Raw genomic sequence first — 230,686 nt, 5'->3', positions numbered from 1 at the left:
TTTCCGTCCCACCCTAGCACGGTCGCAGGGTGTTGTCATTGAATCGACACTCTGATAATATGTAGTATTATAGTGGTTTTAGACTACTAATTCGAGTGCTTGCATTTACTATAATATATTGAAAAAGACCATATGTCGCTAACATTGCGGGAGATACTGTAGTATCGAGAAACGCACTACTGAGAGAAGAATTGCAACCAGGCGTCGAACCATCTTACGGGGAAACATTCGGCTGTACGGTTGAAACTGCAAGACACGGACAGAATGAAACAACTGTAAATAAGTACCGATCAGTCTATTGTATCCATTAGTGTCTCTTCAGATTTGCAGTATTCGGTGCTCGATTGTCCAGTAGAAATGAATTAGAATCATCATCTATTAGAACTGACTTTATTCTGAACGTGTATCAAAATATTCGTTTTTGTATTTATGGATGCTGAATTCAACTAGTCGATATTCAGAGATCCGAGAACATCGTTTTGATATCTTTTGATGAACTAATTCGGCGTTTTAGCCGAAACCGTTCCCGGGGTTCATATTCATCTCCGCGGTGGCTACCAGTTGGGCAACGTGCTATAGCGGAGCGAGATTGGTAGCGGCGAGAAGAGACTAGTGACGGGTCGAATCTGATTGACACGTGCGCCCGTACACGGCTATAACTATGAAACGCGCACTCACACTCGCACTGACGGTAGCAGTGATCGGCGGCCTCACATTCGTGGGGGTCGCTGGAACAGCGGCCGCAGGCGACTTCCAGAACAACGCTGGCGTCGATACCGACAATAGCGTCAACCAAGATACGGAGGCGACGACTGACCAGAACCAAGACATCGATCAGTCGAACGACCAAAACGTCGAGAACGACCAAGACCAAGAGGCTGAGCAGTCGAACGAGGCTGACCAAGGTGACAACATCGCACTGGCTGGCGACGGTAATGCGAATGCAGTCAACAACGCTAATCAGAGGAACAACCTCAACCAGCGCCAGAGCACCAACAACGATCTAGACAACCAGCCAAACGCCAACCAGCGCCAGAACAGCAATACTGATGCAAACAGTGTCGCTGTCCCAATAACTAACCTGGAGGACTTCGTCAACGCTGCACTGTAACACCGCGGTAAAATCCATCTCCGGTTTTCGGTCCACGTTTTTTGTCGCAGTTGATCCCGGGCCCAAAACCAAGCGGATCACGGGAACCGTTATGGATGCCGAGAAATAGCAACGCGATCTCCTGTAGCGGTGCCTCAGCTGCCGTCGTCAAGTAAGTACCAGACTGCTCACTGCACAATCGCAGTGTCGGTAAAAATGAAATCGGAGTGGCCGAAGCGATTCGGTAGTTACTGCAGTTTAGTTCTGCTGACGGAACGCCAGCATAGCTGCTCCGAGGAGGGCAACCAGGGCGACGCCGACGCCGAACCCGGGCATACTGTCACCGCTGTTCGACTGCGACGCGTCCTCATCCTGATCGTTGTTAGCGTCTTGGTCGTTCGACTGATCGACGTTTTGGTCCTGATTTGTTTCCGCAGACGTATCCTGGTCAGTGCTCGCATCGTTCGAGACTCCCGACTCAGTGCTGTCATCGCCGTCAGCGGCGTCGTCACCTGCGTCCGACTTGTCCTTCTCACCTTTCTCGGTGTAGTCTTTGTCACCTTTCTTCTTGTCGTGCTTGGTGTCGTCTCCCTTCTCGTCGTGTTTGTTCTTCATGTCTGGGTCCACGGTGGCCGAGTCGGACACGGGGACGAAGTTTCCGGCGTCTTCATCGTAGGCCTGGAGCGGTTCATCGTCGACGAAAATCGTCGCTGTGACCTCGGTCTGTGCTGTGATCTTCGACGTGTCGACCGTGATATCTTCGTTCGTCCCGGTTAGGTCGGTCGCACGACCGAGCTCGTTGCCGTCCGCATCAGTCAGGACGACGTCGAACTCGGTGTCGTTATCGTCGCCATCCAGCAGGCTCGCTGTGTCGACAGTGACCTGCTCGAGCGTGCCCTTCGCGGATTTCTGATCGGACAGCTCGATAGTGGCATCGTAGACCATCGCGTCATCGTCGTCTATTTCGTCGCCGCCCTCTTCTGTGTAGAGCGTCGCAGTGTACTCTCCCGGTCCGTCAGGGGTCGCGAAGATAGCAGCATCCGTGGCATTCACAGGAATTACCGTTTCATCCACGACCGCTCCGGACTCGTCTGTGACCTCGAGGTACTGTCCTTCCTGGGCATAAATGGGCCCAACGACCATGGTGTCCGAACCGTTATAGACACCGATGGCCTGATCGTTGAACGTTACACTGTCTTCGGTTTGTGCCGCTGCCCCGCCTGCAAACGCTACGGACATCGCAATTACGGACAGGACCATGAGTCCTGCCAGCACTACTGCGCGTCCTTTTTCGAGAGTGGTCGGTTTGGTTGTCATTTTGTATTATATGTCTGTTTTCGGTTGGTTAGAGGCCGAGTCGACTCTCAGCGTCGTGAGCTCGCGAGTCTAGCCCTGACAGAGTCAGTCGCTGACTCGTGAAGAACGCGGACGTACCCGTCCCTGCCCCCGCGACGTTCGCGAGGGCAGTACTTTCTGTCCGGCGCAACCGTTCGATTTCGTGTACCATCTGTCTCACTCACCCTTTCGGGGTGAAACAGCGTATTGCGAGTGGTAACTTTAATATACACAGCAATGAGTTCGGAATAGATTGGTTACCATCTCGAATTAACTGCCTAACCTGACTCTCAGACGTAACTATCAATCGCGGGAGCCACAGTCGACTCGTGCAAGAAGGGCTTTGATCCCGCGGCCACATCGGATCGGTCAGGACGCGATATTCCAGTCAGTAACCCAAATTCGAGCTATTGCGGCAGGAAACGGTGATCAAACTGGTCAGTAACTCCTGGCATGTCTCGGTGCGGACCAACTGTTGTAACGAGGACAATGGTGGCAGAAACAGGACAGTCATCCGACTAGTGGATCGGTCAGAAGAAGCCTACTAATGTAGAAATACCTGAAATGGAGACTATACCGATCACAGGACTGTCGTACGATCGGTGTCTCACTCGTTTCGGATGGTACGGTAGCGATACAGACGACTGCTGTCTCGTTTATCTGGCTATTCATTGACATTCCACACCAGTGCCTGTCCATCGACTCACTGCCTGCTTCGAGGAGTTATGATATCCGTGATATAATCGTCGAAGATACTATGAGCGCTAAAATTCGAATTCAGTTTTATATCAGTGTCCTAACTCCATCTTATGATTCTACAGGTTAAACATTGGAAATACCAACATTCGTTGATTTTATACCATGCACGTCATTACGCAATTTAGACATCTGTTATGAATTTGAACAGTGTTCCGCCTTCATGTGGCCCGACACAATCGATTTCGACTGGGTGACGCATCGTGGGAAGGGTCGGAGAGCCACGGGTTGCGAGCAAGTCAACAATCCGTGGTGATCCATGTCCTGCTCGGACACCTGTTCGAGTACGTATGCGATCACCCGGATAACCGAGATCAATACACTATGAAACGGAAATTCACTGTACTGCTGGCGCTCGCTCTCGTCGGTAGCATGATGTTCGCAGGTGTCGCTGGAACGGCGGCTGCCGAGGACCACGACAGCGAGGCAGCTGCTATCGACACCATCACGTTTTATAACACCGATGGTGGCGAGCTCGAGCAGCTCGCACAGGCGACGTGGAATGACGACCACGACGAGTTCACGGTGGAAAAGCTAGACGAAGACGACGAGATCACGCTCAACGTCAAAGATTACAACGAGAACGGCCCGGTCAAAGTGGAGTGGACCTACGAAGGATACGCCGGCGCTGATGCCCCCGATCTCGTTCGAGTCAATGCCGACGGTGAGACGCGTGACCACGAAGTCGATACCACCCGCTATCCGTTCACCGGCACGGTCTCCTCCTATGACATGCCCGCGGACGACGGCGACAACAGCACCGATGACGGCGACGCTGTCGGCGATGGTGATGGAGACAGCGCCGATGACGGAACCGAAGAACACGACAGCGAGGTGGCTGCCATCGATACCATCACGTTTTACAACGATGATGGCGGCGAACTCGAGCAGCTCGCGCAGGCGACATGGACCGGCGACGAGTTCGCGATCGAAAAGGTAGACAAGAACGACGAAATCTCGTTGAACGTCAAAGACTACAACGAGAACGGCCCAGTCAAAGTGGAGTGGACCTACGAAGGCTACGCCGGCGCTGACGCCCCCGATCTCGTTCAAGTCAATGCTGACGGAGAAACGCGAGACTACGAGGTCGATACCACCCGCTATCCGTTCACCGGCACGGTCTCCTCCTATGATATGTCCGAGGACAACGGCGACAACAGCACCGGTGACGACGACTTCGATTTCGAGGATCTGATTCCGATCCTCTCTGGCTGAGCCGATCGCTTTACGATCGATTGCGGTACTGTTTTTTATTGGCTGTTGTCGGTAGCCGACGGATCGACCCCGAGAGCCGACAGGCCGTCACGATATGACGAGTGGGATTTCAAGTACACTTGAGGACGACTGGCAGTGACAGTCGTTTTGATCGAAGACAGTCTCCCGGTGAGACGGCTGTCCGTCGCGAGGGTCATTCCGCCGTGCGATCGACACTGGCAGCTGCTTCGGCCCGTTTCAACACGGTTCGAACTGGGAGCGTCGTTTCTCGTGCCACCGCCGCCGCATCGTCGTACTCCGCACTCACGTCGTACACGTTCCCGTCGGAGTCACTCGCGATTTTCACGGCGACCTCGTACTCATCGCCATCGACCTCGAGCGTCACCGTCTCGAACTCCCGATTCGCGATCCACCGATGGGTCGCCCCTGCGTCACGCACCCCCAGCGTACCCGTCTCTTCGGCTAGCGCTCGAGCAACCCGTTCGCGGTCTTCGGGCTTGCAGATGACCTTCACGAGGTGGCCGGGTCGGGACTTTTTCATCGTCGCTGGCAGAATCGAAACATCACGCGCGCCCGCGTCCGAGAGCGTCTCCTGGAGGCCGCCGAGCACTTCGGGCGTCGCGTCGTCGAGGTTGGTCTCGAGGACGGCGATGTCGTCTTCGACTAACTCACCCTGGCCGCTGCCGTCGCCGACCAGCACGCGGAGCACGTTCGGGTGTGGATCGAGGTCGTAGCCGCCGGCGCCGTAGCCCGATCCCTCGAGCGAGAGCGTCGGCAGTGTATCGATCCCCGCGGCGATGTGTCCCAGAATCGCCGCGCCGGTAGGCGTGAGCAACTCCGGGTCGACCGGCCCGCCGCGCAGCGACCAGTCGGCCCGCTCGGCGATCTCGACGACCGCCGGTGCGGGGATGGGGTACTCGCCATGGCTCATCGACACCGTTCCATTGCCGGTCGAAAGCGGCGTGGTAACGATCCGATCGGGCTCGAGATCGTGGAGCAGCGCGGCGGCACCAACGACGTCCGCGATCGCGTCGTCAGCTCCGACCTCGTGGAAGTGGATCGACTCGAGGTCCTCGCCGTGGACGCCAGCTTCGGCCTCGCCGAGGAGTTCGAAGATCGCGAGCGCGTCGCGTTCGACCGCCGGCTCGAGGTCCATGTCGGTGACGATCTCGCAGACCTCGCGATAGCTGCGGTGGGGGCCGTGTCCTTCGGCGTGGACGCCGTCGTGGGTGTGGTCGTGATCGTGGTGGTTGTCGTGGTCGTGGGTATGGTCGTGACTGTGGCCGTGGTCGTGCTCATGGCTATCGTCGTGGCCGTGATCGTGACTCGAGTCACCATGATCGTGGTCGTGGCCGTCGTGCGAGTCGTCGTCAGTCAGGAGCACGTCGACCGATGTCGCGGCGATGCCGCTTTTGTCGACGGTATCGATCTCATATTCGACCTCGAGGGCGTCAGTCACGGACTCCAAGACAGCAGGATCGGCACCGGCGTCGAGGAGGGCGGCGAGGATCATATCACCGCTCGCACCCATCCGGCCATCGAAAGCAAGAACGCGCATGTTCATACTCCGGATGGGAAGCGAGAAAAAGCCATCTCTCCGGCCAGTCGGCACGCTGTCGGTAGGGCCAAAACCCACCGAGGCCGGTACATCTTTGTAGCGTCCGGCCCCAAGTACCTATGGTACAGACTAGCACATAGATGTGGGGTAACACAAAACCTATCCGATCACGTATCGGAGTCATTGACATCGCCGTCCATCCCTAAACCATGAACGAAGTCCAACTCGAGGTCGCGAAGGCGTACCCGAACGATTCGGGTCGTGGTATCGCCAGACTCGACCCGGACACGCTGTTGCACTTAAAGCTCAGTCCGGGCGACATCATCGAAATCGAAGGTGCAGACACCACCGCCGCGAAGGTCTGGCGTGCAGACCGGCAGGACTGGAACACCGATACCGTCCGTATCGACGGGTTCACCCGCCAGAACGCAGACGTCGGCATCGGCGAGCGCGTGACGATCCGCAAAGCCGAGGCGACGAAAGCCGACAAGCTGACGCTTGCTCCACCGGAGGAGGCGTCGGTCCAGTTCGGCTCCGACGCCGCCGGCATGGTGAAACGCCAGATCCTCAAACGGCCGGTCGTCGGCCGCGACATCGTCCCGGTCATGAGCTCGACGAACCACCCGTTCATGCGCTCGCCGGGGCAGGCGATCCCGCTGATCGCCGTCGAAACCGAACCCGAAGGGGTCGTTCTCATCACCGAAGACACCGACGTCGAACTCCGCGAGGAGCCGATCTCGGGCTTCGAGAAGACCGGCGGCGGGATCACCTACGAGGACATCGGCGGCCTTCAAAACGAGATCCAGCGGGTTCGGGAGATGGTCGAACTCCCGATGAAGCACCCGCAGATCTTCAAGAAGCTCGGCATCGAGCCGCCACAGGGCGTCCTCCTGCATGGTCCGCCGGGCACCGGGAAGACCCTACTCGCGAAAGCCGTCGCTAACGAAACCTCTGCCAGTTTCTTCTCTATCGCTGGCCCGGAGATCATCTCGAAGTACTACGGCGAGTCCGAACAGCAACTCCGGGAAATCTTCGAGGACGCCACCGAGGAGTCGCCCTCGATCATCTTCATCGACGAACTCGACTCAATCGCGCCCAAGCGTGAAGACGTCACCGGCGAGGTCGAACGCCGCGTCGTCGCCCAGTTGCTGACGATGATGGACGGCCTCGAGTCACGCGGGCAGGTCATCGTCATCGCGGCGACCAACCGCGTCGACAGCGTCGACCCCGCCCTGCGCCGACCGGGTCGGTTCGACCGCGAGATCGAGATCGGCGTCCCCGACGAGACGGGCCGCGAGGAGATCCTCCAGATCCACACGCGCGGTATGCCGCTGTCGGACGACGTCAGCCTCGGGCATCTCGCCGACGAGACCCACGGCTTCGTCGGGGCCGACATCGAGAGCCTGACCAAAGAGGCCGCGATGAAAGCGCTGCGTCGGTACCTCCCCGAAATCGATCTCGACGAGGAGGACATCCCCCCGAGCCTCATCGACCGGATGATCGTCAAACGCGAGGACTTCCGCGGTGCGTTGAACGAGGTCGAACCCTCGGCGATGCGGGAGGTCCTCGTCGAACTCCCGAAGATCTCCTGGGACGACGTGGGTGGCCTCCACGACGCCAAAGATCAGGTCAAAGAGTCTGTCGAGTGGCCGCTCTCGAGCCCCGAGCGGTTCGACCGGCTGGGCGTCGACCCACCGGCCGGCGTCCTGCTGTACGGGCCACCGGGCACCGGGAAGACCCTGATGGCCAAGGCAGTCGCCAACGAGACCAACGCGAACTTCATCTCGGTGCGCGGCCCACAGCTCCTCAGCAAGTGGGTCGGCGAGTCGGAGAAGGCGATCCGTCAGACCTTCCGGAAGGCCCGACAGGTCTCGCCGACGGTGATCTTCTTCGACGAGCTCGACGCGCTCGCGCCGGGCCGGGGCGGTGAGACCGGCTCGAATGTCTCCGAACGCGTCGTCAACCAGCTGCTGACCGAGCTTGATGGGTTAGAGGAGATGGGCAACGTCATGGTCATCGGCGCGACCAACCGGCCGGACATGATCGACCCGGCACTGCTGCGCTCGGGTCGGTTCGACCGGCTGGTCATGATCGGCCAACCCGATGTCGACGGCCGCGAGCGCATCCTCGAGATCCACACCGAGGACACGCCCCTGGCCGCAGACGTCACGCTACGAGAAATCGCCGAGATCACGGACGGCTACGTGGGCAGCGACCTCGAGTCGATCGCCCGCGAAGCGGCTATCGAGGCCCTGCGCGAGGACGAGGAGGCCGACATCGTCGAGATGCGCCACTTCCGACAGGCCATGGAGAACGTCCGGCCGACGATCACCGACGAGATCCTCGAGTACTACGAGCAGATCGAAGAGGAGTTCCGCGGCGGCACGGCCGGCGGCCCCGACCCGACCGGCCGGCGCGGCAGCCGGATCGGCTTCCAGTAACCTCGATCTCGCGATCCCAGTTTTCCGCTGTTCTGTCCCCGACTTCGTTCGCCGTCCTTCCGTGACGTGAGCGGAGCCGATAGAGCACACGGACCTCCCGGCAGCGCTCGAGTCAGACCGTCGGTCGTCAGTATCGACGTCCGCGATCGTCGTGCGGTGACGCTGAGATCCAGTGACCGTATTATTTACAATCGATCAGTTGATTCTCGAGCCGCCTCGAAGTGTCGTCGTTCGATGCGGACCGTCGACGCCTTCTCGTTGGCCGTCTCGGGATCGTGCTCGCTTGCGACCTCGCGGATCGCCCGCATCGAAGCGTCTCTGACCAGCGCCTCGAGATCAGCACCAGTATAGCCCTCGAGGTCGGCTGCGAGGGCGGCGATATCGACATCGTCGGCGAGGGGTTTGCCGCGGGTGTGGACGTCGAGGATCTTCTCGCGTGCCTCACGCTCTGGTTCGCCGACGAAGACGTGTGTGTCGAGTCGGCCGGGCCGGAGCAGCGCTGGATCGATCTGATCTTTGCGATTGGTCGCAGCCAGCACGACGAGATTGGGATTTTCGCTCATCCCGTCGAGTTCGGTCAGCAGTTGTGAGACGACGCGTTCAGTGACCTCGTGGCCCTCGCCGCGGGCGGCCGTGATCGCGTCGATCTCGTCGAAGAAAACGATCGACGGCGACGCCTGTCGAGCCCGCTCGAACACCTTCCGGATCGCCTTCTCCGACTCGCCGACGTAGCGGTCGATTATTTCTGGACCGTCGACGCGGACGAAGTTGACATCTGTTTCACCTGCTAACGCGCGCGCGAGCAGCGTCTTCCCGGTGCCCGGCGGCCCGTGCAGGAGGACGCCAGATGGCGGGTCGGTGTTGGTCTCCTCGAAGAGTTTGTCGTAGGTCAGCGGCCACTCGACGGACTCGCGGAGGGTCCGCTTTGCGTCCTCGAGGCCGCCGACGTTCGAAAAGTCCGTCGTCGGCGATTCGGCGACGTACTCACGCATCGCCGAGGGTTCGACGGAGGCCAGCGCGGCGTCGAAGTGGGGCTTCTGGACTGTCGGATTCCGATTCCACTCGCGGCGCTCGTCGTCGTCACCCGGCCGATCGCGGATAGCAGCCATCGCGGCCTCGCTCGCGACAGCGTCTAAGTCGGCTCCGACGAAGCCGTGAGTCCGGCGTGCGATCGCGTCGATGTCGACGTCGTCGGCGAGTGGCATGCCGCGGGTGTGGACCTCGAGAATCTCTCGACGACCGGCCTCGTCGGGGACGCCGATCCCGATCTCGCGGTCGAAGCGACCGCCACGCCGAAGTGCGGGATCGATGGCGTCGACCCGGTTAGTCGCGCCGATAACGATGACTTCGCCGCGGGCGTCGAGCCCGTCCATCAGCGTCAGCAACTGCCCGACGATCCGGTTTTCGGCGTCGCTCTCGTCGTCGCGCGTGCCGGCGATCGAGTCGATCTCGTCGAAGAAGATGATCGTCGGCGCTTCCTCGCGGGCGCGCTCGAAGGTTCGCCGAAGCTGTTCTTCCGACTCGCCTTTGTACTTCGACATGATCTCCGGGCCCGAGATCGTCTCGAAGCGGGCGTCGACCTCGTTGGCCACCGCGCGGGCGATCAACGTCTTGCCTGTGCCCGGCGGGCCATGCAGCAAGACGCCCGAAGGCGGCTCGACACCGAGCCGTCTGAACAGTTCGGGCTCCGACAGCGGCAGTTCGATCATCTCGCGGACTAACTCGAGCTCCTCATCCAGGCCGCCGATGTCCTCGTAGGTGACCCCGGAACTCGTGGGGGGCGCATCGGCGTCGCCGGGGGATGTCGTCGCTGCCCCCGACGCTGTCGAGTCGCTCGCGTCGGGGCTGCGGCTGGTAGTCCCCGATTCATGCTCCCCCGAGTCAGTAGCGGGCGCGCTCGAGCCGGTGTCGACGATCCGGACCGTCGTCTCCCGCGTGATCCGCACGTCGCCGTCCGGATCCGTGTCGGTAACTTTGAACGGCTGTTGATCGATACCCTCGATTCGGACCTGCTCGCCGGCACGAACCGGTCGGTTGCGGAGCTTCTCCGCCGCACCGGTTTCGGCGGCCCGTCGCTGGTTCTCGGTAAGTCCTGGCGGTGCGATCAGCGTGACGCGGTCGGCGTCGGTGATCGTCGATTTGTCCTTCGCGCGGACGGTCACGGTGTCGCCGACGTGAACGCCGGCGTTGGCTCTGGTATCCCCGTCGATCTGAACGGCGTCGTCCGGGACGGACGGATCTGCGGGCCACATCTTGGCGACCGTCTTCGACTCGCCGTCGATCACGACGGCGTCGCCACTCAGGATGCCGAGCTGTCGCCGCACTGGCTCGGGAATTCGCGCGACGCCTCGGCCTGCGTCCCCCTTCTCGGCGGCACGTACCGATAGCGTCACGCCGTCTCCCTCCGACGAACTCATAGCCGTTCCTTTCGGGCCTGCCACCTTGAGAATTGTCCCCGCGAGAGTCGCGAGACGCCATCGAACACGGGATTCTCGAGGTCACTGTTTCGGTCACTGGAACCGGAAAAACGCCTTTTGTTGTTCGTCTCGCACGAGAGTGCATGGTCGTCCAGACAGAACGCGACGACACAACCTGGTACGAGTGTGAGACCTGTGGCCTCCTCTTCGACGAGAAGTCGGCCGCAACGGACCACGAACAGATGTGTAACGACAGCGACCCGTCTTACATTCAGTAGGACAACCGCTAGATCCGAAATCGGCTACTCGAGTCGGTCGCGATGCTCGGTCGCGAGGTCGCGTGCCTGCTCCATCGTGTGGGTTTCCGTCCAGCGGACGCGGTCGCCGTCGCCGTAGGCGAGCGCGGTTTTGAGCTCGTCCCGGAGGACGCCATGGTCGACCGCCAGCACCGTTCCCGACCCGTCGCCGAGTTCGTAGACGCCGGGCCGATCCGGTGCCGCGGCGACCGTCTCACGCTCGAGGTCGCGCCAGGGTTTCTGAAGCGGCATTACTCAGTATTCTCGACGAGTTCGTAAGCGTGTTCGCTCATTTCGTCCTCGGCGAAGACGAAGACGCGACCGTCGACGACCGACAGGTCGGCATCGACGCGGATCGAGTAGGCCTCCGTCGCGACGGTCACGCCAGGGAACAGTTCCTCCTCGTCGTCGCGGTCGAGCATGACGCGGCCGACGCCCGTCGACTCGAGGATGTCGTCGTGGGTGTTCCGATCGTTGACGTAGGTCATGACGCCCTCGACGCCGTCGGGATCGGTGACGAGGACGTGTACCTCTTTGCCTGGGGGGGTCGTCAGCGGCCCCTCGACGGGTTCGGGTGGCCCGTGGTAGAACACCTCGCGGCCATCGAGATACTGGACGACGATACCGCCGTCGACGAGATCGACGCCGATCGTGCTGGGGGCGACGTCGTTGCGCGCGCTCATAGTCACTCCGTTCGATCGGATCGGGCAAAAGGCGTGCGTTCCCGGTACCGTCGGGATCAAAAGACACACACTCGCCGTGTCGACATGTCACGGGGATCGTCAGCCGTAAGTAGTCGGTCTGTGAGTGTGCGGATATGGATGGTCGTGCTGTCGCCCCCGCAGCCGGGACGGTACTCAACGCACTCGCGACCGGGACTGGCTCGGCGTTTGCGATCGACCTCGAGACGACGGCGACCGTCGATCTCACCGACGACGGTGAAATCGTCGGCGAGATCGCCAATCAGCCCGAGGCCGATGCGACACTCATCGAGCGCTGTGCCGAACTGACGATCACCGAATATGCAGACGCGGCGGGACTCGACGAATCGGATGTGGGCGCTCGCGTCCGCACCGAAAGCGAGGTGCCGATGGCCGCTGGCCTGAAAAGTTCCAGCGCTGCGGCCAACGCGACGGTGCTTGCGACCCTCGACGCCCTCGAAGTCGCCGATGCGGTCGATCGGATCGACGCCTGTCGACTCGGTGTCCGGGCCGCCCGCGATGCCGGCGTGACGGCGACGGGCGCGTTCGACGACGCCAGCGCGAGCATGCTCGGCGGTGTGACTGTCACCGACAACACGAGCGACGCGTTGCTCGCCCGCGAGGAGGTTGACTGGCACGCGCTGGTCTACACGCCACCCGAACAGGCCTACAGCGCCGACGCCGACGTCTCGGCCTGCGAGCGGATTGCACCGATGGCCACACTCGTCGAAGAACTCGCACTCGACGGTCGCTACGGCGAAGCGATGACCGTCAACGGCTTTGCGTTCGCCGCTGCACTCGAGTTCTCGACGGGCCCGATGATCGACGCGATGCCCGATGTCGACGGCGTCTCGCTTTCGGGAACAGGTCCCAGCTACGTCGCCGTCGGCGATCGGGAGACGCTCGAGGCCGTGCGCAAGCGATGGGCTGAACGCGACGGAACGACACGATTACTGCAGACGCGAACCGACGGAACACGAACGCTATGACTCGAGAGCAAACGGACACAGCGACCGACGACAGGATCGACGAGGAGACACTGACACCTGAGGAGATGAGCCTCGACGAACTGCGCGAGGAGATCCGGACGATCGACCAGGAGATCGTCGAGCTGATCGCCCAGCGAACCTACGTCGCGGACACGATCGCGGCGGTCAAAGACGAACAGGGGCTGCCGACGACCGACGAGAAACAAGAACAACAAGTTATGGAACGCGCGGGAGACAACGCCGAACAGTTCGACGTCGATGCGAACCTCGTCAAAGCGATTTTCCGGCTACTGATCGAGTTGAACAAGGTCGAGCAGCGAGAGAGTCGGTAGGAGAGTATACAGCGACTTCACTCTCGTTCATCAGCCGGTTCTAGCGGGACTCGCCCTACCTCGATGTCTCCGTAGTCTTTCTCAGAGAACGCACGTCCATACCGCGTGTTTCCGCAGTCGCTGCATGGAATGCAACGAACGATGTTATTCCTTCGTCGTAGTAATTGACGGCCTTCAGAACGATTTGTCGCCCTTCGCCGTCTCGTACAGGGACGAGTTCAAGGAGATCCGCCACAAGTGGTACGAAATCGAACTCGTACCTTACCACTAATAAGACAAATATGGTATCCCCGGCAGCTGTTCCTGTGAGATAGTTCTAGTCTCGAGGACCACCACCACCAACGCGATCAAATCGATTATGTGCTCCAAGGAGCGATTTCGGGCAATGCGTTCGAGCACGCCACGACCTATATTAGCAGCAGGCACCCGGCTGCAGTGGCGACACAACCATTGGCGCGGTGACCGATCGTGAACGACGATATCTTCGACGATCCAGCGACGACCCGTGAAGAGATTCTGGCGGCGACCTATCGAAGCCTGCGACGCCACGGCTACGCCGACCTGACGATCCAGAAGATCGGCGACGAACTCGAGCAGAGCCCGTCGCTCATCTACCACCACTACGAGGACAAGGACGCGCTCGTACTCGCCTGTCTCGAGTACTTGCTCGATCACTTCGAGGACGAACTCGGTCGGGGCTCGATCGAGGATCCCCGCGAGCGCCTCGAGGGGCTCCTCGACTGGGGGTTCGGCTCCGCAATGAGCGATGAGTGGCAGGCGTTTATGCAGACGGTCCTCGAGTTGCGGGTCCAGGCGATCCACGATGCAGCCTACCGGGAACACTTCACCCGGAGTGATCGAGTGTTCACCGAGTCGATCGCATCGATCATTCGCGCCGGCGTCGCATCCGGCGAGTTTCGGGACTGTGACCCGGCCGCCGTCGCGGAGATGCTCCAACTGCTCTACTTCGGGCGGGCGTTGCGATTGGCCAGCACTGCTGACGATCTTGAGGAGTGGGCGGCGGATGTACAGCTCGAGATCCAGAAATATCTTGAAACGCGCGTGTACGCCTGATCGAACCGAGCCACATCGTCGGTGGGTCGAATGCGATGCGTAGCAGTCAGTCCACCACACTGATTTGACCGCTTTGCGGATGGGTTGTGAGCAAGACACTTGGCAGTGATCGCAAGCAGCGGAAAGTCGGTATTACCGTTCTGTTGGCTCGAGTCAGCATGGTATTGCTGTCGTAAAATCATCTTAGGACCAACCGGTTCGACGGCAGAACAGACTTGACGAGCGATACCTGTAGCCCATTGCGCGGGCGCGATGTGAATTGGGTCAAACCGCGCCAAACGGCCATGTTAACGCCTATCGTGCAGTTCCCGAATAGCGGCAACTGGAGTAATATATAATAAATACACCTATTTTATGCTCTTATTCATATGGTTATAGTCCGGTTGGACAACAAAGCATATATGTAATCGGTCGCAACGAACACTCGTACCCCTACCCATGGTCGTGCAAGCAAGTACGATCGACTAACATCTCGGGGATCGGATGTAATATCTGATTACCGGGTCACTCGATTGGAACGCAAGCGTGGCCGCACAAGCGAAACCTAAACTAACACATGACAAAAGATAACATAACCTATCGTGAGAAGGGACGTGCAGTGTTCCTGACCGCGATGATGGTGCTCTCTGTCGTTGCGATGTCCGCAGCGTTTGTCGGCGGCGCAGCAGCAGCAGAGAACAATCGGTATGAAGATGGTATTGCTGTAGAAGATGGCGACACAATCTATCAGGGTGAGGATGACCTTACCTTCGCTGATGGCTTCTCGACCACGCTGACCGGTACGGAGAGTGGTGGCGCTGAGGGTCAGACTCTCGACACCAACCTTCAGATTCCGGAAGACCAGGAAACTGGTATCTACAAAGGCGCTAACGACAACCGCGTGACGGTTTCACAGCCGCGAGTCGCGGAGGTCTCCGTCTACAATCTGGACTCCGAGGGTAACGTTATCTCGGATGAAGTTGAGGGCTCCAGCATCTCGACTGAAGATGCGGAGCACATGAGAATCAACGTCAAGTACAACTTCGAGCAGGCTGAGCCTGTCGAAGTCGAGATTACGGACGAGAGCGGCTCGGATGTCACCGCCGAGGTCCTCGAAAGCGAGGATGCACTGATCGACACGAGCGGTAACGGCATCATGGTTGACCTCTCCGACTCGGACACCGGTGAATACACGATTACGGCAAAAGGGACGGAAAACCTTGACTTCGGTAGCGCTGTCGAGACCACGACGGTCACCCTGACTAGCGACGAAGACCTCGGTATCGAACTGGCCAACGACTCCGCTGTCCGCGGTGACGACGTCCAGTACACCGTCACTGGTGGGACTGACGGCCAGACCCACGTTGTGGCAATCGAAAGCTCCGACTTCCGTGACGGTATCACGGCTGACGAGAAGGAGTCTATCTTCCGAAACGTTGACGACACGGAAGAGGTCGGCTTCAACAGCGACAGCGACGTTGCGTACGCCATCGTCGAGATGGACGGTACGACTGCTGTCGGCTCGATCGAAACCCAGTACCTCGACGATTCCTCAATCGACGTTGAGGTCTATGAAAACGACATTTCCGTTGAAAATGTCGACACTGAAGACTCGGAAGATGACACCACCCTCGACGTTGAGGAAGGTGACATCACGATGGACAGCCCAGAAGGCACCTACGTTGTCGGTGAGGAAGTCGACATCACCGGTAGCGCAGCAGGTACCGACAACGTTGCAGTCTACGCTCGCGATAACGGCGACTGGGAACTTGTCACGGAGAACATCGATGTTGAGTCCGACGACACCTTCGAAGAGGAAGATGTCGTTCTCTCCAGCCTCGATACGGATGGCTCGGACATTCTGAGCCTGCCCGGTACGTACCGTCTTGGTATCATCGCTCAATCCGACGCGACGAGCGACACTCTCACGACTACGGAGTTCAACCAGGGCACCAGTGCCACTCAGTCGATTCGTGTGGTCGAAGGTGACCTGAGCGCCGACTTCGAAACCATCAACGGTGAAATCGCCCAGGACGTTGACGGCGACATCGACGTGAACGGTACCGCGACTGGTCAGGACAACGTTGTCCTCGCCTTCGTTGACGAACGTGGCAACACGATGGCCCAGGAAATCTCCGTTGACGATGACGGTACCTTCGAAGAAGAAGACCTGCCCCTGTCCGACCTCTCGCAGGGCTCGGTCTCCGCACACATCATCTCGGACGGTCGTGACGATACCTACGGTGACGGTGACCTCCCCGAGGACGTCGGACTCGTCTCCTGGATCAACGATGACCTCGATGGTCTGACTGGCGAACAGGTCCGCGAACGCATCGCTAGTGAGACTGTCGACGAATCCGCCAGCGACGACCGCATGGTCACGGACACCTTCCGTTACACCGACGCGTCGTCCACGATTGATTCGATCTACCCCGCAGGCGCTGACGCAAGCGGCGTCAACCCTGTCCCCGTCGACGGTACGATCGTCGTCGAAGGTCAGACCAACCTCCAGCCTGAGGACAACACCATCACGGTGGAGGTCCTGAACGAACAGGGTAACTCGCAGACGATCACCAGCACTGACGAGTGGAACACTGACGGTCAGTGGTCCGTTGAACTCAGCACCGAGAACCTCGACGTTGGTACCTACACGCTCGAGTCCGACGACGGCGAAACGACCGACCGCGCGGACCTCGAGATCGTCGAGTCTCAGCCTGACGACGGTCAGTCCGACGACGGTCAGTCCGACGACGGTCAGTCCGACGACGGTCAGTCCGACGACGGTCAGTCCGACGACGGTCAGTCCGACGACGGTCAGTCCGACGACGGTCAGTCCGACGACGGTCAGTCCGACGACGGTCAGTCCGACGACGGTCAGTCCGACGACGGTAGCGCTGACGACGGCGGCTCCGACGGGTCCAGCGGTTCGCCCGGCTTCGGTGTCGGCGTCGCTCTCGTCGCACTGCTCGGCGCTGCACTGTTCGCACTCCGTCGCGACAACTAAGCGCTGACAGCTACCCGCTAACTATCCGGGCAGCGGCCCGGACGTGCTGCATTTCGTTTTTCTTTCGACGCACTACTCGGACAGTGGCAACACACGCGTTACTACGAACCGATAGGCTGTCCTGCGACGATTCCAGACTGTTTACGGCTCTCGTTCGATCGGCTGTACACCGATACCCACTGATAGCGAGAGGTCACTGGTCACTCGTTTCACTACTCTTACATCGAACACGGACGCAGATAGAGTGGTTCTGAACACTTTCACGAGTGCTCCATAATCTGTCAGAACGGACTGATACGTCACCCCGCACCGACCCGAGGAGCCAACTGATCGACGGATCAATACATGCAACGCTGTGGGCTGCCCCGGAGTCGTCCGAAAACCGCTGCGTTTCGCGGTCACGAGAGACGAAGCCTCTCGGACGACTCGACTCCGAGACACTCACTTCGGTCATCTGTAGACGAGATCTGAACCGATAACAATGCGACGACAGTGTGGGCAAGCGTTTGACGGATACGGCCGGTCTCTGCCTGATCGAACGGACGACCGCTCGAGTACCTGTTCATCGCGGGTCCAGACCAGTGATTGCTGAGGGGGCCATCAGCCCGAAGTCGTCCCGTTCGACTGCACGGACAGCGGGCTCACCGAGCTGTCGTGGTACCGGCACGGCTTGGTAGCAGACGCTCGTGAGTGCGTTTGATCGGTGCAAAACACACGTCGCCCATGGTGTAATTGCTGATAGCAGACAGAGCGCCCGATTGCACCGAGAGACCAACATCGGTACTGAACGGACTCATCGAAAGCGACCGTTCGCGGAGCCTTCGTCGATCGTGCTCGAGGGGTAACGAACAGCGGCGGGAACGGCCGACAGCCGGTCGCGACACCACGGTCGCATTCGGCTGTTGATCCTGCTCGAGTCAGCGAGCACACGACCGTCGAATACGTCGAAAGCCACCAATCAGTACCTCGAACGATCACGAAGCAGTGGTCAGTGTGTGGATCGACTGATGGAGAGAACGGAATGGCCGGTCGTAATATACTGTCGGATAGAAGTCAGTGAGAAGTCGCTCGCGAAAGCCGCCTGTCTCCAGCGGTGACAGCCGAGCCTGAGCGAGCGGTCTTCAAATAGTTCTGTCCGACAGTATAGCAGACGCATTCGTACTGGAACTAGTCACGACGGTCAGACGCGATCGCAAGCTACTATAGCAGCAAACGCGTCGCATTCGCGACGACGTACACTGGCTTGGAACAACGAAAGCATCGCAGAGGACGACGCGTGCTAATTGCCACGAGAGTTCGCTCCCCGAGAATACCAGCAAAAGACAGTCGATCGATACGGACGACTGTCAGTCAGTGCCGGTGGGACCGCTACACCGCCCTGCGGTTGCACCAGCACATCGTGACAGCAGACCGTACGAGGCAACCCGAAAGCCCCCTATCGAGAAGTAGGTCAATTTCACTGAGAGAGATGTTGAGACGGTTACTTGGTGGCTTTCGACCCTGCGAAGAGCCGTTTCCACAGCGACTGGGACTCGTCATATCTGGCCCACAGTAGCATGGCGGGCGGCAGCGCGACGATTGACGTGATAAACGAATACAGCACGCTCAAGGCCATCAGCAAGCCGAAGTCACCCAGGACGGGCGTGATCGCTAACGCGAGTGCCCCGGTCCCGAGCGAGGTCGTGAGCATACTTCCCATGAGTGCGCCCCCGGTTCCAGAGAGCGTCGTGATGAGTGCCGTGAGCGCATCATCGCTCTCCTTGAGTTCGTCGATGAACCGGTGTGTCGCGTGGACGGAGTAGGCGATCCCGAGACCGACGGAGATCGAGAGGATCGTCGCCGTCAGCGCGTTCAGCGACATCCCGAGATACCGCATCGTACCGATCAGGAACGCGATCGAGATCAGGATCGGAAACACGTTGACGATCCCGAGCAACGGCTTGCGCTCGAGTGCAGCGTAGGCGATCACGAGGAACACGGCGGTCAACCCGACCGCGAGGATTAGTCCCTCAATCGCCGACGCGAAGATCAGGTCGGTCACCGCGGCGAAGACGACGATCCCGCCCGTCGCCGTCGCCGTATACCGGAAGTCGTCCGCGAATTCGGCGGCGTCCGCGGCCGCGGCCCGCTGTGACGCGTCGGAATCGATCGCGTACTCGACCTGTGCGCTGCGCCGGTCCTCGGTCAGGTACCGTTCGGCCTGTGGCGCGGCCGGCGAGGCGAACAGCTCGTCGTAGATGATATCGAGGTTCCGGTCGGGAATTCCGTTTCCGTCGCGATCGTTCCGTTCGACGAGCGCGGCGAACTCGGGGTCCCGATCGGCATAGGCCTGAATGACCGTGACGATACTCCGGGCATCCGCTTTGCCGCCCTCGCCGACAGCGAGGTTGCTCGGCGGATCGTCGTTCGGACTGGCCAGGGCCTCGAGTGCGTGATCTTCCTCGAATGACCCTTTGACGTATATCTTCACGGACTGGTCTTGATTCGTCGCGAACTTGTCTTCGAGGAGGTTGTACGTCTCGGTCACCGTATATTCGCCAGGGGCGAGTGGCCCCGGGACGTATTCGATGTACGCCGGCTGCTCCTCCGGCGGCAGGAAGTCTTTTTCTTCGAAGCTGGTATCGACACCAGCGCCGTAGCCGGCTGCCCCAGCGCCGGCGACGAGGATCACGACGACCAACAGCAGCGGCGCGTGCTGACTCGCTTTGGCAGGCATCGCCAGGAGACGGCCGAGTGTCGACTCCTCGGAGGCAATCGGCTCGGAGTTAAACTCCGGCACGCCGAACCGCTCGCGGAGTTCGTCGACCTCGAGTTTGGCCGCGGGGAGGAAGAGCCCGAAGATGAGGAACGTAAAGATGATCCCGACACTCGAGGCGATCCCCATGTTCCGGATAGGGCCCAGATCCGAGGCGATGTTCGCCCCGAACCCGAAGACCGTCGTCACGGTGACGATGACGAACGCCACCATGAGCTGGTTGTTCGCGGTTCGCATCGCCTCGAGCGGTTCGAAGCCCTGGACCGTTTCTTCGCGGTAGCGGTTGATGATGTGGATCCCGAAGTCGACGCCGACCGCCAACAGCAAGACGGGGACGGAGATCATCTGTTGGTTGAACGGGATTCCGGAGTAGCCAAGGAAGCCGAACGTCCAGATGACCGTCATCAACAGCGCCAACAGCCCCAGTGCGAGGTCGATCGGGTCGCGATACGCAACGATGAGAAACACGAGCAAGAGCACGATGACGACGGGCATGACGAGCGTCATCGAGTCGCCGATGACGGTTCCAGTCTCTGCATCGACGATCCCGGACCCAAACGCGCGGATGTCGCCTGACTCCTCGCTTGCGATCGTCTCGATGGCCAGCTGAATTTCGGTGAGATCGTCGTCACTGAAGTCGCTCGGGACGTCGTGTGTAATCCCTGTGACCGACGCTGATGCTGATGCCGCTGTTGGATTGAAGTCCTCGGAAACGGTTCCCGTAAATCGCGGGTCGTCGCTGCGTTCTCGGATCGCCTGCCGAATTTCGGCGGACGTCGCCGATTCGATCACTCGACGCTGCTCGGCTGCAGTGGTCGCCGACGGATCGATGGTCTGTGCGATAAGCGGGGCGGGACCGGTTGCCGACGCCACTCGGAGGTCGTCGCGTTGTTCGACGCGTTCGAGGACCGCAAGGTTCCGAACGAGTGCCGTCTTCGTGAGGACGTTATTGCCGCTGTGAACCAGTTGTGTAGATTCGTCGGAGGCTTCGAACGGCCCCTCGAACTCCTCGTTGACGGCGTCGAGAGCGTCCTGTTCGGGGAGGTCATTGGTAAACGAATCCGTCGAGTCCGTATCGGTAGAGACCAGTCCGAATCCACCGGCGAAGACGACGGTCATGACCAGAAACGCGATCACGACCGTCTTCGATCGAGAGACGATGACCTCGTTGAGAGCTTCGGTTGCGGCCTCGATTCGCTCACCGGTTGTCATCGGTCAGTCCCTCCGATGCCAGAAGACACCGACTGCGCCGGCGAGAAGCGAGCCAACGACGAGCATCGACGTGAGCGGGAAGCCACCACCGTCGCTGCTGGAGACGGCCATCGGAACACGGATCGTGTTCGAGAGCTGGCTGTTGCCCCGCTCGTCGTCGTATCGGAAGTCGAACGAGACCGGGTACGTCTTCTCGGTGGCCGACTCGGACGCGCTCAGTTCGAACGACATCGTGACGGACTCGCCCGGCTCGAGTGACTCGACGTATCCCGTATCGTCGTCACCGGTGCTGAGTGGATCGTCGGCGAAGATGCGCGCTTCGACGTCAGTCACCGTCTGATTGAGGTTGTTCGTGACCTCGACGGTGAGCGCCTTGCTGTTACCGGCGCTGATCGTCGTCTCCTCGACGTCGACAGCGAACTGATCGCGCTCCGGTGCAACCGCAGCGACGACACTGAGTTTGTCGTACTGGCGCTTCTCGTCATTCGAGTTTCGATACTGCACCCCGAAGTCGAACGATTTCGTGCCCGCTTCGGCTTCGCTGCTCACTTCGATCGGGAGCCGGAACGACTTCGCTTCGCCGGCCTCGAGCGCCCCGACGGCGACGGATCGTTCGATCGGGATCACGTTCGGCGAGCTCTGGTCAGTAAACCGGACGACGGCGCTGTCGACCGCGTTCGGTCCTGTGTTCGTGACTGTCCCTGTTATCTCACCGTCTTCGCCGACGCGCAGCGTCGAGGAGACGTTCTCGAGGGCAAACGACTGTTCGGCCGCAGTCGCGATGCCAGCCGTGAGTCGTTCGGACGTCTGGTCGATGCCGTTCGTGTCGGTGTAATCAACGGTGACGTCAGTAGCGTACGATCGGTGTGGGGCATCCGACGCAAGCGAAACGCTGTAAGTGACCGTCTTCGATTCGCCAGGCTGCCAGGCACCGACGTATCCCGTCGAACTCTGGCCTTGGCCGGTTCCGAACGACAGGTGACCAGTGCCCGACCGGGCCGTCACGCTCGCGTCCCGTGCTGGCTCGGTTCCCGTGTTCCGGAGCGTCACCGAGACGTCGTTTCGATCGCCAATCTGCGCGTCCGATTCGACACCGACGACCTCGAACTGTGGCTTGTCGTCGACTTCGACGGTGAGCGTTGCCGTCCGCGTTCGCGTCAGATCAGCGTACTCCGCACTTTGTGTGTTGAACTCGGCAACGCGTGTGTACGCGTACTCGTATTCAACGGGGAGTTCGTAGACGCCCGGGTCGAGGTTCTCCGGGACGGTGATCTCGACCGGGTCAACGTTGCTCGTTCCCGTCGGGACGTTTCCGACCGAAATCTGGCCACTGTTCACCTCGAGCGGCGACTTGTCGTCTTGGAACGTCATCGTCAGTCCGCGTGCGGTCGTGACACGACTCTCATATTGCTGTGGACCCGCGCGGTCGATCTGGCCACGGTTCGTGATCGATATCGGAAGCCCGACCGACGTGCCAGGAGCGAGTTTCCCAGCTGACGTGTCGATCGAGATATCGGGCTGTCCGACGACAGTACCCGACGACTGTTGTGCGATCGCAGGGCCAACCCCTGCGGTCGTGACCAGAACGATAACGAGGATAGATGTAATCTGTGTCCTCGATTTCATCGTCTTCCTCCGCTCGACCCTGTAACCGATCCGCCACCGATTCGAGTATGTCTATCCGCTGTCCAATGTTGAATGCGCATTCAATTAATTGTATATTACGCCACGCTCATAGTGATATTGGTTTATTACCAGATCTGAGTGTCCACACCCTTGTCTTACATAATTACCTATTACCACCGGACGTCTCGGAACCGACACCCACGACCGTTCGTACTCGTTCGTTCGAAGAACAACTCACAGCAGAGTGAATAGATCAATCAACCAGTCACTCGATCGACTGACGACCTCCACGTCATAGACGGTGAGCGGTTCTCGGTGGCAGACGCAACAACAACTGCGGAACCGATCGAACGCGGGGTCAACAGCGTCGAAGTGCTAGTCGTCCGCTGCAGCCGCTTCGGCTTCCTCGGCGCTCGAGTCGGCCCGCTCTAGATCTTCGAGATATTCATCCGCATCCAACGCGGCTTTCGAGCCCATCCCCGCCGCGGTGACGGCCTGCTGGTAGTGGAAGTCGACGACGTCGCCGGCACCGAACAGGCCGGGGACGTGGGTTTCGGTCTGGCCGCCGCCGTCGCCGCCTTTGGTTTCGAGATAGCCTTCGTCGTCTAGCTGGACGCCGGTGTCCTCGAGGTAGTCGGTGTTGGGGGTGTGGCCGATCGCGAAGAAGACTGCACCGACATCGAAGTCGAACTCCTCGGTTTCGGGGTCGTCGAGGCGGTCGGTGGGGTGGCCGGCGTCGTTTTCGACGAGGGTGACGTGGTCGACGCCGTCTTCCTGAGAGCCGTGGAGCTCGATCAGTTCGGTGTTTTTCATGATCTCGATCTCGCCTTCCTCGACCTTTTCGTGGACGCGGTCGACCCAGTAGTCCTCCGCGCGGAACTCCTCGCGGCGGTGGGCGATGTAGACAGTGTCAGCGAACTTCGTGAGGAACGTGGCTTCCTCCATGGCGGCGTCGCCGCCGCCGACGACGAGCATGTCCTCGTCGCGGAAGAACGCACCGTCACAGGTCGCACACGTCGAGAGGCCATAGCCCATGAGTTCGTCTTCGCCGGGAATCCCGAGCGTGCGAGCGCTGGCCCCCGAGGCGGCGATGACGGCGTCGGCGGTGTAGACGTCGCCGTTTCTGAGTTCGACGCGGAAGGGGCGGCTCGAGTCGTTTACCGACTCGATAATGCCGTTTTTCAGCTCGGCACCGAACTGCGTGGCCTGCTCTTTCATCCGGTTGACGAGTTCGGGGCCACCGATGCCCTCCGGGAAGCCGGGGTAGTTGGCGACATCGGTGGTCAGCGTGAGCTGGCCGCCGGGTTCGTCGCCTTCGATGATCAGCGGCTCGTTGTTCGCGCGGCCGGCGTAGATCGCCGCGGTCAGGCCCGCGATACCGGTGCCGGCGATGATCAGCGTACGGTGTTCGACGACCTCGTCATCGGTGATACCGAGCAGCTCGTCGAGTTCACCGGTCTCGTCGAGTTCGTGTGTATCGTCCCAGCCACCGACGTGTTCGTCGTCGATGAACACTTCCGGAGCGGTCTTGCGACCGTCTGCCCGTTCTACCATCTCTTCGAAGCGCTCGTCGTTCTCGGAGACGTTATACTCCTCGTAGTCGACGCCCTTGCTTTCGAAGAGGTCCTTGACTCGGTCGCAGTGTGAACAATTGCCCTTGGTATAGATCTCGACGCGTGGCTGGTCGGTCATATTGCAGGTGTTGGGCCAGAGACCCTAAACCGCTTGTGCTCGCAGCAACGAGTCCCCCTTACTGTGACGGTGCTAACGTGGCGTCTGCTACCGTTGTTCCGTCAGTGAACCGCCTCAGGGTCAAGCCCCGAGGCACTCGCCTTGCTTATTTGTAGAGGATTTCTGTAGCCGAGCTACTGGTGTGTCTCGAGCGACACGGTCGCCGCAAACGGCCGTGCAACCCGAACGTCGTCGATCCCTCGCGTCGACACGACGCACTTACGGTGGCAAGCGACGACGAACGACTATGGCTGCCGATCTCGAGGAGAAGACGGATCGATACGGCGAGTTGCTCGCCGAGGCGCTCGACGCGGCGACGATCGCGCCGCCGGAGGGAACACCGATGGCGGACGCAGCCGCCGACTGTTACGAGATGGCGGCGTCGTATCTCGAGGACGGAACCCACTTCCAGGACCAAGACGATCTCGTCAACGCGCTGGCGTCGTTTTCGTACGGCCACGCGTGGCTCGATGCCGGCGCTCGCGTTGGCCTGTTCGACGTCCCACGGGACGGGCATCTCTTCACTGTCGAGTAGTAGTGCTGATACTGTCGGACAGAACGACGTGACGATCGGTCGCGCTGCTGCGGCCGTCATCACCCGGAGACGGCCCCGAACTCGCGACCGATGTCGTATTGACTGCTGCCCGACAGTATGAATCTCGTCGACAGTGCCGACCGCTTGGGTGTGTGGTCGTGGTGGTGGGTCAGTTCTGTTGAGGTATCTGGTGTAGTTCGGACACGACCGTTGGCGGCGGCATCTTTGATGATTAATAACTATGTAACCGGAACATATATACCAGCAAACGCGGTTAGTTTATAAAGTAGCCGAAATCTTTATATGCCTTACGGCCTTACTCTATGTTAGCTGAGGCGACCGGGTTTCTTCTGGTTACCCCACCCGGGAGCCCCGAGTAACCCACCCGATACACAATGACTGATACAAACATTCGAACCTATACGAGCGAGCAAGAACCTGAGGAGGAAGAAACCACGTCGGTAGCCGACGAGCAGGAACGCTGCCCGGAGTGTGGCGGCCGACTGGTCTCGGACGACGAGCACGCCGAGACCGTCTGTACCGAGTGTGGCCTCGTCGTCGAGGAAGACGAAATCGACCGCGGCCCCGAATGGCGTGCGTTCGACGCCGCCGAGAAAGACGAGAAGTCCCGCGTGGGCGCGCCCACGACGAACATGATGCACGACCAGGGGCTGTCGACCAACATCGGCTGGCAGGACAAAGACGCCTACGGCCGGGCGCTCTCGAGCCGCCAGCGCCAGAAGATGCAGCGCCTGCGCACCTGGAACGAGCGGTTCCGTACCCGCGACTCCAAGGAGCGCAACCTCAAGCAGGCACTCGGTGAGATCGACCGGATGGCATCCGCGCTCGGCCTCCCCGAGAACGTCCGCGAGACGGCGAGTGTCATCTACCGACGCGCACTCGAGGAAGACCTGCTGCCTGGCCGCTCGATCGAAGGTGTCGCGACCGCATCACTGTACGCCGCTGCCCGCCAGGCCGGCACGCCGCGCAGCCTCGACGAGATCTCGGCCGTCTCCCGCGTCGAGAAGATGGAGTTGACCCGCACCTACCGCTACATCATCCGGGAACTCGGTCTCGAGGTCAAACCGGCCGACCCCGAACACTACGTCCCTCGGTTCGTCAGCGATCTGGACCTCTCGGACGAGACTGAGCGGATGGCTCGCGAACTACTCGAGTCGGCCCGCCAGGAAGGCGTCCACAGCGGCAAGTCACCGGTCGGCCTCGCGGCCGCATCGGTCTACGCTGCCGCCCTGCTGACCAACGAGAAGGTCACCCAAAACGAGGTCAGTGAGGTCGCAAGCATCTCGGAAGTCACGATCCGCAACCGGTACAAGGAACTGCTCGAGGCTTCGGACACGGCTGCACCCGCGTAAGGGCCCTTTCGACGGCCGTCGGATCGCAGACTGTATCGCGGGTGGTGTTTTCGGCCGACTGGAACTGCGGCAATGTTTTTGATCTCTCGTGTGAAAGAGGGTGACATGGATAAAACGACCGTCCAGCTGTTGTGTCCCGAATGTGCGAAGGATTGGCAAGTTTCTCCAGCTGAACTTCCTGCGCCCGCCGACATGTTTCACTGCCCGAACTGTCATGCCTCACACCGCACTGCCGAGTTCATGCGGACGGATCGCGACCTTCAGACCCTGAAACAGCTCGGCTAGAGTCACGGTCGAAACGGCGGCCAACCGTCGACAACCCCGATTGACATCCTCCTCGGCCTGAAGGCGGAGGAATCCCGACCGCAGTTGGGATATTAGGGTTTGCAGTCTACCACCTCTACCCGAGGTTGGAATCCTCGGGAGAGGTCGTGAAGGTAGACTCCGGGCTGTGCCAACCAGCCGGTACTCCTATCTCCACCCAAATCGGGTGCAGACTCGGAGTTACTTTCGTTCAGGTTGAGGCGGATGTTCTCCGCCCCATTCACATCAGCGTTGAACGCCGCGTCACACGCCTTGCAGACGTACAGACCTCGCTCAACTCGCTGACTATCGTCTTCCCTACCGCATACGCAACACGTCTTACTCGTGCCTTTTTCCGAGACTACCTCGACCTCGATACCCTCGACTTTCGCCTTGTACGTGAGGATCGAGGTGAACCGGTCGAACGCCCACCCGTGCAAGTCGAGGTTGCCGTGTTTACCCCAGTTTTTCGAGTCGCCGTTCTCGTCTTCACGGACGCCTTCCAAGTCTCCGACGTTGATGCGGCCAACACCCTTCTCGACACACCGTTGGACGATGTGTTTGGCGAGACTATGGAAAAAGTGGGTGCGGCGTTCCGACCACTTGTGCTGTAGTAGCGTAGCTCGCTCACCGCCTGAATCGTCGCACTTGGCGATCTCCTTCGGGAAGTAGTAGCTATCCTGTTTCAGCCGGTTTCCGGGATACAGGTCAGCGACTTCGGTGCTGTACGCAACAGCTGCGAAGTTGCTGATACCGAGGTCAATACCCGCTGTCTCGTTACCGGGAGCGTCGGGCATCTCGATCTCGTCTTTACAGACGAGGTGCAGTTCCCACCGCTCCTTCGCGTTATCGTAGACAGCACGAACCTGCTGTAGGTTCTCAACCGTGACGTCGGGACGAGTCTCGTATTCGACAAGGATGTATTCCCACGCTCGGGGATGTTCCTTGTGATTCGCACCTTTTGAGAGGCGAACACGGTTGTTATTGGTGTCGTGACGGATGCCGTTTTGCTTCCACGTCACGGTGGAACGCGGGTGTTCTTCGTGGACGCGGCGGCCTTCCGAGTCGTAGTAGTTTTCTTTTCGGTAGCCGGGTGGATTGTCCCGCTCGTCATCGGAACCGTACCACGAGTTGAAGGCTTCAGCGAGTTCCTCCAGAACTCGCTGACTGGACTGACTATGCAGTCCCTTGTACTTTGGATGAGTCTTCAACTCGTCTTTCAACTCCTCGTGGTCAGGAATTTCGCCCGTCTCCTCCCAGACTTGGCGGGAGTGATAGTTGGCGACGTTCCAGAGTTTGCTGGCGCTCCACCCATGTTGGTCGAGCGACTCCGCGACCTGTGAGTGATTGCGGATTTTCGCACGGTGGGTGCAGTGGACTTCCAGCATTCTGAACGTCTGTATAATCCCTTATACTCGTTTCTTTTGTAAAAGCTTGGGCTGAGAACGGTGGAATATCCTGGCCTGTCAGTATCGGTTGAACGTAACCCTGAGTGACGGCGCGTATCCACGGCCTAAAGGCCGTGGTATTGCGCCTGTTCAGCGTATAACAGTTTTGTAGTGACTGCTTGCTACTGCACACCTGGTCGTACGTCAGTTCTGTGGTCGGTGTGGAATACGGGCCGGTCGGGACGCTCTTCGAATGGCGCAGAGCTGCTCGATCAGGTGCTCGACGATCGCGTATGATCTTCTTAATGCTGCTCGTGCCTCAATGAAATTATGCCGAAAGACGCTGTTACACCAGTAAATAGAATACTAACACGGTTTCATCTCCTGAATCCGATCGCGTAATAACTGCATTCGAATCGTCTCTGATGATGATACACCAATCTCTCAATACTGGGCGCGTGTTAACGCGACTCAAGATAATAATATAACCCTGCAGTGGGTAGGAGAGGATGGTTATGAAGAAGCAGGAGCTCATTCACCTTCACGGCCTTCTCGCGGAGGTATCGAACCAGTGTGCAGAGTGGGAAGACTGCCAGATCGACCTCGAGGAGTACGAATCGCGAGGTATTCGGCCGACATCCATCCACAAATCGAAAACTGATCACAAAGCTGCTGTTTTTGCGCTCGCCGGGGGCATTACGAAGAATATGCGGGAAGAAGAGCAGGAAGCAGTCGCCGCAACTGCCGACTGAGAATATCGTCGTATCCTCCGATCGTTGCTCTACCAGTGACTGGCGAGACTCGTTGTGTACTCTGTCTACGCGGAGCACGTTCCGCCGTTTGCGCCGGGAGATATCACTGGTGTGCCGGCCAAAAAATAGCGATACGATGTTGATCGGCGTCTCGCACCGATCGGGAAAACGAGGCCGTCACTCGACTAGATCCTCGAACTCCGGGAGGATCTCGTCGTCCGACTCCTCGGTTTCGTCGGCAGTCTCCGTATCCGTCGACTCCGTATCCGTCGACTCGTCGGTCTCTGCTTCGTCAGTCGTTTCCTCTTCGATGACCTCGACCTCTATAACCTCGAGTGGGATATTCTCGAGACGTTGACCGATCTCCTTCCGTGCGATCCGCGAGGCGTGTTCCTCACGTTCGACGTTGAAGACGGTCATCTCCAGTTCGAGTGCGACGAGCGCTTCGTCGGCTGCGATAAACGCAGGCGGGAGCTCCTCACCGGATGGGGAAGTACGCTCGCCCATGTTGATTTCGACGTAGTTTAAATCAGGGTTCAGCATCTCACCCGTTTTCGAAATACCGATCCGGATCGCCTCGTCCTCCGTCTCAACGTCGAAGACCGGCACAGCAGCTTCAACGACGACCCTGCAATTCATACCATGACATTGGATGCCCTGCAGTAAGAAGGTTCGCCCCAACTCACCCGTCACCGCTCGTCCCACTGCGCTATCCTGTCCCGCAGTAATCGGGTGTTTGACAGCTTGACGGTGGGTCGAAAGACAAAAGCCCACACCACCGAAGGGTCGGACGAATGGAGACGGGGACGATCTCGATCGACGAACTCGCCGGAGGCTTCGACCTGTACCGAACGCTCGAGAGCGGTCAGACGTACCTCTGGCAGCGCTCGGACGGCGAGATGTACGGCACCACGCCGGCATCTGACGCGTGGTATACGACGGTCGTCGGCTCGGACGGCACAGGTGACTGGGACGTGATCCGCGTGCGGACCCGCGACGGCCGCCTCGAGTGGGAGTCGACGACCGATGCCGAGCCGATCGTCCGTCGGCTGTTGCGTCTCGACGACGACCTCGAGTCGATCGTCGCGGCCGGGCCGGACGAGCCGCTCCTCCGTGAGGCCTACGAGGCTCACCGCGGGATGCGACTCGTCGATGATCCGTCCTTCGGCTGTCTCATCTCGTTTATTTGCTCGGCCCAGATGCGCGTCGAACGAATTCACACGATGGTCACGACGCTAGCACGGGAGTACGGCGACGCGGTCGCGTTCGACGGCGAGACCTACCACGCCTTTCCGACGCCGGATCAGCTCGCGACCGCGACCGAGGCCGAACTCCGTGATCTCGGGCTGGGCTATCGCGCCCCGTATGTCGTCCGCACAGCCGAGATGGTCGCAAGCGGCGAGGCCCATCCGGAAGCCGCGCGATCCCTCGAGTACGAGGACGCGCGCGAGCATCTGACGCAGTTCGTCGGCGTCGGCGACAAGGTGGCTGACTGCGTCTTGTTGTTTTCGCTGGGCTTCGACGAGGCAGTCCCGCTCGACACCTGGATCAAATCGGCGATCGAGGAGTACTATCCCGAGTGCGATCGCGGTTCCTACGCTGCCACCTCACGGGCGCTCCGCGACCGCCTGGGCGGCGAGTACGCCGGCTACGCCCAGACGTACGTCTTTCATCATCTCCGAACCGGGGAGTGATGGGCCGGCCATCGCTGACTGGGCCGTCCGGAACCGTTTTGTGGGTCGGTTGACAATTCCGGATATGGTCACTGCGTCGGTCATCTCTCTCATCGCGACTGCGGGATTCATCGGCGCGCTGGGGATCCTGATCAAGCACTTCGGGATGGTGCAGTTGATCGCGGGCTACGATCCGGATCGCGTCACCGACGAGGAAGGACTGGCCGATTTCATCGGGACAAACGTCCTGTACGTCGCGGCGCTCGTCCTGCTCGTCGCGATCGTCGAGTATACGTCCCCCACCGACAGTTCCGGGGTTGCTTGGATCGTGTTCGTCGTCGGTGTCGGAGTGCTCACCGTCCGAATGATTCGTGGCGCTCGCTACTACGAGAGCGAAAGTGACTGACCGGATACAAGCTAGTCGTCGTAATCCTCGCGCCCGGTCACGGCCCAGTAGGCCTGTGAGACGAGCGTGAGCGTGAAAACGACGGTCAACACCACGGCGAGCCACACTGCGACCCGCTGTCCGAGTAGATAATACGCCAGCGCGCTCGCACCGACGACGAACAACACCGCGCCGACAAACAACTCGAGCAGTTCCCGAACCGTCGTGCGGCTGCTCGAGACGTCGAGATATTCCGCTTCGAAGCGGTCGATGATGCCCATCAGCGGTCCCCTCCGAGCCGTTCGCGGGTCAGTAGCGGATCTCGAATCCGTCTTTGCCCTGTGGCTCCTCGTATTCGGCTTCGACGGCGTCGACCTCGGCTGCGGGACTGCCCTCGTGACACCACTCGATCATCAACTCGACGGCGTCCTCGGGCCCTTCGAAGACCGCCTCGACGCGGCCGTCCTCGAGATTTTTCACCCAGCCGTCGATGCCCTCCTCGCGGGCGGTGTCGCGGGTGTTCGCACGGTAGTAGACGCCCTGTACGCTTCCCGAGACGAAGACGTGTGCGCGGGTCCGTCCTGCCATGTGCGAGACGTCGCCGTCGACGGTCAAAAATCCGGGTCCATTCGAATCGCGGTCGGTCGTCCTGTGGCAATCAGAACTCGGTGCCGCGTCGCGCCCGCTGGCCGTCGTCGATCGGATGTTTGATCTTCCGGACGTTGGTGATCAGGTCCGCACGGTCATCGAGGTACGACGGTTCGGTGTGGCTGCCCGACAGCACCAGTTCGAGATTGGCGGGCTTCGCGTCGATGAGCCCGTAAACGTCGTCCTCGGAGAGGAGTCCGCGGTCTGCAGCGTAGAGCACCTCATCGAGAATCAGCATGTGCATCCCCGCCTCCGGCTCCGCGTCGAGGGCGATCGGCTCGTCGAGGGCGGCGTCGTCGGCTGCCGCGAGCAGTTCGTGAGCGCGCTCGAGGCCGGCCTGGGCTTCGGCCTCGTGGTCGGCCTCGTCGCTGCCGTCGGCCATCCCGTGCCAGCCGTAGTGGCCGAGGTTTTCGTAGCTCATTCCGGGGAGGGCGGCGATCGCGTTGTACTCGCCGCGGACTGCGTCGACGCTCGAGGCACCGCCTTTCATGAACTGGAGCATGTGGACGCGGTAGCCGTGACCGGCGGCGCGCATGCCCATGCCGAGCGTCGCGGTCGTTTTCCCCTTGCCGTCGCCCCACCAGACCTGGACGAGGCCGAACTCCTCGGGGGCGGCCGGTTCGATCCGCTCGGCTTCGGGCGTCCGTCCCTGGCCGGGCGTGTTCTCGATCGGTGACTCGGATGTCCGGTCGTCGCTCATACGCGATCGGTCGAACCGTGCGTACATGTAGTTGGCCACTCGGCGTTTCCACGGCGTAACCAAACGCGTCTTGTAGACCCGCTGCTAACGGAGCGCAATGGTTCTCGAGCGGTCATCCGCCGACGACACGCCGCGTTTCGAGCGCATTATCGCCGCGCTGGACGATGCCGGCTGTCAGCGAATACTCTCGGTACTCGACGGGCCAAAGACCGTCCCCGAGATCGCAGCGGCAGCGGACCTCCCGCTGTCAACGGCCTATCGGAAACTCGACCAGTTGACCGAGGCAGGCCTCGTCACCGAAACCGTCGGCGTTCGGCAGGGCAGCCACTACACATCGCGGTACGTGATCGATTTCGACCGGATCACGATCGGTCTCGACGACGAGCGGACGTTTCGCATCGCTGTCGATCGCTCGAGCGATCGATCGCTGGGTATCTGGGCGAACGCCAGCCGAGAGGTGTGACCGCATCGGCTGCCGAGGGTGGCTGGTACGCTCACGAGCCGGGGCTGGGTCTCTTTCGATCAGGCGTTTTCGGCGTCGGGCGACTGCGCCTCGAGCGAGTCGAGGGCGATGAGGGCGGCTTCGAGGTCCGGTCCCGTGACGATCTGGGCGCCAAAGAGGATCACGTACGGGGCGTCCGACGGGATCTGATCGTCGGGAATCTCGGACTGGGATCCCGGAAATACGGAGCCGATGCCGCCGCCTTGCGTCGTGTTTCCGTTTGATGTCTCGTTTTGCGGTCCCTGAGTGCCGGCCATCCCGTGACGATCGGACGTCATATTTCCGTTCGATGTCATGTTGCCGTCCGGCATGTCGAACGTCGATTCGTCCGCTGGCGTTCCTGCCATCGCCAAAAACAGCGTGTCGCTGTCGCCACACTGGTAGAAGAGCTGACCCAGGAACACGTACTCGTCGGACACGAATAACCGCTGGCCGCCGTCAGTACACTGCTCACCGACCTCGAGTTCCTCGAGATATTGGTCGAGGGCGTCCTCGAGGTCAGAGCCTAGTTCCGTCGTCGTATACACTTCGATACCGGGAACGTCCCAGCTGGCGATGAACGCCTCGAGATCCGGTGCGGCCCAGATCGAGGGACCGATACTGGCCGGCGCGGTGTCGACGTCGCTCCAAGCGGCCGGAATCGTGACCTCGATGGTTCCGGTGTCGTCGGTGACCGTCTGCTGGTCCTCGTACTCCTGACCGTCGGTGACGTGCTCTCTGTCCTGTGCGCCCTCGCCCTCATGGTGTCCGTTTCCGCCGTGTGAGCCGCCGACAGGCCACTCGTGATCGCGCTGTGCAGCCGCTGTCTGGACTGCCGCGAGCGTCCCCAGTCCCGCCAGCGTGGTGCCCCCCGAAACGAGGATGGATCGTCGATCGATCGTCGACCGTGATGAGTCGGTATTGTCGCTCATGCACCCCATCGCACACCAGCAGGGGTAAGAAAGTCAATTCACGACCGGAGAGACAGTTCGATCTCGAGGAGTATGAGAAAGAGTGACGAAGCGACGTCACCCACAATCGGCTTCTGGCGTTCCAGTTCAGCTCGAGTCGACGATGTCCACATCCGTCGGTCCCTGTCCGTCGAACTCTCCGACGAACGCATCGAGCCTTTCGGGGTCCGACGCGCCCGGGAGTTCGGTCTCCGCCGTGCGACAGTCGGCGTCGACGCCGAGTCGGTCACAGACCAGATCGGCCGTCGCCTCGGCCATCGCCCGGTAGGTCGTGAGTTTTCCGCCGACGATGCTACAGCAGTTCTCGACGCCCTCGTCGGCGTGCTCGAGCAGGTGAAATCCTCTCGAGATGCCGCGCCCGCCGCGGGCGGCTTCCTCGGGTTCGTACAGCGGCCGCACGCCCCACCACGTTCGGACGTGCTCGGCGTCGGCGACCAGGGGGAGCATCGCTGCACACTCGTCGATCGTCCGCTCGAGTTCCCAGTCAGCCCGCTCGTAGTCATCCGGATCGTCGACCGGGACGCTCGTTGTCCCCAGAACGACCTGCCCGTCGTGTGGGACGACGATATCGCCGTCGTCGGGGTCGCGACAGCGGTTGAGCACTGGCTCGAGGCCGTCGTACTCAACCGAGACCATGACACCCCGGGTCGGCCGCATCGCGACGGTGACGCCGGCCAGTTCGGCGACGTGGCCAGCGTGGGGTCCGGCCGCGTTCACGACGTAGCGCGGATGAATCGTCTCGTTCGCGTCGCCGCCGAGCGTGACGCTCGTCACTCGCCCGCCCTCGACGGTCATCGACGTGACCGGCGCGTGCGTGCGGACGCGAGCGCCGTGCTCGCGGGCGTCGACCGCGTTGGCAGCGACTAGCCGGGATGGAACGACGACGCCATCCGGGACCCACATCGCCCGTTCGACGTCGGCGGCGAGGTTCGGGACTGCCTCGCGGGCAGCCGCCCCGTCGATCACGTCGGTCGGGATTCCCACGTCGTCGCAGGCGGCGCGCTTTGCGTCGAAGTACGCCGGGTCGTCGTCGGCGAGTTGGACGAACAGACCCCGCGTGTCCCGGATACACTCACCGGCGATCGTGCGGAGGATGCGGTTTTCCTCGAGACACTCGCGGGCTTCCGGGCCGTCGGCCTCGGCATAGCGAGCGCCGCTGTGGAGCAGGCCGTGCGAGCGGCCGGAGGTGCCGGCTGCGAGTCCGTCTCGTTCGACGAGCGTGACGTCGACGCCCCGCAGTGCGAGGTCTCTGGCGATTCCCGTTCCGGTCGCGCCGCCGCCGATAACGAGGACGTCCGGGTGACTCTCCATATGTACTTGTTTGACTCGAGACGGAGATACCTTTCACCGAATGACCTGGGACAGATTCAATCGTCTGCAGCCGCTTTCTCCGCGAACTTCTTCCGGACCTTCTCGACTTTCGGCGCGGCGTGCATCCGACAGTAGGCGTCGGTCGGGTTCTTTTCGAAGTAGTTCTGGTGGTACTCCTCGGCCTCGTAGAAGGTGTCAAGCGGTTCGATTTCTGTCACGATCCCCTCGTAGACGCCTTCCTGTTCCAGTTCCGCAGCGAACGCCTCGGCGGTCTCGAGTTGTGCGTCGCTGTGTGCGTAGATCGCCGACCGGTACTGAGAACCGACGTCCGGGCCCTGACGGTCCTTTGTCGTTGGATCGTGGATCGTAAAGAAGACCTCGAGTAAGTCCTCGTAGGCGATCTGATCGGGATCGTATTCGATCTGGACGACCTCGGTGTGGCCGGTCTTGCCGGAACAGACCTCTCGGTAGCCCGGGTCCTCAGTGTGACCGCCGGCATAGCCCGAGGTCACCGATTCGACGCCCTCGAGTTCTTCGAACGCCGCCTCGATACACCAGAAACACCCGCCGCCGAACGTAGCTCGTTCCATACCTGATCTGAGGGCGCGCGCGAGGAAAGATGTGACGGGGGCCGGGATCGCAGTCGCGGTCGCACGTTGGGCAGTCGAACCGTCACCGTGTCCGAAAGGATTTGACGGTGGCCGTCAAACGCCGGAGTATGTCTTGGGACACAGTCCGACTCGAGTGGGACGGAGACGTTGCGACGCTAACTGTCGATCGACCCGATGCGCTGAACGCGTTGAACATCGAGACGCTCGAGGCGATGGGTGAAGCACTCGAGGAAGCCGCCGAAGAGGGCGCTCGCGCGCTCGTTCTGACGGGGTCCGGCGACGCGTTCATCGCCGGTGCCGACATCAAGTATATGCAGGATCTCTCCACAGCGGAGGGCGAAGAGTGGGGTGCGCTCGGCCACGATGTCGCCGACGCGCTCGAGGCCTTCCCCGCGCCGACGATTGCCGCGATCAACGGCTATGCGTTCGGTGGCGGCTGCGAGATGGCGATGGCCTGTGATCTGCGGGTCGCGGCCGAGTCGGCACTGATCGGCAACACCGAGATCGATCTCGGGATCATTCCCGGCTGGGGAGCCACCCAGCGGCTGCCGCGGCTGGTCGGCGACGAAACCGCACGCCGGATGATCTTCCTCGGCGAACGCCTCGACGCCGAGTCGGCCGCCGAAGCCGGACTCGTCGGCGAAGTCGTCGCTGATGACGAACTCGAGAACGTCGTCGATGAACTCGCTACCCGTCTCGCCTCGAAGCCGGCCTTTGCGATGCAGACTGCCAAACAGGCAATCAACCAGACCCACGAGGGCTCGCAAGAGAGCGGTATCGCGTACGAAAAGCGCGCCTTCGCGAGCCTCTTCGGGACGCACGACCAGCGCGAGGGGATGTCGGCGTTCGTCGAGGACCGAGAGCCGGACTTCGAATAGCGCGTCTAGCGATCGGCGACGCACCAGGTCAGGACCACGCCGTCGTCGAGTCGGTCAACCGACTCGAGATCGAGCGATGGAAATTCCGTGACGAACCCCTCACCGTCGGCCAGCGTCGGGGCGTCGCGGCCGCCGATAATTTTCGGCCCGATGAATACCCGGAGTTCATCGACCAGCCCGGCGTCGAACAGCGAAAAGATGAGTTCGCCGCCGCCTTCGACCATGACTTGCTCCAGTCCTTGCTCCTGCAGCGTTGCGAACGCACGGAGGAGATCGACCCGCTCGTCGCCCGCGGTGACCAACTCGGCCCGATCGGCGAGGGCTGCGCGGCGCTCGACGGATGCGGCCTCGCTCAGACAAACGTACGTCGTCGCCGCGTCGTCGAGGATCGCTGCATCTGTTGGGGTCCGGCCGCTCGAGTCCACGACGACACGCGCGGGGTTTGCCGGGCGGTCGTTGTCGCGGCGTTTCTCGCGCAAGATTTCGTCTTTGACGATCAGGTGTGGGTCGTCTGCGAGGACAGTCCCGACACCGACCACGACGGCGTCGCTGTCCGCCCGAAGTCGGTCGACGCGGTCGAAGTCTGCCTCGCCGCTGATCGCAATCTGTTCGCGTCGACGCGAGGAGAGCTTACCGTCCGCACTCATGGCGGCGTTGACGACGACGTGCATACCCGTGGTGAGGTGGCTGTGGTAAAGAAATCCCCGTGTCTCGAGATCCTGCCAGCCGAATTCAACGCAGTTGTCGACAGGCATCCCGTATATATGGCACTACATAGTATACAATACAGAACATATAAACGACTTATCCGGTCTCGCTGGAGCACTGCAACAGAAAGCACGTGACGACCGGGAACTTCGCGATCGACGACGCGGTATCATTCGACCACCGACATATCGATCTCGAGAAACGGGACGACGTCTACGTCATCGGTGACGTTCACGGCTGTCTGGACGCGCTCGAGGACCTTCTAGAGACGCTCGACCTTGCCGATAACGACCTCGCCGTGTTCGTGGGGGATCTGGTTCGAAAGGGACCGGAGAGCAAGGCCGTCCTCGATCGCGTCAGGCGGTCGCCACGGCTGCTGTCGGTGAAAGGGAACAACGAGCAGAAGCTTATCGACGGGGAGAAGTCGCTGTCGTCGCTTGACCTGGCTGACCAGCAGTACCTGAAGTCACTGCCGACGGCGATTTCGTGGGATGGTGGCCTCGTCGTCCACGGCGGCGTCGATCCGAACCGACCGCTGTCGGCACACGCCACCGATGACCTCCTGACGATGCGAGCACCGGACGGCGACGGCTACGACGGTCCGTTCTGGTTCGAGACCTACGAGGGGCAGCCGCGGGTCTTTTTCGGCCATACTGTCCTCGATACGCCGATCGACCGAGAGTGGGCGGTCGGCCTCGATACCGGCTGTGTCTACGGTGGGGAACTTACCGCGTACGACGTTCGACGCGATCGCTTCCACAGCGTTTCCGGGCCTGATCACGTCGAACGCTCGGCCGCGAAAATTGTCGCGCTTGGCGATAGCTGAGGTGGACACTCAGATGAGCGATGGAAACACGACCGAGAACGATGAGGAGAAGGTGGAATCGGACGACCAACGGCACGACTCGGTGGCCGACGGTGGAGATACGTTTGCGTTTCGGTCGATGCTGGGTGAGACGAGCGAAAACGGCGACTCGAGCGCACCCGACCAGTCGACGGACGGGAACGCTGAAGACGGGATGCTCCCCGCCGACAGCGAATCGGCTGCACGCCTCGATCCAGTCGATGACGGGGGATTCGATCGATCTGCCGACCCCGACTTGAGGGCAACCGACGAAGTCGAATCGGCGGCACTCGACGCGACGACCGCAGGCGACGACACGGAATCCGACGCCGCGAGTCATGCCGTCGATCTCTCGGAGCCGTCGTACTATCTAAACCGCGAACTCAGTGGACTCGCCTTTCAGCGGCGCGTGCTCCACGAGGTACTCGATGACGACAATCCGCTACTAGAGCGCGTGAAGTTCCTCGCGATCGTCACGACGAACCTTGATGAGTTCTTCCGCAAGCGCGTCGGTGGCCTAAAACAGCAGATCGCGGCTGGGGTTATCGATGAGACACCCGACGGACGCACGCCCCGCGAGCAGTGGGCTGAGGCCCTCGAGGAGGCCCGACCGTTGTTCGAGCGCCAGTCCGAGTGTTATCGCGAGGAGATCCGGCCCGCACTGGCGGGGAAGGAATTCACATCGTCGACTACGACGACCTCACCACTGCCGAACGCCAACACCTGCGCGAGTACTTCGAGAGTTCTGTCCTGCCGACGCTGACGCCGCTAACGTTCGATCCGGCTCATCCGTTCCCCTTCATTTCGATTGACCTCCTCCCGCGCCGAAAGTCGCGGGAATCCCACCATGGGATTTCAGGCCGTGCGTGGCCCTCAGGTTTCAAGACGCATACGCTCCAAGCGTCAATTGCTGGGCTTCAGCATCAGCTTGGCTGTCTTGTGGGCCGATCAAACGGCCCCCTTCCTCAGCCGAGTCATCGCCATCCGTGTGTTCTCTTGAATGGCTCTCTCCGCTGAGGTAGCGGTCTGCAATATTGAGCGCGGCGTTGATGTCCGCGTGGTACTCCGAGACCCAACACTCCGAGTTGGAACACTTGAACGTCGCTTGGTCGGGGCGGTAGCCCTGCTCTCCGCAACAGTGGCACGTTTTCGAGGTGTACGCAGGATTCACTGTCTCCACGCGAATCCCTTTTTCGGCGGCCTTGTACCGAATCTGAGCGTGCATCTTTGCGAAGCTCCACCCGTGAAGCCGTCGGTTCATGAACGCACCGTAGTCCATGTTCTCACGGATGTGCGTCAGGTCTTCGAGGACCAATACGGGGTTCTCGAATTGGTCGGCGTAGGCGACGACCTCCGACGTGACCGTGTGGAGAATGTCGTCTATCTGTCGCCAGAGTGAATCACCGTAGGACTCGGTGATACGTTCGCTTCCGCGTTTCTGAAGGCGTCGGGTCGCCGTGAAGTACGTCTCACGGAGTTGTCGGACTCGCTTACCTTCGTCGTTCCAGAGGTTGGGTGTAGCCGGGGAGCCGCGCTCGTCACGGTGACACACCGTTAACAAAGAGGCTTCCCCGATGTCTACCCCAATCGGCGTTTCGGACGCCGAACTGGGCCGTTCCTCCACGTCTCGCGTTGCGACGATGTGCAAGTACCACTCACCGTTTCGGTCGAACAACCGACACTCGCCCATCGTCGCGTCTCCCGCGTGCAACGCTTCCAGCCACTCCCGTTGTTCAGGATTCAGTTGCGCGGGGAGCCACAGGTTGTAGTCGTCGTGATGCGGGATTTTCACGTACCACTCGATGGCGTTCTGTGGCTTGTGGTCGAGCTTCGGGCCTTCGTTCGTGAACCGGACAGGGTGGTCGTCATGAAGCTCTTTTGCGTCGTAGCTTCCGCCGCAGAGTTGTGGGACGTACTTCTTGAGGGCGTTCTTCGCGTAGCCGCTCAGGTTGTAGTCAACCACCACGTCGTTCGCTTCGGTCTGGGTGGTACAGTTAGCGTTGAACGCGGCTTCGAGAGCGTCTTGGTACGCCTGTTTCGTCTCACAGAGCTTCCGGTGCTTGTGGACGTTCGGCTCCACAAGCTTGAGTTCCAGCGTCTCGGTGAGTTCGGTCACTGTTCCTCCTCGTGGCGCTGAATGTAGTCTTGGACCGTTTCGCTTGAGACGTGTCCCGCTGTTCCTGCGTAGTAGCCGCGTGACCACTTGATTTTCTCGTTGTCGTGGTCGGCGTAGCGGTGATTGTACTTCCGCGAACTGATGCCCTTGAACCAGTTGGCGAGAAGAGACGGAGCGTGCTTCGGAGGACTACTCACGAACAAGTGAACGTGGTCGGATTGGACCGTGAGGTCGATAATCTCTAAGGGCTGTGTTGAATCACTAGACGGCAGCGGGATAGGTCGCTAAATCAAAGGTGTTGAAGCGGGAGAGTCGAGTTGTCCATGACCCAAATCTCCCGCTTCATTGGGGAAGTTGTCCCGGTCGCTCAAAACGTTACTGGCGATGGAGACGAATCCGCCGCCCCGGAAGGAGGCGGCGGATTCGCCGACTATGCCCTCGTTTCTCTCCATTGTCTGCGGATTTACCTCGATACGTCCTACCGGATGACGATAGACCTGCTCAAAGAGATGCCACAAATAACCGGGGAGATCGGCCTCAGCGCGGCCGATCTCCCCTCACCATCCACGTTGTGTAAGGCGTTCGACCGGATCAGTATGAGCGTCTGTCGAGTGTTGCTGCGCCAGTCGGCGCAGCTACATGATCCATCCGAACACGCTGCTATTGACGCAACATTCTACGAACGTGATCGTGCGAGCCGCCACTACTGCCACCGAACGAATTACCACGTTCAAACGCTCAAAGTCACAAAGCTCGTCGATACAGCAACGCAAGCCGTTCTCGATCTCCACTGTTCGACGACGTTAGAAGGGAGCGACGCAGACCTCGCCGAGCAGATCGCCCGCCGGAATGCGGGCGATCTGCGGTCGCTTGCTGCTGACAAAGGCTATGACAAGCAACAACTCCGAGAACGACTGCGTGAACTCGACATCCGCCCGCTGATCAAACACCGGATCTTCGCACCGTACGATCACGCACACAACGCCCGCATTGACGACGATCGGTACGCTCAGCGGTCAATGGCCGAAACCGTCAACTCAGCTGTCAAGCGCTCGCTCGGCTACGCCGTGCGAGCGCGTACCTGGTATCGAGAGTTCCGTGAAATCGCCTTGATGTGTGTCGTCTATAACATCAAGCAGGCCATCAAACAGTGAAATCCAACGCCGTATGGCGATTCAACATAGCCTCTCTAAGTCTTTCTCGTCGGCGATTTCGTGGAGGATTCGACGCACACGGTCTTCGACCTCATTAACCAGTACCGAGTTGCGGTACTTCGGCAACCACACTATGTGGTAGTTGAGGTTGTAAGTCGCGTGTCGTGTGGTCTTCATCCGTACTACACACTATGATGAGTGACGATCTTAAAACTACCGAGTTACGTGGGAAATCCAGCCGTTCGTAGCAACGTGCCCGGACGCACTATGCCTACCGCTCGACCCGCGCCTGAAGACGCGGGTATGCGCTCACACTATGTATCAGAGCCTCTCATTGGCGGTTCTGACGCGGGAACGGCCCAATGCCGAACTCACCTTCTCGCGAGTGAAGATTCCACGCAACCAGGTCCGTTTCGTCCAGCTCAGCGACGACACGCGGTACGTCCTTCTCGAGGACATCGTTCGAGCCAACCTCGAGTTGCTCTTCCCGGACGTCGAAATCGTCGACACCGCGCTGTTCCGGGTCACGCGCAACGCAGAGGTCCGGCGCAACGAGGAGGTCGCCGAGGATCTGATCGAGATGATCGAGGAGGTCATCGAAGAGCGACGGTTCGCGACTGCCGTTCGACTCGAGATCGAACGCGACGCGCCCGAGGCGGTCCGCGAGATTCTAACGCGCGAACTCGATCTCGACGAGCGGGAAGTGTTCGAACTCGACGGCCCCCTCGACTATCGGGACTTCGCGGAGCTGACGGAGCTCGACCACCCGGACCTGAAACTCCCAGAATGGTCACCACAGCCCCATCCACGGCTCAAGCGGGCCGACGACGGAATGACCGTCTTCGACGTGATCAGCAACGACGACGTGCTTGTCCACCACCCGTACCACTCCTTCGAGGGAACCGTCCAGCGATTCCTCGAGGCCGCGGCCAACGACCCTGACGTCCTCGCGATCAAGGCAGCGATCTACCGGACCGCCAGCGATTCACAGATCATCGAGAGTTTGCTCGAGGCCGCGCGCAACGGCAAGCAGGTCGCCGTCATGGTCGAACTCAAAGCCCGCTTCGACGAGGAGAACAACCTCGAGTGGGCGAAGAAACTCGAAGAAGAGGGGATTCACGTCGCCTACGGGACGATCGGATACAAGACCCACACGAAGACGTCGCTGGTTGTCCGTGAGGAAGACGATGGGGTGCGGCTGTACTCCCACGTCGGTACTGGCAACTACCACTCCGAGACCGCAAAGCACTACGAAGATCTCGGCCTGTTGACCGTTGACCGGGACATCGGACAAGACCTCGTCAGGCTGTTCAACTACTTTACGGGCCACTCGATGCACCGCGACTACCGAAAGTTGCTCATCGCGCCCGGAAACATGCGCGAGCGCTTCGTTGAGCTCATTCGGGCCGAAGCCGAACGTGCCCGCAACGGCGAGGACGCTCGTATCGTCGCCAAGATGAACCGGCTCGAGGATCCCGCAATCGTCCGTGAACTCTACGAGGCATCGATGGCCGGCGTCGACATCGATCTCATTGTCCGCGACATTTGCCGGCTCCGGCCTGGTCTCGAGGGGATCAGCGAGACGATCGACGTCTACAGCATCGTCGGTCGCTTTCTCGAACACTCCCGAATTTTCTACTTCCGGGCGGGCGGCGAGGACCGCTACTACATTGGTTCGGCCGACTGGATGACCCGCAATCTCGACAGCCGAGTCGAGGCGATCGCGCCGATCGAAGCCCCGAGGCTGCAGGACCGGCTCGAGACGATCCTCGAGACGTTGCTGTCGGACGATCAGAACCGATGGGTGATGCGTTCGGATGGGAGCTATGAGCGATGTGAGTCCGACACGGATGGATCGACCACGAACGTTCACGAGACGTTCATGCGGACGGCACTGGACGGCTGGCCCGATTCTCTGACGTAGCGGCCCTTGCAGGCTGGGTTGGATAGCTCTCTCCGCCTGCTGTCGGCTCGTGAGACGCACGGTCCTGTATTCGTGGCTGGAAATCATGGCAGCGCAGCGCCGATGACCGTCTGTTATCCTCGTATGGAGTGTCTGGAACCGATACAAACCGCTCAATAGTACAACTAGCAGTGGCTTTGTACGTGCCGTTGGTCGGTTCACATACGCGACCCCATCCGAACCCATGACCGGATCCACCAGCGGTTACGACGACCGGACCACCCGACAGCGACTTGCCACGGCCACGCAGTACGATCAGGACACGTTGACCCTCGAGTCGACCGTCGTCCGATACGAGGATGGACCCGATCGGTGTACGATCGCGCCACGCGAGTGTTCCGAAATTGAACGGTTGACAAAGTGGATGTCGGTGGATCTCGAGGCGGTCGTCGATCTCGACGAGCTGCGCTAGCGACCTGCTGACCAGAATTTACGAAGTACTATATCTATATAGACCTATGGTTGGTAATTGTTATCGATAGAGGAATAACGTGCCAAAGGTGCCGAAAACAGGAGTTCTGGTCGCTCTATCGCCAGCCTCGCTATAACCATACCGCTCTATAGTCTGGTGGATTTATATTGTTGTAGTAGAAAGCGGCCCAATATGGAGACGCGAAAAGTCCAGATGACTGGTGGGTCGACGTATACTGTTTCGCTGCCGAAAACGTGGGCGACTGACAACGATGTCAGCAGTGGGACGACGGTCGAGTTCTATCCGGAAGGCGACGAATTGCTCTTGACTCCCGAGCAAGAAACGCGGCGACAGGAGGGGTCGATCGATGTCTCCGGCCTCGAGGACGAACAGCTGATGCGGGCCGTGATGACGATGTACGTCAGCGGCTTCGACATCATCACGCTCGAGGCCGGTCGGATCACGACCGACCAGCGCAGCGCGATTCGCGACGCAACCCAGCGCCTCGTCGGCGTCGAAGTGCTCCAAGAGACGAGCGACAGCGTCGTGATTCAGGACTTGCTCGATTCCGCCGAACTCTCGATCGTCAACGCGGTCACCAGGATGCGGCTGATCGCCCAGTCGATGCTCGAAGACGCCGTCCGTGCGCTGGTCGAGAACGATGACGACATCGCCCACGACGTGATCGAGCGCGACGACGACGTCGATCGACTCTGGCTCGTCGTCTCGCGGATCTTCCGCGCGACGCTTCGCTCACCCCGTGCCGTCGAAGAACTGGGCGTCTCGCGCGAGGACTGTTTCGACTTCCACTCGAGTGCCCGCCAGCTCGAGCGGATCGCCGATCACGCCGTCAAGATCAGCGACATCGCGCTCAAACTCGGCGACCTCCCGGCAGACGTCGCCGATGCGATCAACGGCCTCCACGCCGAAGCCGGCAGCGTCTTCGAACAGTCGATGGATGCGCTGTTCGCCGAGGACGCCGACGAAGCGAACCAGCTCGGCCACGACGCGCTCGCCGCTGTCGTCGACATCGACGAACACACCCGCAGAATCGACGACAAGCTTCGCGATCTCGAGCCGGCACAGGCCCAGTCGCTCGGACTGATCGTCGACTCGCTGTCCCGAAGTGCCGACTACGGCGGCAACATCGCCGAGACGGCACTCCAGAAGGCCGCACCGCGGCCCTAACTCCTTCCAGTCATCGTCCGCTTTGTTGCTCGGTCACGCTATTTCGCTTCTCGAGCCTCGCCGATAACTGTCTATCAGATTAACTCACTCGAGTGTCCATAGCGCCAGAAGGACACGTGACAGTGGGACCGCTGACTGTACTGGGCTGGCGAGGAGAGATAGCTCTCCCCGGCCACAACCAACAATCTGAAAACAGTTCAGTTCGGCAGAGTCGGCGTTATTCGACGAGGACGGCGTTGACCTGACCGGTCTGACCGGGACGGGACGTGACACGTGCCTGTCCTTCCGAGGTCTCGATGACGGCACCCTTCGTGACGATGTTCCGGCGGACGTAGTTCGGGTTGGCGTCGTTCTCGACGACGTCTTCGATCTCAGCGGAGACCGTCTCGCCACCTTTGTTGACGCTTGCAACGTTCGTCGCGAGCGCACGCGTCTTCGTGTCGTTGCCACGAACGTCGATGGTTCGGAACCGCGGCTCGCCGACCTGCGTTTCGGTCGGCAGCCGGCCGAGTTCGTCCTTGCGGCGTTTTCGGACGTTCTTCAGTCGACCACCGGTTCGCTTGCGCGTAGAGCGTCCCTGATCTTGCATACCAGATCAAAATCTTGGCGTCTACTTGAATGCACTGCTACGAAATTCCACCTGAGATTCGGTTGCTATTGTCTCGTGTTGACGAAGCAGCGTGGCTCGAGACGGTCCCGACATCGCATCAGCAAGCGAAACCGTCGGTTTCGCGGATGGAGGGTGATTGACGATCCCTCGAGCGATTGGAGAGTGAAGTGGCCGAAGAGCATCGTAGGGCGAAGGTACAGCACCGGTTTCGTCTGATAGACGCTCCGAGATGGCCAGCTGCCGATGGACTGGCTCACATCTACCGGTGCGAGATTATCAGGCGATTATGATGCGTGTTACCTTACCACCTTCATGTGGTATGGGCTCGAGAGGGACCGTTACCGCGGCACTCTCAGTCACCAATGACACGAAAACACACTCGAGAGTGGAACGCTGACCACGATCGATTTCACAGCGGGAGACGACAATTTATCGGGACCGTAGCTGCCAGTGGCGTAGCCATCGGGCTGAGTGGACTGGCAACCGCGAATACAAACGAGAAATTTCCCCCAGCAGGCATCACCGACTGGGGACGATCAGTCAGCCTCGGAAACGGCGAGGCGACGCCGTTTACGACTGTCACGCCGTCAGGGGTCCCGAAATATCATGGTCTCTTGATGGAACGGGCCGTACTCGAGGGGCTCCCATCGGCCGACGCACTCGCAAACTCTGGCGAGGGCGATTACGCAGACAAGTACGGTCCGAACGGTGAGTCGACGATCATCCACCACAAATGGTCCCAGGAATTCTTCGTTCCGTTCCCGGAGACGGATGCGACACCGATTACGTTTCTCGGACTGAACTGGAACCCGGGTGGCCATCCGCCGGACGGCGTCTGGACGGTGCCGCATTTCGACGTCCACTTTCACATGCTGCCGACCGAGACCGTCGACGCGATCACTGGGCCGGCCGCGCCGACCTACGACCTCCCGGACAGATACGTTCCCGAGGGATACGCTCGAAATCCAATCGTCGACGAACGGGTTATCACCGACATGGGCGAACACCTGGTCGATCCCACCGTCCCCGAGATGAACGGAGGGACGTTTACGAATACGCTCATCTGGGGGGCCGCCGACCCGGACGGCGACGGGATTGCGGAGCTCTCGTTCGTCGAGCCGATGCTCACCCGGACGTACCTTCGTGGGCATTCCGGGACCGATCGGCGAGCGATCGCACAGCCAGAAACGTACGCCAGAGCCGGTCGCTATCCGACCGCGTACGCAGTCCGTGACCTGCCGGATCGGGACGCAATCGCAATCACCATCGAGAACTTCGAGCGATTCAAGGAGGACAACTGCCGGTAGACGACCTCACTCGTCAGGAACTAAACAGTAGGCACGGCCGGGCTTCTCGAGCACGGTTTCCTCGTCTTCGTCGTAGTAATTCTCGAAGACGCCGCGCTCGGCATAGTAGAGCCGCCCGTCGTGGGGGATCGCGCCGCTGGTCACGTGACCGTGGTTTCGGATCTGCCAACGGCGTTCACCAGTCTCTCTGTCGAGTGCATACAAGTGGGTGTCATAGGAGCCGACGAGGATCGTCTCGGCGGTCGCCGTGATCGAGCCGATAACGTGGCCACCGACGTACGCTGACCAGCGTTTGTCGCCGGTTGCAGCGTCGAGCGCATGGACGCGGTGGTCGTCGCCGCCGACGTAGACGATGCCCTGATCGGGGTCGATCGCCGGATTCGACATGACGACGTCGCCAGTGTCGAACGACCACTCCTCGCTGCCGTCTTCGAGATCGAGCCGATAGAAGCGACCGTCCCAGGAGCCGACGAACGCCGCGCCGTCGTAGACCGGGATCGTGCCCTTGATCTGTGCCCCGAGGTGGAATCGCCCATCGGCCATCGGCTTGCCGTCGGGGCCACCCTCGCCGCCAGCCTGAAACGACCAGGCGAACTCGAGAGAGGGAAACTCCCAGCAGTAAACGACGCCGTCGTTGGAGCCGGTGACGAGTTTGCCGGCCTCGCAGTCGATTGCCGGCGAGGGGTGGGGCATCCCCCAGATGCGGTCGTCGCTCCAGGTCGGATTCCCAGTTTCGGCGTCGACCTCCCACAGTGCGCCCTTGGCGGGGTTCTTGTACTCCGCGACGAGGTAGAGGTTGCCGTCGATGTAGGCGGGACTCGAGCCGATCGCGATCGAGCCGCCGAACTCGCGCAGTCGGGTCTGCCAGATCAGCTCGCCGGACGGGATATCGACGGCGTAGAGTTCGCCGTCGTAGCCGCCGATGTAAGCGGTGTCGCCGACGATCGCCGGCGTGCCATGAAAGCCGAGGCTGCGACCGGCACCAGTCTCGAGCGTCCAGCGTCGCTCACCGGTCGGCCTGACGGCGTGGATCGTCCCGGTGTCGCCGGCGACGAGGATCGTTTCGCCGTCGGGCGTCGGCCGGGGCGTCGACTTGGCGGCGGTGTGGCCGATGCGGTTGACCGGAAACGACCACGCTTTGCGGACGGTATCGGGAACGGTTTCGTTGGGGTAGTAGCCATACCGGCGTAGGCCACGTCGAAACATAGAAACCTCGTCGTCCGCCGGAAGCGGCACGTACTCGTCCGTATTCATCGTGGCAGCGATGGGCGAACAGTTGGGTCTCGAGCGATACGCTCGTCCGGCACAGCCGGCAAGACCCATCATGCCAGCAGCGCTGGCAGTACAGAGAAGCTGGCGTCTGGAGAGCCGCGGACTATCGGCTGTCTCGCCCTCTCGATCGGACGTTTCGTCCCGACGGTCGGCGGCCTCCTCGTTCACGTGTTACTCTTTCTGGGCGTCGACGACCGCCACACCTGCGAGGTTCACGATGTCTTTGACTTCGTCGCCGCGCTGGAGGACGTGGACCGGCTCGTCCATGCCGACCAGCATCGGACCGATCGCGTCTGCACCGCCGAGGCGCTGGAGCAGCTTGTAGCCGATGTTCCCCGACTCGAGGTTGGGGAAGACCAGCACGTTCGCGGGCTCGTCGAGTTCGGAGAAGCCGTAGGTTCCCTCGAGGATGTCCTCGACGACAGCGGTATCGGCCTGCATTTCGCCGTCGACGGGGAAGTCGACTTCGGGGTCGTCCTGGAGCATCGCGGCCGCCTTGCGTGGCTTGCGCGTCCCCTCGTTGTTGACGCTGCCGAAGTTCGAGTACGAGAGCAGGGCCGCACGGGGTTCGACGTTGAACCGGCGGGCGAGTTTGCCTGTCTGTTTGGTGACTTCCGCGAGCACGTCTTCGTCGGGGGCCTGATTGACCGTCGCGTCGGCGATGAAGATCACGCGGTTTTTGAACGTCAGCATGTAGACGCCCGCCGCGTAGTCGACGTCGTCAGCGGTGCCGATCACCTGCAACGGTGGGCGAAGTGCCGACGGGTAGTGATGGGAGAGCCCGGACAGCAAGGCGTCGGCGTCGCCCTGTTCGACCATGACGCTGCCGAAGTAGTTCGTATCGTGCTCGATGAGTTCGCCGGCCTCGCTTCGCGTGATTCCCTTGCGCGCGCGGAGTTCGTGGAGCCGATCGGCGTACTCCTCGTAGTCGCCGACGGATGGATCGGCGACCTGCGGATCGTAGTCGAGGCCAAGGTTCGCAGCCGTTCCCTTGATCTCGTCTTCGTCGCCGATGAGGATCGGCAGGGCGATTCCCTGCTCCTGAATCTGGTAGGCCGCCCGAATCATCTTCTCGTTTTCGCCCTCGGCGAGTGCGATCGTCTTGGGGTCGCTTTTCGCCTTGTTGAGGACGACGCGCATCATCTCCCGTGATTTGCCCAGTCGGGCCTCGAGTTCTTCCTCGTACTCCTCGAGATCGAGGTCGATGCGGGCAGCACCGGATTCCATCGCGGCCTCGGCGATCGCCGGTGCGACGCGGAAGAGCACACGCGGGTCGACGGGCTTCGGAATGATGTAGTCGGGGCCGTACTGCAGTGGCTCGTCACCGTAGGCCTTGACGACTGCGTCTGGCACGTCCTGTCGAGCGAGGTCGGCCAGCGCCTCGGCACAGGCGACTTTCATGTCCTCGTTGATCTCGGTGGCGCGGGCGTCGAGCGCGCCGCGGAAGATGAACGGGAACCCGAGGACGTTGTTGACCTGATTGGGGTAGTCCGATCGGCCAGTGGCCATGATGACGTTGTCGTCGCGGGCCGCCTTGGCTTCCTCGTAGCCGATTTCGGGGTCGGGATTGGCCATCGCGAAGACGATCGGGTTGTCCGCCATCGACGCGACCATCTCCTGGGTGACGATGCCGCCGGCCGAGAGGCCGACGAAGACGTCCGCGCCATCCATCGCGTCCGCGAGGCTTCCCCCGGGAACGTCACGGGCGAACTGCTGTTTGTACTCGTTGACGTCGCCCGATTTGGCGCGTTCTTCAGTGATGATCCCCGTCGAATCACACATCGTGATGTTCTCTTTCTGGACGCCAAGCGAGACGTAGAAGCGGGCGCTCGCGATCGCACTTGCCCCCGCGCCCGAGAACGTGACCTCGAGTTCGTCGAGATTTTTATCTGCGATGTCGGCAGCGTTGAGCAGTGCGGCACCGGAGATGATCGCGGTGCCGTGCTGGTCGTCGTGGAAGACCGGAATGTCGATCTCCTCGCGCAGTCGCTCCTCGACGGTGAAACACTCGGGGGCTTTGATGTCCTCGAGATTGATCCCACCGAAGGTCGGCTCCATCATCTTGATGGCCTCGACCAGTTTGTCGGGATCTGCTTCGTCGAGTTCGATGTCGAAGACGTCGATATCGGCAAACCGCTTGAACAGGACGCCTTTCCCCTCCATGACGGGTTTCGACGCCTGTGCGCCGATGTCGCCGAGTCCGAGCACGGCCGAACCGTTCGAGACGACGCCGACGAGGTTGCCCTTCGCCGTGTAACTGTAGGCGTCGGTTTCGTCTTCGTCGATCTCGAGACACGGCGCGGCGACGCCCGGCGAGTACGCAAGCGCGAGATCACGCTGCGTGTTCGTCGATTTCGTCGTCGAAATCTCGATCTTTCCTGGGGGGTCCGTCCGGTGGTACTCCAGTGCGTCCTCGTCTAATCCCATATTGGGGACACTGTCGGGGACTACTAAAAACAATGCGAAGGGGACAATCGACGATCGTCGAACTTAGGGCAGGAACCGGGAGACGAGAGTGTGAGTGAGAAAACACAGCAATTCGACCGTTTTATACGGACCGCGAGAGTGACGTGGGGTATGGACGTCGCGCTTGGTGGGACCTTCGACCCCGTTCACGACGGTCATCGACGACTGTTCAAACGGGCGTTCGAACTTGGAGACGTGACGGTCGGGTTGACCAGCGACGAACTCGCGCCGAAGACACGCAGCTCGGACCGGCAGGTCCGATCACACGACGACCGAAAGGAGACACTCGCGACCGAACTCGAGCCGATCGCGGCCGAGTACGACCGCGAGTTCGAGATCCGCAAACTCGAGTCGCCGACAGGAATCGCGACTGAACCGCAGTTCGACTATCTCGTCGTCTCTCCCGAAACCCGCGAGGGCGGCGCACAGATCAACGAGATCCGCCATGAACGCGGCCATGACCCTCTCGAGGTGGTCGTCGTTCCACACGTTCTTGCCGACGACGGCGACATCATCTCGAGCACCCGGATCGTCAACGGCGAGATCGACGAACACGGAGCCGTTCGCGACGACAAGTGATGTGGCTCTCCGGCGCTGGAACGGTTTCGTCGCAGAGATACACGTCACGGCGCTGTCTCACAGCGTCAGATGCGTCGGTCGTGCGTGACCCTTACCAGCGCGGCGGCTCGAGCCCCGCCGACTCGAGCAGATCCTTCCAGCGTGACTGAATCGACAGCCGGGAGACGTCCGCAGCGTCGGCGACTGCACGCTGGGTGCGGCCGTCACCGGCGACGAGCGAGCCGGCGTACACGCTGGCGGCCAGCACCGCTCGCTTCGATCGGTCGGAGTCAGGGACGTCAGCGAGGAAGAGATCGGCTGCACACGACCGCGCCTCCGTCGTCAGCTCCAGCCGGTCGGCGATCTCCGAGAGTTCCTCGAGCCACGGTTCGTACTCGATGCGATCTCGCGCGCTGTGCATACGTCGCCTATCGGGTCGGATGAGATAAACGTGTGGTCCAAGCCACGCACTCGCCGGCTGACGCGGGTTCGTCACATCCCAATGCGACACTACGTCGTGCAACAGTTCACTACGAATTACTCAGTGAACCGCCTCGGGGTCAAGCCCCGGGGCATTCTCCTATACCGCTTGTAAATCGGCCGTTCACTGCTGATTTCACAGGCGGTACGAGGCGGATGCCCCGACCCTTGAGGTCGGGGAGGAAGCCGACACTCGATGAAGCTCACCACGCTCGATGGCAAGGCCGATTCCCCACCTATACGTAAATCTTTATTAGGTAACCGCTGTGAATGTGAACCACAGATGGACGACGCGCCACGACGCACCGTCCCCATCAAACTCGATGTGCCCGAAGAGCGTCGTGGCGACCTCCATCAAACCAAAGCCCAATTTCTGCACTGTGCCAACCGCACTAGCGAGTGGGCATGGCGGTACGACGACTACTGCATCACCAGTAAGTCAAAGGCTGAAAACGCCCTGTACGGTGAGCTGCGTGAGGAAACCGACCTCACCGCCAACCTCGTCCAGAAGGGCATCCGACGCGCCATCGAAGCCGTCACAGGTGGCGTCGGGAAACTGAAACAGGGCGAGAAGACGAGTCAGCCCGAGTTCGACTCGTGGAGCGTGGTGTACGACAAGCGGAGTGCGACGTTCAACGACGACCACGCCACGCTCTCCACGCCGAACGGCAGAGTCACCTGCGAATACGTCCTTCCACCCGAGGACGAACGTGAGAGTACGCCGTTCGGTCGATACTACGAGAGAGACGACTGGAATGCCTCCAGCGCCACGCTTCAGTACGACGAGCAAGACGACACGTTCTACCTGCACGTCACGCTGAAAAACCCGGACTACGTGGTTGACGGAACGGAACGCCAAGAAGCCAGTCACGATGATGAAACCCCCGAGAACGGAGTGGTTCTCGGCGTGGACTTGAACGTGACTGGCGCGTTCGCCGTCACCAGTACCGGAGCATTCCTCGGGAGCGCAGACCACCTCAACCACAAGCGCGACCAGTACGAACAACGGCGTGGACGCCTCCAACAGGTGGGCACTCGGTCGGCTCACCTCACGATTCAGTCTATCGGCAGTCGGTTCTCGAACTGGTCGCTTGACTGGCTCCAGAACCGTGCGAACAACCTTATCGAAGAAGCCCAAGACGCGAATGTGGACGGCATCATCTTCGAGAACCTCAACCATATCCGCGAGAATATTGCCAATGGCTCGAAGTTCCAGCAGTGGGCGTATGCGAAGTTCATGAAACTCGTGGAGTACAAGATCGAGTCCACGGAGTTGTTCGTGGACACGGTGAATCCCGCGTACACGAGCCAGCGGTGTTCGCACTGTGGGTTTACCCACGAGGACAATCGTGACGACAAGCAGTTCGCGTGTCAATCGTGTGGGTACGAGGTGAACGCGGATTACAACGCAGCGAAGAACATCGCGAATCGGTATTGCGGGTATATCCATCGCGGGCAGAAGTCTCGCGGTGGATGGGCTACCAGTCAGCTAGCCCTCAAGTCAGGGGCGTTGAACGTGAACGGCGACTACACGCCTACCGAGTTACTCGGGTAGAACGGGAGTTCACTGACAAGCCTCGGGGCTTGACCCCGAGGCGGTTGGCTAGGATACAACTACTAAACCGGTTACCAGCCGAACTGCGCCCCACACCAGCGGTCGGTGGCGGTCCACGACGCCCCATGAAAGAGCCAACCTGTAAACTCGTTTGTACTGGTTGCGGTCTCGAGATGCCCTATCGAGAGCGGGCGCTCGCCGAAGAGGCCGCCGAGTTGCATCAGTTGCGGGATCCCGAGCACGTGACCTATATCGTGCCACCGGACTGGTCGCCGGAGGAATCAGTGACCCGTTGCTAACGCGGACCGACAGGTACTTACTCGATTCTGCGAAAGGCGAAGACGAGCGCGGGTAGCCAAGCCAGGCCAACGGCGCAGCGCTTAGGACGCTGTCCCGTAGGGGTCCGCCGGTTCGAATCCGGTCCCGCGCATGTTTCTCCGAGCAATTTCGCGAGGAGAAGTATCGTCGACCGATTCGAACGAGAGAAGACGCGCGCAGCGAAGCGAGCACGTCTTCGCGTTGTTCGAATCCGGTCCCGCGTACTTGCTCGAGCCATCTTCCGGAGACCGACTGTCCGATAGCGACCCACGGCCGACGAATCACCGACTGTGCTCCGGCAGACGGCTCGCATTCGACCGTAGCGCGTCATAATCGAAAGACGTGTGTCCGACACCCCACAACGCTTATTCACGCGGCAACGAGTTGTAGTATCAATGGCCGGGTTAGACGACGTGTTCGGGGATCTCTTTGCGAGTGTGGATGCCGTGGCGCTCTTTTCGCCGAGTGGCTCCTACTACGAACAGGTCGCAGCCGTCGAGGACCTGAACGTGATCGTCGTCGGCACCGAAAACGCCGTCGGCGCGGAGACGTTCGTCGAGTTACCCCTCGAGTTCGAGGATATCACCGAGCGGATCCGCTTCGGTCTCGAGGGGGCGTTAGAACAGGACGTCATTGAGGATGGCGACGAACTCCTCTGTGCGACCAGCGCCTTCAGCGACGGGATCGATACAATCTCTCGCGTCCGGGCGGACGCAGAATCCCACACGGGGATCTACGATCTCTTCGCTAAATCTCGCGCCGAACCGGAGGTGGTCAAGGCGGTCCTCGAGCTGGCGATCGAACTGGGACAGAAGGGGCAGAAGGGCAAACCCGTGGGTGCGCTGTTCGTCGTCGGCGATGCGGGCAAGGTGATGAACAAGTCCCGACCGCTGTCGTACAACCCCTTCGAGAAGTCCCACGTGCACGTCGGCGATCCGATCGTCAACGTGATGTTAAAGGAGTTCTCGCGGCTCGACGGCGCGTTCGTCATCTCGGATGCGGGCAAGATCGTCTCGGCGTATCGCTACTTGGAGCCCTCCGCAGAGGGCGTCGACATTCCAAAGGGACTGGGTGCACGCCACATGGCCGGCGGCGCGATCACGCGGGATACGAACGCGATCGCGATCGTCCTCTCGGAGAGCGACGGACTCGTCCGAGCGTTCAAGGGCGGTGAACTCATCCTGGAGGTCGACCCGGAGGCGTACTGATATGGTAGCGTGGCAGTCGTTGCTCAACGAGCCAGCGGTCATCGCGGCGGCAGTACTGGCACTCGGGCTCATCGTCGGCTATTTCGTCGGCCGACTCAACGAGGAGTTGCTTGCGGCGTCGGGCGTCCCGGACGCTGTCGAGGGGACGCCGTTCGAGCGAACCGCCCAGTCGCTTGGCACCTCGACGGTCGAGATCGTCGCCAGGCTGAGTTCCTGGTTCATCTATGGGATCGCGGTGCTGACCGCGATTCACATCGCTCGACTACTGGATACAAACGCCTTCTGGCTCCGGATTACGGAGTTCATCCCGCAGCTGTTTATCGCCGTGCTCGTACTCATCGTTGGATTCGTCGTCGCAGACAAGTCTGAACTGGTCGTCAGCGAGTATCTACGAGGCGTCAAGCTCCCTGAAGTATCGATCATCCCGAAACTGGTCAAATACTCCGTTCTATACGTCGCCTTCATCATCGCACTGGGCCAGATCGGCGTCCACGTCCTCGCCTTGCTGATTCTCCTGACCGTCTACGCCATCGGCGTCGTCATCGTCGGCACCGTCGCGTTCAAAGACTTCCTCGTCTCGAGCGCCGCCGGCATCTATCTGCTGCTCAACCAGCCTTACGGGATCGGCGATCGGGTTCGGATCGGCGATCAGCGCGGGATCGTTCAGGAAGTCGATCTGTTCGTCACCAAGATCGAAGACGACTCCGAGGAATATATCGTTCCGAACCGGAAGGTCTTCGAGGACGGAATCGTCCGCATTCGCGACTGAGAGTGGATCTTGTCGGTAGCTACTCGAGCGAGAGCCCGGCGTGCCAGTGGTCGACACCGGCCTCGCGTTTAACGGCGTCCATTTTCGCTAGAAGGTGGGTTGCGAGTGTCGCAGTCTCGGCGGCGCGGGCTTCTCCCTCGGTTCTGAACTCGCCGGTTTCGCGGTTGGCGTAGACGGTACAGATCGCGCCTGCACGAAGGCCATACAGGTTCGCGAGCGTGAGAATAGCGCTCGCCTCCATCTCGATGTTTTTGACGTTCGCCGCTTTGAGATCGGCGACCAACTCGTCAGCGCCGGCGGCCTCGAAGCCATCGAAACCGGGCCGGCCCTGTCCGGCGTAGAACGAATCCGCGCTCATCGTCACGCCAGTGTGGTAGTCGTAGTCGAGTCGTTCGGCGGCGGCGACGAGCGCGGAAACGACTTCGTAATCTGCGGCGGCCGGATAGTCCTCGCGGACGTACTCGTCGCTCGTTCCTTCTTGCCGAACTGCGCCGGTCGTGATCACCAGATCGCCGACGGCCATCTCCGGCTGGATCGCCCCGCACGAACCGACGCGGATCATCGTCTCGACACCCACGCGAGCCAACTCCTCGACGGCAATCGCAGCCGACGGACTACCGATGCCGGTCGAGGTGACCGAGATCGGCGTTCCCTCGTACGTTCCCGTCGCTGTCCGGTACTCGCGGTGGTGTGCCCGATTTTCGTGGTCGTCCCAGAACGCGACGATCGTCTCGAGTCGCTCGGGATTGCCTGGCAACAGGACGGTGTCTGCTACATCGTCGGAGCCGACCTCGAGATGGTACTGGACGTCGGCGTTCGGATCTTCGCTATCGCGAACCATTGGATAGCGGCGATTCGATGTGTTGCGGTATATAACTGCAGGACGAGTAGGGTCATGCTATGTCACGGGGGACACTCACAGACACGTACGTCGCCGCAATCCAGCACGACTTGGCCGATCTCCCGCCGGACGCGACCCGCATCGGCGTCGTTCGGCGACCGACCGGCTGGTTTCACGCGGCCATCGACGAGAACCTGCCCGAGCTCGGGCCGCCAACGGACCTACTCGAGGCGTTTCGCGATGCCGAAGAGGACATGAAGATGCAGGGGTTCTGTGAGGAAGGCGCGCACAACGCCGCGTGGGACCAGGTCGGGTTCGAGTCGGCGTATCGGGAGTATCTCGAGGAGTCTGCCGAAGCGCAAGCAGCACTGTCGGACCTCGAGGAACGGCTCTCGGCCGGCGAATCGCTAGCGCTGGTCTGCTACGAAAATACCGAAAGAAAGCGGTGCCACCGGACGATTCTTCGGGAGAGACTCGAGGAAACGATATCGTGAATCGCCTCGGGGTCGTTCGGAAGGTCGAAGATCTTCTGCGATGACGGGAGAGCGTCGCTCTCTCGAACCACTTGACCCCGAGGCACTCAGCCTGCTCCGCCTGTAGCTGTCGTCACTCGAGTGTTTCCTGCGTGATCGTATTCGGGAGCAATTCGCCGAGCGTGTACTCGGTCACTTCGCCCTCGCCTTCGTCACAAAGCACTACGAGATCGTCGTCACAGAACTCGGTGAGCGTCTGACGACACATCCCACAGGGGGTGACGCCGTCACGACGATCCGAGCTCACCGCGAGTCGTGCGAACTCACGGTGGCCCTTCTTGACTGCCTCGGCGATCGCGACCTCCTCGGCGTGGAGGCTATTGCTGAAGTTGGCGTTCTCGAGGTTGCAACCGACAAAGACCTCGCCGTCTTCGGTCTCGAGGGCAGCACCAACTCGATACTCGGAGTAGGGGACGTGCGCGCGGTCCTGAACGTCGCGAGCGGCCTCGATCAGTTCGTCCATAGACGGTCGATTCGACCAGTGGCCACCAAAGGATATCGACTCCCTACAGCCGCTGCTCGATCGCCGTCTCGATGACCGACCGCGCTTCGGCGACGAGGTCGTCGACGGACTCGCTTTCCGCATACAGGCGGATGTACGGCTCCGTTCCGCTGGGTCGGACGAGCAACCACGAGGCGTCCTCGAACTCGAGGCGGATACCGTATTCCGTGTCGACCGCTGCGCCCGGGAACGCATCGGGGAGGGTCGTCTCGAGGGTGGCCATCGCGTCGGCTTTAGCCGCGTCGGGACAGTCGACGCTTACTTTTCGGTAGGGACGTTCAGTAACCGGCTCGCGAAGCGTTGCCGTGTCGCCGGCCTCGGCGACGAGCGCGGTGACGACGGCAGCGCTCACGACGCCGTCGATCCAGCCGCCGAACGCGGTGTGGATGTGTTTCCAGGGCTCGGCGGCGAAGACGATCTCGGTGTCTTCGGTACCTTGTTCGCGTTCTCTGGCGATTCCCTCGTGGAGGACCCCTAGGTGGACGCGCTCGACCCGGCCGCCGGCCGCTCGGACCCGCTCGTCGATCCGTGCCGAGGCGTTCGGTGTCGTGACGACGACCGGGTCACCGGCGTCGCTGTCGGCCGTGTAGCGGGCCGCGACCACGGCGAGAATCGTGTCCTCGTGGATCACGTCGCCGCCGGAGCCGAGAACGACGAGGCGGTCGGCGTCGCCGTCGTGGGCCAGTCCGAGGTCGAACGTACCGTTTGCGAGGAATTCGCTGAACTCCGTCAACGTCTCCGGCGTCGGCTTGCTCTCGCGGCCGGGGAAGTGACCGTCGACGGACGCGTTGACCGCGACGACCGTCGCGCCGAGGCGCTCGAGAACCTGTGGCGTCGCCAGTGCACCCACGCCGTTGCCGCAGTCGACGGCGACCCGAAGCCCCGCGAGTGGCTGGTCCTCGCTGGAGTGGGTTCCAAACCGCTCGCGGACGTAGCTGACGACAGCATCGCGATACTGCTCGAGTATGGCGAGGTGTTCCGAGTCACCCCACTTCTCCCAGCGGGCGAGTCCAGCGTCGTCGCTTGCCACGTGGTCGTCAACCGTTTGTTCTGCGTCGCTGTCGTACTCGACGCCGTCGACGAAGAGTTTGATACCGTTGTCCGCGGGCGGGTTGTGACTGGCGGTGAGCATCACGCCGCGTCGGCCACGCGAGGCAAAAGCGAGCGCGGGCGTCGGTACCTGTCCGAGTCGGCGGACGTCGGCTCCGGCGCTCTCGAGGCCGGCCTCCATCGCTGCCGCAAGCGCCGGTCCCGTCTCTCGACCGTCGCGGCCGACGACGAACGTTTCGCTGGGCTCGCCGGCAGCCTGTCCGACAGCGAGCGCGAGCGAGGGTGTGACGTCCTCGACCGGACCGCGAATTCCTGCAGTCCCAAAAAGTCTCATGTGTATGGGTTCCTCGAGGAGCCACTTAGCCTGTGTTGATTCTGTGCCTCTTTCCTCGAGGAACCCATCAGAAGAAATAGGGCGCGGTAGTCAACGGCGTTGCAACAGTCCCTGTATGCCGAACGCGGCAGGCATGTGGAGATAGAAGCGGCTGTGGTACGCAGCGAGCGCTCCTGTCAGTCGACCGTTGGGTTCTTACTCGGCGGGCAGATCGTCGATCAGGACGACGGCCTCACCGTTGATCACGGTCGTGTCGTCGTCTTCGTCTCGGACGAGCGTCTCGAGTCGGTACTGATCGTTCCCAAGGCTCTCGACGACTTCGACGCGCGCGGAGACGCGATCGCCGATGCCGACGGGGCCGCTGAACTCGAGGTCTTGCGAGAGGTAGATCGTGAGTCCAGGAAGCCGCGCGAGGGCGGCACTGATGAGCCCGGAGACAAGCGTGCCGTGGACGATGCGTTCGCCAAATCGGGTTTCGGATGCGAACTCTTCGTCGAGGTGGAGTCGGTTCGTGTCGCCGCTGACAGCGGCGAACGCCCGGATGTCCTCGTCGGTGAGCGCCTTCTCGAAGGTGACGGTGTCGCCGACGGTGATGTGGTCCGGATCGTCGACAGTCCGGTCGAACTGCCAGTCTAAATCGGAGTAGTCGATTGACGGAATTGACGGCGCAATTTGGTCGACCTCTGCGCCATTGCTCTCGTCGGTCGATGGCAGCATTGCAGAGACAGCAGCACGATTCGCCGCGGTCGCCGTTCGAAGGAATCCTCGCGTCATCGCCGACCACGCGTCGGTCATGGCCGCAAGGTTATCTTCGCCCGCGTTCTGATGGGACATCTATAGGCGGCTAAGTGTGGCGACTATATGACTTCTTTGGCTGTTGCAAGTCTCATTTTCTGACGGAAAATCACAGTAACTGGGACTTAGCGACGCTCTGCCTGTAAATATCCGCTTACAGGGAGGGCAATTATGTCAGCTGACCAGCCGTGATCGCTGTCCCTCATCGTAATAGAGAGGGATTACTAGACTGTACTCACCATCCCATGCCATCAAATGGTATCTAGTGGAAAGGCTTATTATGTCCGCGATCCAACTCACTGTTGATGACGGACGACTCCGACCGATCGCTCTGGTTCCCACCCACGATGTTTACCGAGCAGATGCAGGAAGCAGGCGAGCAGGTCGCTGAATCCCAGCAGGAGATGATGAAACAGTTGCTGCAGGCCACGTCGGCGAACCCGCTCGAGAACACGTCGGCGTTCGGGCCGATGAACATGGGCACGGCGACGTTCAAAGCCCGCGTCCAGAGCGGCGGTCGGATCAGCATTCCCGGTCCCGAACGGGAAGCCCTCGACATCGAAGAGGGCGATATCGTCCAGACCATCGTCGTTCCCGTCAAACGCAACCGAGAGGATCAATAATCATGACTCAGAACCCATTCACCGCAGTCTTCGACGCACAGCGCACCGCACTCGAACAGAGCCAGTCGTTCACCCACGATGCCCTCGAGGCACAACAGACGTCGATCAGCGTCTTCGCCGACGCCGTCGAAACGTCGAGCTCGATGGTCGAGTCCAACGCCGAACTGACCAAGGGCGCTGTCCACGCCTACTTCGACGCCATCGAGGCCTCGATGCCCGAGGACGCAGCCGACTTCGACGAACTTCGCGAGCTCGTCGACGAGGGCGTCGACTCGGCCACCGAGGCCCAGACGCAGTCGATCGACGCGATGCTCGAGGCCCTCGAGGAGTCGGAAGTCGCCTACGAGGAGTTCGCCCAGAGCTACACCGAGGTCGTCGATACGTCGTTCGATGCGGCTCTCGAGGCCCACGAGCAGATCGAAGAGAACATGAGCGCCGTCGCAGAGAACGTCGAAGCAGCCACCGACGAGTTCGACGCCACGGCGTAGACCGTCGGACTGGCCTAGTCTTTTAGTAGTCGACTCCCAATTTTATCCCAATGACAGATTCACAGCCCCAGTCACAGAACTGGAACGCGTTTGTCGAACAGTGGAACGAACAGTTCCTCGAAGCCCTCGAGGACAACATGGAAGCCCAAGCACAATTCGTCGAGAGTTGGTCGGAGACCGTCGGTGAGGTCAGCGAGGACAACGAACTGTCCGACGGCGTCGAGGGCTATGCCCGCGCCTACGAGACGTGGATGAACGCCTCTCAGCAGATGGTCGAGCGCATGAACGACCAGCTCGAGGGCGAAGACGTCAACGTCGAGGAGTTCCGCGATATCTGGCTCAACACGGCCAACGAGGCGTTCAAAGACGTCATGTCGACGACCGCTTTCGCGAAAATGACCGGCGAGACCGTCGGTGACGTCCTCGAACTCCAGCAGCAGGCCGACGAGGCCTCCCAGGAGACGCTCCGATCGCTCGGCTTCGCCACCGAGGACGACGTCGTCGAGATCGGTGACCGCCTCGTCGAACTCGAGCGCCGCCAGCACGCCGTCGAGGAGAAACTCGACCGCGTCCTCGAGCACCTGGACGAGCAATGAAGAACCCGTACGCAACCGCGCTGGAAATGCAGCGACAGGCCTGGGAGGCGACTGCCGGCCTAGCCGAGAAGAGCCAGGTCGCCCCCGAGCGCACCGAGACACTCGAGAACGCTGAAGTCGGACAGACGCCAAGCGAGGTCGTCTACGAGGAGAACAAACTCCGACTGCTCCACTACGAGTCGAAGACGGAGGAGCAACACGACGTTCCGATCCTCGTCGTCTACGCGCTGATCAACAAGCCGTACATCCTCGATCTCCAGCCCGACCGCTCTGTGGTGCAGACGCTGCTCGAAGAGGGCTTCGACGTCTACCTGATCGACTGGGGCGAGCCATCCAAACTGGATCGACAGCTCTCGCTCGACGATTACGTCAACCGCTACATCGACAACTGTACTGACGTCGTCCGCGAGCGCTCCGGCCAGGACGCGATCAACATCCTCGGCTACTGCATGGGCGGGACGATGTCGGCGATGTACGCCTCGCTGTACCCAGAGAAGGTCAAGAATCTGGGGCTGATGGCTGCCGGTCTTTGCTTTGCTGGCGACGGTGGCGTCCTCGAGCTCTGGGGTGCTGAAAACTACTACGATCCCGAGCGAGTCACCGAGACGTTCGACAACGTCCCTGCGGAGTTCTTAGATATCGGCTTCGCGCTGATGGACCCTGTCGCGAACAACGTGACGAAGTACGTCCGGTTCTACGACAACGTCGAGGACGAGGACTTCGTCGAGAACTTCGCCCGGATGGAACGCTGGCTCGACGAAGGGATCGATGTCGCCGGGAACGCCTACGAGGAGTTCATCAGCGACATCTATCAGGAGAACAAACTCTACAACAACGAACTCGAGCTGGGTGGCGAGCACGTCGACCTCACCAACATCGACATGCCCGTCCTCCAAATCGTTGCCGAGTACGACCACCTTATCCCGCCAGGAGCTTCCAAACCGTTCAACGAGAAGATCCCGTCCGAGGACACCGAAATCCTCGAGTTCGCGACGGGTCACATCGGGATGTCCGTCTCCTCACGCAGTCACGAGGAGCTCTGGCCACAGGTCTGTGACTGGTTCGAAGCGCGCTCGAACGGCACGGAGGAAAGTGCTGAGCCGGAAATAACAGCATCCGAAGCTGAAGGCGTCGCGGGAGACGAGTCGGGAGCAGTGGATCTTACCAACGGTGGCTCGACTGTCGAGACGAGTTCTGAGAGCAGTTCCCAGACGGACCTCGACTCCGTGGCGGGTTCCAGTACGGAGACGGAGCTTGACGCCGAGACGAGCGAGGGCGGTTCGGACGAGGAAGCCGAGTCCGAGACCGACGATCTCACGGAGCTGACCGGTGTCGGTCAGGCGTACGCTGAGGACCTCTCTGCAGCCGGCATCGACACGTTCGACCAGCTCGCAGAGGCAGATGTCGCTGATCTCGCCGCCGAGACGGGAATCGCTCCAAGCCGGATCGAAGACTGGATCGAGCAGGCTCAAGAACGGTAGCTCCCGTTTGGAGTTCCGTTGGGAGTACGGTAGCCGCTCGAGAGTAGCAGCCCCCACGACGATGCCCCCCATTCTCTTATGTAATTTTGGACATGGTTAGCGGTGGCGTTGAGGGTGCCAAGCCCCCGCCCTCAAGGAGCAGCCGAAGGCGGCGAGTAGGGCGGGTAGTTCACGTGCGCTCGCCTCCGCTTCGTACGGCTGTTACCACTATCAAATTACTGATTAATAACACGTCATTATTTATCATCGGGGATCGAACATACAGACTATGTCCATGGATGGTCGCACCTGTGTAATCACAGGCTCGGCACGGGGTATCGGTCGTGGAATCGCAGAGTATCTCGGTGACGAGGGGGCGAACGTTGTCATCAACTACCGATCGTCGGAGGAGGCCGCACACGAGGCTGTTGACGCGATCGAATCGGCAGGCGGTTCTGCCGTCGCCGCGCAGGCCGATGTCTCCAACCGCGCGGATGTCGAGCACATGCGCGAAGTCTGCCACGAGGCCTTCGGCCAGTGTGATGTGCTGGTGAACAACGCCGGTATCACTGCTGACAAGCAGTTTACCGAGATGTCCCGCGAGGAGTGGGACCGCGTGATGGACGTCAACCTCGGCGGCATGTTCAACTGCACCCAGGTGTTCTACGACGATATCTGGAACGCCCACGAAGGCCGGCTAATCAACATCTCGAGCGTCGTCGGCAAACAGGGCAACTTCGGCCAAGCCAACTACGCCGCTGCGAAAAGTGGCATGTTCGGGTTTACCCGGACGATTGCCCTCGAGTTTGCCAAGGGCGGCTCGACGGCTAACTGTGTTGCCCCCGGCTTTACCGCCACTGACATGGTCACGAGCGTCCCGGATCACGTGCTCGATCGAATCATCGCGGAGATTCCGCTCGAGCGGCTTGCTGAAGTGGAAGACATCGCTGCTGTGGTGCGGTTCTTGGCGAGTGAAGACTCGTCGTACGTGACGGGAGAAGTGATCGACGTCAACGGCGGAATGGACCTCTAGAAGGGGTCTCTCGCGGTTCTGGTCGTTAGCGGTTTCGGGTTATCTGTTTCTTCGTGTCCGAGGATTCTGGTTCCTCGAGTGGGTCCGGTTGGTCCGTAGTTTTGTTCGTTGGTTCCTTCTCTATCAATAGTTGGTGTGACTCAGGTGGTTCCGGGGGTTCGAGTGCTGCTATGAGTAGTTTCGCTGGTCGGCTCTCGAGGAAATCTGCGAGTGAGTGTGTCGATCGAAGCGCGGCGGCCGAGAGGCACTAGTGTCTCTTGCAGTCCCGATCGCCAACTTGAACGCCAGCGGTTCGTCGGTGCAGTACTTCTGAGCCTGGAGGGCGAGGCCGTTGACGACAGACTGAAAGCGACGGCGGTCTGCATCAAATGCGACTCGGACGAACGGACTGTGTATTTGACCGTTTCCCTGTGATCAGTGCCATGCGACGAGATCGGTGCAACTATTATCAACAAATCAGACACTATGGAGAATCGCCCGATGGTGTGATTTCAAGCAGTCGCTGAGAGACCGATAAGAGCCGCTGATTATCAGATTTAAAAACAATTCACTTTTACAGACTGATCACTATCCTCTAGATATATATTGGTCTGGTCCCCTCTGCCAGTTAGCATCGGTAAGTCGGTCTGAGAAAGCGGGGACGCAATGGGTTATACTACACTCCCCCTGTCTGCACCTCGTCGTTTGGGAAGGGTGTCAATAAGCTTTCTCACCGTCCGCAGGGCGGTGTTCAGATAAGGATGAAGGATGAGGCGGTTCGTTTTCTGAGTGATCTATGCCCGAAAACGACCGCCTCAATGGTTGTTTAGACGAGATCAACTTAGAGTTTGTTGAACGAGAAGCGACACCGCGATTGCTGATGAAGCTCAGTATTCAGCTGCATCTCGCGGGACTCTCGCTTTCGAATACTGTCTCTATTCTTGAGATATTCGGTGTCGAACGCGCTCGGTCCACCGTTCACAATTGGGTTCACAAGGCCGATCTACAGCCCGAATCTGATCGGTGTCCGGATCACGTTGCGGTTGACGAGACTGTGATCCAACTGAATAATGAGCAGTATTGGCTGTACGCCGCAGTCGATCCCAAGACAAGCGAATTGCTCCATACAAAGCTTGAGCCGACAACAACGAAGGTTCTTGCTCATTCGTTTCTTACGGAACTCTCCGAGAAACACGACGTCTCCGACGCCGTGTTTCTCGTCGATGGATCGCATTCGTTACAAGATGCATGTCAGCGTCACGGCTTTGATTTCAGATACGAGAAACATGGAAATCGGAATGCTGTTGAACGTGTCTTTCGAGAGATAAAACGACGAACTCTCTGTTTCTCAAACTGCTTTAGCAATGCCGAAGCAGAAACTGCCGACGACTGGCTCAGATCGTTCAGCTTCGCATGGAATCAGCTTATCTGAACACTACCGTCAAGGGAGACACAAAGACTGTTATCGCTGAAGAGTCCGATACAGTCTGATATAGACTATCCGCTTTTTCGAATAATGTTTACGATCAGCACTTCTAAGCGTCTGTTTGCACTGACAGCAGTATTACTCCCGTTTGATGTATATCATTATGGTCAAAATATCGGTTGGGGAGCGTACTTTACATTTGGTCGCTTCGTCAATTCAAACGCTGTTGGCACTCAGTTCCTCACACCAATACGCCTCTACCGTCTTAACAACCGATTCGATCCGAGCGGCCGAGTCGCGTTATTCTGCTGGCTTGGCGCTGCAGCACTGGCCCTACTTGCGACACTGTACATTCTCGCAACATGGATCGTCAAGCCTCCAGTCTTGGAACGCCGGGGCGATCGCACCGTTGGCGTCGCCTTCATCGTATCTGGTGGACTGTTCATCTTGAGTCGAGCACTGCTATACGATCAATGGCTTGTCGGGTCGTCAACCAATGTCCACTGGTTCTCAATGCCGATCGGGGCAGTGTACATGCTTTTTGTCGGAGCCATTTTCTACCGTGATCTCTTCCAAATCTGGGTGGACACCGACGATTCTGCGTCGTCGACAGTGAGCGATGGGTAGTAGTCTCTCTTCGTTTGAAGTTCGGAATAGAAATAGCGTCCTTTGAATTTACCTCTATTTTCAGTGATTGTCCGGGATCGAAGATCAATCATGGACATGTTCGAGATCCCGTGCGCAGTCTTGGGACCGTACTCGCTTCGGGCGTTGTCGATAGTCTACTCGAACTCAAGCAAAAGTGTTACACTTCATCGATTACACCAGACATCGGTGAATCGTAAGCCCAATCCCTCGATTGGGAAATAACCAAAATTAATATGTCCGTATGTTGGTGCACTAGTTACTTCAAAGAATATATGTGAGTGTAGGTTCCTTCCCTTACTCGATGCTTACTGGCTGGCGGTATAGATTTGTGAGTGCGGCGGGAACTGCATGTCTCGTCGTCGTCGCGGTTCTTGTCGCGAATTTTTCGACTGCTCAATCACTTTTCACCACCTTCGTTCCTGTATTCAATCGGTTGGAACCAACCATTCTCAGTGGATCGTCACTGTGGTGGGCACTAGCCCTGAGCGTCCTTGCGATCGCGGGGGCGGTCTGGCCACTGTACAAACCTCGACCTCGCCGCATCCTCGACACGGTCTTTCTTGTCCAAAAGCGGGTTCTTGTCGGTGGACTCGCACTTGCGACGCTGGGCTATTTTCAGTGGTCCCACCGCCTACCACGGGCGACACTCGTGATGATTGTCGGATTCCTCATGGTCGTGCTTCCAGGGTGGTTCCTCTTGATTCGAGGTCGAACAACTGATTCAGACGGTCGCACAGTGATCGTTGGCGACGACCTCACGCAGATCAAACGAGTCGTACCTGTTGTGGATACACCCGTGATAGGTTACCTCTGTCCGACGGTCACTGAGGAACAGGACAGATCAGTGTCCAAAAATGCCAAAGGAAAAGCGATCACGGACGGCGGTATCGAACTTCGCCATGAAGATGTTGCTGAGCGCAATGACGGACCTGATCAACCAGGACCGCTTGACGCGGCGTCCCGGCTTGGTGGCCTCTCGCGACTTGAGGACATCCTTATTGAGTACGATATCGAAACCGCCGTGCTGGCGTTCCGACAGGCAGACCGCGCGGAGTTCTTCGGAGCATTAGATGCCTGCCACGAGTATGGTGTGGATGCAAAAGTCCACCGACAGTACGCCGATAGCGTCCTGGTTTCAGAAGGGGACGTAGGAGAGTTAGTAGACGTTGATCTCGAGCCTTGGGATCCGCTGGACCACATACTCAAGCGAATATTCGACTTTGTGTTCGCGATTATCGGGTTAGTCGTGTTCACGCCGTTAATGATGGTGATCGCCGCCGCAATCAAATTCGATAGTCCAGGACCTATATTCTACAGCCAGAATCGAACTGCAGGTTTTGGCGGAACTTTTCCCGTATACAAATTCCGATCAATGGTTCCTGAAGGGGAAGATGCAACACCTACTGAAGACGAAGAAAATAATCGGATTACACGTGTTGGTCAGGTGTTACGAAGGACTCACCTAGACGAATTGCCGCAATTGTGGTCGATATTTACGGGTGATATGAGCGTTGTTGGCCCCAGAGCTGCGTGGACAGAGGAGGAAGCCCTGCTTGAGCAAGATACTCCGGCCTGGCGCAAGCGGTGGTTCGTGAAGCCGGGATTGACTGGTCTCGCGCAGATTAACGACGCGAAAAGTACCGACCCCGATGAAAAACTTCGGTACGATCTCGAATATATCCGACGACAGTCGTTCTGGTTCGATGTAAAGATCGTAATTCGTCAGATTTGGAAGGTTCTTGAGGACGTATGTGGGACTATCTGGAGATGATTATGTATTTCATCTCCAATATCATCATATGAAACCCACGTATGGTGAGTGTCCACGCCAATTATATCAGGGCTGATTAAGAGAATAGTATTCAACCAATAAGACTGATTTATGCTCTTAAGAATCTCTGATAGAGTTGTCCACGAATTCGATTTGGGAGCAGTCGCGGTACAGTTCTAATCATTGCATTTGAGAAAGCCCTTGGAGCAGAGACAAATCCAATATCATAAAAATCCTTTTGAAGACGTATCTCCTCTCGAGCATATTCCAAGCCTCCACGTCGGGTGTACATATTGGTTCCTCCTCGTACTTTCACAAGGACTTTGGCTTGATTGCGGAACTCATAACCAGATTGAATCATTCGTGCCCAAATCTCATAGTCTTCCATTCGATCGACTGGGCGGTAGTTACCAGCATCAACAATTGATTCACGTCGTGCGCTGACAGTTGTCTGATTCATTGGACAGCGAAATTTGGCCATCGCTGTTATAGACTCGTGTTCAACTGGGACTTCGCGGACGGCATGTGGATCTCCTGGATCATCTTCAAACTCAGCAATGTATCCCCCAACAACATCAGCGCCCGTTTCATCAAGAAATGCGAGCTGGGTCTCAAACCGTTCCGGAATGCAGATATCGTCAGCATCGTGAATCGCAACGATATCCTTGGTAGCGTTTTTAACAGCTTCACGAAGTGCTGCTCCGTGGCCCCTATTACGGGGTAGGGAAACAACCTCTACCGGGAACTCTGTTGGTCCCAGAACATCCCTAATCACATTATTAATAACTTCTGGGACTGGTCCATCTTTCACTAAAACAAGTTCGTCTGGAGGACGAGTTTGATTTCGGATACTACAGAGCGATTGGGATAATTCCGCAGGATTATCACCATGGTAGGTAGTGCAAAGAGCTGAGAGTGACAAGCTTGGCATATTCGGGTAAATAAAATAGACGGATAAATAAGACAGCATTGATGTACGTCTGTTTCATTTTCCACCGCGAGATTCCTGACACAGGTCCGACTGCGGTGGCTGAGTCTGCTCGGGACTTAGCACTCAAGACAGACCGAACAGGAGCTAAAGTAGCAGACTCTTGGCGTGCGTAACTAAGCGGTGCCATACGGCCTTTCCTTGCAGGGAGATAGAAGGTATTTTCGTCGACAATTGCTTGATGAGTGATGGTTGATTGCTGTGTGGTATAGTTAGTAGTATAGACGGTTAGGGAGATTTCTTAGCCGCGTCACAGTTTGATCCGAAATGGGGGTTCGCTGCCGGAGCAAGCTCGGTAAATCTTGGAGAGCAGAGATCCACCCGCGGATAACAGCTGGAATATCTAGCCGCGAGAGATACAACGTATATCCTGTCCAAATGAATAAGTAAATTATCGCGAACCGCCACGGGACATGCCGTACTGAGAGGCGGATTCGGTTCTCAATCATCTTCTGAGTGTAATACGAATCACCATTCCGTCCCTCTGGAGATTCTTTATGAATTATCTCGACGGACGGCTCGTAGATAATCGTATACCCTTGCTCTAAGAGCTGATACGACAAATCCAACTCTTCTGAACCATACTCAAATTCAGACGGATATCCATCTGTCTTAGCTAATGCTGACGCACGAATCGCATGTCCGCAGCCAACATACCATGTAGTTTCAAACCGAGTGTCTTTCATCTGATCTTTATCATATCCAGGGAACGATTCCACTTTTTTGGAGTACGCATTCCGGACTTTGAACGCGAGAACCCCAACCTCGTCGTATTGCTCAAAAACACTCTCGATATGACTTGCGCAGTCGTCAGTTGTGAACTCTGCATCATCGTCAATGGTGACGAGATAGTCTCCAGTTGCTTTCTCGTGAGCGATATTTCGCGCTTGTGGAACACCCATTCGACCATCGTAGTGGTAGTAATTGATTTTTGGCCGGTCATACTGGCCGCCATCGGAAAATAGGTTGCTTGTTCCGTCCGTTGAATTACTGATGACGATAATTTCGTAATCGTCGTAATCTTGTGCAAGAATCGAGTCGATAGCGTCTCTCAACTCATTCTTTCTATTGTAAGTGATGAGACAAAATGATAGGGTTGGTGTATTCATATCTCCACCTCTATCGCTTCCCATATTTTATTATTTATCCTTCCCCAATCATACTGCTTGACTTCCTCACGGGCTGTCTCTCCTAATAACTCTCTACGTGTTGGCGTATCAGCTAAGTCTTCAATGGCTGTAGCCCATTCGTCGGAATTATCTGGTGGGACAAGAATTGCCGACTCTTGGTCTGTTACAATTTGAGAAACCCCGTCCAATTCGGTGGCAATAATTGGCTTTCCAGCAGCCATGTATTCAAATACTTTCACAGGGTATGAATACTGATAGTTCTCAATAGAGTCCGTCAACGGACACAAACAAATATCGGCGTTTGATATCTCTTTGAGTGCGTCAGGATGCGGGACACGCCCAAGCACTGTGACATCATGTCGTTGATTTTGTATGTTGGAAAGCCAGTCGTCGTTCTGTTGGCGGAGCGGCCCGACGAGACGAAGTTCAATATCGTCTCGATCAAGCTGAGAGATCGCGTCTAAGACTTGCTGGAGCCCTCGTTGTTCTCGGATAGGGCCGATGTAGGCAAGAGTGACTAAGTCATCAGTGGTGTGATCATCCCATTGCACAATCTGGCGGCTAGTGTAGTCAACATCTGTTCCATTAGTGGTGTAGAGCACGTTATCTCTGTCCGGGTTGATATCGTAAGAGCTGAGAATACCAGGCGCAAGGGCAATGACTACTAGGTTCGCATGTTTGAGAGTACGTCGAGTAATAGCCAATAGACCATTGTTATAGATACGTGCGATAACTCTGCCAGGTGACTGTGGCATTCCTTCGAGATCGATCCCGAAATGGGGGCTATCGAAAATGTCTGCAACCCACGGGAGTCCTGCTAAGTGGAGACAGTAGCCAGCGAGGAGGGCTTGTGGGGAATAATCAGTATGAGTGTAGGCGACATCGTGGCTGCGGACGATTTTCAGCGCGGTATAAATCATCCAGATGGGTAAGACAAACCGCATAAAAGCGGTTTCACCAGCCGTGTGGACTGTTGCTGCATCGTCTTCAAGCTCTGAGCAGATTCCCCGACGAGTAATAAAATGTGTTTCATAGTGCTGACAAGCGTACTGTGCACGCTGATACTGTGACTTATTCCGGCCACATTTCACTTGTTGAAATAGAAAGAGGACAGCCCGGTTACTCATTACTAAGGCCGACGTGACGCTTTGGCTAAAACTACATTGGTTTTTCCTGATTACGTGATCCCAGAGATACCGCTGAGAGGATGCCCACTGAATTACTCACGATAAGTGTGTCATAAAATTCATCTCATAGCTTGAGTTTCTCACGGCCCGGATCATCTCCCCGCTCGAAATTGGTGATTGCAACAATGATCCGGAGACACAGCGCAAGGAATACTTCTACTCGTGTGCGTACGCGGGCCCGGACGTGTCCGAGGCCGCTGCCCTTGACCGTGTCGTTAGTTCGTTCGCCCCCTGTCCGACAGTTGTACGTCTCGTCCAAGATGGATTGCTTGAACTGAACGTCCTTGCTGTGTTCCTTAATACGGGCTTCGAACCTGCACTCGATATCGACCGGATCGTCAGTATTTCGCGGGTTGTACGGAGCGATCGGCACGATCCTTGCAGCCAGCAGGAGATCGTGCCAGTCGAGGATTTCGTAGGTGCTGTCTCCAAGCATCCAGATCGGTGTTTCGACGGCGAGCGCGTCACGTGTGACGCACGTCGCCGTCTCTTGGGATGCTTGTTTGGTCTGTGTGAACTCTGCCGCGATCAGAATCTTTGGTCGTGTCCCAAACTCGTCTAGAGTCGTAACTGACTCCTGTGGAAGCAGGGTCACCTCTGGTATCCAGCCCGAAGTGACCCATGCACGCCACAATTGACGCGCAGTTCACAGTTAGTCTCGACCAAGACAAAACGCTACCGCTTGCCACTCTCGCTGAATCTCTCACTGAGATTCAGCTTGAGGCCACTATCCTCGAGGAACTCGTTAGAAGCCTCGACGAGCGCCTCGTCGAGGCGTACTGTGGTGAGAAACATGCGCGCGGAAACGGCGACTGCCGTTTCCAGCGCGCTGGAACCTCCACACGAACCGCTGTGACAACCGCAGGAGAACACGAATTCACCCTCCATCACGTCAAAGACACTGCTGCTACCGACGGCGATCCGACCTATTTCCGTCCGCTCGAGGATCTTATCGACTTCGACGGCCAGCGCATCTATCAAGAGGATATCTCGCTCCAGGCTGCCGAACTTGCTACTTCGCTCAGCTATCGTGATGCCGTCGCCCACGGCGACGGCTTCACTCCCATGCCCTCGATCACGACGGTCAACCGCCGAGTCCGTGAATACGGCAGCAAGCTCGGTGACTTCGTTCGTGATCGGCTTCCTGGGACGAATGCAGACACTGTCGTTCCTGACGGAACGAAGTGTCATAGCCAGCAGGATCACTGCACCTACCATGATGTCAACGTCACCCTCGGGCAGACGGCCGAGGGTGACGACACAGAAACCACACTCTTAGACGTCAACGTCAACGAATCCTGGGATGAAACAGCAGAAGCCCTCGAAGAGACTGAGGCGGTCACTGACGACGCCACGGTCGTCAGTGACGCCGAAAAGGCACTCGTCGATGCGTTCGAGAGTGGTGACCGATCTCACCAGCTCGATCTCGTTCACGTTGGTCGAACGCTCGGGTACAAGCTCTGGAAAGACGATGCGTTTCCGCTCTCCGAGCGGAAAGCGATCGTCTCTGGCGTTACGGATGATCTGTTCCATCTGAAGAACTCTGTCGCACTCCATGCACCGAGGAATGAGCGTTTGGCGATCCGCGAGCGGATCGACCAAACGCTCGAGAATCTCGGGAAGGAAGCCTGGAGGTTAGAGCGTCAAGACTCCCCGAAAGCGACGGCGTACCTCCGGGAATGGGCAGAAGCAACCGTGACGTTCGCGGAACTCGCGCTTGATCAACAGCAGGTTCCGTGGACGTCAAACGTGGTCGAACGAGCCATGGGTGAAGTTTCGAAGCGGTGTAAGAATCAATGGATGCAGTGGTCAGAAGCAGGGTTAGAGTCGCTTCTCTGGTTGAACTTGGTGCAGTATGCCGATCCCGAGCAGTTCGCGGCGTTCGCCGACGAACTGCTCGAGCGATCAGCCAAAACAGCCATCACAATGGAGGTGTCAGTTGACGCTACCAGAGGCGAACTCTAGACGAGTTTGGGACGGGACCGAATCTTTGAGCCTGTTGAGACAATTGTCGAAGCCGTAGTAGTGCTCTTTGGCTGTTGGATCGGAGTTCCACGACGCAGCGTCGTTGTACTGAATCGTTTCTTCGACTTGAGGCGAATCGATGGAGTAGTACGCGAGCAGGTCGAAGATATTGTTGATGACGAGTTCGAAGCCGGTGAGGAAGCGGTCAATCGTGTCTCTGGACAGCAGTTTGTCGAGTCTACAGTAGTACCAGACAAGCGTGTGCTAGAGTTCTCGTGTAACCGGACGTATGCCGTTGACATCCTTGTGAGGGTGTCATAGAAGTCTTCTCACACCGAGATCACGGTACTTCCTGGATTGTCTCCACGTTCATAGTTAGTGATCGCAACGACGAGACGGAGACATAGAGCAAGAAATACCTGCGCTCGTGCATGGACGCGGCCTCGGGCTCGGACGTGCCCGAGGCCGCAGTCCTTGACTGCATTGTTGGCTCGTTCGACTCCTGTGCGGCGGTTGTACGTCTCGTCTAACGTCGACTGCTTCAGCTGAACGTCCTTACTGTGCTCGGTGATGCGGTCTTCGACCCTGTATTCGATGTCTTTCGGGTCGTCAGTGTTTCGTGCGTTGTACGGAGCGACTGGCACGACCCCTGCGGCCAGCAGATGGTCGTGCCAGTCAAGCGTGTCGTAGGCACTATCACCGACCATCCAGATCGGCTGTTCGACGGCGAGCGCGTCACGCGTGACGCGCATCGCCGTCTCTTCTGGTGCTTGTTTGCTCTCGGTGAATTCCGCGGCGATAGGGATCTTTTGTCCGGTCGAGACGATCGTACAGCCGTAGCCGTAGTAGTATTCTTCGGCGGTTGGATCGTAGCATTTCGACGCGTCTTGATCGGCTGGCATCGTTCTCACGTCAGTCGAATCGATGCAGTAGGTCAAGTCGAGCAGGCCGCGGCGGGCGGCCTGCTCGACGAGGTGGTCGAAGATTTCGTCAACGACGTGTTCGAGATCGGTGAGAAAGCGATCGACCGCGTCTCTCGACGGCGGTCGATCGAAGCCACAACTGAGCCAGACAACGGTATTCTGAAGCTCTCGTTCAACGGGGCGGATGCCGTAGATGTCTTTGTAGTAGCAATGGAGGAAGCTACGCATCATCTCTGGTGGCTCATGATCTCGTGTTCGACCCCGCTTCGAGGGGTGAACACATCGTACTCCAGCAGAAACTCGAACTCAAGGTACTCGAATAGCGGTACTGTCTCGGTAGCCGCCGCATTCAAGAACTCGTCTGCCGAAGCTACGTCTTGCAGGGCTGCGTTGTGCTAGACACACTTACCGCACTCTGCTGCCTCGTACGAGACGCTTTCTGTGATGTGATGTACCATGTCTATCAAGTTGCTATAAGCGTTCCATCCCTGCCGCCGCGTTTATTGTAAACGGAAATCCGAAACTGCGCTATGACTCACCACTTTTCCGCCACAAGAGCGCCCTATTCGGATTTGGTATTCATACTGACCCCAATACCGCAAATCGCCCAAAATGTAACCATTGCTGTTGTATTATTGTAGAGTGTTGTCCAGAAAGACATAGCAAGAAAACCTGTAATTCCAGCTAAAAGACCGATCGCCAATCGGCAGCGGAACTCAGACGCAACATATGCAGTGTAAATAATATGTGAAATGGCTGCACTTACTGACGTTAAAAACAACAAAAGTCCTGGGAGCCCTGTTGCAACAAGATATGCCAAAAAAGTGTTATGAATGGCCATTCCGTCTGGAATGCCATATCTCGTGGCAATAATATTGAAATTGTTCCCACCAAGACCAAATGCGGGATAGTCTCCCCCGATGTTCAGGGCCGAATTGTACTGTTTAAGCCGTATTCCAAGTGTACTGGTATCGACGACGTCCCCACCACCCGTCTCAAGATTAGATGGTTCTGGTACCTTCGAACTATTGTTTAACGCTTCTTCCCCTGAAATTTCTGAACTGTTGTTTGATGATTCCCCACTATCAGCTAATTCCGATGAGGACGTGGTTGCTGGATCTTCTCTCTCACCCCTGATCGACATATGTTTGATTTTCGACGCAATACGCACCCACTCACGCAAAACAATATTCACGACCACAACCAAGGTGGTAACACTCACGCCCCTCTGAAACAGCTTTTTCGTCTTTTTTCGATACAGGATTCCAAACAAAACCACGAGAAATATGGTTTCTAGAAAAAAGGCACCTAACCCAGCGTCTGTATCAGCCATCAGAACGAGGATTCCAGCTATGCTTGCTCCAAATAGCCCGAGTATAGAACGCCGCCATGAGTCAAGAGACAAGGCAAGTAGTATTGGGATACAAAGGATGATCAACCCAACGAGGACTCGAGACGACCCAGCAAAACCACCCGTATGCTGACCTGCCTGATACGCGAAGGGGCCGATGGTGATAGATCCAATATGATAAGAGCTAGTCTCACCGAGATAACTGAGACCGAAAATAGTGCCATGATATGCTTGTGCGAACGCAAAAAATGAATGGCCCGCAACAGCAACAAGAAGAGGATAGATGGCACACTTTGGATTAGTGTAGGTGACATACAAGGTGGCAGTAATCAAGATAAAAAGAAAGCGGAACTGTTCAAGACTGAATATTATCCCAGCAACAGTCGACGAACCAGCTCCGAAAACCACTGAGACCATTGACCAGATTGCAAATAGAAACAGTGTAGCGACCGTTACGCGACCTATGTCCGATAACTGGTCTGCCGTTTGTGAGTGCCAGTAAATCAAAACTCCAAAGACAGGAAGAAGTATAAGATCAAATAGGTATAGATTCCCCTGCGCGATTCCTGGTGATGCGATAAGTGGAATATTAGCATTGAATGTCAGTAGAACGAAAAAGGAACTTCCTATTCCAGTGATAATTTGGTTGGTCACAAGCAAATAGAGGAAGTACATCAACCCAGAAATGCCTATAAGGAGAAGTGGTGATAGATCACTCGAAAGAAAAGCAACGGGCACAAAAAATACTAACAGTAAGGTTAACGCGAAGCTGGTTTTTAGTGCCTTATTTGAAGTAATACTTTTTGGTATATCTGTACTTATTCCAAGCACATCTCTATACCATTTCGAAAGAGTTTCGCTCATTATTAGTTAATTGAGATTGTTAGTGATTTAGATTTCGATACCCCATCGTAGCCTCATCGATCCACTGCTATTTTATATCAATCTGACCGTCGAACTGGCTTCCAAAGGTCGATAAAGTGAGCGTGGCTGCAGATACGCATATTGTACGAGCAGTCTGACAACAAGGATAGGAAGGTAATAGATCTTGATAATTACTCCTTGCTTCTCACCGAAGTAGCCCGATAATATAACGGGCATTAATATCAAGTTTTTCTTCGATCTTTGAAAGGATTTGTTCATCTCCTGAAGAGATTTGCTTTGTCCTTAATATAATGACAATGTGCAATAGGTACGTCACAATTAGCATAATTAAAAGAGAAACGACATCTAACTTGCTTACAAGATTTGCAATGCTCCAGACAGCAGTGATGACAACCGTGCTTGCGAAAAGCGGCTTAAGAAATGAACGGGAAAATGGCAGGATACCGGTCTCTCGGTGGAGCCAAAATAAATAAAAGAGGTTGAATAGCGCGTATGCACTGGCAGAGGCCGCTGCTGCCCCTATAATTCCGAATCGGGGAATTAACATGATGTTTAGTATGATATTAAGTATACCAGCTCCAATATTTCCGGTCATCACAAGTCGAGTCCGCCCGAGCGCGACCAGCGCATCACCAGATGAACCGCTTAGGACATGGACGAAAAAGCCGCTCGCGACAAGCATTAGTGGAATCGTTCCGAGTGCGTACGTCTCTTTGAATACTCCGGTTAGAAGAGCCTCCGGTGAAAGCATCATCGCGACGTATATTGGCAGAACAAGCAACACTGCCCACTCAGTAACCGAATTATAAACATCATGCATTCGATCGAATTCGTCCGCAGCCTCCAATTCAGAGAAGACTGGCATGAAGAGGAAACCAAACGAACCGAGAATCATCAACAGAAGGCGGGCGAGGAGGAAGGCACCGTCGTAGATGCCAACCTCTGCGCTAGTCTCGTAATATCCTATTAGAAGATTGTCTGCTTGCTGGACAGCGGTCCACATCGCTGATGAAATCATCAGCGGAAGGGAGAACTTGAGTAGTGTTCTATAACGAGGCTTGAAAGGGGTGAACTCAAATGTATCCGTCCGACGATAGAGGTAGTATAGACTGAGTCCCGTCGACAGTCCAATGCCGACGGTCCACGCAACTATCGCTCCGAAGGCACCGTATCCGATGAGGGTAGCTCCAACGATAAGTGCGAGACGAGCCACAGGAGAGACGAAATTATGGACCACAATTCGCTCGTAAACACGTTTCTTTCCGCGGAATGTGGCGATAGTGACAGCTTGGATTGTCATACTAGGAACGAGTGTACCGGTCACTCGCAGGAACGGTGCGAGTCCGTCTTCGCGAAATACCTGACTCGCAAGAGGTTCGGCAAACCAAATTAGGATACCAGAGAACAAAAGGGAAACAGCGATAGTACTTGTAATCGCGGTCAGCGTCACGTCTCGAATCTCTGATTCGCTCTCACACCGTGAGACGGTGCGGGCGACACCCTGACGTAAGCCGAGCGTGCCGATAGTCGTGAACCCACCGCCGACGGTCAGCGCCAATGCGAAGAGTCCGTAGTCACCTGTGGGAAGTTGACGAATCAAAAACATCCGAATGAGAAATCCGAGACCAGTACTCAGAATCGTGCCCATGAGGATGAATCCCGTACCGCGGGCGATCGTGCTCTCGTGGGACTCTTCTGAATCCATTTCTGAATAGTTGGCTCTCTCTGATATTGGTAAGTTTTGTCTTTTATACCTCACTAATAGCCCCACTTGCTACTGATCAGTGTCGTGAAAGAGAAACGCAAAGATCACATAAAGCCGAGCGAGAACGATATAATAGTGATGAAGTTTCCAGTGCACTATACTCTTTCTAATCTCAAGAAAGCCGTTCACGACCCAACACTCTTCCTCGTTGAGGGAAGACGCCTTGCACTATCCGCGAATGCGGCATACTCTCGGCTACGAGGATTTAATGGAACATGTGAAGTTATAGATGAGGATTGGGATAATCTGATCATTCTAGATGGCTGTCGATATGACCTTTTTGAGGAGGTGAACTTCCTTGATGGACGACTTGGATCACGAACTTCAGTTGGGAGCGAAAGTTGGGAATTTCTCTGTGAGAACTTTCAGGGACGACAGCTACATGATGTAATATACGTCACGGCAAACCCGCACGCACCCAAACTTGACGACAACACCTTTTATCGGACGGTAAACCTACTCAAACACCAGTGGGATGAAGATCTAAGAACAGTCACTCCAGAGGCAATGACAAAGGAGGCGCTCAAGGTACACGAAAAGCACCCAAATAAGCGTCTTATTGTTCACTATATGCAGCCCCATTTTCCATTTATCGGCGAGAAAGGACAAAAGATCACACACGCCGGGGTAACACCGGGGAACAAGACAAGCAATGAACAGACACCACACGTCTGGTCTGGGTTACGTGACCGAAAACTGGACATTGACGAAGATTTCGTTTACGCTGCTTATAGAGAAAATCTTGAACTTACGCTCCCACATGTTCGCGAACTCGTCAGTTCGTTAGATGGAAAAAGTGTGGTGACCTCTGATCACGGGAATTTGACTGGAGATCGAACTAGACCAATCCCTGTTAAGGGCTATGGCCATCCAAGAGGGTTCTATGCTCCTGAACTAGTGACGGTTCCATGGCTCGTCATCGAAGGATCGAACCGACGACATATCACAACTAACCCTCCCTATAAGAACGAACAGATGGACTCCGAGGTCGTTGAGAACCGGTTAGAAGATCTCGGATACAGGTAACCGCAAACCTCGCCACAGGACTTAATTCGTAACAATAGTTTGTTCTCTCATCTACTTCGGTTTTATCCATGTCAAGCTACCCTGCAGGCAGTATGGACCTCACGCTCGGTTCACACGAGACTTGATGAAAGTGACGCCAGCCCATCCACAGCGAACGGGAGACTCACTCTTCTAGTACAACTGCCCGTCCGTTCATCAGTTCTTCCTCAGTTACGGTTGCCGTCCGGTTATCGACAGAGTAGTTGCCGATATACGGCACCGTCACTATGGCCCGCCCATTATCCCTGACAGCCACCTCGCGCTCGTAGGTGAACGATTTACCGGAAGCAGACACGTCTTTCTTGACAGTTACCTGCGTACCTGGCTCACCAGATACCTCGAGCGTTGCCCCGGGAACCACCGCGAACGCTGCAACACGATCAGAGATGAAGACAGCCTGATAGTGAGCGAGAGCGTCCGTCTCGCTTCCGCCCGCACCGTACTGCTCGAGCAGCTGTGCCTGTGCACTCTCAGACGATACCTCTTCGTCGACCTCACTCACAACGACATAGCCGACTCGGCCGTTGAATCGATCGTACCAGCTATCAGGGTTTGAACTGGTCCGGAACGCTTGGTAATTGTTCTGTGCGTACCTGTATCCTCGTGACTCGCCATTCACGAAGTGGTTGTACATCCGGCTGTCGCCCCACTCGCTCAATACGTAGTTGTCCGGATAGGTTTGATTCACTACCTCAGCATGGTCATCGATCGCGCTTACCGCTTCGATCTTTGCCTTGCCGTGGGTCACGTCACCTGTTAGTCCGGGAACATAAATGAGGCTCAGTCCGAACACGAGCAGGCCAACTCCGAGGAGGTAGCCGATTGCTCGCCCATCCGGCAGCACAATCGATGGCTCGAGTGCTTGACCGCCGTCGGCGGCGACTGGCTCGCCGTCTCGAGCATCACCTGTTGACACATCTGAACTCTGGAACGGCACTGGCGTTCGGGCCAGTTCTACCACCGAGAGTAATTGGACGAACCCGAGTCCGGTGAGCACAGCCAGCGGTATCGCGAGTTGGCCGGCAAAGCGAACCTGAATCCCCGCTAGCACGAGCAGATACCCTGTGTAGGTGCCGACGAGCAACCAGCCGGGTTCGTACTGCCGATAGACACGCCAGATGACCCAGCCGAGCACGATCAGGGCGACGTAGAACCCCATGCCGAGCTGGTACATCGGGCCGAAAAAGACGGCGTACTCCGTCGAGAACAGCGATATCGTCTCGGTCATCCCCTCCCGGAAGAAGAGATCATCAACGCGCGCCATCGCCTCGGCCCAGTTTGTAGGCTGTAGTCGCTTAAACGCGTAGAGTCCACCGGCCGCGACGATGCCTTCGAACGCGAGCAATCCGCCGATATGAAAGTCGAACCGCCGCCATAGTTCGCTGAGTGCAACGACCGTGACCGCACCGCCGAGAACTAGCGCTGGCGTGGTCGCGACGAATTCCGCGTGCCACCCCCAGCAGTGGTGAAGAGCGAGCGAGAGTGCGCTCCCGATAGCCAGTCCAATGAGCAGCGGGAGGTTCGCGAGTGTGGGCGACACCTCCGCTCGAGCATCCATAGAAACTCTCAGTCCGATGTATCCCGCAAGAGGTATCAACAGGAGCGGTGAGCCACCCCAGGCGTGTATCCCAGCCGCGATCGAGAGTCCAAAGACGAGAGCGACGATCCACGTCATTGGCGTTTGGAGATGCTCCCGAACGCATGTGTGTGGTTCCAGACCGCCCTCGAGTCGCCGTTGGAGGTCGACAGCGAGCCATGTCACCGTCACCAATGTGATCCCGAGCCAGAAGTACTGGTGGAGCTGATGATCGATGAAGCCGAGGCCCGTATAGACCGCGTTGATCGGTGTCACTGCGAAGACAAGGACTGACGCGACACCGACACGAACGTCTCGAGTAAGCAAGACGGTCATCTTGTAGATCGCGAGTCCGAGCGCGATGGAGGCGGCGATAGGGAGCCATGCAGCAACAGTGCCAGCCGCCCCCTGGCCGCCGCCAAGCAACTCGGCGAGGAACCAGTTCGTCGCATGGGAAAGCGGTTGCACTCCTGAGACACCAGGCGGCGCATCTACCAGTACCTGATAATCCAGGGGTCCCGAGGCCGTTGCCATCAACTCTCTCATCCAGTAGCGGAAGTAGTATGGATCGTTCCCTGGAGAGACGACGTAGCCGTGCTGAAACACCGATCGAAACGCTGTCATCCTTGCTATGGCGACGACCAGCAGCGATCCAAGCAGCGCCGTCAGTGCGCGAACATCGACGCTATTCAGGAACCGATCGAGATCGACCGCGAACTTGCGGTCGTCTGTGGGCTCCTCAAGTTCTTCGCCCGTCAATACTGATTCGACGACTGCTGGGTTCGCGACTTGATATGCATCATCGACTTTCGTGACGATGCCGCAGGATACGAGTTCTCCGAAGGTTCCTGAATCAAGATCGACATCATCGAATGTCCAGGTCCCACTGTCGGCGTCAACTGCAAGGACGGCCTCAAGGACGGTTTCCCCATCGGGTCGCTCGTCCAGAAACTCCTGCACTGTCTCGAGGTCGTCGGCCGTCATTCAGAAAGAGTGTAACAGTTATCGCACATGGACCTTTCGTTCTGCGTACTTGAGTGCCGAAGAGAGTGGTTGTTCCAACTGTCCTTACTATGGACTACCTATGAGCTGACTTGAGAGTCAGAGGCTGGACAGACCGTCCGCTCCACCTCAACGTCACGAAAATCTTTGCCGAGATGCACTCCACGTAGGGTGATGGGCGAAAACCAGTCACCACTGCGCTCGAACTCGAGAAAGGTGCGTTTAGGTAGGAAATTTTCTCTCATAGGGTTGTCGGAGACGGCACATGAGGAGTAGCACATACTGAGCATGCTGTGTGTTGATGTAGCCCACGATGACAGTGCGCTACGTTTAGGTACCTTGAGGGGTTCGTACTTGACTACTAGATGCCAACTCAGCGCAGAATGCGGTTTGTACATGGACAGGTCGCATGGATGATCGCGACAGTCCTCGTGCTCACACTGTTGAACGCGCTGTCCTACGAGTTGGTTTTCGTTCTTTCACTGATCGGCTTTCTGGTCATCACGGAACTGACGGCTCCATTCAATGTCACACCGACGTGGCGACGCCGGCTCCGTTGGCTTATTCTGCTTGGCCTCGCAGGTTTCGCAGTCATCGTCGTGCGACGGATTCTCGAAATTCTGCCACCGGAGGTGATTCCGGTATGAGTCTCAATTATGGACTCTGCCTCACTCGAGCCATGAAGGTGATTCAATGAGCTGGCTTGGCGACGGCAGAATCGACTGGCCGCGAATCCTGTTGCTCGCACTCACCATCACCGTACTCGTTACACTAGGTACCGTAGCCGCGACGTCGTCGACTGCATTCGGCCCGTACAATCCATCCTGGGATGGATCGTCTGACTTCCGGCAGGATGCTGAGGATAATCCCACAGTCGAGAGCCATCTGTTGAGTGACACCGCCCGGTACGATGAACTGCCGGCCAACGAGACGGTCGCGTTCGTCATCGCGCCAGACAAACCCTACGAGGGAGAGGATGCCGAACGGATCAGAGAGTTCGTCGATGAAGGTGGTACGCTAGTCGTCCTCGAGAACTTCGGCGAGCCAGGAAACGAACTGCTAGCCGATGTTGGTGCTGAAGCACGTGTGGATGGACAACTTGTTCGGGATGAGCGCCACCATTTCCGTGGGCCAACAATGCCCATTGCGACGGAAACCGCGAACCACACGCTCACGTCTGGTGTTGACCAGCTGACGCTCAACTATGGAACTGCGGTCGAACCAAGAAACGCAACAGTGCTAGTAGCGACCAGCGACTTCGCATACCTTGGTCCTGAGGATGACGAGCTAGACAATCAGGACGAACTCAGATCGTATCCGGTCGCCACGGTCGAAAACGTCAGCAAGGGGAAGGTGGTCGTCGTCGGTGACCCAAGTATCACGATCAACGCGATGTACAGTGAACCGGACAACGCCGCGTTCGTGCGCGGTTTGTATGCTGATGCCGATCATGTGATCTTCGACCGCTCGCACGGTTCCGGGGTCCCTCCGCTGGCCGCTGCGATGTTGGTGGTCCGGGGCTCACCATTGTTACAGCTGCTCGTTGGTACCGTTGGCATCGGATTTGTTGCAGTGCTCTCTCAGATTCGGGTCACGTCTGCACTCGAGGCTATGCAGTCCCGGCTGCCAGCGCGCTTCCAGCCTGCCAGGAATCGCAATAGTGGAACGAATGGGCCTGGACTCTCTGATTCCGAACGCGCCGAGTTCCTCCGCAGACAGCATCCCGACTGGGATGAGGAGCAAATCCAACGCATGATAACAGCGCTTAACCATCCCCGTTCGGAAGATGAGACAGACGAATGAGCGGTACCACTGATTTCGCCGACGGGACGAGCGGTGATCCTGAAGCTATCTATGACTCGCTTCGCGGAGAGATCGACCGCGTTCTCATCGGCAACGACGAGGCAGTCGAGTATTTGACAGTCGCGTTACTGACCCGTGGGCATCTCCTGCTTGAAGGGGTTCCAGGTATCGCCAAGACGACGCTCGCGAATCTTTTTGCGCGGACGACTGGCCTGGAATACAACCGGGTCCAGATGACTCCCGACACCCTCCCGGCCGACATCACGGGAACGCACATCTATCGACAGGGTGCGGGAACGTTCGAACTCCAGCGCGGCCCCGTCTTCGCAAACCTCGTGGTTGCTGACGAAATCAATCGCGCGACACCGAAGACCCAGAGCGCGTTGCTCGAGGCGATGGAAGAGCGTCGCGTGACCATCGAAGGGGAGACGCTCTCGCTGCCAGATCCGTTTATGGTCGTCGCGACTCAGAACCCGATCGAGTCCGAAGGGGTGTTCCAGCTCCCAGAAGCTCAGCGAGACCGTTTCCAGTTTAAGCTGACGCTCGATCTACCGGATCGAGCAGACGAACGAGAGTTGCTCGACCGGTTTGACAATAATCCGGAACTCGGTCCTGACGATGTCGAACAGGTCATCGAGCCACAGAAGCTCGCCGATGCGCGCCAGACCGTTCAATCGGTCCACGTCGCACCGGCTGTCAAAGAGTACGTGCTCGATCTCGTCGCAGCGACACGGTCGCATGCTGATGTCGAACACGGTGCTTCACCGCGTGCGACACTGGCGTTTCTCAACGGTGCCAAGGCACGTGCCGCGATCCGTGGCCGCGACTATGCAATTCCTGATGACGTAAAGACGATGGCCGAACCGGTACTGCGTCATCGGCTCGTATTGAGTACCAGTGCCGATCTGAGCGATGTCGACCCCGAAGCTATCGTCGCGGAGATTGTCGACACGGTCGAGCCGCCAGGAGCCGATACGAAGCAGGCATTCGAATCGGCCGCCGCGAGCGACGGCGACGAGAAGATTCTCGAGTGAGTTCCTCCTCACGCGCACATAGCTGACGCCTCGACGGTGGTATCGTCCCCGACGAGACCGATCGGCCACAGTTCCCCGTCGACGACCGTGACCACATGGAACAGCCATCCGTGTTCAGTTCCCGGGAAGTGGTGGCACGACGCCGACCGACTCGAGACGTATTCTGTGAACGTGATCTCGCCGATTGAGAGATCGCAACACTATTTGGTGACGACGTTGGCCACGAGGTTGTGTAGACTAATCTCGAGGACCACGGAATTCGCGACCCGGCGATCGACGATCCGTTGACCTCGAAAATCGCCGCTTGGGATTTCAGTCCCAAAACCTCTGCCCACCTCAATGGGAAGCGACGACTCACACGAAGTTCAGCAAGCAAGGCAAGCATGACTGATGCCACGCAAGACAACGTTGAGGAAGCGATCCGCTAACTCAGGTACGATACCGAACGCAAGCAAGACTCAGCAGCCCTCCATCAATGACTGATACCGATCCCTTCCAGTGGGTGACTGACCCCACGACACACGACACGCCGGACGCCAACCAGCGCAATACTTCCCTCGAGTACTTCGCCGTTGAATACGAGGACCGACCCAACGAAATTGCGTTCGTGCCCCGTGACCCGGACGGCGACGTGCCGACCCAGTGGATTACAATCAACGCCGACGACGCGCTATCCCTCGAGAACTGGCGATAGCAACCGACCTCTTTTCATCGATTCCCGAACAGCTTCGACCTTTTAGCATGAGGTGAACTGCCCTGCCTCGAGGTCGAGGTCAGTCGCATCCTCCTTGGAAGTCTGTTAACGGAGACTCACTCCGATGCGATTTCGTCTCTCTCGTTGCTGTTGTCGTCTTTCGTGGTGCCTTAGTCGTCGATATCTTCCACGTCTGTATGATCATCCCACCGGCAGGTGACCAGCCAGTCCGATCGCTCGTTGGCTGGTGTGACCTCGAGTCGAATTGGCCGCTCGAGCCCAGTTACGAACCCAACTGCGAGAAATGAGACGATAGGATGGTCAAAGCGGTCAAGATCACCGAACGCGCTATCGTCAATGGCGACGGTGATACGGTTCGAGGCTACATCGACATCTGGCTCGGCACTGCCTGCGAGTTCGAACTGCTCGACGAGGCCGTCAGTGAGCTGGGTTGCAAGCGGTGCCGGCGCAGTCGCGAACTCGTCAGTTAGCGCACGCTCGAAGTCTTCGAGCAGCGTTGCTCCAGTGGGCTCAAGGACAAGTCCACGGTGCTCAGGATCAGTCAAGATTGGTCCCTCGAGATCGTCCAGCGTGGACAGTTCGCCGGTCGTCTGCTGGGGAACATATAAGCGCGCACCCGCGGCGTCGTCAGTCGGGAGGTAGACGCGATTGTCGCTCAGGCCGAGTTCGCTGGCAATTGCGGCCTCGTTGGCTGCCATCGCAGCATAGATTCGTTCACCGACATCCGCAGCGACAAACGTCCCAGGCGTCAGGTAGTATGTGAGTACTCCGCCAAACAGACCCACCGAAGCGAGTGCGAAGAGCACCTCCCGGCCATCAGGGAAGAGGACTGCAGCGAGGGCTGCACAGGTACCAACGAGGGCAAGTCCCGCTGCAGTGCGACGGTATTGCGATTGCTTGGTGCGAGCATACTCGGCCCGTAGCCGCTCGTTTTCCGCCTCTAGAAGTTCTGTCCGCGCCGCAAGCTCGAGCCGGTCATCGTCCTGCCCGTCTGCTCGGTCAGCGTCTAAGTCGGTCGTCGTCTCGTCTATGTCAACATCACTTGTACTCATATATCAGTGGATGATTCAGTCGTCGGTTTGGCGGTCGTCTCGGTATCCGTATCAGTGGTTGGTTCAGCAGTCCGATCAGTATCGGTCTGGCGTGCCTGCTCTCCGTCTTCGAGATCTGGAACCAGCCCGAGTCGAACAAGCTCGAGTCGGTGGAGACCATACGAGGCGATTGCGAGGAGAACGATCACCGTTGCGGCGGCCAAATAGACCGACTGCGAGTCAACGATGAGCCACGCAGCGCCTGCCAGCGTAAGAGCGCTCGTGAGCGCGACGAGCGTAATACGACCTGGACTCCTCGTCCAGCGGATGGGTGCGATCAGGACGGCTATAAACGTGACTTCGACGATAATGAACGGGAGTGGATCGATCCCGTCCGGGAAGGAGGCGACGAGTGCAACGTGACCGGCCGCAAGCGCATATGGTATCCCAAACAGGTAGCCAACGAGTGCCGTCGCGATTCCTGCGAGTGCGCCAAGTGGGCCAGCGACGGCACCGAACGCAACGACGATCGCAGCGAGAGAGATGACGGTTGACCAGTCGCGGCCGGTCGCGGCCGGGACCGTCTCGATTCGGGCGCTCACGCATGACCACCTCTCGAGCGGCCTGCCTCAATGACGGCCGATAGCCGATCGGTTGGCCCAACCTCGAGGGCGGTCACGTTATCGATCCGGGCGAGTTCTCGCCGGAATTCCTCGAATTCGACGTAGCGATCATAGGCCTGCTCGATATCCGCCAGCCCACCCGGTTCGTAGAGTACCGAGGGTGCGAGCAGAACCAAGACCTCGCTTCCGCCCTGTCGTGCGAGCGAGACCGTCTCGCGGAGCTCCGCTGGTCGTGAATCGTCGGTACAGATGACGGTCCAGATAGAACCCTGTGCGTTCGTCACACCCCTGTGGACTGCTCCGTACAGTGGATCCTCGGTGATCCGTTCCCGGTATCTCTGTTGATCAGAATAGAATGGACGCAGTGTCCGTCCAAACGCGTCATCTGTTCCTTCAAGATCGGATAACGACCGCTGGGCGTCCGTGGGAGTGGTGTTCCGTCGCAGAAGCGAAACGCTGCTTTCGCCCGCGCTGACCGTCTCCAATTGGGTGTTTGTGGACATTGATGCGCTCAGTTCATTCGAGTCAGCCTCAGTGCGGTTCATCGTCGTGGCCCCCGCCGGATTAGAGATACCTGTCGAAGCGGATGTGTCAGCCGCTATCGTCGGCTCGAGAGCGAGCAGTTGACGCCGAATTGGCCTGTAATTGACGGTCGACGATGCTATTCCCCGATAGCTAGTGATTCCCCCATCGCCAACCGTCACGAGCCCAAGCGGGTTGTTGAGTCGACGGGTGTTTCCTGCGATAACGAGGGCCACCTCGCGGAGAGCTTCAAGTTTTGTTTCGCCTTCTGAACCCATCGCGAGTGAGCTACGGTGGTCGACGACCAGCAGGGTCCGGCGATCACTCTCGGCTTCGTACTCGCGGACGTACGGCGTCGTGTGCCGTGCCGTCGCCTTCCAGTCGATCCGTTTCCCTGTATCGCCAGGGAGATACTCGCGAAGTTCAGCCGGTTCGATTCCTGTGCCGGTACGTCTAGACTCGTGGGACCCGTACGACGCGGCAATCCGGTCACCTCCCTCACCGACGTGAATTGACCGGGGACTAGGCGGCTCGACGGTCACTGTCGGCGTTGAACCAGCCGTAATCGTCTCTCGGAACAGCCCATCCGTCGCTGTCACGGTCACTTTGTCGAACGTGTGACGACCAGCGACGGGCCAGGTGACCGTCCGTGTTCGGTTTGCCTGTTCGATGGCTGGTTCAAGTGAAACAACAAACGGTCTAGTCGCGGTCGCTGCGACCGGTATCCCAGCAGAAACCTCGAGTGTCAGTTCCGTCTTGGTTTCTCGCGTCGCGGTGAGCGTGACCGGCACCTCGTCTCCAGTTCGGACGGCCATACGGGCAGGAGACTGAACGACCGACAGCGACTCCACTGTTCGCTCGAGGTCACGGGTGAAGCGATACTGGTGGGCCAGTAGCCACGCGCCGATGAGGGCCGACCCAACAAGCACGAGCGGGCGTGCGAACACTACTGCAAGGACGGCAAGCACAACGGCGAGTGCGGCGACCGTCCATCCCTGGCGCGTGGGATACATGTCTTGACAGATTTCCGTGACCGTGTTCAAAGTACTGATTGCCAACAGGCGAGACGATCCGGAATCGAAGTGCAGGCGGAGGTAGGTGTATCCCAATGCGTGGACAGTCCAGTCGGTTGTGGCGAGTGCCGCCGCTCGAGAGAATACCTTATTGGGGTGCACTGAAAATCCCTCAGATGTGAATACTGTCGGTGGTCGTTCGCTCGTCTTCGCCCTCTTGATCATCTTAATGACGGTTACCAGTGGAATTGCCGTGGCGAATCCGGCGAGTGCGGCGGACGGTGATGCCGTCTATCGTGTCGCCGTCCAGCAAAACGGCACCGACGAGGAGCAAAACGAGACGACCCCGCATCGGAATCCCGACAACTACTCCGAAGACGGTGACCTCAACAGCGTCGAAGGGTGGCTAGCGGACCGTCTGTCGACGCAGCTTGGCGAGAGTGCGATCCAACTGAGCGAGGGTGAATACGAACTCGCGAAAGACTATGTCGGTGAGGACTATCGCGAGCGGCTGGGGCAATACGTCGATGTCGCGGGAGAGACTGACGGCGAGAGTCAGGAAGACGAATTCGAGGAAGCCGGCGAAAAGCAGTCTCGGCTATCCGACACCGTTCAGGAGTATCGGGAGACGAAAGACGAGTACGAAGCAGCCCGTGAAGAAGGAAATGAACAGCGCGCACGTGAGCGCGCACGTGAACTCGAGACACTTGCCAACGAGATCGAGTCCCTCGGTGGCTCAGTCCGTGAGAGCTACGACAAGATCGAGAACCAGACGAATGCCGATCTTTCGGAGGCAGACACGGCAGTCGAGAACGTTACTGAAACGATCCAGACCGAACAGGCAGTCGTTCGCGAACAGTCGTTTGAGAAAACAGAGCTGACGCTGACATCCGAACGTGAGACGATCTCGTTCCTTGAACCACTGGTCGCGACGGGCGAACTACGGACAGCTGACGGGACTCCGATTGCGAACGAGGAGATTCGACTCACTATCGGAAACCATACTAAGTGGGTCACAACGGATTCAGCGGGCGCATTCACGCTCGAGTATCGTCCGACCGACGAGCAACTATCGACCGACAAACTTGCCGTCCAGTACGTGCCCAAGACGGAATCAGTGTACCTGGGTGACGAGACTAACGTCAGTGTCTCGATTGAGCAGGCCGAACCGACCGTTTCACTGAGCGAGGTAAGTAGTGAGGTTTCGTACAACGATGAGGCAGCCGTCGCCGGTGAGTTGGCGGTCGATGGAACTCCCGTCGACGGGGTCACTCTTGCTGTGGTCCTTGAGGGTGAGCAGATCGGGACGGCCACCGTCACAGATGGCGAGTTCAGCGGGACAGGGACGGTCTCAGCGTCCGTCCCCGACGGAGTGGCTGAACTAGGCGTCCGACTGCCGTTCGATGATCAGGCACTCGCCGCGACGAACAACACAACGACCGTGACCGTTCGCGAGACCGAAAGCAAGCTCTCGATCGAAGGGGAGTCGACTGGCAGTCGAGAGATCACGGTCAACGGGACACTTGGAACCGCCAGCGGCGACGGGGTCGCAGGCGAGACCGTGCAGCTTCGAATTGACGGAACATCTGTCGGTACCGTCACGACTGGGGAAGGCGGGTCGTTCGGTGAGACGGTTTCTGTTCCAGATTCAATTAGCGGGAGCGATGTGACGGTTGCTGTGGTCTACGAGGGGAGTGGCTCCAATCTCGCACCAACGACCGCTGAAACGGTCGTTGTGATCGGCCAGACGGGAACGCAGCTACCGACATCAGTATGGCTCGCTGGTGGCTTCCTCGCAGTGATCGCAGCCGGTCTTGGTTTCTGGTGGTACCGTCGCTCCGCGACAGAGATCCCATCGGGTGGACCGGCAGATGACCGACAGTCTACATTGGACGGTACAACCGCCACTAAGAAGTCGTCGGACCTGTCGTCCGACACCGTCACACCATTGCTCGAACGGGCCCACGAGCAGCTCACCAGCGGACGGCCTGACGACGCGGCACGAACGAGCTATGCAGCCGTTCGCCGAGCATTGGCGGCACGGATGGATAAACAGGGGGCGCTGACTCACTGGGAGTTCTATCGAACCTATCGCAGCGAAGATGTGCCAGACGCCGAGTTGCTCCACGATATCACGCAAGGATACGAACGCGCCGCGTTCGGCCGTGAGAGTGTTTCGACAGACGAGGCATCAGGTATTCTCGAGCGAGCGCGGCGATTGTGTGGCAGCGACGAGTCGTCGAGCGATGGCGCACCTGCCGACGATTAACGAATCGGCTACAGCACCATCTTTTCGGTTGCCGGCCTTCTCGAGCGGCACTGTTGACGAACACACCGATCGCAGCAGTCGGCATAGTATGATGAGAGTTTCACAGGGTGTTGTCGACGGCGCTCGCGCATACCTTTCGGTTTGTTTTTACCTCCGTTGTCAATACTATGGATTGAATGGTCGCGTTCCGGTCGTTGTGGCTGTTGCTCCCACGACGAGTCAGACAACTGCCCGCTGATCTTGCTGCTGTGGTGGCGCTCGTTATCGCGACTAACATCGCTGCGCTGGCCCCTGTGATTCGAGAGACGCCCCTTCGGGTTCCGCTCGGCCTCGCGTTCGTCCTCTTCGTCCCTGGCTATGCGTTTATCGCGGCGCTGTTTCCCGAGGCTGGCGAGTCATCTGCGTCGTCCGACGAGCCTACACCACCGGCTGACAGCCAGACGATGGTCGACGACTCGGATTCGGATGGATTGTACGACTCGATTGCTTCACGGTCCGGAATCGATGGCATCGAGCGCGTAGCACTTTCTTTCGGACTCAGTATTGCAATCGTGCCTCTGATCGGCCTCGTGTTGAATTTCACACCCTGGGGAATTCGTTTGGTGCCGATCGTGGTGTCGGTCAGCGGCTTCACACTCGTTTCGACAGTCGTGGCAGCAGAACGCCGACGGGAACTGCCGGTCGACGAGCGGTTCCAAGTCCCCTACCGAGAGTGGTACGCTGCTGGACGCGAAGAGTTGCTTGAACCGGATACCCGTGCAGATGCTGCACTGAATGTTCTGCTGGTGATATCAGTCGTGCTTGCAGCTGGGAGCGTGAGTTTCGCTGTGATGGTCCCAGCTGACGGCGAACAATTTTCAGCGATCTATCTATTAACCGAGGATGATGACGGCGAACGGGTCGCCGACGATTATCCGACCGAGTTCGTCCAAGGAGAGAGCAAAGAGCTGATCGTTGGGATCGACAACCACGAACACGAAACGACAGAGTACACGGTGGTGGTCCTCGAGCAGGATGTCGAGGTGGTCGAGAACGAGACGGCTACCAGTGAGGGAGATACTAATACGACGGTCAACGAGACAATCGTTCAGGAACAGCGAGAGCTCGATCGCTTTAGCACCACGATTGCACACAACGAGAGTTGGCACCACGAGTACGCGCTCGAGCCAACGATGGCCGGGGAGAACCAGCGGATAGTCTGGCTCCTTTTCCCTGGTGGCGACGTGCCAGCCGAGCCCTCGATGGACGACACAGAGTACTCCGTCCATCTCTGGGTGAATGTCTCCGAGTCGTGAAGATATCGGCATCGCTGGCTAACTGTCTTTCTCGAATTCTTCTTCTCGAGCAGTGATAGTGGGGCCTCAAAAGGAGATTGATCACAGAGCAAAAAGACGCTATATCGGCGTCGGTATTGATGATGTCCTCGAAGCCGACATCAAATTGAAGGGAGCCACTTCGCGATCGTCGACATGGAACACATTGGGGTGCTGGCACCTACTCTCCGCTAGTGTAGTAGTTCCAGTGGGGGCGTGCGACTAATCCGCCAACCAGCAGTAGCTGCAGCAATCGTTCCAACGACCACGGCAATCCCGAGACCGGTCCCGTAAATCCATGGTGCAGTTTGAAGAAGCCCTTCGAACCCGACAATAGCTGCTGCAAGGCGATTAAAAACACTAACAGCAGGAACTGTGAGTAGTATTCCAATTACTCCCCCAATGAATCCAATTATGAACCCCTGTCCAATCACGGTTGAGACAAGGAGTGATCGTGAGACTCCTTGAGCTGTGAGAGCCGCAAATGTCTGGCGTTGTTGGTGAATTACAAGCGAGAGCAACGATACCGTTAGTGCGATGCCAGAACCGATAGCCAACAAGACGAGTGCCCCTGCAGCTGCTAGTAGAAGCACTTGTTCTTGCAACACAGCCGAAAGTTGCTCTTGGTTTGTTCGAATTTCGTATTCAGGATATGCTTCTTCCAAGTCCTGCTGAACCGTATTGGCGCTTGCACCGTCCTCGACAGTGATTGTGATGAACGTTGCTGGCTCAGTTTGAGTAGTTCCCGTGACCTCGTGCAGTTCACTGAGTGGCATTGTCACTGTTGGTGTTCCGAGCATTCGCTCGAAAGTTGGTGAGATCCCAACGATGGTGAACTGATTTTGCCTCGCAGCAGCCAGTGATCCGCCAATGTTGACTGTGTCACCAGTTGAAATATTGAGCGTATCAGCTGTTTCTTTATCAATCACCACCTCTCGAGTCATCTCGCCCTCATATGTTCCATTCGCGTAATGAGTGTCTCCCTGAAGTCCCTCACCTTCTGTTATTTGAACTACTGGGCCACCTCCTGGAACACCTGTTGCAACGAACGTATGGAATTCATCACTGTGGTTGGTGCTGACATATACAGTATCGAACGCTAACGGAATAGCATGCTGTACGTCCTCATGTGCTTCCATTTCGGCGGATAGATTTCGAGAGTTGTATAACGTGTTTTCGAACCCACCGCCGCCTGCAGACGTTATTCGAGTTTCGCCTGACGTGACCCAGAGGTCACGATCAGCAGCATCAAATCCTTGCTCGCCGGTTTCAAGAACACCAATTCCTGCACCGGCAAGTAGCGTCATTGAGAGGACAGCTAATGCGACACCGATGATCGCTAACGTGAGTTGGAGTTTGTGTTGTCGGAATTGAGCAACAGTGAGACTCCCTGCAGTACGCAGGCGAATAACTCCCTGACTCACCCAATTGTAAAGTTGTCTAAACACTATGGAACACCTCCTGAAACACGGCGAGCTGTCAGCAACAGGACTGGCAGTGAGAGTAAGCCCACTACCAGTGCAGTGGCGATTCCATAGACAATGAAGATCGGATGTGAGGTCGCTATCGGCTCCGTCGTTATTGTTCGGATCGCAATAGTGTTTATCAGCCGGATTCCTGCTAACCCGCCAATAGTGCCTATCAACCCACCAAGCCCTGTCAGCACAACTGTCTGTGTTCCCACAAGCTGTAACTGGCTTTTGATCGAGATCCCCATTGCAGAGAGAACTGCTAATTGCTGCCGATCTGCAACGATCTCGAGTCCCGATGTTGTGACAACAAAAAGCGTTCCAATAGAGAGCGATACCACAAGTGCAGTAAGCGCGAGTGCCAATGACAGATCTGACTCAGCTACTTCGTTTGCTGTCATTTCACCACGTGTCTGGACAGATGACTGTGGATAAACTCCTTCAAGCTTATTTTGCACGGCTGGCGAATTCGTACTGACAACGAATTGGTCTGCTTGGTCATATTCTGCAGCGCCAGTTATCTGTTGTAACTCGCTTAGTTGGACAAGTGCTGTCGGAATATCGCCTGTCGAACTTGACTGGTTGTCGATAGCCGTAACGGTGAACGTGTTGTTTCCTGCAACTGCGACTGATTCACCTGGTGAGGTTGCAAGAATGTCTGCTGCACCGTCCGAAAGGACCACCTCACCTGTCCACTCACCGTTGTACTCTCCGTTCGCATAGTAGGGATCCTGTGGTGTAAGCAAGTCAGAGTTGACTCCAACAACGCGATCCAGCTCGGGTGTGTTTATAACCCCGACAACAAGAACGTACTCAGCCGTGTCGCTTGATTCGATTTGGAGAACTTGAGCTAACACTGGTGTTGTTGCATCTACTCCATCGTAGCTACGGATACGATCGTTCGTCTCATGGACCGAACTGAACTGTATATTATCGGTTGCAATTAACGGTGACTCTGGACTGTCTGTCTCAGGGACGATCCAGTAATCAACCTCATCGTCATAGACAGTGGTGCTCGTCGCGAGACCGACCCCAAGTCCAGTGACCATAATCAAGAGTGCGATGGCGACGGCAACACCAAGGACACTAAATCGACTCCGTTGCTTCGCTGTATGGGTTGCACGTGATGCTGTGCGACGAATCCCGACAGCAATCAGCCCAATCCACCGGGTAAGTAGCCGCCGAATTTTCATGGACGGATCTCTTGTGTCCGACGATTAGTGATGGCACCATCTCGAAGCTGAATTACCCGATCACAAATCTCGAGTGTCTCCTGATCGTGTGAGGCAAGAACGATAGTTCGATTCTCAGCAACCTGTTTGAACTCCTCGAGTATCGTTCGCCCAGTTGCTGTGTCTAGTTCGCCGGTTGGTTCGTCAGCGATCACAAGTGCTGGATCCGTGATAAGCGCACGGGCGATCGCAACGCGTTGTTGTTCCCCACCGCTGAGTTCACCTGGTCGATGCGTGATCCGATCTTCGAGTCCAATTCGCTCGAGTAACTCTGTAGCTCGCTTCCGGCGTTCTTTCTTGGGAACACCAAGTTCAACGAGTGGAAGCGCAACATTTGCACGAGCAGAGAGAGAATCGAGTAGATGGAACCGCTGGAACACGATCCCAATATTCTCGAGTCGATGCCGAGTTCGTTCACGAGCAGACAGTGTTGCAAGGTCGGTCTCGTGGAACGAAACCGTACCTGCAGTCGGCTGTTCTAATCCAGATAAGAGATGCAACAGTGTTGATTTCCCACTGCCACTTGATCCTGCGAGACCAACGATTTCGCCGGGAGTAATCTCGAGTGAGACTGAGTCAACTGCATGGACTGCCGGTGGCTCCGATCGGCCTAATATGCGACCAATCAATCCAGGTTCTGAGCCTCGTTTATAGATTTTCGTCACGTTCCTTGCCGTGACAATAGGTGAAGAAGAATCAATGTCCTTGCTTGAGGTAACAGCCCCGACCATACAAATCGAAGGTTCTTATGGCTAATTAACAGTTATGTTCTCGTGAATAAGTGGTCTCTCGCTTTGCTTTCGAGGAAAGAAGAGCGTGTTCTGTTGGTTAGTTTTGTCGGCGGGCCAAGAGCAATGCAGCTGCCAAGAGGGCGACAAGTGTGACGTTCACACCAAATCCGGGGATTGGGAAGGCGCCATCGTCCTCAGGTTCGTCAGGTTCGTCAGGCTGACGCGGAGGATCATCGACGGGGGGTTCATCAGGATCATCAGGTACAGGTTTCGTATCTTTCTTGACGGCCAGTGTTGCTGTTGCAGTATCAGTCCCGCCGGCTTCATTTTCAACCGTGAGTTTGACTGGATACCCACCAGGCTTGTTGAATGTCTTGGTAACGGTCTTCCCTTCAAACGTCTCGTTATTTATTTCCCACTCATAATCGACGATATCTTGATCGTCGTCTGTCGACTTCGCAGCGGAGAATGTAACTGTCTCGCCGACTGTAGCTGGGTTGGGGTCGATAGAGATCACAGCGTTTGGTTGATCTGGCTCACCCCCTCCGGGTGCGCCGGGGGCTCCACCGCCACCGCCGCCACCGCCTCCGCCACCGCCGCCACCGCCTCCGCCACCGCCGCCACCGCCTCCGCCGGTGGTTTCGGCTTGAATCGTCATCGTACCGGTGTTCACTTGGAGTTCTTCACTCGAGGAACCGGTTGCGATGTGGATCCAGCGATAGTCACCTTCCGTCCAATTCTGATACGTCTCTACGGCAATCGACGTTTCAGGACCAGCTTTCACTGCAGTGGTAGAGGCATCGAGAGTGGTTTCTCCGGTAACCTCTGTTTCGATTTCATCGACGTTGCCTTCGTTTGCGATGAAACTAACAACATCTCCGAACTGAGTTAGCCCTGTCCCGGACTGCTCTCCGATTTGCTGGTTGACTATCGAGACATCATCTGTGAGGTTTTGCACCCCATTGAATTCCTTAATTTCATGCTTGATAGTCACGTTCTCAGCAGAGAGGTCTGTACTCAGCTGTTCGGAGATATTGACAGTCATCTGGCTCGTAGTGAAATTCGACTCGTCATAGACGGCAACAGCGTGTGACGTTTCGCCGTCTAATTCAGTCGCATTAACATCAAAAGTCAGAGTGTCGCCTGGCTCTGGCGAGTCAGGCGAAACCGAGACCTCGGATGGGGTATCCTGCGCAGCGAGTTGTTCGACTCCGAGAATCGTTGTCTCACCGTTGATTTCGAGATCACCGTTAGACGTGCTTAGATTACCGCCTGTCGCAAGCACGTACACGTAGTGTCCGGGTTTGTCCGGCGTGGCTGTTAGCTCTTGATCACCGCTAAGAATGATGCTCTTCTCCGTAAATGAAGCGTTCTGGTTGAGATTCTCGATGTTTTCGTTCGAGAGTTCATTAAGCAGTTCTCGTCCAGTCGTCGGTGTGGCACTCGTTTGTTCCTCGAGATGCGCAGTCAGAAGCTGAGCACCGTCAGTAGGGACATTACTCGTGTCAACGTTTTCTCCAAAGGAGAGTGTCACCTCATTTCCAGTCTGGAAGACAGCAAGCGTAGCTCGATCCATATCACCTGACGATACGTCGCCCTGTGGGGTTTGTGCGTCCAAGTAGAGATTGTCGACGGTCACTGCATCGTTCGCACTCGTATTTGCCCGTAGCGAGAGTGCCGACCGGTCCCAGACACTCATGTTCTCGGTGACGTCAATGTATGAGTCGTCTGTTCCGTCGCTCGCCGCTATTGATTGGTATGAGGTTGAAGCTGTTCCACTCGAGGCTCCCACGACCCCTGCAATTGGGCTGAGGAGAATCATAGCGCTGAATAATAGCGCAATGACAGGCTGACGTTTCATATCTCAAGAAAATAAACTCCACAGATTTAACACTACCGAGTGAATTACCTCGGAGCTAGACTCAGTATTTCCTCGAGTCGCTTATACGCTGAACAGGCGCAATACCACGGCCTTCAGGCCGTGGATACGTGCCGTCATTCAGTGACCCGTTCCACCGATACCGACAGGGACGGATATTCAACGTCAAACATAGCCTTTAATACTCTCCGTTTCATAACTGATTATGAACGCAGTACGATGCTGGAGACAACCCGCACCTACGTCGCACGCATCACGAACCACACGCAGGTTCGTGACGACCTCGACCAGTGCGGATTCGCAGCATCGAAACTGTGGAACGTCGGTCGCTACTACATCCAAGAACGGTGGGATGAAGACGGTGAGATTCCTGATGAAGCCGAACTGAAGTCGGAGTTGAAAGACCACGAACGCTACAGTGACCTCCATTCTCAGTCAAGTCAGCGAGTTCTCGAAGAGCTTGCTGAAGCGTTTACCGGCTGGTACAACTCCAACGACGGCAACAACCCACCGGGCTACCGGAAACGTGGCAACCGACACCCGCGCTCCACCGTCACGTGGAAAAAGAGAGCTATCAAGCACGACGACAAGCACGGCCAACTCCGCCTCTCGAAAGGGTTCAACCTGAAAGAGTCACGGTCTGACTTCATCCTCGCGGAGTACGAAACCCGCCCCGACGTAGAAGTCGAGAACATCCAGCAAGTGCGTGCCGTCTGGAACGGCGACGAGTGGGAACTCCATCTCGTCTGCAGGAAAAAGATTCCAGTCGAAGACGCACCCGGGGACAACACGGCGGGTATTGACCTCGGTATCAGTAACTATCTTGCCATAGACTACGAAGATGGCGCAAGTGAACTATATCCGGGGAACGTGCTAAAAGAGGACAAGCACTACTTCACTCGCGAGGAGTACCAGACCGAAGGCAAGAACGGGCCGTCGAAACGTGCGTTGAAGGCTCGCCGGAAACTCTCCCGACGCAAAAACCACTTCCTCCACACACTCTCGAAACACATCGTCGAGCGGTGTGTCGAAGAAGGCGTGGCGAAGATAGCAGTTGGCGACCTCAGCGACATTCGAGAAGACGACAACGGCGACTCGCGGAACTGGGGTGTGTCGGGGAACAAGAAACTCCACGGATGGGAGTTCGACCGATTTGCCCGTCTACTTGAATACAAGGCCGAGGAATACGGCATCCTCGTTGACCGCGTAGACGAGGAGAACACCTCGAAGACGTGTTCGTGTTGCGGGCGGATTCGGGATAGCAACCGCGTAGAGCGTGGTCTGTATGTCTGTTCGTCGTGCGAAACGACGATGAACGCAGACGTGAACCGTGCGGTAAATATTCGGAGAAAGATAACTCAGAGTCCCCCGACCGGGGATATGAGTAACGGCTGGTTGGCACAGCCCGGAGTCTTCCTGTTCGACCGCGAGAGCGGACGGTTTACACCGAGAGAACAGGGAGTCTGCAAACCCTAATATCCCAACGCTGGGGATTTCTCCGGCTTCAGCCGGAGGAGGATGTCAACAGCGCACACTGTCGTTGGCAGTTGTCGGCATAGCCTCAACCACTTGCTATCCCAGTCAGTCACCGTACTGACGGCGGAGCGTACCGATATCAATTCACCCCGTCTCCAATGTTCTGTCCGCAGCTGGTACATATATCTGCCTGCCATGGGACGGTGATTCGAATATCCCGGTCATCGTCGCAGTGTGGACAGTAGGCAGATCGAGTCGTTGTCTTCTCCCCTTGCCGCGGAATGGTAATCTGAACTTCTCGCTCAGTACCACAATATGGACAATAGACTGATGTAAACTACCCCACCCTACTCCCTCGGCGCTACGCGCCTCGGTTCTTGAGGGTGGGCTTTGATGTGGACTCCCGGCAATCAGCCCCCAGCAATAGGCTGGTGACTCTTGCCGTTTAATGTCCCACCATTTATACGCACGTTTACTGGTGCGTCTCCATCCCCCGACTTGGGCGAGGAACGGAGTCTGTGTGTTCGCTTCCGAGCGTACCGCGTCCCGATGTTCTTCGCGGCGTTGTAGTCCGCGTTCACTTCGTACCCGCACTTCTGGCAACAGAAGTGTTCTCCATGGCGGTTGCCGTCGTGCGTGAACCCGCAGTCCGTTCGAGAACAGCGTTGGGACGTGTGGTTCGGCTCGACTTGTTCCACGTAGACGCCCTTCTCAGGTGCCTTGTAGGAGACATACTCGAATAGGCGTCGGAACGCCCAGACATGGTGCCACTTTGCCTGTGGAAGCCGCTCTCGAATATCGGTCAAATCCTCGAACACGATTACGTCGCAGTCGTGTTCGACGGCCTCCGTGACGACTTCGTTAGCGACCGTGTGGATGTACTGTTTCCGCCATGCTTCTTCGCGCTTGCCGAGGCGAAGCAGGGCGTTGTGCGCGGCTTGCGTGCCGCGCTGTTGCATCTCTCCACGTTGCTTCTCGAACTCGCGGCACCAGTGGTCGTAGTCGTCTCCCTGCCAGAAGCGCCCGGTGGAGGCGACGGCGAGACTGTTAACGCCGAGGTCGATACCAAGGACTGTTTGGTGCTCGGTATCTCCCGAAACCTCAGACAACTCGCCGTCTCCATCGGAGTCGTACTTCCGAGTGGTGATGTGGAAGTAGAACTCGTCGTCTATTGCGTCGTACTGGAGCGTACTCGCTCGGAACTCAAACTCCTCGGACAGCACGTACCGCTCATATGGCGTGGGGCTGTCCGAGGGAAGTTCAAAGTCGCACTCGACACGCCCGTTGACAGTCGAGAGTGAGACTTTGTTCCGGTAGAATGTGGCGCTCCGTTTGTCGTAGAGCATACTCCACGACGTGAGTTCCGGCTGGCTCACTCGTTTTCCTTGTTTCCACCGTTCGACGCATCCCTTGACGGCTTGGACAGCGCGTCGGATGGCTTCTTGGACGAGGTTCGCGGTGAGTTCGGTTTCGTCGCGGAGTTCGTCGTAAAGAGCGTCTCGTGCGGTCGTGTTGGCTGTGATGCACTCGGTGTAGGAGTCGTCGGACCAACAGAACTCGGCGGCACGGTTGGCGCAGTGAAGGAACTGCCGGGCGGATTCGTGGAGGTCGTCGCGTCGCTCGTCGGGAACGACGAGTTTGACGGGCGCGGTACGCCGGACCTCCATATTTCAGATGGAGTGCTGACGGTTCTTAACCGTTCGGGAGTCAGGCGGTCGCAGTATGCAGGTTGTGTCGTACCATGTCGGTTTCCTTTTCGGCCTACTCGCTCACTCTGTTCACTCCTTGAGGTCGGAGGCTCCACCTCGGAAATGCTGATCGTCGTATTCTCGTGCATAAGTCCCCCCACCTCCGGATCTAGTTATACTATTCTAACGTATAATGAATAAAATCTTAATATTTAGTTATAGTTTATATATCAAAATATATAAAATTAAGTAATAAATAATTGGGATTTTTATATGAATATTGAAGGCCGTAAGGACCAATAGAACTACCACTTGATTAATATGAATCCTGTAGTTGACCTCCTCCCGCTCCAGCGATCTCCCTGAAATCTGAATCGGCAACTACTGTGAAGACACGGGTATGCGCTCGCATTATGTATCAAAACTGTAAACGGATATCTGCCTCGAGTTCGGACAGCGATTGTTCTATCGCTTTTGCACCTCAGAGCTACTGTGTCTGGCGATATCCAACTATGAGTAGTGCAAAGACAGTTACTACGGGGAAAAAGCCCGGGTTGCCAACCGAGTCGGTCTCTGTATTAGTCGGCTCATTAGACGTCTCAGACTCGTTGTTTGGATTGAGAACCTGATCCTGATCAGGACTCTCTTGGGTGCTTTCGTTGTCAGAATTAGTCTCATTCACACTCTCGGTGTCAGAGCCTGAGACGGACGTCTCATTCGTATCCGTCTCACTCTCGTTAGAACTGTCTTCGGTTACCGAATCGTCATCCACAGATTCATTTGACTGATCGGTACTGCTGTTAGAACTGTTAGTATCGTCTTCGGATACACTGTCGTCCGGGGAAGCAACTCCTCCGCTACCGCCACCGCCACCACCGCTACTCCCTCCGCCGCTGCCGGTTCCATCATCTTCATCGGTGTCGTCGGCTGTTACCGTGAGCGTCTCTCCGTTATCGATCGCGACAATGGTCGGGTATCCCTGTGCTTCCTCGTCACCCTGTACAGCACCGTAAACATGATACTCGCCTTCACCGAAGTCGCTGAGATTGGTAGTCGTACTATATGTTCCGTCACCTTCAGCGCCTAACGTAATGTTTTTTCCATCGTCGTTAGCTTCGTTCCAGATCGCGACATCAACAGCGTCTACATTCGTTGCTGCATCCGTTGGCTCGATTGATGCAGTAACTTTGATTTCTTCATTGACTGTTGCGGATGTCGGATGGTCGACCTCAAGATCGAACTCTTCGACGACCACGGGATACACTGCTTGCCGACCCTGTCCTCGAGGTTCCAAGGATAGCATGTACGTCCCAGGCTCGAGCGTGCTTGTATCGAGCGCGTCATCTTCGGTTCCCATCGCAACACGGGTTTTGTCCGCGGTCCATACGTTACTGTACTCAGCTTTTTCGTCTGTATTGTAGAGGTAGATACTATATTGTTCTTGAGAGGTGACTTCGATTTCGATCGGTTCGCCCGGTTTGATGACACCGACACCATCAACCGGATACTCTGTTCCTTCGATCTCGATTGTCTCTTCGGGGGTCGAAATTGCATCAACGACCTCGAGATCGTAGTCTGACTCCGATGCTACTGGGGCAGCAAGCGAGACGGAGGCAAGGACGATTAGACAAACGCTGACGACTTGGAGGGCACTTGTCCGCATGAATGAACATTTTGAAACTATGAATAAAATCCTTCCGCTGTTACGAGAAACTCAGCAGGTTACACGCAGTATGAGAGAATGCCTCGAGCCATGTCTCCAAGGTAATTCACTGCGCTACGGCGATTGCTGCAGAAGCCAGCAATCAAAAATACCGATCGAGTATTCAGTAAAATGGTAATAATGGGGAGGGAGCCTCCATTGGTAGCGTCGAAGACAATTCATTATTTTGTCCATTGGGATTTGATCTTTGATTTGGTGTGAAATTTCCAACAGGTTTATTTCAGCGTAGTTCAAAGCAAGCGGTGGCGAGGAAAAGATTCAGTCCTTGTCCGACCGAATCTGTCCGGCTTCAATACAGACGGAACCTCGCCGCGACTCCGGGATCGTTCGACTACCACTCGATCCCAACCCCATTGACACACCACCTTTCAGATGGGGCTCCGACGCTGGCTTCCGGCCAGCGTTTTTCGAAACCAGCACTCAACGTGTGTGACAAGTGCGGTACGGTAGCGAACGCGGACGTAAACGGTGCTGAGAACATTCGACAGAAAGTATCTCTGAATCCGTCCGAGAATAGAAATAACGGCTGGTTGGCACAGCTATCGGTGTCCATGTTCGATTCTGAGAGTGGATGCTTTGCCGGGAAAGGTATCAATCGTCGCTTGGTACAGTCTCTTTGATTTCTGCGATGTGACTCTGAACGCTCCACAACTCTTCCACTAGCTGATCAAGTGACTGCTCTGTTTCCTCGTCACAAAGTTCTGTATTAACGTTCCAGACAACGTCTTCGGCATCAGCGAGCTGATCCTCAGCATGTTCCAGCGCTTGGATTAATTCATTGGTGTCTCCCATTATCTCTAACTACCTCTCATAGAGGATATTCTATTTATGGTAATATATCTGTGCTGGCTAACGAGGAAATTGTCATGTTGGGTATCAGATGGATATGGACAACAAGCTGGTCGAGTTCGAGAGCGAGGAAACCATCGAACTCGAGCGTCGGTGGGGATCAACTACCGAAATCACAGTACATTGACCTCCTCCCACGCTTGCAGACGCAGGTATGCGCTATCAATTACAATTGACTGGCTCTATGAGAGAAGATGCACATAGTCGTCAAGGGAGAGGGCAAACTCTCGAGTCGTGGGTAACTCGAGCCAGGAATAGGTAAATTCGACGCCCTGTTCTTCCCCATCACCAGTCACCACGTGTGTCCACGTATCTCGGTCAACATCGACCTCTGCATGGAAGAAATGCCGGTGGTATCTTTTGGGGGGTGTGCGCCGGCGCGTCCAGACATCGCTCGTCAGGTGTTCGACGTTCTGAAGTGTTGTGAGGCCGCTTTCTTCCCGGACTTCGCGCTCGAGTGCATCCCGTGGCGATTCGCCGGGTTCAATCGTTCCTTTCGGAATTTGGAGTCCATCGTGGCCGGGTCCCTCGAACACGAGCAACTCGTGGCCATTCCGGGTAAGATACGCACAGACTTTGGGGACACAGGGCACTACCGAGTTGTGCATATAGTAGGATTTCTTATATCATAATATAAAAATATGTGGTTGTGGTATGCGTGGAGACGTAGTGGTGGTGAGTTTAACAGTGGTCACTGACGTCGCTGGTGGAACCTGCTTCTCACCCACTCCAGTCGTGTATTCCTATGTCTGTCAGTTCGAAAACTTAGTATACCAAACTATTCTATGACTGCAATTTGTTTAATGGCGAGTATAGTTTACTGGGGAGAACGGTGTACAGTCTCGTATGGACGAGCTACTTGCAAGCGATCTTCGACAGAAATCTGTTGTAGGCATCGACGGCAGCGAGGTCGGGATCGTACACAATGTCATAATGCGCATTAAATCGGGCACGCTTGACCATCTCGTCGTCGACCCCCACGGGCGATTCTCGAGTGAGTCAGCGGGCTTCGAAACGACCGACGACGGCCGACTCCTCGTTCCCATCAGTTGCATCCAGGACATCAGGGACCACATCATCATTCGCACGTAACGAGATGCTCGAGGGCGTCCTGCCGGGCCGTCGCCCCGTCATAGCGCTTGTTTACAAGCGGTATAGGAGAATGCCCCGGGGCTTGACCCCGGGGTTGAATCCGATAGGCAGGGGTACAAACCACTAAGTAAACACATTTCTAACCAAGAGACAGCGATGGAATACAGTCACCGCTACCCTGTATACCCGACACAAGAGGTAGCGGCTGAACTGGAATACCACATCGACGTTCATCGCCAAGCATACAACTACACTCTGTACGAGTACGCCCACGTTGACGCCGATACCATCGGGTCTGCATACAAACACCACTACCGACTTCCCGGCTGGAAAGACGAGTTTCCCGTCTTCTCAGAGGTCAATTCGAAGGCCCTACAACGAACTGTCACGCGATTCTACCAGAACCTCTCGAACCTCTCTGACCAGAAGGCGAACGGGAACAAGGTAGGGAAACTCAAGTGGAAGTCACCACGGGAGTTCCAGAGTATGACGTATTCGCAGTCTGGCTTCGAACTCAAAAACACGAGTGGCCGACATGCGACACTCTGGCTCTCCAAAATCGGCGACATCAAAATCCGCTACCACCGCAACATCCCCGACGAAGCAGACATCAAGGAAGTCACGGTCAAGAAGGAAACGACCGGCGATTGGTTCGTCTCCTTCGGGCTGGAAACCGATGAGGACGACCTGCCCGAGAAACCCGACGTGGACTCGCTCAACGCGAGTAACAGCGTCGGGATTGACCTCGGCATCCTCAACTACATCCACACGTCGGACGGCAAGACTGTGGATTGGCTTGACCTCGAAGACGAGTACGAGCGATTACGCCGCGAACAGCGCAAACTCTCGCGGAAGGAGCAAGGTTCGAACAACTACGAGAAACAACGCAAGCAGGTCGCCAAGGTCAAGCGCCACATCCGCCGGAAGGTGTTGGACTATCAACACAAGATTACGACGTGGCTCGTCCGCGAGTACGACGCCGTATTCGTTGAGGACTTGGACGTGAAAGGGATGCTCGAACAGTCGCACAACGCCCGGAACAAGCAGGATGCGGCGTGGCGACAGTTCATCACTCTGCTCGAATACAAGGCCGACCTGTACGGTTGCCACGTCGTGCAGGTCGAAGCGGCAGGAACGACGAAAGAATGCGCGTCGTGCGGTGTAGAGACGGCGAAGCCCATCTGGGTGCGGGAACACTCCTGCCCGTCGTGTGGGTTCGAGTGTGACCGTGACGCGAATGCGGCGATGAACGTGTTACAACGCGGCTTTTCTGAACTAGGGCTGGGATGGCCCGAAGACACGCCTGTGGAGACTGCGCTCCCTACGGACACCACCTCGGTGTCTGCAAAGCGCGTTTGTCGAGGGAACCTCGACAGGCTGTCAGACAGAGTCTGACAACGTCGTGGAAACAGGAAGCCTCGGGGCTTGACCCCGAGGCGGTTCACGCCGAGTCAGAGTTCGGTGACCGTGACCGTGCTGATCGCGTGGCGGCCCTCATCGTCGAGGGTCGCGACCCGGTCACCGACGCCGCCCTGATCGATCTCGACGAGCACCGACGTATCACAGAGTTTCATCGTCAAGTCGCGACAGCGTCCCGCGGCTCAATTCGTCGATGTCTGCCTTGACAGCCTCGTGGGTCTCGGCGTCGAGCGCCGGGCCAACGGCCCCGGGTATCCCAGTCGATGAGCGGGGACAGCGAGCCAAGTGCACCGGGAGATGGAGCGCGGTCCAGCACTGGGCTGGTGACGGTGCTCGCAGACCCGCTCGATCGCCAAGACCAGCGGCAGCACGGTCGAGATGGTGTCGCTGGACGGCCACCGAAACCGCTGGTGACCGACGACGGACGGGAACAGAACAGGATACAAGCCTCTTGCGCTGCTGGCGGTGGGGCTGGAAGCGGCCGACTGTCACCACTCTCCAGAGGTTGGTGCCGCTGGTCGGCGACCAAGGCCCAAGCGCCGCCATTGCCGGTCACGCGACGCCCGCGTCGCTGGCCCGGCAGCACGTTTTTAGTGAACCGTCGCGTCGAGGCGGTGTGGGACGCTACCAGCCGAGAACGCACGACTCGTTCATCAAATGTGAGACGCCTCGCTGCGGGGCAAACAACGCCCCCGAAGGGAGTACAGCATACGACACTGCCTGTTGGCGATGTGGCGAATCCCTCGGCGGGAAACCAGATCCCGGTGACGAAGTCACCGTCGACATCGTCGACGAGCAAGCCGACGGTACGCTCGTCTGTAAAACGGAGAGTGGGTTCGTCCTCTTTCTCGAGGCGGATACTGCGGCAATCGAAGCCACAGTCCGAGTCACCGCCGTTGACGAGACCCACGGCGAAGCAGAACTCGTCGACACGGGACCGTAGCGAGTCCCGATTTTCCAGAGCCGTCAGCCCAGCGTGTCGTCTCGGCGGTGAGAACCAGCATGCTGAGAGACCAAGGGACGCCGGCGGATCCAGTCGTCCACCATATCGGCGACGCCGAGGCGGACTGTCGACACGGCCACGGCTCGCGAGGTTCTTGTGGGGGTCTCCTCACGTTAAAATAGCGCAGTGCGGCCGTCTCGAGTCCCGGCCGCGACGAGACGGGCCTCACTCGTGCGCCAGGTCCGAATCCCGCCGGCGGGCAACGAGCCAGACGCAGAGCGCACTCACCCCGGCGACGACCGCCGGCCAGCGGTCGCTGCTCAGATAGAGGTCCCCCGCCGGCGGGCGATAGTCGAGCAGCGGCCAGAAAATGGCGTAGGCTTCGCCCGACGCCGTCACCAACAGGAGATCGAGGGCATGGTGGGAGCCGGCGCCGACCGCAAGCAGGGCGACCGTGCGGGGACGCTGGGCCGGCGCCACGAAGAGCCCACCGAGGCCGATGATGAGCGCGGAGCCGACGAGGGTGTGGATCGGGCTCCAGGTGAACGGGACGCCGAGGACCCAAGCGACAAACTCGTCCGGCACCAGCAGCTGGATCTTCATGAGGTCTGGCACGAGCGCGCCAGCCATGACGAGCGTGACGTGAGCCGGGCGCAGCCACGCATAGCGAACCGAGAGCAGCATGCCAAGGGTGTAGCTGACGAGCACGTGGGTCAAGACGTCAGGCACGCGGCTCACCTCCGCCCTTAGTGCGCTTGCGCTGGTCGCGGTGAGTGCCGGTCCGTGGGCCGTCGGTCGTGGCCGAGTGGTCGGCCCGGCCCTCAAGCGCTCGTGCGCCACGCCTCTCGGGGCCGTCGTCGTCGGGGCGGCCACCACGCGATCGCTCGCGTGGTACAAACGCGAGCGTGGTCCGGTCGACGCGCCAGTGGCGGACGAACCGGCCGACAACCCAGAGCCCGCCCAGCGCCGAGACGACCAGCATGTAACGCGTCTCGGCCGGGTCGCGCGTCAGCGCGCGCTCGACGGCGAGGGTCGACTCGGTTGTAAGGGTGCCGAACGCCGTCACCCGGTCCCCCCGCTCGAGCGGCGCGTTACCGGTTTTGAGTCGGGCGTCGGCGTCCTCGAGCGTGAACCGTCCGTAGCCGCTGGCCCGCGTCGCGATCACGACAGGGTCGGCAGCGACGACGATGCCGCCGAGAACGACCTGGTCGCCCACGTACGCTGCTGGTTCCGACCTCACGTCGGCCTGGTCTGAATACGCGCTCTCCGTCAGGTCGCCGACCGTCGCACCCGCCCAGACCGAACACGTGATCAGGAGTCCGACGAGCACGACGCCGGCAAGCACGCGACTGCGATGCCCGTGCGGATCCGACATAGTCCTTCTCGTGGAGATGCGCTAGCGGGGCCAAATGTCTTCTGTTCCCGGCGGGCCCGCTGGTGCCGGGAGCCGCCATCACGTCCCGCTGTGTCGGCCGGTCCCGCGCCATAGGAGGCCTATATAGCACTTCACTGACAACATAGCAACCCACATATACATCGGGCAAACGACTAGTTTCTAACACATGTCCAACCGGCATCCAACAGAGCAGACGTGTCCCAGCTGCGAGCGCCACGACACGATCCACACCGACAAACCGTGGTTGCCAGCCGTCTGTCTGGCCTGTGGCAGCTTCTGCTGACGCCAGTAGAGCCGCGCCATCCCCGCTACTTCTCCGTCACGCGGCGGTGTCGGCCCAAGCCTCCTACCGCTGGAGAACACGCTGTTCGATGGCCTCTGTTCGGCTACCAGTGTAGCTATGACTATAGGTAACGTGGCTGTAGGACACGCAACTCGTCGATCTTGAGGCGCTCGACTCCTCCTGGCTTCGAGACAGAGAGTACCTGCTTAAGGCTCAGCCGATCGTACTTGTAGTCACATCTCGACTCCACCACTTCCTAGGTGCGGTGTCCTCGGTTACCTAAGTGGCTCACCGGCAACAGCCCATTCTCGACACAGTTGTCGGCGTTCAGTGATTTCAGCAGCGTGTCCCGGACAGATCGTTCCGCGATTGCAGTAGATTTCCCACGCACGATCGTTCCCGATTGTCTCTTTCTCGAGCATCTAATATCTCCCCTGAGCAACTCACTCATAGCTGAGCCGACATAATAGTTTCCGAATGGCTGGCTGTTCCATTATCTGAAAAGGCGGTCAGAATAGCCGTTCCGAGATTAGCGAGATTCTCGTTACTAGCGTCGGCCGCGAGAACGGCCTCAAGAGCAGTCTCTCCGTCAGATCGGTTGCTCAGCAATTCCTGCAGCATCTCGAGGTCGTCGACCGTCATTGAGAAAGTGTGTTATACCGTCACCAAGTTGTCATTTTCAACTTCACGGCGGATAGGGCGGCATGCAGCCTGAAACATTCTCGAGGCAGGAAGTCTCCTCACGGAGTGAGGGCAAGCAAGTGAATAGGGGGTAGTTTACTTCTCGTCGCGTGGATCCTCAACGAATTCATATAATCCCCCTTTGTTTAATCGCCGTATCCATCCAGCGGTGGTGAGATTTCTTAATGCGTACTCAACTTGTCCCTTTTCGAGATCTGTTCGTTCACGAAAGAACTGAGGATTCGCGCGTCCCCACGGCACACCGGATTCTTTGCCTTCTTTAAAGAGTTCGAGAATGATTTCTTCTCGTTCATTCGGCTCGTAATTCTGATTAACCATTATTAGCGTCTCGTGCATCACAGAACATAATACTACATCTTATGCTAAGAAGGTAGCATAGGACACAGCCAAGCATTTTGCTTAGCAAAATATTAAGTAGGTGGCCGAAGTAGACCTAGATGAGAAGCACAATGGCTGCAGAAACTCTGCGGCCCGGTGCTGGTACACCGGCCCGTGCTTCTCTGAGGGACGAGAAGCAATGACAAATTCGACTACTACCCTATTAAAACGTACCGACAACAAACAATGCGATCACAGCTGGTGTGATAGTCCAACTGGTGATCGACTATCCTGTTTTACATATTTTGAACCGTCGTCTATCGAGGTGAGTAGTGAGAATGACCGCTGACAATCATTCTTCTTTCGCCAAAACACGCTCAACGTGTGAAGATAGTCGATCCATTATTTCGACGCCGAAACAGGTTCTACAGGGTCACCCTGTCGACTCCAAATCAAACACCACTCTTTGTATCGGATGTGGGATAGCGCTACATGAGACCGACATCGTGTTCGCGTACGCCTGCCGGTGTGCTGACTCCGTACAGTGGGACGTTCCACGGGTGTACTGCCGTGACTGTGCACCTGACAAGATCAGTTCACCCACGCTTGGTATAACGGAAGTGCTCGTTGGTGGTCGTCTCGGGACGATCGCATTTCCTACACCACGGAAGCACCAACTCTGTTTGACCGAACTCGCAACTCGAGCGTTTAGCCCGCCAGAGGAGGGATCAGCACCATGAGTCCGTTCTCGGAGCTACCAGAGTTTGCTGAACAATCCCGTAGGGACGATGCTGTGGAGTTCGACGATCCGACGAAGCGTGGATACGGGTGGACAAAGCGCTCGAAGAAGGTCAAGGAACGAGACCAGAATATCTGTCAACGCTGTGGCGATCACAACGGAAACTACGAATATCACCCACTGGTGATGGAGACGCATCACATCGTTCCTGGAAAATATCTGCCCAAAGCGGATGCACGTGTCGACCTCAATCTCGTTACCGTCTGTGGGACGTGCCACAGTCATATCGAGGGGGCACACGTTGAACGACAGTTCAAAGAAACCGGGCGGGACAATGCGCTCACCATCCTTCGCATGCTGAAAGAGAAAGAACACTCACTCCGTTTTCTCTGTCGCAATCTCGATCTGTCGGACGAAGAGGTTCGAATGACCATGTCGCAACTCGAGCAGATGAACTGCGTAATGAGCATAGGTAGCGCGCGCTATCAGGCAACCTGCCCAGCAACGGCGAAATCAGCCGCCGAACGAGCAAGAATGCAGTTGGAGTTCGAACAGGAACGGCGGCAGCAACTCGAAACCGCACTCGAGAACCTTCGACGACAAGTTACCTGTAATCTCGACGAACTCGAGTACGCACTGGAATCGGGAGACGTTGAACGACTCGAGTTAGCCCTCGAAAGAATACGAGACGCGCTTCGGACAACCCCTTCACAACAGTAGTGCTCGAAGGGGTGGTTCTGGAAAGGTCTGCTGGGCTCAGAGCCACTCATCAACAGTCTTGAGGCTGTCATAATCACCAGTATTCGTAAAGCATCCACAGATGAGACGAAATTAAGAGAAATCTCTGTATGACTGTGAAGATGGTCTGCTAGGCTCGTAAACTGGCGTCTTCTCGGTTATCGATGTCAATCTTATTTTTTGCTGTCCGCTTTGTTTACAGCTGTGCGCCCTTTGTCCGTGATCTCATACAGACCTCGAGTTACCTGTTCCACATAGCCTAATCGAGCGAGTCTTACAAGCACAGTATTCACATCCCCTTTGTCCAATCCCGTTTCCTCACGAATCAGATATGGATTCGCCCGACCGTCGATCATCACATCAAGTACAGATCGATCTCGGTCGTCCAACTCAACCATATCAAATGTTTGTATACCCATGACTATCAGCGTGATCGTTTCACGCATACATAGAACTTTCTATAAACTTACTGCGTAAGTGCTATGTAGTTCAAGATTGTAGAGTAGAGCCTGTCATAGAAAGCGTCACGTACGAAGCGGCAGGGTGCGCGAAGTGTGTCCAACACCAGCACAGCCCTGCAAGACGTAGCTTCGGTAGACGACTTCTTGAATGTCGCGGCTACCGAGACGGTACCGCTGTTCGACCATCTTGAGTTCGAGTTTCTACTGGAATACGACGTGTTCGCCCCCTCGAAGCGGGGGCGAACACGAGTTCACGAGCCACCTGATCTCTTTCGCGGCTTTTTGCACTGCTACTACGAGGATGTCTACGGCACGCGTCCGGTTACACGAGAACTTCAGAACGGCCTTGTCTGGTACTACTGCGGACTCGACAAACCGCCATCCAGAGATACGGTTGATCGCTTTCTCACCGACCTCGAACACGTTATTGACGATGTCTTCGACAGACTCGTCCAGCAGGCCGCTGCCCGCGGCCTGCTCGACTCCACGTACTCCATCGATTCGACCCACGTTGAAGCGATCCAACACAACGACGCTGCCTCGTGGAATTATGATCCAACAGCTGAAGAATACTACTACGGCTTCGGCTGTACGATCGTTTCAACCGGTTCAAAGATCCCGATAGCAGCGGAGTTCACACAGGCCAAACAAGCGGATCAGGAGACGGCGATGCGCGTCACACGTGACGCGCTCGCCGTCGATACACCGGTCTGGATGCTGGGAGACAGCGCCTACGACATCCTCGATTGGCACGACCACCTGCTGGCCGCAGGGGTCGTGCCAATCGCTCCATACAATCCGCGAAACACTGACGACCCGATAGACATCGAGTACAGGGTCGAAGACCGAATCGAGGAACACAGCGAGGACGTGCAGCTGAAACAGTCCATCTTGGAGGAGACGTACAACAACCGGACAGGAGTCGAACGAACCAACGACGCAGTCAAGGACTGCGGCCTCGGGCACGTCCGCGCCCGAGGCCGCGTCCACGCACGGACAGAAGTGTTCCTTGCGCTGTGTCTCCGACTCGTCGTGGCGATCACCAACTACGAGCGAGGAAACAATCCGGGCTGTGAGAAGCTATGAGATGGATTCTATGACAGGCTCGAGTAGGTTGAAGCACGGGATACGGTCAGATGAAACGTCTGTGCCGGCGGCGCTCCACCGCCGCCGACCGTGCCTTGAGACAAGGCAATGTCAACTACGACTACCTCAAACGAAACGATTTCGGATGCACAGCAGGACAACATCGTCCTCGAGCAATCAGGAAGCTACTACGGTTACCTCGGGAAAGACAGCGAAGGCTTCCATCATCACGTTGATGAGGCCACGAACACTGTCTATGTGACGCCAGACCGCGCTGAGAGCTTTCTTCCCGAGAATGCGGGAGTGTACTGGTTTCGTGTCCGCGGCGAAGCCGATCATATCGAAGAACTCGAGCGAGACGAAGACCGCGACAGATGGATCGCGTACGTTGACTCGGTCAGAGGCCGGACAGACCGCCCGGCCCACCTCGATGTCACAGAGATCTTCGCCGCGATGCACGAGGGTGATCTGCGATGACCGATGAGAAGCGAGTCACCATTACACTCGAGCTCGAGCATCCGATTACACCGGGCGATCTCGAGTACGCCTATTGCGAACTTCTCGAGCAGGCTAAGGAGGGTCGATAATGGACGAACTCTCCCTTCAGTGGACGCCCGTGCATGGCCCAATGCGAAAGTTCGTCTTCGAGCCACAACCCGAAGGCGAGTATGCGTGGGCGCGCATCGAGTTCGAACTATGCGAATCCCAGTGGCGAGAAGTCGGTATCGAGTATCTCGAGGAACTTTCGTTTGCCCGTGACGACGGAGAGGGGACTTCACTACCCTACGATCGTACTCATTTCGAAGAGGGTGACGCTGATGCGTAGTCTCTCAGAATACGGTGAGATCACCATCGAGACACTCGCAGAAGCGATCGAAGATCTCTATGAGCAGAACAAACGGCTCACCGAGCGTGTCGGTACGCTCGAGGGTGATCTCGAACAGACCCAAGACAAACTCGAGGGCCTCGAAACTGAGAAAGTAAACCTCCAAGAGACGAACGAACACCTTCGTGATCGTCTCGATGACTGTGAGCAAGCGACCACTCGACTTGACGCACTCACAGATGCTGCGCGTAAGCGATCAGGAGCGAACAAACAGCGTATTGAGGAACTCCAAGCCCGCGAACTCGAAAAGGGTGCTCACCTCCTCACGGAGACCGTCGATCATCACGAAATCGATGTCGATGGAGACCGTCTCGAGCGGATCGCCAAAGACGACGGCCACACCTACTACCGGCTTCCTCAATCGGAAGACCCACTTGAGCGTGGTAGTAGCGTTACACTCGCACACGGAGACTTGCTGCCGATCCAGCAACTCGCACAGATGGACGAGGAAATGCGTCGTTCGACGGCGAATTCTCTTCCGACACAGCTCGCCGCAAAGCTGTGGAAAGCACGTACTGACTCGAGCGTTGGCGACAACCCATGGGAATTCGGCTGCAAGGATATCGCAGAGTACGTCAAAGCGAGTGATCTGAAACACTGGATTCGCCGCCAAGAGCCAGGGACAAGCGAGACGTACGCAAAGAAGCTTGTCTCTCGGATGATTGACGCCGTACTCGATCTGTCGAATCATCGGGTCGCGGTTCGCAAACGAACAGAGCGAAAGAACGGTCTCGAGTACACCGAACGGCGGTTGATACTCTCCACCGATGCAGCGATCCCCGGTGAGATATCTGGCTCGAATGAGCTGGAACAGGCTCCGGAGACAGCTGGCGTCCACAGCCACCCATAGACATCCGGTAGAACACACCCTCGAGAGAGGCTCAATCTCTCAGCACACACCACCTCACATCACGCAGACGGTTTGTTGGTAGGTTGGTTAGCTATGGGTGGATCTCTCGAGCGGTATTCGGCGGTCACTTCCGAATACGGCCTTGAGCATCGATCCTGGAGACGACAGCCGTCCACGGGCTATATCGAACATCGCCCTTTATACCGCTCATAGTTGTTGGTCCTTGTTGATCCCACGGCAGTTTGCTATCGATACATTCAAAATATAAATAATAGAACACTAACCAGTGGTTGATATCGAACTGGACCTTGGGGATGACGTGATTCTGGTTGAGGACCATGACCGGCAGCAGCTCATAGCCACAAAGAGCGGGAATTTCTGGCGTATACTCGAGGGACCGATTGATGAATCGAAACGACTCGCAAATCGCACGACTGTGGATACGCCCACACAGGCCCTTGTCGACACGTTACCGTGGCTTGCTGAAGACGAATAAAGAGAAATGGGACCGGGCGGCCACCCAAGTGAATATGAGACTCTTCTAGCGACAGCTGGTATCCTCGGATGAACTACTCGCGGCTCGAAGACAGCGAGATATTCCTCCTGTACTCGCGACGCCGTTCGTTCTTAAGTCCGAGTATTCAAACGCCCACATTCAGAGCATTCCCTGATGATGGAATGCCTTGTTGAACGCAAGACGGCATCGGGGTGGGGTTGCTGATCTACAATTTCACGGCGTTAGAGACGACTTTTCGACCTCAGAAGATGCAGTAGCTGTCAGTCACAGCAATTGCTGATGAGTCAAAACTATGGTACCTTGCTCCGTTGTTCCGGTGACGACGGCGATGCCTCTCCCGGATACGTCCGGAAAAGGGGAGCAGGCGGCGAGCCCTAACTCGCCGCCTGCGTTAGGTTATGCACGATGCACTTGCGAGTTAGCTCCCGGAACTGGCCGTGCCAGCTCCGGGAGCGGAGCTTCTCGCCGTCGTCTTGCTTCAACTGCGAGAAGCCGGTTTCACTCATCCAGCGCTGGTTGTAGTCATCGTTCATTCGTGCGTTGTGGGCCTTCTGCAACGGTGTCTGCTCCCTGTGCTTGATCAACGGTCGCGTTGACTCGGAGCGACACTCCTCACGGAGGTCGCTCCACGAGTAGTTCGCGTCAGCAGACAACACACGCAGGTCTTCCGCGTTCCGGCGGAAGACCTGCATCCCGATGTGGCCGTCCCAGGCCTTCTGCGTCGTAAAATGAACGTCCTTGATCGCCAGTGAGTTCACGTCGATCAAGATCGTTGTCTTCATCGACTGGAATGAGTAGTTCGCTCGGTCGCGGTAGTGGTGACTGGTTTGATCGCGCTGGAAGCCACTTGCATCAATCGCAGCTTCACCACTCCAGCCCGCCTGCTCCGCGCTTCGGCGGAGCAGGCGGCGGAGTTCACGCATCCGATACTCGTCTTCCCACCGGCAGAACGAACTGTAGTGCGGTGCCTCGTCGAGATCGAATACAGCAAGAACACCTGGCATCTCGTTGAGGTAGTCTTCAGTTTCACGGAGACTCTTCTCCAGTTCGACGCGGAACAGAATTAACGCGATCTGTGTCCACTTGGCGTACCCGTCCGCGCCGTCCGGCGCGGCGGGTACGTCCGGATCGTCGACGTGCTGTTTGGCAAGGTCTCGACACATTCGCGCTAGCCGTCTGAGCGATGCCATATCGCCAGACGGCGTCCATTTCCCGGTTAATCTGACGGAAGATCACCGTGAGAGCGTCTGAGACTGTCGTCATTCGGCGGCAAAACAAGGCATGATGGAAGGCGGACCGCAACAATCTCCGGAAACGCAAGGAGGACTGGAGCAGCGCAAGGAGAACCACATTCAGACGGCTGATCACGGGCAGGTGGTGAAATACGTGGCGAGAACATTGGCAGTTCCATTCTTCCATCGGCCTATGATCCCAATATTTATTTAGTGAATTCAGATATCCAACATAAATATATGATCCAATCTGAAACCGGAATAGGTAAAATAAAACCCGACACAACAAACCAATAGTGTCACAGAGCCGATTGAGTTTCGTACGGTCAGTACTACTCGGCCTGAGCGCCATGTCGCTTATTTTTGTATCTTATTCTGCAGTAACTATTGGGCCTGCCGAAGGATATGAAATTTCGATTTATAGTGCATATCCACTGGCTTTCTGGTTGTTCATTCTTACTGTAATTACCTGTGGGGCTATTTCAGTAGTTATTGGGTTCTATCTTGGGGAAGAAAAGCGAGTCAGTGGCTATCCAGGTATTATAATGTTTGCCAGCGCAAACACAATTCTCCTTGCGCTACCGCTTTTTCGAGGATACCCCGTATACGGAAAAGGTGATATTCTGAGCCACCTTGGTGATATACGAATAATTGTCAACCAATCATACATACCTAATGGTGATTTTTACCCGCTGATGCACATATTTTACTCTGAACTCGCATCTGTAACTGGGGTTACACCAGGTAGGATATCATCAGTAGGTTCAATCGTATTCTATATAGGATTCTTGCTATCAGTATTCATTGTTTCCCGACGACTGATTGGAAGACGTTCTTCAGTCATGGTCGTCCTTTTCATGACACCATTCATGCATACTTACCACCACGTGGCGAATCAACCGGCTTTCCTGGCTTTCTTTTTATTTCCTTTCCTACTGTTCACTTTTATCAAAAGTAGGGCTGACTTGTTTTTCCTCTTTTACTTGGCGATCGCCTTCCTACACCCACTCTCAGCGCTATTTTCTATTCTGTTCGTTAATATTATGTTTGTATTCTATTGGCTTTTCCCAGAGGACAAAAAGGAGGCGCAGAACGGCAGAGCGTGGTGGAATTCACAGTCATTCGTGAATTTCAGCGCAGTTTCTATTTTGACCATTTATTCCTGGTATTTTTCCTTTGAGGCAATACAGCGTCGATTCATATCACTAATTATGTCATGGGCATCCTCGGGGGAGACCTCGACAAGCAGCGCTGGTACCCAAGGAGGGCGACCGGGAGGTTTCTTCTCAAATGCGATTTCAATAATAACCTCAAAAATAACCGAAGCTGATTTTACTAATGTCCAATTAGCCGATCTCATCTTCTCTCGAATGGGACAGATGTTCGCTTATTACTCTATATTCGGCCTGGCCATTTGCTGGCTCTTATATCAAGTAGGCCTCAAGAGAGCTCGACCACCTCGTAGTGTTTTGGTTTTCACAGGTCTCGCGGTTACAGCAGCAATTTTCGGTGGTGTTATTCTCGTTTTGCCATGGCCAATCACTGGTTTGACACGGAATCTAAAATGGACGACGCTATTTGTCACAATAGCCCTCCCTTTTATGTTAAATCATATATCTAATAGGTCTGGCTTAGAGGCGCACAGGGTCATCCAAAGCATAGTAGTCGTTACTGTTATTTCGGCAGCAATTGTAGGCGCCTTTAATGTTCATCCATCTCCAAACATCTATAAGTCAAATCCACAGGTCACTGAAGCACAAATTGACGGCAGTGGATGGTATCTCGATTACCGATCAGAGGACCAAATCGCCCTTTATAGCCATGCTCCCCTAGACCGCCTGATGCATTACCATTCAGATCCAATTCACTACCAGAATATCAAGTCACAGATACCGCCACACTTTGGCTATAGCTCAAGATCACAAGATATCCGTGGGGTGTCTAACCAAACAGTGTCTTTACATACTACTCCAGTTGACCGTCAGTTCCCCCTAATGTTTCCTCCTAATGTCCGACAAAATATAGCGCAATACAACGAGAAGGACTTCAATCAACTTCGATCCGACCCGGCTGTAAATAGTGTTTACACAAATGGTGGATATGAGATTTGGTATGTATCCTGAAAAAGAGAAAAATGGTTGCCTGGTTACAATCATACTGTCATATAGTATCTTCGTTGAGTTTGTAGGTACGCTCTTCTGTAGGTGATTGTTGATACTGCTGTTGCTGTGGAGTCGAAGAGGACAGGAGTACCTCGTCAGCGGACTGGATACGAATGATTCCGCTGGATGTGTCTGGATCGGGAATCGGTCGCAACGAACCTGTTCCAGCAGGTTCGCTGGCGTAACGATGTTTGTCCCTGCTGCTGTTCTGACCGTCCGGTCAGAAATAGCAGTTACGGGCATTTTCAGCGAGTGGCTGTTTTCGATCTATACGTTCACCGGTTTAACACGAATCTCCGGCAGCTACAGTGTGTGATTGACGTGACCTACCGGCGCATAGAGCACTTCATCCAAGCGCTTAATGCGCCCTCTGTCAATCTCGTTGGTCCGGTTAAAATCGACGAAGTGTAAGCTCTGCTGGGAAGAAAGACTGCGAGCACATCTAATCGTGCTCGCGTGGCCTGTCCACGCGCGACCGTGGTTTATACTACGGTGACAAACCACCCGTGCTCATTCTCGCAGATCGAGTGACTGGACAGCAATACGTGATCCCAGCGAAAGCCGCTGACGAATCGACGATTCGGCTCCTGCTGGCCGACTGCCAGCAGGAGTCGCTCACTGTCTATACTGACGGCTTTCGAGCGTATGAATTGCTGGATGAGGACGACACATTCGACCGCGAATACGTCGTCCATGGCGATGGAGAATACACTGGACGACGTTCACACCACCACTTGCGAGAGTGATCTCCAAGGACAAGTTGACACAGTACCAGAGCGTTTCAGCTTCGTGGATAATACCGAAAATCAGGGCGAAACACACTCAAACGTGCTGTCCAAGCGACACTCTGAAATCAACAACGGCTACGCAGTAGCGTTGTATATAATTGATTATACTATATTAAAATAAGATAATTCAATACGAAAGTGTAAGCTATTATGGGCTCAAAATCGTGTTGACTGCTTCAATAATTTCGTCCGAGTCACTACAGACCTTGTCTGAACAGCGCCTCCAAGAACAACTCGCTACCGCCATCAAACCGACTGCTGAGGCTTAGCTGACTCGATAGAAATTCTGCTACCCCATGAGAGCGTGAAACAAGATATGGAGCGCAAGAGACCAATCGGTCTTTCGTGCCTTCGAGCACGTTTAGCAGACTGGTCCGAGTGCGTAGGAAGCGGAGTCTTGGGCGTCACAGCCCGACTGCCGCGGCAAGCGGCAGTCGGGAAAGCCCGAATAGGTGAATCTCTGTTTCACGCACCGGCGTCCCGGAGTGAGAATCCATGTACCTTGGAATTGACATCCACAAGCCGTATGCACAAGTGGCAGTGATGGATGAGGCTGGTGAGATCGTCGAAGAGGTTCGCGTCGAGAACGCGAACCTCGACGAACTCGCGCAGCACTATGCTGGAGCCAAAGCTGCAATCGAAGCAATTAACAACCACTACCACATCTACGATACTCTGTCAGAGTATTTGGATGTCACAGCTACTCATCCTACCAAGCTGACGCTGATCGCTAACACGGACAAGAAGACTGATCGCGTCGATGCAAAGGAATTGGCACGGATGGTTCGCTTGGATTCAGTGCCGGAGAGTTATGTTCCAACTGATGAGATCAGAGAAACCCGCGCACTCGTGCGCGGGCGACAGAAGTTAGTTCAGAACCGCACTGAGTTTGCCAATAAGATCCACGGATTACTGTCTGATCACGGAATTACTCGTCAGGTCAAACCGCTGAGTGTGTCGGGGCGAGAGTCCCTGCGGGAACTCTCGCTCCCGACGCCATGGAACGAATTGCTAACGTCGTATCTTGCAGTGTTGAACGCAAGACAGCGCCACCATAGGGATTTTGACATTCACTTTTCCACCGGTAGCTACGCTCTATCGGTAGGTTCTGAGATCGGACGATTCGATTTCAGCCGACTTGTGCAGTGATTAAAACATCAGTTTCACAAGATGCTGCACGAAGTGTGAGATGGACGATGGCGATGCCTCTCTCGAATACGTCCGGAGAAGAGGAGCAGGCGGCGAGCCTTAACTCGCCGCCTGCGCGAGGTTATGGACGATGCACTTCCGTGTGAGCTCCCGGAACTGGCCATGCCAGCTCCGGGAGCGGATCTCGTCGCCGTCGTCCTTCAGCATCGCAAATACGGTCTCACTCATTGACCGTTGATTGTAGACTTCGTCGTCAATTCTGGCGTTGTGAGCCTTCTTGAGTGCGTTTTGCTCACAGTGTTTAATCACTGGTCGCGTTGACGCTTCACGACAGGCCTCCCGGAGATTGCTCCATGAGTACATCTTGTCAGCCAGAAGTGCCTGCAGGTCTTCGGCGTTGCGCCGAAAGACCTGCAGCCCAATGTGGCCGTCATAGGCTTTCTTCGTGGTGAAATGAGCGTCCATAATAGCAAGAGACTCCGTATCGACGAGCAGCGTTGTTTTCATCGCATTGAACGAGTAGCCGACACGATTTCGGTAGTGCGAACTAGCCTGATCTCGCTGGAAGCCGCTGGCATCGATCGAAGCAGTACCCGAGAGCCCCGCCTGCTCCGCTGATCGGCGGAGCAGGCGGCGCAACTCTTTCATCGGGAATTCTCCGTCCCATACGCTGAAAGACGTGTAATCAGGTGATTTCTCAAGGCCGAACACAGCAAGGATTCCCGGCATCTCGTTCAGATAGTCCTCGAACTGCCGGAGCGGCTTGTTGACTTCCTCTTTGAGCAGGAGCAACGCGATCTTCGTGGATTTGTCGTACCCGTCGTCGCCGTCGGCGACGGCGGGTACGTCTGGCTCTTCTACGTGGGTCGTGGCAAACTCGTGAAACGTCTGTGCGAGGTTCCTGAGACGTCCCATATCGCCAGGCGGCGTCCAAATCCCCTGAAATCAGCGATACAATCCGCAGAGGGCGTCGGCGTTCAACGGAGCATCGTATCTTGCGATGATCGAGACTCTCACCGAGGAGATAGAACGGCTCGAAGCTGCGATTGAAGAGCGCGCTGGGTCTCTGCCAGAGACCCAGCTGCTGATGACGATTCCCGGCGTGAGCTACTACTCAGCGCTGATGATCTATGCGGAGGTAGGCGAGATAGAGCGATTTGATCGGGACAAAGAAGTAGTGAGTTACGCTGGATTGAATCCGGTGATCCGCGAGTCAGGCGACTCGCGGATCGAGGGTGGGATCTCGAAGCGCGGCTCACGGCAGTTACGATGGATCCTCGTCCAGTGTGCGCGGACAGCCGTCCATACATGTCAAGACGAGTATCTAAGTCGATTCTATGATCGGCTAGCAGGAAAGAAAGGATCACAGAAAGCGATTGTCGCAACCGCTCGCAAGTTGCTGGTGTCAATTTATCACATGTTCAACCGAGAGGAGGTGTATGACCCACCAGGTGTAAGTGCCTGACCGGCGGCGGTCAGTGGCCGGGTCGCGGACCGCATCAACCACAACTACCGCACACGATGTCTCCCGCTTGCGGCTGGTTAAAAATGGCATCGGCCTCCGGTCTGGCGGTTTTCTCGCTTCCTGGATCGCCCAGCTCGGCGGTCCAAAATATTATGCCGTCAACGGTGGTTTGTTCAGGTAACAGAATTCCCATAGGTAAAGACCAATGCGGTCTCCGTTCTCACTCCACAAAATCAAAGTCGATTAGTCGCTCCGACCGCCGGAGAGGTCGATTTCTGCCATAGATCCAGAAAATCATCTTGATTCATTTTTATAACTAAGTGTCGCGTGAGTAGACTATTCCAGATATTAGTCACTCCAGCGTCAGAAGTTCGCAGAATTGATCCTGAACCGGTTGCTTTCGGTAATTCTCACCAATAGTTTCAACAGCACTTTCGTGAAAATCACCCAACTGATTTGCTTTTAACATATCAATGATAGCATCCGCTAGTGTCTCCGGATTCCGATCAGTGATCAACCGACCATTCTCCTCGTCGGCAACAAGATCAGGTATTCCACCAACGGATGTGGCAAGGACGGGAGTCCCGCAAGCCATGCTCTCGACAAGTACTGTTGGGAGTCCTTCGGAGATAGATGGAAGGATAAAAAGACTGAGTTGATTATAGAAGGCAGGAGTTTCGTCATGATCAAGCCACCCGTGGTAGGTCACAAAATCTAGATCAAGGTCAAGTTCTGTTGCCAATGGCCCATTGCCACCGAGTTCTAATTCAATAGACTCATCAGTCCGATTATTTACTATTTTCATGGCTTCAACTATCTGGTCGACACCTTTTGAATGAGTCATATGTCCAAGGAATCCTACTTTACAAGACCGCTGATGGTATGGAACTTTAACATTGAAAGAATCGTCTATATGAAAGTGACCAATAGAAATTTTTTCGCGGTAGCGTTCGAGACCAAAGTGTTCAATACACCCCTCTGCGGGGACAATGATGCGGTGAACCAACAAATCGGGCAAGTGTTCTGCAAGGAATTGTTCATACAATGGCCCCTGACTCTTTGGCCCACCATGGAAGCGGACAACAGGCTTTCCTAATAACCGACCGGCGGCTGCTGGACCAAAATACCCCATGAATAGGACGACCCGATCATATTCATCTCGGCGGTATATCAACAATATAAAGAGTAAAAATTGGACGTAGATGAAGTTAAGGCCTTTTCGGATGGCCGTGTTACGGTTTTTTATAGGACTTTCTATCTGTGTGAATGAGTGTTCATCATTAAAGCTTGCTGGTCGTTGAGCAGCAACTAGGTGTATGGATTGAGCAATTGGTTCAATTACCTCTAAAAACTTATCATTTTTAACAGAGCCTGACTTTAGTTGATTAAGGTTAGCAACTAGTAGGACATCCCCAATATCAGCTGATACAGTGTTCTGGTCTTCGGTCACGTCAGGTCACATTATTGGATTGGAATATACTATTCTGTTGATTGCGGAAATATATGGTAGGAAGGTACTGATGGGATGAAAGCCTGCTAAGTCCCCACGCATGGATGAAAGACCGGGGTGGCAAAGGCTGACAACTAGACAGCGCGTCTTGTAGCATTATTTAGTAACACTTACCATTGTAGGCCCGCTATGGAAACAGGAGAACTACCATGAATATTGGGATTTTTTCATCAGACTTCGTGTCAAAGCCACCATTTGAACAGAGGAGATCATCAACTTGGGGAGGTGTCGCTGAAGTCGTCTATAATCTTTCGTTGTCTCTAAATGAAAAGGGGCATGAAGTAAATATATTCACTAATACTTCATCAAAAATAGATGTGGGAAAACAATCTTTTGAACAAATAACGGTTCATCGGTACAAGTCTACTATTGAAATTGGAGGAACTCCGGTTTCTATTCCAATGCTATATAGGCCATTAGATACTGAATTAGATATTGCACACGTCCACCTCGGCTTTCCTTCGAACGTAATTTCTGGCTTGCTCTATGCCACTTATCATGATTGCCCTTTAGTATTAACAGGGCATGGAGAAATACAACTCAATGGAGATGATAGAATTCGTGACAAACTGATATCAGTCTTTAAGAAATTTTTAGACTATATCGTAATGAGAACGGATGCTAATACTGCCGTTTCGAAGGGAATGATTGAAATGGTTGACTATTTTAATACTGATGGGGAATATGTAGATGTCATACCAAATGGCATTGACCTATCGGATGAATGTGACCATTCGCAAGAGGAAGCAAAAAAAAAGCTAGGTCATGAGCCCACTGAACCACTGATCTTGTTTCTTGGAACTCTTGTCGATCGTAAACGCCCGGACTTACTTATTCGTGCCCTCGCCAGGCTCACAGATCACTATCCAAAAGCAACATGTATCATAGCCGGTCAAGGGCGTAAGCGGTCGGAATTAGAAGACCTCGCTAAGTCAAAGAATTTGAATGAAAAAGTATATTTCCCAGGCTTTATTCCAGAGAACAAGAAGAGAATCTATTATAAGGCTGCAGATGTGTTCTGTTTACCATCTGCCCATGAATCGTTTGGCCTTGTGCTTCTGGAAGCACAACTTCAGGGAACACCTGTTGTTGTGAGTGATCTACCATGCTTTCAAGAAATAGTTAATGATGGACAAGACGGATATATCTCTTCTCGCAATCCGGAAGCTATAGCGAAGAGTATTGGTCAGATTCTTTCTGATAGTGAGCTAAAAGCAGAAATGAGTAAGCAGGCGTCGGAAAACGCAAAAAAGTATTCCTGGAGCACGATCGCCGATCAATATATAGAATTGTATACAAAGACGTTAAATAACTATTAGAGTTGAAAATGAAGGTAACATTTGTAACTACAGCATCACCATCGGCACATGTTGATTTTGAAAATGGAGACCTAAGTGGTACGGAGTCCCAGATATATGGGGTTGCTAAAGAATTAAATAAAAGGGGCCATATAGTAGATATTATCCGCTGGTCAGAAAGGGAATATAATATCACCAACATAGATGGAATAAAAATTCATGATATAAAGAGTCTGAAATTCCCTGATGGGTTTGTAGGTGGTATCGGGACAAAGATGTTTTTTTCAGCTCGTGTCCGGGATTATCTCCACGATATACAGCCAGATGTAGTGAATATCATTATGAAGTACTCGTCATACTTCACCTGTAAAAATCCCTTCCCTACAGTACATTTTGCCTTTAATAATCCAGTACGAGCTACACCAGGGACAAGTTTGTATTCGAAAATGCTCACGGGTTATATAGAAAAAAGAATTGCGCATAATTCAGACATTCTTGTTGTTCGGAACAACTCAGTTAAGTCATATTGGGAAGAGAAGGTTCCGACGACAGACTTGATGCAGATACCAACTGGTATTGACATAAATCGGTACCAAAATTTTGGCGATGAGTCATATATTCTGTATGGCGGTAGATTGTCAAAGGAGAAAGGGGTAAGGTATCTGGTGGAAGCGTATGCCAAACTTCCACCAAGCACCAGGTCGTCATACCCATTAATGATCGTCGGCGAGGGTCCTGAAGAACCTCAGATAAGATCATTAATCAAGGATTTAGGTATCGAAGATGAGGTACAGCTACGATCTTGGTTACCAAAATCTGAATTCCATGATCTGCTTGCAAGATGTTCTGTCTATATCTTACCATCTCTCCATGAGGGGATGCCAGTCGCTTTACTAGAAGCGATGGGTTCCAGTAAACCAATTATTGCAAGCGATATACCTGGTGTTAATAATGTTGTCAAAGATGGTGAGACTGGTTATCTTTTCTCATCAGAGGATATCACCCAATTGAGATTTAAATTACAGGAACTTTTAGAAAAGCCTGGAAAACGGCGGTCTATGGGAGCGACTGCTGAAACAGTTGTCCATGATCAACACTCCTTCCAGAAAGTGACTGATAAATATTTAAGGGCGTATCGACAGGCGATCAAATCTAATGAAAAATAGCTTTGCTCTTCGGAAGCAGATTGTTGGTCGGGCAGAGCTGCCGTTGTGGAAGCGTAGCGGGCAAGGGTGATTCGTCAGCATCACCCGGCTATATTCCCAGTTGAAGTGTTTTGCTCGGAGGCAAGCGCCGCGAATCTGCTAGAGCAGGTTCGCTGGCGCGATGGCTTCCAGTATCCGCGCTGCCGGTCTGAATCAGTGATCAAACACGGCAGCTACCGAGAGTATCAGCGGTATCTCTGTAAGGATTGCGACCGCACATTCAACGACAAGACCGACTAGATCTTCGCGCACGCGAATATCGGCCTTGACAAGCTTGCTCTGTTGACTCGATGGAAATCCTGCTATCCCATGAGAGCGTGAAACAAGTATGGGACGCAAGAGGCCGAGCGCTGTTCCGTGCTCTGAAGCACGTGCTGTTGACTGGCCCGAGTGCGTAGGAAGCCGAGTCCTGGGCATTACAGCCCGACTGCCGCCGGGAGCGGCAGTCGGGAAAGCCCGTATAGGTGAATCTCTGTTTCACGCACCACCGTCCCGAGGTGAACCCAATGTTCATCGGAATCGACGTACACAAGCGGTACTCACAAATCGCAGTATTGGACCAAAACGGTGAGATCGTCGAAGAGGTTCGCGTCGAAAACGCGAACCTCGACGACTTTGCCCAGCAGTACGCTGGGTCAAAAGCCGCGCTTGAAGCGATCATGCCTTGTTTTGCCGCCGAATGACGACAGTCTCAGACGCTCTCACGGTGATCTTCCGTCAGATTAACCGGGAAATGGACGCCGTCTGGCGATATGGCATCGCTCAGACGGCTAGCGCGAATGTGTCGAGACCTTGCCAAACAGCACGTTGACGATCCGGACGTACCCGCCGCGCCGGAAGGCGCGGACGGGTACGCCAAGTGGACACAGATCGCGTTGATTCTGTTCCGCGTCGAACTGGAGAAGAGCCTCCGTGAAACTGAAGACTACCTCAACGAGATGCCAGCTGTTCTTGCTGTATTTGATCTCGACGAGGCACCGCACTACAGTTCGCTGTCCCGATGGGAACAACAGTATCGAATGCGTGAACTCCGCCGCCTGCTCCGCGCTTCGGCGGAGCAGGCGGGCTGGAGTGGCGAAGCCGCGATTGACGCGAGTGGCTTCCAGCGCGATCAAACCAGCCATCATTACCGTGACCGGGCAGGCTTCTCGTATCGGTCGCTGAAGACGACGATCTTGATCGACGTAAACTCGCTAGCAATCAAGGACGTTCATTTTACGACGCAGAAGGCGTGGGATGGTCACATTGGGATGCAGGTCTTCCGCCGGAACGCGGAAGACCTGCGTGTGTTGTCTGCTGACGCAAACTACTCGTGGAGCGACCTCCGCGAGGAGTGTCGCTCCAACTCAACTCGACCGTTGATCAAGCACAGGGAACAGACACCGTTACAGAAGGCTCACAACGCCCGGATGAACGAGGACTACAACCAGCGCTGGATGGGTGAAACCGGCTTCTCGCAGTTGAAGCAAGACGACGGCGAGAAGCTCCGCTCCCGGAGCTGGCACGAGTCAGGTGTTCGGAATGTGCATCAGCGAGCGATGAGCGTCAATTTGCTACACTGATGGGTGAAGTGAAAAATTAGAGCTGCCTGTTCAAGTTAGCGCTCGAAGATCGGCATCGTTCATTCCTGGCGTGATTTGATCGAAAATAGAATGGCTAAGCAGAGATATCTCTCATGAGTCGGCGTTCCGCCGCCGCGGAACGCCTACGTCACAGGTACCTCCTTGCGGACGATATTCAGGAATGTCCGCGCAGGCACGCGTGGTTTCAGTCGCTGGTCAATGTCGAGGCTGACCTGCACCAGCAGGTCAACGAGCAACCACATATCGTAGAGAATAACCGCAAAGCCGAAGTAAAACACTCGAACGGCGGTGTTTCGAGAAGTCGTCCACGCGAGGAAGTCTTTGATCGACTTGTAGCTGTTCTCTATTCCCCATCGGCGGGCGTACCGCCGCATCACGCGGCGGGTACGCCCCCGCGCCTTCTTTGTCGCGTCACTTACCGAGAAGTTCGTCACGAACGTCACCGTTGCACCTTCCTTCCGATCTGAGGGAACCCCAACCAGCGTCGGGGTGACCGTTACACTGCCACCCACGATGGTTCCTTCCATCTCGTGGTTCTGTTTGACGCCGACGTCGTGGTCCATGTCCTGTACAAACCGCTTGACTGGGTCATCCGAGGATTTTCGGATGAGATAGAAGAGCCCCGCCTCTTCGACCGCGTGGATCACGCCGACGCCGTCGAATTCGGCGTCGGCGTGGACCGTCCCGATTGAAACATGATCACTCGCGATTTCGAGCAGTTGCTCAACGAGAACTCGCCGAGGGATGTAGCCGCGTAGCGGCCGCATCCCGAGCGTGAACTTCACTTCTTCGCCAACGATCGAGACGGTCGCCATTTTGTAGCACCACGAGTACGATTTGCTCGGTGGTGCACCTGTACTCATCTGGAACTCGTCACGATCACCGTAGTAGGCGATATAGGTGATATCGATCGCCACCATCCGTTCTATAGTAGACATTAGAAATAATTGCTCATATCAGGTATAGAGAGTTGATCAAGAGCCGTATCAATCGCTGCCGTGAGTTCAGAAAGTGAGTCAAAGAACCGGTTGCTAAGCGCTGATTGGAGCTGTCTCCAGCACTCTTCAACCGGGTTTAGCTCTGGTGAGTACGCCGGCAATGTTACGAAGGCAAGGTCGTCACGGGCCGCTAGGTCCGTGACGGCCGACGCCCGAAAATACGGTGCACCATCCAGGACAATAATTAGATCCTCTTCGAACTCTTTGCATAATGCCAGAATGAAATGTTTTGCGTGATCGGCGGTAACGTACTCTTCAAATCGAGAGAAAAAGCGATCACCGTCCTCGGTGATCGCGCCTAACAGACACGTCCAGTCACGTCGTCCAGATAACTCGACGGACGGCCGCGTACCGCGGGGAAACCACGCGGCACGCGGCTCAACTTGGACGGATTTCTTGGTTTGATCGATGCAGACTACTGTGGCGTCCATTTCCTGCCGCTTTTTTTGAGCTCCTCACGGAACGTTTCTTGCTCATCAGCATCAGACTCAGCGGCTGTACGGCGAGGTTTTTGATAGCTCAATCCCGCTTCTTTGAGCAACCGCCGACAGCTCGGGATTGAGTAGTCGACATCGTACGCCTCATCAAGATACTGCTGGACGAGCGCCGGCGTCCACGCCGGCGCATCAACCCCAACATTCTCTGGTGATTCGTGGACAGCTTCTTCGAATTCTTTTTGCTCTTTTTCTGAGAGCTTTCGTTTTCTCCCAGAGCGATGAGCATCAGTAACGGCTTGCTCAAGCGACTCGTCGGTGTCGAGTCGCTTGAGCCAGCTATAGATTGTCCGTCGCTGAACGTCGTACCACTCGGCTAGTTCAGTCTGCGTGACGCCGTTCTTGTATGCTATTGCTGCTAAGAGCCGTTCTGTCGGCTTCTTCCCCTCCACGTTGTCAAGGGCATCTTGCAATTCCTCGACAGAGATCTCGTCGAGATGGTCCACTGTGTTTAGCAACACAGCCTGAGTAGAAAGTTCTAACGGATACTATAGCTTAGCGACAGACTGAGACGGTGATCACGTCGAAATTGCGTCGAGTCTGACCGCGATCATACCGAGATAGCTGCTGTTTCAGCAAACCAGCCGGTTCTTGGTCATGTCTCCCGTCTAAGGTGGCGCACTCGCAGTCGTGAGTGCGCCGCCGTTCCAGAGCCGTCGCTGATCAGTCCGGGCGATCCAGCCCGTTTCGTCAGGCGAGTTCTCTACCAGAACTCGCCTGACTCTACCTGTTCACGTAACCTCGGACGGTGTGGATTTGGATCTCGTGACGACCACAGCAACAACGAATCGAGATCCGGTAGCTCATACCCCAGATCCAGCATCAGGTACAACTGGATCAGATGCGCGTGCCGTTCGACAGCGTGTGAACATCGTCGTCGAGGAAGCCGCGTCGACGACGCCTCGGCGTCGTCGGCGCAGTCTCGCTGGTTTGCGTCCAGCTTTTGGAGTTCGTCGACGATAACCCGGCTCATCAGCAACGAGAGTGCTGCCATGATGATCAGCGCCTCAATGATGTAAGCGTCGGTTGTGTTGATCTCGTCCAAACTAAACCGTGATTTGAGTTCTTTGAACAGCAGTTCGATCTCCCAGCGCGCCCGATAGAGCTGTGCGATATCGGGCGCGCGGTAGTCGTCTCTGTCGAGATTCGTCAGGTACAGATGATACTCGCCGCTGTCATCGTTGCGAACGCCGACTAATCGGAAGGCTCGGGTCGCGCTGGCGCCCGACCCTCGTTTGCGGTCGAACGAGAGCGTGATTTGTACGTCGATTTCCTGTCGCTGCAGGTCGTCGAGGACGGCCTGCAGCGACTGGCCTTCTAGCGGAATGCTGTTCCCGCGCCACGTACGGAGTTCTTCGACGATCTCGAAGTCCGCGTTTTCTTTGACGCGAGAGACGAACCATCCGTCATTTTCGTCAATGCGGTCGAACAGCCAGAAATCGTAGTAGCCGAGATCGAACAGAATGAGGGCGCCAGCTACCCACTCGCCGGTGGGTAGCTGGCTCCGTTCGTGGGTGCTCGCGTTGGTTGTCTGGAATCGTGTCGGAAGCCCCGTTGAGAGCGATTCGGTGAGATGGAGTTTCGTCCCAGCTCGGTCGTCATCGAGTGCGTAGACATCTTTGGCATCTTGATAAAGCGAGATGATCGTAGCGTCAACGATGAGGACGTCTCGAAATCGTTCGAGACGTCCGGTCAGCTCGGTTTGGCCCGTGTCGAGATTCTCGATGGCGTCATCGAGAATCTCTCGAAGGAGTGCGACAAACCCCGGTTTGAACCACCCGTGAAACGTCGCATACGAGAGGTCGTCACAGTCAGCCATCTCGACGTAGCGTTCAAGAAACGCCTGGATGGATCGATCAGATCCGGCTGCGAAGCCGAGTGAAAGCGTGTAAAACAGGGCGACGACGTCGAGTTTCCGCTCTCGCTGGATGAGATTCGTTGCGCGAGCACGCTCGCGCAACTCATCGGATGGAAACGCTCTTTGAATGCGGTTCACAACTACTGAATCCGGTAGGGTGTACACATTCTCTACCGGATTCTCACGTTTCTAGTTACTAACTATTCTAGCTTGGTGTCTCTGGATTCCCCGATCTGCTAAACTAGAACGGATGCGATCGCCACATCGACGTGGCGATCGATCGAATAGTATTGCTCAGCAGCCCACATCATTGTTCCAATCGCTCCGTTGACCATCGAGGCGATCTCCATCGCCTCGAGTTGCTTGATGTAGTGGAGATGCGTATCACCGTCAGGACCGCCGTTTTCGCGGGTTGTTTCCTCGTCGAAGATCCGGCTTCCTTGGTTGGCAGCAGTCCCGGTCAATCCGAGGTAGCTCTGGAGATCGAGGAACGCGGTATGACGATACCGCGTTCCGTCGTCCGGTCGATCGAGGTCAATCGCCGGAAACACGATCTGACAGAGAGCCTCCGTGACGTCCTTTGCTTTGCCTGTGACGTAGCGCTGTTCCGAGCGGTTGGAAAGGTCGCTCTTGTCCTCAGGGTGAAGCGCGCGCAGTCCAAGCGGGTTGCCCATCTCGTGGGCAACCGCGAGGATACATTCAGCAGACATTCGGATGAAGGCTTGAAGCCGGTTCGGGAACCGGTCGCGCCAGGCGCGACCGAGTGTGGTCCGACCCGGTGCGGTTTTGTCCCCAGCGAACTGGTCGGGATCAAAGCCGAGCGTGCTGGCACGCTCGGCAGTCGCGAGGTAGTCGTGGAGTTCTGTCATCGTGAAGCCGGCGAGCTCCTTGCAATAGAACGCCCGTACCATCGGCTCGTAGCCGTAGCGAGCGTTCCATTCGGTTTTCCCAGCTTCGTAGACTGCAGTCTCACTGAAGTCAAACCCACGGACCACGGTCAGGAGGTCCGTGTCTTTGTGAATCAATTCCTCGGCCTGTTGTTCGAGTCTGCTGATCGCAGACTCGAACTCGGATGTCGTTTGAGACATCCCTTTACAGTCGGTAAGCAATCGGAGTCAGTCACCCGTCTCGTGCACAGAATCTGTCGTTCGGGACTCCTGACTCGACCGGATTCTGCTCACGGATTGCCTCTAACGCTGCGCAGATACTCTCTTTCGTCGTTCGTTTCCGGAAGATGAGCGTACTCTTGCCGAGTAATGCATAGAAGCCAAGCGTTTTCCAGGGGACTGCGACCAGTGGTTTGTCGATTTCCACGGTTCGATCGTACGACCACAGTCGCTGGGAATTCTCGAACGGTTGTGGCCACGAAGCGTCGAAGAAGCCGAGAACGAGTGGTTCATCACCATTGTCTTTCGTGAGCGCCTCTCCCAGGCGCTCACGAAAATCCTCCTCAGCATCCGGTGATTGTCGCGGGTCCATCGGTCGTGGTTTTGCGTACTGCATTCCATCAGCACGGAGAATTCGAGCAAGGTGGGATCGATCGTACGTCACGCCGTAGCGGTCCCAAAGAAGATCGTCGATCTCCTGTGGTGTCCACGGTTGACCGTCTTCGAGGAGTGTAAAGAACTCGTCAAACTGTTCAGAGGAGAGCTTCGCGGGGCGGCCGCCCGCGAAGCTCGGTCGAAGTCCATCGACTCCACCTTCGTTCCAGGCTTTGAGCCAGCGTCCGCCGGTTGGTTGGGACGCACCGACACGTCGTGCAGCCATTTTGTCAGTGTCGCCAAGAGAGACGTTTTTGATGAAGCAGAGTCGTCGGACGAGACGGGTCTCGTCCGCCTTCTGGGCTTCATTGATTGCTTCATCAAGCTGTTTTTCCGACAGATGCTTCACCATTTCAGTCCGACGAGCTGTCTTCATCAGAGTCTATACGCGCCCTGCAGATTCAAACATAGCGCCGACCACTCCGGCCAGTTCCGGGAGCTAACTCGCAAGTGCATCGTGCATAACCTAACGCAGGCGGCGAGTTAGGGCTCGCCGCCTGCTCCCCTTTTCCTGACGTATCCCGGAGAGGCATCGCCGTCGTCACCGGAACAACGGAGCAAGGTACCATAGTTTTGACTCATCAGCAATCGCTGTGACTGACAGCTACTGCATCTTCTGAGGTCGAAAAGTCGTCTCTAACGCCGTAAAATTGTAGATCAGCAACTCCACCCCGATGCCGTCTTGCGTTCAACAAGGCAAGAATAGCCTTAGCGGATGAGGTTTGACAGAACAGTAGTAGCAGTGCAGAAAGCCGCGAAAGAGGTCTGGTGGCTGGTGAACTCGTGTTCGCCCCCGCTTCGAGGGGGCGAACACGTCGTATTCCAGCAGAAACTCGAACTCAAGGTGCTCGAACCGCGGTACTGTCTCGGTAGCCGCGACATTCAAGAAGTCGTCTACCGAAGCTATGTCTTGCAGGGTTGCGCTTGTGTTGGACACACTTCGCGCACCCTGCTGCTTCGCACGTGACGCTTTCTATGACACCCTCTAGCGGAAAAGTCGTGAGAATACGTCAGCTATTACATTTTCAGATGGAGTATTGTTTTTAACAGATTCAATTTCCTCATCAGAAACACAGAGTAAAATGATACCAGGAATATAAACTAGAATGAAAGTCAATCCAGGCAATATTTGATAGGGAAGGAGTTCAATTTGTGTCATTGAGAACCCGGCCAAGAGAGATACTACCCCAACAGCACTTACACGAAAGAGTTCCCTTCGGAACGGCGAGATACCTTCACTTACTACTAGAATAGTAATGTACATTAAGTTCATAAAGGCATATGAAATTGCAGTGGCGATTGCTGCACCAATAATCCCAAAGTTTTGAATTAGTATATAGTTTAGAACTATATTAGACACCCCAGTTATAATACTAACAGCCATTATAGATCGAGTCCGTCCAAGTGAGGTCAGTGTTCCTTCTGTAGGTCCAGCTATAGCGTGAACAAAGAATCCGGAGGTAAGGATCGGAAGAACAGCAGCACCGGTGATATACTGCGTTCCATAAACACTTTTAATAATCCATTCTGAATAGACTGTTATAAGAACGTAAAGGGGCAAAGTCGTGACTAAAATCCATTTTGTCGCCTTAGAATAAATGTACTGGAATCTTGAACGATTTCCCCTGCTGTCTATCCGTGACAGTAATGGCATAGATACGAATTTGACAGACAAGAAAACTAGTGTTAGGAGTTGGGCAATAGGATAAACCACTTTATATCTCCCCACATCACTTGTCGTAGAAAAATACCCTATCATCAATGTATCAATATCTGACAAAAATATAATCATTGCTGAGGTGACAACTAATGGTGCGGAAAAGTATATGAGCTCTCTATGGATATAGTCGGGCACAATATCATCAAGTAATGGTGTATAACGTACTAGATATATGATAGAAACAAATGTAGTAATGCCGTATGCAAGGACTATCGAAATAGAAATTCCTATCTCTTCGAATCCAATCAATAATGCGGCCCCTATAAGAATGATCTTAGAAATAGGCTGAATGATGTTCTGTATGAACACTTTTGGGCGTGATTGTTCTCTACCTTGAACTACACCAATTGTGAATTTTTTAATAGCTAAAAGTGGGATCCCAATGGCAAAAATCTGAATTAGCGGTGTCAGGGAAGGATTGTTGAACCCAACGAGAGCGATCGTTCGAGCATAGTAGATGATCAAGCCCCCTACAAGAAGAGAAATTGGGGCAATCAAATGTAGAGCCGATAAAATAACTCCTCGTCGTTTGCTAGAACTATTTGCTCTAGGAAGATACCTCCCTACACCGGTATTGAGGCCAATTAGGACAAGTGTTCCAAGAGTACCTGCTATTGTTTGTCCAATCGAAACTGCTCCGAAGTCAGCACGACCAAGAATACGTGCCAAAAGGACTTGCCCACCGAAAGTGAACCCTCTATCTAATATAAAGCCAAGAAAAATAATCCCACTTCCCTGGAGAAGTTTCGTGAATTCTTTTATCTCTCCTTTATTTTCATCCATAGCTGATCAAATCACAGAGTAACCTAATTCTTTTCGATGTTTATTGAAGATCATTTATAAATATGGTTTAAGCAACATCTGAGTAGAGTTCCGCATATCCTTTTGCCATAGCTTCGGACGAGTACTCCTCAACAGCTACCTCTCGAGCCTGTTTGGAGTAACCAACAAGATCTCGGTTGACAAGTTGTTCTACAGCTTCTGCCAATGCATTTTCGTCAGGGGTAGAAACAACACTTCCAACTGTAACCAATTCTTTTGCACCACCAACATTAGTCGTCACGACCGGAAGTCCACAAGCATGTGCCTCCATTAATACAGTGGGTTGCCCCTCAGACAAGGAAGGTAGCACAAATATGTCTGCCTCACGGTAGTATTGCACAACGTTTTGTTGCCAACCTACAAATTCGACTACTTCAGAAACACCTGTCGTTTTAGCAAGCTCTTCAAGTTCTGTTCGCAATGACCCGTCTCCTACGATAGTAAGTTGATAATTCCTGCCACTATCTCTGAGGTGATTAAGAGATTTTATTAGCTCCCCCACATTTTTAATTGAGTCAAGCCTCCCAACAAATAAAAGAGAAATACTTTCTGGATTTTCCATCACACTACGTTTATGCTTCGGAGAATACTTATCTATGTCAATACCATTATGTATGTAAGTCACCTTATCGAGGGTTGATATTTTGTCCAGATCTTCTTGCAGGTATTTCCCTAGCCCAACGACTTGAGTAGCATTCCTTAGTATTATTTTCCCAAATGTATTATTATATAATTTACCTATAGAATCAATAAAAGCATTTCCGTATGACCAGCTAAGCCCTGGGAATGTGTCAACAGTGACAATTATAGGTTTATCATGAAACTTGCCAACTATCGACGCAGCAAAGGAGGTCAAATAAATATGGCTACAAATATGCACTATATCATGGTCTCTGATTACATCACTCAGAGACCGTAAGAAAGATGATGTAGGAAGACTGTATCTAATCCTAGGTATATAGGTGCCATTGAATGTGATTATTTTTGCACTGCTACTGGTAGATAGATCTTTTTTAGCCTTTTGAGAGAGGAATACAGAAACCTCAAATCCCATTTCCGGGAGAGTAGACATAAGATTTTTAACCTCTGCACGAATCTTGTCAGCTGGATTGATTAATAAAATCGAAATAGGCTTCTCCATAGTGTTAGTCACTTATTTGCATATTGTATGAGTCGCTTTTCAATCTTCGCATTTCACTCGTATTTAACCATTGAATTAAATTTCAATATAGGTGTGCATCCAACGAATGGAGAACAATTGATGTGAAACAGGCGAAGATTCCTGCCAAACCAAAGAAGACGGATATAATCGCAAGACCAAGGGGGAATGTGCCTGACATAACATAATTTGCGAGCGTCCAATAACCGAATCCGATCCCGATAAATGAACTGAGAAAACCAGGTACGCCGAGGGACATGATCGGCCGCTCGCGCTCAACTGTCTTCAGGATATTACTCACGAGCGTGAGTCCATGGGAAAGCGGGTGTTGACTACTCGCATCTTCCACATCGTAGTCAACTGTCGTCCCGATTTCCTCAATTCCGTAGCCATGCGTATGTGCGTGGTGGAGAATATCGGTACTAGCGCTCATACGATCGCCGATCTCGTTGTCATTCGCCAAGCTATCAATTGCACGAGTATTATAAGCGCGGAACCCACTTTGGGTATCGCCAATCCAGGACTGTGGCCGCACAGCTCCGAAACTCAGATTTGTCAGCATATTCACGACGAATAGTCCTAATCGCCGATAAAGGGGGGCATTCATCGTCCCGTCATCTGTAAATCGGCTTCCGATGACAATTTCAGCTTCACTGTCTTGTTGGGCCTCGACCAAGTTGGGAATATCAGCGGGGTCGTGCTGGTCATCTGCATCAATGATAACCAGATGCGTTGCCTCCCTGCTCTTGGCCTCTTGGAAGATCGTTTTCAACGCGGCGCCGTAGCCACTATTCACGTCGTGTTCAACGACGATTGCGCCAGCGTCTCTCGCGAGCGCAGCAGTGCTGTCCGTGCTGCCGTCATCAACCACGAGGACGGTATCAGCGTAGTCCTGTGCTGTCGTTACGACATCTGCGATTGTGGCGGCCTCGTTGTAGGCCGGGATCGCAACGAGCACGTCAGCCTCTTCTGTGGGGGCCGGGATCCGCTCCACACAGTACTGGTCGCTCTCTGCAACCCGTGTCGTGCTAGTTGCATAATCGGTTGGAATAGTAACGTCCGGATTGTAGATAAGTCCGGGAGTGGAGTGCGCTTTTGCTGTCGTAATCAACTCCCGTTTCAATTCGTCCTCATTAGGATCAGAACCGTGGGGCTCAACAATAGAGACCCCCACGTGCTCGGCTAGAGCGAGAACCTCCAGGTCCGACTGATTCGCATGCGTTACGAATACTTGATGCCCTGCTGCGGTTGCTCGAAGGACTTCTCTCAGCAACGCATCGGTATTGTTTCGCGTCGCTACGAACCCAACCGCAGGATGTTGCTGCTTTCCTGCTTTAGTCGCGGATTTTCTAGAAACCCGCTCCTGTTGTTGATTTTCAGCGTTCGATGTCTTCGTGTGTTCAAATTCCATTATCCATCCTCCACAAGCCGATTGGCGGTCCATTCGCTGTGATTCATCATCCAGTCATCAGAGCCGAATTTGTCGTACTTCCACCCACTCTGTATAAACAAATTTATATATAGTAGTCTATTTCTGCCAGTCATTCTATTGCTAACCAGTGATCGCTTGAGACGGACAGTACTGCTTCGTGTCCTACTCCGAGTATTGCCGTTTCCATGTTCCTATTGTTAGATCTACGCCGTAACGGATATTTCAGTCAAAAATAACTATATGTGAATCGTATAAATATCTGCTGGCTGGAGCCCATACTTCCTTGTGGTTGTCTCACGTGCCGTGTAATTCGAACGATACAGGGACCATGCGTGCCGGTTGGTCGTGATGGCCGTTTCCACTCTGCTCCTGTCTCACCTATAGTCGGTAGTTCCCATCGTTACTCCACATTGACTTGATTCCCGGCAACGTGAGCGACAGAATTCATCTCGCTCGAAAAGAGATCGACGTAGAAGGCGGTCTCACACCAGTGAGAGCGCCGGCTCTGCACTTCCGATTCGAAGTCGTCGCTCTCTGCGGGGGCTACCGCTGGACGCGGGCTCAATCAGCCCGCGTCCAGTTGGCTATAGATCTCGGGAATTCCGACACCGTTGGTTGGTGCCTCCCACTTCCGTAGCAGTGATTCGTCGAGGGTATGGTCGATCCACTCCCGAAACAGTTCAAAGCGGAACCAGGTCGGCAGTGCTCGCCCGCCGCGCCGAGTGGTCAGCGTAACTTTTGAATATCCGGGAGGAACGTTTCGATCCAGTTGTCGGCGAAGCTAACGCGTTTGGATAAGTCTAGAAATGTGTGAGTAACGAACTGCTTGAAGTGATCCTTTCCTTCGAAGATTTCTGGTGAAATCTTCCGTTTGAGCGTCTTCCAGAGCGGTTCGATGGCATTGAACATGGGCGAATACGGTGGGAGAAAGACGAACTCGATGCCGAGTTCGTCGGCCCGTTGCTGGGTGAGTTTCGCATGATGACCGCCATCGTTGTCTGCGATGAGCAGAATCCGCCCGACCGGATTCTGCTCACGGATTGCCTCTAACGCTGCGCAGATACTCTCTTTCGTCGTTCGTTTCCGGAAGATGAGCGTACTCTTGCCGAGTAATGCATAGAAGCCAAGCGTTTTCCAGGGGACTGCGACCAGTGGTTTGTCGATTTCCACGGTTCGATCGTACGACCACAGTCGCTGGGAATTCTCGAACGGTTGTGGCCACGAAGCATCGAAGAAGCCGAGAACGAGTGGTTCATCACCATTGTCTTTCGTGAGCGCCTCTCCCAGGCGCTCACGAAAATCCTCCTCAGCATCCGGTGATTGTCGCGGGTCCATCGGTCGTGGTTTTGCGTACTGCATTCCATCAGCACGGAGAATTCGAGCAAGGTGGGATCGATCGTACGTCACGCCGTAGCGGTCCCAAAGAAGATCGTCGATCTCCTGTGGTGTCCACGGTTGCCCGTCTTCGAGGAGTGTAAAGAACTCGTCAAACTGTTCAGAGGAGAGCTTCGCGGGGCGGCCGCCCGCGAAGCTCGGTCGAAGTCCATCGACTCCACCTTCGTTCCAGGCTTTGAGCCAGCGTCCGCCGGTTGGTTGGGACGCACCGACACGTCGTGCAGCCATTTTGTCAGTGTCGCCAAGAGAGACGTTTTTGATGAAGCAGAGTCGTCGGACGAGACGGGTCTCGTCCGCCTTCTGGGCTTCATTGATTGCTTCATCAAGCTGTTTTTCCGACAGATGCTTCACCATTTCAGTCTGACGAGTTGTCTTCATCGGGGTCTATACGCGCCCTGCAGATTCAAACATAGCGCCGACCACTCGAGATCGCACGCCACATACGCCCGGACAAGCAAACCGTGCTTGCCACGGTTTCCCTGTTGGTAGGAGACACAGACCGCGAGCGGGAAGCGCAGTTCTCGCTCGCTTCCTTCGTACATCACGTACTCCGTCCAGTAAGAGACCGATGTGTCTAGTTTCTCAGCCATCTGTTTTCCACGACGGATGACGGGGAGAGCGACTGGTGCGACTGCATCCAGTCGCTCGATCGACGTTCCATCGTAGAATCCGCGGTCAACGAGGAGGCCAGCGACAGGGAAGGGAAGGGCCGCGACGTGGTCGAGCAGTCGCTCGACCGCGTCGCTTTTGGGTTCATCACCTCGGACAGGAGTAACCGCGACGACGAGCGGCTTGGCTCGGCAGAGGACAAACCCAACAAGGTAGCGATGGCACTGAGAGGTGCCATCGCGGGGTATCGTATGACAGAGCTCTCCGGCATCACGGTGTGGACAGCCGTGGTAGTGGATATCGACGAAGTCGAGGCAGATGATCCTCGGGCCGGGGCCGAGGATCATCGCCGCTTGCTGAGCGAGGAGGACGTTAACGACGGCTTCGAGCTCAGCAGCAGGAATGGTATGAAGCTGAGCGAGTGTGTAGTCGTCGGAGTACGTTCCGAGAGTGCTGTCAGTGACAGCCTTGATGGATTTCTGATCGACAGCGGCTTGGAGGAGTGTCTGGCGGATAATCCCGGAGTCGAAGGCTGTAGCTTCGACTCCGGGGATAGGGATCTCAGAGAGGAGATCAAGCGCTAAGGTTTCAAGGTCAGAGGCCGTAAGAACGGTGTCTGGATGGTATAGGAATTGCACAACACCCATCTAGACGCTTTCTGAGAATCTAATCTCATCAGTCGTAACTAACTGCTGACTCGATGGGAACTACCGATAGTACGGGCCACTGCCGCGCCTTGCTCAGGTAGTAGCAGCTATTCACAATAGAACGACCAGTGTGCACTCGCCGCTCTATTTTCGGACAGCTAATTGGTCTAGCTGTGCCTTCTGTGGTGGTCGCTGTCTCGAACCAGTGATGATAACCTGATAACAGAGTCGGATCTGCGTTTCACGATACGACTGCCGTGTAGGTGGAGAACAAGAGGGAAGAAGAAAACTGATGTCAGCTCAGATGTGACCGATCTGTTTCATTGCATGTTAAAAGTAGTCGCACCATCTGAATAACAAACCTTTTCAAGCGGACTAGTCATTCAGAAATCGAGTAACAAATGACGATCCTCCTCACTGGCGCCGATGGCTACATCGGCTGGCCGACCGCACTCCGTATTGCAACCCGAACTGACGACCGCGTTGTCTGCGTCGATAATTATGCCCGCCGCGAATGGGTCGAAGAGGTTGGCAGCACGAGCGCCACGCCGATCGCAACGCCAGAGGAACGCCTCGAGGCCGCAAAAGAGGTCCACGACCTCCACAACCTCTCGTTTGTCGAGGGCGATCTCACCGACAAATCGTTCGTCGACGAACTTCTCGAGGTTCACGAACCTGAGACAATCGTCCACACGGCAGCGCAGCCGTCCGCGCCGTACTCCCAGATCAACGGCGAGCGAGCGAACTACACGCAGCACAACAACCTGCAGGCGACACGCAACCTGCTGTGGGGCCTCGAGGAACACAACCTGACCGACACCCACTTCATCGAAACGACCACGACAGGTGTCTACGGTGCACCAGAGTTCCCCATTCCCGAAGGCGGTGCGACGATGGAAAACCAGGGCGAGAGCGACGAAGTGCCGTTCCCCGCGATGGCGGGTTCGTGGTATCACCTCACGAAAAGTCACGACGCCGCCAACATGCGACTCGCGCACAAGCAGTTCGATATCCCGATCTCGGACGTCCGAACTGCCATCACCTACGGCACCCAAACTACCGAAACGGCTGCTGATCCACGCCTTGCCACTCGGTTCGACTTTGACTACTACTTCGGCGTCGTTGCCCACCGCTTCTGTGCACAGGCCATTGCTGGCTATCCCACGACCGTCTACGGCAAAGGCGAACAGCGCAAACCGTTCATCAGCCTCGAGGATGCCGTCGAAGGACTCTCCCGTTTAGCGCTCAGCGATCCGGATGAGCGTCCCGATGATCACGTTGTCTACAATCAAGTCACGCGCGCGATCAGTATCGTCGAAATCGCCGAAACGATCGCCGATGTCGGCGACGAGTTCGACCTCGATGTCTCCGTCGAGCACTTCGAGAACCCGCGTGACGAGGACGAGACGCACAAGATGGAGATGGAGAACGAACGATACATGGATCTGATCGGCGAGCAGCGTCAGGACTTCACTGAGGGCGTCCATGACGTGCTCGGGACGCTTGTCGAGTACGAAGAGACAATCACCGCCCACGAGGACCGCTTCCTGCCAGGCGTGCTCGACGACTGGGAGAAGGAAGACGACGCTGCCGACGAGACCGAACTCGCGTACGAAGGCGACGCTGCCGAAGAGGCTGAACCTACACCCGATGCCAACTGACGGCGACAAAACCGGAATGCACGTGCTCGTCACCGGAGGGTGTGGCTATATTGGCAGTGCTCTCATCCCCCTGCTGCAGGCCGACGAGAGAATCGATCAGATCACCGTCTTCGACTCACTCTCGGCCGGCTCACCGGCGAACCTCATGGCTGCTCAATTTGACGGCAACCTCGAGTTCATCCGTGGAGATATCCGCAACTACGGCGATGTCGAAACCGCCATGCGGACCGTTGACCGCGTCATCCACCTGGCCGCGATCACCGGCGCTGAGAGCACCCACGAGCGCGTCGAGGAGACGCGGGCAGTCAATCTCGAGGGGAGCCGTAATGTGTTCAACGCTGCACGGAAAGTCGACGTGGACCGTGTCGTGTTCGCCTCTTCGTGTAATAACTACGGCCGAGCAGCCAGTACTGATCTCGACGAAGCGACTGAGCCCGATCCCCTCAATCCATATGCGGAGACGAAGTACGAAGCTGAAACCCTCCTCAAGGAGTACGTTGATGAGGGTGCATTCACCGGAACCGCGCTCCGGATGAGTACGAATTTCGGCTATGCGCCCGGGATCCGGTTCAATCTCGTCGTTAATCATTTCGTCTTCCGCGCACTGACGAATCGTCCGCTGACAGTCTATGGGGACGGCAGTAACTGGCGGCCGTTCATTCACGTTCGCGATGCCGCGCGGGCGTACTATCAGGCCACCTGTGAGCCAGATGCCTGGTCAGAGCACGTTTACAACGTTGGTTCGAACGACGAGAACTACCAGATCGAGACGATTGCCGAGATTGTCCGCGATGAACTGGATACCGGCCTCGAGTTAACGTATCTCGAAGACGAGAATCCTGGCCCGTCATATCACGTCAACTTCGACCGACTCGCAACGACCGGATTCGAGCCCCAATGGACCCTTCGCGATGGGGTCCGCGACTTGGCGACGCGATTCACCGCTGAATCACAATTCGATGAAACAACGGACACGGTCGGTAGACAACCACTGACTCTTGGAGTTAACAATGACAACTGACGACGAGCTAACGATCGCAGTAACTGGTGCAGCGGGATATATCGGAAGCCGAGTCGTTGACCGACTTCAGACTTCGCATCCTGACTGGTCTATCACGGCGATCGATAATTTCTACCGGGGTACAGTTCGGGAGATCGGGGATGTAACCGTTGAGCATGTTGATATCCGTGATCACGACCAATTGGAAGCGGCACTCGAGGGTGCCGATATCGTCATGCATCTGGCTGCGCTCAGCGGCGTCGATGACTGTGAGACGAACGCTGATCTCGCGCACGAGGTCAATGTCAATGCGACGAATACCATCGCGTGGTTCTGTCGCAAGCAGGGTGCAGGATTGGTCTTCCCTGCGAGTATGGCAATTATCGGTGACCCTCAATCCTTCCCGATCACGACCGAGCATTCTCGTGACCCTCTGAACTGGTACGGCCGGACCAAAGTCCTCAGCGAGCAAGCGATCGAAACGCTCGCTGATGGAGCGTTCCCGGCTCATATATATCTTAAATCGAATCTCTATGGCGAACACCAGGTTGGGTCACAAACCGTCTCAAAAGGGACTGTGATCAACTTCTTCGTCAATCGGGCCGTTGCTGGCGAGCCACTGACCGTCTACGAACCCGGAACGCAGTCACGGAACTTCGTTCACGTCAAAGACATCGCTCGCGCGTATGTTCGAAGTGCTGAACGCCTCCAGAGTCAACTCGAGCAGGGTGATACTGGGGTCGACAAGTATACACTCGCGACCGATGAGGATCCGAGCGTCCACGAGACGGCTGAACTAGTTGCACAAATCGCTGAGGAAGAACTCGGACGGAGTCCCGAAGTCAAACTCGTTGAGAATCCGCGAGCTGGAGAGACATTGGTCAACGAGTTCGCTGTTGATACGACACGAACACACGATGAACTTGGCTGGGAACCGAAGTTCACCGTCGAAGACTCGATCCGACAACTCATCCGTAAGCACGAGACGACAGAGTAGTCTATTTCGCGTAGGGTGAGACATGATTTGACAGACATCTCACTCTATTTGGCCGACGCTATCGTATTCCCAGATCAGATCGAAATATCGGTGCAGTCCGGCAACGAACGAGCCGTTCTCGGTGACTGCGGCTTGCCGCATATGGAGCGGGACATCCTTCTCTTCGACCAAGACGATTGCCTGACCCGTCTCATAGTCCATACTCGGGTCGATCAGTGTCCCGCGCCACGGCAGCAATTCGGTACTGAACCGTACCGCTATTTCGGGATACTTGTCAGTTACGTAGTCTAGAACTGTACTTTGTATCTCTTGATTCGTCGCTGAGAGGTGGCGGGGATGGAGCAAGAGTGCTTGAATCGATACATCTTGATTTAGTGCATCCTGTATCGCTGGCTCGACAGCATCGAAATACTCGAAGCTTTTCGTAATAACGTAGACGCTGTCTGTTGCATCGCGATACAGCGACTTTGTTTCGCGCTCGCTTGGCTCACCCACAGAAACGACATAGAACAACTCATCAGCAGGCGTAACATCGTCGCTTGCCTGCTCGTACAGCGGTTGGAACCGGTCGATGAATGGGTCTCGAACTGCCTCGAGATCTGCGCAGAATTTTTCATATTTCTGCCGCCTGTTTTCTTTCGCCTGTTCAAGAATTGTCGCAGGTGGCTTTGGCTGGTACTCTTTCGGACGGCCAGGAATGATTTTGATAAAACCCCGATCAGCGAGTGTGTCGAGAATTCCGTAAATACGTGCCTTCGGGATGCCGGTCGCCTCAGCGAGATTGGGGGCAGTCGTTCGCCCAAGTGTCAGTATATGCTTCAACGCTGTCGTCTCGTACTCCTTTAACTCAAGTTGCTCAAATACTGCCTCAGCGTCGTCAGTCATAGTCCACGGAACTGCTTGCAACCATTGTCAAACTCCCGGTTGCAGAACTGGCAGTAGTTCAATCAGTTGGGGATTATAAAGGGCCGGTCGGCGCATATGTCACCGAATATACTATCTAAAACCACAATGTTTATCGTACTAACTATCCATCTCGTTACTAGAGATATGAGTAACACAGAGTCGGAAGAGGAAATCGACCGGGAGCACTTGGACGAGATCGAAGATGGCGCTGGCTGTGTCGAGATCTGGGAGAAACTAGGTGACCGACGCAGCGACGACTAGTGCCGTCCGGACTGCAGCCAGTCGATACGCAGTGCCAACGGCGCGTCGCCCGGGAGTTCTGATCCCTACTGGTATTGCTCACAAACCCGCCGAATCCCCTCTTCGAAGTCGATCTGGGGTTCCCAGCCGGTTTCCTTGCGGATCTTCGAGGCGTCGGCACAGGTATCGTGGACGTACACCGACTTGGGGATCGGGTTCTCGACGTATTCCGATTCGACGTCGGTCCCGAGTTCGTCGTTGAGCAGTTCGACAACGGTGTTGAAATCGTATGCCTCGCCGGTTCCAAGGTTGTAGATGCCATCGAGGTCGTTCGTTGCAGCCTGCTCGAGACCGCGGACGATGTCGGAGACGTGTGTAAAGTCCCGCGTCTGGGTGCCGTCGCCGTACAGCACCGGCGACTCGCCGTTGGCGATGTCGTCGGCGAACTGCGCGATAACGTTGGCGTACTCGCCTTTGTGTTCCTCGGCACCGCCGTAGCCCTGATACACCGAGAAAAAGCGCATGCCGGCCATCGACATGTCGTAGTGGTTCGAGAAGTACTCGCCGTAGCGCTCGCGTGCGAGTTTCGACGCTTCATACCCAGTATTTACGCCCACATCCATGTCTTCTGGCGATGGCTCCGTGCGACTACCGTAGATCGACGAGGTTGAGGCATAGACGACCATCTTGCAGCCGTCCTGGCGGGCCTGCTCGACTACATTAACGAACCCTTCGACGTTCACTCGAGCACCTACCGTTGGATCGTCCTCGTGCATCGCGTACGACGACAGCGCCGCGAGATGAAAGACGACGTCGACGTCCGTCGGCAAGTCGTCATCTAAGACGCTCGCCTCGACAAACTCGACGTCGTCCGCGAGGTTCGCCGGCGTGCCGAGATAGCAGTCGTCGACGACGGTGACGTCGTTCGACTTGGCCAGGTGGTTCGCGAGATTCGAGCCGATAAAACCCGCGCCGCCAGTCACGAGAACATGCTGATCTTCCATACGAACGAGCCTGTCATAGAAAGCGTCACGTACGAAGCGGCAGGGTGCGCGAAGTGTGTCCAACACCAGCACAGCCCTGCAAGACGTAGCTTCGGTAGACGACTTCTTGAATGTCGCGGCTACCGAGACGGTACCGCTGTTCGACCATCTTGAGTTCGAGTTTCTACTGGAATACGACGTGTTCGCCCCCTCGAAGCGGGGGCGAACACGAGTTCACGAGCCACCTGATCTCTTTCGCGGCTTTTTGCACTGCTACTACGAGGATGTCTACGGCACGCGTCCGGTTACACGAGAACTTCAGAACGGCCTTGTCTGGTACTACTGCGGACTCGACAAACCGCCATCCAGAGATACGGTTGATCGCTTTCTCACCGACCTCGAACACGTTATTGACGATGTCTTCGACAGACTCGTCCAGCAGGCCGCTGCCCGCGGCCTGCTCGACTCCACGTACTCCATCGATTCGACCCACGTTGAAGCGATCCAACACAACGACGCTGCCTCGTGGAATTATGATCCAACAGCTGAAGAATACTACTACGGCTTCGGCTGTACGATCGTTTCAACCGGTTCAAAGATCCCGATAGCAGCGGAGTTCACACAGGCCAAACAAGCGGATCAGGAGACGGCGATGCGCGTCACACGTGACGCGCTCGCCGTCGATACACCGGTCTGGATGCTGGGAGACAGCGCCTACGACATCCTCGATTGGCACGACCACCTGCTGGCCGCAGGGGTCGTGCCAATCGCTCCATACAATCCGCGAAACACTGACGACCCGATAGACATCGAGTACAGGGTCGAAGACCGAATCGAGGAACACAGCGAGGACGTGCAGCTGAAACAGTCCATCTTGGAGGAGACGTACAACAACCGGACAGGAGTCGAACGAACCAACGACGCAGTCAAGGACTGCGGCCTCGGGCACGTCCGCGCCCGAGGCCGCGTCCACGCACGGACAGAAGTGTTCCTTGCGCTGTGTCTCCGACTCGTCGTGGCGATCACCAACTACGAGCGAGGAAACAATCCGGGCTGTGAGAAGCTATGAGATGGATTCTATGACAGGCTCTACGAACAGATATTCACCTCACTTATTAAAATGGTTTGATGAGATTTCCTCTACCGCAGCGGTTCGCGTTCACAGGACACCACACACGATCCACAGGGCGACTGCAGTCCTAGCGAAGCAGGAACGGTTCGCTTTCATCCATAGTGCTATAGCTGATGGGCAGTAGTCACCGTTCACAGGGAAATTATCAGAGAGACCAAAAATATATGTAGTACACATGGAATGATCTATTCAGAATGCAATACGCTGAGGGGACGGATGAAGCGGTGTTGTTCGGCCGGCTGATGGGGGCGACCTGTGACTTTTGTGCTGATGGGCAGCTCGCGTCAGGGGAGTACAAGGGAAACACGGCAATGGTATGTGATACGTGCGGGACGCCTGCGGTCCAGGTGTGGTAAGATAGGACAGACAGTCGTGAGTATAACTGCCAGTTGCAGCACTCGTTCGTGGAAACCGACGGAATAGGAAGCGGAAGATAGATACTCCGTCAAGTGGACCCACGCCTCGTCGCGATCAAACAGTAATAGACGAGATGTCGGATCGGCCGGAACTACCACTGCTTATTCGACTGTTACACTCTTTGCGAGATTCCGTGGCTTGTCGATCGACCATCCCAGTCGGTTCGCGACCCAGTAGGACACCAACTGCAGCTGCACGTTCGCCAGAATCGGTGTGAGTCGCGGTCCCGCCACCGGCACGTCCAGAACGTGATCCGCGTACTGCCCGACGTCGTCGGGCGAATCGGTCACCACAACGACGGGGGCGTCACGTGCCTCGAATTCCTTGACGTTCCCCAGCGTCTTCGCCGCATCATCACCAGTGACCATCACGAACACCGGCGTCTGGTCATCGACCAACGCGAGCGGGCCATGCTTCAACTCGCCGACGGCAACCCTTCCGCGTGCTTGTATGTGATCTCCTTCGTCTTCAGCGCCCCCTCGAGTCCGCCGACGAGTACTCCAGATGGCTGCATCGCCTTCGTTTAGCTGAAGGTAGGCGCTAAGCCCCCTTCCTCAGCGAACGCCGACCGAATGGGAGGCGCGAACAGGGAGGAGATACAGCGCCGCACGATTCTCAAACACGTTCGGCACTTGGCCCACAGGCCAACGCTTCACCGAAGCCATTATGCGTGTAACGTGCATAGTGTGCATTACAGTGAAACGGAAGACAATCACCATCCGAGAGGACCAAGACGAGTGGATAGAGGATCAACACCTCAACCTCTCGTCGTTCGTCCGTGAGCAACTGGACGAACTCATCGAAGAGCGCGAGTAGAATGTACTACGCCTACAAGTATCGTCTCAAGCCGTCGGACGCCCATCGCAAGGAGTTGGACCGCCACCGCGATATTTGTAGGCAACTGTACAACCACACGCGCTACCGCCTCAACGAGTATCAAAACGAACACGGCGAACTGCCGTCCATGACCACCCTGCGGTCGGAACTCCCCGACCTCAAAGAGTGGTGGGACGACCTCTCGGACATATACTCGAAGGTTCTCCAAACCGTCGTGGAACGCCTGTTCGACAACCTCAAAGGACTCTCCAAGCTCAAGGAGAACGGCTACGGTGTCGGCCAACTCAAGTGGAAACCGCCTCGGGAATTCCGCAGTTTCACGTACAGTCAGTCTGGCTTCAAGCTCGACAAGAAGGGCGGTCAGACTGTCCTCTCGCTCTCGAAACTTGCGGACATACCGATTCGGCTTCACCGTCCTATCCTCGACGGCGCCAAGCTCAAGCAGGTCACGCTCAAAAAAGAGCCGACGGGCGACTGGTTCGCCACGTTCGGTGTTGAAATGGACCGTGAACCGCCCGAACCACCCGAGAATCCCGAGAAGTGCGTCGGTATCGACGTGGGTATCCTGAAGTACGCTCACGACACCGACGGAACGGCGGTCGAATCGGTTGACTTCTCGGACGAACGCGAGCGGTTGGAACGCGAGCAACGGAAACTCTCGCCGAAGCAACACGGGTCGAACAACTGCGAGAAGCAACGGCGTCGAGTCGCGGAGTGTCACGCGGACCTCCAACGGAAGCGCCGCGACTTCATGCACAAGCTCTCGAACTACTACGCTCGAGAGTACGACCTTGTAGCGGTCGAAGACCTGAACGTGAAGGGGATGATGGAGTCGCCGTCGAACAGCCGCAACACTGCCTCTGCCGCGTGGCGAACGTTCCTCTCACTGCTTGAATACAAGTGCGAACGAGAAGGAACGCATTTCGTGGCGGTCGAACCAGCAGGGACGACCAAGGAGTGCGCGGCGTGCGGTATCTCGACGGACAAGCCGTTGTGGGTCCGCGAACATTCCTGTCCGTCGTGCGGATTCACCGCCGACCGAGACTGGAACGCAGCGTGGAACATTCTTTCTCGCGGTATCAAGCGAGTAGGAGAGGGACACTCCGAATCAATGCCTGTGGAGACTGCGCTCCCTACGGGAACCACGACGGTTCCTGCAAAGCGCGTCTTGGAAGCAGGAAGCCCTACCCTCAAGGAACGAGCCGCGCCAGCGGCGAGTGAGTAGGGTAGTTCACTTGCTCGACACACAGGAGAGACAGTGAAGTTCGTACGTGGTCGGCGCCTGCCAGTGGTCGCGCTCCACCCAGACCCCTTCCACTGCGTCACCGTCGATTTCGGTGCCACAGCCCAGACAGTCGTTGGGCTGGCCAGGTGGCGTCGGCGGTGGCCGATACTGTTGCACAGCGGTGGTATCCGAGAGTGGTGGCATAAGCTTTCAGGTCTCCTGCCCGCACTCCGGGATCACGGCCTGTGCCTGGGGTGAAGTCACCATCGCGCCCCCTACAGCTAGTGCTCTGTCAGGCGTCAATTGAAGGATATAGGCGTTTCAATTTGATGCGAGCATCGTCGGTCGTAAATCGCCAGTCAATATCCGTTTCACCGCTGTTTCGTTCCTTTTTCCATGCGGCGACCTCCTGACGGAGTGTCGCCGCATCGGGAATACGTCGGTCGAGACACTGCTGTTGCAGCGTATTGAACTCGATTTCCGCCATGTTGAGCCAACTGCCATGGACTGGCGTGAAGTGGAATTCGAGCTTGTCGAGTAACCGACGTGCTTCAGCCGGTTCGAAATATTCGTAGAAGGCAGCTGGGTTGTGCGTGTTGAGATTGTCCAGCACCACCCGGATGCAGTCCGCATCCGGGTAGTGCTGATCCACGAGATGCTGGATGAAATGCACCCAGTCTTCGGTGGTTCGTCGGTCTTTGACCCTTACCGCTCGCCAGCCGGCGAGCGGTTCGGAGGCCAGAAACAGGTTCTTGGTGCCGTTGCGCTCGTAGTGGTAATCCTCACGGGCAACCGTGCCCGGCTCTGCCGGGCGCGGTTGCTTGACGTGCTTGATCAACTGTGTCGGGTGCTCGTCGAAACAGACGAGAGGTCGGTCTGGATCGTATGGTTCGCGGTAGAGCGAGAGGATGTCCTCCATGTGATAGACGAACTCGGAGTCTTGACCCGGCGGAATCACCCACTGTTTGGATCGGTGAGGCTGGAGTTCGTTTTTTTGAGGACTTGACGAATGGTCTCGTGGGAGATCGACTCGTGGTCGATCTCCTCGAGGACAACGAGTTCGTCGGCAAGAAGCCGGAGCGACCACTGGGAGTAGCCTTCGGGCGGTTCGCTGGTCGCGAGGGCGATAAGGTGAGCTTCGTCCTCACCGTCGAGTTTGCGTTCGTAGGTGCGGTCAGGATCCTTGCGTTCGATGGCTTCGAGCCGGTCACGTTCGTGGAACTTCTTCCGTGTTCGCCACGGAGTACTCGGGCTACAGCCGAGTGACTCGGCGATCGCCGAGTCACTCTTACCGTCGTCGGCTTGGAGGAGGATACGTGCGCGAGTAATCTTCTGCGCCCGGTGGACGCCGTGCGATGTAATGCTGTTCAGTGTATCTCGCTCTTCTTCGGTCAACTCGATTGGATACGTCGACTGGGTCATTGCCACCAACCTACTATCCACGACAATATGAGCCTTTCAACTCACGGCTGACAGTACACTAGGCGGCCGCTATGCCCTTTTTCGTCCCGACTTTGGCATCCGACAGCTCATTCAACCGTTACGCTCTTCGCCAAATTCCGTGGCTTATCGATCGACCGCCCTAATCGATTCGCAACCCAATACGCGACGAGTTGCAACTGCACGTTCGCGAGGATTGGTGTGAGGCGCGGCCCCACCGCTGGCACTTCTAATACGTGATCTGCATACTGTTCGACTTCCTCAGGCGCGTCAGTCACTGCGACAACAGGCGCGCTGCGTGCTTCCACTTCCTTCACGTTCCCAAGTGTCTTTGCAGCGTTTGTGTCCCCAGTCACCATCGCGAACACAGGCGTTGCCCCGTCTACCAGTGCGAGCGGACCGTGCTTCAGTTCGCCAGCGGCGAACCCTTCAGCATGTTTGTACGTAATCTCCTTCATCTTCAACGCACCCTCGAGCGCAACCGAGGCGTTGTATCCGCGGCCGATGAAGAAGTAGGCGTCCGCTGTCTCGTATTCCTCAGCAATTGCGCGCGCGTTCGACGTATCCAAGACCTGCTGGACCAGGTCAGGCAGATCGCGCAGCCGTTCGACGAATTCTGCCGAACATTCTCCCGACAGCACACTCGCCAGCATCGCCAGCGCGACTTGCTGACTGGCGAACGTCTTCGTCGCCGCCACGCCGATCTCCGGTCCGGCGCGGATGTACATCACGTGGTCGCACTCCCGGGCGGCCGAACTCCCGACCGTGTTGGTCACCGCCAGCGTCGTCGCCCCTGTGCGGTTGGCCGCTCGGAGCGCGCTCATCGTGTCGGCTGTCTCGCCGCTCTGGGTAACCCCCACAACCAACGTCTCCGCCGTTACCGGAATCGCATCGATGTCGTACTCGCTGGCGAGGAAGCACTGTGTCTGAATCCCGTGCTCACGCAGCATTCGCGCACCGTAGAGCGCCGCATGATAGGAGGTTCCGCAGGCGACGAACTGCACCGGCCCCTCGAGTTCGAGGTCGTCTAGCTCGTCGACCGTCACTTCACCCTCTAGTTCGGAGACGCGCTCACGCAGGCACTTGCGGATTGCCTGCGGTTGCTCGTGGATCTCCTTGAGCATGTAGTGGTCATAGCCACTCTTGCCGGCGTCTTCCGGATCCCAGTCGACGGTCTCGACGGCCGTTTCGACGACGGCGCCCTGCTCGTCTGTCACGACGATCCCCGACGGATTGATCCGCGCGAACTGCCCATCTTCGAGGTACACGACGCGATCCGTGTACTCGATAAACGCGGGCACGTCGCTTGCCAAATAATGCCCATTATCACCAATCCCGAGCACGAGCGGCGACTCGTTTCGCGCCGCATACACGGTCTCGCTGCCGGGGAACACTGCCGCAACAGCGTAGCTACCCTCAAGCTGGTGCACTGCCTCTCGGAATGCCTCTTCACGATTAGCACCAGTCTCGAGTGCCGTTTCGATCAGATGCGGAATAACCTCGGTGTCGGTGTCGCTCGTGAACTCGTGGCCCCCAGTTTCGAGATCCGAACGTAGCTGCTGGTAGTTCTCGATAATCCCGTTATGGACAACTGCCACATCACCAGTACAGTCCGTGTGCGGGTGTGCGTTCGTATCTGTCGGTGGCCCGTGCGTACTCCAGCGCGTATGTCCGATTCCAGCCACACCATCAATTCCATTGTCAGGAAGGACCGCCTCGAGTTCTGAAACCTCTCCTTGCCGCTTGTGGACCGATAGTGACGAGTCGGCGACCGCTACACCGGCAGAGTCATAGCCACGATACTCGAGGCCCGACAAGCCAGTCATTAATACGTCACCGACAGCGCCGTCAGTCCCAGTATAGCCGATAATTCCGCACATCAGGACCACACCTCCGTTCCCTCTGAGAGAGTTCCACGGACGGTCGTGCCCGCTTCGACAACCGAGTCCGGGCCGACAATCGCACCCGGAACATACGCACTCCCTCCTTGATCCTCTACGCGGTCAGCCAACAGCGCACCAAGATCTTCATTCTCGAAGACACGATTCCCGACGCGGACATCTCCTGGCCCACCGGGAATAGTCGTACCGCTACCGATAGTCACGCCGACCCCGGTGACACAGTCGATCACGTTGGCCCCAGCCCCGATACGGGTATCTGCGTCGATAACACTCTGTTCGACAATTGCATTCGAACCGACCGTCGTGTTTTCACCGAGACAAACATATGGGCCGACAACGGCCCCTGGTCCAATCTCACAATCAGGTGCAATCACAACTGGCTCGCGAACAACAGCTGACTCATGGATTGTCGCAGACGGGTTACTCCCATCACCTTGGCTGCCATCGACCAAGCCCGCCTCAAACAAATCAAACGAAACATCAAGCAAATCCCAAGGATACGTCGCGTCAACCCAGAGGCCTTCTGAAACAATACCTCGGACCTCAGAATCAGATTCAATCAGTTCGCGAATACCGTCGATCAGCGACTGCTCACCGGCTCGTGGTTCGGCAGCACGAATCGCATCGAAAACTTGCGTCTCGAACGCATAAACGCCGGCATTGAAGCGATATGAGCGCTCGTCCTGTGGCTTCTCAATTATCTCCGTAACCGTTTCGTCCTCGAGAATTACGCCGCCATAGTCGTCGACATCTGTACGGTTGAGCAGCCCAAGCGTCGCCGCTGCATCGGCGTTGGCGTGTGCCCCAATGACGTCGCTGATGATCCGGCTCTCAACCAGCTGGTCGCCGTTCACAACCAGCAGCGGCCCGTCAACTTCAGATTCAGCGGCGAGCAGTGCATGACCACTGCCGAGCTGCCGGTCTTGTGTAACGTATGTGAGTGGAACGTTCTTGTACGTCGACCCAAAGTAGGCTTGAACGCGGTTGCGCTTGTAGCCGACAACGACAGTAATGTTCGTCACGCCGGCTTCAAGCAGCTGATCGAAGACGTGTTCGAGAATCGGCGCTGTCGCAGCTGGCAGCATCGGTTTAGGACGATTTTGGGTTAATGGACGTAGCCGCGTGCCCTCCCCTCCTGCAAGAACGACAGCCGAGATCGACTCCATACAGTTATCCAGAGAGTACAACCCACTTATTATTGTCGGCTCATATGTATAAGGAGAATAAACACAAATGTGAACAGTCGTTGGAAATCCAAACTGCCCTGTGACGGCCTGGTTGTCAGTGTGGAGCTATGCGCTGTTAACCGATCCTGTTACCGAGTGCGTTGGTTTACCAAGTATGTCTTGGTTCGAAACTCAAAGATAGTCTCGAATAGGCGGATCTCCCAACGTGAGCACTCCAGTCTACACAGCGTTAGATCAACTTAGAATGTGTTTTAGATCGAGCCGTAGAGATAATTGTGAGAATAGGACTCGAGCAGTAGGCTAAGAAATACCTCTTAGTGGTGAATGATTACATCAGAAACGTCAGCCGGGAGGCCGACGTTGAGCCCCCTTCCAGTGAGATTCACGGAAGGATCGAGATCGGGTCAGTGTGGCTATTAACTTGAGGGGAACCGATCTCGAAGTGGCGAGGAAATTGTCTCGGAGCGGATCAGTGCCGGGTCTCCGACAGATCCTTCACCTCGCCACCGATATCTTAAAATCATGACGTAATAACCTTGGTGGCCAGTTGATACTATCAATACATATGACTATTGTTCCCAACACTGATGACACGCTGACCGTTCTACCCTTGAGGCACACCCAGAGTACACGAGTCAGCGGTGCGAGCACCGTCGTTACCAATTGGTGTGACAGTACCTGCCAGTCTGAGTCGTGTTCGTCGTCCATCTCCGGTAGACCTGCACAAACCGCGTTCCCCTGCGAACGACACGCCTTTGCAACTCCCCCTGAAAGACCGAGGCGATGTGGCCCTGGGGACACCTCGCTGTCGCGTATCTGTTGTACACGATCTACACTCACCGCGACGGTCGAAGACCATGCGCACTTCCGATAGTCGTCCTCGCGATTGGCTCGCAGTTTCCGGACCTGATCGATAAGCCGCTCGCGTGGTCATTCGGGGTCCTCCCCGGTGGGCGAACATTCGCTCACTCAGTGTTCTTCGCTGCGCTACTCCTCCCGACTGTCGGCCTGCTTGCCCATCGTGTTGACCGGCCTGCTATCGGGCCTGCGTTCGCCATTGGACACGTCTCACACCTACTCTCCGATATTCCGCCGTCCGTGCTCCTCTCGTGGGACCTCTCGGCAACGACGTTTCTATTCTGGCCTGTCCTCGAGCCGCCGGAATACCACTCACCTGGCAGCATTCTTGCCGGCTTCCTCCGGTACTCCATGGGTTGGTATGAGTTGGTCCAGCTCGGACTGGTCCTCGTCGCGCTCATTGTCTGGTACCGCGACGGTACGCCTGGGCTCGGTGCTGTGCGCCGCGGGCTCGAACACACCGTCAGCAAAGCACCATAGCAGGTGGTCCATGGCGACGCCCATTAGCGAGAGTGCACACTCGAGTCGCAGAGTTGGAGGCAATCACTTCATCATCAGATGAGATCGCTGCAGAGATTGTGCAGATTGACTGCACGCTCGAAAGCCTGGCCGACGAGTTGTGAACTACCCCACCCTACTCGCTCACGGCTGACGCCGTTCGCTCCGTGAGGGTGGGGCTTCCTGCTTCCACGACGTGCTTTGCAGATACGGACGTATCCACAGGGAGCACAGTCTCCACAGGCGTTAACGAATCGCGGAGCGATTCGTTCGCACACCAGAAATCTTCGATTTCTGGGGACGGTGATTCGGAGTGAACCACTCCTACTCTTCAAAACCGCGAGAAAGAATATTCCACGCCGCATTCGCGTCCCTATCCGCTTCAAACCCACACGCGGGGCACGAGGAAAGATCGCGCTGTGCGCGTTCGAGCCGCTCACGTTCGTCGCTGAAGTCGGGACTTTCGATGGCGCAGCCATCGGTGTCGTGGGCGTACGTGAGAATCACCACGTCAATGCCAATAACCTTCTCCGCCGTCTCCGGTTTCTCGGGCGCGGCTTCATCCACGTCGATACCGAACGCAGCGTACCACTCGCCTGTGGGTTCCTGTTTGATCGTGACTTGTTTGATGGTTGCGTTCTCGGGGATGTCTCGGTGGAGGTAAATCGGAATCTCACCGATTTTGCTCAACCACAGGACAGGCCGACCACTCGTATTCTTGAGTTTGAAGCCGGACTGATTGTAGGTGAGCGACCGATACTCCCGAGGCGGTTTCCACTTGAGCATTCCAGCAGCGCGTCCGTTCTCCTTCTGAACTTTGAGCGTGGAGAGGTTGGTAGATGTGCCTATTGCTCAGACGTGACGAATAGGACGACGAGTGCCAGCCCAATAGATGTCGCCGACAGCGGCTCCCAGTTCCCCGTCTTTCCCACGTGGTAGGTGGCTGCACAGACTGCTAAAATTCCTACCAGAGACACCGCTATCTCTACTTTCTCGTCAACGACGAGTTTCGGTACTGAACCCTCACTCATGAGATGAATGATTTGCAAATTGATTTTTAACCGTTCTGCTTTCTCGGCGGCGTGTGCCAAGTTCTCCATCTGTGTTAAGCGATTCTGGAGAGCTGAAATACGGTGTGCCAACCGTTTTATGATACCCTCGAGTCAAGCAAACAACCCTCGAATTATACTAGAGTTCGACACATTCACTAGGCTCGGCACGACCTGAACTTATCTACATTACACGTTGTGCGTCTCTTCCTCTCGAGGATCTTCGATGAGTTCGTAGAGTCCCTCATACACTTTGCGCGCGTTGCCATGCTCCACGAGCCGGCCGAGACGGTCACGGACATACTGTAGGCTATATCCAGTCTCGTCAGCAACAAAAGGCGCAGTAACACGCCCCTCTTTCAGCATATTCAGCAACTTCTCGTCGGCTGGCCCGAGATCTTCTTCGTCAAGCATCGAATCTCGGTTAGTAGTTGTTACGCTCACGTCTAAATGGACGATGGCTTTGGATATAATCCTTACTCCACAATCCTTAGGACCTAAGGGTTAAGTGCTGTTAGCACATACTGTAGAATGAGTACGGGACGCCTCAGAATTTCTGAGGCCGGTGTTACAGCACCGACCCCGTGCTGGAGCAACCAGCAATGTCAGATACACCAGCGAGACACGAAACAATTTCGACTACACTGACCCAGGACAATATCGTCCTCGAGCAATCGGGAAGCTACTACGGCTACCTCGGGCAAGACGGGGAGGGCTTCCACCATCACGTCGATGAGGCCACGAACACCGTCTACGTGACGCCAGACCGCGCGGAACGATTCCTCCCCGACAATGCGGGCCTGTACTGGTTTCGCGTCCATGGCGAACTAGACCACACAGAAAAACTCGAGCGAGACGAAGACCGCAACAGGTGGATCGCGTACGTCGAGTCGGTCAGAGGCTGGACAAAACGTCCGATCCACCTTGACGTCACGGAGGTTTTCGCCAAAATGCACGAGGGTGATCGACGGTGACCAACGAACGCCGAGTCACCATCTCACTCGAATTCGAGCCACCAATCACCCCCGGAGATCTTGAACGCGCCTACTGCGAAATCCTCGAGCGAGTGGAGGTGGACCGATGAAAGACGAGTTTACCCTTCAATGGACACCAGTCCATGGCCCGATGCGAAAGTTCGTCTTCGAACCCCAACTCGAGGGCGAGTACGCGTGGGCCCGCATCGAGTTCGAACTATGCGAGTCTCAGTGGCGAGAAGTCGGGATCGAGTATCTCGAGGAGATCTCGTTCGTCAGTGACGACAGAAACGAAATCGCGTCATTCCACGCTCATCCATATCTGAACGGAGGTGATGCCGATGAGTAGTCTCCCCGAATGCGGTGAGATCGACATTGAAACCCTCGCAGAAACGATCGAGCACCTCCAGGAACAAAACAGACAACTCACCGACCGTGTCGGTACACTCGAGGACGATCTTGAACAGACCCAAGACGAACTCGAGGACCTCGAAACTGAGAAAGCAGACCTCCAGGAGACGAACGAACGCCTTCACGATCGACTCGACAACTGCGAACAGGAGACCACTCGGCTCGACGCGCTCACAGATGCTGCACGTAAGCGATCGGGAGTGAACAAACAGCGGATCGAAGAACTCCAGGCCCGCGAACTCGAGAAAGGAGCCCATCTCCGCACAGAGACTGTCGATCACCACGAGATCGATATCGACGGCGATCACCTCGAGCGGATCACCAAAGACGACGGCCACACCTACTATCGGCTCCCCGAGTCGGACGATCCACTCGACCGAAGTGGGAACGTCGCACTTGCCCACGGTGACTTGCTTCCGGTTCAGCAACTCTCCCGAATGGACGAAGAGATGCTTCGCTCGACGGCGAATGCGTTGCCAACGCGGTTAGCTGCAAAGCTGTGGAAAGCACGTACCGACTCGAGCGTCGGTGACAACCCCTGGGAGTCCGGGTGCAAGGGAATCAAAGAGTACGTCAAAGCGAGCGACCTGAAACACTGGATCCGCAGACAAGAGCCAGGAACAAGCGAGACGTATGCAAAGAAGCTCGTCTCCAGGACGATCGACGCCGCACTCGACCTCTCGAATCATCGTGTCGCGGTTCGCAAACGAACTGAGCGAAAGAACGGCCTCGAGTACACCGAACGCCGGCTCATACTCCCCACCGATGCAGAAATCCCGGGTGAGACACCAGACCCGAGTGAGTTAGGACAGACCCCAGAGACAGCTGGCGTCCACGGCTACCCGTAGACACCGGGTAGAAATCACCCTCGAGAGAGGCTAAATCTCTCAGCACACACCACCCACACATCACGCAGGCGGTTGGTTTGGAGGTTGGTTAGCTATAGGTGGGTCTCTCGAGCGGTCCTCGGCGGTCACTTCCGAATACGGTCTCGGAAGGAGTGTCCGAAGACGACGGCTGTCCACAGATGCCTTGACCACACACCCCTCAGCTTTCGGAGACTTCCTCGATTGCCCTGACGAAGTCCTCGGGGCGTTGCGATCCGATCAGAACTGCGCGCCCGTTTGCTCGATCGATCCAGACGCCTCGGTTGCCACTGACATTGTATGCAAGCTTCCCGGGCGCCCAGCGAATTCCCCATCCGCCGAACTCACGAAGCGGCCTGTACTGTCTGGGTTCGTATCGCTCGATCTCCGACCAGGCAATTCGACGGAATGACCAGTGAAGCGGCCACATCTTGAAATAAATACCGTCGGCTCTGACCTCGGTCTGGAGACGAAGATTGTAGAGGAATGCGGCGATGGCCCCAATAACGATGAGTCCACCCCACGAGATCGGCCCTAATACGAGCATGAGTAGCGCAACACCCCCAAGGAGTGTCCAAAGCCACCACTGGCGAAACCGCTGTATTTCGCGAAATGCTGTGTCGGTCTCCATGCGTGAATCGTAAGGACTTGTCGCTACTTGGGCATCATCCCTGCCGTGAATGACGAGGCTTTCGCCTCGAATTTTCCGTAACGATCAGTACACCCTCGAGATGGGCGACTGCTCCCGCCTCGAGATCCAGTCAGTTCGGACCATCCGAACATTGATTCTCGTAGAGCGTCAACGCTGTCAACAAGGATGTCGCGTCAGATTCGTCTCGAAGATGACGTGTACGAACGTATCAAAGCGAACAAGCGTGATGACGAGTCGTTCAGCGATGCCGTGGACCGACTCATCAGTGGGCGGTCACTCCGTGATCTCCGCGATGTGTTCGACGACGACCAGGTGAGCGAGATGCGGGACGCCGTCGAGGGCGCTGATCAGGCGGACCGTGATGAGGTCCGTGAGGTCGCGGAGCGCTTCGAATGATCATTGATAGGAGTTCGTTCTAGACGTTATCGACGACATTGACCCCGCCGTCCAGAAAGAACGGGAACTCGAAACCGAGAGCGTTCCGCTGGTGATTCCCTCGATGACCGTTCTGGAACTTTACATCGGCGTCGGGAAGGTGGCGAACACCCTCGAGGAGCGCCAAAAGGTGGAAGCCGTGCTTGACTCCTACCTTTCAACAGCGAGAGAGTCCTGCCGTTCACGGCGGGCGTGAATCGCGTCACTCGACGACGCGAACCACCGGTTACTCCCCGACCGGAGTCTCCAAGTCGTCGGCAGCGTGGATTAACATCCCGCGCCACGTCAGACCGTGTTCATTTTTCACGCGTTTGATGCGCTCATACTGTTCGTCATCGGGGACTTCGATGTTAACGTAGTTCGACACAGTATCTACGAGAATCCGTAGATTTATGTTAGTTATGCTCGTGCACAGAAGTAGCGATGAAGCGCACCAACGAGTTCGAAGTAGTTCCCCAGTCCGACGCGGACGAGGAGTTGCTTCGACGGCACTTGGACGCTTCAGCCGCTCTCTGGAACGAGATCAATTATCAGCGCCGAACCAACTTCGAAGACCCGGACGGCGACGTTTGGGAGATCGACGAGTACCGCGGACGGTACGGCGGTACGCTCGGCGCGTCAACCGTTCAGCAGATCGAACGCAAGAACCGCGAAGCGTGGCGCTCGTTCTTCGCACTCCGAGAAACGGGAGAAGCCAACGGCAAGCCCGGCTTCTGGGGCAATCAAGACGAGGGTCGCGAACTGCGGACGTACATCCGAAACACGTCGTACTCGGTTGAATGGGGCGAACACTCTCGGCTCGAGATTCTTGTCGGCCAAGACCTGAAAGAGGAGTACGGTCTTGGATACCAAGAACGGCTTCGGCTCAAAGTCCGGGGCGAACCCAACTGGAAAGAGTACGACAAACAGGGCCGATTGGAGCTGTATTACGACGATGTGAGCGAGACATTCAGAGCCTTTCAGCCAGTCACAATCGACAATTCTCGACTGGCACAACCACTGGCGGACGAAACCGCCGCTCTGGACATCGGCGCGAACAATATCGTCGCCTGTACGGTTTCAACCGGCGAGCAGTACCTGTACGAAGGGCGCGATCTGTTCGAACGGTTCCGCGACACCACGCAACGAATTGCCGATCTCCAGTCAAAACTCCACGAAGGGCGGTACAGTTCGAATCAAATCGACTCGCTGTACCGACGACGGACCCGACGACGCGACCATGCACAGGACGCGCTCTGCCGGGATCTGATCGAACGTCTGTACGACCAAGGCGTCTCCACGGTGTATGTCGGCGATCTCACCGACGTACTCGAGACGCACTGGTCTGTTCGGACGAACGCCAAGCTGCACAACTTCTGGGCGTTCCGTCGATTCGTCGGACGGCTCGCCGATACCGCCGAGGAGTTCGGCATAACCGTCGAAGTCCGCACGGAAGCGTGGACCTCGCAGACGTGTCCGAACTGCGGCTCGACCAAGGACACAACGCGGCATCAAGACACGCTCACCTGTCGTTGCGGCTTCGAAGGCCACGCGGACCTCGGCGCAAGCGAGACGTTCCTGAAACAGCACGAAGACGTAGCACGGCCGATGGCACGGCCCGTGTGCCTCAAGTGGGACAGCCACGACTGGCTGGAGTTACCACGCTCTCCCCGTCCCAACGAGGAGCACACGAACCCGCAAGTTGCCTCCGTGGACTCGGCGTAGCCGAGACTCCCAGCGAGAGGAAACCACGGCGTTCACGCCGGGGAGGATGTCATAGCGGGAGGTCTTCAGCAATCGAGCGAAGCTCGCTCCTAGTCGGCTGTACCCCAATCTCGACCTCATGATCGCCAACCCAGAAATGAAACTCCTGGTGGTCGACATCGAAGTGGAGTCCGCAAGAGACATCTGAGTCTGCCTGTCTGTACTCCGATTCACTCACGTTCTCACCCTTCTGGAGAGTCTCGAGCAGATACTCACTAACATGTGGACGTTGTTTCATTGCCAGGATATGGTCGGTTGCCACGTGTTTCAACACTTCCTCCCCCGTACCGTACCCCTCACCGACAAAATAGAACTCACCGCTGAACTCATACGAATCCACTCGGACGGTAAGCGTGTAAGTATCGGACATAAGTCTCCATCGGTGTGCAGAGACAAGTATCGTGGTCAACTGGCAACATACGAAGGGAAGTTGTCACCTCAAACGAATGAGCCACCGAAACACTCGTATACATTGTATACCATGTAAACAGTATGGGATCGATCTCGGTACGTGTGCCCGATGAGTTGGAGACTGAACTCGACGCGTATCTTGAGGACGAGAACCTCGACCGGAGTACGGCCGTTCGGAAGCTGCTCTCCGAGGGTCTTGAAGAGTGGCGGCGCGAACGAGCACTCGACCAACTTGCAGCTGGAACCATCTCATTCAGTAAAGCGGCTGAGATGGCAGGGATGTCCGTCTGGGATTTTGCTCAGCTCGCTAAAGAGCGTGACATCACCTGGGTGGCGGACGATCATCTTGATGTGCAGTGTTGAACGCAAGACGGCGGCAGTATTGATATTCTGACATGCAGTTATATGCCAGTATAGTCGCTCTATCGTCGAATTCTGAGAACAGACGATTCTATTTCAGCCGACTTGCTCGGTGATCAAAGCATCAGTTTCACAAGATACTGCGTGAAGTATGTGATAGACGATGGTGATGCCTCTCTCGGATACGTCCGGAGAAAGAGAGCAGGCGGCGAGTTAGGGACTCGCCGCCTGCGCGAGGTTATGGACGATGCACTTCCGTGTGGGCTCCCGGAATTGGCCGTGCCAACTCCGGGAGCGGAGCTCGTCGCCATCGTCTTTCAGCATCGCAAACACCGTCTCACTCATTGATCGTTGGTTGTAGACATCGTCGTCAATTCGTGCGTTGTGAGCCTTCTTGAGCGCATTTTGCTCACAGTGTTTGATCACTGGTCGCGTCGCTGCTGCACGACAGGCCTCTCGGAGTTCTGTCCACGAGTACATTTTGTCAGCCAGCAGTGTCTGCAGGTCTCCGGCGTTCCGCCGGAAGACCTGCAACCCGATATGCCCGTCATAGGCTTTCTTTGTCGTAAAATGGGCGTCCATGATTGCAAGCGACTCCGTATCAACCAACAGCGTCGTCTTCATGGCGTTGAACGAGTAGCCCACACGATTCCGGTAGTGTGAGCTGGCCTGATCTCGTTGGAAGCCGCTGGCATCAATCGACGCAGTTCCCGAGAGTCCCGCCTGCTCCGCTGATCGGCGGAGCAGGCGGCGCAACTCTTGCATCGGAAATTCACCGTCCCACACGCTGAAAGACGAATAATCAGGAGACTTCTCAAGGCCGAACACATCGAGGATTCCCGGCATCTCGTTGAGATAGTCTTCGAGCTTCCGGAGCGGTTTGTTGATCTCTTCTTTGAGCAAAAGGAGCGCGATTTTCGTTGACTTGGCGTACCCGTCCGCGCCGTCCGGCGCGGCGGGTACATCTGGTTCTTCTACGTGGTTCGTGGCAAAGTCTCGAAACGTCCGTGCGAGGTTCTTGAGACGCCCCATATCGCCAGACGGCGTCCAAATCCCCTGAAATCAGCGATACAATCCGCAGACGGCGCCGGCATTCAACAGAGCATCTTGATGCAGATCTCGAGGCGCTGTGAATGTGGGTCTTCGACGCGACACCGCTCATATATCTCGCGAAGGTTGATCGACTCACGCTCGCCCAACACCTCGAAGCCTCGTGTGTGATTCCTGAGCGAGTCTACGAGGAAGTTGTCACAACCGGCATTGACGAAGGATATCCGGACGCCCGTCGTATCGAGCGGAGCGTCGACGCCAACCAGTTCGAAATCGTGACAGTTGAACCCTCCCCATTGCTGTCACGGATCCAAGATAATAGTAATCTCAGCGACGCTGACGTCGCCGTCCTTGCCTGTGCCGATTCGTATGACGGTGTGGCTGTGATGGATGAGACGTATGGTCGTGACGTCGCCGCGGCTGAAGGAATCACAACTCGGGGCACGGCGTATCTCATCCTAAAACTCGCGAAGCAGGACGCGATCGATGTCGACGACGCACGAACCGTAATCGATACGATGATCGACGAGGGGTGGTATTGCGCTCCTGATGTCTACACGAAAATAATTCAAAAACTCGATACGCTTTCGAAATGAACTGGTGCTGTTTCGAAGCGATAGTATATTATCAACATTCCTACTAGTATACACAAGTCGGTAGTGCCCTGTGTCCCCAAAGTCTGTGCGTATCTCACCCGGAATGGCCACGAGTTGCTCGTGTTCGAGGGACCCGGGCACGATGGACTCCAGATCCCGAAAGGAACGATCGAGCCTGGCGAATCGCCGTGGGATGCACTCGAGCGCGAAGTCTGGGAAGAAAGCGGCCTCACAACACTTCAGAACATCGAACACCTGACAAGTGATGTCTGGACGCGCCGGCGCACACCTCCCAAACGGTACCACCGGCATTTCTTCCATGCAGAGGTTGATGTCGACCGCGACACGTGGACGCACGTGGTGACTGGCGATGGGGACGAACAGGGCGCCGAATTCACCTATTCCTGGCTCGAGTTACCCACGACTCGAGAGTTCGCCCTCGCCCTCGACGACTACGTGCATCTCCGCATCTAGTGCTGCTTCGAGAATGACAAGTGCGTTTGCTCTTCTATAGCCAGTTTCAAATTAGCCAATCTCAAAATAGGCTATTTCGAAATAGGCTATTTCGAAATAGGCTATCTTTAACCAGCGAGAGAATCCCGCCGTTCACGGCGGGCGTGAATCGCGTCACTCAACTACGGGATCCACCGCTCAATAACAGACCAGATATTCAACGCTAATCTGAATGATTAAGTAGGTTTGTCTACATAGGCTATGTATGACGGTTGAGGCCACTCGAACCTATGTTGGTTCCATCCAGAACCAGCAACAGGTCTGCGATGGCCTCGATTCGCTCGGTGATTCCGCCTCGAAAATCTGGAACGTCGCACGCTGGACAGCAGACCGCATCTGGGATGAAGTTGGCGAAATACCAGACGAAGGAACGCTCAAAGCGTACATGAAGAACCAGTCGTGCTGGAAAGACCTGAACGCACAATCCAGTCAGAAAGTCATCGAAGAACTTTCCGACGCTTTCCAGTCATGGTTCGACTTGCGACACAAGTTTGACGAGGCGAATCCTCCCGGCTACCGTAAACACGGCGACACTCGACCCAAGAGTACGGTCACGTTCAAAGCAGACGGCTTCAAACACGACCCCGAACACGACCGCGTCCGACTCTCAAAGGGCAAGAACCTGAAAGAACACTGGTCGGACTTCCTGCTCTGCGAGTACCAGATCCGCCCCGACGTTGACCTTTCAGAAGTCAACAAGGTGCAGAACGTTCGAGCCGTCTGGAATGGCGACGAGTGGGAACTGCACTTCGTCTGCAAAGTCGAACTCGAAACCAACGACTCAGCAGGCAACGAAGTGGCCGGTATCGATCTCGGTATCAAGAACATCGCCACAGTCGCATTCCCCGACGAGTACATCCTGTACCCCGGCAACTCGCTCAAACAGGACAAGCACTACTTCACCCGAGCAGAGTACGACACTGAGGGTGAGAACGGCCCCTCGGAGAAGTCGATGCGGGCACGCAGGAAACTCACAGACCGTGAAACTCACTTCTACCACACGCTTACGGACACGATCATCACGGAGTGTGTCGAACGCGGTGTTGGCACGCTCGCGGTGAGTTGGCCCGAAGACGTTCGAGAGTCCGACTGGGGCAAGACGGGGAACAAGAAGTTGCACTCGTGGGCGTTTGACCGCATCTACCAGTACCTCGCATACAAAGGCGAGATTCGTGGCGTCGAGGTGCTGAAGGAGAACGAGTGGGATACCAGTAAGACCTGCTCACGCTGTGGCGATGCGACGAAGTCGAACCGTGTCGAACGTGGCCTGTACGTCTGTGAGTCGTGTGAGTTGGTAGCCAACGCGGATTGTAACGGAGCGGAAAACATGCGCCAGAAGATAACTCCGAGTCTTCACGGTGAGGATAGGAGTAACGGCTGTGTGGCACAGCCATCGGTACACCTGTTCGACCGCGAGAGCGGGACGTTTCAGACGAGAGAACAGGTCGTGTCGTAGACCAGCAAATATCCCACCCGCAGTACGGGAAGCCGCGCCGTCGTCGGGCGTAGCCCGACTGCCTGAGGGATCGAAGATCCCTCTCCGTTTACGGCGCGGAGGATGTCACGTCCATCCCCAGATGTACAGCGGCGACCAGAGCTGGCCCTCGATGAACGACGAGGACATCGATCAGTTCATCGAACAGGCTGTCCCTGACGACGTTCCCGAGGAGGCCAAAGACCGATTCAGAAACCTCCGAAAGAATCCACCGGACGAAGGCAACGCCGCTAAAACCACCATCGAAGACCTTGATCTCGAGCAATCGCAGTCGCTATTCTACGAGTTCGACTTCGGCGACGGCTGGGAACATCACATCGAACTGCAGGAAATCCGTGAGGGGTCGCTTGAAGGCGAGCCAGTCGTCGTCGACGAGCAGGGCGATGCACCGCCACAGTATCCCGAATACGATGAGTGATGGTGAGTAGCCCACCCTTGGAGGCGCTCGAGGCGGTGGTCGGTCACTCTTGGGCTTCGGCGAGCTTCCTGAGAACCCGCTCGCGTGGTTCGGCGTCCAATCCTTCCAGGTGCTCGTCGGCTTGCGGCGTAATCTCGACGTCGGTCATGAACCCTACTACTTGTCAGGATCACTGTCGTCACCGTCGACGCCGTATTTGTGCATCACACTCTCGAGCGAGCGGGTCTCGTCACGGTCGCGCTGCTCGCGACTCGTCGCGAGATCCTCGAGGACGTCGTCGGACAGCTCGACACTCGGGTTCAGCCAGTCGCGGAGGGCGTCGCGGATCGCTTCGGATCGGGACGCATACCCGCGGCGGCCGTATTCCTTGTTGATCTGCTCGAGGAGGTCGGCGGGCACCCGGACGTCGATCTTTTCCATGCGGTCGCCGTTGTGGGACCCATCGGTTTCTGTGCTCATATGCTGTGAGACACGTGTGAGACAGATAAGTCCTCAGTCGACTCATGTGATCGCCTGGGCGGCGACAGCGTTCACGCCTCGAGCGAGGCAGAAGGAACCCACCGCGACGGAGATACCCAGCGCAAGCAGGCCGTAGTTCCTTCCCGAGCGTACTGTCGGCCCGACACACGTCGTTGGAGATATGCGGCCCGTCGTCGCCGAGTGGCTTGATTCCCATCGGCGTAGGCGTCCGCTGCGATATGACCAAGGATCGCCACTGCGCCGGTCACTGCGCCGAAGAGAGCCGCGCCAGGAACAACAAGTAGGATCTCGTCCGGGGTCAACACCAACGCCCCATTCCCGTGCCGAGGGGCCCGTCACGAGCGCCACTACCGCTGCAAAGTGAACTGTGTGCGGTATATTCCCCACACTGGTGAAACACTTATTCAACGTGCATGCATAAGTGCATACATGAGTATCTCAATTCGACTTTCGGAGAAGGCTAAATCGCGCGTAAACAGCCTCGGGCGCGGTGGCCCGAGGCTTTTGTAATTCCCTCAGCCGTGCGCTAGCACTCCCTGCTCGGCAAGCGAGCGGGATGAGGTTGGGCGGCTTACACGCCCCGACCCGGACAGACGCACCAACCGAACCTGTGGTTGGGTTTTGTGAGTCCGGTAATTCGATTCGTTACCGTCGAGTTTCGCCGTCTCGCGCCACGCGATGTTCACCGACGCATTCCGGTCAGCGTGGTCTTGAACCACGTCACACTCGTCGTTCGTACACCGGAACCGCCGCCCCTGCCGATACCCATGCTCACCACAACACGAACACGTCTGTGAGTTGTAATAAACGTCCACCGTATCTGTAGGAATCTCTCGCCACGTCGCCTTGTACGAGACGAACTTCTCGAACTTGTGGAACGGCAGTTTGTGCAATCGACGGTTCATATATGTCCCGTACTTGATTTCGTCGCGGATGCCGCTCATATCCTCGAACACGATGACCGGGTTTGAGAACTGCTCTGCGAACTCCACGACAGCACCGGAGAGACGGTGCATAACCCACTCGGTGAACCGTTCCTCCTTGTCACCGAGCTTCCGGTGGATGCTCGTCTTGCCGTGTTCCTGACACCGGGTGGTGATGGTGTGGTAGCGTTGGCGTTCCTGCTTGACTTGTCCGTAGTCGAGGACGAGCGTGCCTTTCGTCCGCATCGTCTCGCGGTCGAGGGCGGTGAGTGCGACGTTGCGCTCGTTGATGTCTACGCCGACTAACGTGTCGCTGGTATCGGGTTCAGGGACGTCGAGCTCGCGTGTGACCGAGACATGTAGGTAATACACGCCATCGCGGTACAGGAGTTCGGCCTGCCCTACATCCACCTCATTCGACGTGAGAGCGTCCCGAAGTTCGTCCATCGCGTCCGGCTCACCGCGCAGATGCCCCTTCACCTTCTTGTAGGGCTTCGGGCTGATACGGAACTGGACGCGGTTCGTGTCGTCGTCCACGGTGAGGCGGTAGCCTTCCGTGTGTGCCATCACGAGTGGGTACGCACCAGTTTTGTCGGTACTGGGCGGCGTCGGTTTCCCTCCGTCCGGACCGTCTTGATTTTCCCACCAGTCGAGAAGTGACTGATAGGAGTCCCACGTCTGGAGGGCTTTGCCGACGACCGCGCACTTGTTGTTCCGCAAGAAGTCGTCGCGGTCAACCTCTTTCTGTATCTCGGTGCGAGTGTACCCTTGTTGTTTGAGGCGGATGGTTTGGTTGAATATTTCGCGTGCGGCGAGGCGAGCGTCGTGAAGCCACGACCGGTCACCAGACGCTACGTGAAGGCGCGTCTGAATCGTCTTCGTGGCTTCCTCACCCATACTTCGATTTGGCATTCACTCTCTCAAAAATGTGGGTATTTCTCCTGACGGCAGTCGAGCGCACGCGCTTCACCCCCGCCCACGGTTGGGCGGGGAACTCGCGCTGTTTTTCGTTTAGATCTCTTCAAAAGAGATGATGAGTGCTATAACGACGTAATCATCCGTCTCACATCGGACGATAAGTGGGCTGGATTTGGGATCGCATCGAGCACAGATGACGAGGGAATGGATGAGATCCGGGAGCAGATGCGCAGCCGGATGGACGATCACATCGAGGAGCTGGGGCAGTGACGCTGCTCGTTCTCGATAACAATCTGTTGAGCGACTACCTGAACGGTGAAGATGACGCAAGGGAGTTACTTGAGGAGTACGAGCAGGATCGGTGGGGAGTCTCCTCTATCGTCCTCTTTGAGGCTCTCATGGGTAGCCTCTACGGGTATATCGATGCTTCTCCGGACGAAATCACCCAGGCTGTGAACGTCTCAATGGAGATCCTCGAGACGACAGAAGAGACTGCGATGGAGGCACACGACTTGCAAGAAGAACTCCAGGATCGAGGAGCACCAGTCGATCAACTCGATGCACTGATCGCTGCCTCTGCTCAAGAACATGGGGGACGGTTCGCGACGGCGGAGAAGCAGTTCTGGACGGATGACGTCCAAGAAGTCATCCCCGTCGCTAAGTACGATCCCTACTAGTAACGGAGCGACTCAGTATCCTGCTGTTTCGAGTTCGTCGAGAAACGCCGGCCGGTTCGAGTGCTTCTCGCGAAGATGCTCAACGAACGCTGCCAGCTCCGTATCGAACTCGAGTTCCTCCATGTCTCGCAAATATTCGATAACCGTCTTGTAGTGGTCGCGTCCGGTATCGGCCGCCAGATACGGTTCCAGCAGGTCTCGATACGCCTCGAGGTACGCTTCTGGATCGACCTCGGCGACGGGCTCTCGATACCGCCGAAGCGTCTCGAGGTCGTCACTCTCAAGAACCTTCTCGAAAGCCGTCTCGAGGTCACCCTCCCGGACGTACAGTTCGATCAGTCGGTCGGGGTCGAGTCGGCCGAGTTGGGTTCGCAACCCATGAGAGATCGACTCCCACACCTCGGCAGAACTGGCCGATCGCAGATCATCGTAGGCATCCCAGTCCTCGAAGCGGACGAACAGGGTCCGCAACACCTCTCGATAGCGCTCATCGTCGCGTCCCTGATAGAACTCGGCTGCCAGCTGATGGACGTCGACAGCGTGTGGAAACTCTTCCAGTCCGTCCTCGACGACCTCCTGTGCTCGCTCGTCCTGCCCATTGGCTTGGAGGACGTCGACATATTGGCGATAGAACTCGCTCCGCTCAGTGTACACATCTTCGAGGACGGCGGCTAGCTGCTCGCGGTCCTCGAGTTCTGAGAGGATCCACAGATAGGTCGACAGGAGCTGTTGCTCGTCCACGGAGAGATTTAGCTCCTCCTCTGGACGATCGTCGCCACTTCGAGACCTGGCCGTCCCCGCGTTCTCGCCCGGTCGTGGCTCCATGTCCTCGAGAGTCGTCGTGAGCGTCTCACCGACAAAATCCGTCACCTCGAGCGGGCCGACAGCCAGATGGTCGACATCCAGTTCGCCACCGGTGAACAATTCGACCTCGAGTCGCCACTGGGTCGGATCTGGAAGCTTCTCATCTGCCTCAACGACATCGTCGACATCTGCTTGTGGTGTCCCACTCTCTGATCCGGACTCGGCCGTGGCGACCGCTTCCGTCTCGTCACTGGCGATACCATCCAGCGCTGGAAGGTCAGATTGCACGAGCGAGAGCAGGTACTCGAGGTCATCAGCTGTATTACACATCTCACGGAGCGCGCCGTCGTAGTAGTCACGGACGAAGCGGAATTCGGCGGACCGATACTGCTCATACAGATACTCGAGGTGCTCACGCCTCGTCTCGGGATCAAACTCTGCCTCGCAAAGACACGCAGCGTAAGCATCGATGGCAGACTCGAGTTGGTGACCGTAGTGGCCACTACTGTCATCGATTCGTTCCAGATTCTCGCGTATCGCTTCCGACAGCGCCCGGTAAATCTCGAGGGCACGCTCGTACTTGCCGTTCTCCTGGTAGGTCGCTGCGAGGTCGTCGTAGTCGGTGAACTCGAGGTAGGTATCGGACTCGATGATCCCGCGGCGGTCGATGGCGTTCTCGAATCGGCGGTCGATATCGCGCTTGTAATCGGCGACACTCTTCTCGACCGGTTGGCCAACTGCTGCGAGAAACCGCTCTCGAAGAGACTCGTTGTCGGCGAGGACCGAACGCAGAAAGCCCCGGAGCGTCTCGATATCTGCGGTCTCGAGTGCTGATTCGAGATCGTCGCCCGCTATCGACGTCTCGGGGGACATGGACTCCGACACACTCGATGGTTCGTCCGGGGTTGTCTCTCCCTGATCTTGGAACTGCTCAATCAGCTCGTCGTACCGGTCTCGTACCGCCAGCAACACGGCGACGATGTGTTTGCAGTCGCCAGCGTAGTCGTACGGACAGGAACACCAGCCGTCGAAGTTCTCGGCAGAGAGGTCTACCGTTGTTCGATATTCCCGGCTCCCCCGTACTGTTGCAGTCACCTCAGAACCCTCAACCGTGAGGTCCCGTATACGCCCGTCTTCGAAATAGGAGACGCCGCGCTGGAACGACTGTGCGGTACAGAGATCTCGAATCGCATCACGGGTTGGCTCGTGAATCTCGGCGGCAGTCACATCGGCACTGGCCCCGTCTCGAGATTCAGAACGGGAACCGGAACCGGACGAGTCGGGTGACCACGACCAGTCCGCAAGTGGGACACGCTCGGCCACTGCAGGCGTCCCCCTCGCCTCGACTTCCTCGAGAAAGCCGATGGCAGTTTCTGTCGGGTCGACGTTCCCCCAGCCGTGATGGGTTCCCCAGAACTCCGTTGCCCACACGAGTTCGTCATCGACGACGATGCCAACGTTCCCCACGATGTCCTCTCGATCGCGATACCGCTTGGAGGGGGCACCGCCGAGCCCTTTCTGGAGTGTCTTGTTGTACGTGAAATCGTCCCAGGCGTCCTCGAGTGAACGGGTCTCTGTCTCACCGACGAACTCTGGCGGCGGCGCTCGCTGTGGATCGACCTGTACGACTTCGACTGGGATCGCGTGTTCCTCATGGATCGACTCGAGTAACTCGAGTGTCCGACGGTGATCGACTCCGACGTCCGCTTCGGCGTAGTAGCGCAGTTTCATCTGTCGCTTGAGTTCGTGTACGAGAGTACAAACGATCGCGTCTTGGTGGCTTTGGTATGTGGGAAAGAAATGCGGCCATATTCTAACACTCCGTTTAGGATAATCCGAGGTGGAGTCTCTCGGCCTCAAGGAGCGACCGAACGCACTGCGTGAGGGAGCGAGTAGGGCGAGGTAGTTCACTCCCCTGGGAGATTGATGTCGTCCGGAACAAGTGAGAATCCCAGCGTCCGGAAATCACTATCGAAGGCGAAGATATGTTCCGCGTCAAATTCACTTGCGAGCGTGCTAGTCGTATGATCGACAAATGAAATCTGCTGGTCATCGAACCGCTCGAATTCATCGCAGACCGATTCGAACTGCGATTCATCTGGATGGAGAATTGTCACTACTGGTGAATTCCGGATGCGACTCAACGTGTCCATGGCTTTCTCGTGGTTCTTCTTCCGCAAGAGTAGTGTTGTCAGCTCACTTAGAACATAGCCCGTGGTATATATTGGACGAAAGTGAAGATGTCCTGCTTGGATACCATCCATCACTGCACGAGCACGCTTGTGACGAGGTGATGTTTCAACAAAATGGGCGAAGAACGCGCCTGTATCAACAAACAAGGGTGTGGTTCCTGGGCCGCTCATCCCTCGATCTCGCCGTAGAGAACATCGTCAATCTCGTCTTCCTCAACGGGCTCATCAACCGAGAACTTTGGAGCAGAGAAGAGTGGGTCATCAGGAGCGATCTCATCAGGGGTTGTTTCCGTGTCCGCTGTGTACCACCAGACAACCGTTCGACTACCAAGAGAAACCTTCTCAAGTCTATCCTCGTCTTCTAACCGACTCAACCGTCGATATGCGGTTGACCGATCAATACCAAACCGGTCTGCCACCTCTTGTGCAGTGTGGAATGGCCGTCCATTAGTGAAATAGCTCATGATATCCTCGTTGGCAAGTTCAGACTCAAACTGTCCATTTTCGTCGCGTTCGGTGTTCCCAGACACGTATGATTTACCTCTACCCTAGTGTAGGGCCCATACACTAATAGATGTGCCGGTAGTATTAATACCACGCACTATGTAGCGCACGGTGTCGAAGCCCAACTCCTCGGGGGTGTGACCATCGTAGGAAACGCTCGAGTATTATAGTTAATTAACTGTATGGCCACGTCCTCGATGCGTTCGTCGACGAGAGAGGTCATATGGAATTCCACCTCTATCGCACTGTTGAGGGTCGCGAGCGATCACGGAAGGACATGACTTCGTTCCTCGAGTGGCTCACCTTCGTAGTCGTTGTCGCGGAGCGTGAGGATTCTTCGTCACAACACCCCGTTCAGCACAATCTGAGGTGGAACCTCTCGGCCTCAAGGAGCGACCGAGCGCACTGCGTGAGGGAACGAGTAGGGCAGAGTAGTTTACACGACGCTATGCCGTTGATAGAAGCGTCGTGTCCGTTCCTCTGTTAGAAGCGGCCGATGTACCTGGAGCGAGGCCACGCCTGGATAGCTGTTGGCCTCTATGATCTTGAACTCGCCCTTGCTGGTCACGACAAGGTCCCAGCCGACATATGGCAGGTGTGAGAACGTACTGGCGATCTCGAGCAATCGCTCGCGAATCGCCTCCCACCCAGGGATCGCCGTGCCTTCAATTTGAGCACCGGTTTCGGGGTGTGTATCGTGCCAGTCGACAGTGCCATCGTGAGGATACTCAGCGCCGGCACTGAGTTGTCCTGTTTCCCGATCGACTTCTGCACTTAGTCCACCGTTCGAGAAGTTGTCGACGGGTACAGAATCGCTGCTCCCGATCCGGTGAATCGCGATTGGAACAAACGCATCCTGTGTCTGCTCATCGTACATCGTGAGGACCCGAACCGTGTTCGTCGTCTCAGGAAACAGGGTGTCCGCATAGTCAGCTTGTTCGACAAACTCGCAGACGAGGTAGTCCTCAAGGGATACGAGTATGTTAGTGAGTTCGGCGTCGGTTTTTGCGGTTCCGTCGTACAGGTACGATCCGTCTCGCCGTTCGAGAAAGTGGACGTTGTTCCCGCCACCGCCGCTGAACCACTTCAACACGAGTTGGTCCCCGTCTGAGAGATTAGCGTCAAACCACTCGAGCGGATCCATGGTTGGTTGTGCAGTGTCGGGAGCAGTCTGGTTCTGATACTCGAGTTCACTCCCACCGTCGCTCACAACTGTCCTGTTGTCGTCCGGGTCGAAGAGATGGAAGCGCCCGTCTTTGAGAAGACCATATACCGACGGCCGGTGCGAGGGAAACTCGCCAAGGACCCGATGAAACGCGAGCTTGTTATCGATGAGGGCGTTCCAGTGGCCGTTGATGCGGCTCGATCGAATGAATCGTTGGTAGTCACTAAGATAGGTGCTCGGATCATGACTCTCGAAGTCGTAAAGGACACCAGATTTACTCAAAAATCCATGCTTGTAGTGCTGAAGTCGGTCACGGAGAGATAAATCGAATGCTGGACCGGATTGACGCTCTTCTTGGATGAGTTTTCGAGCCTGATTTGCAGCTTGGTATGCCTCTCGGATCATCGATAGTCGCTATACACCTGTATTACATGCTTATATTCGAGATATTATCTCCCGAAACGGACAATTTGGGGATTTGACTCTGTATGATCAGACGCATAGGGTTTATCGAGGACATATCTTCTTGTGATTCAGGGCAAGTATCCCAGGGAGCACTGGGAGAAAACCGCCCCGTATCAACAGCGATGTCAGTGGTCGTCTGACACCTCCTCCGGGCTCACCGTCCGGCCGGTCCGTATTGCAAATATCGTCGGCGCCCGACTCTGGGCACCGTGATTCCTGATGTCATCAAGACACTCCGCAAAAACGTGAGTCGCCGTGTAGGGGCGAACCGCCAAGCGGCGGCCACTCTTCCCCACTGGTGTCGGTCGCGACGCTTGCTCACGCTGAAATGCGCTCGTCGATCATCCACACCTGGTCTGCAGTGATCGCGCCGTCGTCGCCAATCACCCAGGCGATAATCGGACAGCCGTGACACCCGCTGTCGAGAGACAGCGCTGCGGTGTCGGCGGCCCCGCTGACGTCGCTCACGCCAAGGATGCGGTCCGCATGCCCGAGCCACCAGATAACGCGGTCGAGGCGCCCATCGGGATGCCTCACGGCTAGCTCGAGATCGCGAGTCGCATCACGACCGACGGAAAGCGAGTCGGCGGCCGGCCGTTTCCCGTCGATAGTCGGCGCTGGAGTCCCGGTCGGAGACACGTGGACCGTCCAGGTCGCTCGGTGGTTCGTCTCGTCGCCGTCGATGGCGGCAGTGACCTCGTAGGTTCCCGGCGATTCGAAGGTGTGACGCCAGTACTCGGCCCCCTGATGGCTGTAGTAGGCGGTGTGCCAAGGCCCCAGTGAGTGTCCTTCGTACATTTCATCGACAAACCAGTGCGTTCTGCCACCGTACGCACCGAGTGCGTCGGATTCGATGTCAAACAAGACCTCTGTACCCGGCTGCACAGTGATCTCGCGGGCGGGCGTTGTCTGAGCGGCGGCGAGTTCATCGACGGCGCGCACGTCGACTGTGCGTTCGGCCACAGCGGTCGCGGTCTCGAACCGAACCGTCACAGTATCGGTTTGTGCAACGGGATATGTCCGATAACTTCCTGGGTCGATCGGTTTCGTCTCCCCGGGCGCGACCGTCGTCGTGATCGTCGATCGTTGCTCGCCATCAACAACGTAGTCGATCGCTGGGCGGATTGCTGTCTCGCCTGTGTTCTCGACTTCGGCGGCCACCTCGAGCAGGTCGCCGCCCACAACGGGCCCGTTCGTCGAAATAATCCGCAGAGACTCAGCACCTGTCGATTCCGTCTGATCCGTCGTCGTCTCGCCCTCGCCACGATCCTGATCTGCGGTTGTGGTGTCCTCACTACCAGCCAGACTCGACGGCGTCTCAGCGTTGTGCCCAGTCTGGCCTGTGATCGTCTCGTCCTTGCCGCCATATCTGCGGCCCATAACGAGTGAGCCCACACCTAGGGCGCCGAAGAGATACGATCGGCGGCCGAGATGTGATCGGTCGGGGTCAGTTCCGTCCATACCCGATCGAGCCAATACCCGTGACCTTCAATATGCACCGCCCGTCACTGGCCGTGAGATATTCATCAGACCCTTCTATATTGAGGAAATCTTCCTGATTGTCTGAACTCTATATAAACGAGACTGTTCTAGACGGCTGTCTCCAACGGCGCGTCTACACGAAAATCGACAGGCGATAGGTAGAACTCTCTCCGCTCACATTGTCCCCCGAGTAGAACAACAACCCAACTGCATATTGTAGTGACTGTCAGATCGATCAATACACTCATTTGGTCAGTTGAAGCTCGACGATACACAGAAGCAGTGTGTTGCTCCGTCGGCCCGAGCGGCGATGGCCAGCTGTCACGCCTGACCACCGAAGCCACTCCTATACTTACGCTCGAGACACGCATTAGAGAGGATTGCAACCAGTTCGAGAGCCACATTGCGAGTAAGGATACATGGGACATCAAGAGAGACAAGTAAGGAAAACATCTTGTCAAAATTGGATAGTATTCCTGAGTTTTCGGACCTAGAAACCTACAACCTCGCGCCTGCTCACAGATCTATATACACCTAAACTGGTTTCAATCGTTTCGACAGCGTTGAGTATTCTATTGAGACGATCAGCAGGAAATGCCTCGTCTGTCATCGATCACGAGTCTCGCCATCAGTCGCTGTCACAGCAGACCCACCAAGATGTCTATCGATTCTGGCGACTGCCGCATCAAACCGTTCGCGCGGTGACTGAGTCTGCTTCTCAGTTGCGGTGAGTTGGCGTCGGACATCAGCCACATGCTCTCGATCACCGATGAGAAGGACACCGTGATCGAAGATCGTCTCCGCCAGTTCCGGTGACGTTGTCTGGAGATCGACGAGATCGACATCATCAGTCTCGAGCGCTTCGCTGAGGTCCACACTCAACCCAAGAAAGACCTCGTTGTAGGCTGGATCACTCGGGTGGACAGTGTCGAATTCAACTGCGATATCGATGTCGCTTCGAGAGTGAGACTCTCCAGTTGCGTGAGAACCGAAGACAATGGCCAACTGTACCGGATGCTCCTGCAATACCTCTTGAAGAGTCTCGAGAGGGAGGGATTCATCGATAGCAGCGTTCTCACTGGTTCTCATTGAGCGAAAATACGGTCTCATGGCACATAAACACTCAGGAGCAACTGTCTGCGTGCACTTATACGCTGAACAGGCGCAATACCACGGCGTTCACGCCGTGGATACGCGCTGTCACTCAATGATACGTTCCACCGACAATAGCATAGCCGAGTTTCCAATCCTAAACATTCAACTCACAGGAACCCCTACACAATGGCAAGGTCAGGTCGGAACGGAGCGGATTTCGAACCACCTTCGGAGGCGGCCTGTCCGCCCTCGTAACGAGGCAGTATCCGAAATGCCGACGCGGTGAACGCAAATCCACGAAGGGTTCGTCTTGTGCCCGTCGGCCTGAGCAAGCACGACGATACCTCCAAGTCTGTCAACGTGTCAGTGACTCCCTGCTGGCAAAAACAACAACTGGGAGTCAATGACGCTGAGGATAGGAGTAACGGCGGTTTGGCACCGCCAGTCAGCCACCGACCACGACGACTGGGTTAGATGCAAACTCCCGTAAAGTGGCGGTATCCATGGTTGCAAACCTGAAACTCCCACCGCTCGGGATTCCTCCGCGTTCACGCGGAGGAGGATGTCAAGTCGCTGCGTTCCAGTTCCTCGAACGCGGTCACCGAACTTCCTCCATCTTGTCAGTTTTCAGCTCCTCGAGATGCTCCTCGCCGTACTGCTCGTCTGCAGTCTGGTGGTGCTGGTGAAGCCGGTAGGCGGCCCGAAGCCGGTCCTCGTTGTCTGTGATCGCCCAGTACGGGCGCTTGTGCCGCACAAGACCTCGTTCCTTCAGTCGCGAGAGGATCGCACTGACGGCGTCCGTATCTAGGTCGAGTTGTTCAGCAATCGTTGCCGCCTTCCACGCCCGGTCGTCGTTCTCGTCGAGGAATAGCACGATCCGCTCGGTGTCGTTTCGTTCCTCGAATTCGTCGTCGTCGGCGTTCTCGAACTCGTCGATATCGATGGTGCCGTTCGACATAGATTACTGTTGGTACCGTGGGTCGATAGCTGTTTTGTGTGTTTGTTACAGGAGGAGCACACTCACATCTGAAGGCCGGTCTGACTCTGTCATTCACTCTATCGGCGTCGTAATTCTCGGCAAACGGGTGGAGTTCTCGAGTGGTCCGCGGCGGCTACTTCCAAGTACAACCTCGAGCAACTATACTGGAGACGACAGTTGCCCGTGGATTCTATCGAACGTCTCCCCTCTGCCACTCACAGCCGTTGGTCCCAAGTCGGTTCCTTACCGATACGTTCAAAAGAGAGATGATGGAACACTAACCAGTGGCCAATATCGAACTCGACCTCGATGATGATGTGATTATGGTTGAGGACCACGACCAGCAACAGCAGTTGATAGCCACAAAAAGCGGCAACACGTGGCGTGTACTCGAGGGACCGATCAACAAATCGAACCAACTTGCGAATCGCACAACTGTGAATACACCCACACAGGCCCTCGTCGAAACGTTGCAGTGGCTTGCCGAAGACGAATGAAGGGAGTTCTGTCCAGATACCCGTCCAAGTGAAGAAAATCCAGCGATAAATGGTGTCCGCCGACGAATCGACTAGTGCGAACCAAGCTTCTTCGAATATACGGCGGCTGGTGTATGTTCTTTGGCTCAGGCGCGAGCTCTCACTCGAGGTTTGTGTGTGCTCTCGAGTTGGACCGAACGTGGTCAGGTGTGACGATACACGACTTGCTGTCCGTTCGCTCGGCTCTGCGACCGTATCGTGCATCTCGATTGGCTAGCGAGCAAGTGTTCGGGGCGACCGCCGCTCCACATCGCACACTGGCACGGTGTCACACAAAAGTCTGACTGACATTTTTACACGACAATGTGATCACGGTTGCTATGGCGACGTCAGACTCAGCACCTCCCCGAACGGAAACTGGCCCACGGTCTGTCAGCGAGGCTCTCCGATCGACACGACCCGCATTGACATCCTCCTCCGGCTGAACCCGGAGGAATCCCGAGCGTTGGGATATTAGGGTTTGCAGACTCCCTGTTCTCTCGGTGTGAACCGTCCGCTCTCACGGTCGAACAGGAAGACTCCGGGCTGTGCCAACCAGCCGTTACTCATATCCCCGGTCGGGGGACTCTGAGTTATCTTTCTCCGAATGTTCACCGCACCGTTCACGTCTGCGTTCATCGTCGTTTCGCACGACGAACAGACGTACAGACCACGTTCCACGCGGTTGCTATCCCGAATCTGCCCGCAACACGAACACGTCTTCGAGGTGTTCTCCTCGTCTACGCGGTCAACGAGGATGCCGTGTTCTTCGGCCTTGTATTCAAGTAGACGGGCGAATCGGTCAAACTCCCATCCGTGGAGTTTCTTGTTCCCTGACGCACCCCAGTTCCGCGAGTCGCCGTTGTCGTCTTCTCGAATATCGCTGAGATCGCCAACTGCTATCTTCGCCACGCCTTCTTCGACACACCGCTCGACGATGTGTTTCGAGAGTGTGTGGAGGAAGTGGTCTTTGCGTCGGGAGAGTTTCCGGCGAGCCTTCAATGCACGTTTCGACGGCCCGTTCTCGCCTTCGGTCTGGTACTCCTCGCGGGTGAAGTAGTGCTTGTCCTCTTTTAGCACGTTCCCCGGATATAGCTCACTTGTGCCATCTTCGTAGTCGATGGCAAGATAGTTACTGATACCGAGGTCAATACCCGCCGTGTTGTCGCCGGGTGTGTCTTCGACTGGAATCTTTTTCTTGCAGACGAGATGGAGTTCCCACTCGTCGCCGTTCCAGACGGCACGCACTTGCTGGATGTTCTCGACTTCTACGTCGGGGCGGGTTTCGTACTCCGCGAGGATGAAGTCAGACCGTGACTCTTTCAGGTTGAACCCTTTCGAGAGGCGGAGTTGGCCGTGCTTGTCGTCGTGCTTGATAGCTCGCTTTTTCCACGTGACGGTCGATCGCGGGTGTCGGTTGCCACGTTTCCGGTAGCCCGGTGGGTTGTTGCCGTCGTTGGAGTTGTACCAGCCGGTAAACGCTTCAGCAAGCTCTTCGAGAACTCGCTGACTTGACTGAGAATGGAGGTCACTGTAGCGTTCGTGGTCTTTCAACTCCGACTTCAGTTCGGCTTCATCGGGTATCTCACCGTCTTCATCCCACCGTTCTTGGATGTAGTAGCGACCGACGTTCCACAGTTTCGATGCTGCGAACCCGCACTGGTCGAGGTTGTCACGAATCTGCGTGTGATTCGTGATGCGTGCGACGTAGGTGCGGGTTGTCTCCAGCATCGTACTGTGTTCATAATCAGTTATGAAACAGAGGATCTTAGAGGCTATGTTTGACGTGGAATATCCGGCCCTGTCGGTATCGGTGGAACGGGTCACTGAGTGACGGCGCGTATCCACGGCCTGAAGGCCGTGGTATTGCGCCTGTTCCACCTATAACCGCGGTTCGCCTCGTTGCGTACCTGAAACGATGGCCGGCGTATCTGCTGGCTGTGTGCTGGCCAGGTACTGGCCACCTCTACCGGCGCCAGTGGGCGCGTGGCTGCAGTTGGGCAGCGCTATACGGAACCGCGCTCCTGTTTCTCAGTTCCGGTACAATCCTCGCTGCGGGTTCGGTTACTGACCCGCTTCTTGTCACTGCACTCCGCCTCGAGACGGTCGCCTTCGTCGATGTGGCCATGCCGCTCACCGTGCTCGTCTGCAGTGTGCTTGACCTCTTTACGCGTGACATGCTCGACAATTGAGCTAGCGAGCACCAGGTGCGTTAGCTAGAGGTGGGTCTCTCGAGCGGTCTTCGCCGGTCACTCCCGAATACGGCCTCGAGAACCTCCATCAGTGACAATAGCTGCCTACAGACTACCTCAAATATCGCCCTCGAGACCACCCACCTTCATTCAAGGAGACAGTTACACGGCTCCTACTGAAGCCAACAGCCGTCGACCGGCCACATGACCGGCGCAAACCGATGGCACCTGCAATCGCTCACTTCCTCGTCGGCGCATCGCTCCTGTTGCTGCTCATAATACCGATCGCGCTTCGATACCGACTGGCGCCGTGGGTACCGCTGTGGCTCGTCGCACTCGGTGGCCTCTGGGGTCTGGGACCCGATATCCATCATATCGCACCCGTCTACGAACTCAAATTGCGCGCATTCCATGACTCGCCCTGGGTTGATCTCTTTGCATTCCACTACACGCTCGATCGGCCAGTTGTCCGCGCACAGTATCTCTCGAGCGTCTTCGGATCGATCCTGGGCTTTCTCGGTGCCGTCACGACATTCATGCTGGCCACAGTGCTGCGTACCCGAACCAACCTTACTGATACAGCCTCTCCACACCTCGTCGCGCTGAGCGAGGCACTGCTTCTCCTCTTGTTGTTTGTCGCTGCTACGAGCAGTTGATGTGGCTCAAGGGTGCCAAAGAATCCTTCTCGCGGTATTGATTGAATCAAGATTATACGCTGAATAGGCGCAATATCACGGCCTTTAGACCGGAGTGCATGTTAATTCTCAATAGTCACTTCCCCGTTTTCAATAATTATATTGTATCCAATATATTTAAATTGGATCCTACTCGCCGCACTCAGGGCGTCAAGTGCATAAGGATCAACACTGTAGTAAAGTGGCGGTAGATCAAGTTCATCACAGTTTTCTTTTTCAGAGATCTTCTGGAGAATTTTAGATGTTATTGTATATTCTTGCCATTCAGTGGTGGGATTTTCCATGTGATACCGTCATTTGAAGAGAGGATAAAAGTATGCAGGCGCTTCATAAACTGCAATAAGAACTTCTTTTATGAAGGAATGTAATTCCTAATGCCGTATCTCCTCTTGCCAATACAGCCGCGCCACATCTCGTCGCACTGGGTGTGATGCTGCTTCTGATCTTGTTGTTTGTCGCTGCTACCAGTGGCTGATTCGGCTCGGGGGTGCCAAAGAATTCTTCTCGCGGCTATTGGTTACACACATTTGCGGTGGACTGACCAGCAAATATATGAAACTAAAACCAGAAATTATAGCAAATATTAATCATATTCGCCGAGATGTTCGAACTGTCTGGACTAAATACAATATATGTCCAATTATATTCGGGAAGATAGTTCTACTTTTCAGTCTTAAGATATGGGTTTTGGAGTGATGAAATGTACGTACCCATTTCTAAGAAATGGGCCAATACATTTTTGTGAGATGGTGATAGACATCTTGGTATGTCTCAGAGCGAATCCGATACAAAAGAGATTGCAGGAATGATTCGGAATCACATTGAAGAGAAAGGCCTCTTTCGGATTAACCGAGGTAACGACAGGGGTGTTAATGTTGATCTTATGACAGAGGTGTGGATGACTGAGAATCTTATCTCGATAGGAAGTTGGGGAATTCCGATTGGAGAATTATTGAATAGCAATCAACTAGAAGGCCCTATCACGCCCGACAAAGTCGATAAAGACGTTCGCGATCCATCTCGTGGTGGATCACGACTCAACTTCCGGAGCGACTCCATCCGAACGGTCTTAGAAGACAATTATAAAAAGTGGAATAAGAAGCGAGGCGAGGACAAGAATCCAACTCAACAGGCGGGATTTGCTGCCGGAAGCCTCAACCGTTTTTTCAATAAATTGACCGACGGAACTCCATTCTTAGGGAATTTGGGGAATGGAATGGCCTTTGGCCGGGTTGTCGGTGAGTACCCAGAGTATCAACCTAATGGTTCAACGGTGTCATTCCGGGGCGAGGATGTCAGTGACGATCATCTATTCGTTCGTGAAGTAGAATGGGCTCGTAACGAATACGGGGATGTCATTCAGATCCCCTACGGTCAACTTCCGAATAAGCTAGGTCCCGTTCCTCAGACGGTCACTGAAGTTAGCGATGTCACTGGACTCTATGAACAGGCGAATGTGATTGAATTTCTATCAAGTTATTAACGGTCGCTACTCGTTTTGAAGCGAAGCGGCGATAGATTTGAGTTCGTCCTTCCGGAAGGCAGTCCCTGCCTTGTCTGGGTCATCGTCGTCGATCACGCCGATTTTCCAAAGAATCCCCGCTCGCATCTGTGACTTGGAAGGCAGACGGTTCGTATCAATCTCGTAGTCCACGGTGTTACAAATTGCAGCAAGGGCTTCTTTGGTGAAGGCAGTGGATTCCTGCCGTTCGTATCGACCCACAGCCAGCCGGATCTCGTTTCGAAGATCGTCAACAGTTCGTGACATAGTGACAATAAAGAGAGGGCTCGTCCTGTATATTTCGGCCACACATCCTACTCTTTACTACCTGCTACCCAGTCCAACAAAAATCCCGCTCGAGAAACCACACCGATCGGGTGTGTACTCTTCACCGGCAGCTGCAAGCCACCATCACTGGAGGTTGAACGTGTGCTCTCGAGTCGCACCACAACTGGGACAGACGTGACGATACACGACTTGCTGGCCGTTCGTTCGGCTCTCCCAGTTGCCCTCCTCGTCCACATATCCACAGTCGGGACACTTCTTATCCGTAGTTTCATACCGTCGTCGAACACGTTCGAGCACTGTTGTCATATAGCACACTACGGCTGCTACAAACAAAAAACGAATTGGTGACTTTGACTCCAGTCTCTTCTGCTATCGGCCGAAAATCCCACGTAACCGCCGAACAAGAGACTTCGACTGCGTCTCTCTCGAGGATTCAGACTCCTCTGAGCTAGTCACCGATCTCGCCTCATATGCCTCGAGTCGCCGCTCAAGCCGTTCGATCCGCGCACTCTTCGCCTCCACTTCGCTCTCGAGAGACGTCGTCTGCTTTCGAAGCAGAGAGACCCTCTCTTTGAGGTACACATGCTCGCGATCTCGCGACGATCCTACTCTCTGAGCCTTCACCTCACTCGCCGAGGGCTCATAGAACTCAGAGGTGTGTGCAATTGCTCGAGCGATCGTCTTCTCGCCATACGTTGACCCATCTGCGTAGTGTTCTTCTCCCCACTTCGGACGGTCCAGTTTCGATCGCCGAAACAGTCGGTCCATCTGTCCGGCATGGCCACCAGTCCAGAACGCAAGCAAACAACACAGCGCCATATCCGCCTCTGACTGACTCGTATACCCAACAGTCGACCCGTTCCAGAGGCGTTCGAACTTATCCCCATTCGATGCATTTCGGGCCTTCTCGAGTAACTCGTCGTCCGAGAGCCGAGTTTTCGACCCTGACTCCGATCCAGACGCCTCACGAACATCGTCATCACCCTTCCCAACATACGCTGAATGAATCTCCTCGAGTTCGCGTTGCCGAGATTCGATTTGCGTTGGCGTCCCCGAGACGTGCTCTCCAGTGACGGTGAAGTACCGGGCGTGGTCGTACATCTCGATGTGGCCACGTCGATTGCGACCTGCAGGAAGCCCACCACGTACCAAGACGTGATACCCTGTCCCCGACGGCGAGACTTCCGTATACGAATCCAGCCGACCAACGATGGTCTTCGCTTGCTCAGTCGGTTGACCGGTATCTGGGTCACGACAGTCGTCCAGATCAATCCCCACAAATGGACCAGACTCGGTGAACACGAACCCAAGTCCATCGACTGCCGTTGAGCCCGATTCCACGCACTCGAGAGCAGTCTCTAAACTACACCACGTCTCATCATTCGTTGTCGATGCGAACCCTGCCGTCTGCGGATCAACCGGAACCTTCGTCGTCTCGCCGTTGCGCTCTGCTCGCTTCCAGCAGATCCACTGGTCTCGAGTACACAGCGCCTCCGGGAGAGTCATTCTATCATCCATATCTCTCAATCCGAAAGCCCCAGCGAACTCTGACCACCACTCATCATACGATCAGAAACACCACTAGACTGCCCTGGCAATTCGGATCGAGACTGCTCCTTCGGATCGAAATCGATCACTGCCGTCTCGTCGTCCATCGCCCGGACTTCGATCCCGCGCCATTCACCGTCGACACCAACAAGTGCTTCAGAATATCCCGTCCGATCGTTCCCCGGAACGGCCTCCTGGACGAAGCGCATCTGTGCCGAGTTAAGTCCGAACTCGTTGGCCCATTCACGATCCATCCCGTCGAGATGGTGGAACTGCTTGATCGCACACTGGTCGATGATCGCTTCCGACTCTGGATGCTGGAAAAACTCATCAACAGTCTGGGTGACGAGGCGAATCGAGAGGTTGTGATGACGATGATGTCGGAAGACGATCTCGAGGTACTCGAGACTCGCCGCATCCTGCATGATATACCGTGCTTCGTCAATGACGAAGACGACCTCTTTGTCCGTCTCCTTCGCGCGCTCGTAGACCAGCGAGATCAGTAACTGCATAATCAAGCTCGTACTCCCACCGAGACTCCCTTCCTGCTGGGCGAGATCGAGGTAGATCACCTTCTCGTCGCGGATATCGAATGCCGTCTCACGCCCCAGATTCTCATAGCGACCACCCACGGCAAACGGACGCAACTGATCGATGAGCCACGTTGCGTCCTCCCGAATCTTCGTCGTCTCTTCGTCTGTCCGGACAACGTACTCTGTGGGCGTCTCCACCATCTTCTCGAGGATGTCGAGTACGTCCCGCATCGTCGGACTCGCGTTGTGATGAGTCGCGATATCGTCGGTGATGCCATTCCTCGCATACGCCTTCTCGATCGCTGTCTCCAACGTAGTCCGTCGATCCCCGAGTGAAATCCCACGAGTCGCAAAGTAATTCGACAAGAAGCTCATCACGCTATCGAGCTTCTCCCGATACGGACTCGCATCCTCGCCCATCGCCTGCTGGACACGCTCGGGCGTCGGCTTGATCTCGAGCGGGTTCAATCCCATATCACCACCAATCGTGATTCGCTCGCCACCGACTGCCTCAGCGACACCAGCCCAGTTGTTCAATGGCTCGAGGATGATCCCAATACGATCCTCGCTCTGCTCGATCGACCGAACGAAATTCTGCTTCGAGCCGAAGGATTTGCCAGAGCCAGGATCGCCAATCGTGAACATCGCATAGCCGTTCTCTCGAGCAAAAGGATCGATCACGACCGGGCTCTGATTCTTCCAGTGAGCGCCGAACTCGACACCGCCGTCCTCGAGAATCGTCGCATTGTGCGGCGACGCAAGCAACGCACCGATAGCACCACCAAGCGCCGTTGCCTCTCGACCAAACGGATTTGGACCCACCGGTGCCGCAGCCTGAATCGCCAGATCCTGCTTACAGATCGCTGTTTTCGGCGAGAGGCCCGATGGCTGTTCACGAAGCCGACTGCGAATCGTCCGAACATCCTCACGCAACTCATCACGGGAATCCGCACGGACCGTGATGAACATCCCCTGATCGAAGACCCGGCTTCCATTTTCGACGCTTTTGTACGTCGATAACGCCTCGTTCGCACGTTCTTGCAGATAGCTCCCCCGAACGGTTCGCTCGAGGTCTGCATCAGCCTGGAGATCGTCGGCAACATGCTGGAGTTCGTCTCGAGCCTTCTGCTGGCTCTTCGGTGTGATGTGAACCGTTAGGTCGAACTCGATATCCGTGAGTTCGAAAAGTTCCGTCAGATAGCCGTCTTTCGGATAATCGGGATAATCAGCAATGTAGAGTGTCGATGTCCAGTGATCACCAACGCGAGCAGTACGCGTATCCCACTCGATCGCTGCTGGTGCGATAACGTGCTGGTGGTGCTCTGCGATATCGTCGAGGATCTCACCTTCACCGATGCCGTCGTCCACAGTCGTCTCCTCGAGGAGGTCAACTAACTCGACTTCCTCAACCTCCTCCGCTCGCCAGTAGTCCCACGCAATCTTCGCGAGAAGTGTGACCAACGCCGTTCCTCCAACAGAGAGAGCAAGCCCTGCTCGAGTCCCCGTATCAGGAAGCAAACTCTGCACCTGACCCGCAACCGAAACAACCGAATCGATCACTGGCCGGCCCTCCGGTGATGATCGACCACTGGATAATCGCGAATCGCATCCGCGCCATCGTCGTACTCGTGTTCTTCTCCGTTCCAGAAGTCCATCGAGAGAACGAACAGCTCGACAGTCGTGAGCCGATGGACAGACCACCCGGACACCTTCTGGATGAACTCCGTCTGGAGGCTGTGACATCGGTTTTCGAGTTTCTCGAACATGGCCGCTCGAATCTCTGCGTCGGTCATATCATTGCGCCGGGTCACGAACGGGTTGAACAGAAACCCAATCACCGGAAACGAGGTGAGTTTCTCTGCAGGAGAGCGCTCATCTTGATAACGGTCATAGACCTCGAACGGGTCAACTTCGACACCGATGAAATATCGGATCTGCTGGGCACCCTCGAGATCTCGTGGCCGTTGCTCACGATACTCCTCGAGTAACTCCCGAAAGATCGGGTTCTCCTCAACATCACTATCAGAGAGTCGCCCATCAATTCGCTCGATCAGTCTCTCCACTGGGAACGAACGAGTCGTCGCATGGAACTTGAGTCTAAAGTCAAGCTCCTTATTCGCGAACTCCTCGCCGAGTTGCTGGATTTGTGCCCAGTCCCCGGACATCGCGAAGTCCATGTTCCCAGGATCGATCTCGAGATAGGCCTCCATCGCCCCATCTGAACGCTCGATCGCACCGGTACCGGGCCATGCACGCATGATGTTCGTGAGATCCTGCGTTCGCTCGTCCGGTTTGAACGGCGTGTAACTTACGAGCCCACCATCAGTACCCGACTCACCAGACTCGACTGCACTGTACGTGAATCGAGGCCGTTTGCAGTAGTAGCGATAGACATCTCCCAACCACGTCGATGCAGGAAGATGATTTGGCGATGCATAGACAACTGCACCACCCACCACAACACCCAAGAGAACGAACGGTAAGATCGCCCCCTCGAGCCCAATTAACCCGCCAACGAGAAGCCCCGCAATCGGGAAGCCAAGGAGAACGTAGACATCCCCCTCCTCGATATTCAGAATCGGGATTCGACTTTCTTCGCCCAGTTCGTCCATGATTCGCCGGCCAGCTGCACCGCTTTCTTGTGTCACTTGAAGTACCCCGGATCGTTCTCAGTGCGACGGTATGCCGGGACGCCGTCCTGGCCATACGCGTCTCCCACGACATTATCGTGGGCCGCTCGCTCCCCAGTATCACCACTTGCATCCCCAGCTCGAGAGCCACCACTTTGGCGCATCTTCGACGCAGCGGAATAGCCAACAGCCGCCTTCGGGCCCCACATCGCAGTTGTCGTTGCAGCAGCGGGACCAGCAACGACACCAGCACCGACTACTGCCCCTGCAGTGACCCCTGCCTTTGTCGTTGCACCCACGATCTTCGTCGTCATCGGACTGGCGTACTTGAACAGCTTCCAGACGATAGCAATCGAAAGCAGTGGCAGCGTGACTGCAATGAGGTAACTCAAAAACGCACTGTCTGGAACCAGCGCTGACTCTGTCCCCTCACTGAAGAGCAGTTCATAGCCTTTGAACAGCAACGCCACCGGAATCGGCATGATCGCAAGCGGCACAAATTTCAAAGAAACTGTTCTCGCGATGTGCGAGACGACAGGAAGGTTCCCATAGGCCAATGCAATCCCGATCGGCATTGCATAAACCAATATGTACAATATGATTTCGCGAAGGAAGAACAGCGCCTGCAGGGCCCACATCGCGACCGCACCAACGCCCGTGAGAAAGAGCGCAAGAATCGGGTTTGAGATACTCAACGCGAGTAACCCCATCATCGCACTCGTCACGGTCGCAATGTCCGGAATCAGTGCAATCGTGAAGCCATCGACGAGATAGAGCGCCAAGACCGCGACCCAGTACCAGGTGACGATCAAAAACGCACCAGTCCACGCACTTCGCTTTGCCTTTCGTGTCTCGTATGCACTGCCGATATTGAAAATCCGAATTGCATGCCGGCCCTGTACACACATCACCAGTAACAACAGGGCAACAAGCATGATCTCGCCGCTGACAAGGTTGCTGTGGATACTATCCCAGGGAGTATTCGACGGCTGGCCGAACACGAACGCACCGTCCGTTTCCGGCGTTGGTGTTCCAAACACCTGGGCAGTGATCGCAGCATACCCATCCGCTAACCCCTCCTGGAACCATTCAATGAGCTTGTCAATCGCGTCTTCGAACCACTTGATCCCGACATCGGAGAGCGACCACGAGGGCATTATGCAACCCTCTCGAGTTCGATCACACAACCAGCATCCTTGAGCTCAACCACGCCATCACCACCCTCGAAATCCACACTCGAGGCAGGTACAACACACTCGCGTTCGAGTCTCCAATCTCTCTCGAGAGCAGTACAACTCAAACCAACCCACTCAGCAGCACCCCTCCATCGAAGTGTTCGAAGAACAATACCTCTCCACACCGTTCCTACCCCCTCAATCATATCTCATCTCTCATTTTCAAGAAGTTCCCGAGTCGCTTCGCCGCATACAGCGCAATCACGAACGGAATCGCATACCGAATCACATCCACCAGAAGCGTGAACCAGCCCGTCGGCGTCGCCAGTGGGTGCCACGTCTCAGTAACAGTATCACCGAGATACGCCGGGCTATGTGATCGCCACGAACCCGGATGATATTCTGCAGTGTAAATCCCTGGCTGGGAAACAGTGACTGCAGCACTACCCTCAGAATTCGTCCGTACGCGCTGATCGCCGATCGTGATATAGCCCTCACGAACATCGTGGCCGATCAGCCAGAATCGTGGGCCCTCGTACGGATTCTCGAGCACAATCGGCTCGCCAGTCTCTCCATCGCGAAGTTCGATCCCCAGGGTCACCGCCGTCGCGTTTGAATCAATGATCTCGAGCGATAGCTCACTCTCGCGAATCTCTCGCTCTGCCCCACCGTTGGGCTCGATAAGCTCCGCAGAGACGCCTCGTACGATCCCGTCAACAACAACAGCATCTCGATCGACACCGCCGTGACGAAGCGCAAGCCCATACGATCGCGTATAGGGCGCAGAAACCACGTCTACCTCGACGGTTTCGTGAATTGATGGCTCCGGCGAGGAACTCTCCGTTCCCCACACCTCGAGGATCTCTGGCCCATCCCGGATCGGCTCCGCACGCGGACCTAACTCGGATGGGTACGCATGGACGTACACCGGCATTGCATCGGAGCCAACGGTCTCCCTTCTCCCTCGTGTTGCATGCGTGAGTTCGTCCCAGCCAGTCTCTCGAGCGGTGTAGTAACGCCACACCCCACGAACCTTCGCGTCGCCATCGTCCGACAGGGTGTATCCATGCCACGGCTGAGCCTGATAGATCGCAATGCCGCTGTCGCCGTTTGGATACGAGGCATAGTAGATCGATGCCCGAAGATCGTAGACCTCCACCTCGAGATCCTGGGAGACGGTCACTTGATCGGTGATCACTTCTGTCTCGTTGCCAACCTCCCGCTCGACTCGAGCACTGATGTCTGCCTCGAGCGTCAGCGTCGCCGACCCACCTCGATCAAACGCATACTCGAAGATCGGTGTGTGCGTCCCACCAGTTGCTTCAACCAGCTCCCCATCACGGAGCAGTCGGACGTCTTCGATCCCGTGATTTCGAATTGATGAGTCCCCATCAAGCCGGATGCGATAATCGACGAATCCACGGAGTTCACCCTCCGGAGCGATGTAGTGGACCGTCTCGTTCGCATCCAGATGTGTCTTCGTCGACGGCTGGATCGCGAATGTCGTCACATGTGCGTCGGCGATAATCACGGAATCCGTACGCGAGGCATGCCTGGGATAGATCGAGGTGTCTGCACCACCTCCCTCGAGTGATTCATAGTCGGCTGCTGTCCAGCGCTCGGCCGTATCAGGAGGCGCTTTGAACGTGATATCGGTGCAATTACCGAGTTCTTCCATCCCAGTTCGCGTTTCGCCATATCGCCGCTCGTACTCGGCAGTGCTAATGCACTTATCCGGCGTTTTCGACCACAGCGTCGCCGTCTCATTTTCGTCCAGCCCGTGTTCGTCGCCCCTCTCGAGCGAACCGCCAGCACTGCCGATCTCGGTTCCACCGAGAACAACGGCGATACCAACGGCTGTGAGTATGACCGCAACGCCGAGTTTCGACCTCTCGAGTCCCATTAGGGCCTCTGGCTCAAGTCGGGCTGTTTACCGATCGGCATTACCACGGCACGAAATCCACACAGCCAGCTAACGGAAGACCCATCGTCGAGCCAACAACCGTATACAGCGGTCCAAGGACCACCAGAATAACCGTCGACCGCAACGCCGTTCGCTTGTGTGCCTTCAGGTCTTTCTTCTGCTCGGTGGTCGTCGTGAATATCTCAGCGAGCGAATCGGCTTGCCAGACGACAACTAGGCCGATAAGGCCGATCCCGGTCGAGATCTGGAAGAACCCGGAGATCATCTCGGGTAATCCTTCAGCATCGCAAACGACGCTTTCCTGTGCCAAGGCCGGTTCAACAGCAAGAACGGATAGCAATATGAGTGATCCAAGACCAGAGCGTGCTATTCGGCGTCGTACGCTCGAAGATTCGTCTGTCTCGAGTATTCGGCTCGAAACTGGAGTTTTTATATTCATTTGGTGAATTTCAGACCTACTGAGAAATCTCGTGAGAACCGACGGATTGGTTCAGAAATTTATTCATTAGATCGTCAAATTCACTCGCCGATGACTGAGTATATATCTTGTGTATTATATTAGCTCGGAATTATAGTGCATGGATGAAGAACTGTTTTTGTATCGGCCATGAAAATATCCGTCTGAAATTGAGTCTACTACGTTGTCATCGGTTGCTGGCTGTAGGTCATTATCAGCGGGAACAGCTGGCCCTCGCCATCCTCAACGGCCGGCTGCCGGTCTCGATGTCACTACCGTCGCCGGCGACGCCACGCGACTTCCCATTCTGACCGATACCCAAAACGTGGTAACCGCGCGCCGGGTGCTCCATGATCTGCCCGTCACAGACCAGCCGAAAGCGCTCGAGGAACTGCACCGCATCTATCTTTCTTCAAGGAGAGAATTCCGGCGTTTACGCCGTCATCAGAAATCGAAGATTTCTGATTGCCCGTCAGACGTAGTCTGACGACCGGGCGTGAATCCGACAACGCTTACACAGTCCCCGTTCGGTAGCAATACGGGTATTTAAGTTCAGTCGAGGTGTAGTATGACATACACCGAGGCGGCACGTCCGCCCACCTAATCGGACAATATCGGGACTCCGAGACCCAGAACGTTCGAGACACTCATCTCGAACCGCTGTGGTGTCTCGGTCACCAAGATAACTCCGAGTCCCCGTGCCGGGGATAGGAGTAACGGCGGTGTGGCCCCGCCATCGGCCCGTCATACCGACGGGTCGTAAACCAGCAAATATCCCAACCCAGCGGTGCGGTGCCGTGGGAAGCCTCGCCGTTTACGGCGAGGAGGAGGTCACGCGCCCGACGGGCACTCGGAGTCCTCGAGCTCCCACTGACGCCAGCAGATACCTCCTCTTTCAGGCAGAGGATGAAAATGAGGCCGAGAAAATCGACCGTTCAGACTTGTCTTCGAGTTTTCAACGCCAGCGTTCACTCAATCCAAACATCTAAGATCGCCACGACGTTCGCGCTGCATGACTCCACCTGCGAACCGTCGAAGTTTACTAACGAGTTCCTCTTCCGTTTCATACGTCTCGACTCGTAGATCCCATCGCACCTTGGATGATCGAATCATCGCACTTGTCACGTCATCTTCATGGGCAAAGAGTAGCCGATCACCGTGTGTTTCCGCGAGGCTCTCAAGAACACTTCCAGCCTCTTCTCCAACGCCAAAATTGTGCCCAAGAAACGGAACCACGAATGCGGTCGCGTTGCTGCATCTTGCGTACTCGATGCTTTGTGTCACTGCATCCACCTCATCAGTATCTACCTCCGCATCGAGGGCCAGAAATGCGTTCACTCCTGGATCCGTCCGAAGCTCTCCTTGTATCCGCCGTAAGAGCGCTTGCGCCGAATTGATATCGTCCTTGTGTCGAAAGAGTCGGCGTAACGGCCCGGGGAGTTCTCCGATATCGATCTCGCGGCGTTCTTCCTCACTGAGTACATAGTTGAGATTGAACGACTTGTACGGACCCATCAAATAGAAAAGGAAACGGTCGTATTTCACGCTCCCCAGCCGCTCAGTGATCAAATTACGTGTGATTTCAGTGGTCATAGGGGTTCTTGCTCACTCGGCCTTTATAAAAGAGGGCGTTTTCGAGATATCTTGGCTTGATAAAGGCTAAAAGTTTGCCGCCAGTACTCTAGACCAAGATGGCGACAAATCAACCGAGTGCGATTGGTGGGAAGAATCCGGAAGATCCGGAAGACCTGCTACCAGAGGATAGTATTCTCAGTCTCGACGAATATCTTGAGATGCATGCTGCCGTCGGACACCGTACTCGATATGAAATCCTCTACCGGCTTGTCCACAGTGGAGAGATGAGTCCGAAAGAGCTCGAGGAGGTGATTAATGTCGACGATAGTACACTTCACTATCACCTCAACAAACTTGTTGATGTCGGCCTCATTGAGAAGCGCCAGCGTACGGAACGAGGACAAGACGGACTATACACGTATTATCGGGCAACTGTGTTCGGAGAAGTCACACTCTCTGAAGGTGTCGACGAGCTGATCCGCGGCGAGCAGGAGTTCGAAGAAATGTATGACAGCACGATAAATAGTTGATGAGTGCTGTCAGAAAACCAGTTTCGATGTGTGAACCGCCTCGGGGTCAAGCCCTGGGGCACTCGACCTGCTTTTTCTGTAGAGGTCAATCTTCCCGCTCCTGTGAACTATTTTCGGCGTCTTTCTGCACCTCGCGAGAGATTTGCTTGCGGGCATCTGTCTTCAACTGGTCAGTATCTTGCCCTTCAAATGCGTCGCCGACAGCTGCACGAATTCCTTCTATCGGATCATCATCAACAGGGAACAGTGCCACATGACTGGGGAGTTCGACAATACGATACTTGTCCCCGAAACGCTCACGGATATCCTTTGGAAGGTAAATTCGCCCCCGATAGTCGGTAGATTCCGCCATTCTATCATTAACTAATACGAGAAGGATCTAAGGAGTTCTCATCAAAATTCCTATCCCGTGTCATTTCTAGAACCCATATATGAAATTAATGGGGTGCAGTTGTGAAGTACCGCGGGGGCAAGCTCCGCGGCTTCACCGTTTTGACTGCACGTCCCGAAACGAGCCGTGCGGTCGCAGGCGAGTTTAATTCCCCTCGGACTTCCCATGACGAGTCGTCTGGAAGTAATACCCGAACGCTCGGTGCGTCCGTGAGGGTCGGCCGCTCCACCACGGCCCGACAACTCCCGTCTCACCACGCCAAAGACGCGGGTGTTGAGAGGAGTCGCATTCCTCGCAACTGCCGGCAGTTGCTTCGGATTACGGTCTTTTCTCGTTCTATCGGTGTGTTGTCACTCCGTCTGCGTTTGCAGGAGTACTACAGTAATGCGATTATCTAAATCGTGATTTTACTAACCACGATTTTACTAATGGATGTTTTTTCCGTGGCATCCTGTCTCGGTTCTTCGAACAGCACGTTTCAACATAGTAATGTCCTGACGAACCGTCCGCCATTCTGTGAGGTCGCCCCAGCGGTCGTGAAGCATGTCGTGATCCTCAGCCGGGTCATCAGTGACGACGACAGCGCCTGGATCTAGAACACCGTATTTCTCCTGGAGTTTCTGATCTGTTTCAAGGAGGTCTTCCAGTCGAGCACGAAGCTCACCAGAGCTGTGTTCACGCGCAAGCCTCTCGACACGCTTCCACTCGAAATACGATGGGTTCCGCCGATACAGCGCCGGACTGGTCTCTGTTTGCTCTGCGATTTCCATCTCGACGAGTTGCTCGAGTGCTTGCCGAGCACCGTTTTCGGAGCACACTGCCGACTCCGAGAACTGTTGTGCAGACACGGGCTTGGACGTGCCAGTGAGGACATCGTAGACACGTTGGAACGTCGTCCGATCCGACTCCCACTGGTTCGTGGAATCGCTTGAAGACCCTGCTCGGTCCGGCATGGTTCCACCTTCGATGAGGTGGCTCATATATATTTTCTGAAGGCCAGATATGTTTCTATCAGTAGTGCACTCAACTCGCGGTGAGCTGTGGCACTGTCAAGGATGCTTCCATCCTGTGGCGAGTCATCGCGTCCGGATAGGCGATAAACGCTCTCTCGCCACGGCCAAAGCGACTGGCGATGTCCGCAGCCGCATTGATGTTCGTCTGATCTTCTAGCTCATCGACGAGATGAGTTATTCTTCTAAATCACGATTTTAATAACCGCAATTTTGCTGTGAACTCCTGTCTCGGTGCTTCGACCAGCATGTTTCAAGATCGTAAGGTCTTGACGAGTCAATAGCCCTCGTCGAATGAAACCGTACCACGTGTTCATCGCAACGCCATCAGCGAAAACAGAGCCCAGCGTCCGATCTCGAGTGCCATCTGGGTCTCAGTCGAACCAGGATTGCTGGAACGACCGGCTACGGTAGTTGTTTAACGAGAGCAGCGATAGCCTCGTTGACGATATCGGTCTCGAGACGGCCTCGACAGAAGTCAATACCCTCGTGGCCGATCGATTGGACTCCCCATGGGACGATCCGATTCTCGTTTGGAGTCCCACCGCGAAGCCAACTCTTCTCAGGGATATTGATGAGCCTGTCCATCCGCGATTTCGATATCAATGTCAGCGTGATGTATTGCTCGCCGTGGAACGGACGTCCTTGTGGTTCAAGAGAGTCAGCCACGGTCGGGCATCCTCTTCGCCTTTGAACGGGTCGTCGCCGTAGACGACATCGCCCCATTCAAAGACCAGAGAAACTCCTTCGTCGGTCACTGCTCGTTCTCCACACTCGGATGTGGCTCGCGGAGGGCATGCTCACGCCACGCTTCCGTATCCTCTTCACCGAACTGCTCATTGAACAGGGCAGTCGCCCGCTTGTAACTGCTGTATCCTTTGAGTCGATCGGCATCATCGATCACCGCCCAATATGTCGCCTTGTGTTCGACAAGACCGCGGTCCTTTAACCGTGAGAGGGCGGTGCTGACTGCGCCCTCGTCGACGCTAATCTGGGAAGCAATTTCACGCGCTTTGAACGCACGATCTTCGTGGGCAGCGAGAAATCCGAGTACTTGGTCCGGAATAGAGAGTTTCTCGAGTTCGTCCTCGCTCGCGTTCTCGAACGTTTCTCGATCGATGGACATCGTTGGAGAGAGATATGCTGTGCATCGTAATGCGTGTTAGGTGCGAAAGCTACGAAAATATCGAAGGTAATAGTTCTAAACCACTCAGAGGGTGCTGGATTCTGGAAAGGCCTCGCGGTTAGCTGAAAGAGAGGGCGCTAAGCCCCCGTCCTCAAAGAGCGACGGCATTAGCCGTGAGCGAGTATGGGGAGACAGCGTTCACAAGAATTTGCATAGCTGGATCCAGAAACGCAAGAGCGGATCATCTCCAAACTCGATAACGTTGTCTACTCAGAATGGCGTAAGACTGCGAACTTCCTCGAACCGTTAACCTATTCACCGTTCCAAAAAATTCGAGTAGGGGCCTATCGGCTTGGCTGTCGGCTAGTGTGTGAGGAGCACTTTTTGCGTGTTGAGAGCGTTCGAAAACATGAAGGAGTATATACCGCTGATGCTTGGGTAGATGACAATTATTACATATGTGTATTCAATCAACTGCTGTAAAAGAGTGAGAGTAGATTTCGTGTGCTTTCTCTCACGAGTACGGAGAGAGGCGGTTCAGAGAAGCGCTAACGGCGTGTCGTCATCACCAACCAGAGCAAACGAAACAAACGAAGCAAGGCTTTAATATATCCTAGATAAGACTCCTGATAAGGAATGTCTGGACCGTTTAGTGATATAACAGACACAATCTTCGCTGACAAGTCTGTTCTCAATGAGAGTTACCAGCCAGAGGAAATCCTTGAGCGAGACGAGGAGATAGACGCATTCAGCCATGCACTTCAAGATGTCCTCTTTGGGCGTGAACCTGAGAATATCTTCCTGTATGGGAAGGCAGGGCTCGGAAAGACGGCAGTTACGAAGTACATGATGGATGAACTAAAGGAAGAAGTGGAAGACCGAGATGAAGCGGACGATCTCTATATTCATGATATCAATTGTAACGGTAAGACACTGTTCATGGTTGTCCGTCGTCTCGTGAATAACCTTCTTCCAGAGGATGCAAGTCCATTTCCGAAGCGTGGTCTTGGAACAGGTGATGCCTTTGACGAACTCTACCGACAACTCGATCGATTAGGCGGGACGCATCTGATAGTCTTTGACGAAATTGATCACTTGGATGACGTCAATACACTTCTCTATGAGCTTCCTCGAGCACGATCAAACAATTATATCGAAGATGCTTTGGTCGGGATTATCGGGATCAGCAACAACTACACATTCCGTCAATCACTCTCCTCGAAAGTCAAGGATACTCTCATGGAGACAGAGATTTCGTTCACTTCGTACGACGCTGGCGAACTCAGAACCATTCTTCACCACCGTGCCGATAGAGCGTTCATTGACGGTGCCTGTGACGATTCGGCAATCGCGAAAGCTGCCGCACTTTCTGCTCAAGATATGGGAAATGCACGGCAAGCAATCGATCTCCTCCGTGTTGGTGCAGAGGTGACTGAGAAGCAAGGAGACGACATCGTCTGCGATGATCACATTGAAGATGCACGTACACTTGTCCAGCGTGGGAGACTGAGAAACAGGATTCGTGACCAGACCGAACACGCTCAGTATATCTTGGAAACGATCGCGAAGCTCGAGAAGCGTAAAGAGGTCCCAGCACGGTCGAAGACGATCCAAGATGGGTATGAGCAGGTTGCGGATGCTTACGGTGCAACACCTCTTACTACGCTGAAAAGCATCCAAGATCACTTATCTGATCTCCATATGCTTGGATTCTTGATCAGACATGAACGAAATCAAGGGCTTAGCGGGGGGCAGTACTACGAGTACGAACTCGACCTTGATCCAACAATTGTTCTCGAAACGAGAGAAGAGATCTCGCAGATGTTCAGCTAAAGCACACGAAATACCATTCTATTACGGATGACTGTTTCGCGATGATTTCTCAAGAATTGAGAAAGCACACGAAATGTACTCTCAAGCACCCAACCTACTGGTCTCCTTCCCTGTCTGAAAGCACACGAAATGTACTCTCATACCAACCAACTGGTTCGCTTCCCTACCTCAGTGAAGCACACGAAATGTACTCTCTAGCACCTAACCTACTAGTCTCCTTCCCTGTCTGAAAGCACACGAAATGTACTCTCTCACTGCAGCGTGAAGCAATATTCAGTGATACACTCTAGCACCTCGAGCGTCAACCTGCTTCTTTCCCTCCTTTAGACTATCGACTACAAAGACAGTTCACTCACCCCTAACACGCGTTTATATAGGTCGAAGTTATTCTCCGGGTATTGAGAGTCATAGTATCAGAAGCGTTCTCGAGGACAGTATCTGAGCGCTGGCTGCATCTAACTCTCTTTCTAACCGATGGCGATAGAGAAAGACACCACGCCGACTACTGAAGAGACGACTGTACCATCCCAACACTCGAGTCCGATTCCTGATGGAGACGATCACAGCGACTCGAGTACCCAGTCACACATCACAGACGTAGATCCCACGACGCCTACACCCACATCCCTCGAGTCACGAACATATATCGAAATCCGGCCGTCGACAAAGCCACTCAACCGTGCAGCTGTCTCACAGGCAACGACGCTTCTCTACGAGAGTCTCTACAACCTCTCAAACTCGAGCACATGGCTGTCCCTCCGAAAGAAAACCCAGCAACCGCTCATAGAGTGGCTGCTCGTTGCTGACGGCCAATCAGACACGAGCATTCGGTACCTCGTCGGAACCACACAGGACGAATTCCTCGACGAACTCGAGGCGATCCTTCGGACGGCGTTTCCAAATACGTACGAACTGACGCAAGTCGACTGGCATCCAGGACAACTCACACCGTCTCACTCTCCCCCCACAGACAACGACGGTTCAACACCAGCCACCGCTGACACCCAAAGTCAGCCATATGCCGCTGGCGTCGAGTATCGCGGCGTAGCAAAAATCCGCCAGGACTGGCAAACCTCGCTCGCATCGTTCGATGAACTCACCGACCACTCTCGAAAGACACAACCAGAGAAACAGAAATCAAATTCCCGTCGTGTCCCACTGGCAACGCTCGTCGAAACGCTCTGTGACTCCGCAGTTCCCGTCGTGTACCAGGTGATCTGCAGTCCGCTTGGCGATCAGCGAGTAGACGTAGAACAGTATCGCTATGATCTCGAGTGCGCCCTCGTCACACCAGCCGATCGTCTCCTCAATTTCGTCTTCCCTCGATCGAAAGAGAAACTCGAGCCTGAAAACCTCGCTCGTCCATATCGTGACCGTCTCACCGAACTCGAAACGCGTGACCTCCGACGGACGTTTTGTCTTTCTGCTCGAGCAGTGGCGCTTACAGATGACACGAACTCAGAACAAGCTGAGACAACCGCTCGAAGACTCACAAACGTATTCGGCCATCTCAGTGGCCCCTTTCATTCGATCCACGGACACCTCATCACGGATACCAATCGCGATACGCCTGCAAGCCAACTTTTCGAGGACATCTGTCGACGAACCTATCCCGAACCAACATATGAAACGCTCAAAAGCCGTCTCCCATGGAAGCCACACGAGAGCGCTGGCATCGTCGTCGCACCAGACGAACTCCCTGGGTTCTGTCTGATCGATGGTGTCGGCCTCACACCATCTGGTCAACGAGCACTCGAGGCTCGACAATCCGAGCGAACCGGTCTTTCCCTGCCATCACCGGATCACCTCGCACAATACACGGGAACCGGACAGGCGCTCTGCATGCCACTAACCGATGACCGCCAACCCTACCAAAGCCCGTTCGTCCTTCCACCAACACTTCAGGATAGACATCTCTTCGTCATCGGCGATACAGGCTCCGGAAAATCCGTTCTCACAACTGGTGCAATGCTGTCGAACGTCGAGGCCACAGATGGCCCCGAGATCCTCTTCGATTACAAGGGAGGGGGAACCGCCGAGGAGTTCCTTCAAGCACACTACACAGCACACGATGGTCTCGAGGACGTCAGCTACTTCGACCTCACCGAAATACTACCTGCGCTGTCGATTTTCGATATCAGGTCGCTGCTCGATTCCGGGCTCTCACGAGAAGAAGCACGCTCGAGAATCGCAGGCCATTACGAAGAGATCCTCGCGGGGCTGATGGGCGAAGAACAGTACTATGGAGCGACGGAATCGACGAAGGCGATTCGCAATCACCTTCGAGCATTATACGACCCGATTCACGGCACCGATACCGTTTCACACAAAGATCTCTACCGGGCGCTCCAGCGTACACTGAGCGATCAAACACCGCCACCGACTTCGGATGAACGACTCACCGAGTACTTCGCTGGATTGCTCGAACGCGATCGAGACGTCTTCAACATGGTTCTCGGTGGCGCCGTGGCTCGAGTCGAGATAATCGCAACCGATGACCGACTTGCACCGCTGTTCGATCACGTCCATTATACCCCCACAGAGGAAGACAACACTGAGAGTGACGAAACAGACCCTCACTTCGATTTCACAGACGTCATCGACAACGATACCGTCGTTATCTTCGATTTCGGTGGAATGGAAGAGCGGATTAAACGCGCACTGACACTCGTCTTGCTCTCAAATCTGTGGATTGCACTGAAAGCACGTTCAGCAGCCCAGAAAACGTCACACCAACAGCCCCCACGAGTCAACCTCTATCTCGAGGAAGCGAAAGACATCGCCGCGACACAACTGGTCGACACCCTCCTCTCGCAAGGGCGATCGTTTGGCCTCTCGCTCATGCTTGGCGTTCAATTCCCCAGTCAACTCGATTCTCCAGATCCGTCGAATCACACGTACGAGGAAGCGCTCAACGAGATCGGGACGTTCGTCGTTGGTAACGTCAGCATCGAAGACGATCTTGCGAAGGCGCTCGCGACCGACGACGTGCCACCAAAAAAGGTTGCCAGGCGGCTTGCAGCAATTCGTCATGGCGAGTGGCTCGTCCGCCCTGCAGCCACATTTGGCTCACCTGCCCCACGACCGTTTCTCGGACGATCACTACCCGCTCCCGATGGACACCCAGCAAGTGAGACTCCACTTGGCGACGAGCAGTATCAGGCCTTCAACACAGCATTCGAACTCACTGCACTTGAGACGTGGAACGAATCTGGACTCAAATATGAAAGCGACCATCCGGGCACCGAGAACGGATCGGATGAGGATGACACAACGGAAGAAGCGTCACTCCGGGTTGACTCGCTGTTGCCACACACGAAGCGGCTCCCCGAGTACGTGAGCTACGACGAATCGATACACGCCCTCTGTTGTGGATCCTGTGAGAACCGCTACGATCCGACTATCGAGGGGATGAAACGGTCGATTGAGTGCTGTCGTTCACTCACAGATGTCGAGCCTGACGACATCCCTGTCTGCGATATTAACCTCAAGCTCACAGCCGAAGAGCGAAATCTCTCTGACTGGAGTGACCGAAAACTGCTCTTCTTACAGACGGTGTACAACGCACAGCAGCTTCGGTATGATCCACTCGAGTACGATCTTCTCCACGACTCGATGATTAGACTGCAGGAGTACGTCGGGATCGAAACCGACGAGATCGTCCCATTGCTCGAGGCAGACCTCCTCAGACACGATACAGATCATCCACACCGTCTCTACACCGTTTCATCAGAAGGGCGGTCTGTAATCGGCGAAAGCTATCGCAAAGGCGTCGATTACGGCCACGGAGTCGGTGATCTCGATGAATCCAGTGAACACGTCCTTGGCGTCGAAGTCACCCGACAGCATCTCGAAGAAGCGTACGCGGAAGATCCCCAGTCGGACGTCACCGAAGTCATTCCGTATTACGAACTCGACGATCAACATCGACTCGATCTCGCGGGTGTAGATGCCGATGGCGAGATCATTGTCACAGCGGAGGTTGAACGTATCAACCACGATGTCCGGCGTGCAGTACCCGTCGATTTCGACAAAATGGCTGCGTGCGAACCCGAGGCTGCAATCTGGGTCGTCATGAAACAGGCCGATGGCCACAAAATACTCTCCGCGCTCAACGATCCGCTCGAGGGGCCTCCTCGAGTCGAGAAAACGTATGCAAAGACCACGCCACCCCAACAATTCCGCATCGACACGCCAGGGATGACGGCTGTCTATCCTGCAGAGTGGCTCCGGGATCGCTCGCCGGATCTCCCGTAGTTCACTGGACTGTGTAGTTCTCCTTCTGTGGCGTCTTTCTATCGGTGTTCGGATCATATTCTCGATTCTCCCAGAATCGGTGTCTGTTCTGTTCTCGAGCCGGTCTACACAGGTCACAGAAACGCGATCCAATCGTCATAATCGGCTCTCTCCCCCGCAAGTGTTGTTGTAGGGGTCTCTCGAGTGAGAACCTAGGACGGAGATTGCTCGAGCGGTGGGTTGGCTGTTGAGATCGTAGCTCGCAGAAATTGGTTCTCATACTCGAGTCGGGATTGAAATCGGCGAATGGTGGTATAGACCCACACCTCAATCACATAAAATCGGTTGAATAGACCTCCTTCTCGGGATTCTTTGTCTGGGTTTTCTCGAGTCGCTCTACGCACTGGTGATCGAGGTCGCTCTATGAGTGGGGAAAATCTCTCTCGCTTCTCGAGTAGATGGTAGACATCGGCAGTTCAAAACCGATAGACGGAAGTCGATTATGGGACTTCAGCCATCACGTTTCGGTCGTGTTTGCTGGCGTGATTACGCTTCTGGGATGCCCGCTTTGCTTCACGACACCAATTTGAGGGTGTCTACTCGAGTTGGGAGATTATCTCGAGTCCTTCTTCTCTGTTCCTAGAATTCCGTTCTATTGCCGCACAACACCACCTTGCGGGGGCTAAAGATGATTATGACGATCGGTGGGTGGCGTGGCTCAACAATTAGTCACACGACGACGGAAACAATCCCGCCGCCGACGATCGCGAGCCCGCCGAGTCCGAAACAGACGACCCAGAACGGGATGCGATCGACGATACGCATGAGGGCGTCGATGGTGAGATAGCCGACAAAGGAACTGACACTCAGTGCCGCCAGCGCAGGTACTGGTTCGATACCGGGAAGGCCACCGGCACCCGTGACAGTGAGGGCAGCCGCACCGAGGCTGGCAGGGATCGACAACAGAAAAGAAAGTCGGAACGCTGCCGGCGGATCGTAGCTCCGAAACAACAGTGCGCTCGTCGTGATACCGGATCGTGAGATTCCTGGAAGGATCGCGACGCCCTGAACGGCGCCGACAAGAATCGAGTCAGGTAGCGTCGGCGCGTCACGGATCCCCATTGACACCGACTCCGAGGCGAGCTGAAGGATACCCGTGAGCACCAGGAGGACACCGATAACCGCGATGAAGATGCCGCCGGTAAGCTGGCCGGCGAGATCAACCGCATACACGTACAGTGGGATTCCCACGACGCCAGTCATTAGCGTGGCGACGACGACGTACGACGCGATGGCGTTCTCGCCAGCGTACGCGCTGTCGGGTCGCCAGCCGGGCACTGCCCGGATGGCCGTCGCAATATCGTCGCGGTAGTAGACCGCTGCCGAGAGCGTCGTGCCGACCTGCAAGAACAGCGCCAGTTGGACCGCAACTGCAGGGTCGGTGCCCGCGACCGTCAGGAACAGCGCCAGGTTGCCCTGACTCGAGACGGGCAACCACTCGACGACTCCCTGAACGATTCCGGCGAGAATTGCGACGACGAGGTCGATTCGGCTCACTGATGATGATGCGATAGTGCGACAACTTAAGTCAACTGCCTCGGGTCAAGTGGTTCGAGACGCCTCCGACGTCTCGTCATCACGGAAGATCGAAGATCTTCCGAACGACCCCGAGGCTTGTCAGTGGACTCCCGCTCTAACTGCGTAGTGCAGTAGGTCGGAATCGACCGTTCGCATTCACTATTCGACTGTGACGCTCTTGGCCAGATTACGCGGTTTATCGATGGAACGGCCAAGCAGGTTCGCAACCCAATAGGCGACCAGTTGTAACTGAATGTTCGCGAGCACGGACCCACCGAGATCGCCGACGGCGGGAATCTCAAGGACGTGATCGGCGTACCGCCCCATGTCGGACTTGCCGTCGGTGATCGCCACGACGGGCGCGTTGCGGGCTTCGACTTCTTTGACGTTCCCGATAGTTTTCCGGGCCGTCTCGCCATCACCGGTGACGACCGCGAATACTGGCGTGTCTTCGGTCACGAGTGCGAGCGGGCCGTGTTTCAGCTCACCAGCCGCGAACCCTTCCGCGTGCCGGTAGGTTATCTCTTTCATTTTCAATGCCCCCTCGAGCGCGACCGGGTAGTGGTACCCACGGCCGATGAAAAAGTAAGCGTCGGCATCGACGTACTCCTCGGCGATCGCCCGGGCGTCCGTCGTCTCGAGGACAGTCCTGACCTGGCCGGGAATATCCCGGAGTGCCTCGAGCTCTTCGCGAGTCGGTCCGTCACCGAGCGTGAATGCCAAGAGGGCGAGTGCCAACTGCTGGCTTGCGAAGGTCTTCGTCGCGGCGACGCCGATCTCTGGACCGGCCCTGATATAGAGTGCGTGGTCACACTCCCGTGCGGCCGAACTGGCGACCGTATTGGTCACCGCGAGCGTCGTCGCCCCAGCGCGGTCTGCTTCTCGCAGCGCACGGAGTGTGTCTGCCGTCTCGCCGCTCTGCGTGACACCGACGACGAGAGAGTCCTCATCAATGGGGATGCGATCACTCGCGTACTCGCTGGCGAGAAACGCCTGCGCGCGAACTCCAGCCGTTCGGAGCCGCTCAGCACCGAATAGCGCCGCGTGATACGACGTTCCGCAGGCGACGAACTGAATCGGCCCCTCGTGATCGAGGTCAGCCAGATCCTCGAGATCGACCGTGCCGTCGAGTTCGTCGATTCGACCCCGCAGGCACTGCCGCAGGGCTTTCGGCTGCTCGTGGATCTCCTTGAGCATGTAGTGGTCGTAGCCACTTTTTTCCGCATCTTCGGGGTCCCACGCAACCGTTTCGGTCGGTCGATCGACGGGGTTGCCCTCCGAGTCGGTGATGACAGCACCGTCGGCGGTCAGCCGAACGAAATCGCCATCCTCGAGATAACAGACGCGGTCCGTGTGATCGACGAACGCGGGGACATCACTCGCGAGATACGTCCCAGTCTCGCCGAGGCCGACGACGAGAGGGGAGTCCTGTCGAGCCGCATACACCGTCTCCGAGCCGTCGAAGACAGCGGCGATCGCGTAACTGCCTTCGAGTTGGTCGATCGCCAGTCGGAACGCTTCCTCGGGAGCCGCGCCGCGGTCGAGATACTGTCCGATCAGCTGTGGGACGACTTCGGTGTCGGTCTCACTCTGGAACGTGATTCCAGCGTCGGCGAGGTCGTCGCGCAGCCGCTGGTAGTTCTCGATGATGCCGTTGTGAACCACGGCAACGCGATCCGCTTCGTCGCGGTGTGGATGTGCGTTCACATCGGATGGGGGACCGTGCGTGCTCCAGCGCGTATGGCCGATCCCAGTCAGTGACCCCTCGAGGTCAGTCCTCGGAACCGTGCTCTCGAGTGCTGACAGCTCACCCTCTGTCTTGTGAACTGTTATCGACGGCGTCGGCACAGCGAGACCAGCGGAGTCGTAGCCACGGTACTCGAGACTTGACAGGCCATCGAGGACGACATCGACGGCATCGACACCGTCGGACGCCCCAACGTACCCGACGATTCCACACATCGTCACTGCACCTCCGTTTCGCCATCGATCGTCCCTTGGACAGCCGTACCGGCGGTGATGACGGCATCAGAGCCGACGATCGTTCCCGGCGCATAGGTCACACCGCCCTCGTCGTGAACGCGATCCGCGAGCAGTGCGCCTAACCGCTCGTTCTCGTGGACTCGATCGCCAACGCGGACATCGCCAGGGCCGCCGACGATTGTCGAGCTAGCGCCGATCTGGACGCCATGGCCGGTCACGCCATCGATGAGCGTCGCGTTCGCCCCGACACGAGTGTCTGCATCGACGACACTGTTTTTGACGACTGCGTTTGCCCCTACCGTCACGTTCTCGCCGAGCGCGACGTTCGGGCCGACGACGCTCCCCGGACCGACGACACAGTCCGTCGAAATCACGACCGGTTCGATAACCGTCGCGGACTCGTGAACCCGGGCGTCGGTCGAGACCGTGCTTTCGACGCCGTCTGTACTCCCGAGGAGCGTCTCAGTTACCTCGAGTAAGTCCCATGGATACGTCGCGTCGTACCAGAACCCGTCAGAGTTGACACCGCGAACAGTTTCGCCTGCGTCGATCGCGTTCGCAATGCCGTCGACGAGCGAGTATTCGTTGAACTGTGGTTCCGGACCACGGAGGTATTCGAAGATCTCTGGTTCGAACGCATAGACGCCTGCGTTAAGATGATAACTGCGGTCGTCATGGGGCCGTTCGACGATCTCTGAGACGTGCTCACCGTCCTCGAGGATTACGCCGCCGTAGTTGGCGATGTCCCCATCTCGAACGAGTCCGAGCGTCGCAATGGCATCGTTGTTGTGGGCCTCGCGAACGTCCTCGATGAGGCCCTGTTCGACGAGCTGATCGCCGTTGAGAACAAGCTGCGGGCCCGAAACCTCTGGTTCGGTTTTCAGAAGCGCATGGCCACTGCCGAGTTGCTTGTCTTGTATGATGTAGTCGATCGACGCGCCGCGGTACGTCGAGCCGAAATGCGACTGCACGTGCGTGCGACCGTAACCGACGACGACGGTAATCTCAGTGATGTCGGCGTCGACGAGCGCATCGAAGACGTGCTCGAGTATGGGTTTGGCCGCTGCGGGAAGCATCGGCTTCGGTCGATGCTTCGTCAGCGGCCGAAGTCTGGCCCCTTCGCCGGCTGCAAGGACCACCGCAGAACTGATTGGCATGTCAAGAATGACAGTAATGGACGACTATTGTTCTTGTGGATCGGATTTTCACTTGAACTATCATTCGAGACCGGTTCGGTAGTACACGAAGGGGAGCCTGAGATTCGAAAAACAAAGAAGAGGCGCTCAGCTGTCTCGACCCGTATCCCTCAAACTCAGGTCACGCGCGCTGTTTTTCCTTCGTGAGCACCCGCACGTTTTCGATCCCGGTATCGGGATACTGACCCGCATCGTCTTTCTCCACGGCCTTGACCATGTCCCAGACGACGTTGAGACCGGTCGTCACGCCCTCGAGGGCCTCCATCTCACAACCCGTCTTTCCAGTCGTCTCGACGGCAACCCGAAGCTCGATTCGGTCCTCGGCGAGCGAGAAGTCAGTATCGACGTTCGTGATCGGAATCTGATGGCACATTGGAATCGTCTCCCACGTGTGCTTGACAGCCTGGATCGCCCCGACACGGGCAGTCGCGAGCACGTCGCCTTTGCCCACCTGATCTGCGCGGATGGCCTCGATCGTCGACGGCTGGAGCCGAATCTCGCCAGCCGCGACCGCGCGACGCTCGCTGTCGGGTTTGTCGCCGACGTCGACCATCTGGACATCGCCTTCGTCGGTAGTGTGGGTGAGGTCGTCGGCTGCGTGGTCGTCTCCGCTCGCGTCTGCCGCGTCGTCGTTCTCACTCATCTGCCTCACCCCACAGCGCCGCGGGGATTTCGTCGAGCATCTCTGAGGCGAGTACGCCGAGCGCATCGGTGTCGGCGAGGCGCTCGCCTGCAACGCCGTTGACGTACGCACCGGCTGTCGCGGCCTCGAGCGGGTCGGCTTCCTCGAGCAGCGCCGCAACGATCCCCGCAAGCAAGTCACCGGTGCCGCCGACTTTCATCCCAGGCGTGCCCGACCGGCAGATCCGGGTGCGCTCGCCGTCGGTTATCACGTCGTCGACGCCTTTCGCGAGGACGACGTGGCCCAGGTCGGCTGCAAATTCCTCGATCTCGTCTGCTGCGTCGCGTAGCGAGTCGGTGTCCGGCCCGCCCATTCGGGCGAGTTCGCGGCGATTGGGCGTACAGACGAGCGTCGCCTCGGTGTCGATCTCGGGGACAACCGACAGCGCGTCGGCGTCGACGACCGCCGGCCCCGTGTAGGACGCGAGGAACTGACGCGTCGCCTCGAGCGTCTCATCTGCGGTACCGAGACCGGGACCGAGAACGACGATGTCGTCGTGGCGTTCGGCTGTCTCGGCGAGTTCGTCTGCTTGGTCGGGCGAGAGGCGATCGCTTCCGTAAGGCTGGACGATGAGATCCTCGGCATAGCTCTGGATCTCGCCGGCGACGGATTCCGGCGCGGCAACGAAGGAGAGTTCGACCCCGGCACGGAGCGCTGCCTGTGCCGCGAGTGCCGGCGCGCCGGTGTAGGGGCCGCCGCCGATGACGAAGACGCGGCCATCGCGACTGTGGGGTCGAGCGAGGGCAACGTCGCCGGGGCCAACGAACTGTTCTGCGGCGGCTGGGATTCCGATGTCCGCGACGGTAACATCGGCGTCGAGGTCGTCAAGTCCCGGTTTCGTGTCGTGGAAGGTGACGAGACGGTCGGCCTCGACACCGTTGGCCGCGTGATCGCCGCCGTCAGCGTCGAACCCGGAGGGCACGTCGACCGCGAGGACGGTCGCGTCGGCGTCGTTGATCGCCGCCGCTGCGGTCGCTGCCGGTTCCCGAAGGTCGCCGCTGATGCCCGTGCCGAGCATCGCGTCGACGATCACGTCCGCTTCCTCAAGATCGAACGCATCCGAGTCGGCTGCGAGGGCGCTCGAGTCTGTCACCTCGCAGGTGTCGTAGTCGGCCTGCTCGAGCGCGTCCCAGTTCTCACGGGCGATGTCGGACCCGATCAGGTCGGCACGGCCGAGCAGTAGCGTGGTGACATCGTATGCGTCCAGAAACCGGGCGGCGACGAACGCGTCACCGCCGTTGTTCCCGCGGCCGGCGACGATGACGACTCGAGCGCCCGGGTCGGCGATCTCTCGGAGCGCTTGAGCGACCGCGTGTCCGCTCGACTCCATCAACTGCTTTCGTGGCACGCCCAGTGCCGCGGCGTTCGCGTCGACAGCGGCCATTCGCTCGCCTGTAATCATACACGAGGGTTCGGTCGGCCGACCGTTGAAGATTGCGGACAGTGCAACTCGTTCGGTGGTCGTCACCGATCGCTGGCCAAGCGTGGCACGAACTGAGCGCGTGTGGATTCCGCGACCAGTATCGTTAATATCAGTTCGTGTGAATGGGTTGGCGTTCAAATGGGTGCAATTCGCGTAGACGGGCTGCGAAAGTCCTACGGGTCCGTCGAGGCGGTCGCCGGGATGAACTTCACCGTCGAGCGCGGCGAACTGTACGGCTTTCTCGGTCCGAACGGCGCCGGGAAGACGACGACGATCCGAACGCTAACCGGGCAGATTCAGCCGGACGCCGGAACGGTCCGCGTCCTCGAGACCGATCCGGCGACGGAACCTCTCGAAACGCGCCGTCGGGTGGGCATTCTGCCAGAACAGGGATCGCCACCGAGCTTTCTGACGCCGCGTGAGTACCTCGAGTTCGTCGGCGAGGTGCGCGAGCTCTCGGCCGACCGGGTCGCCAAGGGGACGGCGGCATGGGCCGAGCGACTGGGGTTCGAAAGCAAGCTGGATACGCTGCATACCGACCTCTCCCGTGGCCAGCAACAGAAGGTGATGATCACGCAGGCGTTCATCCACGAACCGGACGTGGTCTTCATCGACGAGCCGTTGGCGAACCTCGACCCGCTCGTCCAAGAGCAAGTCAAGCGCTTTCTCGTCTCGTATGCGGCCGGCGACAACGCCGTCTTCGTCTCGACGCACAACATCGACGTCGCCGAGGAGATCTGTACCCGTGTCGGCATCGTCGCCGACGGCCAGCTCGTGACCGAACGCTCGCTCGAGGGTAATCGTGATGACTCGCTGCTCGAAATCTTCCTCGAGCGCGTCGAGGCCGAAGAGACGCGAGACACGCCGTCGCTCGAGCACCTGGGCTCATGACTGGGTCCACGACGAGCGATCGGCCAGATTCGGGAGGCGGCCTTTCGACCCGGCGGCTGCTCGCGGTGCTCTTCCGCGAGGAGTGGCGCATGCACACCCAGCTGTTCGGCGGCTGGCGATTTGCGCTCTTCCCGGTCGTCATCGCCGTCCTCGCCGTGAGCGCGACGGTCGCGCTGCTCGAGACCGGTACTGCGCAAGGAACGATCGTCGGTGGCCTGCACGCGCTCGCCGTCGGCTTCGGCCTCTATAGCGGCACCGCCGGTTTCGCGGGGTCGGACATGCTCGAGAACGTCTTCGGCCGACTGTCGCTGTTGCTCTCGTCGTCAACGACGCTGCCGCTTTCGCGACGGCGGTTGCTCGGCGTCTTCCTTCTGAAAGACGCCCTGTTCTACGGCGTTGCATTCGTGTTGCCGATGGCGCTCTCGAGCGCAGCCCTAACAGGATTCTCGGCTGCGACGCCGCTCGCAGTCGGGCTGTTCTGGCTGTCGCTCTGTCTCGTCTTCGCGGTCGGAATGGCGATGACCGTCGCGCTAATCGCCGTCCGGACCCGGGGCGTGCCGCCGTGGGCCATCGGGCTGGTGATCGGCCTCACCGTCGTCGGCACTTGGGCGACGGGCAGTCTCGGCGTCGTCCAGTCCGTTCTGGTGCCGGTGCGCGGCTCCGCGATCGCCGCTGGGGGGCTGGCCGTCAGCACCATCGCCGTCGCGACGGTCTCGCTCGCGGCTTACGATCCAACGTACGGTCGGCCCTCGCGGACCGCGACCGATCGCTTTGCTCGCCTCAGCGGGGCACTGCCCCTCGAGAACTCCCCGTTAGTCACGAAGTCGCTGCTTGACCTCGCGCGCTCGTCAGGTGGCGTCTGGAAGCCGTTCGTCTCGGCGTCGATCCTGCTGGCACTCGTGGCCGCGTTCGTCGGCGTCGTCGACTCGATCACCGGCATCGCGCCCGCGCCAGGGATCTTCTTCGGCGGCGTCCTCGGGCTCTCGGCGTTTACGACCTACAACTGGCTGACGCAGTTCGACTCGCTCGATGCCTATCTCACTTATCCGGTCTCGGTCGCGGACGTCTTCCGGGCCAAACGGATCGCCTTCGTCCTCGTGGGCTCACCGACGGTCGCCGTGCCCTACCTCGCGGCCGTCGTCTGGTTCGAGGCGACGCTTCTGGATGCCGTCGTCGGCGCGATCCTGCTGGCTGGCTACGCGCTGTACTACTACGGCCTGACCGTCTACATCGCTGGCTTCGATCCGAACGAGTTCCTCTTCGATGCTGTCCGCTTCGCGACGTTTACCATCGGCGTTGCCATCGCGCTCGTGCCGACGCTGGTCGCCGGCTTCGTCGTCGTCCCGCCGTCGCTCGAACTCGCTGCTGCGCTCAGCGTCGGCGGGGTCTTGATGGGTGTCGTTGGGATCGTCCTCTCGAGTCGCGCCGGGCCGCGCTGGGAGCGGCGATATCGACGGGAGTGACGATCGCTGACTCTCACGGTACGGGAGTTATCATCACGAGCTATTTGTCGGGAGGACAAACCGACGGCCGTGAGCGCTATCGAGCGAGTCGGAGTCTGTGTCCACAGGTGGCGGAATCCGTGAGTCGACCCGACCCGACGCGGCGATCGGTCCTCGCGGGCATCGGAGCCGCGGGTGCAACAGTGGCCGCACCGACAACCGTGAGCGCAGCCCAGACGGGGACGGAGCCGATCCAGCAGCAAGTGAATCCTCTCGCCGATCTCGACGCGTTCGAGGCGTTTCTCGACGGCGTAATGGAGGCACATCTCGAGAGCCACGACATCGCGGGCGCGACGGTCGCCGTCGTCGACGGTGACGACGAGTTCGCGAAGGGGTACGGCTACGCCGATGTCGAAGCGGAAACGCCAGTCGACGCCGAAGAGACGCTCTTTCGGATCGGGTCGGTGTCGAAACTGTTCACCTGGACTGCCGCCATGCAGGCGGTCGAACGGGGTGACCTTGCGATCGACGAAGACGTCGACGCGGCACTCGAGGCGGTCGATCTCCCTGAGACGTACGACGAGCCGATCAGACTCGATCACCTCGCGACGCACACTCCCGGCTTCGAGGAACGCGTCCGGGGGACGTTCGTCCGGAGCGAATCGGAGCTGCGGCCGCTCGCGGAGATGCTTCGAACTGAACAGCCGTCGCGGGTCCGGCCGCCGGGGGAGTTTGCGGCCTACTCGAACTACGGGTCGGCGCTCGCCGGTCAACTGGTCGCCGAAACCGCTGGCGCGTCGTTCGAGACGGTCGTCGAAGAAGACATCTTCGAGCCGCTCTCGATGGATCGAAGCACGTTCGACCAGCCGGCTCCGGACGAATTCGCGGCCGATCTCTCGAAGGGATACGGAACGGATGGCCGTACTGAAGGCGAGTTCGAGTACGTCGGCATCCCGCCTGCGGGGGCGATGAGCGCCACGGCGACCGACATGGCGTCGTTCGTGCGGGCGTTCTTACAGGACGGCGCGACTGACGATGGGCGACTGCTTGAGGCGGAATCCGTCGGGGAGATGCACCGCCGGCGGTTCGGCCACGACGAGCGGCTCAACGGGATCGCGTTTGGCTTCTACGAGATGAGCAGGAATGGCGTCCGCGTGGTCGGCCACGGCGGCGACACCGAACTGTTTCACAGTCTCCTGTTTTTGCTCCCCGAACACGATGTGGGGGTGTTCATCTCGTACAACAGCGTCGGCGGACTCGAGGCGAGACCGGAATTCGTCGACGCCTTCTTCGAACAGTACGTCGCGGACGCGCCATCGGAATCGGAGACGCCCGAGTCAGACGGCCCGCCGGAGCGAGCTGATGCGATTACCGGCACCTATCGCTCGAATCGACTCCCGTATACAACGTCCGAGAAGTTCCTCGGGTTCGCCTCGGCGATCTCCGTTTCGGTCGACGACGAGGGGCGACTCGTCACCCACCCCCTCGGCGGCGAGACGACGCAGTGGGTGGAAGTCGAACCGCTCCTGTTTGCAGAAGTCGACGGGACGAACCGGCTCGCCTTCCGTGAGGACGACGGCGAGATCACACACCTCTTTCTCGACAGCACCCCGGTTACGGCCTTCGAACGGCTCTCGAGACGCGAGACGCCGACCGTCCACCTCACAGTGCTCGCGATCTCACTGCTGGTCTTTCTGGCCACTGCAGTCGGCTGGCCGCTGGCTGCCGGCTGGCGACGCTACCGCGGGCGGGCCGGACCTCTCGAGGGAATCGAGCCGCCGCTCCGGTACGCTCGCTGGGTCGCGGGTGCAACGAGTGGAGCGTTTCTCGCCTTTGCCGTCGCGTTCGGTGCTGTTCTCGCGACCGATCCGACCGGGCTGTTGCTCGGCGATCCGCTGCAGTTTCGGCTGCTGCTCGTGCTGCCACTGCTCGGGGCGGTCGGCACCGTCCTGACCGTCGGGCTGGCGGCGTTGGCGTGGTACGAGCGTCAGTGGGGACTGCCGGCCCGGCTGCACTACACGGCCGTCGCCACCGCCGGCGTCGCCATCTGCTGGGTGCTCGTCTACTGGAACCTGCTGTGGTATCAGCCGTGACGGGCGAACCGATACGTCGAAGCCACTCGAGCGAAATCGTCCGAGGGAACGCCGAATGACGAAGACGATTCTGATCGCCGGAACCGCGAGCCACGTCGGCAAGTCGACAGTCGCGGCCGGTCTCTGTCGATTGCTCGCCGACCGTGGGGTCGACGTCGCGCCGTACAAGGGCCAGAACATGAGCAACAACGCGCGCGTCGTCGTTCGGCCAGACGCGGACGGCAAACAAGGCGATGAAACCGACGCCGCCACCGACGTTCGGTGGGGCGAGATCGGCGTCTCCCAGTTCGTCCAGGCTCGAGCGGCCCGCATGACACCAACAACCGATACAAACCCCGTCCTTCTCAAGCCCCGTGGGGACGGTGAGAGTCAGCTCGTCCTGCAGGGCGAGGCTCACGACCACGTCCCTGCGGGGACTTACTACGAGGAGTACTGGGACCGAGCGCGCGAGGCAGCCGAAGAGTCCTACCGCAGACTGGCGGCCGACAACGACGTGATCGTCGCCGAGGGCGCGGGCAGCATCGGCGAGATCAACCTCCACGATCGGGACCTCGCGAACGTCGAGACCGCCGAGTTCGCGGACGCCGACATCCTCCTGCTGGTCGACATCGAACGCGGCGGGGCCTTCGCCAGCCTCTACGGAACGATCGAACTCGTGCCCGACGCCCTCCGCGAGCGCATCGTCGGCGCGGTCATCACGAAGTTCCGTGGCGATCCGTCGCTGCTCGAGCCCGGCATCGAGGAGATCGAATCCCGAACCGGCGTGCCGATTCTGGGCGTGCTCCCCTACGACGATCCCGGTCTGCCCGAAGAGGACAGCGTCGGCCTCCCCGGCAGCGAGGAGCGAGGCGTCGTCGGCGATGACGACGGCGTTCCCGCCGATCAGCGCATCCGAATCGCCGTGCCCCGACTCCCCAGAATCTCGAACGCGACCGATCTCGAGGAGCTGGCAGACGAGCCGGGCGTCTCGGTGGTCTACGTGCCGGTCGGCGGCGACGGGACAGCTGACCCGCTCGAGGGAGTCGACGCCGACGCAGTCGTCATCCCAGGGACGAAGAACACGGTCGACGACTTGCTGGCGCTCCACGAGGCCGGCTTCACCGACGCGCTCGCGGCCTTCGACGGCCCGGTCGTCGGGGTCTGTGGCGGCTACCAAATGCTCGGCGAGCGGATCACCAACGCCGCACTCGAGGGCACAGGCACGGACGATGTCGTCGACGGACTCGGCCTGCTGCCGGTCGAAACCCGCTTCGAGGGGGACAAGCGCCTCGAGCAGACATCGGTTCCCGTCGACGGGTCGGCGTCGCCGTTGCTGTCGGGAGCCGACGGGCCTGCGTCGGGGTACGAGATCCACGCGGGCCGGACACAGGCGCTCGAGGACGTCAACCGGCCGCTGGGCGACTCGAGTGCGGCCAACGGACAGGTGCTCGGAACCTATTTGCACGGCCTATTCGACAACGAATCGGTTCGGACGGCGTTTCTGGAACACGTCGCGACGACGGCGGGAGTCGACTGGCCGCCGCGGGCGGAGACGGACGCGTCACCGTCGACGGACCCGGACGCGACGGAGGCTGGATCGACGCCGTACGATCGCGCGGCACAACTCGTCAGCGACCACGTCGATCTGGCGGTGCTGGGCGAGCCGTTCGACGAGTGAAAAATAGCCGACGAGACGAACCAGCAGAGACGCTCGAGCGGCTACCTGTGACAGCGAGAGGGTCCCCGCCCTTCCCGTGAGGCGAGAGTGTTCCGACACGCTGCTGTCGGAACCGAGCGCCGAACAGGGCGGGCGTGAATCGCGTAACCCTCGAGGAGAAACCACCGTGTCACTGCTCGTCCTGGGTCTCCAACGTATCGAGTCCAGTTTCCAGCACCTCGACATACGCCTCATCGAGCGACAGGTTGTTTGCTTCAGCGTGGTCTTTCACCCGTCCGTGGAGTCCATACGAAATATCTATTGCTGGTCGCATTGTCACACAAGTCTTATTTGACTCGACGACGTGAAAATAGTTGTGGCATGAAGCGCACCAACAGGTTCGCCGTGCGACCGCTCTCCGATACCGGAGAGCAACTGCTACGGGACCTGTTGGACGCTTCCGCCGCTCTCTGGAACGAAGTCAACTACCAGCGCCTCATGCGGTACAACGAGGAAAACGGCTTCGAAGGCGGCGTGTGGGACGCCGATACAGGCCGACTCGAAGGCAAATACAAAGGCGTGGTCGGCGCATCCACCTCCCAACAGGTGATACGGAAGAATAGCGAAGCGTGGCGCGGATTCTTCCGGCTGAAAGAACAGTACCACGACAAGTCGAACACGTCGGTTACGGACCACCCGGAACCACCGGGCTTCCGTGGGAACGAGGACGACGGACGCCGACTCAAGACCGTCATTCGAAACACGTCATACACCGCCGAATGGGGCGACCGCTCCCGTCTTGAGATACTGGTCGGCAAAGAGTTGAAAGACCGATACGACCACACCGGACGTCTCCGGCTGGAAATTGCTGGAAACCCAAGTTGGCCCGAGTACAACAAACAGGGCCGGTTGGACCTGTGGTACGACGAGACTGATAGCACCTTCCGAGCTTCGCAACCCGTGACTGTTTCTGACGACGCACGGACAACTCCACTGGCCGCAGAGAAGGCCGCTCTGGACATTGGTGCCAACAATCTCGTCGCCTGTACTACAACGACCGGCGGGCAATATCTGTACGAGGGTCGTAACCTATTCCAGCGGTTCCGCGACACGACACGAGAAATCGCCCGGCTTCAGTCGAAACTCGAAGACGGTCGCTACAGTAGTGAGCGCATCCGACGCTTATATCGCAAGCGAACTCGTCGCCGTGACCACGCTCAAGAAGCGTTGTGTCGTGATCTAATCGAAAGATTGTACGACGATGGCGTTGAAGCCGTGTATATTGGCGGGCTGACCGATGTCCTCGAAACTCATTGGTCAGTGGAGACGAACGCCAAGACGCACAATTTCTGGGCGTTCAAGCAGTTCACCGAGCAACTGGCCTGTACCGCCGAAGAGTACGGTATCTCGATCGAGGTTCGGTCAGAAGCGTGGACGAGTCAGGAGTGCCCGCAGTGCGGGGGCACAGACCGAACGACACGGTATCAGGACACGCTCACCTGTCTGTGTGGGTTCGAGGGCCATGCCGACCTCACGGCGTCAAAGACGTTCCTAGAGCAGCAGACGAGCAACACAGTCAGGCCGATGGCACGGCCCGTGCGGTTCCAGTGGGACGACCACGACTGGTCAGAGTCATCACGCTCTCACCGTCCCAACGAACAGCGCACAGACCCGAGTACCATCCAGCGTGACGGGAATGTTGCCTCCGGGGAGACGTAGACCGGCTGAGACTTCCACGGAGGAAACCGCGTCGTTTACGGCGCGGAGGATGTCATGACCCGTCGCGGTAGGTTCCGAGTAGTTCCTCGAGGATGATACACTCCTGATCGGTCTCGTCGTAGTGGGTATCGATGAAGCGTTCGGCGGCCTCGTAGTTGCCGCGCAGCCCGTGTTTGCGGACGTTGATGACGGCGTCGAGAAAGAAGGTGCCACCGTCGGTTCCGAGCGCCTCGGCGTGGTCGCGGTCGCTGATATCGAGTTCGGCCTGGATCTCGTCGAAGTTGAACGTCTTGACGTCGTGATCGTCGTTAATCAGCGTGAGGACGTACTCCGCGGAGAACCGATAGAACTCGGATTTGCTCTCGAACATACCGTCTTCGACGAGCGAATCGATCTCTTCGACCACGTCGTCGGGGTACCTGACGGTATCTTTCGCCATTTCCCTAGACTGGTCGGTGCTCATTAATTATTGTTTCGCCGATCCCGTTTCGATTGGAAAATGAACAGTGAAACGAGCTGTCGGACGTGACCGAACCGACGGAGACGCACAGCGACGCGCTGATCACGCCTCAAGATCCAGTTCGTGTGTACCTGCAGAGTTATTGGGATTCGCGCAAAAGGACGGACTGTCATGGTAGACGAAACCGAACTCCGCGAGCAGATGATCGACGCGTTCGAAGACGCCGACTACCCGGTCTCGAGTCCGATGGACCTCGTGCCGGCGTTACCTGACGGTCCGGGGACGACATTCGAATCCGGCGACTTCTCGATGACCGCGATGGAACTCAACACCAAGACAACAGGTGGCGATTTCCCCTATGATGATGTCGAGTCCCTCGTCGACGACCTGCTTCGAGAGCTCGAAAAGCAAGACGAGCTGTAAGCCACAGACAGCAGTCGGTCCGGGTTCTCGTCGACAGGTAAGCGAGTCGGCCGGTTACCAGCAGGCTTTTTATTCCATAGCGTAGTTGTGAGAGAAGAGACCAGATGCGGACTGGCCGAACGGAACTCCAGAGATGACCGAGAGAGAACGCTCGAGACCGATCGTCGTCGTGATCGATACCCGCGTCCAGGAGAGTCGTCTTCGGCCACGGCTCGAGCAGGCGACCGAGCGCGACGTGCGAACGGTTTGTGATCACGAGTCGCCTCTCGAGTCGCTGACCGAGGCCGCCGACATCGAACGCGACGGCGGAACGGAGACGAACGCAGAACACGGTGTGGAATCGGCATCCACAGGCACAGCGGAAACGGGATCCGCCGGCGAGACAGCGCCGATCACACCGGGTGCCGTCGTGCTCGAACTCGACCGGCCCGGCGACATCCAGTCGTTGTTACGGCGTGTCCATGCCGTGTTACCGGACGTGCCGACGATCGTTGCACCCCACGAGGGCAGCGAGCAACTCGCGACGGTGGCACTTCGGGCCGACGCGACCGACTACGTACCGACGGACGGCGACGAAGACCCGATCGATCGGATCGTCCCGACGATCCGCGAAACCAGCGTTCAATCGGACGACGGCGACAGCCGGTACCAGCGCATCCTCGCAACTGAACTCCCCGACGAAGCGTTCGTCATCGGCGAGGACGGCACCTATCTCGAGGCGAAGGTCCGTCCCGAATCGGGGGACCTCTACACCATCCCCGCCGACGAGCTGGTCGGCACCACGCTCGAGGACGCGTTTCCCGATGCGGTCGCGGCGGACTTACAGGACTGCATCGATCAGGCGATCCAAACTAGCGGCGTGCAGTCGATCGAGTACCAAGCAGACACCACTGATGGCCGCCGCCAGTTCGAGGCCCGCGTCGTCCCGATCGACGAGCGGATTCAAGGGCGACGCGCTGTCGTCTGGCTGGCACGAGACATCACCGACCGCGTCGAGCGCGAGCGCCGACTCCGTTCGCGACAGGACCAACTCGAGACGTTGAACCGGATCAACGCCGTCATCAGACAGATCATCGAGACGCTCGTCGAGGCACCGGCCAGAGACACCATCGAACGAGAGGTCTGCGAACAGCTCGTCGACTCGGACCTGTATTGTGGCTCGTGGATCGCCGAACGGACCGGCGATGGTCGACTGTCCTACCGGACCGGTGCGGGCGACGCCGAAGCCGTCCTCGAGTGTGTCCGTGAGTGCACTGGCGAGTACGAAAGCCCGGTCGCGCAGGCAGCCCATACGAGCGAGTTGCAGACGACGAACTGTATCATCGACAACGAGTCGCTTCCGGACGAACTCCGGGCGGCGGCCCGCGAAGACGATGTCAGATCCGGCGTCGTCGTTCCCATCACACACGAGGACGTGACCTACGGGGTTCTCACCGTGCTTGCGAGTCGCGATGACGCCTTCAGCGAGCGCGAACGGGCGGGTTTCAGGCTGCTCGGCGAGACGATCGGCTTTACCATCATGGCCGTCAAAAACCGCCAGCTGCTCTTTGCCGACTCCGTCGTCGAACTCGAGTTCCAGATCGACGGCGGCGACAGGTTCTGCTTCGATCTCTCCGAGCGATACGACTGTACCGGCTCGCTCGAGTGGGCCGGTACCACGTCGAGCGGACGTGTCGTCCAGTACGTGACAGTCGACGGGCTCGGGTGTGAGACGGTCCTCGAGGAGGCGAAGGAACATGACTCCGTCGAGGAGTGTCGGCTCATCGACGACGGCGAGGAGCACTGTACGATCGAGTTGCGGCTCACGAGATCGGGCGTTCGCACGCTTGCCAACCACGGCGCGACGATCCGAGATGTCACTATCGAGAACGGCGTCGGGATCTGCCTGGTCGAGGTGTCACAGGAGACCGACATCAGAGAGATCGCCGAGGCATTGACCGACATCTACGAGAAGGCCGAACTCGCCGCCAGACGAGAGGTCGACCGGACGGTCAGGACGGCAGCCGAGCGGCGAACTCGGATTCTCGATGAACTCACTGACCGCCAGCTGACGACGTTGCGACTCGCCTACTACGGTGGGTTCTTCGACTGGCCGCGCAAGAGCACCGGTGAGGAGATCGCCGAGGCGATGAACATCTCGGCGCCGACGATGCACCAACACCTTCGAAAGGGTCTCAAATCGATTCTCGGGGAGTTCTTCGAAGACAGTGCCAGCCCTGACTGATACGGACTCCTGTCAGTCGGTGCCGGTGCGATCGCGACCGCCCTGCGGTCTCACCGAGAAACCGTTACAGTAGACCGTATGAGCCGCCCCACGAGTGAGCGGCGGACAACGGTCGGCCGCTGACCGATCTCGACAGACGCTGTGTCGGTGGTGTGACGCCGGAAAGCGCTGCCCAGAAACTCGACTCTCATCCGTCGAAGACTATCATGGATATTTGAATGTCGACTATATGAATCCGAGCACCAATACGCGTGACAGTCAGTCGATCGAATAGGAATGCGCGAGACGAGAGCCGTTGCCCGGTCGTGGGGCGAGGGGTGGCTGTGGTAGCACTGCCGTTCGAGACGGTGTTTGAAGGTTCGGACGGGCGATACTACACCGACTGGCAGGTTCGCCACCGGCTTCGGACCGGCGAGTGGACGTTTTGCATGCAACAGCGAACCCCCCACCGCCGTCTGGTCGAAACCGACGACGATGCGTTACTCCTGTTGGTCCCGATCGAACCCGAGGAGTTGCCGGCGGGACGCGAGATCCGTGTCACTGAACGGCGTGCCCGCGTCATCGACACTCGGCGCGTGCCGTCGGCGTAGGCTCGGTCACGCCATGGCAAACCACCGACGGGCGCTCGCCTCGTGGCGATTTAATGCGCGATCAGGTTCAGCCATAGAGACTGGATGCGTGCTTCGAAACTCGCACTCGTGAATCGTCGCGCGCTCCTCGGAACGGTGGGCTCGGTGCTCTCGCTCGGGACGCTTGCCTATACGACGCGCGGAGCCACTGACACGCTCGAGATCGGCGTCTGGCTCTCCGAACGAGCCGCGACGTACGATGGCGTAGCCGAGCGGATCCACGAGTATCTCACCGCGACGCTCTCGTTCGAGTACTGGACGCTCGACGTCTCGATGGGCGGGACCGTCTCGGTCTCGAGCGAGGACGCTGCTCGTCTCACCAGCCGTGGCGAGTGGCCAATGGCCGTCGCGACGGGCGCTCTCAGTGGGCGCGACATCGAACCGGCGTCGGACGTCAACCTGCTGGTCACTGACGGGAGCATGGACACGGCACCCACCGGCTACGGCGTCCCGCACGTCGCATCCGTCGGTGGGGCGCGCCACATCGCCGCCCTCGAGTCGTTCGAGACGCTCGTCGACGACGGGCCGCGATCGATCGCGCCGAATACGACGCCGGCGCACACGATGCACGTTCTTCTCCACGAAATCGGCCACGCACTCGGCCTCGGTCACGAACACGGTACCGCGTTCGTCACCGACGACGCCATCGTCGCGACGCCGATGCTCAGCAGTTATGCGTGGGATCCCGAATACGAACGCGATCGCTCGCAGTGTGGGACGACGATCCCCGACGCGAACGGCCGGCACCGAAAACTCAGCTTCAGTTTTTCCTCGTGTGCACGTCGTCAACTCGCGACCGACGACGGCGAGGTGCCCCTGTGACGGCCACTCGTCTCACAGAGAACTGAATCGAGTCGAGCTCACTCGAGGCATCCGAATTCGGCGCAGTAACTCCCGTGGGTCGGGTGTCTCGTCACTCGTCGTCGTCGCTGTCCGGTTCACCACGGGCGAAACTCGTCTGTGTCTCGCCATCCGTGCCGGCGCTGGCAGTTGGTCCCTCGATGAGCGCTTCGAAGTCGTCGGCCTCGTCGTACTGGTCTTGGTAGACCAGCGCGGCCTTCCCCATCGCGGAGATCTCGTAGAGCCCGGACCGCTCTGCGGGGCCGATTTTGCGGACGAGCCCATAATCCTCGAGCACCGGGAGTCTCGTGTTGATGTTTTTCCGACTTTTTCCCGTATGCGAAGCCAGATTCGTTGCGACGTTGCGGCCTTTGTCCTCGAGCGCCTCGAGGATCAGGAAATCAGTTGGTTGACGGAGTTTCACGTGTGTTCACTCTCGTACCGGACTATATTTCCAGTGGTAACTAATTCTTTCGGCCCCAACGGTTCAATCAGCATTGGCCATCACCATACGCATTCAGCTATCTCAGCTGATGAACCACCGTGATACGGAGTCAGGATCGGTGATGGGCTCGGCCTGTGTCCGATAGAGCGTCTCATACGGACTCCTGTCAGTGGGTGCCGGCGCGCCCGCGACTCGTCCTGCGGTCGGGCCGGGACATCGGGACAGCAGACCGTATCACTCGAGCAGGTCGACGCCGGTCGAGCCAAGCCACGAGAGGAAGTCTGCGACCGCCGCCGGCGAGTCGACGCGAGCGGACGCGCTCGAGGGTCCGTCGCCGACCCTGATTCCGAGTCCGTCCGGTTCGACGGCTCGGAACGCCGATTCGTCAGTGACGTCGTCACCGATGTAGATAACGGCCGTCTCGGATGGTTCGTCGGCGGCGATCACCTCGACTGCGTCTCCTTTCCCCCACGCCAGATCCGGCCCGATTTCGAGGATCTGCTTGCCGGGAGAGAGTTCGAGGGCGTCGTCACCGAATCTGTCGACGATATCGTGAGTGATCCGGCGGACGATCGGGACGGCTGCTGGCGGGACAGTGCGGAAGTGGACCGTCCCGGTCAGGCGTTTGTTCTCGATCCGGCAGTTCGGAACGGACGTGAGGACGACCTCGAGGACAGCACAGAGACGTTCGATACGAGCGGCGTGCTCGCGTGCGACCGGATGGATGGAGATGTCCCCCTCGCGGGCGAGCTCGAGGCCGTGATTCCCGGCGTAGATCGATGGGCCATCGATGCGCTCGCGGACGTCCGACAGAGCGCGACCGCTGACGACCGCCGTCGTCACCGCGGGCGTGTCAGCGAGCGTGGCCACGGCGTCCTGATTGCGTTCGGTCGGCCTCGCTGCGTCGGGGTCGTCGACGATCGGCGCGAGCGTGCCGTCGAAATCGAGACAGACGAGCAGCTTCGTCGTGTCCGCGAGCGTCGTCCGAACCCGTGACAACTGCTCCTCGAGCGGTTGCGGGGGTGCGTCGGGCGCTGCCATCGGTTACACCGGCGGCGTGGGCTCGTGAGAGCCTGACTCGGAGTCGGTGCGTCCGTCGGATCGGCCGGATTCGTCGCCAGTCTCGGAGTCGCCACGAACGCGTCGGATCCAATCGAACTGCGTTTCCATCCACGACTGAATGTCGCCGCTGAAGACGCGCTGGCGGAGCGTGTTCAGTCGGCGCTGGCGCTCGTATGCCGACATCGAGAGCGCGTACTCGAGCTGGGCCGCAGTTCCGTCGGTATCGATGGGGTCGATCGTCAGGGCGTGCGAGCCGAGCCGTTCGTGGGCACCGGTGCGGTCGCTCAACAGTAACGCGCCATCGCCGTTAATACTCGCCGCGATGTACTCCTGTGCGACCAGGTTCATCCCGTCGACCAGCGGGCTGACGACCATCACGTCGGCATGGCGATAGAGTGCACAGATCCCTTCCCGTGGCAGGACGTCCTCCGTGTAGACGATCGGCCGCCAGTCGGCGGTCTCGAAGCGGCGATTGATCCGCTTGACCTCGCTGCGAACGAGGTCACCGTACTGCTGGTAGGTTCCGATTTCGGTCCGCGAGGGCGTCGCCTTCTGGAGGAACGTGAACTCGCCGCGCCAGCCGGGATTGCGCTCGAAGAACCGCTCGAGCGCGGCCAATCGTTCCGGAATCCCCTTCGTATAGTCGAGGCGATCGAGTCCCAGTCCAAGCGTCGTCCCCTGTGGAATCCCGTACTCCTCGAACAGCGCTGTGAGGCGGTCGCGGTCGGTCGAGCGTGCATCGCTGTCGTACCCCTCGGCGTCGACACCCATCGGGGTCGCGACGACGCGAGTCGTCTCCCCGTCGTAGCGAATCGTCCGCCGTGTTCGGTCGACGGTAGCAGCCGGGAGAAACCGGTCGACACAGTCCAGAAACCGGTCGACGTATCCCTCGACGTGGAAGCCGAGCAGATCGTTGCCGAGCAGCCCCTCGAGAACGTGACCGCCGGCGGGACAGTGCCGAAACGTCGCCGGCGTCGGCCACGGAATATGCCAGAAGTGGGCGATGGTCGCGCTGTCGGGGACCGATTCGCGAATCAGCCGCGGTGCGAGCGCGAGGTGGTAGTCCTGCAGCCAGATCACGGAATCCTCGTCGGCGTGGTCGGTGACTGCGTCGGCGAACTGTTCGTTGACCGTCCGGTACCACTCGAAGTCGTTCGATCGATCCGCAACCAGGTCCGAAAAGCCGTGGCAGAGCGGCCAGAGTACGCGGTTGCTAAAGCCGTAGTAGTAGGAGTCGACCGCTTCCTCCGAGAGGTCGAGTCGACGCAGCGTGTAGGCCTCCTCGTCCGGCGGGACGGCCACGCAGTTGCGGTCGTCCGTGACCGCAAAGTCCGCGTCGCCGTCGCCCCAAGCGATCCAGGTCCCGTCAGTTTCCTGCACGACGGGATCGAGGCCAGCGGTCAGTCCGCCAGTCGGCTCGTCGACCGTAATCGATCGCTGGCGAGCCGCTCGAGCGAGCCCGCCGTCGGTTCCCAGCGACGGGTCCTCGTCGCTGCTGGGATCGGACTGAGGGTCCGAGGCCGACTCGGCCTCGAACTCGTGGCGGTACGGCTGGCGGTTCGAGACGACGATCAGCGATCCGGGACAGTTCGGGCCGTCGTCTCCGGACCCGTCGGCCGTTCGTCCGCGGTCGCTGGCTCGAGTTCGATACTGTCGATCGGGCACAGTCGTCGTCGGCAACCGCTCTGGAACTCGCATTCGCTGAAACAGCACAGCCTCTCCACTCGTTGCTTCGCGGCCTGCACTCGCTGGTGGGTTAATAGGTTCCCACTAGTCCCCACGGATAGCAGACTGTCCGCTCGCGGAGACTGTCTGCCGGAACACGGGTTGCTGGCGTCATCTGACGGCCGCGTTCGTAACCGAGGATACCCAACGTTGATTGCTCACTCGAGCGAACCCGTCGCCATGACGCCGTTCGAGCGCCGGATAGTAGCCTGTCAGGACCGGCTCGCAAACGTCGGAGCCGACCTGCTGGTCTGCTTTCCGAGCCCGAACTTGACCTATCTGACCGGCTTTGCGGAATCGCCGTCCGAACGTCACCTGTTGCTGTTCGTCCCCCGGGACGGCGAGCCCGCGATCGTCGCGCCGGCGATGTACGAGACACAGCTCGCTTCGCTGCCGATCGCGGAGCTCCAACTGCGCTGCTGGACCGATTCGGACGACCCGCTCGAGGGCGTCGGGCGCGTGTTGACGGACTACTCGCTCGAGGAGGCAGACGAAGCGACCGTTCTCGTCGATGACCGGATGTGGGCGACGTTCACGCAGGATCTCCGAGACCTGCTGCCGGACGCCGCGTTCGGACTCGCAAGTACCGTTCTCGAGCCGCTGCGGATCCGCAAGGACGACGTCGAACTCACGGCGCTGCGCCGCGCCGGCGAGCTCGCGGATCACGTCGCCCTCGAGATCCGCCGGCGTGGAGAGGAACTCGTCGGCATGACGGAATCGGAACTGGCAGCCGAGATCGACCGGCTGCTCGTCGCCGAGGGCGGCGAGGAACCCGCCTTCGAGACGATCGTCGCTGCCGGTCCGAACGGGGCCCGCCCACACCACCACAGCAGCTCGCGCCAGATCGAAGCTGGCGATCCCATCGTGCTGGATTTCGGTGCGTTCGTCCCAGCCGACCTCGAGGCTGGAACGGGTCGCTATCCGGGCGACCAGACTCGTACGATCGTCGTCGGCGACCCGCCGGCCGAGTACGAGCGCGTCCACGACATCGTCAGGGAGGCCCAGCAGGCCGCGATCGACGCCGTCGAACCAGGGGTCACCGCAGGGTTGATCGATCGTGCCGCCAGATCGGTCATCGAGTCGGCCGGCTACGGCGACGCCTTCGTTCACCGGACCGGTCACGGCGTCGGCCTCGAGGTCCACGAACCGCCCTACATCACTGCAGGCAACGACCGCGAGCTTGAACCCGGCATGGTCTTCAGCGTCGAACCGGGGATCTACCTCGAGGGCGAGTTCGGCGTCCGGATCGAGGATCTGGTGGAGGTTACCGAAGACGGCGCCGACCGATTAAACGAGACGCCGCGTGGCTGGGAGACCGGTCTGTGAGTCGACAGGCCTCGCTCGCTCGAGTCGATCAAGACACCGTGTTTCCGGTGAAATAGCGGCTATGGAAGCCGTGATCCGACGGCTCTGGCGGCTTTCCAAGATCAAGGAGGCGATCAACAGGGAGTTCAGAAAAGGCAGACGGATGCGGCAGTACAGGCGAACCAGTCGGCACCGGTCGATACCCGGTCCACGCTCACCGTGAATTGCCAAGGTTGATAGTTATGTTAACAAACAGCATAGAGCAACTTGGGGGTGGGAGACAGTGGCAGAAACCACGGTAGATGCGGCACAGCTCGCCAACGAGTACGTAGAGATCTGGAACGATCAGGAGTTCTCGAGATTATCTAACGTCGTCGCCGAATCGTTTACCTTCACGTCTCCGACCAGTGGCACGATACAGGGCCGTGAGCCCTTCGAAGCGTACGCTCGGGAAGTCGTCGACGCATTTCCCGATTTCCAAATAACCGTCCACGAGATGCTCGCGGACGAGCAACTGGTCATGGCAGAAGGGACGCTTTCGGGCACCCACGACGGTGAGTTCAACGGGATTTCACCGACCCACGAAACATTCGAGGTCCGGGATATGGCGAAGTTCGTGGTCGAAGACGGCAGACTCCAAGAGGAGCGCGCGTTCTTCGATCAGCATGACTTCCTCGGTCAGCTCGGGCTCCTTGAGGAGTAACGCTCCGCTACCTCTTTTCGATTGTTTGTACGATCAGTCGTGACGTATCTCGGTCTCTCGCGATCGGTTCTCGTTGTTACTGAACGGGTATCAGAGGCGAGACGAGCGCAGACTCAGGCGTCGTCAGTTTCGACGAGTACCTTCCGAACGACTTCGGGGTCCTCGAGCAACTGGTGTTCGGTATAGCTGCCTTCGGCGCTGCCGCCGCTCCGGCGGGCCTGCTCTAAGATGTCGAGGAATGCGTGTTCTTTGAGCAGGTCTCGAACTCGCCGCAGGGAGAGCGGTTCGGATCGTTCCTGCCGGCAGATCTCCTCGTAGACGTCGTAGATCTTCGTCGTCCGGAACCCGTCTTCCTCGGGCGTGTTGAGCGAGAGGACCGCAAGCGCCTGCAGGACGTACCGCGAGTGTGGGGTCGAGCCGCGGATGAGTTCCCGAAACCGATCCGTTTCGGCCCGCTCGCGTGCCTGGACCACGAACTCTTCCTGTACGGTCTCGTTGCCGTTCGACTGTGCGATCTCGCCGGCGTACCGGAGAATGTCGATGGCCTTGCGAGCGTCGCCGTGTTCGCGGGCCGCAAGCGCCGCGGCGCGTGGAATGACCGAGGGCTCGAGGACGCCATCTTTGAACGCGTCGCTGCGGGCCTGCATGATCTCTCGGAGCTGATTTGCGTCGTAGGGAGGAAAGACGAACTCGCGTTCACAGAGGCTCGATTTGACTCGCTCGTCGAGTCGGTCCTTGTACTTGATCTTGTTACTGATCCCGATGACGCCGATCTTGCACGACTCGAGCTTGCCAGCCTCGCCCGCGCGCGAGAGTTGCATGAGAATGTCGTCGTCGTCGAGTTTGTCGACCTCGTCCAAAATGACGAGGACCACGTCGTACTGAGTATCCAACACCGTCCAGAGGCGCTTGTAGTACGTCGAGGTACTGAGACCCTTGTCGGGAATTCTGATATCGGTAACCGCTGGCTCGTTTAACGTGTGAGCGATCGTCTGGACGGCCTGCGTTTCCGTGTTATCCTGTGCGCAGTCGACGTAAGCGAACGCCGACGTGACGCCTTCTTCCCCTGCGACGCGGACCAGTCGCTCCGAGATGTACTTCGCACAAAGGGATTTGCCAGTTCCCGTCTTTCCATAGATCAGCAGGTTGCTCGGACTCTGACCGAAGATTGCGGGGTTGACCGCGTTTGCAAGTTCCGAAATCTCGTCGTCGCGGCCGACGATCCGACCTTCTTCAGGAAGGTGGTTGATTTCGAGGAGTTCTTTGTTCTCGAAGATCGGATCGTCGCGGGTGAACAGGTCATCGCCGGAACTCGACATAGAGGGACACCGTGTTTCCGGTGAAATAGCTGTTCCGTTTGGCGGTTGCAACCCAGTGCTGAGACTTGATCGATAGTATACGGCCTCGAGAGAAGGTATACAGTCGATCGGGAGGCTCGACGACCGTGCTGTATCCGTGTCAGTGACCACGAGTGAGCGTCCGATGGCCGAAGACACACACACCGGGTTTCCGGTGAAACCGTGAAAACAGGAGTGTCGGTACAGTCGAAACGGTGGTTAGACCAGATCCGTTTCACCGGAAACCCGGTGTACGACGGAAGGTGGAACGTGAGTTCTCGTGGTTTGAAGTGTTCTATCTCTTCGATCGTCGCTCGAGATAGACATCGCGATCAGTGTTCGAAGGCACAAGACCTCGCTGATCAGAGACAGTGAGTTCGATTGCGGCGATATCTAATAGATATCTTCTTTAGTTTCTAATTCACTTAATGAACTATACTCATATCTATAACTTATATATACCTATTCTATGCTGAATTCCCGTTAGCTAATCGCGATCTGGAGCGTATCAGATCTTCGTTTCATTTTGTAGTTCGATGTTTCGTGTCAGTGGGTGGTTCCGTCCTCGAGTGAGTGTTCGTCCGGTGTTCCGATGGATGTCTGATCGTTTCACCGGAAACCCGGTGTGTACTCGACAGCACTGCTGGAAGCCACCGGTGACAGTCCGTGACGTTTCACCGGAAACACGGTGTGTGTGTGTGTCGATACAGACGTGGGAACTGCACATGACAATCAATATATCTGATTCACCGGAAATACGGTGTGTCTGCTCGTCGGGGGCTCTCCTGACACCGCCTTCTATCTTGATTCAGCGAGAGAATCCCGCCCTTCACGTGAGTGATGAGTGTTCCGACGCTCAGTCGGAACCGAGGAGCAAACAGGGCAGGAGTGAATCGCGTAAGCTCTGTTCGGACAATTCCGTTGGTACGCGAGTGGAGGAATCTGGGGCCCGCTTCTGGACGGAGCTGATCTATAGATGCAAAGGCGAATACCGTTCACCGGAAACCCGGTGTGTGTGTCACCTAGAAGCAGACAACACCGTGTTTCAGCTGATAGCGCCATCGTCAATCGTACGAGGACGGGTTCCGACCGACGACGATTTCACCGGAAACTCGGTGTGCGGGTAACCGTCACGGTGTATGGGCACTCGTCGCATCGAGAGATAGCCGCCGCTTAGTAGTAGTAGAGTTCGAGTTCGTGGCCACAGTTCCGACACCGAGTCTCTTTCCCGAGGAGTCGGTTCGAATCGTTCTCTGCATGGATCCCGGGACCTGGTGGGATGGATGTGGCGATCGTCGCATCACACTCCGGACAGCCGATATCCATATCCGCGTTCCCGGTTCGAGACATACCGTAGACGTAGTCGATCGTCCCCGATAGTTATCACAATCGTACGGTGCTGACAGGGGACCGTTTCGTTCCGTTCACTCGTCGTACGGCCTGATTTACAGGCGCGGTCGAGGCGAATGCCTGGGGCTTGGCCCCGAGGCGATTCACACCGTATAGGTGATGTCGTCGAAGTCGAAAAACGCCGTCTCGTAGCCGTCGTGCCGTGACACCTGCGGTGGTGAGTCGACGGTCACCGTCACGCGGTCTCCGGACGCGAGGTCATCGACGGCGACGCCGTAGTGGTGGCCGATCTCGTGATCGAGCGTCTCCGCGAGCGATCCGTCGTAGATGGTCTCACCATCCCGTTCGACGGTCGCAGACAGGGATGTAAATGGCAGAATGATCCCGTTGTACGGGGTTCTGGGGCTGATCGCCAGATACGAGCCACCGTCCGTGAGCCGGTCGGCGTCGGAGACGAGCGCGGCGAACGTCGCGTCGCCACTGTGCTGGGCCTCGAGTGACTCCCCAGGCAGTTCCTCGAGCGACGTGGCCTGCCCCATCGGCGTGTGCCCGCCGTCATCACCGTGTTTCATTTTCATAAGCGACAACGCCTCGCTGTTCCCCCGCTGTGCTTCGGGGATCGTCTCGAACGTGAGGTCGTGAATGTCCGACCGGACGTACTCGAAATCGATCTCGAGCGCGCCGAGCGAGCCCAGTCGGCCCTCGAACGCGCCGGTCTGCTCGAGGCTGGTCGGACCGGCTTGAATGCGTGCTGTGTACGTTCCTTCGCCCGGGAGCTGGATGTTATCCCCGTAGTGAAAGCCCATCCGCTGGGAGATCATCGGCCACAGCGAGGAGGTGCCGATATCGACGAGGTCGCCGTCCTGTCGAATTTCGAGGCGCGTGTCCACCGGAAGGACGGTGTGTGTCTCGCGATCCCAGACGGTGACCATGAGGTGAAGATTGTCGTCAGCGGTGATCTCGACGAGTTCTTTCCCCTCATCGGTGGCTTCGACGGTCCAGAACCGGTGGGGGAAGGTGTACGAGAGCATGGCGGCGTAGTCGCCGTCGGTCGCCATCCCGTACATCCCCATCCCGTCGCGCGAGGAGGGGAGATAGACGGCGTCGGGTCGGTTCTCGACGAGCGGCGGGTTGGCAAAAGCAGATTCTTCTTCGAACCCGAGTTGGTCGAGACAGCCGGCGAGGCCGACGGTTCCGGCGGCTCCGGCTGCGGCTGTACCACGGAGGAAAGCCCGGCGGTTCATTGGCCGGTGGTTGGGAATCCCCGACAAAACGCCTGTTGGTTCACTGGTCGAACGTGATACCCGTGCGATCGCCCGTCTCGATGGGGCGTCCACTGTGGCTGGCGGGGTTCAGTAGTGTTCGGCGATTGTAATATTGTTCCTTCGCGACGTGAACCAACGAACCTTTGATCTGCCGCTCCTAGAACGTATCTATGGACCGGCGGACATATCTTGGCACAGTCGGAATCGCAGGTCTCACCAGTGTTTCTGGCTGTCTCGGCGAAACGATCGGCGGCGGAGAGTCCGGAAACGGATCCTCGGATTCCGGCACCCCCGATACCATCCTCGAGCCGCCGGAGGTGGATTTAAGCGAGTCGTCACACCCGACCTACGGCGACGAGTTGCCGACGCTCAGCCTGCCCGACCCCCTGATCGATGAGACGATCTCGACCGACCAGTTCGAGGGCGAGCGGGCCGTGTTGATGACGTTCGTATATACGAACTGCCCGGACGGGATGTGTCCAGCACTCACGTTGCGGCTGCGACGCACCCAGGAAGCCGCCGCCGAAAACGGCTTCAGCGACGACGTTGCGCTCCTCGAGATGACGTTCGATCCCGAACGAGACACTGAATCGAAACTACGGACGTTCGCCGAACAGCAGGGTGTCGACGCCGAAGCCGATAACTGGCATTTCCTCAGGCCCGAGACGTATGACGAGGCAAAGACGATCATGACCGAGGACATCGGGCTCCCCTTCAAGAAGACGGATGCCCCGGAGTATGACAATCTCGAGTACATGTTTCCCCACTACAATCTGATCCTTCTTGCCAACAAACGCGGCATCGTCGAGCGTGCGTACCCGAACGGCGCTGCCATCGACCCGTCGAAGGTCGTCGACGACGTCGAAACGGTGGTGACGAAGTAGATGCGAAGACGAGACGTCCTCGCTGGAATCGGCAGTCTGGGCGTCATCGGTGGTGCGGGTGC

204 protein-coding genes, 1 tRNA gene and 22 pseudogenes (1 of these 227 running past the window's edge) are annotated in these 230,686 nt (G+C 57.0%); 106 read left to right on the top strand and 121 right to left on the bottom strand.

The genetic code is table 11. The annotated features are described in order from the left end of the window. The first annotated feature begins 661 nt into the window (after window positions 1-661). A complete protein-coding gene (locus E2L06_RS11200) occupies window positions 662-1,111 on the top strand; it encodes a toxin transporter (protein WP_138781418.1) in 450 nt (149 codons plus the stop codon). A 237-nt stretch (window positions 1,112-1,348) separates the two neighbouring features. On the opposite strand, the gene E2L06_RS11195 is transcribed toward E2L06_RS11200, so the two are convergent. Further along, on the bottom strand, window positions 1,349-2,407 hold the full coding sequence (locus E2L06_RS11195; RefSeq protein WP_138781416.1) for a surface glycoprotein: 1,059 nt from the start codon (window positions 2,405-2,407) through the stop codon (window positions 1,349-1,351). 1,098 nt (window positions 2,408-3,505) lie between these two features. Between E2L06_RS11195 and E2L06_RS11190 the strand changes: the two genes are divergently transcribed. Further along, a complete protein-coding gene (locus E2L06_RS11190; protein ID WP_138781414.1) occupies window positions 3,506-4,396 on the top strand; it encodes a hypothetical protein in 891 nt (296 codons plus the stop codon). Window positions 4,397-4,589: 193 nt separating this feature from the next. On the opposite strand, the gene larC is transcribed toward E2L06_RS11190, so the two are convergent. After that, window positions 4,590-5,954 carry a nickel pincer cofactor biosynthesis protein LarC gene (larC, locus tag E2L06_RS11185; protein WP_138781412.1) on the bottom strand — a complete coding sequence of 455 codons (1,365 nt, stop codon included), beginning with the start codon at window positions 5,952-5,954 and terminating at the stop codon, window positions 4,590-4,592. Between the two features lie 209 nt (window positions 5,955-6,163). On the opposite strand from larC, the gene E2L06_RS11180 reads away from it, so the two are divergent. Next, window positions 6,164-8,395, top strand: a complete 2,232-nt coding sequence (locus E2L06_RS11180) for a CDC48 family AAA ATPase (protein WP_138781410.1) — start codon at window positions 6,164-6,166, stop codon at window positions 8,393-8,395. Window positions 8,396-8,580: 185 nt separating this feature from the next. Here the strand turns inward: E2L06_RS11180 and E2L06_RS11175 are convergent, their stop codons facing one another. Continuing rightward, on the bottom strand, window positions 8,581-10,812 hold the full coding sequence (locus tag E2L06_RS11175; protein ID WP_138781408.1) for an AAA family ATPase: 2,232 nt from the start codon (window positions 10,810-10,812) through the stop codon (window positions 8,581-8,583). 143 nt (window positions 10,813-10,955) lie between these two features. Between E2L06_RS11175 and E2L06_RS22780 the strand changes: the two genes are divergently transcribed. Continuing rightward, window positions 10,956-11,090 carry a hypothetical protein gene (locus E2L06_RS22780; RefSeq protein ID WP_283241358.1) on the top strand — a complete coding sequence of 45 codons (135 nt, stop codon included), beginning with the start codon at window positions 10,956-10,958 and terminating at the stop codon, window positions 11,088-11,090. A gap of 24 nt (window positions 11,091-11,114) precedes the next feature. Here E2L06_RS22780 and E2L06_RS11170 read toward each other — a convergent pair whose 3' ends face one another. Both E2L06_RS11170 and E2L06_RS11165 read right to left on the bottom strand, forming a co-directional pair. Next, window positions 11,115-11,360 (bottom strand): hypothetical protein, encoded by a 246-nt coding sequence (locus E2L06_RS11170; protein ID WP_138781406.1) that lies wholly within the window; start codon window positions 11,358-11,360, stop codon window positions 11,115-11,117. After that, window positions 11,360-11,791, bottom strand: coding sequence for a DUF5796 family protein (locus E2L06_RS11165; protein WP_138781404.1), 432 nt, complete (start codon window positions 11,789-11,791; stop codon window positions 11,360-11,362). The genes E2L06_RS11170 and E2L06_RS11165 overlap by 1 nt, the downstream gene beginning before the upstream one ends. A gap of 134 nt (window positions 11,792-11,925) precedes the next feature. On the opposite strand from E2L06_RS11165, the gene E2L06_RS11160 reads away from it, so the two are divergent. Both E2L06_RS11160 and E2L06_RS11155 read left to right on the top strand, forming a co-directional pair. Continuing rightward, the gene (locus E2L06_RS11160; RefSeq protein ID WP_138781402.1) at window positions 11,926-12,798 is read left to right on the top strand and encodes a shikimate kinase; all 873 of its coding nucleotides are present in this window, start codon (window positions 11,926-11,928) and stop codon (window positions 12,796-12,798) included. Beyond that, entirely contained in the window at window positions 12,795-13,130 is a 336-nt protein-coding gene (locus tag E2L06_RS11155) for a chorismate mutase (protein WP_138781400.1), read from the top strand. Before E2L06_RS11160 ends, E2L06_RS11155 begins: the two co-directional genes overlap by 4 nt. Window positions 13,131-13,147: 17 nt before the next feature. On the opposite strand, the pseudogene E2L06_RS22980 reads toward E2L06_RS11155, so the two are convergent. Then, window positions 13,148-13,392 (bottom strand): annotated as a pseudogene (locus E2L06_RS22980) (PIN domain nuclease); the annotation flags it as partial. 206 nt (window positions 13,393-13,598) lie between these two features. Here E2L06_RS22980 and E2L06_RS11145 point away from each other — a divergent pair. Both E2L06_RS11145 and csg read left to right on the top strand, forming a co-directional pair. Next, window positions 13,599-14,204 (top strand): TetR/AcrR family transcriptional regulator, encoded by a 606-nt coding sequence (locus E2L06_RS11145; RefSeq protein WP_138781398.1) that lies wholly within the window; start codon window positions 13,599-13,601, stop codon window positions 14,202-14,204. A gap of 556 nt (window positions 14,205-14,760) precedes the next feature. After that, the gene (gene csg, locus E2L06_RS11140) at window positions 14,761-17,187 is read left to right on the top strand and encodes an HVO_2072 family ArtA-dependent S-layer glycoprotein (RefSeq protein ID WP_138781396.1); all 2,427 of its coding nucleotides are present in this window, start codon (window positions 14,761-14,763) and stop codon (window positions 17,185-17,187) included. 1,480 nt (window positions 17,188-18,667) lie between these two features. Here csg and E2L06_RS11135 read toward each other — a convergent pair. From E2L06_RS11135 to grxC, 3 genes are all read right to left on the bottom strand, one after another. Continuing rightward, complete coding sequence (locus E2L06_RS11135; RefSeq protein ID WP_138781394.1) at window positions 18,668-21,154, bottom strand: RND family transporter; 2,487 nt, start codon at window positions 21,152-21,154, stop codon at window positions 18,668-18,670. Window positions 21,155-21,157: 3 nt separating this feature from the next. Continuing rightward, window positions 21,158-22,780, bottom strand: a complete 1,623-nt coding sequence (locus E2L06_RS11130) for a COG1361 S-layer family protein (RefSeq protein ID WP_138781392.1) — start codon at window positions 22,778-22,780, stop codon at window positions 21,158-21,160. A 375-nt stretch (window positions 22,781-23,155) separates the two neighbouring features. Continuing rightward, window positions 23,156-24,472, bottom strand: coding sequence for a glutaredoxin 3 (gene grxC, locus E2L06_RS11125; protein WP_138781390.1), 1,317 nt, complete (start codon window positions 24,470-24,472; stop codon window positions 23,156-23,158). A gap of 286 nt (window positions 24,473-24,758) precedes the next feature. Here grxC and E2L06_RS11120 point away from each other — a divergent pair, with 286 nt between their 5' ends. From E2L06_RS11120 to E2L06_RS11110, 3 genes are all read left to right on the top strand, one after another. Next, window positions 24,759-25,046 carry a DUF357 domain-containing protein gene (locus E2L06_RS11120; RefSeq protein WP_138781388.1) on the top strand — a complete coding sequence of 96 codons (288 nt, stop codon included), beginning with the start codon at window positions 24,759-24,761 and terminating at the stop codon, window positions 25,044-25,046. A 395-nt stretch (window positions 25,047-25,441) separates the two neighbouring features. Next, a complete protein-coding gene (locus E2L06_RS11115; RefSeq protein ID WP_138781386.1) occupies window positions 25,442-26,419 on the top strand; it encodes a transcription initiation factor IIB family protein in 978 nt (325 codons plus the stop codon). Window positions 26,420-26,524: 105 nt separating this feature from the next. After that, a complete protein-coding gene (locus E2L06_RS11110) occupies window positions 26,525-26,704 on the top strand; it encodes a hypothetical protein (protein WP_138781384.1) in 180 nt (59 codons plus the stop codon). A 92-nt stretch (window positions 26,705-26,796) separates the two neighbouring features. Here the strand turns inward: E2L06_RS11110 and E2L06_RS11105 are convergent, their stop codons facing one another. Further along, window positions 26,797-28,110 (bottom strand): RNA-guided endonuclease TnpB family protein, encoded by a 1,314-nt coding sequence (locus tag E2L06_RS11105; protein ID WP_138781382.1) that lies wholly within the window; start codon window positions 28,108-28,110, stop codon window positions 26,797-26,799. A 515-nt stretch (window positions 28,111-28,625) separates the two neighbouring features. Here E2L06_RS11105 and E2L06_RS11100 point away from each other — a divergent pair. Then, window positions 28,626-28,862, top strand: a complete 237-nt coding sequence (locus tag E2L06_RS11100) for a UPF0058 family protein (protein WP_138781380.1) — start codon at window positions 28,626-28,628, stop codon at window positions 28,860-28,862. A gap of 177 nt (window positions 28,863-29,039) precedes the next feature. On the opposite strand, the gene E2L06_RS11095 is transcribed toward E2L06_RS11100, so the two are convergent. Then, window positions 29,040-29,501 carry a DUF555 domain-containing protein gene (locus tag E2L06_RS11095; protein WP_138781378.1) on the bottom strand — a complete coding sequence of 154 codons (462 nt, stop codon included), beginning with the start codon at window positions 29,499-29,501 and terminating at the stop codon, window positions 29,040-29,042. Between the two features lie 155 nt (window positions 29,502-29,656). Between E2L06_RS11095 and E2L06_RS11090 the strand changes: the two genes are divergently transcribed. Together E2L06_RS11090 and E2L06_RS11085 are read left to right on the top strand one after the other, a co-directional pair. Next, a complete protein-coding gene (locus E2L06_RS11090; RefSeq protein WP_138781376.1) occupies window positions 29,657-30,556 on the top strand; it encodes a DNA-3-methyladenine glycosylase in 900 nt (299 codons plus the stop codon). A 64-nt stretch (window positions 30,557-30,620) separates the two neighbouring features. Then, window positions 30,621-30,941, top strand: coding sequence for a DUF3784 domain-containing protein (locus tag E2L06_RS11085; RefSeq protein WP_138781375.1), 321 nt, complete (start codon window positions 30,621-30,623; stop codon window positions 30,939-30,941). Window positions 30,942-30,952: 11 nt separating this feature from the next. Here the strand turns inward: E2L06_RS11085 and E2L06_RS11080 are convergent, their stop codons facing one another. The 3 genes from E2L06_RS11080 to E2L06_RS11070 form a co-directional block, all read right to left on the bottom strand. After that, window positions 30,953-31,201 (bottom strand): hypothetical protein, encoded by a 249-nt coding sequence (locus E2L06_RS11080; RefSeq protein ID WP_138781373.1) that lies wholly within the window; start codon window positions 31,199-31,201, stop codon window positions 30,953-30,955. A gap of 28 nt (window positions 31,202-31,229) precedes the next feature. Beyond that, window positions 31,230-31,508: an acylphosphatase gene (locus E2L06_RS11075; protein WP_138781371.1), complete on the bottom strand. Its 279-nt coding sequence runs from the start codon at window positions 31,506-31,508 to the stop codon at window positions 31,230-31,232. Window positions 31,509-31,578: 70 nt separating this feature from the next. Beyond that, the gene (locus E2L06_RS11070; RefSeq protein ID WP_138781369.1) at window positions 31,579-32,268 is read right to left on the bottom strand and encodes a cob(I)yrinic acid a,c-diamide adenosyltransferase; all 690 of its coding nucleotides are present in this window, start codon (window positions 32,266-32,268) and stop codon (window positions 31,579-31,581) included. A 97-nt stretch (window positions 32,269-32,365) separates the two neighbouring features. Between E2L06_RS11070 and E2L06_RS11065 the strand changes: the two genes are divergently transcribed. Beyond that, window positions 32,366-32,731: a helix-turn-helix domain-containing protein gene (locus E2L06_RS11065; protein ID WP_138781367.1), complete on the top strand. Its 366-nt coding sequence runs from the start codon at window positions 32,366-32,368 to the stop codon at window positions 32,729-32,731. A gap of 59 nt (window positions 32,732-32,790) precedes the next feature. Here E2L06_RS11065 and E2L06_RS11060 read toward each other — a convergent pair whose 3' ends face one another. From E2L06_RS11060 to msrA, 3 genes are all read right to left on the bottom strand, one after another. After that, window positions 32,791-33,681, bottom strand: coding sequence for a hypothetical protein (locus tag E2L06_RS11060; protein WP_138781365.1), 891 nt, complete (start codon window positions 33,679-33,681; stop codon window positions 32,791-32,793). Window positions 33,682-33,807: 126 nt separating this feature from the next. Beyond that, a complete protein-coding gene (locus tag E2L06_RS11055) occupies window positions 33,808-35,031 on the bottom strand; it encodes an FAD-dependent oxidoreductase (protein WP_138781362.1) in 1,224 nt (407 codons plus the stop codon). A 56-nt stretch (window positions 35,032-35,087) separates the two neighbouring features. Further along, window positions 35,088-35,621 carry a peptide-methionine (S)-S-oxide reductase MsrA gene (gene msrA / locus E2L06_RS11050; protein WP_138781360.1) on the bottom strand — a complete coding sequence of 178 codons (534 nt, stop codon included), beginning with the start codon at window positions 35,619-35,621 and terminating at the stop codon, window positions 35,088-35,090. A 128-nt stretch (window positions 35,622-35,749) separates the two neighbouring features. Here msrA and E2L06_RS11045 point away from each other — a divergent pair, with 128 nt between their 5' ends. Then, window positions 35,750-36,520 (top strand): enoyl-CoA hydratase/isomerase family protein, encoded by a 771-nt coding sequence (locus tag E2L06_RS11045; RefSeq protein WP_138781358.1) that lies wholly within the window; start codon window positions 35,750-35,752, stop codon window positions 36,518-36,520. 5 nt (window positions 36,521-36,525) lie between these two features. On the opposite strand, the gene E2L06_RS11040 is transcribed toward E2L06_RS11045, so the two are convergent. After that, window positions 36,526-37,191, bottom strand: coding sequence for a 2,5-diamino-6-(ribosylamino)-4(3H)-pyrimidinone 5'-phosphate reductase (locus E2L06_RS11040; RefSeq protein WP_138781356.1), 666 nt, complete (start codon window positions 37,189-37,191; stop codon window positions 36,526-36,528). A 170-nt stretch (window positions 37,192-37,361) separates the two neighbouring features. Here E2L06_RS11040 and E2L06_RS11035 point away from each other — a divergent pair, with 170 nt between their 5' ends. After that, window positions 37,362-38,054, top strand: coding sequence for a metallophosphoesterase (locus E2L06_RS11035; protein WP_138781354.1), 693 nt, complete (start codon window positions 37,362-37,364; stop codon window positions 38,052-38,054). A gap of 1 nt (window position 38,055) precedes the next feature. Then, window positions 38,056-38,879: pseudogene (locus E2L06_RS11030) on the top strand (polyphosphate kinase 1); the annotation flags it as partial. Window positions 38,880-38,952: 73 nt separating this feature from the next. Here the strand turns inward: E2L06_RS11030 and E2L06_RS11025 are convergent. Together E2L06_RS11025 and tnpA (E2L06_RS11020) are read right to left on the bottom strand one after the other, a co-directional pair. Further along, window positions 38,953-40,188, bottom strand: a complete 1,236-nt coding sequence (locus E2L06_RS11025; protein WP_138781352.1) for an RNA-guided endonuclease TnpB family protein — start codon at window positions 40,186-40,188, stop codon at window positions 38,953-38,955. After that, a pseudogene (tnpA, locus tag E2L06_RS11020) lies at window positions 40,185-40,433 on the bottom strand (IS200/IS605 family transposase); the annotation flags it as partial. The gene E2L06_RS11025 and the pseudogene tnpA (E2L06_RS11020), both read right to left, overlap by 4 nt. Window positions 40,434-40,511: 78 nt before the next feature. Between tnpA (E2L06_RS11020) and E2L06_RS11015 the strand changes: the two are divergent. Continuing rightward, window positions 40,512-41,342: an IS5 family transposase gene (locus E2L06_RS11015; protein WP_138781350.1), complete on the top strand. Its 831-nt coding sequence runs from the start codon at window positions 40,512-40,514 to the stop codon at window positions 41,340-41,342. A 27-nt stretch (window positions 41,343-41,369) separates the two neighbouring features. Here the strand turns inward: E2L06_RS11015 and tnpA (E2L06_RS11010) are convergent. Next, window positions 41,370-41,519: pseudogene (gene tnpA / locus E2L06_RS11010) on the bottom strand (IS200/IS605 family transposase); the annotation flags it as partial. A 145-nt stretch (window positions 41,520-41,664) separates the two neighbouring features. Between tnpA (E2L06_RS11010) and ppk1 the strand changes: the two are divergent. The 3 genes and pseudogenes from ppk1 to E2L06_RS10995 form a co-directional block, all read left to right on the top strand. Next, a pseudogene (gene ppk1, locus E2L06_RS11005) lies at window positions 41,665-43,266 on the top strand (polyphosphate kinase 1); the annotation flags it as partial. Between the two features lie 223 nt (window positions 43,267-43,489). Further along, window positions 43,490-43,717 carry a hypothetical protein gene (locus E2L06_RS11000; RefSeq protein ID WP_138781348.1) on the top strand — a complete coding sequence of 76 codons (228 nt, stop codon included), beginning with the start codon at window positions 43,490-43,492 and terminating at the stop codon, window positions 43,715-43,717. Window positions 43,718-43,909: 192 nt separating this feature from the next. Beyond that, complete coding sequence (locus E2L06_RS10995; RefSeq protein WP_138781345.1) at window positions 43,910-44,905, top strand: phosphate uptake regulator PhoU; 996 nt, start codon at window positions 43,910-43,912, stop codon at window positions 44,903-44,905. 217 nt (window positions 44,906-45,122) lie between these two features. Here E2L06_RS10995 and E2L06_RS10990 read toward each other — a convergent pair whose 3' ends face one another. Then, entirely contained in the window at window positions 45,123-45,494 is a 372-nt protein-coding gene (locus tag E2L06_RS10990; RefSeq protein WP_138781343.1) for a 30S ribosomal protein S8e, read from the bottom strand. A 638-nt stretch (window positions 45,495-46,132) separates the two neighbouring features. Between E2L06_RS10990 and E2L06_RS10985 the strand changes: the two genes are divergently transcribed. Next, the gene (locus E2L06_RS10985) at window positions 46,133-46,822 is read left to right on the top strand and encodes a hypothetical protein (RefSeq protein WP_249361423.1); all 690 of its coding nucleotides are present in this window, start codon (window positions 46,133-46,135) and stop codon (window positions 46,820-46,822) included. Between the two features lie 6 nt (window positions 46,823-46,828). Here E2L06_RS10985 and E2L06_RS10980 read toward each other — a convergent pair whose 3' ends face one another. Continuing rightward, on the bottom strand, window positions 46,829-48,262 hold the full coding sequence (locus tag E2L06_RS10980) for a PQQ-binding-like beta-propeller repeat protein (protein WP_138781339.1): 1,434 nt from the start codon (window positions 48,260-48,262) through the stop codon (window positions 46,829-46,831). Between the two features lie 3 nt (window positions 48,263-48,265). Beyond that, window positions 48,266-50,521: an NADP-dependent malic enzyme gene (locus E2L06_RS10975; protein ID WP_138781337.1), complete on the bottom strand. Its 2,256-nt coding sequence runs from the start codon at window positions 50,519-50,521 to the stop codon at window positions 48,266-48,268. Window positions 50,522-50,671: 150 nt separating this feature from the next. Here E2L06_RS10975 and E2L06_RS10970 point away from each other — a divergent pair, with 150 nt between their 5' ends. Next, window positions 50,672-51,139, top strand: a complete 468-nt coding sequence (locus tag E2L06_RS10970) for a phosphopantetheine adenylyltransferase (protein WP_138781335.1) — start codon at window positions 50,672-50,674, stop codon at window positions 51,137-51,139. Between the two features lie 91 nt (window positions 51,140-51,230). Here the strand turns inward: E2L06_RS10970 and E2L06_RS10965 are convergent, their stop codons facing one another. Further along, a complete protein-coding gene (locus tag E2L06_RS10965; protein WP_138781333.1) occupies window positions 51,231-51,539 on the bottom strand; it encodes a transcription initiation factor IIB family protein in 309 nt (102 codons plus the stop codon). A 342-nt stretch (window positions 51,540-51,881) separates the two neighbouring features. Between E2L06_RS10965 and E2L06_RS10960 the strand changes: the two genes are divergently transcribed. Further along, on the top strand, window positions 51,882-53,153 hold the full coding sequence (locus tag E2L06_RS10960) for an RNA-guided endonuclease TnpB family protein (protein ID WP_138781331.1): 1,272 nt from the start codon (window positions 51,882-51,884) through the stop codon (window positions 53,151-53,153). A 71-nt stretch (window positions 53,154-53,224) separates the two neighbouring features. Here the strand turns inward: E2L06_RS10960 and E2L06_RS21880 are convergent, their stop codons facing one another. After that, window positions 53,225-53,395: a hypothetical protein gene (locus E2L06_RS21880; RefSeq protein WP_171052277.1), complete on the bottom strand. Its 171-nt coding sequence runs from the start codon at window positions 53,393-53,395 to the stop codon at window positions 53,225-53,227. Between the two features lie 103 nt (window positions 53,396-53,498). Here E2L06_RS21880 and E2L06_RS10955 point away from each other — a divergent pair. From E2L06_RS10955 to E2L06_RS10945, 3 genes are all read left to right on the top strand, one after another. Further along, window positions 53,499-53,583, top strand: a tRNA-Leu gene (locus E2L06_RS10955). A gap of 283 nt (window positions 53,584-53,866) precedes the next feature. Then, window positions 53,867-54,679 carry a diadenylate cyclase DacZ gene (gene dacZ / locus E2L06_RS10950; protein ID WP_138781329.1) on the top strand — a complete coding sequence of 271 codons (813 nt, stop codon included), beginning with the start codon at window positions 53,867-53,869 and terminating at the stop codon, window positions 54,677-54,679. Window position 54,680: 1 nt separating this feature from the next. Further along, window positions 54,681-55,448, top strand: coding sequence for a mechanosensitive ion channel family protein (locus tag E2L06_RS10945; protein ID WP_138781327.1), 768 nt, complete (start codon window positions 54,681-54,683; stop codon window positions 55,446-55,448). 19 nt (window positions 55,449-55,467) lie between these two features. Here the strand turns inward: E2L06_RS10945 and E2L06_RS10940 are convergent, their stop codons facing one another. Beyond that, window positions 55,468-56,289: a nucleoside phosphorylase gene (locus E2L06_RS10940; protein ID WP_138781326.1), complete on the bottom strand. Its 822-nt coding sequence runs from the start codon at window positions 56,287-56,289 to the stop codon at window positions 55,468-55,470. A gap of 59 nt (window positions 56,290-56,348) precedes the next feature. Here E2L06_RS10940 and E2L06_RS10935 point away from each other — a divergent pair, with 59 nt between their 5' ends. After that, a complete protein-coding gene (locus E2L06_RS10935; RefSeq protein ID WP_138781324.1) occupies window positions 56,349-56,783 on the top strand; it encodes a DUF488 domain-containing protein in 435 nt (144 codons plus the stop codon). Between the two features lie 112 nt (window positions 56,784-56,895). On the opposite strand, the gene cdd is transcribed toward E2L06_RS10935, so the two are convergent. The 3 genes from cdd to E2L06_RS10920 form a co-directional block, all read right to left on the bottom strand. After that, window positions 56,896-57,285 carry a cytidine deaminase gene (gene cdd / locus E2L06_RS10930; protein ID WP_138781322.1) on the bottom strand — a complete coding sequence of 130 codons (390 nt, stop codon included), beginning with the start codon at window positions 57,283-57,285 and terminating at the stop codon, window positions 56,896-56,898. Between the two features lie 43 nt (window positions 57,286-57,328). Continuing rightward, window positions 57,329-58,708 (bottom strand): phosphomannomutase, encoded by a 1,380-nt coding sequence (locus E2L06_RS10925; protein ID WP_138781320.1) that lies wholly within the window; start codon window positions 58,706-58,708, stop codon window positions 57,329-57,331. Between the two features lie 195 nt (window positions 58,709-58,903). Beyond that, the gene (locus E2L06_RS10920) at window positions 58,904-59,542 is read right to left on the bottom strand and encodes a MaoC family dehydratase (protein ID WP_138781318.1); all 639 of its coding nucleotides are present in this window, start codon (window positions 59,540-59,542) and stop codon (window positions 58,904-58,906) included. Between the two features lie 266 nt (window positions 59,543-59,808). Here E2L06_RS10920 and E2L06_RS10915 point away from each other — a divergent pair, with 266 nt between their 5' ends. From E2L06_RS10915 to E2L06_RS10880, 8 genes are all read left to right on the top strand, one after another. Continuing rightward, the gene (locus tag E2L06_RS10915) at window positions 59,809-60,126 is read left to right on the top strand and encodes an AbrB/MazE/SpoVT family DNA-binding domain-containing protein (protein WP_138781316.1); all 318 of its coding nucleotides are present in this window, start codon (window positions 59,809-59,811) and stop codon (window positions 60,124-60,126) included. 2 nt (window positions 60,127-60,128) lie between these two features. Beyond that, entirely contained in the window at window positions 60,129-60,614 is a 486-nt protein-coding gene (locus E2L06_RS10910) for a hypothetical protein (RefSeq protein WP_138781315.1), read from the top strand. A gap of 50 nt (window positions 60,615-60,664) precedes the next feature. After that, window positions 60,665-61,210 (top strand): poly(R)-hydroxyalkanoic acid synthase subunit PhaE, encoded by a 546-nt coding sequence (locus tag E2L06_RS10905; RefSeq protein ID WP_138781313.1) that lies wholly within the window; start codon window positions 60,665-60,667, stop codon window positions 61,208-61,210. Then, window positions 61,207-62,691, top strand: coding sequence for a class III poly(R)-hydroxyalkanoic acid synthase subunit PhaC (phaC, locus tag E2L06_RS10900; protein ID WP_138781311.1), 1,485 nt, complete (start codon window positions 61,207-61,209; stop codon window positions 62,689-62,691). The genes E2L06_RS10905 and phaC overlap by 4 nt, the downstream gene beginning before the upstream one ends. A 268-nt stretch (window positions 62,692-62,959) precedes the next feature. After that, window positions 62,960-63,703, top strand: coding sequence for a beta-ketoacyl-ACP reductase (locus E2L06_RS10895; RefSeq protein ID WP_138781309.1), 744 nt, complete (start codon window positions 62,960-62,962; stop codon window positions 63,701-63,703). A gap of 775 nt (window positions 63,704-64,478) precedes the next feature. Then, on the top strand, window positions 64,479-65,114 hold the full coding sequence (locus E2L06_RS10890; RefSeq protein ID WP_138778164.1) for an IS6 family transposase: 636 nt from the start codon (window positions 64,479-64,481) through the stop codon (window positions 65,112-65,114). 84 nt (window positions 65,115-65,198) lie between these two features. After that, on the top strand, window positions 65,199-65,735 hold the full coding sequence (locus tag E2L06_RS10885) for a hypothetical protein (RefSeq protein WP_138781307.1): 537 nt from the start codon (window positions 65,199-65,201) through the stop codon (window positions 65,733-65,735). Between the two features lie 322 nt (window positions 65,736-66,057). Next, a complete protein-coding gene (locus E2L06_RS10880) occupies window positions 66,058-67,527 on the top strand; it encodes a sugar transferase (protein WP_138781305.1) in 1,470 nt (489 codons plus the stop codon). 109 nt (window positions 67,528-67,636) lie between these two features. On the opposite strand, the gene E2L06_RS10875 is transcribed toward E2L06_RS10880, so the two are convergent. The 4 genes and pseudogenes from E2L06_RS10875 to E2L06_RS10860 all read right to left on the bottom strand — a co-directional run. Next, entirely contained in the window at window positions 67,637-68,458 is an 822-nt protein-coding gene (locus tag E2L06_RS10875) for a glycosyltransferase (RefSeq protein WP_171052348.1), read from the bottom strand. A 269-nt stretch (window positions 68,459-68,727) separates the two neighbouring features. After that, complete coding sequence (locus tag E2L06_RS10870) at window positions 68,728-69,624, bottom strand: glycosyltransferase family 2 protein (protein ID WP_171052347.1); 897 nt, start codon at window positions 69,622-69,624, stop codon at window positions 68,728-68,730. Continuing rightward, window positions 69,621-70,772, bottom strand: a complete 1,152-nt coding sequence (locus E2L06_RS10865) for a glycosyltransferase (protein ID WP_138781299.1) — start codon at window positions 70,770-70,772, stop codon at window positions 69,621-69,623. The genes E2L06_RS10870 and E2L06_RS10865 overlap by 4 nt, the downstream gene beginning before the upstream one ends. A 124-nt stretch (window positions 70,773-70,896) precedes the next feature. Continuing rightward, window positions 70,897-71,379, bottom strand: a pseudogene (locus E2L06_RS10860) (transposase); the annotation flags it as partial. 74 nt (window positions 71,380-71,453) lie between these two features. Here E2L06_RS10860 and E2L06_RS10855 point away from each other — a divergent pair. Further along, entirely contained in the window at window positions 71,454-72,797 is a 1,344-nt protein-coding gene (locus E2L06_RS10855) for an ISH6 family transposase (RefSeq protein ID WP_138781297.1), read from the top strand. A gap of 20 nt (window positions 72,798-72,817) precedes the next feature. Here the strand turns inward: E2L06_RS10855 and E2L06_RS10850 are convergent. The 4 genes and pseudogenes from E2L06_RS10850 to E2L06_RS10835 all read right to left on the bottom strand — a co-directional run. Beyond that, window positions 72,818-73,106, bottom strand: a pseudogene (locus E2L06_RS10850) (IS5/IS1182 family transposase); the annotation flags it as partial. A gap of 20 nt (window positions 73,107-73,126) precedes the next feature. Beyond that, a pseudogene (locus tag E2L06_RS10845) lies at window positions 73,127-74,103 on the bottom strand (transposase). A gap of 179 nt (window positions 74,104-74,282) precedes the next feature. Further along, a complete protein-coding gene (locus E2L06_RS10840) occupies window positions 74,283-75,935 on the bottom strand; it encodes an O-antigen ligase (RefSeq protein ID WP_138781295.1) in 1,653 nt (550 codons plus the stop codon). Between the two features lie 205 nt (window positions 75,936-76,140). Then, window positions 76,141-77,661, bottom strand: coding sequence for an oligosaccharide flippase family protein (locus E2L06_RS10835; RefSeq protein WP_138781293.1), 1,521 nt, complete (start codon window positions 77,659-77,661; stop codon window positions 76,141-76,143). A gap of 84 nt (window positions 77,662-77,745) precedes the next feature. Between E2L06_RS10835 and E2L06_RS10830 the strand changes: the two genes are divergently transcribed. Next, window positions 77,746-78,747, top strand: coding sequence for a hypothetical protein (locus E2L06_RS10830; RefSeq protein WP_212750774.1), 1,002 nt, complete (start codon window positions 77,746-77,748; stop codon window positions 78,745-78,747). Window positions 78,748-78,910: 163 nt separating this feature from the next. On the opposite strand, the gene E2L06_RS10825 is transcribed toward E2L06_RS10830, so the two are convergent. Beyond that, window positions 78,911-81,346 (bottom strand): MFS transporter, encoded by a 2,436-nt coding sequence (locus E2L06_RS10825; RefSeq protein ID WP_138781291.1) that lies wholly within the window; start codon window positions 81,344-81,346, stop codon window positions 78,911-78,913. A 401-nt stretch (window positions 81,347-81,747) separates the two neighbouring features. Between E2L06_RS10825 and E2L06_RS10820 the strand changes: the two genes are divergently transcribed. The 4 genes from E2L06_RS10820 to E2L06_RS10805 all read left to right on the top strand — a co-directional run bounded on the left by E2L06_RS10820 (window position 81,748) and on the right by E2L06_RS10805 (window position 84,895). Beyond that, the gene (locus E2L06_RS10820) at window positions 81,748-82,011 is read left to right on the top strand and encodes a hypothetical protein (RefSeq protein WP_171052346.1); all 264 of its coding nucleotides are present in this window, start codon (window positions 81,748-81,750) and stop codon (window positions 82,009-82,011) included. A 46-nt stretch (window positions 82,012-82,057) separates the two neighbouring features. Next, the gene (locus E2L06_RS10815; protein ID WP_138781287.1) at window positions 82,058-83,167 is read left to right on the top strand and encodes a DUF4350 domain-containing protein; all 1,110 of its coding nucleotides are present in this window, start codon (window positions 82,058-82,060) and stop codon (window positions 83,165-83,167) included. After that, on the top strand, window positions 83,164-84,201 hold the full coding sequence (locus tag E2L06_RS10810) for a MoxR family ATPase (RefSeq protein WP_138781286.1): 1,038 nt from the start codon (window positions 83,164-83,166) through the stop codon (window positions 84,199-84,201). Before E2L06_RS10815 ends, E2L06_RS10810 begins: the two co-directional genes overlap by 4 nt. A 475-nt stretch (window positions 84,202-84,676) precedes the next feature. Then, on the top strand, window positions 84,677-84,895 hold the full coding sequence (locus E2L06_RS10805; protein ID WP_138781284.1) for a hypothetical protein: 219 nt from the start codon (window positions 84,677-84,679) through the stop codon (window positions 84,893-84,895). Between the two features lie 170 nt (window positions 84,896-85,065). Here E2L06_RS10805 and E2L06_RS10800 read toward each other — a convergent pair whose 3' ends face one another. From E2L06_RS10800 to E2L06_RS10790, 3 genes are read right to left on the bottom strand one after another with little or no spacing between them, the layout of a single operon-like run. Continuing rightward, window positions 85,066-85,968, bottom strand: coding sequence for a hypothetical protein (locus tag E2L06_RS10800; protein ID WP_138781282.1), 903 nt, complete (start codon window positions 85,966-85,968; stop codon window positions 85,066-85,068). Further along, window positions 85,965-86,549 carry a hypothetical protein gene (locus E2L06_RS10795; protein ID WP_138781280.1) on the bottom strand — a complete coding sequence of 195 codons (585 nt, stop codon included), beginning with the start codon at window positions 86,547-86,549 and terminating at the stop codon, window positions 85,965-85,967. The genes E2L06_RS10800 and E2L06_RS10795 overlap by 4 nt, the downstream gene beginning before the upstream one ends. After that, the gene (locus tag E2L06_RS10790; protein ID WP_138781278.1) at window positions 86,546-88,105 is read right to left on the bottom strand and encodes a DUF58 domain-containing protein; all 1,560 of its coding nucleotides are present in this window, start codon (window positions 88,103-88,105) and stop codon (window positions 86,546-86,548) included. The genes E2L06_RS10795 and E2L06_RS10790 overlap by 4 nt, the downstream gene beginning before the upstream one ends. A 178-nt stretch (window positions 88,106-88,283) precedes the next feature. On the opposite strand from E2L06_RS10790, the gene E2L06_RS10785 reads away from it, so the two are divergent. Continuing rightward, entirely contained in the window at window positions 88,284-90,374 is a 2,091-nt protein-coding gene (locus tag E2L06_RS10785) for an Ig-like domain-containing protein (RefSeq protein WP_249361421.1), read from the top strand. Window positions 90,375-90,550: 176 nt separating this feature from the next. Next, window positions 90,551-91,669, top strand: coding sequence for a DUF1616 domain-containing protein (locus tag E2L06_RS10780; protein WP_138781276.1), 1,119 nt, complete (start codon window positions 90,551-90,553; stop codon window positions 91,667-91,669). Window positions 91,670-91,878: 209 nt separating this feature from the next. Here E2L06_RS10780 and E2L06_RS10775 read toward each other — a convergent pair whose 3' ends face one another. The 4 genes from E2L06_RS10775 to E2L06_RS10760 form a co-directional block, all read right to left on the bottom strand. After that, entirely contained in the window at window positions 91,879-93,111 is a 1,233-nt protein-coding gene (locus E2L06_RS10775; RefSeq protein WP_138782543.1) for an ABC transporter permease, read from the bottom strand. 23 nt (window positions 93,112-93,134) lie between these two features. After that, window positions 93,135-94,349, bottom strand: coding sequence for an ABC transporter permease (locus E2L06_RS10770; RefSeq protein ID WP_138781274.1), 1,215 nt, complete (start codon window positions 94,347-94,349; stop codon window positions 93,135-93,137). Further along, window positions 94,346-95,119, bottom strand: coding sequence for an ABC transporter ATP-binding protein (locus E2L06_RS10765; RefSeq protein ID WP_138781272.1), 774 nt, complete (start codon window positions 95,117-95,119; stop codon window positions 94,346-94,348). Before E2L06_RS10765 ends, E2L06_RS10770 begins: the two co-directional genes overlap by 4 nt. A 97-nt stretch (window positions 95,120-95,216) precedes the next feature. Next, window positions 95,217-96,980 carry a PKD domain-containing protein gene (locus E2L06_RS10760; protein WP_138781270.1) on the bottom strand — a complete coding sequence of 588 codons (1,764 nt, stop codon included), beginning with the start codon at window positions 96,978-96,980 and terminating at the stop codon, window positions 95,217-95,219. A 237-nt stretch (window positions 96,981-97,217) separates the two neighbouring features. On the opposite strand from E2L06_RS10760, the gene E2L06_RS10755 reads away from it, so the two are divergent. Then, window positions 97,218-98,474 (top strand): RNA-guided endonuclease TnpB family protein, encoded by a 1,257-nt coding sequence (locus tag E2L06_RS10755; RefSeq protein ID WP_138781268.1) that lies wholly within the window; start codon window positions 97,218-97,220, stop codon window positions 98,472-98,474. 410 nt (window positions 98,475-98,884) lie between these two features. Here the strand turns inward: E2L06_RS10755 and E2L06_RS10750 are convergent, their stop codons facing one another. Next, window positions 98,885-100,141 carry an RNA-guided endonuclease TnpB family protein gene (locus tag E2L06_RS10750; protein ID WP_138781266.1) on the bottom strand — a complete coding sequence of 419 codons (1,257 nt, stop codon included), beginning with the start codon at window positions 100,139-100,141 and terminating at the stop codon, window positions 98,885-98,887. Between the two features lie 508 nt (window positions 100,142-100,649). Beyond that, complete coding sequence (locus E2L06_RS10745) at window positions 100,650-101,825, bottom strand: hypothetical protein (RefSeq protein ID WP_138781264.1); 1,176 nt, start codon at window positions 101,823-101,825, stop codon at window positions 100,650-100,652. A gap of 479 nt (window positions 101,826-102,304) precedes the next feature. Here E2L06_RS10745 and E2L06_RS22380 point away from each other — a divergent pair. After that, window positions 102,305-102,505: pseudogene (locus tag E2L06_RS22380) on the top strand (hypothetical protein); the annotation flags it as partial. Here the strand turns inward: E2L06_RS22380 and E2L06_RS10735 are convergent. Further along, window positions 102,477-102,677 (bottom strand): hypothetical protein, encoded by a 201-nt coding sequence (locus E2L06_RS10735; RefSeq protein WP_138781262.1) that lies wholly within the window; start codon window positions 102,675-102,677, stop codon window positions 102,477-102,479. The pseudogene E2L06_RS22380 and the gene E2L06_RS10735 sit on opposite strands and share 29 nt — an antisense overlap. Before the next feature lie 239 nt (window positions 102,678-102,916). Continuing rightward, on the bottom strand, window positions 102,917-103,342 hold the full coding sequence (locus E2L06_RS10730; RefSeq protein ID WP_138781261.1) for an NUDIX domain-containing protein: 426 nt from the start codon (window positions 103,340-103,342) through the stop codon (window positions 102,917-102,919). A gap of 238 nt (window positions 103,343-103,580) precedes the next feature. On the opposite strand from E2L06_RS10730, the gene E2L06_RS10725 reads away from it, so the two are divergent. Then, the gene (locus tag E2L06_RS10725) at window positions 103,581-103,826 is read left to right on the top strand and encodes a PRC-barrel domain-containing protein (RefSeq protein ID WP_138781258.1); all 246 of its coding nucleotides are present in this window, start codon (window positions 103,581-103,583) and stop codon (window positions 103,824-103,826) included. Between the two features lie 156 nt (window positions 103,827-103,982). After that, window positions 103,983-105,221, top strand: coding sequence for an RNA-guided endonuclease TnpB family protein (locus E2L06_RS10720; RefSeq protein ID WP_138781256.1), 1,239 nt, complete (start codon window positions 103,983-103,985; stop codon window positions 105,219-105,221). 56 nt (window positions 105,222-105,277) lie between these two features. On the opposite strand, the gene E2L06_RS22775 is transcribed toward E2L06_RS10720, so the two are convergent. Next, window positions 105,278-105,400, bottom strand: a complete 123-nt coding sequence (locus E2L06_RS22775) for a hypothetical protein (protein ID WP_283241357.1) — start codon at window positions 105,398-105,400, stop codon at window positions 105,278-105,280. Window positions 105,401-105,861: 461 nt separating this feature from the next. Here E2L06_RS22775 and E2L06_RS10710 point away from each other — a divergent pair, with 461 nt between their 5' ends. Then, window positions 105,862-106,188 (top strand): TRAM domain-containing protein, encoded by a 327-nt coding sequence (locus E2L06_RS10710; protein ID WP_138781254.1) that lies wholly within the window; start codon window positions 105,862-105,864, stop codon window positions 106,186-106,188. 225 nt (window positions 106,189-106,413) lie between these two features. Here the strand turns inward: E2L06_RS10710 and E2L06_RS10705 are convergent, their stop codons facing one another. The 3 genes from E2L06_RS10705 to E2L06_RS10695 all read right to left on the bottom strand — a co-directional run bounded on the left by E2L06_RS10705 (window position 106,414) and on the right by E2L06_RS10695 (window position 108,887). Further along, the gene (locus tag E2L06_RS10705) at window positions 106,414-106,917 is read right to left on the bottom strand and encodes a metal-dependent hydrolase (protein WP_138781252.1); all 504 of its coding nucleotides are present in this window, start codon (window positions 106,915-106,917) and stop codon (window positions 106,414-106,416) included. Continuing rightward, on the bottom strand, window positions 106,910-107,563 hold the full coding sequence (locus tag E2L06_RS10700; RefSeq protein WP_138781249.1) for a hypothetical protein: 654 nt from the start codon (window positions 107,561-107,563) through the stop codon (window positions 106,910-106,912). Before E2L06_RS10700 ends, E2L06_RS10705 begins: the two co-directional genes overlap by 8 nt. Before the next feature lie 1,081 nt (window positions 107,564-108,644). Then, window positions 108,645-108,887: a MarR family transcriptional regulator gene (locus E2L06_RS10695; protein WP_138781247.1), complete on the bottom strand. Its 243-nt coding sequence runs from the start codon at window positions 108,885-108,887 to the stop codon at window positions 108,645-108,647. A gap of 736 nt (window positions 108,888-109,623) precedes the next feature. On the opposite strand from E2L06_RS10695, the gene E2L06_RS10685 reads away from it, so the two are divergent. After that, window positions 109,624-110,346: an HNH endonuclease gene (locus E2L06_RS10685; RefSeq protein ID WP_138781243.1), complete on the top strand. Its 723-nt coding sequence runs from the start codon at window positions 109,624-109,626 to the stop codon at window positions 110,344-110,346. 191 nt (window positions 110,347-110,537) lie between these two features. Here E2L06_RS10685 and E2L06_RS10680 read toward each other — a convergent pair whose 3' ends face one another. Continuing rightward, a complete protein-coding gene (locus E2L06_RS10680; protein ID WP_249361419.1) occupies window positions 110,538-110,810 on the bottom strand; it encodes a winged helix-turn-helix domain-containing protein in 273 nt (90 codons plus the stop codon). Window positions 110,811-110,918: 108 nt separating this feature from the next. Between E2L06_RS10680 and E2L06_RS10675 the strand changes: the two genes are divergently transcribed. The 5 genes from E2L06_RS10675 to E2L06_RS10655 all read left to right on the top strand — a co-directional run bounded on the left by E2L06_RS10675 (window position 110,919) and on the right by E2L06_RS10655 (window position 114,143). Next, window positions 110,919-111,911 (top strand): transposase, encoded by a 993-nt coding sequence (locus E2L06_RS10675; RefSeq protein WP_138781197.1) that lies wholly within the window; start codon window positions 110,919-110,921, stop codon window positions 111,909-111,911. Between the two features lie 108 nt (window positions 111,912-112,019). Then, window positions 112,020-112,388, top strand: coding sequence for a hypothetical protein (locus tag E2L06_RS10670; RefSeq protein ID WP_138781241.1), 369 nt, complete (start codon window positions 112,020-112,022; stop codon window positions 112,386-112,388). A 109-nt stretch (window positions 112,389-112,497) separates the two neighbouring features. After that, the gene (locus tag E2L06_RS10665) at window positions 112,498-112,737 is read left to right on the top strand and encodes a hypothetical protein (protein WP_138781239.1); all 240 of its coding nucleotides are present in this window, start codon (window positions 112,498-112,500) and stop codon (window positions 112,735-112,737) included. After that, on the top strand, window positions 112,730-113,647 hold the full coding sequence (locus E2L06_RS10660) for a hypothetical protein (protein ID WP_138781237.1): 918 nt from the start codon (window positions 112,730-112,732) through the stop codon (window positions 113,645-113,647). Before E2L06_RS10665 ends, E2L06_RS10660 begins: the two co-directional genes overlap by 8 nt. Before the next feature lie 286 nt (window positions 113,648-113,933). Beyond that, entirely contained in the window at window positions 113,934-114,143 is a 210-nt protein-coding gene (locus E2L06_RS10655) for a hypothetical protein (RefSeq protein WP_138781235.1), read from the top strand. A 395-nt stretch (window positions 114,144-114,538) separates the two neighbouring features. Here E2L06_RS10655 and E2L06_RS10650 read toward each other — a convergent pair whose 3' ends face one another. Further along, window positions 114,539-115,354 carry an IS5 family transposase gene (locus E2L06_RS10650; protein WP_138781233.1) on the bottom strand — a complete coding sequence of 272 codons (816 nt, stop codon included), beginning with the start codon at window positions 115,352-115,354 and terminating at the stop codon, window positions 114,539-114,541. A 392-nt stretch (window positions 115,355-115,746) separates the two neighbouring features. Here E2L06_RS10650 and E2L06_RS10645 point away from each other — a divergent pair, with 392 nt between their 5' ends. The 3 genes and pseudogenes from E2L06_RS10645 to E2L06_RS10635 form a co-directional block, all read left to right on the top strand. Beyond that, window positions 115,747-117,519 carry a hypothetical protein gene (locus E2L06_RS10645; protein ID WP_138781231.1) on the top strand — a complete coding sequence of 591 codons (1,773 nt, stop codon included), beginning with the start codon at window positions 115,747-115,749 and terminating at the stop codon, window positions 117,517-117,519. Between the two features lie 152 nt (window positions 117,520-117,671). Continuing rightward, window positions 117,672-118,355: pseudogene (locus tag E2L06_RS10640) on the top strand (transposase). Between the two features lie 486 nt (window positions 118,356-118,841). After that, window positions 118,842-119,381: pseudogene (locus tag E2L06_RS10635) on the top strand (transposase); the annotation flags it as partial. A gap of 213 nt (window positions 119,382-119,594) precedes the next feature. On the opposite strand, the gene E2L06_RS10630 reads toward E2L06_RS10635, so the two are convergent. Continuing rightward, window positions 119,595-120,410 (bottom strand): IS5 family transposase, encoded by an 816-nt coding sequence (locus tag E2L06_RS10630; RefSeq protein WP_138781228.1) that lies wholly within the window; start codon window positions 120,408-120,410, stop codon window positions 119,595-119,597. Between the two features lie 73 nt (window positions 120,411-120,483). Here E2L06_RS10630 and E2L06_RS10625 point away from each other — a divergent pair. Beyond that, window positions 120,484-120,960 (top strand): annotated as a pseudogene (locus E2L06_RS10625) (IS110 family transposase); the annotation flags it as partial. Window positions 120,961-121,312: 352 nt separating this feature from the next. Here the strand turns inward: E2L06_RS10625 and E2L06_RS10620 are convergent. Further along, on the bottom strand, window positions 121,313-122,410 hold the full coding sequence (locus tag E2L06_RS10620) for a glycosyltransferase family 4 protein (protein ID WP_138781226.1): 1,098 nt from the start codon (window positions 122,408-122,410) through the stop codon (window positions 121,313-121,315). A 209-nt stretch (window positions 122,411-122,619) separates the two neighbouring features. Here E2L06_RS10620 and E2L06_RS10615 point away from each other — a divergent pair, with 209 nt between their 5' ends. The 5 genes and pseudogenes from E2L06_RS10615 to E2L06_RS10595 all read left to right on the top strand — a co-directional run bounded on the left by E2L06_RS10615 (window position 122,620) and on the right by E2L06_RS10595 (window position 126,535). Continuing rightward, window positions 122,620-123,789, top strand: coding sequence for a glycosyltransferase family 4 protein (locus E2L06_RS10615; RefSeq protein WP_138781224.1), 1,170 nt, complete (start codon window positions 122,620-122,622; stop codon window positions 123,787-123,789). An 8-nt stretch (window positions 123,790-123,797) separates the two neighbouring features. Beyond that, window positions 123,798-124,934 carry a glycosyltransferase family 4 protein gene (locus tag E2L06_RS10610; protein ID WP_138781222.1) on the top strand — a complete coding sequence of 379 codons (1,137 nt, stop codon included), beginning with the start codon at window positions 123,798-123,800 and terminating at the stop codon, window positions 124,932-124,934. 90 nt (window positions 124,935-125,024) lie between these two features. Beyond that, window positions 125,025-125,210, top strand: a pseudogene (locus E2L06_RS10605) (transposase); the annotation flags it as partial. 269 nt (window positions 125,211-125,479) lie between these two features. Then, window positions 125,480-125,629, top strand: a pseudogene (locus E2L06_RS10600) (IS110 family transposase); the annotation flags it as partial. 96 nt (window positions 125,630-125,725) lie between these two features. Continuing rightward, complete coding sequence (locus E2L06_RS10595; protein ID WP_138781220.1) at window positions 125,726-126,535, top strand: IS5 family transposase; 810 nt, start codon at window positions 125,726-125,728, stop codon at window positions 126,533-126,535. 143 nt (window positions 126,536-126,678) lie between these two features. On the opposite strand, the pseudogene E2L06_RS10590 reads toward E2L06_RS10595, so the two are convergent. The 11 genes and pseudogenes from E2L06_RS10590 to E2L06_RS22210 form a co-directional block, all read right to left on the bottom strand. Continuing rightward, a pseudogene (locus E2L06_RS10590) lies at window positions 126,679-127,473 on the bottom strand (transposase); the annotation flags it as partial. 20 nt (window positions 127,474-127,493) lie between these two features. Next, a protein-coding gene (locus E2L06_RS10585; protein ID WP_138781218.1) for an IS630 family transposase occupies window positions 127,494-128,494 on the bottom strand; the annotation gives its coding sequence in 2 pieces (ribosomal slippage) (window positions 127,494-128,002 and window positions 128,002-128,494; 1,002 coding nt in all). Between the two features lie 257 nt (window positions 128,495-128,751). Next, window positions 128,752-130,071 (bottom strand): IS4 family transposase, encoded by a 1,320-nt coding sequence (locus E2L06_RS10580; protein WP_138781216.1) that lies wholly within the window; start codon window positions 130,069-130,071, stop codon window positions 128,752-128,754. Between the two features lie 89 nt (window positions 130,072-130,160). After that, window positions 130,161-130,994 (bottom strand): annotated as a pseudogene (locus tag E2L06_RS10575) (ISNCY family transposase); the annotation flags it as partial. 31 nt (window positions 130,995-131,025) lie between these two features. Then, the gene (locus tag E2L06_RS10570) at window positions 131,026-131,823 is read right to left on the bottom strand and encodes an IS630 family transposase (RefSeq protein ID WP_138781214.1); all 798 of its coding nucleotides are present in this window, start codon (window positions 131,821-131,823) and stop codon (window positions 131,026-131,028) included. Window positions 131,824-132,171: 348 nt separating this feature from the next. Next, a pseudogene (locus tag E2L06_RS10565) lies at window positions 132,172-132,384 on the bottom strand (IS5/IS1182 family transposase); the annotation flags it as partial. A gap of 48 nt (window positions 132,385-132,432) precedes the next feature. Then, complete coding sequence (locus tag E2L06_RS10560) at window positions 132,433-133,950, bottom strand: flippase (protein WP_138781212.1); 1,518 nt, start codon at window positions 133,948-133,950, stop codon at window positions 132,433-132,435. Between the two features lie 67 nt (window positions 133,951-134,017). After that, window positions 134,018-135,130 carry a glycosyltransferase family 4 protein gene (locus E2L06_RS10555; RefSeq protein WP_138781210.1) on the bottom strand — a complete coding sequence of 371 codons (1,113 nt, stop codon included), beginning with the start codon at window positions 135,128-135,130 and terminating at the stop codon, window positions 134,018-134,020. Between the two features lie 82 nt (window positions 135,131-135,212). After that, window positions 135,213-136,559: a glycosyltransferase family 2 protein gene (locus tag E2L06_RS10550; protein WP_138781208.1), complete on the bottom strand. Its 1,347-nt coding sequence runs from the start codon at window positions 136,557-136,559 to the stop codon at window positions 135,213-135,215. 747 nt (window positions 136,560-137,306) lie between these two features. Then, window positions 137,307-138,353 (bottom strand): IS630 family transposase, encoded by a 1,047-nt coding sequence (locus tag E2L06_RS10540; RefSeq protein WP_138781206.1) that lies wholly within the window; start codon window positions 138,351-138,353, stop codon window positions 137,307-137,309. After that, complete coding sequence (locus E2L06_RS22210) at window positions 138,350-138,565, bottom strand: hypothetical protein (protein WP_212750773.1); 216 nt, start codon at window positions 138,563-138,565, stop codon at window positions 138,350-138,352. Before E2L06_RS22210 ends, E2L06_RS10540 begins: the two co-directional genes overlap by 4 nt. A 126-nt stretch (window positions 138,566-138,691) precedes the next feature. On the opposite strand from E2L06_RS22210, the gene E2L06_RS22205 reads away from it, so the two are divergent. From E2L06_RS22205 to E2L06_RS10520, 4 genes are all read left to right on the top strand, one after another. Then, window positions 138,692-139,168 carry a hypothetical protein gene (locus tag E2L06_RS22205; RefSeq protein ID WP_212750772.1) on the top strand — a complete coding sequence of 159 codons (477 nt, stop codon included), beginning with the start codon at window positions 138,692-138,694 and terminating at the stop codon, window positions 139,166-139,168. A gap of 464 nt (window positions 139,169-139,632) precedes the next feature. After that, window positions 139,633-140,892 (top strand): NAD-dependent epimerase/dehydratase family protein, encoded by a 1,260-nt coding sequence (locus E2L06_RS10530; protein ID WP_138781204.1) that lies wholly within the window; start codon window positions 139,633-139,635, stop codon window positions 140,890-140,892. Window positions 140,893-140,908: 16 nt separating this feature from the next. Next, window positions 140,909-141,913 (top strand): NAD(P)-dependent oxidoreductase, encoded by a 1,005-nt coding sequence (locus E2L06_RS10525; protein ID WP_138782541.1) that lies wholly within the window; start codon window positions 140,909-140,911, stop codon window positions 141,911-141,913. Then, window positions 141,903-142,889 (top strand): NAD(P)-dependent oxidoreductase, encoded by a 987-nt coding sequence (locus E2L06_RS10520; RefSeq protein ID WP_138781203.1) that lies wholly within the window; start codon window positions 141,903-141,905, stop codon window positions 142,887-142,889. Before E2L06_RS10525 ends, E2L06_RS10520 begins: the two co-directional genes overlap by 11 nt. Window positions 142,890-142,928: 39 nt before the next feature. Here the strand turns inward: E2L06_RS10520 and E2L06_RS10515 are convergent, their stop codons facing one another. Continuing rightward, window positions 142,929-143,774, bottom strand: coding sequence for a TrmB family transcriptional regulator (locus tag E2L06_RS10515; RefSeq protein WP_138781201.1), 846 nt, complete (start codon window positions 143,772-143,774; stop codon window positions 142,929-142,931). Between the two features lie 347 nt (window positions 143,775-144,121). Next, window positions 144,122-145,039, bottom strand: a complete 918-nt coding sequence (locus E2L06_RS10510; protein ID WP_138781199.1) for an NAD-dependent epimerase/dehydratase family protein — start codon at window positions 145,037-145,039, stop codon at window positions 144,122-144,124. Between the two features lie 55 nt (window positions 145,040-145,094). Between E2L06_RS10510 and E2L06_RS10505 the strand changes: the two genes are divergently transcribed. Both E2L06_RS10505 and E2L06_RS22890 read left to right on the top strand, forming a co-directional pair. Further along, window positions 145,095-146,087, top strand: a complete 993-nt coding sequence (locus E2L06_RS10505; protein WP_138781197.1) for a transposase — start codon at window positions 145,095-145,097, stop codon at window positions 146,085-146,087. A 257-nt stretch (window positions 146,088-146,344) separates the two neighbouring features. Beyond that, on the top strand, window positions 146,345-146,506 hold the full coding sequence (locus E2L06_RS22890; RefSeq protein ID WP_343192867.1) for an HVO_A0556 family zinc finger protein: 162 nt from the start codon (window positions 146,345-146,347) through the stop codon (window positions 146,504-146,506). A 162-nt stretch (window positions 146,507-146,668) separates the two neighbouring features. Here E2L06_RS22890 and E2L06_RS10500 read toward each other — a convergent pair. Beyond that, a pseudogene (locus tag E2L06_RS10500) lies at window positions 146,669-147,051 on the bottom strand (SIS domain-containing protein); the annotation flags it as partial. Between the two features lie 333 nt (window positions 147,052-147,384). Here E2L06_RS10500 and E2L06_RS10495 point away from each other — a divergent pair. Then, window positions 147,385-148,629, top strand: coding sequence for an RNA-guided endonuclease TnpB family protein (locus E2L06_RS10495; RefSeq protein WP_138781195.1), 1,245 nt, complete (start codon window positions 147,385-147,387; stop codon window positions 148,627-148,629). A 6-nt stretch (window positions 148,630-148,635) separates the two neighbouring features. On the opposite strand, the gene E2L06_RS21875 is transcribed toward E2L06_RS10495, so the two are convergent. The 4 genes from E2L06_RS21875 to E2L06_RS10480 form a co-directional block, all read right to left on the bottom strand. Next, the gene (locus tag E2L06_RS21875) at window positions 148,636-148,806 is read right to left on the bottom strand and encodes a hypothetical protein (RefSeq protein ID WP_171052345.1); all 171 of its coding nucleotides are present in this window, start codon (window positions 148,804-148,806) and stop codon (window positions 148,636-148,638) included. Between the two features lie 115 nt (window positions 148,807-148,921). Further along, window positions 148,922-150,051 (bottom strand): IS630 family transposase gene (locus tag E2L06_RS10490; RefSeq protein ID WP_138778477.1). Its coding sequence is split into 2 segments (ribosomal slippage): window positions 148,922-149,625 and window positions 149,625-150,051, totalling 1,131 coding nucleotides; the frame shifts between segments, so codons are not numbered across the junction. A 107-nt stretch (window positions 150,052-150,158) separates the two neighbouring features. Next, window positions 150,159-151,949 (bottom strand): glutamine--fructose-6-phosphate transaminase (isomerizing), encoded by a 1,791-nt coding sequence (gene glmS / locus E2L06_RS10485; protein ID WP_138781193.1) that lies wholly within the window; start codon window positions 151,947-151,949, stop codon window positions 150,159-150,161. After that, complete coding sequence (locus E2L06_RS10480; RefSeq protein ID WP_138781191.1) at window positions 151,949-153,136, bottom strand: sugar phosphate nucleotidyltransferase; 1,188 nt, start codon at window positions 153,134-153,136, stop codon at window positions 151,949-151,951. The genes glmS (E2L06_RS10485) and E2L06_RS10480 overlap by 1 nt, the downstream gene beginning before the upstream one ends. A gap of 804 nt (window positions 153,137-153,940) precedes the next feature. Between E2L06_RS10480 and E2L06_RS10475 the strand changes: the two genes are divergently transcribed. Further along, on the top strand, window positions 153,941-154,495 hold the full coding sequence (locus E2L06_RS10475; RefSeq protein WP_138781189.1) for a metal-dependent hydrolase: 555 nt from the start codon (window positions 153,941-153,943) through the stop codon (window positions 154,493-154,495). 154 nt (window positions 154,496-154,649) lie between these two features. On the opposite strand, the pseudogene E2L06_RS10470 reads toward E2L06_RS10475, so the two are convergent. From E2L06_RS10470 to E2L06_RS10460, 3 genes and pseudogenes are all read right to left on the bottom strand, one after another. Then, window positions 154,650-155,347 (bottom strand): annotated as a pseudogene (locus E2L06_RS10470) (zinc ribbon domain-containing protein); the annotation flags it as partial. A gap of 11 nt (window positions 155,348-155,358) precedes the next feature. Further along, window positions 155,359-155,613: a hypothetical protein gene (locus E2L06_RS10465; protein WP_249361418.1), complete on the bottom strand. Its 255-nt coding sequence runs from the start codon at window positions 155,611-155,613 to the stop codon at window positions 155,359-155,361. Window positions 155,614-155,751: 138 nt separating this feature from the next. After that, on the bottom strand, window positions 155,752-155,976 hold the full coding sequence (locus E2L06_RS10460) for a winged helix-turn-helix domain-containing protein (RefSeq protein ID WP_138781185.1): 225 nt from the start codon (window positions 155,974-155,976) through the stop codon (window positions 155,752-155,754). 188 nt (window positions 155,977-156,164) lie between these two features. On the opposite strand from E2L06_RS10460, the gene E2L06_RS10455 reads away from it, so the two are divergent. The 3 genes from E2L06_RS10455 (at window position 156,165) to E2L06_RS10445 (ending at window position 157,795) form a co-directional block, all read left to right on the top strand. Continuing rightward, window positions 156,165-156,536 (top strand): hypothetical protein, encoded by a 372-nt coding sequence (locus tag E2L06_RS10455; protein WP_138781184.1) that lies wholly within the window; start codon window positions 156,165-156,167, stop codon window positions 156,534-156,536. A 106-nt stretch (window positions 156,537-156,642) separates the two neighbouring features. Then, window positions 156,643-156,885, top strand: a complete 243-nt coding sequence (locus E2L06_RS10450) for a hypothetical protein (protein ID WP_212750770.1) — start codon at window positions 156,643-156,645, stop codon at window positions 156,883-156,885. After that, window positions 156,878-157,795 carry a hypothetical protein gene (locus E2L06_RS10445; protein ID WP_138781181.1) on the top strand — a complete coding sequence of 306 codons (918 nt, stop codon included), beginning with the start codon at window positions 156,878-156,880 and terminating at the stop codon, window positions 157,793-157,795. Before E2L06_RS10450 ends, E2L06_RS10445 begins: the two co-directional genes overlap by 8 nt. A 199-nt stretch (window positions 157,796-157,994) precedes the next feature. Here the strand turns inward: E2L06_RS10445 and E2L06_RS10440 are convergent, their stop codons facing one another. Next, entirely contained in the window at window positions 157,995-158,444 is a 450-nt protein-coding gene (locus tag E2L06_RS10440; protein WP_138781179.1) for a hypothetical protein, read from the bottom strand. Between the two features lie 186 nt (window positions 158,445-158,630). Between E2L06_RS10440 and E2L06_RS10435 the strand changes: the two genes are divergently transcribed. Together E2L06_RS10435 and E2L06_RS22975 are read left to right on the top strand one after the other, a co-directional pair. Beyond that, window positions 158,631-158,861: an antitoxin VapB family protein gene (locus tag E2L06_RS10435; protein WP_138781177.1), complete on the top strand. Its 231-nt coding sequence runs from the start codon at window positions 158,631-158,633 to the stop codon at window positions 158,859-158,861. A 28-nt stretch (window positions 158,862-158,889) separates the two neighbouring features. Continuing rightward, window positions 158,890-159,093, top strand: a pseudogene (locus tag E2L06_RS22975) (VapC toxin family PIN domain ribonuclease); the annotation flags it as partial. A 33-nt stretch (window positions 159,094-159,126) separates the two neighbouring features. Here E2L06_RS22975 and E2L06_RS21870 read toward each other — a convergent pair. Further along, window positions 159,127-159,267, bottom strand: a complete 141-nt coding sequence (locus tag E2L06_RS21870; protein ID WP_171052344.1) for a hypothetical protein — start codon at window positions 159,265-159,267, stop codon at window positions 159,127-159,129. 56 nt (window positions 159,268-159,323) lie between these two features. Between E2L06_RS21870 and E2L06_RS10425 the strand changes: the two genes are divergently transcribed. Then, on the top strand, window positions 159,324-160,604 hold the full coding sequence (locus E2L06_RS10425; protein ID WP_138781175.1) for an RNA-guided endonuclease TnpB family protein: 1,281 nt from the start codon (window positions 159,324-159,326) through the stop codon (window positions 160,602-160,604). Between the two features lie 49 nt (window positions 160,605-160,653). On the opposite strand, the gene E2L06_RS10420 is transcribed toward E2L06_RS10425, so the two are convergent. Then, a complete protein-coding gene (locus tag E2L06_RS10420; RefSeq protein WP_138781173.1) occupies window positions 160,654-161,013 on the bottom strand; it encodes a hypothetical protein in 360 nt (119 codons plus the stop codon). Window positions 161,014-161,135: 122 nt separating this feature from the next. Here E2L06_RS10420 and E2L06_RS10415 point away from each other — a divergent pair, with 122 nt between their 5' ends. Next, window positions 161,136-161,417 carry a UPF0175 family protein gene (locus E2L06_RS10415; protein WP_138781171.1) on the top strand — a complete coding sequence of 94 codons (282 nt, stop codon included), beginning with the start codon at window positions 161,136-161,138 and terminating at the stop codon, window positions 161,415-161,417. Between the two features lie 210 nt (window positions 161,418-161,627). Here the strand turns inward: E2L06_RS10415 and E2L06_RS10410 are convergent, their stop codons facing one another. Next, entirely contained in the window at window positions 161,628-162,446 is an 819-nt protein-coding gene (locus tag E2L06_RS10410) for an IS5 family transposase (protein WP_138781169.1), read from the bottom strand. Window positions 162,447-162,547: 101 nt separating this feature from the next. Here E2L06_RS10410 and E2L06_RS10405 point away from each other — a divergent pair, with 101 nt between their 5' ends. The 4 genes from E2L06_RS10405 to E2L06_RS10390 all read left to right on the top strand — a co-directional run bounded on the left by E2L06_RS10405 (window position 162,548) and on the right by E2L06_RS10390 (window position 165,486). Continuing rightward, window positions 162,548-163,060: a DUF3368 domain-containing protein gene (locus tag E2L06_RS10405; protein ID WP_138781167.1), complete on the top strand. Its 513-nt coding sequence runs from the start codon at window positions 162,548-162,550 to the stop codon at window positions 163,058-163,060. Window positions 163,061-163,108: 48 nt separating this feature from the next. Then, window positions 163,109-163,534, top strand: a complete 426-nt coding sequence (locus E2L06_RS10400; RefSeq protein ID WP_138781165.1) for an NUDIX domain-containing protein — start codon at window positions 163,109-163,111, stop codon at window positions 163,532-163,534. A 244-nt stretch (window positions 163,535-163,778) separates the two neighbouring features. Beyond that, entirely contained in the window at window positions 163,779-165,029 is a 1,251-nt protein-coding gene (locus E2L06_RS10395) for an RNA-guided endonuclease TnpB family protein (protein ID WP_138781163.1), read from the top strand. 121 nt (window positions 165,030-165,150) lie between these two features. Further along, window positions 165,151-165,486 carry a plasmid pRiA4b ORF-3 family protein gene (locus E2L06_RS10390; protein ID WP_249361415.1) on the top strand — a complete coding sequence of 112 codons (336 nt, stop codon included), beginning with the start codon at window positions 165,151-165,153 and terminating at the stop codon, window positions 165,484-165,486. A 156-nt stretch (window positions 165,487-165,642) separates the two neighbouring features. Here E2L06_RS10390 and E2L06_RS10385 read toward each other — a convergent pair whose 3' ends face one another. Together E2L06_RS10385 and E2L06_RS10380 are read right to left on the bottom strand one after the other, a co-directional pair. Next, entirely contained in the window at window positions 165,643-165,945 is a 303-nt protein-coding gene (locus E2L06_RS10385) for a ribbon-helix-helix domain-containing protein (protein ID WP_138781161.1), read from the bottom strand. A 536-nt stretch (window positions 165,946-166,481) separates the two neighbouring features. After that, complete coding sequence (locus tag E2L06_RS10380; protein WP_138781158.1) at window positions 166,482-167,786, bottom strand: RNA-guided endonuclease TnpB family protein; 1,305 nt, start codon at window positions 167,784-167,786, stop codon at window positions 166,482-166,484. Between the two features lie 287 nt (window positions 167,787-168,073). On the opposite strand from E2L06_RS10380, the gene E2L06_RS10370 reads away from it, so the two are divergent. Then, a complete protein-coding gene (locus tag E2L06_RS10370; protein WP_171052343.1) occupies window positions 168,074-168,484 on the top strand; it encodes a PIN domain-containing protein in 411 nt (136 codons plus the stop codon). A gap of 12 nt (window positions 168,485-168,496) precedes the next feature. Here E2L06_RS10370 and E2L06_RS10365 read toward each other — a convergent pair whose 3' ends face one another. The 5 genes and pseudogenes from E2L06_RS10365 to E2L06_RS10345 form a co-directional block, all read right to left on the bottom strand. Next, window positions 168,497-171,019: an SWIM zinc finger domain-containing protein gene (locus E2L06_RS10365; protein WP_138781156.1), complete on the bottom strand. Its 2,523-nt coding sequence runs from the start codon at window positions 171,017-171,019 to the stop codon at window positions 168,497-168,499. A 176-nt stretch (window positions 171,020-171,195) separates the two neighbouring features. Continuing rightward, window positions 171,196-171,651 carry a type II toxin-antitoxin system VapC family toxin gene (locus E2L06_RS10360; RefSeq protein ID WP_138781154.1) on the bottom strand — a complete coding sequence of 152 codons (456 nt, stop codon included), beginning with the start codon at window positions 171,649-171,651 and terminating at the stop codon, window positions 171,196-171,198. Beyond that, complete coding sequence (locus E2L06_RS10355) at window positions 171,648-172,010, bottom strand: helix-turn-helix domain-containing protein (RefSeq protein WP_138781152.1); 363 nt, start codon at window positions 172,008-172,010, stop codon at window positions 171,648-171,650. The genes E2L06_RS10360 and E2L06_RS10355 overlap by 4 nt, the downstream gene beginning before the upstream one ends. 140 nt (window positions 172,011-172,150) lie before the next feature. Continuing rightward, window positions 172,151-172,315, bottom strand: a pseudogene (locus E2L06_RS22970) (PemK-like protein); the annotation flags it as partial. Window positions 172,316-172,420: 105 nt separating this feature from the next. Next, window positions 172,421-173,317: a sugar-transfer associated ATP-grasp domain-containing protein gene (locus E2L06_RS10345; RefSeq protein WP_249361451.1), complete on the bottom strand. Its 897-nt coding sequence runs from the start codon at window positions 173,315-173,317 to the stop codon at window positions 172,421-172,423. Between E2L06_RS10345 and E2L06_RS22375 the strand changes: the two genes are divergently transcribed. Further along, entirely contained in the window at window positions 173,225-173,473 is a 249-nt protein-coding gene (locus tag E2L06_RS22375; RefSeq protein ID WP_249361459.1) for a hypothetical protein, read from the top strand. The genes E2L06_RS10345 and E2L06_RS22375 overlap by 93 nt on opposite strands. A gap of 459 nt (window positions 173,474-173,932) precedes the next feature. On the opposite strand, the gene E2L06_RS10340 is transcribed toward E2L06_RS22375, so the two are convergent. The 3 genes from E2L06_RS10340 to E2L06_RS10325 form a co-directional block, all read right to left on the bottom strand. Then, window positions 173,933-175,075 carry a hypothetical protein gene (locus tag E2L06_RS10340; protein ID WP_138781148.1) on the bottom strand — a complete coding sequence of 381 codons (1,143 nt, stop codon included), beginning with the start codon at window positions 175,073-175,075 and terminating at the stop codon, window positions 173,933-173,935. Window positions 175,076-175,702: 627 nt separating this feature from the next. Next, window positions 175,703-176,185 carry a nucleotidyltransferase domain-containing protein gene (locus tag E2L06_RS10330; RefSeq protein ID WP_138781147.1) on the bottom strand — a complete coding sequence of 161 codons (483 nt, stop codon included), beginning with the start codon at window positions 176,183-176,185 and terminating at the stop codon, window positions 175,703-175,705. 604 nt (window positions 176,186-176,789) lie between these two features. Next, on the bottom strand, window positions 176,790-177,149 hold the full coding sequence (locus E2L06_RS10325) for a helix-turn-helix domain-containing protein (RefSeq protein WP_138781145.1): 360 nt from the start codon (window positions 177,147-177,149) through the stop codon (window positions 176,790-176,792). A 305-nt stretch (window positions 177,150-177,454) separates the two neighbouring features. Between E2L06_RS10325 and E2L06_RS10320 the strand changes: the two genes are divergently transcribed. Then, on the top strand, window positions 177,455-177,667 hold the full coding sequence (locus tag E2L06_RS10320) for a hypothetical protein (RefSeq protein ID WP_138781143.1): 213 nt from the start codon (window positions 177,455-177,457) through the stop codon (window positions 177,665-177,667). A 492-nt stretch (window positions 177,668-178,159) separates the two neighbouring features. Here the strand turns inward: E2L06_RS10320 and E2L06_RS10315 are convergent, their stop codons facing one another. Continuing rightward, on the bottom strand, window positions 178,160-179,416 hold the full coding sequence (locus E2L06_RS10315; RefSeq protein WP_138781141.1) for an RNA-guided endonuclease TnpB family protein: 1,257 nt from the start codon (window positions 179,414-179,416) through the stop codon (window positions 178,160-178,162). 682 nt (window positions 179,417-180,098) lie between these two features. Here E2L06_RS10315 and E2L06_RS10305 point away from each other — a divergent pair. Continuing rightward, window positions 180,099-180,533 (top strand): hypothetical protein, encoded by a 435-nt coding sequence (locus tag E2L06_RS10305; RefSeq protein ID WP_138781139.1) that lies wholly within the window; start codon window positions 180,099-180,101, stop codon window positions 180,531-180,533. Between the two features lie 101 nt (window positions 180,534-180,634). Here E2L06_RS10305 and E2L06_RS10300 read toward each other — a convergent pair whose 3' ends face one another. Then, complete coding sequence (locus tag E2L06_RS10300; protein ID WP_138781137.1) at window positions 180,635-180,856, bottom strand: HalOD1 output domain-containing protein; 222 nt, start codon at window positions 180,854-180,856, stop codon at window positions 180,635-180,637. A gap of 482 nt (window positions 180,857-181,338) precedes the next feature. Between E2L06_RS10300 and E2L06_RS10295 the strand changes: the two genes are divergently transcribed. Next, window positions 181,339-182,055 (top strand): hypothetical protein, encoded by a 717-nt coding sequence (locus E2L06_RS10295; protein WP_138781136.1) that lies wholly within the window; start codon window positions 181,339-181,341, stop codon window positions 182,053-182,055. Between the two features lie 6 nt (window positions 182,056-182,061). On the opposite strand, the gene E2L06_RS10290 is transcribed toward E2L06_RS10295, so the two are convergent. From E2L06_RS10290 to E2L06_RS22965, 9 genes are all read right to left on the bottom strand, one after another. Then, window positions 182,062-182,340 carry a hypothetical protein gene (locus tag E2L06_RS10290; RefSeq protein ID WP_138781134.1) on the bottom strand — a complete coding sequence of 93 codons (279 nt, stop codon included), beginning with the start codon at window positions 182,338-182,340 and terminating at the stop codon, window positions 182,062-182,064. 144 nt (window positions 182,341-182,484) lie between these two features. Then, window positions 182,485-182,667 (bottom strand): HVO_0649 family zinc finger protein, encoded by a 183-nt coding sequence (locus E2L06_RS22885; protein WP_138781132.1) that lies wholly within the window; start codon window positions 182,665-182,667, stop codon window positions 182,485-182,487. Between the two features lie 63 nt (window positions 182,668-182,730). Further along, window positions 182,731-183,867, bottom strand: a complete 1,137-nt coding sequence (locus tag E2L06_RS10280; protein ID WP_249361413.1) for a hypothetical protein — start codon at window positions 183,865-183,867, stop codon at window positions 182,731-182,733. Window positions 183,868-183,884: 17 nt separating this feature from the next. Beyond that, window positions 183,885-185,969, bottom strand: a complete 2,085-nt coding sequence (locus E2L06_RS10275) for a VirB4 family type IV secretion system protein (RefSeq protein ID WP_138782537.1) — start codon at window positions 185,967-185,969, stop codon at window positions 183,885-183,887. A gap of 29 nt (window positions 185,970-185,998) precedes the next feature. Beyond that, window positions 185,999-187,090 (bottom strand): hypothetical protein, encoded by a 1,092-nt coding sequence (locus E2L06_RS10270; RefSeq protein WP_138781129.1) that lies wholly within the window; start codon window positions 187,088-187,090, stop codon window positions 185,999-186,001. Beyond that, window positions 187,087-188,229 (bottom strand): hypothetical protein, encoded by a 1,143-nt coding sequence (locus tag E2L06_RS10265; RefSeq protein WP_138781127.1) that lies wholly within the window; start codon window positions 188,227-188,229, stop codon window positions 187,087-187,089. The genes E2L06_RS10270 and E2L06_RS10265 overlap by 4 nt, the downstream gene beginning before the upstream one ends. Then, window positions 188,229-188,453: a hypothetical protein gene (locus E2L06_RS10260; protein WP_138781125.1), complete on the bottom strand. Its 225-nt coding sequence runs from the start codon at window positions 188,451-188,453 to the stop codon at window positions 188,229-188,231. Before E2L06_RS10260 ends, E2L06_RS10265 begins: the two co-directional genes overlap by 1 nt. Beyond that, window positions 188,450-190,150, bottom strand: coding sequence for a hypothetical protein (locus tag E2L06_RS10255; protein ID WP_138781123.1), 1,701 nt, complete (start codon window positions 190,148-190,150; stop codon window positions 188,450-188,452). Before E2L06_RS10255 ends, E2L06_RS10260 begins: the two co-directional genes overlap by 4 nt. Window positions 190,151-190,190: 40 nt before the next feature. Then, entirely contained in the window at window positions 190,191-190,610 is a 420-nt protein-coding gene (locus tag E2L06_RS22965) for a hypothetical protein (protein WP_394348738.1), read from the bottom strand. A 202-nt stretch (window positions 190,611-190,812) separates the two neighbouring features. On the opposite strand from E2L06_RS22965, the gene E2L06_RS10245 reads away from it, so the two are divergent. Then, window positions 190,813-191,115, top strand: a complete 303-nt coding sequence (locus E2L06_RS10245; protein WP_171052342.1) for a class I SAM-dependent methyltransferase — start codon at window positions 190,813-190,815, stop codon at window positions 191,113-191,115. Window positions 191,116-191,600: 485 nt separating this feature from the next. On the opposite strand, the gene E2L06_RS10240 is transcribed toward E2L06_RS10245, so the two are convergent. Then, window positions 191,601-192,221 carry a hypothetical protein gene (locus E2L06_RS10240; protein WP_138781121.1) on the bottom strand — a complete coding sequence of 207 codons (621 nt, stop codon included), beginning with the start codon at window positions 192,219-192,221 and terminating at the stop codon, window positions 191,601-191,603. A gap of 98 nt (window positions 192,222-192,319) precedes the next feature. Here E2L06_RS10240 and E2L06_RS10235 point away from each other — a divergent pair, with 98 nt between their 5' ends. Then, the gene (locus tag E2L06_RS10235; RefSeq protein ID WP_138781119.1) at window positions 192,320-192,733 is read left to right on the top strand and encodes a winged helix-turn-helix domain-containing protein; all 414 of its coding nucleotides are present in this window, start codon (window positions 192,320-192,322) and stop codon (window positions 192,731-192,733) included. Window positions 192,734-192,818: 85 nt separating this feature from the next. Here the strand turns inward: E2L06_RS10235 and E2L06_RS10230 are convergent, their stop codons facing one another. The 4 genes and pseudogenes from E2L06_RS10230 to E2L06_RS10215 all read right to left on the bottom strand — a co-directional run bounded on the left by E2L06_RS10230 (window position 192,819) and on the right by E2L06_RS10215 (window position 195,260). Then, complete coding sequence (locus E2L06_RS10230) at window positions 192,819-193,085, bottom strand: AbrB/MazE/SpoVT family DNA-binding domain-containing protein (protein ID WP_138781117.1); 267 nt, start codon at window positions 193,083-193,085, stop codon at window positions 192,819-192,821. Window positions 193,086-193,549: 464 nt separating this feature from the next. Next, on the bottom strand, window positions 193,550-194,104 hold the full coding sequence (locus E2L06_RS10225; RefSeq protein ID WP_249361410.1) for a hypothetical protein: 555 nt from the start codon (window positions 194,102-194,104) through the stop codon (window positions 193,550-193,552). A 435-nt stretch (window positions 194,105-194,539) separates the two neighbouring features. Continuing rightward, window positions 194,540-194,892: pseudogene (locus E2L06_RS22960) on the bottom strand (type II toxin-antitoxin system PemK/MazF family toxin). Then, entirely contained in the window at window positions 194,889-195,260 is a 372-nt protein-coding gene (locus tag E2L06_RS10215) for a helix-turn-helix domain-containing protein (RefSeq protein ID WP_138781115.1), read from the bottom strand. The pseudogene E2L06_RS22960 and the gene E2L06_RS10215 overlap by 4 nt, the downstream one beginning before the upstream one ends. A gap of 636 nt (window positions 195,261-195,896) precedes the next feature. On the opposite strand from E2L06_RS10215, the gene E2L06_RS10205 reads away from it, so the two are divergent. Further along, entirely contained in the window at window positions 195,897-197,093 is a 1,197-nt protein-coding gene (locus E2L06_RS10205; protein ID WP_138781114.1) for an orc1/cdc6 family replication initiation protein, read from the top strand. A gap of 474 nt (window positions 197,094-197,567) precedes the next feature. After that, window positions 197,568-201,350: an ATP-binding protein gene (locus E2L06_RS10200; protein ID WP_138781112.1), complete on the top strand. Its 3,783-nt coding sequence runs from the start codon at window positions 197,568-197,570 to the stop codon at window positions 201,348-201,350. Window positions 201,351-202,058: 708 nt separating this feature from the next. On the opposite strand, the gene E2L06_RS10195 is transcribed toward E2L06_RS10200, so the two are convergent. From E2L06_RS10195 to E2L06_RS10175, 5 genes are all read right to left on the bottom strand, one after another. Beyond that, on the bottom strand, window positions 202,059-202,886 hold the full coding sequence (locus E2L06_RS10195; RefSeq protein WP_138781109.1) for an undecaprenyl-diphosphate phosphatase: 828 nt from the start codon (window positions 202,884-202,886) through the stop codon (window positions 202,059-202,061). 180 nt (window positions 202,887-203,066) lie between these two features. Then, window positions 203,067-204,869, bottom strand: coding sequence for a glutamine--fructose-6-phosphate transaminase (isomerizing) (gene glmS / locus E2L06_RS10190; RefSeq protein WP_138781107.1), 1,803 nt, complete (start codon window positions 204,867-204,869; stop codon window positions 203,067-203,069). Between the two features lie 2 nt (window positions 204,870-204,871). Next, window positions 204,872-206,047, bottom strand: coding sequence for a sugar phosphate nucleotidyltransferase (locus E2L06_RS10185; RefSeq protein WP_138781105.1), 1,176 nt, complete (start codon window positions 206,045-206,047; stop codon window positions 204,872-204,874). Between the two features lie 160 nt (window positions 206,048-206,207). Next, the gene (moaC, locus tag E2L06_RS10180; RefSeq protein ID WP_138781103.1) at window positions 206,208-206,729 is read right to left on the bottom strand and encodes a cyclic pyranopterin monophosphate synthase MoaC; all 522 of its coding nucleotides are present in this window, start codon (window positions 206,727-206,729) and stop codon (window positions 206,208-206,210) included. After that, the gene (locus E2L06_RS10175; protein WP_138781101.1) at window positions 206,722-208,170 is read right to left on the bottom strand and encodes an NAD(P)H-hydrate dehydratase; all 1,449 of its coding nucleotides are present in this window, start codon (window positions 208,168-208,170) and stop codon (window positions 206,722-206,724) included. Before E2L06_RS10175 ends, moaC begins: the two co-directional genes overlap by 8 nt. Window positions 208,171-208,329: 159 nt before the next feature. On the opposite strand from E2L06_RS10175, the gene E2L06_RS10170 reads away from it, so the two are divergent. The 5 genes from E2L06_RS10170 to E2L06_RS10150 all read left to right on the top strand — a co-directional run bounded on the left by E2L06_RS10170 (window position 208,330) and on the right by E2L06_RS10150 (window position 215,972). Then, window positions 208,330-209,082, top strand: a complete 753-nt coding sequence (locus tag E2L06_RS10170) for an ABC transporter ATP-binding protein (protein WP_138781099.1) — start codon at window positions 208,330-208,332, stop codon at window positions 209,080-209,082. Further along, window positions 209,079-210,545, top strand: a complete 1,467-nt coding sequence (locus E2L06_RS10165; RefSeq protein WP_138781097.1) for a hypothetical protein — start codon at window positions 209,079-209,081, stop codon at window positions 210,543-210,545. Before E2L06_RS10170 ends, E2L06_RS10165 begins: the two co-directional genes overlap by 4 nt. A 119-nt stretch (window positions 210,546-210,664) precedes the next feature. Next, window positions 210,665-212,617: a serine hydrolase gene (locus tag E2L06_RS10160; protein ID WP_138781095.1), complete on the top strand. Its 1,953-nt coding sequence runs from the start codon at window positions 210,665-210,667 to the stop codon at window positions 212,615-212,617. 55 nt (window positions 212,618-212,672) lie between these two features. After that, window positions 212,673-214,274, top strand: coding sequence for a cobyric acid synthase (locus E2L06_RS10155; RefSeq protein WP_138781093.1), 1,602 nt, complete (start codon window positions 212,673-212,675; stop codon window positions 214,272-214,274). A gap of 360 nt (window positions 214,275-214,634) precedes the next feature. Next, window positions 214,635-215,972 (top strand): RNA-guided endonuclease TnpB family protein, encoded by a 1,338-nt coding sequence (locus E2L06_RS10150; protein WP_138781091.1) that lies wholly within the window; start codon window positions 214,635-214,637, stop codon window positions 215,970-215,972. Between the two features lie 52 nt (window positions 215,973-216,024). On the opposite strand, the gene E2L06_RS10145 is transcribed toward E2L06_RS10150, so the two are convergent. Continuing rightward, on the bottom strand, window positions 216,025-216,411 hold the full coding sequence (locus E2L06_RS10145; RefSeq protein ID WP_138781089.1) for a CopG family transcriptional regulator: 387 nt from the start codon (window positions 216,409-216,411) through the stop codon (window positions 216,025-216,027). 192 nt (window positions 216,412-216,603) lie between these two features. On the opposite strand from E2L06_RS10145, the gene E2L06_RS10140 reads away from it, so the two are divergent. The 4 genes from E2L06_RS10140 to E2L06_RS10125 all read left to right on the top strand — a co-directional run bounded on the left by E2L06_RS10140 (window position 216,604) and on the right by E2L06_RS10125 (window position 220,530). Beyond that, window positions 216,604-216,855, top strand: a complete 252-nt coding sequence (locus tag E2L06_RS10140; protein ID WP_138781087.1) for an MTH865 family protein — start codon at window positions 216,604-216,606, stop codon at window positions 216,853-216,855. Window positions 216,856-216,988: 133 nt separating this feature from the next. Next, entirely contained in the window at window positions 216,989-219,079 is a 2,091-nt protein-coding gene (locus tag E2L06_RS10135; RefSeq protein ID WP_138781085.1) for a bacterio-opsin activator domain-containing protein, read from the top strand. Window positions 219,080-219,402: 323 nt separating this feature from the next. Continuing rightward, window positions 219,403-219,669: a hypothetical protein gene (locus E2L06_RS10130; protein ID WP_138781083.1), complete on the top strand. Its 267-nt coding sequence runs from the start codon at window positions 219,403-219,405 to the stop codon at window positions 219,667-219,669. Window positions 219,670-219,753: 84 nt separating this feature from the next. Then, a complete protein-coding gene (locus E2L06_RS10125; RefSeq protein ID WP_171052341.1) occupies window positions 219,754-220,530 on the top strand; it encodes a peptidase M10A and M12B matrixin and adamalysin in 777 nt (258 codons plus the stop codon). 91 nt (window positions 220,531-220,621) lie between these two features. On the opposite strand, the gene E2L06_RS10120 is transcribed toward E2L06_RS10125, so the two are convergent. The 3 genes from E2L06_RS10120 to E2L06_RS10110 form a co-directional block, all read right to left on the bottom strand. Continuing rightward, a complete protein-coding gene (locus tag E2L06_RS10120; RefSeq protein WP_138781081.1) occupies window positions 220,622-220,972 on the bottom strand; it encodes a winged helix-turn-helix domain-containing protein in 351 nt (116 codons plus the stop codon). Between the two features lie 255 nt (window positions 220,973-221,227). Next, window positions 221,228-222,034, bottom strand: a complete 807-nt coding sequence (gene otsB / locus E2L06_RS10115) for a trehalose-phosphatase (RefSeq protein ID WP_138781079.1) — start codon at window positions 222,032-222,034, stop codon at window positions 221,228-221,230. A 3-nt stretch (window positions 222,035-222,037) separates the two neighbouring features. Then, complete coding sequence (locus E2L06_RS10110) at window positions 222,038-223,753, bottom strand: trehalose-6-phosphate synthase (RefSeq protein WP_138781077.1); 1,716 nt, start codon at window positions 223,751-223,753, stop codon at window positions 222,038-222,040. A gap of 207 nt (window positions 223,754-223,960) precedes the next feature. Between E2L06_RS10110 and E2L06_RS10105 the strand changes: the two genes are divergently transcribed. Further along, window positions 223,961-225,106, top strand: coding sequence for a Xaa-Pro peptidase family protein (locus tag E2L06_RS10105; protein ID WP_138781075.1), 1,146 nt, complete (start codon window positions 223,961-223,963; stop codon window positions 225,104-225,106). Window positions 225,107-225,368: 262 nt separating this feature from the next. Then, window positions 225,369-225,788 carry an ester cyclase gene (locus E2L06_RS10100; RefSeq protein ID WP_171052340.1) on the top strand — a complete coding sequence of 140 codons (420 nt, stop codon included), beginning with the start codon at window positions 225,369-225,371 and terminating at the stop codon, window positions 225,786-225,788. A gap of 113 nt (window positions 225,789-225,901) precedes the next feature. Here the strand turns inward: E2L06_RS10100 and E2L06_RS10095 are convergent, their stop codons facing one another. The 3 genes from E2L06_RS10095 to E2L06_RS10090 form a co-directional block, all read right to left on the bottom strand. Then, window positions 225,902-227,107, bottom strand: a complete 1,206-nt coding sequence (locus E2L06_RS10095) for a Cdc6/Cdc18 family protein (protein ID WP_138781071.1) — start codon at window positions 227,105-227,107, stop codon at window positions 225,902-225,904. 1,191 nt (window positions 227,108-228,298) lie between these two features. Beyond that, window positions 228,299-228,475: a hypothetical protein gene (locus E2L06_RS21865; protein WP_171052276.1), complete on the bottom strand. Its 177-nt coding sequence runs from the start codon at window positions 228,473-228,475 to the stop codon at window positions 228,299-228,301. A 143-nt stretch (window positions 228,476-228,618) separates the two neighbouring features. Further along, the gene (locus E2L06_RS10090; RefSeq protein ID WP_138781069.1) at window positions 228,619-229,719 is read right to left on the bottom strand and encodes an iron transporter; all 1,101 of its coding nucleotides are present in this window, start codon (window positions 229,717-229,719) and stop codon (window positions 228,619-228,621) included. 191 nt (window positions 229,720-229,910) lie between these two features. Here E2L06_RS10090 and E2L06_RS10085 point away from each other — a divergent pair, with 191 nt between their 5' ends. Together E2L06_RS10085 and E2L06_RS10080 are read left to right on the top strand one after the other, a co-directional pair. Continuing rightward, complete coding sequence (locus tag E2L06_RS10085; RefSeq protein ID WP_138781067.1) at window positions 229,911-230,624, top strand: SCO family protein; 714 nt, start codon at window positions 229,911-229,913, stop codon at window positions 230,622-230,624. Beyond that, on the top strand, window positions 230,625-230,686 hold the 5' end (the start) of the coding sequence (locus E2L06_RS10080; protein WP_138781065.1) for a TlpA disulfide reductase family protein. Its footprint extends 514 nt past the window's final position; 62 of the gene's 576 nt are visible here — the first part of the coding sequence; the start codon lies at window positions 230,625-230,627; its stop codon lies beyond the right edge, outside the window.

The sequence above is a fragment of the Haloterrigena sp. H1 genome, from assembly GCF_005938085.1.
In the GTDB taxonomy this organism is placed as follows: Archaea; Halobacteriota; Halobacteria; order Halobacteriales; family Natrialbaceae; genus Natrinema.
The sequence above is the reverse complement of the archived record's forward strand: the minus strand, read 5'-3'. Positions and strand labels throughout refer to the sequence as shown.

Coding starts and splice junctions, on each gene's coding strand:
- E2L06_RS11200 (WP_138781418.1), top strand. CDS start 662: ATGAAACGCGCACTCACACTCGCACTGACGGTAGCAGTGATCGGCGGC.
- E2L06_RS11195 (WP_138781416.1), bottom strand. CDS start 2,407: ATGACAACCAAACCGACCACTCTCGAAAAAGGACGCGCAGTAGTGCTG.
- E2L06_RS11190 (WP_138781414.1), top strand. CDS start 3,506: ATGAAACGGAAATTCACTGTACTGCTGGCGCTCGCTCTCGTCGGTAGC.
- larC (WP_138781412.1), bottom strand. CDS start 5,954: ATGCGCGTTCTTGCTTTCGATGGCCGGATGGGTGCGAGCGGTGATATG.
- E2L06_RS11180 (WP_138781410.1), top strand. CDS start 6,164: ATGAACGAAGTCCAACTCGAGGTCGCGAAGGCGTACCCGAACGATTCG.
- E2L06_RS11175 (WP_138781408.1), bottom strand. CDS start 10,812: ATGAGTTCGTCGGAGGGAGACGGCGTGACGCTATCGGTACGTGCCGCC.
- E2L06_RS22780 (WP_283241358.1), top strand. CDS start 10,956: ATGGTCGTCCAGACAGAACGCGACGACACAACCTGGTACGAGTGTGAG.
- E2L06_RS11170 (WP_138781406.1), bottom strand. CDS start 11,360: ATGCCGCTTCAGAAACCCTGGCGCGACCTCGAGCGTGAGACGGTCGCC.
- E2L06_RS11165 (WP_138781404.1), bottom strand. CDS start 11,791: ATGAGCGCGCGCAACGACGTCGCCCCCAGCACGATCGGCGTCGATCTC.
- E2L06_RS11160 (WP_138781402.1), top strand. CDS start 11,926: ATGGATGGTCGTGCTGTCGCCCCCGCAGCCGGGACGGTACTCAACGCA.
- E2L06_RS11155 (WP_138781400.1), top strand. CDS start 12,795: ATGACTCGAGAGCAAACGGACACAGCGACCGACGACAGGATCGACGAG.
- csg (WP_138781396.1), top strand. CDS start 14,761: ATGACAAAAGATAACATAACCTATCGTGAGAAGGGACGTGCAGTGTTC.
- E2L06_RS11135 (WP_138781394.1), bottom strand. CDS start 21,154: ATGACAACCGGTGAGCGAATCGAGGCCGCAACCGAAGCTCTCAACGAG.
- E2L06_RS11130 (WP_138781392.1), bottom strand. CDS start 22,780: ATGAAATCGAGGACACAGATTACATCTATCCTCGTTATCGTTCTGGTC.
- grxC (WP_138781390.1), bottom strand. CDS start 24,472: ATGACCGACCAGCCACGCGTCGAGATCTATACCAAGGGCAATTGTTCA.
- E2L06_RS11120 (WP_138781388.1), top strand. CDS start 24,759: ATGGCTGCCGATCTCGAGGAGAAGACGGATCGATACGGCGAGTTGCTC.
- E2L06_RS11115 (WP_138781386.1), top strand. CDS start 25,442: ATGACTGATACAAACATTCGAACCTATACGAGCGAGCAAGAACCTGAG.
- E2L06_RS11110 (WP_138781384.1), top strand. CDS start 26,525: ATGGATAAAACGACCGTCCAGCTGTTGTGTCCCGAATGTGCGAAGGAT.
- E2L06_RS11105 (WP_138781382.1), bottom strand. CDS start 28,110: ATGCTGGAAGTCCACTGCACCCACCGTGCGAAAATCCGCAATCACTCA.
- E2L06_RS11100 (WP_138781380.1), top strand. CDS start 28,626: ATGAAGAAGCAGGAGCTCATTCACCTTCACGGCCTTCTCGCGGAGGTA.
- E2L06_RS11095 (WP_138781378.1), bottom strand. CDS start 29,501: ATGAATTGCAGGGTCGTCGTTGAAGCTGCTGTGCCGGTCTTCGACGTT.
- E2L06_RS11090 (WP_138781376.1), top strand. CDS start 29,657: ATGGAGACGGGGACGATCTCGATCGACGAACTCGCCGGAGGCTTCGAC.
- E2L06_RS11085 (WP_138781375.1), top strand. CDS start 30,621: ATGGTCACTGCGTCGGTCATCTCTCTCATCGCGACTGCGGGATTCATC.
- E2L06_RS11080 (WP_138781373.1), bottom strand. CDS start 31,201: ATGGGCATCATCGACCGCTTCGAAGCGGAATATCTCGACGTCTCGAGC.
- E2L06_RS11075 (WP_138781371.1), bottom strand. CDS start 31,508: ATGGCAGGACGGACCCGCGCACACGTCTTCGTCTCGGGAAGCGTACAG.
- E2L06_RS11070 (WP_138781369.1), bottom strand. CDS start 32,268: ATGAGCGACGACCGGACATCCGAGTCACCGATCGAGAACACGCCCGGC.
- E2L06_RS11065 (WP_138781367.1), top strand. CDS start 32,366: ATGGTTCTCGAGCGGTCATCCGCCGACGACACGCCGCGTTTCGAGCGC.
- E2L06_RS11060 (WP_138781365.1), bottom strand. CDS start 33,681: ATGAGCGACAATACCGACTCATCACGGTCGACGATCGATCGACGATCC.
- E2L06_RS11055 (WP_138781362.1), bottom strand. CDS start 35,031: ATGGAGAGTCACCCGGACGTCCTCGTTATCGGCGGCGGCGCGACCGGA.
- msrA (WP_138781360.1), bottom strand. CDS start 35,621: ATGGAACGAGCTACGTTCGGCGGCGGGTGTTTCTGGTGTATCGAGGCG.
- E2L06_RS11045 (WP_138781358.1), top strand. CDS start 35,750: ATGTCTTGGGACACAGTCCGACTCGAGTGGGACGGAGACGTTGCGACG.
- E2L06_RS11040 (WP_138781356.1), bottom strand. CDS start 37,191: ATGCACGTCGTCGTCAACGCCGCCATGAGTGCGGACGGTAAGCTCTCC.
- E2L06_RS11015 (WP_138781350.1), top strand. CDS start 40,512: ATGACCCAAATCTCCCGCTTCATTGGGGAAGTTGTCCCGGTCGCTCAA.
- E2L06_RS11000 (WP_138781348.1), top strand. CDS start 43,490: ATGACCGGATCCACCAGCGGTTACGACGACCGGACCACCCGACAGCGA.
- E2L06_RS10995 (WP_138781345.1), top strand. CDS start 43,910: ATGGAGACGCGAAAAGTCCAGATGACTGGTGGGTCGACGTATACTGTT.
- E2L06_RS10990 (WP_138781343.1), bottom strand. CDS start 45,494: ATGCAAGATCAGGGACGCTCTACGCGCAAGCGAACCGGTGGTCGACTG.
- E2L06_RS10985 (WP_249361423.1), top strand. CDS start 46,133: ATGGAACGGGCCGTACTCGAGGGGCTCCCATCGGCCGACGCACTCGCA.
- E2L06_RS10975 (WP_138781337.1), bottom strand. CDS start 50,521: ATGGGATTAGACGAGGACGCACTGGAGTACCACCGGACGGACCCCCCA.
- E2L06_RS10970 (WP_138781335.1), top strand. CDS start 50,672: ATGGACGTCGCGCTTGGTGGGACCTTCGACCCCGTTCACGACGGTCAT.
- E2L06_RS10965 (WP_138781333.1), bottom strand. CDS start 51,539: ATGCACAGCGCGCGAGATCGCATCGAGTACGAACCGTGGCTCGAGGAA.
- E2L06_RS10960 (WP_138781331.1), top strand. CDS start 51,882: ATGGACGACGCGCCACGACGCACCGTCCCCATCAAACTCGATGTGCCC.
- dacZ (WP_138781329.1), top strand. CDS start 53,867: ATGGCCGGGTTAGACGACGTGTTCGGGGATCTCTTTGCGAGTGTGGAT.
- E2L06_RS10945 (WP_138781327.1), top strand. CDS start 54,681: ATGGTAGCGTGGCAGTCGTTGCTCAACGAGCCAGCGGTCATCGCGGCG.
- E2L06_RS10940 (WP_138781326.1), bottom strand. CDS start 56,289: ATGGTTCGCGATAGCGAAGATCCGAACGCCGACGTCCAGTACCATCTC.
- E2L06_RS10935 (WP_138781324.1), top strand. CDS start 56,349: ATGTCACGGGGGACACTCACAGACACGTACGTCGCCGCAATCCAGCAC.
- cdd (WP_138781322.1), bottom strand. CDS start 57,285: ATGGACGAACTGATCGAGGCCGCTCGCGACGTTCAGGACCGCGCGCAC.
- E2L06_RS10925 (WP_138781320.1), bottom strand. CDS start 58,708: ATGAGACTTTTTGGGACTGCAGGAATTCGCGGTCCGGTCGAGGACGTC.
- E2L06_RS10920 (WP_138781318.1), bottom strand. CDS start 59,542: ATGTCCCATCAGAACGCGGGCGAAGATAACCTTGCGGCCATGACCGAC.
- E2L06_RS10915 (WP_138781316.1), top strand. CDS start 59,809: ATGACGGACGACTCCGACCGATCGCTCTGGTTCCCACCCACGATGTTT.
- E2L06_RS10910 (WP_138781315.1), top strand. CDS start 60,129: ATGACTCAGAACCCATTCACCGCAGTCTTCGACGCACAGCGCACCGCA.
- E2L06_RS10905 (WP_138781313.1), top strand. CDS start 60,665: ATGACAGATTCACAGCCCCAGTCACAGAACTGGAACGCGTTTGTCGAA.
- phaC (WP_138781311.1), top strand. CDS start 61,207: ATGAAGAACCCGTACGCAACCGCGCTGGAAATGCAGCGACAGGCCTGG.
- E2L06_RS10895 (WP_138781309.1), top strand. CDS start 62,960: ATGTCCATGGATGGTCGCACCTGTGTAATCACAGGCTCGGCACGGGGT.
- E2L06_RS10890 (WP_138778164.1), top strand. CDS start 64,479: ATGCCCGAAAACGACCGCCTCAATGGTTGTTTAGACGAGATCAACTTA.
- E2L06_RS10885 (WP_138781307.1), top strand. CDS start 65,199: ATGTTTACGATCAGCACTTCTAAGCGTCTGTTTGCACTGACAGCAGTA.
- E2L06_RS10880 (WP_138781305.1), top strand. CDS start 66,058: ATGCTTACTGGCTGGCGGTATAGATTTGTGAGTGCGGCGGGAACTGCA.
- E2L06_RS10875 (WP_171052348.1), bottom strand. CDS start 68,458: ATGCCAAGCTTGTCACTCTCAGCTCTTTGCACTACCTACCATGGTGAT.
- E2L06_RS10870 (WP_171052347.1), bottom strand. CDS start 69,624: ATGAATACACCAACCCTATCATTTTGTCTCATCACTTACAATAGAAAG.
- E2L06_RS10865 (WP_138781299.1), bottom strand. CDS start 70,772: ATGAGTAACCGGGCTGTCCTCTTTCTATTTCAACAAGTGAAATGTGGC.
- E2L06_RS10855 (WP_138781297.1), top strand. CDS start 71,454: ATGCACGCCACAATTGACGCGCAGTTCACAGTTAGTCTCGACCAAGAC.
- E2L06_RS10840 (WP_138781295.1), bottom strand. CDS start 75,935: ATGAGCGAAACTCTTTCGAAATGGTATAGAGATGTGCTTGGAATAAGT.
- E2L06_RS10835 (WP_138781293.1), bottom strand. CDS start 77,661: ATGGATTCAGAAGAGTCCCACGAGAGCACGATCGCCCGCGGTACGGGA.
- E2L06_RS10825 (WP_138781291.1), bottom strand. CDS start 81,346: ATGACGGCCGACGACCTCGAGACAGTGCAGGAGTTTCTGGACGAGCGA.
- E2L06_RS10820 (WP_171052346.1), top strand. CDS start 81,748: ATGCGGTTTGTACATGGACAGGTCGCATGGATGATCGCGACAGTCCTC.
- E2L06_RS10815 (WP_138781287.1), top strand. CDS start 82,058: ATGAGCTGGCTTGGCGACGGCAGAATCGACTGGCCGCGAATCCTGTTG.
- E2L06_RS10810 (WP_138781286.1), top strand. CDS start 83,164: ATGAGCGGTACCACTGATTTCGCCGACGGGACGAGCGGTGATCCTGAA.
- E2L06_RS10805 (WP_138781284.1), top strand. CDS start 84,677: ATGACTGATACCGATCCCTTCCAGTGGGTGACTGACCCCACGACACAC.
- E2L06_RS10800 (WP_138781282.1), bottom strand. CDS start 85,968: ATGAGTACAAGTGATGTTGACATAGACGAGACGACGACCGACTTAGAC.
- E2L06_RS10790 (WP_138781278.1), bottom strand. CDS start 88,105: ATGTATCCCACGCGCCAGGGATGGACGGTCGCCGCACTCGCCGTTGTG.
- E2L06_RS10780 (WP_138781276.1), top strand. CDS start 90,551: ATGGTCGCGTTCCGGTCGTTGTGGCTGTTGCTCCCACGACGAGTCAGA.
- E2L06_RS10770 (WP_138781274.1), bottom strand. CDS start 94,349: ATGAAAATTCGGCGGCTACTTACCCGGTGGATTGGGCTGATTGCTGTC.
- E2L06_RS10765 (WP_138781272.1), bottom strand. CDS start 95,119: ATGGTCGGGGCTGTTACCTCAAGCAAGGACATTGATTCTTCTTCACCT.
- E2L06_RS10760 (WP_138781270.1), bottom strand. CDS start 96,980: ATGAAACGTCAGCCTGTCATTGCGCTATTATTCAGCGCTATGATTCTC.
- E2L06_RS10755 (WP_138781268.1), top strand. CDS start 97,218: ATGCTGGAGACAACCCGCACCTACGTCGCACGCATCACGAACCACACG.
- E2L06_RS10750 (WP_138781266.1), bottom strand. CDS start 100,141: ATGGAGGTCCGGCGTACCGCGCCCGTCAAACTCGTCGTTCCCGACGAG.
- E2L06_RS10745 (WP_138781264.1), bottom strand. CDS start 101,825: ATGCGGACAAGTGCCCTCCAAGTCGTCAGCGTTTGTCTAATCGTCCTT.
- E2L06_RS10735 (WP_138781262.1), bottom strand. CDS start 102,677: ATGGGAGACACCAATGAATTAATCCAAGCGCTGGAACATGCTGAGGAT.
- E2L06_RS10730 (WP_138781261.1), bottom strand. CDS start 103,342: ATGCACAACTCGGTAGTGCCCTGTGTCCCCAAAGTCTGTGCGTATCTT.
- E2L06_RS10725 (WP_138781258.1), top strand. CDS start 103,581: ATGGACGAGCTACTTGCAAGCGATCTTCGACAGAAATCTGTTGTAGGC.
- E2L06_RS10720 (WP_138781256.1), top strand. CDS start 103,983: ATGGAATACAGTCACCGCTACCCTGTATACCCGACACAAGAGGTAGCG.
- E2L06_RS22775 (WP_283241357.1), bottom strand. CDS start 105,400: ATGAAACTCTGTGATACGTCGGTGCTCGTCGAGATCGATCAGGGCGGC.
- E2L06_RS10700 (WP_138781249.1), bottom strand. CDS start 107,563: ATGTCGGATCCGCACGGGCATCGCAGTCGCGTGCTTGCCGGCGTCGTG.
- E2L06_RS10695 (WP_138781247.1), bottom strand. CDS start 108,887: ATGGTTAATCAGAATTACGAGCCGAATGAACGAGAAGAAATCATTCTC.
- E2L06_RS10685 (WP_138781243.1), top strand. CDS start 109,624: ATGAGTCCGTTCTCGGAGCTACCAGAGTTTGCTGAACAATCCCGTAGG.
- E2L06_RS10680 (WP_249361419.1), bottom strand. CDS start 110,810: ATGCGTGAAACGATCACGCTGATAGTCATGGGTATACAAACATTTGAT.
- E2L06_RS10670 (WP_138781241.1), top strand. CDS start 112,020: ATGTCAACTACGACTACCTCAAACGAAACGATTTCGGATGCACAGCAG.
- E2L06_RS10665 (WP_138781239.1), top strand. CDS start 112,498: ATGGACGAACTCTCCCTTCAGTGGACGCCCGTGCATGGCCCAATGCGA.
- E2L06_RS10660 (WP_138781237.1), top strand. CDS start 112,730: ATGCGTAGTCTCTCAGAATACGGTGAGATCACCATCGAGACACTCGCA.
- E2L06_RS10650 (WP_138781233.1), bottom strand. CDS start 115,354: ATGGCATCGCTCAGACGGCTAGCGCGAATGTGTCGAGACCTTGCCAAA.
- E2L06_RS10645 (WP_138781231.1), top strand. CDS start 115,747: ATGTCGCTTATTTTTGTATCTTATTCTGCAGTAACTATTGGGCCTGCC.
- E2L06_RS10630 (WP_138781228.1), bottom strand. CDS start 120,410: ATGGGACGTCTCAGGAACCTCGCACAGACGTTTCACGAGTTTGCCACG.
- E2L06_RS10615 (WP_138781224.1), top strand. CDS start 122,620: ATGAATATTGGGATTTTTTCATCAGACTTCGTGTCAAAGCCACCATTT.
- E2L06_RS10610 (WP_138781222.1), top strand. CDS start 123,798: ATGAAGGTAACATTTGTAACTACAGCATCACCATCGGCACATGTTGAT.
- E2L06_RS10595 (WP_138781220.1), top strand. CDS start 125,726: ATGGCATCGCTCAGACGGCTAGCGCGAATGTGTCGAGACCTTGCCAAA.
- E2L06_RS10570 (WP_138781214.1), bottom strand. CDS start 131,823: ATGAAGACAGCTCGTCGGACTGAAATGGTGAAGCATCTGTCGGAAAAA.
- E2L06_RS10560 (WP_138781212.1), bottom strand. CDS start 133,950: ATGGATGAAAATAAAGGAGAGATAAAAGAATTCACGAAACTTCTCCAG.
- E2L06_RS10555 (WP_138781210.1), bottom strand. CDS start 135,130: ATGGAGAAGCCTATTTCGATTTTATTAATCAATCCAGCTGACAAGATT.
- E2L06_RS10550 (WP_138781208.1), bottom strand. CDS start 136,559: ATGGAATTTGAACACACGAAGACATCGAACGCTGAAAATCAACAACAG.
- E2L06_RS10540 (WP_138781206.1), bottom strand. CDS start 138,353: ATGAAGACAACTCGTCAGACTGAAATGGTGAAGCATCTGTCGGAAAAA.
- E2L06_RS22210 (WP_212750773.1), bottom strand. CDS start 138,565: ATGGCTGAGAAACTAGACACATCGGTCTCTTACTGGACGGAGTACGTG.
- E2L06_RS10530 (WP_138781204.1), top strand. CDS start 139,633: ATGACGATCCTCCTCACTGGCGCCGATGGCTACATCGGCTGGCCGACC.
- E2L06_RS10525 (WP_138782541.1), top strand. CDS start 140,909: ATGCACGTGCTCGTCACCGGAGGGTGTGGCTATATTGGCAGTGCTCTC.
- E2L06_RS10520 (WP_138781203.1), top strand. CDS start 141,903: ATGACAACTGACGACGAGCTAACGATCGCAGTAACTGGTGCAGCGGGA.
- E2L06_RS10515 (WP_138781201.1), bottom strand. CDS start 143,774: ATGACTGACGACGCTGAGGCAGTATTTGAGCAACTTGAGTTAAAGGAG.
- E2L06_RS10510 (WP_138781199.1), bottom strand. CDS start 145,039: ATGGAAGATCAGCATGTTCTCGTGACTGGCGGCGCGGGTTTTATCGGC.
- E2L06_RS22890 (WP_343192867.1), top strand. CDS start 146,345: ATGCAATACGCTGAGGGGACGGATGAAGCGGTGTTGTTCGGCCGGCTG.
- E2L06_RS10495 (WP_138781195.1), top strand. CDS start 147,385: ATGTACTACGCCTACAAGTATCGTCTCAAGCCGTCGGACGCCCATCGC.
- glmS (WP_138781193.1), bottom strand. CDS start 151,949: ATGTGCGGAATTATCGGCTATACTGGGACTGACGGCGCTGTCGGTGAC.
- E2L06_RS10480 (WP_138781191.1), bottom strand. CDS start 153,136: ATGGAGTCGATCTCGGCTGTCGTTCTTGCAGGAGGGGAGGGCACGCGG.
- E2L06_RS10475 (WP_138781189.1), top strand. CDS start 153,941: ATGTGGCCCTGGGGACACCTCGCTGTCGCGTATCTGTTGTACACGATC.
- E2L06_RS10465 (WP_249361418.1), bottom strand. CDS start 155,613: ATGGAGAACTTGGCACACGCCGCCGAGAAAGCAGAACGGTTAAAAATC.
- E2L06_RS10460 (WP_138781185.1), bottom strand. CDS start 155,976: ATGCTTGACGAAGAAGATCTCGGGCCAGCCGACGAGAAGTTGCTGAAT.
- E2L06_RS10455 (WP_138781184.1), top strand. CDS start 156,165: ATGTCAGATACACCAGCGAGACACGAAACAATTTCGACTACACTGACC.
- E2L06_RS10450 (WP_212750770.1), top strand. CDS start 156,643: ATGAAAGACGAGTTTACCCTTCAATGGACACCAGTCCATGGCCCGATG.
- E2L06_RS10445 (WP_138781181.1), top strand. CDS start 156,878: ATGAGTAGTCTCCCCGAATGCGGTGAGATCGACATTGAAACCCTCGCA.
- E2L06_RS10440 (WP_138781179.1), bottom strand. CDS start 158,444: ATGGAGACCGACACAGCATTTCGCGAAATACAGCGGTTTCGCCAGTGG.
- E2L06_RS10435 (WP_138781177.1), top strand. CDS start 158,631: ATGTCGCGTCAGATTCGTCTCGAAGATGACGTGTACGAACGTATCAAA.
- E2L06_RS10425 (WP_138781175.1), top strand. CDS start 159,324: ATGAAGCGCACCAACGAGTTCGAAGTAGTTCCCCAGTCCGACGCGGAC.
- E2L06_RS10420 (WP_138781173.1), bottom strand. CDS start 161,013: ATGTCCGATACTTACACGCTTACCGTCCGAGTGGATTCGTATGAGTTC.
- E2L06_RS10415 (WP_138781171.1), top strand. CDS start 161,136: ATGGGATCGATCTCGGTACGTGTGCCCGATGAGTTGGAGACTGAACTC.
- E2L06_RS10410 (WP_138781169.1), bottom strand. CDS start 162,446: ATGGGGCGTCTCAAGAACCTCGCACGGACGTTTCGAGACTTTGCCACG.
- E2L06_RS10405 (WP_138781167.1), top strand. CDS start 162,548: ATGTGGGTCTTCGACGCGACACCGCTCATATATCTCGCGAAGGTTGAT.
- E2L06_RS10395 (WP_138781163.1), top strand. CDS start 163,779: ATGACGGTTGAGGCCACTCGAACCTATGTTGGTTCCATCCAGAACCAG.
- E2L06_RS10390 (WP_249361415.1), top strand. CDS start 165,151: ATGTACAGCGGCGACCAGAGCTGGCCCTCGATGAACGACGAGGACATC.
- E2L06_RS10385 (WP_138781161.1), bottom strand. CDS start 165,945: ATGAGCACAGAAACCGATGGGTCCCACAACGGCGACCGCATGGAAAAG.
- E2L06_RS10380 (WP_138781158.1), bottom strand. CDS start 167,786: ATGGGTGAGGAAGCCACGAAGACGATTCAGACGCGCCTTCACGTAGCG.
- E2L06_RS10365 (WP_138781156.1), bottom strand. CDS start 171,019: ATGAAACTGCGCTACTACGCCGAAGCGGACGTCGGAGTCGATCACCGT.
- E2L06_RS10360 (WP_138781154.1), bottom strand. CDS start 171,651: ATGAGCGGCCCAGGAACCACACCCTTGTTTGTTGATACAGGCGCGTTC.
- E2L06_RS22375 (WP_249361459.1), top strand. CDS start 173,225: ATGGAAGCGCCCGTCTTTGAGAAGACCATATACCGACGGCCGGTGCGA.
- E2L06_RS10340 (WP_138781148.1), bottom strand. CDS start 175,075: ATGGACGGAACTGACCCCGACCGATCACATCTCGGCCGCCGATCGTAT.
- E2L06_RS10330 (WP_138781147.1), bottom strand. CDS start 176,185: ATGAGAACCAGTGAGAACGCTGCTATCGATGAATCCCTCCCTCTCGAG.
- E2L06_RS10325 (WP_138781145.1), bottom strand. CDS start 177,149: ATGTCGAACGGCACCATCGATATCGACGAGTTCGAGAACGCCGACGAC.
- E2L06_RS10315 (WP_138781141.1), bottom strand. CDS start 179,416: ATGCTGGAGACAACCCGCACCTACGTCGCACGCATCACGAATCACACG.
- E2L06_RS10305 (WP_138781139.1), top strand. CDS start 180,099: ATGGCACCTGCAATCGCTCACTTCCTCGTCGGCGCATCGCTCCTGTTG.
- E2L06_RS10300 (WP_138781137.1), bottom strand. CDS start 180,856: ATGGAAAATCCCACCACTGAATGGCAAGAATATACAATAACATCTAAA.
- E2L06_RS10295 (WP_138781136.1), top strand. CDS start 181,339: ATGTCTCAGAGCGAATCCGATACAAAAGAGATTGCAGGAATGATTCGG.
- E2L06_RS10290 (WP_138781134.1), bottom strand. CDS start 182,340: ATGTCACGAACTGTTGACGATCTTCGAAACGAGATCCGGCTGGCTGTG.
- E2L06_RS22885 (WP_138781132.1), bottom strand. CDS start 182,667: ATGACAACAGTGCTCGAACGTGTTCGACGACGGTATGAAACTACGGAT.
- E2L06_RS10280 (WP_249361413.1), bottom strand. CDS start 183,867: ATGACTCTCCCGGAGGCGCTGTGTACTCGAGACCAGTGGATCTGCTGG.
- E2L06_RS10265 (WP_138781127.1), bottom strand. CDS start 188,229: ATGCCCTCGTGGTCGCTCTCCGATGTCGGGATCAAGTGGTTCGAAGAC.
- E2L06_RS10260 (WP_138781125.1), bottom strand. CDS start 188,453: ATGATTGAGGGGGTAGGAACGGTGTGGAGAGGTATTGTTCTTCGAACA.
- E2L06_RS10255 (WP_138781123.1), bottom strand. CDS start 190,150: ATGGGACTCGAGAGGTCGAAACTCGGCGTTGCGGTCATACTCACAGCC.
- E2L06_RS22965 (WP_394348738.1), bottom strand. CDS start 190,610: ATGAATATAAAAACTCCAGTTTCGAGCCGAATACTCGAGACAGACGAA.
- E2L06_RS10240 (WP_138781121.1), bottom strand. CDS start 192,221: ATGACCACTGAAATCACACGTAATTTGATCACTGAGCGGCTGGGGAGC.
- E2L06_RS10235 (WP_138781119.1), top strand. CDS start 192,320: ATGGCGACAAATCAACCGAGTGCGATTGGTGGGAAGAATCCGGAAGAT.
- E2L06_RS10230 (WP_138781117.1), bottom strand. CDS start 193,085: ATGGCGGAATCTACCGACTATCGGGGGCGAATTTACCTTCCAAAGGAT.
- E2L06_RS10225 (WP_249361410.1), bottom strand. CDS start 194,104: ATGAGCCACCTCATCGAAGGTGGAACCATGCCGGACCGAGCAGGGTCT.
- E2L06_RS10215 (WP_138781115.1), bottom strand. CDS start 195,260: ATGTCCATCGATCGAGAAACGTTCGAGAACGCGAGCGAGGACGAACTC.
- E2L06_RS10205 (WP_138781114.1), top strand. CDS start 195,897: ATGTCTGGACCGTTTAGTGATATAACAGACACAATCTTCGCTGACAAG.
- E2L06_RS10200 (WP_138781112.1), top strand. CDS start 197,568: ATGGCGATAGAGAAAGACACCACGCCGACTACTGAAGAGACGACTGTA.
- glmS (WP_138781107.1), bottom strand. CDS start 204,869: ATGTGTGGAATCGTCGGGTACGTTGGGGCGTCCGACGGTGTCGATGCC.
- E2L06_RS10185 (WP_138781105.1), bottom strand. CDS start 206,047: ATGCCAATCAGTTCTGCGGTGGTCCTTGCAGCCGGCGAAGGGGCCAGA.
- moaC (WP_138781103.1), bottom strand. CDS start 206,729: ATGAGTGAGAACGACGACGCGGCAGACGCGAGCGGAGACGACCACGCA.
- E2L06_RS10175 (WP_138781101.1), bottom strand. CDS start 208,170: ATGATTACAGGCGAGCGAATGGCCGCTGTCGACGCGAACGCCGCGGCA.
- E2L06_RS10170 (WP_138781099.1), top strand. CDS start 208,330: ATGGGTGCAATTCGCGTAGACGGGCTGCGAAAGTCCTACGGGTCCGTC.
- E2L06_RS10165 (WP_138781097.1), top strand. CDS start 209,079: ATGACTGGGTCCACGACGAGCGATCGGCCAGATTCGGGAGGCGGCCTT.
- E2L06_RS10155 (WP_138781093.1), top strand. CDS start 212,673: ATGACGAAGACGATTCTGATCGCCGGAACCGCGAGCCACGTCGGCAAG.
- E2L06_RS10150 (WP_138781091.1), top strand. CDS start 214,635: ATGAAGCGCACCAACAGGTTCGCCGTGCGACCGCTCTCCGATACCGGA.
- E2L06_RS10145 (WP_138781089.1), bottom strand. CDS start 216,411: ATGGCGAAAGATACCGTCAGGTACCCCGACGACGTGGTCGAAGAGATC.
- E2L06_RS10140 (WP_138781087.1), top strand. CDS start 216,604: ATGGTAGACGAAACCGAACTCCGCGAGCAGATGATCGACGCGTTCGAA.
- E2L06_RS10135 (WP_138781085.1), top strand. CDS start 216,989: ATGACCGAGAGAGAACGCTCGAGACCGATCGTCGTCGTGATCGATACC.
- E2L06_RS10125 (WP_171052341.1), top strand. CDS start 219,754: ATGCGTGCTTCGAAACTCGCACTCGTGAATCGTCGCGCGCTCCTCGGA.
- otsB (WP_138781079.1), bottom strand. CDS start 222,034: ATGGCAGCGCCCGACGCACCCCCGCAACCGCTCGAGGAGCAGTTGTCA.
- E2L06_RS10110 (WP_138781077.1), bottom strand. CDS start 223,753: ATGCGAGTTCCAGAGCGGTTGCCGACGACGACTGTGCCCGATCGACAG.
- E2L06_RS10105 (WP_138781075.1), top strand. CDS start 223,961: ATGACGCCGTTCGAGCGCCGGATAGTAGCCTGTCAGGACCGGCTCGCA.
- E2L06_RS10095 (WP_138781071.1), bottom strand. CDS start 227,107: ATGTCGAGTTCCGGCGATGACCTGTTCACCCGCGACGATCCGATCTTC.
- E2L06_RS21865 (WP_171052276.1), bottom strand. CDS start 228,475: ATGTCTCGAACCGGGAACGCGGATATGGATATCGGCTGTCCGGAGTGT.
- E2L06_RS10090 (WP_138781069.1), bottom strand. CDS start 229,719: ATGAACCGCCGGGCTTTCCTCCGTGGTACAGCCGCAGCCGGAGCCGCC.
- E2L06_RS10085 (WP_138781067.1), top strand. CDS start 229,911: ATGGACCGGCGGACATATCTTGGCACAGTCGGAATCGCAGGTCTCACC.